We start from the raw sequence: 227,359 nt of genomic DNA, 5'->3' as shown, positions 1-227,359 counted from the left end.
AGGGCGCGACATCGGGATCTGGTCGGCGGGGTGGTAGGTGCCGTTGCCGACGAACAGCATCCACAGCGCGGCGCGGGCGCCGTCGATGGTGACGTGCAGCGGCTGGGCCCTGAACAGCACGCGCACCATGGCCATTCCCGCGGCGGGCCATTTACCGATCCGGCGCTCCCAGCGCTCGCGGACGCGCACGAAGTCGGGATAACCGCCGAGACTCGCGGTGTTGACGAAGACGCGCCGCTCGGCGTCGTCGAAGCACACCTCGGCCACGTCGACGCGGACCGCTTCGCCCGTTTCCAGCCCGGCGAGGGTCACCTCGGCGTCCTCCACTCCGGCATCCCTGGCGAAGTGGTTGAGCGTGCCGCCCGCGAAGACCGCCAACGGCAACCGGTGGCGCACCGCGTACTCCGCGACCGCGGACACCGTCCCGTCTCCGCCGACGACGCCGAGCGCGACGATGTCGTCGCGCCGCAGCAGTTCGCCGGCCCGCGCCTCGACATCCTCGTCGCCGCCGAGCTCGAGCACCTCGGCGGCGGGCAGCCGGTCACGCAGGGCGGCGAGCGCGTCGTCGCCGCCGCCCGATCCCGCGTGCGGATTGCCGATCAGCAGGAGCCCGGTACCGCGCGGCAGCGGATCCACGTGCTCGACCGGCCCCAGGGTGGCGGGCCCGTCGTCGCGCACCGCCCACCACCGCCGGGTGACCAGCGCGACCGCACCGCCGAACAGCGCGCCCGCGACCACGTCGGACGGCCAGTGCACGCCGATGTGCACGCGCGAATAGCCGACCGCGGCGGCGACCGGGGCCACCGCGGCGGCCGCCACGGGAGATTCCAGCGCCAAGCCCGTCGCGAAGGCGGCCGCGGAAGCCGAATGCCCGGACGGGAACGACGACGAGACCGGCGGTGTGACCAGCCTGCGCACGAACGGGACGGACTCGTCCGGCGGACGGCGGCGCGGAAACAGCGGCTTGGCCACGCCGTTGGCAATGCCGCTGGCAATGCTCAGCGCGAGCAGCCCGCGCGCCGCGCCGCGCCGGGTCGAGCGATCCCCGGCCACGAACAGGACCGCCCCGAGCGCGATCCACAAGCGATTCTTGTCAGCGGAGGTGCTCAACGCCTTCAGCACCCGGTCCGCCGGGGTCGGCCGCACGCGCGCACTGCGGCGGACCAGCCAGCGATCCAGGCTGCTCGTCAGTCCGACCACCCCACCGTCGCGCCCCCGAGTCGAGAGAAACCGCATCGCCGCAGCCTACCGACCGCGCGGGCGCCGCGTCCGGGCGACCGCTGCGCCCGAGGCCGCGCGCTCAGGTGTGCGCGGACGCTGTCGGCGCTGTCGCAAACCGACTAGTACGCCATTTCAGTGCACGGATGTACTCTGATCTCGAACGCACAGTGGCGTTGCGCGACAACAGGGAAGGGATGATCGAATGACGCAGACACCCCAATCAGCACACAGTCATGCACCGAATCTCGGGTAACGGCCGGGATTCGATGGAAAACACGAACGAGCTGGCGCAGGAACTCGCGGCCGCGGCACGGCGGCACGGTTCGGCGATCGCGGGGATCGTCGGATCGGCCGCCCGCAAGGCGTCCTGGGAGGTGCTCGATCTCATGGCCGAGAGCCGAGAACTGATGGGCGCGGCGTTTCGCGCCCGGGCCGAGGAACTCCGCCGCCGGGACCGGCAGAACTGAAACGGGTCCGATCAGATCGGTGGCCGCGGCGACGCGGGCACCGATTTGTCGGCCACCTCGATGAGGGCCTGGGCCCACCCGTCCAGCCGGTCGGAGGCGTGGCGCAGATCCGACACGATGGTGTCGAAGTGGTGGCGCACCACGGTATTCTCCGGTACCGCGAGAATCCGGCCCGCAGCGGCAACGACCTGCTCGTACTCCGCGACGCCCGTGTCGAGCCTGGCCGAGGTCAGCCGGAGGTTCTCGGCGAGTGCCATAGCCGCGGGCGAATTCGCGCTTCCCATGGCGCCGAGGCCCTGTTCCATCGCCGTGATGTCGGCGGCCAGCGCGTGCAGCGCCGCCGCGCCCGAGGCAGCCGTCTCGAGCATGTCGGCCAGTTCGTCGGGGGGCAGCCGATGCGAGCGAGCGATCTGAACGCCCATCCCGTGCAAGGCCTTCTCCGCGCGCACCAGACGCGCGATCGACGGGCGCGCGATCGACCACAACGGCGGCTGCTTGCGCGGAATGAACGCCGCCTGCGGCAGCGGTGCGCCCCGCAGCCGCAGATAGCGGCGAGTGCTCAGCGCCGCACCGGTGACCAGCGCGACCGCGCCGCCGCCGACCATGACCACGGCCCACACCGGCGCGGAAACGACAACGAGGCCAACGGTTCCCGCCGTCGTGAGGCCGGACACGGTGCCCAGCTGGAAGCTGCGCCTGCGAGCCCTGCGGCGGCGGCGCAGCTCACGCTCCCGCGGATCGGCCCAGCGCCGCACGGCGACGAGCGCGTTCTCGCCGACTTCGCGAAGGCTGTCCGGCAGGCTGCCCGGCTGTGGCGCGAGCGCGGCTTGTGCCCGGATCATCGCCGACCCGCGCAGGCGCCGCGCGTCGAGCTGCCGCTCGCGAAATACACTGCCGCTCATACCTTCTCTCCCACCGGTCGCACACATCGGACAGACCGAGACCCGACTCGGCCGACGGCCGGCCGGTCGGGTCCCCACGCCTTGTCTTCCAGTGAACCAGCCCCCACCGACACGCGTTGGCCGAACGCCCGGTGGCGGCGGTTACTGCTGCGCGGCCTGCCCCTTGTTCATCTGCGGTGGTGCCGAATTCGCCTGCGCCGGATTGATGGCGGGCTGGGCACCACCGGCCGGCAGCTGGTCGCCGCGCATGGACGCGCGGATCTGCTCCAGCTTGCTGTGCCCGGCCATCTGGATGCTGGCCTGCTGCACCTCGAGCATCCGGCCCTGCACCGAGTTCTGCGCGAGTTCGGCGGCACCCAGCGCGTTGGCGTAGCGGCGCTCGATCTTCTCGCGGACCGCGTCCAGGCTCGGCGTGCTGCCCGGCGCCGACAGCGTCGAATCCATCTGCTGCAGCGAGGCGGAGACCTGCTCCTGCATCTTCGCCTGTTCCAGCTGGCTGAGCAGCTTGGTGCGCTCGGCGACCTTCTGCTGCAGCAGCATCGCGTTCTGCTCCACGGCCTTCTTGGCCTGGGCCGCCGCCTGCAGCGACTGGTCGTGCAGGACCTTCAGGTCCTCGACGGACTGCTCTGCGGTGACCAGTTGCGCGGCGAACGCCTCGGCGGCGTTGGTGTACTGGATCGCCTTCTCGGTGTCGCCCGCCGCGGTGGCCTGGTCGGCCAGCAGGACGGCCTGGCGCGCGTTGGCGTTGAGCTTCTCGACTTCGTCCAGTTGCCGGTTCAGCTTCATCTCCAGCTGACGCTGGTTGCCGATGACCGACGCGGCCTGCTGGGAAAGGGCCTGGTGCTGCCGCTGGGCTTCCTCGATAGCCTGCTGAATCTGGACCTTCGGGTCCGCGTGCTCCTCGATCTTCGAATCGAAGAGGGCCATCAGGTATTTCCAGGCCTTGACGAACGGACTAGCCATCGATTGATCCCGCCTCCATCTGACATGCCGCGCTCCGGCGCGACTCCAGTGCGCGACCGTCACGCACCCGATATGTGCCTATCCTCCATCATGCGGCACCCAGGCCGGGCGAACCCGGCCCAATCGACGCCTGGGGAGAATCTATCCGCTTTCCGCGGCGGCCCGCAGCGTTGCCGCCGTGGCCACGTCTCGTAGCGCGTCACACGCCCTTCACCAGGACCAGCATGTCCGATCGCGGAGCGGGGATGACGATCCGCGTGTCCTCCGCCAGCGGCAGCGGCCGCGCGGCCGCGTCGGCCGCCGACATGCTCGCCGTTGCCGGAGCGGGCGCGGATTCGTCCTGCGCCGCGGGCTCGGCCGCCGTCCGCTCCGACTCGACGGCGGCCGCGGCCGCCGCGTCGTCCGTGGGCGCACCGGCCATCGGTCCGTCGGCCCCCGCCATGAGCGTGCTCACATCCCACAGCACCCGGGACAGCGGGACGTCCAGCGCTTCGCAGATGGCGGCCAGCAGTTCGCTGGAGGCCTCCTTGCGACCGCGCTCGACTTCGGAGAGATAGCCCAAGCTGACCCGCGCCGAGGTCGACACCTCGCGCAACGTCCGGTTCTGGGCGAGACGCGCACGCCGCAGACTGTCCCCGATGGCCTCTCGCAGCAGCGTCATCTCGTTCTCCTTCGCTCCCGGTCGCCGGGCCGACACGATTCTCGACCCCACGCATGCCGTTCTTTCTGGCACAACGTCGGAGCCGGGGCGGTTGGTTCCCGTCCGGGACACCTCAGCCGCTCCGCCCGACGCGGTCGGCCTGGCCCGAGCCCGCCTCCCGCACACACCGCAGCAATTCCGACACCGCCGCGCGCGTCGCACCGATTCTGATCGTCCACCGGTCGCCGGTGAGTTTCAACCGCATCACTTCGGTATGCCCGGGACCGGCCAGTCCGAGGAAGACCGTGCCGACCGGATGCCCGTCCTGCGAATCGGGGCCCGCGACGCCGGTCAGGCCGACCCCCCAGTCCGCGCCGCAGCGGGTGCGGGCGCCGACGGCCAGCTGTTCGGCGGTGCTCGCCGCCACTGGTCCCTCGGTCGCGAGGACCTCCGCGTCGACACCGGCGAGGCTGTGCTTGAGGTCCGTGGCGTATACCACCAGACCACCGCGCAGCACCGCGCTGGCACCGGGTACCCCGGCGATGGTCGCCGCGAGCAGGCCCGCGGTCAGGGATTCGGCGGTGGCCACGGTTTGCCGCATGGTCACCAGTGCACGCACGAGATCGATGGCGGGCACGTCGGCGATCAACGGATCGCTCATACGCCGCGCGTCCGCCCCGGGCCGCCCGCGAACCACACCCGGGCCGCCTGACCGACGTAGTCCAGTCCGGTGCCCACGGTCAGCGCGACCGCCAGGTACATCAGCGGCAGGCCGATCCCGGCCGACCAGCCCGACAGCGGCAACAGCACCATGGCGATCGCCAGGGACTGGACCAGCGTCTTGAGCTTGCCGCCGCGTCCGGCCGGGATCACGCCGCGCCGGACCACGATCAAACGCAGCAGTGTGACGCCGATCTCACGTCCGCAGATCACCAGGGTGATCCACCAGGCCAGATCACCGAGCAGGGACAGTCCGATCACCGCGGACCCGATCAGCGCCTTGTCCGCGATGGGGTCGGCCAGTTTGCCGAAATCGGTCACCAAGCCGTATTTGCGGGCCAATTGCCCGTCGAACCGGTCGGTGATCGCGGCGAGGCCGAACAGCGCCGCGGCGGCGATTCGCCATCCGGTGTCGTGGCCATCCCCGACGAACAGCGCCGCGACGAACAGCGGCACGATCGCGATGCGCAGCATGGTGAGCACGTTCGCGATGTTCAGCAGCGGCGGCCCGGTCTCGGCCTGCGCGGGTGCGAAGCCGGGACGGAGCGGGGCGGGCGCGCTCCAGGGGCGGTCCGTCTCGTCGGGTTGTACGCTCATGCCTTCGCCTCACCGGCGACAGGCTCGGTCACGGCCGCCTCGTCATCGCGGCGCGCCACTCGGCACGACGCGATGAGCTGAACGAGTTGATCCGCGGCACACGTTCAGAGTATCGGTAGCCGGGCCGACTACTGTGCACCCCATGACCTCTCGGGGACCATTAGGTGGTTCGACCAGCGACGCGTATCCGGGCGCGGCTTCGGCCGCGCAGAGCTCCCTCCCGGTCGTCCGACGCGCGCGAACCTCCGATGTGCCCGAGATCAAGCGCCTCATCGACGTCTACGCGGGCCGGATCCTGCTGGAGAAGAACCTGGTCACCCTCTACGAGGCGGTGCAGGAGTTCTGGGTCGCCGAGTTGGACGGCCGCGTCGTCGGGTGCGGCGCGCTGCATGTGCTGTGGGCCGACCTCGGGGAGGTGCGCACGGTCGCCGTTCACCCCGACGTCAAGGGCTCCGGTGTGGGCAAGCTCATCGTGCAGCGACTGGTCGCGGTGGCCCGCGAACTCGAGTTGCAGCGGCTGTTCGTGCTGACCTTCGAGGTGGAGTTCTTCGGCAGGCACGGCTTCGTCGAGATCGACGGCACCCCGGTCACCGCCGAGGTGTACGCCGAGATGTGCCGTTCCTACGACACCGGCGTGGCCGAGTTCCTCGACCTGAGCTATGTGAAGCCGAACACTCTCGGCAATACTCGGATGCTGCTGACGCTCTGAGTCCGTCCCCACAGGAAAGCGATACCCGTGCCGATCTTCGCCGTCCACTACGCCTACTCCGAGTCCACCATCGCGGGCCGGGACGCGCACCGTCCCGAGCACCGGGCCTGGCTGGCCGGCCTGCTCGAGTCGGGCGCCCTGCTCAGCAGCGGTCCGTACCCGGATGGGTCCGGAGCGCTGCTGATCTTCCGCTCGGAGGACGCGGGGCAGTTGAAGGACCTGCTCGCCCAGGATCCGTTCGCCAGGGAGAACCTGATCGACGACGTCCGCGCCGTGGAGTGGGCCCCGGTCTTCGGCGCCTTCGCGTCTTGACCGGCTAACGGTCGGCGCGCACGCGCGTCCGGAGCAGGCTGGCGACCGTCGCGACCACCAGGATGCCCAAGATGACGCCCAGCGAGACGGGCGTGGAGATCTCCGGGACCGCGACGTGCTCGCCGCCGTTGACGAACGGCAGCGTGTTCTCGTGCAGGGCGTGCAGCACCAGCTTCACGCCGATGAACGCGAGGATCGCGGCCAGTCCATAGGACAGGTAGACCAGCCGGTCGAGCAGCCCGCCGATCAGGAAGTACAGCTGTCGCAAGCCCATGAGGGCGAACGCGTTCGCGGTGAAGACGAGGTAGGGCTGCTCGGTCAGACCGTAGATGGCCGGGATCGAGTCCAGCGCGAAGAGCAGATCGGCGAACCCGATCGCCAGCAACGCCAGCAGCAGCGGTGTGACCGCCCGGCGTCCGTCGATCCTGGTCACCAGCTTGTCGCCGTCGTATTCGTCGGTGGTCGGCAGCACGCGCTTGGCCAGCGCGACGATCCGGCTGTCGCGTTTCTCCTCGACTTCGACCTCGTGGCCGCTTTCGCGCAGCAGCTTGACCGCTGTGTAGACGAGGAAGAGCCCGAACAGGTAGAAGACCCAGCTGAACGCGCTGATCGCGGCCGCGCCGACGGCGATGAACGCACCGCGCATGGCCAGCGCGAGCACGATGCCGATCAGCAGAACCTTCTGCTGGTAGATCCGCGGCACGGCGAAGGTGGACATGATGATCAGGAACACGAACAGGTTGTCCACCGAGAGCGCCTTCTCGGTGACGAAACCCGCGTAGTACTCCCCCGCATAGGTGGAGCCCCACTGCCAGGCGACCACGCCGCCGAACAGCAGCGCCAGCCCGATGTAGACCGCGGACCAGAATCCGGATTCGCGAAACGACGGCTCGTGCGGGGTACGGACGTGGGCGAAGAAGTCGAAGACGAACAATCCGAGGATCACCACGACGGTGATGGCCCATTCGAGTGCGGTTACGTGCATGTGGCATGCCGATCGGTAGCGAAGATCATGATGTCCATAATGCCCGCTTTGTCCGTTAAGGCTGAGTAGCGGGGTGATTGCCGCCCATACTTCCACATGCGTTCAGCCGACGTTTCGTTCCCACCGTCCTCCAGCGGGACCGACGAGTACCGCACCCTGAACCGCGCGGACCCCGACGAACGCGCGCCCGCACGCGCAGGATTTGCCGACCGGGCGATGCATCGCATCTCGACGGACCCGCCCGTCTTCGGCGTCGTGGTGCACTTCGATCTGCGCCCCGCGTCGGCGACGTCGCCGGACTGCGCGGTGGGCGCCTGCGATGCCACATGGGCGGCGCCACGCTCTCGCTTGCGCGGCTTCGTCGCCCCGACGACCGGTGTTGCCCGGCCTGATGCCGGCGGGCCCGGACGGCCGGGGCGGCTGACCCGGCACCCGGAAAGACCGGCCGTCGAGCTATACCCTTCAGCCCCGGGGGAACTGAACCAGGTAGGGTCGTCGGCGAAGCAAAATCGGTTCCCGACACCGGCATCCGATGTTAGTTTCTGAGCGGCGAAGATCAGACCACAGGAAGGCGAGACGATGACCGGGACGGTGCGGCGGCGGGGGTTGCCGAGCGGTGCCCGCGAGTCGTATGCCCGCGCCGTGCTATCGGCCCCATCCGCGTGGCGGATGAGCGCGCGGAGCCGCCCCTGAACGTGTCTTTCGCAGACCCGTACGAAGGGGTCACTCCGCGGCCGACCGCCGAGGAGTGGCCCCTTTTGTACGAACGGACGTAGCTCAGCCAGTCGAGCAGTGGTCTCCGAAACCGCGGGCCGGGGGTTCGAGTCCCTCCGTCCGTGCCGATCCCCCAGGTCGGAATTCCGACCCATCCCTCGTAGCCCAATCGGTAGAGGCGCCGGACCTAGATTCCGGGAGATGCGAGTTCGAATCTCGCCGAGGGAACCAGCCGGATCATTCCGGCGGCTCCGCATCGCCGTCGTCCCCGCCGCCGCGGATCGACCACAGCAACCCTTCCAGCTCATCGGGTTTCACGAGCACATCACGCGCCTTGGAACCCTCGCTCGGACCGACCACGCCGCGGGTCTCCATGAGGTCCATCAGCCGCCCCGCCTTGGCGAAACCGACGCGCAGCTTGCGCTGCAGCATGGAGGTGGACCCGAACTGCGAAGTTACCACGAGTTCCACCGCCTGCAGGAAGACGTCGAGATCGTCGCCGATGTCGGGGTCGACGTCTTTCTTCTCCCCGGCCTTCGCGGCGGTCACGCCCTCTTGGTATTCCGGCTCGGCCTGGTTCTTGGTGAACTCGACGACGCCGTGGATCTCCTCGTCGCTGATGAACGCACCCTGCAACCGGGTGGGCTTGCCCGCGCCCATCGGCAGGAACAGGCCGTCACCCATGCCGATCAGCTTCTCCGCACCCGGCTGGTCGAGGATGACGCGGGAGTCGGTCAGCGATGAGGTGGCGAAGGCAAGCCGGGAGGGCACGTTGGTCTTGATCAGACCCGTCACCACGTCCACCGACGGCCGCTGCGTGGCCAGCACGAGGTGAATGCCCGCCGCACGGGCCTTCTGGGTGATGCGGACGATGGCGTCCTCCACGTCGCGCGGAGCGGTCATCATCAGATCGGCCAGCTCGTCGACGATGGCCAGGATGTACGGGTAGGGCCGGTACACCCGCTCGCTACCCAGCGGCGCGGTGATCGCTCCCGACTTCACCTTCTTGTTGAAGTCGTCGATGTGGCGCACTTTGTTGGCCTGCATGTCCTGGTAGCGCTGCTCCATCTCCTCCACCAGCCAGGCCAGCGCGGCCGCGGCCTTCTTCGGCTGGGTGATGATCGGCGTGATCAGGTGCGGGATGCCCTCGTAGGGCGTCAGTTCCACCATCTTCGGGTCGATCAGGATCATGCGGACCTCGTCGGGCGTCGCCCGCTGCAGCAGCGACACCAGCATGGAGTTCACGAAGCTCGACTTACCCGAACCGGTGGAGCCCGCGACCAGCAGGTGCGGCATCTTGGCCAGGTTCGCCGAGACGAACTCGCCCTCGATGTTCTTGCCCAGACCGATCACCAGCGGGTGGTGGTCGGTGCGGGTGCTGGGCGCCTTCAGCACGTCGGCCAGCCGGACCAGCTCGCGATCTGCGTTCGGCACCTCGATGCCGACGGCGGACTTGCCGGGGATCGGCGCGAGCAGCCGGACGTTCTCCGTCGCGACGGCGTAGGCGATGTTGCGCGCCAGCGCGGTGATCTTCTCGACCTTCACGCCGGGCCCGAGTTCTACCTCGTAGCGCGTGACCGTGGGGCCGCGGACGAACCCGGTGACGGCGGCGTCGATCTTGAACTGCACCAGCACCTCGGTGATCGCCTCGATCATCGATTCGTTGGCGGCGCTGCGCTTCTTGGGCGGATCGCCGTCGGTCAGCAGCGACAACGGCGGCAGGGTGTAATCGCCTTCGACCTCGCGATCGGGGACGAACTCCAGTTGCTGCGGTTGCGGCGGCGGTGGCGTCTGATCCTCCACCACGGCGGCGGGACGCTGCTTCCTCGGCTTCGGTTTCGGCGCGGGTTCCTCGACCGGAATCTGCTTGGCGTCGCGCAGCGGTGGTTCGCCGAGCGCCTCGGTGACCGCGTCGGGGTCGCCGAACTCGTCGGGCGGGTAGTTCTCCGCGGGCGTGCGACCGCGCCGCTTGGCGGTGGTGCGATGCACCGGGAAGCCGTCGGCGTCGTAGTCGGCCGGGTCGTAATCCCGGTATTCGCCGTCGAATTCGCCGTAGTCGTCGCCACCGGTCTCGGTGCCGAAGTATCGCCGCAGCTTCTCCGGCACCTCGCGCACCGTCGTCCCGGTCACCAGCAGCGCGCCGAAGACGATGGCCAGCAACAGGATCGGGACCGAGAGCCAGGCGGTGAGGCCGTTGGTCAGGGGCCCGCCGGTGACGAAACCGACGAAGCCGGCGGCACGGGAACGCCCGTGCGCGTCGGTGGGCGCGCCCGCGGCGATGTGCCACAGCCCGAGGAGCGGCAAGCCGATCAGCGAGCCGCCGAGCACCAGCCGCGGTCGGATCTCGGGGCGCGGTTCGGTACGCATCAGGACGACCGCGATCCCGGAGGCGACGAACGGCAATGTGGCGGAGGCCGATCCGGCGATCGCGCGGATCACGTCCTCCACCCAGTGGCCGATCGGCCCGCCTGCCGACAACCAGACCGCCGCCGCGATCACGGCGCTCAGTGCGATCAGTGCCAGCGCCGCGCCGTCGCGCCGATGTCCGTGTTCGATCTCGCCCGCGCGGCTCAGCGTGCGCGTGGTCGCGCCGAGCCCGCGGGCCAGCATGGTCCAGCCGCTGCCGATACCACGCGTGATCACTGCGAGCGGAGCGGTGTTCGACGGGCGGCGCGCCGGACGCCGGGCCGCGGAGCTACGCCTGCGGGGCGCTGCGGTCGTTCTGGGCGTGGCCGCGCGGGGCGTGGCCGCGCGAGACCGTGCCGTGGTGGCCCTCCCCCGCGCCGATCCCGCCCGCGCCCGAGTCGTCGGGGTGCTGCGGGACTTACCTGCCATGGCCCCAGGCTAGCCGCAATCGCCCCATCCGGACCATCCGCAACACTGGTACCGAAGCGCCGCGCGCTGTTTTCCGCCGGTCACCGGGACCTCCGCGACCAAGCGATGACGCTCGAATCAGACCGACCGGTCTGCCTCGAGCACCGCCCGGACGGCCTCCGGGGATCCGGCGGTCTCCAACCGGACTTCGTCCCGCCCGAAGGCGTGCAGCACCAGTTCCGAGGGCCTACCGGTCAGCGTGACGACGTCCTCGGACGCCGACCGCACCACCGTGCGCCTGCCGTCCGGCGTCGCCAGCTCGACCGTGACCGGCGCCTTGCGGTAGGCCATCCTGGCCGTCTTGCGCAGCATGGACCACAGCCGGTCCTCGTCGGCGGCGGGCAGTTCGCGTGGCTGCCAACCGGGATCGGCGCGGCGCACGTCCTCGTGATGCACGAACATCTCCGACAGATTGACCACCGCGTCGAGCGGACGCAGCGGCGACCACCACGGCGGACCGGTCCGCACCTGCTCCAGCAGTTCGGAAAACGGCTTGTTCGCCGCCTTCGCCTGCACGCGGTCGAGATACCCCGCCAGCGGCTGCACCATGATGCCCGGAGCGGCGTCGGGCCGCCGTTCGCGAACCACCAAGTGCGCGGCCAGGTCCCGCACCGTCCACGTGCCGCAGAGCGTGCGCGCGTCCGGCCCCGCCGCCTCCATCGCTTCGACGAGTCCCCGGCGTTCCCGCTGTGCCATAGTCACACCCCCGAACATACCGACGACCCGGCCGCACCGCCGCACGACGCGACGCCCGCGGATCACCGGGAGCGCGGTGCCACCCCGCGGGTTTTCGGCGTTCGCGCTCCCTATGCCGGGAATTCTCCGGCTAGCGCAATGAGAGTCGGCTCTGTACCTTGTCACTCGGCCCATCGGGTCGTGGGCCTTATGACAAGAAGGGGCAAATCCTCGTGAAGAAGTTTGCTACCGGTGTGGCCGCGCTCGCGGCGGTAGGTGCCGCGCTGGCTGTCAGCGCGCCCGCCGCGAACGCCTACACCAACAACTACGGCGCGATCGCGCTGTCCACCTCCACCGGTTTGATCGGGTACTCCTACGACTACCCGAACTCGGCTGCCGCACAGCAGCGCGCCGTGAGCTCCTGCGGCGCAGCGGACTGCCAGTCGGTGGTCTGGTTCCGCAACGGCTGCGGTGCTGTGGCGTACTCCAGTGACACCGGCACCTGGAGTTGGGGGTACGCGTCGTCGCGCCGCAGCGCGCAGGGCCAAGCCTTGGCGCGCAACGATTCCGACGCCTACATCGTGCACTGGAACTGCACGTCCAACCACGGCTGACGCCCGGACTTCGAGTCGAAGGAAACATCGTGAAGCACCGCATTTTCCGGACCACCGTGGCCGTCGTCCTCACCGCAGTCGCCTGCTCGCTGACCGCCTGCGCCTCCAATGACGACTCCTCGTCCCCGAGCACCAGCGCCAACCCCAGCCACGCGGCGGGTGAATTGGAGGGTGGCTCGGACAAGGGCGACAAGGAGGCCGGCTCCGCGCCGACCACGCCGTCCTCACCCGCACTGCCCAAGCCCTCCGTGCAGCAATTGAACGAGCGGCTGCAGAAGGCGTTCGACCCGAATGTGCCCAACGAGGAGAAGATCAGCTGGATCCAGGCCGCCGAGCAGGATCCCTATCTGGTCGCCAACCTCGTCGAGGCCGCGAAGAAGCAGAAGGTCGCCGTCGAGGTCACCAACGTGGGCGACCCGAAGGACAACAAGCTCAAGGCCGACGCCAAGGTCACCATCGACGGCACCCCGGTGGACGACGCGTTCATCCAGTTCGTCTCCGAGGGCGGCCAATGGAAGGTCGATCACACCTTCGCCTGCAACATCGTCAAGAGCGCGAAGATCGAATCCGCCGCCTGCCAGGAGTAACCGGTCCCCAACCAGCGAAAAGCGCCGGACAGCCGAGCTGTCCGGCGCTTTTCGATCTCCGGAAGATCAGACGCCGATGACGGTCGGCACGATCATCGGCCGACGACGATAGGTGTCGGCCACCCAGCGGCCCACCACGCGGCGCACACCCTGGGCGATCCGGTGGATGTCGGTCACACCCTCGCCCGCCAGCCGCAGCAGTTCGGCTTCCACCAGTTCCGCCGCGCCGAGCAGGGCGGTGGGATCGTCGGAGAAGCCGCGTCCGCTGATCTCCGGTGTGCTCACCGCCTTGCCGGTGGTCTCGTCGATGGCCACGGTGATCGCGATGAAACCGCCCTCACCGAGGACCAGCCGGTCGGACAACGTCGACTCCCCGACATCGCCCACCGACAGTCCGTCGACGTATACGTGGCCCACCGGAACCCGGCCGACGACCGAGGCGATGCCGTCGACCAGGTCGACCACCACGCCGTCCTCGGCGAGCACCACCCGCTCCTCCGGCACGCCGGTCGCGACCGCCAGCGCCGCGTTCGCGCGCAGGTGGCGCCACTCGCCGTGCACCGGCATCGCATTGGTCGGGCGTACCGCGTTGTACAGGTACAGCAGCTCTCCCGCCGAGGCGTGCCCGGAGACGTGCACCTTGGCGTTCTGCTGGGTGACCACCGTGGCTCCGAGCCGGGCCAGGCCGTTGACCACCGCGAACACCGAGTTCTCGTTGCCGGGGATCAGCGAGGAGGCCAGCACCACCAGGTCGTCGGGCCGGATGTTGATCTGCCGGTGGTCGCCGCGCGCCATCCGCGACAGCGCCGACAGCGGCTCGCCCTGCGAACCCGTTGAGATCAGCACCAGGCGGTGGCTGGGCAGCGTCGCGGCGGCGTCGAGGTCGACGACCACGCCGTCGGGCACGGTGAGATAGCCCAGGTCCTGGGCGATCTGCATATTGCGGACCATCGAGCGTCCGACGAAGCACACCCGCCGCCCGTACTGCTGGGCCACGTCGACGACCTGCTGGATGCGGTGCACGTGACTGGCGAAGGACGCGACGATGACCCGGCCGCGGGCCTTGCCGATGACCGAGTCCAGCACGCCGCCGATCTCGCGTTCCGGCGTGACGAAGCCGGGGACCTCGGCGTTGGTGGAGTCCACCAGGAACAGGTCGACGCCCTCGTCGCCGAGCCGGGAGAAGCCGGCCAGATCGGTGAGACGTCCGTCCAGCGGGAGCTGGTCGAGCTTGATGTCACCGGTGTGCAGCGCGACGCCGGCCGGCGTGCGGATGGCGACGGCGAGCGCGTCGGGAATGGAGTGGTTGACCGCGAAGTACTCGCAGCCGAACGGGCCGTGCGTGGTGTGCTGCCCCTCGGTCACTTCGACCAGCTTCGGATGCAGGCGATGTTCCCGGCATTTCGCGGCGACCAGCGCGAGGGTGAACTTCGAGCCGACGACCGGGATGTCGGGCCGCAGCCGCAGCAGGAACGGCACCGCGCCGATGTGGTCCTCGTGACCGTGGGTGAGCACGACGGCGACCACGTCGTCGATCCGGCCCTCGATGGGGCGGAAGTCCGGCAGGATCAGGTCGACACCCGGCTGCTGGTCCTCCGGGAACAGCACACCGCAGTCGACGATCAGCAGTTTGCCGCCGTACTCGAAGACCGTCATGTTGCGGCCGATTTCGCCGATGCCGCCGAGGGCGAACACGCGCAGGCCGTTCTCGGGCAGGGCGGGCGGGGCGCCGAGACGGTCGTGCGCGGCGACCGGAGCCGCCTGCGGCTGCGGAGCTTCGGCCCGCCGAGCGCCGGACTGGCCGCGGCCGCGGGCCGGTCGGCGGGGCGCCGCGTTCTGCGCTTTGGGCTCCCGCCGCGACTGCGCGGGCGCGGTCTCCTTGGCGGAGACGACCGGAGCGGCGTTCTCCTTGGCGGAGGCGGCCGGAGCCACCTCCACCGTGGTCTCCTCGGACGCGGGCCGAGGCGGTGCGGCGGTCTCCGGCGACGCGGCAGGCGTCGGCTGCTCGGCCGGTACCGCGGAGGGGGCGGGCGCTCCCGCGGGGCGGGAGGCGCTGCGGCGGCGACGGGGTAGGGACTCGCTCACGAGAGCACCCCCGCCGAGCGCAGGTCGGTGGCGAGCGCTTCCAATTGCTCACCGGTCGGCATCAGCTGGGGCAACCGCGGCTCCCCGACCTCCACGCCGAGCAGCCGCAGGCCGCCCTTGCTCATCGCGACACCGCCCAGCCTGGCCATCGCGGCGTGCAACGGCAGCAGCGTGGTGTTGATCTCGCGGGCGCGCACGACCTCGCCCGCCTCATACGCTTCCAGCAGGGCGCGCAACCTTTCGGGTGCGAGATGTCCGATGACGCTGATGAATCCGGCCGCACCGACCGACAGCCACGGCAGGTTGAGCGCGTCGTCGCCGGAGTAGAAGGTCAGGCCGGTGCTCGCGATGAGTTCGGCGCCCATGTTCAGGTCGCCCTTGGCGTCCTTGACCGCGACGATGCGCGGATGCTCGGCCAGCTTGCGGATGGTGTCACTGGCGATCGGCACCACCGACCGCCCGGGGATGTCGTACAAGGTCACCGGCAGGTCGGTGGCATCCGCGACGGCGGTGAAATGTGCGATCAGCCCCTCCTGGGAGGGCCGGGAGTAGTACGGCGTCACCACGAGCAAACCGTGTGCACCCGCGCGCTGCGCGTTGCGCGCGAGCTCGATCGAGTGCGCGGTGTCGTAGGTGCCCGCACCCGCGATCACGGTCGCGCGCTCGCCCACGGCATCGACGACGGCGCGCAGCAGATCCGCTTTCTCCGATTCGGTGGTGGTCGGCGATTCACCGGTGGTTCCCGAGATCGCGAGCAGGTCGACACCACGGTCGATCAGGCGGGCCGCGAGCGCGACCCCGGCATCGACGTCGAGCTTGCCGTCGGCGCTGAAGGGGGTCACCATCGCGACACCTACCGTGCCGGACGCACGCAGCTCCGTTGGCGTCGATTCACCGTTCGTCATGGTCAGAAAGGCTACCCGGTCTGGGACACGCCCTCGACACCGTCGTCGGCGATCAGGCCGCAACACAGACGCGAATCCATATCGACGGCGGCGCGCTGATGTCATACCAGCCCTTGCTCGACATCACATATGACGTCACACTGATGTCATGGATCTGAACAAGTACACCAGTCGGCTGCGCGAGGACCTGATCGCGGCCGCGGCGCTCGGCGACGAGAAGACGCAGGCCACGGCGGCGGCCCTGGCCGCGGCTACGGAAGGCTCGGCCCGCTTGGTCCTGCTCGCCGCGCTGTCGGACCTCGCCGCCGAGGTCAGCGCCGCGCTGGGTGACCGTACGGTGCACGTGTCGATCAACGGCACGGACGCTTCCATCGATGTGCGCAAGAGCACGGTAGGCGATGAGCACCCCACCTTCGAGGAGATGACCGGAGACATCAGCCGGGTCACGCTGCGGCTGGTGGAGCAGATGAAAGCGCGCGCGGAAGAGGCTGCCGCACAGAGCGGTCAGTCCCTGAACTCGTGGCTGTCCAGCGCTGTGCACGGGGCCTTGCGCGACCAGATGCGCGGCTACGGGCCCAAACGCGACATCTGACCCAGTCGCGCTACAGCAACGCGGCCAGGTTGCCGCGGTCGCCGATGGCGACCTCGTCCAGTTCGAGCCAATCGGCAAGTTCGCGCAGCGCGCCACCGAGGGCGTACGCGGTGGCCGCAGTGTCGTATCCGGGTTCGGCGAACGCGGCGGGCACCCACAACCGTCCGTTCGCGCGTTCCGCGCGCAGGTCGACCCGACCGACGAGTTCACCGTCGAGCAGGAACGGGAAGACGTAGTAGCCGTGCACCCGTTTGTGTTCCGGGGTGTAGATCTCGATGCGGTAGTGGAAGTCGAAAATCCGTTCGGTGCGGGCGCGGAAGAAGATCAGCGGGTCGAACGGGCACAGCAGTGCGGCGCCTTCGACACGCCGCGGTGTCGCGGCGCCCGCCCGCAGATAGGCCGGTTTCCCCCAGCCCGGTACCTCCACCGGGATCAGCTCGCCCGCGTCGACCAGGTCGGCGATGGCGGGTTCGGTCTGGGTGCGATGAAGACGGTAATAGTCGCGCAGGTCCGCTTCCGTGCCGATGCCGTGCGCGGTGGCCGCGCGAAGCACCAGCTCACGGACGGCGTCCGGTTCGGCGACGTCGCGCGCCAGCACGTCCGCGGGCAGCACCCGCTCGGTCAGGTCGTAGTGCCTGGCGAAGCCCACCCGGGTCGCTACCGAAAGCGCGCCCGCCGCGAACAGTTGCTCGCAGATCATCTTCGTATCGCTGAGGTTCCACCACGTGCCCTTCGGCCGCGGCTTGTCCAACTCCAGGTGGCGCTCCACCTCACCCGCGGTGGCCGGGCCCACCGCGGTGATCACGTCCAGGATGTCTTTGCCCAGGGTCGGATTGCGCTCGAACACCTTGCGCATGCCGGACCAACGCCCGTGTTCGTAGCGCCGCATCCGCCAGCGCAACAGCGGCCAGTCCTCGACCGGGATGAGCGCGGCCTCGTGCGCCCAGTACTCGACGAGCGCCCGCGGCCGCCGCGCGCCGTTGCTCCACGCGGCCTGATCCAGCAGGGTGCGATCGTAGGGACCGATCCGGCTGAACACGGGCGCGTAATGCGCCCGCACCACCGCCGACACCGAATCCAGTTGCAGCAACTGGGTCCTGTCCAAGACCCCGAGCACCGTCCGCCGCGTCGCCCGCCCGGGCCGGCGCACCCCGAAACCCTGCGCCGCCAACGCCGTTCGCCGCGCCGCCGCCGCACCCATCTTCCGCATGACTGGCAACCATGCCACGAGGCACCGACAGGATCGCGCCGTCAGGTCGAGACGGTCACCGCGCCGGTGGTGTCGATCTCGGTGCGGCGGTCCCGGTCCGATGCGGTGGCAAGGACGGTGGCCAGGATGCGTCGGCCGGTCGGGAGGATGCGGACGGTGACCGAACCGTCGTTCGCGGCGTCCAGTTCCCGGGTGGCGGCGTCGATCACTTGCCTGCGCACCCGATGCGGGACACCGGTGAAACCGCCGTCGTCGAGCAGGATCACCTCGACGCCGCGGGAGCGGGCTCCGCGGGCGGCGCTGCTGAGTTGCTCGGTGGCCAGCTGCGGGGCTCGCAGGCCGTCGCGCAGTTCGGCTTCCAGGAGCCTGCACTGTTCCCGCTCCGCGGCGGTGAGTTCCTCCCCGTCGGCGATGCGTTCCAGGATCGGGCGCGCCACCGCGTCCAGCCGAGCCAGCTGACGGGTGCGTTCGGAGTTCTCCGCGGCCATCGAGGCCTCGGCGGCGGCACGCATGGCCGCCTCCTCGCGCAGCAGCCGCAGCGAACGCTGGGTGGGCCGCATGATCGCCGCGAACAGGGAGACCCCGGCGACCGTGGCGACCGGCACGATCGAGCCGACGACGACGCCCACCCGCAGGCCTGCCACCACACCGACCACGGCGATCACCACGCCGATGCCCGCGACGCCGAGCCAGGCCGCGGCCGAGCGTCCGCGCAGCACCAGCACAGCGAGCACATAGGAGGCGGCGAACGCCGTCCAGACCTGCTTCGACCAGCCGTGTTCGACATCGAACGAGGTCAGGGTCGTGGCCAGTGGCCCGGAGGCGGCGACGAACACGGTCGCGGGCCAGGGCAGCGGATCGGTCGGCGCCACCAGCACCACGACACCGGCCAGCGCGAGCACGACCAGTGCCGCGACGGCGGCGGCCACCGGCGATTCGGAGAAGTTCCGGATCATGTACAGCACGATGGTCGCCTCGAGAACGACCAGGAACAGCCAGGCCGCGCGGTCCCGCAGTCCGAGCAGATCCCGCAGCCCGAATTCGGTTTCCCGCTCAGCCATTTCCGCCCCACACCAGCGTCACGGTCGTTCCCTCACCGGGCTCCGATTCCACGAAGCCCGCGCCGCCTGCCAGCTGACGCATGCGGCCCAGGATGCTCACCGAGATGCCGAGCCGATCGACCGGCACCTCACTCAGGTCGAAACCCGCTCCGTCGTCCCGGAACACCACGCGAATCCCACCCGCGCTGATCGTCACTGTGACGGTCCGGCGCACTTCGCGCCCGGCGACGGTGGCGTGCCGCAGACTGTTGCGCACAGCCTCGGCGAGTGCGGCCGCGATCGTGCTCGCGGCGTCCACCGGCAGATGCAGATCGTCGAACCCGGGCCAGCGTCGCGTGGTGAACCGGATGCCGGGGTTCACCTCGTGCACGGCGGAGCGGAGGAACCCGATCGCGGATTGCGCGTCCAGGCGGTCGGGTTCGTACCCGGCCACCCGGCACTCGTCGAGCTGTTCCAGGGTCCGTTCGGCCTGGCGGCGCAGTACCGGTGATTCGGTCCCCGCTCGTGAGGCGTCCAGCAAGGTGGACAGCACCGCGTCGTGGATCAGCGCGGCGAAGCGCGCACGTTCCCGCTCCCGGGCCGCCGCGCCCGCGACCGCCGCCGCCCGGCTGCTCTCGATCGCCGACTCGCGATCCACTCGCACGGCCGCCGCTCTGGCATAGATCACGCACCACAGGAACAGCGCGCTCAATCCCGCGGCCCTGGCGAAGTCGCCGAGCAGCGCGAGCGCGGTGGTCTCCCGCAGCACGACCAGATTCGCCAGCGCGCTGAATGCCGCGCCCACCACCAGATACGCCACGGCGAGCGGCGGACGCCAAGCGAGCACCGCCGCGAGGACGCCCAGCGCCAGCACCCGGTACAACCACACCGACGCCGCCCCTTCGGCATCCGGCACGGCATACGCCAGCGGAACCACCGCCATGGCCGCGAGGAAACTCACCGCCGCCGCACCGGCGACCCGCTGGATCATCCGCCTGCTCATGCCGACCGAGACGATCGCGAGTACCGGGAACAGCCCGAACGCCAGCACCACCTCGACCACCGTCCACCGGACCGGGACGAAGCGGCTCTGGTCGGCGATCTCGGGCAGCTCGACGACCGCGGCGATCACCCCGGCGATGCCGATGGCCAGGCCGAACCTGCGCAAGATGCGGTCGGCGGCGCCCTCGGAGGCCTTCTCCCTGGACAGCGCGACGACCCGGCGACGCCAGCGGTTCACACGGAACCGGTCGAGCGGGAGGGAGCGAGAGTGCGACTCGGTGTCCAGCACGCTGGACGCGATCATCCGCGCCGATGCCGCTCGGGAACCGGCAGCCAGCCGTCCTCGACCGCCCGCTTGTACAGGTCGGTCTTGGTCGGCGCGGGACGACCGGCGTCGGCGTACTTCTGGCGGATGCGGCCGAGATAGTCGTTGACCGTCTGCTCGGACAGACCGGTCAACCGCGCGACCCGGGAGGCTTTCTCCCCGGACGCGTACAGGGTGAGCACTTCCTCCTGACGCGGGCTCAGGCCCACATGGGACAGTTGCGGATCGCCGTCGATGGCGGCAGCCCAATCGGTGGTCACCACCTGCTCGCCGCCGGCCGCGCGGCGCACGGCGGCGACGACGGTCGGCACGTCCTCGGATTTGCGCACCACGCCAAGCACCCCCGCGCGCGCGGCGGCGCGCACCAGGAAGGCGTTGTCCGCGCCGGTGAAGACCAGCACCTCGATACCGCGGTTACGCAGGGCGCGCACGTTGTCCTCGGGCGAGGACCCGTCGGCCAGCCGAAGGTCCAGCACCACCAGGTCCAGCTTCGGCGCGCCGTCGGCGGCGGCGAGCAGTTCCGGCACCGTGCCGGCGGTCAGCACCAGATCGAGATCGGTTTCCGGCGCGAGCATCGCGGCGAGACCGATGGCGACCGATTCGTGGTCCTCGACCAATCCGATTCGGCGCGGGGCGTTCTCGTTCCCTTCGGCCCAGGTCACCTGGCTCTCCCATCCCGAGCTACTCGTTCACATCCCCACCGCGACAACAACCGCAGACAGTATGCCGGTCGATGGTGCGCCGTGGTCAGACACCAGAATTCGGGGGATGCTCAGGCCATGAGCCCGGCCGCGAGGGTGGCCCCCAGCTCCCAGCACCGCTGTAGGTCTTCCTTGGCGGGCGGACCGGAGAGCACCACAGCGGCGGCGGCCTGTTCCCAGCCCAGTCCGCTCGTGACGCTCACCACCCCGCGCTCGGCGCCTTCGGTGCCCTCGTTGCCGTGCAGGTACAGGCCGTACGGACGACCGCGCGTGGAATCGAGGCACGGATAGTAGAACGTGTCGAACGCGTGTTTGAGCGCGCCGCTCATGTAACCGAGGTTCGCCGGACTGCCCAGCAGGTAGCCGTCGGCGGCGAGCACGTCGGAGGCGGTGACGGCCAGCGCGGCGCGGCGCACGACCTCCACGCCTTCGATCTCGGGGTCGGTGGCCCCGGCGACGACGGCCTCGAACATCGCCTGCATATGCGGGGACGGCGTGTGATGGATGATCAGCAACCGGGCCACCCTGCGATGGTATCGGCCCGCGCGGCGGTCAGGCGGTGTCGCGCTCGTGCCGTTCCAGGGCGACCGCGCGGCGCATGGTCTCCCGGGCCCTGGTGCGGTCGCCCGCGTAGTCGTAGGCGCGCGCGAGGCGGTAGGAGACGCGCCAGTTGTCCGGGTCGGCCTCCCACTCCGCCTTGACCGTGGCGAACAGCTCGTCGGCCGCCGCGCGTTCGATGCGGCCGGAGGGCAGGCGCGGCAGATCGGTGGTGTCGAGCTCGCGGCCCTCGTCGTGGATGCGCCGCGCCAGGTGCTGATGCGCCAGGGCCGCGCGCACGGTGGCCACGACGATCCAGACGCCCAGCAGCGGCAGGATCAGCACGCCGACGCCGATCACGATCGCCGCCACGTCGCCGGAACCGATCAAGCCGAACGCGATCCGGCCGAGCAGCAGGAAGTAGAAACCGAGCACCAGGATGAGGGCCGCGATCAGCGCGACGACCTTGAGGACTTCCCCGCCGCCCTTCCGATCGGCCTGATCCGAGCCGCTCACGATCGCGCTCCGACGGACGCCGTGCGCGCCCGCCGCGCGTGCCGACATGCGATCACAGGTCCAGGAACGGGTCGAGTCCGACGGTGAGGCCGGGGCGGTCGGCGATCTCCCGCACGCCGAGCAGCACGCCGGGGGCGAACGACGAGCGGTCGATGGAGTCGTGCCGGATGGTGAGCGTCTCGCCGTGGGTGCCGAACAGCACCTCCTGGTGGGCGACCAGACCGGCCAGGCGCACCGAGTGCACCCGCACTCCGTCCACGTCGGCGCCGCGCGCGCCCTCCAGTTCGCTCGTCGTCGCGTCGGGACTGCGGTTGAGGCCCGCCTTGTCCCTGGCGGCGGCGATCAGGCCTGCCGTACGGTAGGCGGTGCCGGAGGGCGCGTCCGCCTTGTTGGGGTGGTGCAGTTCGATGACCTCCACCGATTCGAAGAAGCGGGCGGCCTGCTCGGCGAATCGCATGGACAGCACCGCGCCGATGGCGAAGTTCGGCGCGATCAGCACACCGACGTCAGGGCGGGCGGCCAGCCAGCCGCGCACCCGCGTCAACCGGGCCTCGTCGAACCCGGTGGTGCCGACCACCGCGTGGATGCCGTGGGCCACCAGGAACTCCAGATTGCCCATCACCACGTCCGGATGGGTGAAGTCGACGACCACCTGCGTGTCCGCCGCGGTGAACGCCTCGAGCGAATCGTCCTTGTCGACGGCGGCGACCAGTTCCAGATCCTCCGCCGCCGTCACCGCCGCGCAGATCGCCTGTCCGACTTTGCCGCGCGCTCCGAGCACTCCGACCCGAATGATCACCGCACCTCCTCGTTCCGTTTCCGGTCGGGATCAGCCTAATGGGCCCGGTCGAGCGCGATCCCTCCGCCGCCCGGCGTTCATCGCACCGCCTGCGGTTCACCGGCCTCCCGGCTCTGCGGACCCGCGAGATTCACGGCCATCCTCTGCAGCAACCGCAGCACCTCGGCGAATTGCTCGTCGGTGATGCCCTCCGCCATCTGCCGCCTGCGTCGGCCGATCCGGACGAAGGCCGCCTCGTGCGTGACGCGGCCCCGCTCGGTCAGTGACAGCACACCCGCGTCGTCGGAGACCAGCCCGGCGGCCACGAGTTCGGCCAGTTCGGTGGGCCATTCGGAGTCGTCGGCCCAGAAGGTGTCGAGCGCGTCGCGGATGTCGTCGGCGCGCTGCGGTCCGTCGGCCAGCGAGTGCAGGCTCTGCCAGCGTCTGCGACTCAACCCGCCCGATGCGAGGTCTTCGTCGAAGCGCTGGTTGATCAACCGATCGAGTTCCACGAGCCAGTAACCGATACCGCGCTGGATGGCCATCACCACTCCTTTGTATGCATAGAACCAAGTAGATGTAATCTTACATATAAATTCCGCGCATGACAGAGTGGAGTAATGGACGACCACGACGCGATCACCGTCGCCGTGGAAGCGGCGATGGTCCGGATCCGGCGCAGGCAGACGCGCGGTGCGCTGAGCGACGGCGCGATTCCCGTCGCCGTGTTCCGTGTGCTGGACGCCGTCGCGGACGGCTCGGCCGACACGGTGGGCGCACTCGCGCCGGCGCTCGGCGTCGATCAGCCCAGGGCGAGTCGCCTGGTAGCGCAGGCGGTTTCCGCCGGCCTGCTGGAACGCGTCGCCGATCAGCGCGACGGACGGCGTTCGGTCCTGCGCCTCACCGCCGCCGGTACCCGGGCTGTGGCCGAAGCCAGAAAGGGCAGGCGCACGACCATGGCCGCCGCCATGGCGGACTGGACGCCCGCGGAGCGCGCCGACTTCGCCCGTCTGCTCGAACGATTCGTCGACGCGATGGACCGGCCCGCAGGCTGAACGATCGCCGTGCGGCGGCAGGCCGGGTCAGTCGAAGACGATGACCTGGCGCAAGGCATGCCCCGCGGCGAGTTCGTCCATGGCGCGGTTGATTTCGTCGAGCCCGACGTGCGCCGAGACGAGCCGCTCCACCGGCAGGCGTCCCGCCCGCCACATGCGGACGTACTCGGGAACGTCCCGGGACGGCACCGCGGAGCCGAGGTAGCTGCCGACGATGGAACGGCCTTGGGCGACCAAGGCCAGCGGAGAGATGGCGGCACGGGCGTCCGGGGCGGGCAGCCCGACGGTGACGGTCGTGCCGCCGGGCGCGGTCGCGGCGACAGCGGTCTCGAAGGCACGGACGTTGCCCGCCGCCTCCACCACCACCTCGGCCTGCACACCGAGTTCGGCGATCTCGGCCGGGGTATAGGCCGCGTGCGCACCCAACTCCCGGGCGAGAGCGAGCTTGTCCGGCACGGTGTCGACCGCGATCACCTCATGCCCTTCCGCGGCGAGCGACACCGCGACCAGCACCGCCGCCATACCGACGCCACCCAGACCGACGACCATGATCCGGTCCCCGGTACCCGGTCGCGCCGAATTCAGCAGGGCGCCACCGCCGGTCAGCACCGCGCAGCCGAGGACGGCGGCGACCTCGGCAGGCACGTCGTCGTCGACCGGCACCACCGACCTGCGATCCACCACCGCGTGCGTGGCGAAAGCGGAAACACCCAGGTGGTGATGCACCTCGGCGCCGTCGCGGGACAATCGCCGCCCGCCGTTGAGCAGCTCGCCCGCATTGTTGGCGATGCTGCCGGGCACACAGGGCGTGCGGCCGTCGGTCGCGCACCCGGCGCACTCGCCACACCGCGGCAGGAAGGTCATGACCACGCGCTGCCCGACCGCGATATCGCCGTCGCCGGGACCGACCGCTTCCACCTTCCCGGCGGCCTCGTGGCCCAGCAGCATGGGTACCGGGCGGACCCGGTTGCCGTCCACCACCGACAGGTCCGAATGACACAGCCCCGCCGCCTCGATCCGGACCAGCAGTTCTCCCGGTCCCGGCTCGCGCAGCTCCAGATCACACACGGTGATCGGCGCCGACTCGGCGAACGGCGCGGGCGCCGCGATCCGCTCCAGGACCGCTCCACGAATCTTCATTCCGCCGACGCTACCGCTCGCGGCGGTCCGAGCCCACCGATGACGGCCGCGAGACCGGGCTTCGCCCACGGCCTCGTGCCCCGGTCGACCTGCGGTGGCCCGGCGGAGCACGATGCGGCTCGCAGAGGCGGCGATCGCAGGGCGCCTACGATGCACGAATGGGTGTGGATCTGACCGATGTGGTCGAACGCTTGCATGCCGACCTCGCGGCGTGGCTCGGCTCGGCGGCGCCGGACGAGGTGTTCGAGCGGTTCGCGGCGGCGCAGCACGAGCGGTTCAGCATGGTGACCACCGGTGGTGAAGTGCTGGGGCGCGACGCGTTGCTCGCGGGTCTGCGTGGCGCGCGCAACGCCGTGCCAGGCCTCACCATCGAGGTGTCCGAGGTCGAAGAACTCCAGCGGTCGGGCGGCATCGCGGTCGTGCGGTTCCTGGAGACGCACCGGGCGACCGGCGACACCACGCATCGCCGGGTGACCGCCGTGCTGACGACCGAGGATCCGGGTGGCGTTCGCTGGCTGACGGTGCACGAAACCGAGTCCACACCCGCCTGACCATTCCCAGCACGGGGATGCGCGCGCTGCGGTCGCGACCGGAGTGCCGGACAATTCCTTGCCTCGTTCCCGGCCGCGCGTCGTCCCGGTGACGGCTCGGATCGCGGAGCCGCGGTTCGGGAGAGAGGTGAACCCGAGGAGGTCGGTGCCGGTGGATCGCTGGGAACGCGACGGGCTGCGCTCCGCCAACAGCGGAATCCGCAACCAGGTCGACCACATTCTGGACGCGCTCGCCGAGCAGCGCACCCACCTGGCGGAGGTGCGCGAAAAGTTGGCCGCCGTGCGCTGCACGGCCGAGTCGGCGGACAAACTGGTGGAGGTGACCGTGGACGCGGCGGGCGTCCTCGTCGATGTGCGCTTCGCCCCGGCAGCACCGCGAAGCACACCGGAACAGCTAGGCCGTTCGGTCACCGAAGCAGGCAGGCAGGCGGCGCGGCTGGCCCGAGACCGGCACGCGGCGATCATCGCCCCGCTCATCGACGAAGCCGAAGCGGTACCCGACCTGCCCGATCTGGTCCCCGGCGCACCCAGCCTGCGCGCGGTGTGGGAACCCACGGACCACGACTCGGCCGGCTAGCGAGCCCGGTACCCGAAGCCGCGACTCCTCGCCGGACGAGACGGTCCGGCCGACCCGGGCCGACTCGACCGGCGAGGAATCACGGCCATCCCGAGATCCGTTGCGCTGTGGGCTGGTTCGGGTGGCTCGAGTGTGCGGTCCTCGAGTGTCGGCACATGGCATCTACCTCCGTTCGGACGGGCAGCGCGTCGGCTGCCGGGATGGGCAAAGGGATCAGGCGTAGAGCTTCGCGAGGAACGTGTTCAGGTTGTCGCGGACTCGCTCGACCTTTTCCTCGGGAGTGAGGTCCTCGCGGTACCTGCTTCCGAGCGCGGGGCGCTTCTTGTTCCGCGCGTACAGCGAGCAGGCGAGATCGGTGCACATGTAGGTGCCGACCGAGTTACCCCTGCGCCCGGACTCACCGGCTTTGTGCGCGGTCATCAGCGAGACCCCGCCGCCGGTGTGGGTGGTCAGGCAGATCGCGCACATCTGCGCGCGTCCGGTGCCCCCGGTGGCATGCCGCAGGGCGACGCCGACCAGGCGGTCGTCCTGCGGAACGACCAAGTAGCCGCGCCCAGGAAAGGACGGATCGCTCCAGCCGAGGAAGTCCAGATCCGCCCAGGGCCGCTCGTCCAGGTCCCTGGGTACGGGCAACCGCTTGGCGTCTCCCTTCGAACAGTTGACGAACGACGACCTGATGTCGCGTTCGGTGACGGGTTCCACGATGGAATCTCCTTCGATCGATCGGTAGGCAAACGGAAGCGACGTTACGGTCCCGCCGTGCCGGGAACAACGGATTTTCCGGCGTCGCGGGCACTGCGCGCCGCCCCGAAGCGAGCCGGGCGCCGCGAACACCGCGGGCGTAGAGGCGGTTTCGCAGCCCGTACGGCGGGTATCCGCGCGCCAGCGGGAGGTGGTGGGCGTCGGGAGGTGATCGGTGAGGTGCAAGACTTGAAGAAGGGGTTCGCCGCGCGACGCAGGCTGCGCGGGCCGGCGGATCTGCCGGGACGGTCGTGGTGGGGCGTGATCAAGCGGTCGGTCGGCGAGTTCCAGCGGGACAATCTGACCGACTGGGCCGCGGCGCTGACGTATTACAGTGTGCTGTCGCTGTTTCCGGGACTGATCGTCATGACCGCCGGGCTCGGCATCCTCGGACGCAACGACACGCGAGCACTGGTCGACACCATCCGCGAGATCGGGCCGGGTAGCGGAACGGATCTGCTCGTCGACGCGGTGAACGAGATCCAGGAAGCGCAAGCCCCGGCAGGCCCGTTGGCGTTGCTCGGGTTGGCGTCGGCGCTGTGGACCGCGTCGGCCTACATCGGCGCGTTCATGCGCGCAACCAACGCCATCTACGACATCCAGGAAGGACGTCCGATCTGGAAGACCGTGCCGGTGCGGGTAGCCCTGACCGCCGCGGTGGTGATCCTGCTCGGCGTCTGCACGGTGGGCGTCGTCGTCAGCGGCTCGCTCGCCGACCGCATCGGCGGGTGGCTCGGACTCGCGCAGGCCACGATCGCCGTCTGGGGCATCGTCAAGTGGCCGGTGATGATGGCACTGATCAGCCTGGTCTTCGCCCTGCTGTACTGGGCGGCGCCGAATGTGCGGCAGCCGGGATTCCGGTGGCTGACCCCCGGCAGCGCGCTGGCCGTCCTGCTGTGGGCCGGGGCGTCCTGGGGATTCGCGTTCTACGTCGGCCACTTCGGTTCCTACAACCGGGTCTACGGCTCCCTGGGTGGCGTCGTGGTCTTCCTCGTGTGGCTGTGGATCTCGAATATCGCGGTCCTGCTGGGCGCGGAGCTGGATGCCGAACTGGCACGGGCGCGCAACATCGCCCACGGCCATCCGGCGGACGCCGAACCCTATCTGCCGCCGCGCGACGATCCCGACGAATGACGAACGGCGGCAACAGATTCGAGAGTACTTCGGGTGGCTCGACGTGCTGAACACTCCGGCGCAGGACAAACACCGACCACGCCCTCGGAGGTCACCGGCAAGTTGTCGGTCTTCGACCGTTTCGCGACCACGGCCGGCGCGGTGGCCTCCTAGGCGTAATTCTTCGCCCCGAGCTGCTGCGTCACCGCAGGGAACTCGCCGAGGCCGTCGGGCTGGAGAACCGGGAGAGCGCCGGGTGACCGGCGCGCGGGCCGGCGGCACGGTGCGCTGCCTGCCCGCGCGGGCGCGGATTCGTCACCGCTGATCGGTCTCGGTGTCCTTGCCTGCTTCCCGGATCGCTTCGGCGAGTTCGCCACGCAGACGTTCGGCGTTGGCTTCGTCGCCGGTGTCCTCGGCGGTGGTGATGTCTTGACGCAATTGCGCGATCGTGTCCCGCGAAACCATAGGACCTCCCTCGTCTCTTCGGACGTTTTCCAGTGCAGGGGGGCGAACCGCGCCCCTCGTGTTCAGGGTGGCCGCTCGGGCACGGACGAAACACTTCCGAGACTCGTGCGGGGCGGTGGCGGACGCCGGATGCGCCGCTGGACCCGGCTCTACGCGATCACGCGCCGTAGAGTGGAAAAAGGCCGACGATTGAACCTCGACGAAGCGGGTATACGCCGGTACCGACCGCAGCCGATGACCTGCCACCGAATGAAACGGTTGTGACCAGTCCGTACGCCGAGCAAAGTGGCTCGACAGACCCTTACGACGTGCCGGACGGGATGGCCGTATTCGAGAGAGCAGGAGCGTCGCATCGATGGAATCACTCACCTTCCACAGCGACAGTCTGGGTGCGACCGAGGACTTCCTCAATCTGAACTACACCAAGATGCGGATAGGCAACAGCACGGGGGTACCGGTCCGGACGAACATCACCCGGAACCTGCTCGGTCCGGTCAGCCTGGACGAACTCGAGTTGAGCTTCGACATGAAGTACGACGCCCAGCCGCTGGGCAAGATATGCCTGTGCCAGGTGACCACGGGGATGATCGAAGAGAACTATGTCGACGGCACCACCGCCTACTTCCAGGCGGGCGACATCGGGCTGCTCACGCCACCGGACCTGCCGTATTCCGGAGTGGTCCACCACGCCCGTTACAGCATCACGATGTTCGATCCCGCTCTGCTGAACCAAGTCGCGGCCTCGACCCCGGACCGCGACCTGGAACCGATCCGGCTGACAGGTCATCGGCCGGTCTCCCCGGCCGCCGCGCGGCACCTGTCGAATGTGCTCGAGCATATGCGCGGTCTCGCCGTCGACCGCACGGTGAGTGAACAACCGCTGGTCGCCTCCACTGCCGCGCAGTACCTCGCCGCCAGCGTGCTGCACGCCCTCCCCAGCACGGCACACGCCGATCCGACCGCGCGCGACCGCAACGACGCCCATCCCGAGACGGTGCGGCGCGCGCTGGCGTACCTCGAATCGCACGTCCGCGACGACATCACCGTCGCCGACATCGCCGCGGCCGCCTACGTCACCGTCCGCGCGCTGCAACTGGCGTTCCGTCGCCATCTCGACAGCACGCCCATGGCGTACCTGCGGCGCCTTCGGCTACGCGGGGCGCACGAACAACTGCGCGACTGCTCACCCGAGGACGGCCACACCGTGACCTCGATCGCCGCGGAGTGGGGCTTCGCCCATCCGGGACGATTCGCGACCGCCTACCGCGACGCGTACGGCCGATTCCCCCATACGACGCTTCAAGCGTGATCCCGCACGTCCTGGCCTGCGGCGATCCCGGCCGAGCGCGGCGCGGGGGCAGTCGCGATCAGTCGCGCAGAGCGCGCTCTCGGAGTTCGGCGAGCGTCCGCGACAAGACGCGCGAGATGTGCATCTGCGAGACGCCGAGCGCGGCGGCGATCTGGGCTTGCGTACATCCTTCGAAGAAACGCATGCGCAGTACGCGCCGCTCGCGTTCGGGCAGTTCGGCCAGCAACGGGGCGACCGCGAGCGCTTCGTCGGTCAGGTCGTAGGAGGGGTCCTCGTCGCCGAACGTCTCCGCGACCCGAACGGCGGCGCTGCCGGTGTCGTCGTCATCGATGACGGCGTCGATGGAGTTCGTGGAGTAGGCGTTACCGGCCAGCAGCGCTTGCGTGACCTCGGTCAGGTCGATGTTCAGCTCCACGGCGATCTCGAGCGCGGTGGGCATTCGTCCCAGACGTTGGGACAGCCGCTCCACGGCCGGGCCGATGGTCAGCTGGATCTCCTTGATCCGGCGCGGGACCCGCACCGCCCAGCTGTGGTCCCGGAAGTGGCGGCGCACCTCCCCCATGATCGTGGGGACCGCGAACGACAGGAACGACGGTCCCCGTCCCGGGTCGAAGCGGTCGACCGCGAGCACCAATCCCACGGCGGCGATCTGGTACAGATCGTCGTAATTCTCTCCGCGACCGACGAAGCGACGGGCGATATGCTCGGCCAGCGGCAGGCACCGGCGCATGATTTCTTCCCGCAGTCGCGGACGTCCGGGGTCGTTCTCGGCCATCGCGTGCAATTCCTCGAGCCACGGCTCGATTCCGTCGTAGCTGTCGGTTCCTCGCCGGGCCCGGCGGGGCGTGGCGGTCCTGTGGTTCGCGGTCGCCAGTGACATGAGCTTCCTCGATTCCCCTTTTCCAGCGGTCCACGCGCTCGTGCGATGGCCGACGAGGCGACGGTCGCCGAGTACCGCCCTACCGTTGCGTCAAGCGCTCGGGCGCGGTCTTGTTCGTATTTCGGATGGTCGAACGGTGTGAATGTGCGTTCCCGGTATGTGGCCGCTGCTCACCGTCCGTCCGCCCCGCCGCCTCGTCCGCCCGGGCGGCCGCGGATGACCCGCACACGCGCGGCTGGTCGATACCGTGCATCGCCGGCGCCGGGCACGCCAGGAGCGGCACGCTCTCCTGCACCGCCAGCAGGTCCAGGATACGCCGCACGGGCACCTCGTCCGGCACGGTCACGGCGACCGGTACGCCCGCTCGCGCACCCCATCCCGCCAGCCGCAGCACTACGCGCACACCCGCACAGGACAGAAAACGCACCTCGCACAGGTCGATGACCACCGGAAGAGGGTTCGGTATTGTGGCGCCGTATTTTTCGACGACCTCGGTCATCGACGTGAAGCATTCCTCGGCCGTCGCCGCATCGAGTTCACCGTGTACGACGAGGATCAGGCCGTCTCCGGTTCGGACGCCTTCCACGCCGTTCTGACAGGTCACGCGCACCTCCGGCGGCCGGATCGGCACAAGACCGCAACTTCGAGCCTGGCAGTGAGCGCCGGTGGTGTCAGTGCGATAGACGAAGTCTGTCGGGGCATCGGTCCGAAAAACGAAATGCCCCCCGGCGTTCCGGCTGCCGGTCGCTCGATGATCAATCGCGGGGTATGCGGTGGTGGACGGTGAGCAGGATGTGGTCGAACGCGGCGACCAGGTCCGGCGGTGGCGGCGGCACGAGGAGCAGCTCGGTGATCAACTGCTGGGCGAGCGCCCGCAGCTTGGTGTTGGTTTCCTGCGAACGCCAGCGCAGGACTTGGAACGCTTGCTCGGCGCTGATCTGATAGATGCGCATGAGCACACCCTTGGCCTGCTCGATCACGGCGCGGTTCTCGTAGATTCCGGGCAGCGTCGCGGCCAGCATGGCTTCGTGCGCCTCGGCGAGGGTGTCGGAGAGGTCGACGTAGAAGCCGGAAGTACCCACCGCGGTGCCCGTGTCGTCCAGGATCCGGTCGGCGACGACGAGCACGGTGTGTTCCTGGCCGGACAGGTCGATGAACCGATGCCTGCTCGAGAAGGGTTCGCCGTGATCGATGGCGCGTGTGATGGTCTCGGCCACGTGCGTGCGGTCGTCGGGGTGTTTGTGCGCGAGCAACAGCTCCGTGGTGGGCTCGATCTCGCCGGGCCGGTAGCCGTGCATGCGATAGACCTCCGCGGACCATTCCCACCGGCGGGTGGCGAACCAGAACCGGAAGCTTCCGACCGCGGGCTGTTCGGCCGGTGCCGAACCGGTGGGGGTCAAGACGGACATGCCGGGTTCCATATGCCGAGTCATGGATGCAGTGCCTCTCCGAGGTACAAGGGCTTGCGGCCGCAACGGGTCCGCGAACCGCTGCCATCCCTCGACGGGATCACGCGGACGCGGGCGCGTCGGGCCGAGATTCCGCTGTTGACTCAACGGCCGGCGCACGCGCACATCGTGGCGGCAACCGGGGACCCACGAGCCAGTATGTCATCCATGTCCCACCCGGGCGCGATAAGCCCGCAACAGCGCCCGGCAAACGAGCCCACCCAGGAATTCGTAATCCGCGGTAACCGCTTGGCATCCAGGACTTTCGAGCCCGGAAGACAGTGCCGACGCACGGCGTGACTCCCGATTGACCATCGGCGCGATCCGAGCCGTCGCGCCGGATCCGCGGTGTTCAGCAGGTCCCGAGCCCGAGTAGCGGGGCGAGTGTCACGTCCCCGGATCGCCCCAGGCGGCAGGCACTCCGGAAACCGTGGCCGGCTCCGATTCCGAGAACGCCGCGGCGGCACCGGAGCCGACAAACTCGGCCGCCGCGAGTACCGCGCGGCGCACCGCGCTTTCGGGTCCGCTGCCCGCGCCCAAGTGGGCTGCCGCGGCGACGGCGAAACTGTCGCCCGCACCGCAGGCGTCACTGCCGTCGGGCGCCTTGGCCGCGGCCGGAAGCGGGATGCGCAGACGTTTACCCGATGCGCGCAGGCACATCAGGGCGCCCTCCGATCCGAGGGTCACCGCGATCGCCTGCACGGCCCACCCTTTGGCGAGTTTCCACAGATCCGGTCCGTCATCGAGCCGACCGGACAGCAGGGCGAGCGCTTCCGCGCGACCCGGGGTGACCAGAGCCGCACCCGGGATCGGGACCGATCCGCGCGGATGGGGATCCCAGACGACCGGGACGTGAGCGGCGTGGGCGCGCAGCAGCGCGCGGATCTGCGGGTGGGTCGCGGTGCCGCGACCGTAGTCCGAGACCACCACGGCATGCGCCGCCGCGAGCGCGGCGTGCGCCGCCTCGGGCAGCAGGTCGGTGCCGAGTCGTCCCGTACCGGAATCGATCCTGGTGATCAGGACCGGCCGCCTGGGCTCCTTGGTCCTCGCGTGCCCGTTCGGGGCGGCCCACGGGCCGATCGCTCGCACGCGCTGCTTGCAGACCGTCGAACCGCGCAAGGGCAGCGCGATGACCCGGACGTGGCCGTCCAGCAGTCCGCGCAGCCGGACAGCCGCCTCGTCGGAGGCGAAGCCCGCGATGAGAACGACTTCTCGCTCTCCCGTCGCGGCGAGCCGGGCCGCCAGTCCCGCCCCACCGGGACGGAACGTCCGGTGTGCGACGTCGACGACAGGAGCCGCGGAATTCGGGCTGCACCGGTCGGCGCGACCGTCGACGTCGATGTCGAGCAGCGCGTCGCCGATCACGACGAGCGGATCGGCGGTCGCCATCAATCCCGCTCCAACGCGTCTTCCGACGCCGTGCACAGTCCGTGCCCGGGGGCGGTGCCTGTTGCGGGCGTGGGGGGCTGTGGCGGACCGGTATCCGCCCCTGTCCATCCGGCCCCGCTCAGCGGGCCGGCGTGCTCGGACACCATGGCGATCTTCACTGCGGGCTCCGTTCGCCGCGGACGACTGGGTCGAATAGCGCAGTAACCGATCGGGGCCTCACGGCGAAGCCCGCAGGTGCTGACATGCCCGGACCGATCTCGACGAAACATGCGAACCAGGAATCCCACCCAGGTCGCACCCTGGGCCCCGGATAGCACGAGGACATCCGTTCCGGCCCGTCGCAGCCCCGAGGAGGGCGCATCGACGCAACCGCTCGGCGGCGTTCGATGTGCTCGGGTTCGTGCGCCGATCCGTCCGCGTTGCGGCACGGCTACCGAACGATTGCCGGCCCGTACGCTGATCTGCGCGCGGCCATCGGCTGTACTCGAACGGACCTCCCGGGACGACGGATGGCGGGCGACTACCGTCCGGACGTACAGGGCCGTGGCGGGTAGGGACGTACCGTCGCCGCTTCGGGTCCGCGGTCGGTGATCGTGGTGGTGAAGACGACGGTTTGCCCCGGACCGAGGGTTTTGTATCCGCGGGTGTCGATGGCGCGGAAGTCGACGAACACCGGGCTCGTGCGGTCATCGGGCTCGAGATAGCCGAAGCCCTTCTCGGTGTTGAACCAGGCGACGGTGCCGTGACGCCATTCGGTGACCGTGGCGGGAACGACGGTCTCGCGATGCCGGCGTGGCGGCCGGGATCGAACCGGGGCATGCGTGGTGATTGTCATGGGAAAGCGTGTCGCGGGGATGGGGAGCTGCGGGCCCGGGACACCGGTGCCGGGCCCGCGTCGGAAGAGAGTGACGTGACGGTTCGATCGGTCCGGAGCATCACCTGCCTTTCGCTGTGCTCGTCTTTTCCGTTGACACCGACTGGATGCCTCTTCCCCCGCGGGGGTCCGCGCTCGCGCGGGTGCGGACGGTGCGCGGGGATTCGGCCGCGCGGGGCGGCCACTTCCGGGGAGCGCCGCAGCCCGGTCACCCCCTCGTGGGCAGAAGCCAGGCGCGGCGGCGTCGGCGGGCATCGCGCGGGAGCCAGAGCTTCACAAAGGATCTCGTCCACCTCGGCGAACAACACCTCGAGTTCGGCATCCAGCAGCGGTGGCCCGCAGACGTCATCCCGCATGTCGAGCATGGTCACGACCCTTCACCTCCTACCGGAACGTGCTGGGCCCCGCGGCGATCAGGCGTCGATCACCTGGTGGCCGTTACCGCGGGCGACCTCGATCTTGCGGGGTTTCGCCCGCTCGGCGACCGGGATTCGCAGCCGGAGTACGCCATCGGTGTACTCGGCGCCGATGCGCTCGGTGTCGAGTCCCTCTCCGAGGAATATCTGACGGCTGAACACTCCGCGGGTGCGCTCCGCGGCGATCATCTCCCGGCCGGAGTCCAATTCGGGGCGCTGTGCGCGCACGGTGAGGACATTGCGTTCCATGTCCAGGTCCAGGGAGGCGGGATCGATACCGGGTAGATCGAGTTCGACCACGAATTCCTCACCCTCGCGCCAAGCGTCGATCGGCATGACGGCCGGGTGTGCTGCCGTGCCGAGCACCTGTTGCGTGAACCGCTCCAGATCGCGGAACGGGTCGGTACGCATCAACATGGTCGCCACCTCCAACTCACTCCATCTACCTCGGTGTACCGAGATAACCTGTGTCGATTCAGATAGATTTCTTATAGCACCATCTAGAAATGGACGCAAGAGGTCGTGGTAGGCAACTTCGGAGTTCGCGGTACGACCGGTGAAGAAGCGGCGCCGTTTCACCCGCCGTCCATCGATGCCGGTAGTTTCCGGCTTCGGCATGACGCGCGGTTCCGGAGCAAGCCACGGGTGCTTTCGGGGCGCGATACCGGACCGCGCTCGTCGCTCACCGCACTACCGCGGTCGGTTCTGGGCGGGGAACGACGAGCGAGCCGGATGCGCTCGAATGACACCGGAACCTGGAATGACCTGCTCGTTCCGGATGGGTCCGGAAGCCGGTCGGGAGACTTCGTGGAGCGGATGACGGGATTCGAACCCGCGACCCTCACCTTGGCAAGGTGATGCGCTACCAGCTGCGCTACATCCGCATTCGCACCGCGGTGCCCGTGATGCGACACAGAACATTAGCGGACACTCATGGCAAAAAGCCAATCGCCGCTCATGCCCGCTGGACCCCCGCCCGGTCGCGGCGCAGTCCGAGACCGGCCGCGAGCAGGCAGGCGAGGGCGACCACTCCGACGAACCAGGGGAACACCATGCTCAGGCCCCAGGTGGTAGCCGCCCAACCGGCCAGGATGGTGGGCAGCGCCATCGCCGAGTAGGCGAGCAAGTAGTACGCCGACATCGTCTCGCCGCGCTTGTGGTGCGGCACGACCTCCGACAGGTGACGCAGCGATCCGCCGAAGCCGAGGCCGAAGGTCGCCCCCAGTGCGACGCCCGCGGCGAGCACGGCGATCCAGTTGTGCGTGGCCAGCGCGGGCACCGTCAGCAGGAGGGCCAGCGCCATGCCGGTGTCGCCGAGGATCGCGGCCCAACGGGCGGGCACGCCGGTAGCGAACAGTTGCACCGTGGCGCCGGAGAGCGCGGTCGAGGCGACGACGGCGCCGCCGAAGACCAGGTTGTGGATGCCGGTCTGCTGCGTGGCCAGCGAGGGGTACAGCGACAGCAGCACGCCCAGTACCGACCAGGCCGCCATCACGCCGATGGCGGAGAACCAGAAGTCGCCGCGAATCTCCTGCGGTACGGCGGGTTTCGCGATCCGGATACGTCCGGCCACCCGGGCCGAGTGCGGTTCGCGCAGCGCGAGCACTCCGGCGCCGATCGCCAGGCAGACGACGGTGATCACGACGTAAGGCGTGCGCAGCGGATGCGGTGCGTACTGCGCCAGCAGCGCCGAGCCCAGGATCGCCACCGCCATTCCCACGTTGAAGGCGACACCGCTGAGTTGCCCGGACCGCGCGCCGCGGTGCGGACGTAGATCCAGCAGCGCGGCGGCGCCCGCGACCACGGTCGAGCCGACCGCGATGCCGTGCAGCGCACGCGCCAGCAGCAGCATCGGGACGCTGTCGGCGAGCACGAAGACGAGCAGCCCGGCGACCATCGTGGCGAAAGCGCCGAGCAGCACCGGTTTCCGGCCGACGACGTCGGAAATCCGCCCGGACACCAGCACCGCGCCCAGGGCGGCCACCGCGTACACCGCGAACACGATGGTCGTGGTGAGCGGGGAGAGATGCCACTGCTTCTGATAGATGCCGTAGAGCGGCGCCGGAACGCCCGAAACCCCCAGCGCTACGCCACTGGCCGCCAGGACCAGGGCATAAGCCCAGGGCTGTGCGGTCTGCTCATCGACGGCCACCGCCATTGTCGCTGCCATCGGAACTCCGATCAGGTAAGTTTGATGATGATCGAACCGCAGTCGACGATACATCCAGTACGACGATCATCAAACCTGAGAGTGAGCCGGATCATGCCCGATGCGCGAGACGCGGACCAGCAGGCGCCCCCGGTGGCCGCGTTGCCCGCGGTGCTCAGCGCGCTGCAGGACCCGGTGCGCCTGGAGATGGTGCGCCGGCTCGGCAACGCGGGAACGGCGGTCCGCTGCGGCGCGCTCTACGAGGTGATCAACAAATCGACCGCCACCCACCATTTCAAGATCCTGCGTGACGCGGGTGTGATCGAGCGCTTGATCATCGACGGCCACACCTGCCAGCGCCTGCGCATCGACGACCTCGAGGCCGCCCTGCCGGGGCTGGTGCCGACGATCGTCGCGGCCGCCAATCGCGCCCGCGGGGACTGACCCTGCCGAGGCAGTGCGCGTTCAGCAGTTGTCGAAGCGCCACTGCCCGTCGATGAATGTCCAGGTCTTCGGCTTCGTGTCGTCCTGCCCCGCGCGGGCGTCGGAGTGCTCGACCGTGACCGTGCCGGTCGAGCCGGAGGTGGTGACGGTGATCCGCGCGGGCTCGGACTTCAGGTCCCGGCCGTCGTAGAGCTGCGCCATGGACGCCACGTAGTCGTCCTCGTTGAGCGTGAGCTTGCACCGCGCGGAACGGAACCGGTACGCGGCGGCGTAGTCGTGACTCGCCAGCGCGTCGGTCATCTTCGTGGCTTCCGCCCGGAGCGCGGACTCGGTCGGCTCGCCCGCCTTGCCCGCCTCCGCGTCCGTTCCGCCGCACCCGGACAGCACGAGGACGGGCAGCGATACCGTTACCAGCGCGCGAAGGGCACGGTTCGTTCGGTTCATCTCGACTCCTTGCCAGAGATCGCCGGATCCCATACCCGGACAATCGAGTTCAGCGCCCTCCAGCGGGGACCGAAGGCCGGGCGGCGGAAACAGTATCGCGGTAACGGATTCCCCGCCAAGCCGCGGACCCCTCGCTCGCGACGATCAGCTCGGCACCAGCCGCCGGACGGCGGCCGGTAGATCACGGGTGCGCTTGTACGGCCCGGCGACCGACGCGGCGAAGGGCCGCGCCAGCAACGTACGCGCGACGGCGGACACCTCCTCGGTGGTGACGGCGTCGATGCGGGCCAGGGTCTCCGACACGCTGCGGTGGTTGCCGTAGCTGAGTTCGCTGCGCCCCAGACGATTCATGCGCGAGGCGGAGTCCTCCAGGCCGAGCACGAGCCCACCGCGCAACGAGCCCTTGGCGCGTGCGCACTCGGCGTCGCTGATGCCGTCAGCGGCGACTTCCTCCAAGACGCCTCTGGCCAATGCCGCCACCTCGCCCAGGTTCTCCGGCTGGCAGCCGATGTAGACCGAGAACGCGCCGGTGTCGGCGAAGGTGTCGACGCTGGAATACACCGAGTAGGCCAGCCCGCGTTCTTCCCGGATACGTTGGAACAGACGCGAACTCAGCCCGCCACCGACCACGGTGTTCAGCACCGACAGCGGCCAGCGCCGCTCCCCTTCGTGCCGCCCGAAGGCACGCACGCCGAACGCCAGATGCGCCTGCTCGCTGTCGCGATGACTCCAGTGCAGCTGCGGAGCGCCGTGCGGCCGGAACCTGCCCTCGCGCCGCGGTGCGGGCGTCGCCGCAGGCTCGAGCCGGTTCTCGAAAGCACGGTGCACCAATTCCACGGTGTGGTCGTGTTCCACGTTGCCCGCGACCGCGATCACCATCCGGTCCGGCCGGTAACGCCGCAGGTGGAACGACCGCAGTTGCGCGGCCCGCATCCCCTCGATGGATTCGACGGAACCGATCACCGGGCGCCCGATCGGATGATCACCGAACAGCGCGGCCAGGAAGGAGTCACCGACCAGGTCCTCGGGGTCGTCGTCGCGCATGGCGATCTCCTCGAGCACCACCTGCCGCTCCACGTCCACGTCCGACGCCCGGCACAGACCGTTGAGCACCACGTCCGAGACCAGATCGACGGCCAGGGGCAGGTCCTCGTCCAAGACGTGCGCGTAGTAGCAGGTCTGCTCCTTCGCGGTGAATGCGTTGAGTTCGCCGCCGACCGCGTCCATCGCCTCGGCGATGTCCAGGGCCGAGCGCGTCGGCGTCGCCTTGAACAGCAGGTGCTCCAGGAAATGCGCGGCGCCCGCGACGGTGGGGCCTTCGTCGCGCGATCCGACGCCGACCCAGACGCCGACGGACGCCGAGCGGACCCCGGGCAGATGCTCGGTGACCACGCGCAATCCGCCGGGCAGCACGGTGCGCCGTACTCCGCTGTCCGAGTCCGCCCGCAGCTCGAGTGACGAACCCCCCTGCCCGGTGCTGAGCAGAGGGGTTGTCGTCTTCTTCTTCGTCACAGGGACAAGTACTACTCGGTCCCGGCCGAACCCGCATCGGCCGCGTCGTCGCCGGGCTCCTCGGTGTTCTCCTCGACCGGCACGAGCGAGATCTTGCCGCGGTTGTCGATGTCGGCGATCTCCACCCGCAGCTTGTCGCCGACGTTCACCACGTCCTCGACCTTGGCCACACGCTTGCCGTTGCCCAGCTTGGAGATGTGCACCAGACCGTCGCGGCCCGGCAGCAGCGAGACGAACGCGCCGAAGGCGGTGGTCTTGACGACCGTGCCGAGGAAGCGCTCGCCGACCTTCGGCAGCTGCGGGTTGGCGATGGCGTTGATCGCGTCGATCGCGGCCTGCGCCGATGGGCCGTCGGTCGCGCCGACGAACACGGTGCCGTCGTCCTCGATGGAGATGTTGGCGCCGGTCTCCTCGGTGATCTGGTTGATCACCTTGCCCTTGGGGCCGATCACCTCGCCGATCTTGTCGACCGGGATCTTGATCGCGGTGACGCGCGGCGCGTACGGGCTCATCTCGTCCGGGGTGGCGATGGCCTCGGCCATCACGTCCAGGATCGTGGCGCGCGCGTCGTGGGCCTGGCTCAGCGCGCCGGCCAGCACCTGCGAGGGGATGCCGTCCAGCTTGGTGTCCAGCTGCAGCGCGGTGACGAACTCGGGGGTGCCCGCGACCTTGAAGTCCATGTCGCCGAAGGCGTCCTCGGCGCCGAGGATGTCGGTCAGCGCGACGTAGCGGACCTCTTCCTCACCCTGATCGTTGGTGATGGTGTCCGAGACCAGGCCCATCGCGATACCGGCCACCGGCGCCTTCAGCGGCACGCCCGCGTTCAGCAGCGACAGGGTGGAGGCGCACACCGAGCCCATCGAGGTGGAGCCATTGGAACTCAGCGCCTCCGAGACCTGGCGGATGGCGTACGGGAACTCCTCCTGGCTGGGCAGCACCGGGATCAGCGCCCGCTCGGCCAGCGCGCCGTGGCCGATCTCGCGGCGCTTGGGCGAACCGACCCGGCCGGTCTCACCGGTGGAGAACGGCGGGAAGTTGTAGTGGTGCATGTAGCGCTTGCTGGTCTCCGGGCCGAGCGAGTCGACCTGCTGGGCCATCTTCACCATGTCCAGGGTGGTGACGCCCAGGATCTGGGTCTCACCGCGCTCGAACAGGGCCGAACCGTGCGCCCGGGGCACCACCGCGACCTCGGCGGACAGCGCGCGGATGTCGGCCAGGCCGCGACCGTCGATGCGGAAGCCGTCGGACAGGATCCGCTGACGCACCAGCTTCTTGGTGACCGAGCGGAACGCCGCGCCCAATTCCTTCTCGCGTCCGGCGAAGTCGTCGACGAGCCGCTCGAGCACGGCGAGCTTGATCTGGTCGATCTTCTCCTCGCGCTCCTGCTTGCCGGAGATGCTCAGCGCCTCGCTCAGCTCACGCTTGGCGGTACCCTCGACGGCCTCGTACACGTCCTGCCCGTACGGCGGGAAGAGCGGGAACTCCTCGGTGGGCTTGGCGGCCAGCTCGGCCAGGTCCTGCTGGGCGCGGCACAGGCGGGCGATGAACGGCTTGGCGGCCTCGAGGCCCTCCGCGACCACGGCCTCGGTCGGCGCCTGCGCACCGCCCTCGACCAGCGCGATGACGTTCTCCGTCGCCTCCGCCTCGACCATCATGATCGCGACGTCGCCGGAGTCGACCACCCGGCCCGCGACGACCATGTCGAACACGGCGCCCTCGAGCTGCTCGGTGGTCGGGAAGGCGACCCACTGGCCCTCGATCAGCGCCACGCGTACGCCGCCGACCGGGCCGGAGAACGGCAGGCCCGCGATCTGGGTGGACGCGGACGCGGCGTTGATCGCCACCACGTCGTAGAGGTCCTTCGGGTCCAGGCTCAGCACCGTGACCACGACCTGGATCTCGTTACGCAGGCCGTCGACGAACGACGGGCGCAGCGGCCGGTCGATCAGGCGGCAGGTCAGGATCGCGTCGGTGGAGGGACGGCCCTCACGGCGGAAGAACGATCCCGGGATGCGACCCGCGGCGTACATCCGCTCCTCGACGTCGACCGTCAGCGGGAAGAAGTCGAACTGGTCCTTGGGCTGCTTGCCCGCGGTGGTGGCCGACAGCAGCATGGTCTCGTCGTCCAGGTAGGCGGCGACCGAGCCTGCGGCCTGCCGGGCGAGGCGTCCGGTCTCGAACCGGATGGTGCGGGTGCCGTAGCTGCCGTTGTCGATCAGCGCGACGGATTCGTAAACGCCCGGTTCGACCTCGACGGCGGTGCTCTTGCGTTCAGTTGTTTCGGTCATTCTTCTCTCTCAACCTCTCGTCTTCGCCGGCTCGAGCGCACGGTGGCGCGATCCGGCTGTCGTCAGCCGTACCGGGTACGGACGCGCGGCAACCCTCCTGGCTGCGACGCGCGCACCCGGCCGAATCCCCTTGGAGACGGCGACGCGGAGGCGGTCATCGATCGAAGCCCGACGGCGTCAACTCGCTGCCGATAGGCCACTACCGAAGACCGACGCCACGCGGGCGGGTGCATACGGCTGTGCAATGTTGTCGTGCGCAGGGGGGCGATCCACCCCTATACACAAATAGCCAACGGAGCGATTGTACGTCTCCCCGTCGGCTGAACCAGCGACCGCCTCGGGCACTCCGTGTCGGACCGCCTGTTACCACCACCGCGGTTCACGAGCGCCCGGACCCGATCCCTGAGAGTCGACAGAAGCCCGCGTTCCTCGCGGTCGCCGATCGCGGCTCCGCGGAAAATCGCATCTGATCCGCGAACGGCTCCTGCCGTCGGCACACTGGGCACGCCCTGGCCCGGCAGGCGGGTCCGGACTCACCCACCAACTGAAACGCGCAAGTCGAATCACGGCAGCCATAACGGGCGAACCGCCGCAGGAGCGCGCGCCGTTCACGGCCCGGCTCGAGTCGAGGGATCGCTGCGTTCGCGACGAAGTCGCCGGCAGCGGTTGCTCGGACGCGAGCCGTGCGGGGCCGCGAACCTCGGCGCCGAAGGCGCCGGAAAGAACTACCGACGCAGCCCGAGGCGCTCGATCAGCGAACGGTAGCGGTTGATGTCGTTGTCCTGCAGGTACTTCGACAGCCGCTTGCGACGACCGATCAGCGCCATCAGACCGTGCCGGGTGTGGTGGTCGTGCTTGTGCTTCTTCAGGTGCTCGGTGATGTCAGCGATCCGCTTGGACAGCAGCGCGATCTGCGCCTCCGGCGAACCGGTGTCCTTCTCGTGCAGGCCGTACTCGGCGAGGATCGCCGACTTCTGCTCGGTGGTCAGCGCCATGGGGCATCCACTCCTGTTTCTCAGTTCCGCGCTCGAAGGTCCGGTTACCCGGGTATGGGCGCCACCGCGGACCGCAGCAAACCCGAGGGACCACCCTACCGGACCGTGCGCCGCACGCCGAAATCGCCGTCCGCGGATCTCGCCCCCGGTTCCGGCCGCGCTCCGCAGGGAAGCATCGGCGTTACCTTCCGGGTAATCGACTCCGCGCGGTCCGGCTGCGAATCTTCCTGTCGTACCGCCGAATACGAGGAGAAGACGATGCCCTACCTGGAGACGACCGACGGCACCCGCCTGGCCTACGAGGACTACGGAACCGGAGCACCGATCGTGTTCATCGCCGGGTGGGCGCTGAACACGGAGATGTGGGAGTACCAGGTCCCGTTCTTCGTCGAGCGGGGCTACCGCTGCGTGCTGCTCGACCGGCGCGGGCACGGCCGCTCCGACCGGCCGTCGACCGGATACGACCTGGACACCCGCGCCGACGACGTGGCCGAGCTGATCGAACACCTGGACCTGCGCGAGCTCACCTTGGTCGCCCACTCCGCGGGCGGCGCGGAAGTCGCGCGCTACCTGGCCGGACACGGCGCCGCGCGGGTCGCGCGCATCGCGCTGCTGGCCACCACGCTGCCGTTCCTGCGGCAGACCGAGGACAACCCCCATGGCCTGCCGGACGAGCTGGGCCTGGCCTCCGTCGCGCAGTGGCGCACCGACCGGCCCAAATGGTTCGCCGACCGCGCGCAAGGATACTTCGCCACCCACCTCGGCAACGACGTCTCCCCCGCGCTGATCGAGCACGAGACGCGCCGCTGCCTGTCCGCCGCGCCGTGGGCCACCATCGCGGTCTGGGAGTCGACCTTCCCGTCCGACCACCGCGAGACCCTGCGGGAACTGCCGATACCCGCTCTGGTCGTGCACGGGGTGCCGGATCAGTCCATCCCGATCGACGCCAGCAGCAGGCGCACCGCGGAACTCATTCCGGACTGCGTCTACAAGGAGTACCCGACCGCAGGGCACGGCCTGTACATCACGCATGCCGCGCAGCTCAACGACGACCTGCTCGACTTCATGAAGTCCTGACGCTCACCCGGCGTCGACGGCGATGAGGATCTTACGGGCGGTCTCCACGTCGCGGCCCATGCACTCGACGAGCTCCTCCACCGACTCGAACTTGCGCTGGCCGCGGATGTGCTCGACGAAGTCCACCGCGACGTGCTGACCGTAGAGATCGGCCTCGCCGTCGAGCACGTACGCCTCGACGGTGCGGGCGCGGCCGGAGAAGGTCGGGTTGGTGCCCACCGAGATGGCGGCCATCGCCCGCTCGCCCGGGGTGACGGTCCCGATGGTGGGGCCCGGGCCGAGCACGGTGAACCATCCGGCGTATACGCCGTCGGCCGGAATCGCGGCATGCATCGGCGGCGCGACGTTCGCGGTGGGGAAACCGAGTTGCTTGCCCCGGCCGTCACCGTGCACGACGACGCCCTCCACCCGATGGGGACGTCCCAGCGCCTCGGCCGCGGCCGCCATGTCCCCGGCGTCGACGCACGCGCGGATGTAGGTCGAGGAGAAGGTCACGGCGTGTTCGGCGAGCAGCGTCACGCCGTCGACCTCGAAGCCGAAGCGCTTGCCGAGTTCCCGCATGGTCTCGACGGTGCCCGTGGCCTTCTTGCCGAAAGTGAAGTTGTCACCCACCACCACCTCGACCACGTGCAATCGCTCGACCAGCAGGTCGTGCACATAGCGCGCGGGAGTCAGCTTCATGAACTCATGGGTGAAGGGCATGACGCAGAACACGTCCACGCCCAGTTCCTCGGCCAATTCGGCGCGGCGGGTGAGGGTGGTCAGCTGCGCGGGGTGCGAGCCGGGGCGGACCACTTCCATCGGGTGCGGATCGAACGTCATCAGCACGGCGGGCACGCCGCGCGCGGCGGCGGACTTCACGGCCCGGCTGATCAGCTGCGCGTGGCCGCGGTGCACACCGTCGAACACACCGATCGTGAGGACACAGCGCCCCCAGTCCGCGGGCACCTCGTCGAGACTTCGCCATCTCTGCACAGTGCGCAGCCTACGCAAATCAGGTAGCGAACAGTATTCGGGCGTGCTGATCTCACACAACGGTTGCGCTGCGGTGAGCCGACGCGGAGGCGCGAGCCACGCCGGGCGACGCGGGCGCGGACAGGTCGTGCGCCACCCGGCGGGAACGGCGCCGATCGGTCGGGCCACCCCCGCCGCGGCAGGAGACGCGCGGTAGCCGCCCGAGGGATAACCGGGGAGTGGCCGTGGCCGCCGCCCGACGGCGCATCGCGGTGCCGCACCGTCGGTGTCGACGACATCGCCGAGGAAATCTCAGGTCACCGGAAAGGAACCGTACGGAATCGCGAAAGCGCCGATACACGCCGGTTTCCCACGGGCAGACAAGGTCGTCTCGCCAGCAGCGGGAATGGTCTAGCGTCCAATTCGTTGGTGACGGAGTGCCCCGGAGTAGCCATGAAAAGTGCAGTCAAGCACGTGCGTGTGATCAAACCGTCCGATTCGGCCGAAACAATCGGCCGGCAACGACAACGCCTCATTCCTTGCGTCACCACCGAAACCTGTGGCGCCACAGGAATCTCGGCGGGCATGGTCAACATGGCCCCGGGCGCGATGTCGAAAGCGCATTATCACGCGCACAGCGAGATCGTCGTCGTCTGCCTGCGCGGCCGAGCGGTCACCCTGATCGGCCCGGAGCTGACGCCGCATTTCCACGGTCCGGGCGAGTTCATCTACATCCCCGAAGGCGTCGTGCACGTGGCGGTGAATCTCGACGAGGCCGAGGATCTGGTCGCGGTGGAAATGCGGACCGATCCGCTGTTCAACGACGACGTGGTGCTGACGCCGGAATACGACGCCGACGTACCCGAAGTGGTTGCCCGCCTGCGGCGCCTCGACCCGGTCGGCTGACGTGGCCGTCCGCAAACGCAGCCGCGGCGCGGCCGAGGTGACCAGCGGGCCGATCGACGACATCTTCGCGGCGCTGGCCGGCCGCCCCGACGTGGTGTCCTTCGCCGTCGGCGCGCCCGACCCCGCGCTGCTGCCGAGCGAACTCGTCGCCACGCTGGCGCAGACGGTCGTGGGCAGATACGGCAGCGCCGTCCTCCAATACGGGATGACCCAGGGATTCGCCCCGCTGTTGGACGAAGCCCGAAACCTTCTGCGCAATAGAGATATTCGGTGCACGCCCGATCGCCTGCATATCTCGACCGGCGGCTCCGGCGCATTGCACAATGTGTGTTTGGCGCTGCTCGACCCGCGGGACGTGGTTCTGGTCGAGACTCCCACTTACGGCCCGGCGGTGAAGGAATTCCGCAGCCACGGAGCCGCCGTCGTGCCGGTGCCCTCCGACGAATTCGGCCTCGTGCCGGAAGCGCTCGCGGAAGCCCTGGCCCGATACGACGCGGCATTCGTCTATCTACTGCCCACTTTCCAGAATCCAACCGGGCGGACGATGCCCGCCGGTCGGCGTGCGGAAATCGCCGAGATCGTCGTCCGCCACGGCACGCTGGTGGTCGAAGACGACGTCTACACCGACCTGCGCTATCGCGGCGTGGCACAGCCCGCGCTGTCGTCGTTCGCGCCGGACAACTCGGTCTACATCACATCCCTGTCGAAAACGCTCGCTCCCGCGATCCGCGTCGGAATCACCGTCATGCCCCCGGATCTCCTGCGGACCGTGCTGGCGTTGAAGCAAGGCATTGATATGCAGACTTCGACGTACTGCCAGGCGATTGCCGCCGAATTCCTCGGCAGTTCGGACGGGATCGCACACCTCGCCCACCTCGTCGACGCCTATGCGGCCAAGTTGGACGCGTTGTCGGTCGCGCTCGAGCGGCATTTCCCGCCGGAGTTCCGCTGGGTCGAGCCGGAGGGCGGGATGTTCCTGTGGATCGAGGGGCCGCCCGATTTCGATGCCGATGCGCTGCTGGCGCGGGCCCTGCGACAGGGGGTGGCGTTCCTGCCCGGTAGCGCCTTCTACGCCGACGACGTCGCGGAGCACCGCAACACCATGCGGCTGAGTTTCGCGAACGTGCCGCGCGACGATATCGATCGGGGCATCGCCGCGCTCGCGATCGTCTGCGGGGAGACGGCGTGAGCGATCGGCATCCGGTGCACGGCACCTGGGAAGTTCGCGCCGACGGCGCTCCGTTCGGCTACCACGTGATGCAGTTCCACCCCGGCGGCACGATGCTGCAATCGAATCCCGATCACGGCAATCGCGCCACGAGCGACAGCAACGGCATGGGCACCTGGCGCAGCGCGGGCGAGCGGGTCACCGGCGCCTTCCTGGAGTTCACCGTCGATCGCACCGACCCCGCCGTGGTGCGCAAAGGAATCGTCGCCTTCGAACTCGACGTGACCGGCGACGAGTTCACCGGGTTCGCCACGGCGACGTTCTACGAGTTGTCCGGCGAGCCGGTGGGCGCACCGGCCACCGCCCGGTTGACCGGTCGCCGATTCGACGGCGTGGCCGCGCACCGCGACGCGGCGGATCTGTCGACAACGGTTCGACCCACGCACATGCGGCCACCGATACGCCCACTTCGCGGCGGGTGAACGGCGAACAGCGCTTCGTTGTCGCTGCGCCGGCCGCGAGTCGGGGATGTGTGTATCGGCACGCCAGTGCCTAAGCTCGGGTGTGTGCCAGGTAAACGAGATATCGCCACTCGACGCGAGTTGGCCGACGCCCCGGCGCCGGGCGATGCGCACGGCGGTACCGCGACGATCGCGCCTGTGCTCTCGTCGGTCGCCCAGGACTACCTGAAGGTCATCTGGACCGCGCAGGAGTGGTCGCAGGAGAAGGTGACCACCAAATTGCTCGCCGAGCGGATCGGCGTGTCGGCCTCCACGGTGTCCGAAGCCGTCCGCAAACTCGCCGACCAGGGGCTGGTCGAGCATGCCCGCTATGGGGCGATCGCCCTCACCACCGAGGGCCGCCGCGCCGCGGTCGCGATGGTGCGCAGGCACCGGCTCATCGAGACGTTCCTGGTGAACGAGCTCGGTTACGGCTGGGACGAGGTGCACGACGAGGCCGAGGTGCTCGAGCACGCGGTCTCCGAACTGCTGATGGCCCGGATCGACGCCAAGCTCGGATACCCCGATCGCGACCCGCACGGCGATCCGATCCCGTCGGTGGACGGCGCGGTGCCGACCCCGCCCGCGCGCCAGCTCAGCGACTTCAACGCGGGCGAGACCGGCCGGGTCGCGCGCATCTCCGACGCCGACCCCGACATGCTGCGCTACTTCGACTCCGTCGGCATCGCGCTGGACACCGCCATCACGGTCGTCGAACGCCGCGACTTCGCCGGCACCATCGCCATCCGAATCGGCGCCACCGACGCGCAGACGGACCTCGGGCGCCCCGCCGCCGAGGCCATCTGGCTCACCGCCTGAGTCGGTCCGCTCTGTCGGTGGGTCCCACCCGGCGTCGGCACGGTTCCGGCGGCCGCGAGTCGTCGGCCATCCTCCGGCGATCGGACTGCTCGCGTCGGTCGTCACGCCGGCGCGTGCTCGGACGGAACGCTCCCCGATCGCCTGCGCTCGGACCCCGCGAGCGAACGCGCTCGGGGCTCGCCTAGCGCAGACGGCCGCAAAATGGATCCGCGCCCCGGAAACGGCGTATCCGTCCTGGCGAACCGGTAATGCCGCACGCCCGCGATGACAGCGGCAGGGCCTGCTCGCGCGCAGGCCACCGCCGCCGTCGACCGCTCCGGCCACCGGCGGCGGATTTCGAGAACCGTCCGAGCGATCAGGTCAGCCGAGCCCGGCCGCGGCGGCGCGGGCCAGTTCGGCCGCGCGAGCGGCGATGGCGTCGCCTAGTTCGGTGGTGGTCGCGGTGCCGCCGAGGTCCGGCGTGCACATCTTCCCGGCTGCGAGCACGTCGCAGACCGCTCGGTCGACCGCGGCGGCCGCGGCGGACTCGCCCAGATGGTCGAGCAGCATCGCGCCCGCGAGGATCTGCGCGACCGGGTTCGCGATCCCCTGACCGGCGATGTCGGGGGCACTGCCGTGCACCGCCTCGAACATCGATGGGCCGGTGCGTTCGGGATTGATATTGCCCGACGGCGCCAGACCGAGCCCGCCGGTCACGGCGGCGGCGAGGTCGGAGAGGATGTCGCCGAACAGATTCGAGCCCACGATCACGTCCAGCCGGTCCGGGTGCAGCACGAGTTCGGCGGCCAGCGCGTCGACGTGCATCTGCCGCGTCTGCACCCGGGGATACTCGGTCGAGACACGCTCGAAGACGCTGTCCCAGTAGGGCATCGAGTGGATGATCCCGTTGGACTTGGTCGCCGAGCACAACCGCCCCGACCGTTCGGCGGCCCGCTCGAACGCGTAGCGGATGATCCGCTCGCATCCGGTGCGGGTGAACACCGACTCCTGGAGCACGAATTCGTCGGGGCGGCCCTCGTTGTGGATGCCGCCGATCCGGGAGTATTCGCCCTCGGAGTTCTCCCGCACGATGAGGATGTCCAAATCGTCGGCGGTCCGGCCGCGCAGCGCCGACTCGGTGCCGGGCAGCAGGCGCACCGGGCGCAGGTTGACGTACTGACCGAAGGCGCGGCGCAACGGGATCAGCAGACCCCACAGCGAAACATGGTCGGGCACACCGGGAAAGCCGACGGCGCCGAGCAGGATCGCATCGAAGCCCGCGAGCCGCTCCGCGCCGTCTGGCGGCATCATCGCCCCCGTGCGCAGGTAGTTCTCGCAGGACCAATCGAATTCGGTCCACTCCAGGCCGGGCAGCACGGCGTCGAGCACGCGCGCCGCCACCGCGGTGACGTCGACTCCGATTCCGTCACCCGGGATGCTGGCGATGCGGTACCGGCTCACGAGAACTCCTTCACAGCCGCACTCCGATGTACTTGGTCTCCAAAAATTCGTCGATCCCGGTCAGCCCGCCCTCACGGCCGAGCCCGGACTCCTTGACACCGCCGAACGGTGCGGCCGGATTCGACACCACGCCCTGGTTGAGGCCCACCATGCCGGTTTCCAGCGCCTCGCACACCCGCAATCCGCGCCGGAGGTTCTCGGTGAAGACGTAGCTCACCAGTCCGTAGGGGGTGTCGTTGGCTCGGCTCACCGCCTCGTCCTCGGTGTCGAAGACACCGATCGCGGCGACCGGTCCGAAGATCTCGGTATGGCACAGCTCGGCGGCGTCGGGCACGTCGACCAGGACGGTCGCGGGATAGAAGGTGCCCGGCCCGCCCGGCGCGGAGCCGCCGGTGAGCACCGTGGCCCCACGGGCGCGGGCGTCATCGACCAGGCGCTGCACCTTGGCGACGGCCTCGGCGTCGATCAGCGGACCGACCACCACGTCCGGCTCGGTGCCCCGGCCCATCGGCAGTTCCGCCAGCCGAGCGGCGAGCCTGCGGGCGAAGACGTCGGCGACGCCGCGCTGGACGAGGATGCGATTGGCGGCGGTGCACGCCTGGCCGATGTTGCGCATCTTCGCCGCCACCGCGCCCTCGACCGCCTCGTCCAGATCGGCGTCGTCGAACACCAGCAGCGGCGCGTTGCCGCCGAGCTCCATCGAGGTGCGCATCACTGTCTGCGAGCACTGCGCGAGCAGCTGCTTGCCGACCGCCGTCGAGCCCGTGAAAGACAGCTTGCGCGAGCGGCCGTCGAGGATCAGCGGCGTCATCACCGCGGCGGGATCGGCCGTCGTGATGACGTTGACCACCCCGGCGGGCAGTCCCGCGCCCGCCATCACCTCGGCCAGCGCCAGCATCGACAGCGGCGTCTGCTCGGCGGGTTTCACCACGCAGGTGCAGCCCGCGGCGAGCGCGGGCGCGATCTTGCGCGCGCCCATGGCCACGGGGAAGTTCCACGGCGTGATGAGCAAGCTGGGGCCGACCGGCTGCCGCGCCACGAGAAAACGCGCACCGCCGGTCGGAGCGGGCATGTACCCGCCGTCCAGACGCACGGCTTCCTCGGCGAACCAGCGGAAGAACTCGGCGGCGTAGGCGATCTCGCCGCGCGCCTCGGCCAGCGGCTTGCCCATCTCCAGCGTCGCGATCAGCCCGAGCCGGTCGGTCTCGGCCAGCAGCGCACGGTGCACGCGCATCAGCAGATCGCTGCGCGCTCGCGGCGGCGTGGCCGCCCATTCCCGCTGCGCCGCGCACGCGGCGTCCAGCGCGGCGAGACCGTCGGCCGGATCGGCGTCCGCCACCGCGCACAGCAGTTCACCGGTCGCCGGGTCGAACACCGGCAGCGTCCGGGCCGCCGTCCGCCACCGGCCGTCGATGAACAAGCCGCGCGGCACGGTGTCGATCGCGGCGCGTTCCGCAGCACTCGACGCGCTTTCGGTGAGCATGGTTCGGTGGCTCCTTTCGGCACCGCGCAGCGCTCGGCCATTGCTGCGACCCGTGCCGCCATGTTATGCATATTGTCGACAATCAGACAATAGACAATCTCTCCCCCATCCGCTCCGGGAGGCGAATCACCATGACCGAACTCTCGCCCATCCTGAAACAGGCCACTCCGGTGACCGTCGACCACGGCGCGGGGTGCTATGTCTACGGCACCGACGGGCGCCGATACCTGGACTTCACCGCCGGTATCGGCGTGACCAGCACCGGCCACTGCCACCCGAAGGTGGTCGCGGCCGCGCAGGCGCAGGTGGCCTCGCTGATTCACGGCCAGTACACGACCGTGCTGCATCGACCGCTGCTGGAACTCACCGAACGGCTCGGCGCGGTGCTGCCCGAGGGGTTGGACGCGCTGTTCTTCGCCAACTCCGGCAGCGAGGCGATCGAGGCCGCGCTGCGGCTGGCGCGCCAGGCCACCGGACGCCCGAACGTCGTCGTATTCCACGGCGGCTTCCACGGCCGCACCGTGGCCGCCGCGACCATGACGACCTCCGGCACCCGCTTCTCGGCCGGATTCAGCCCCCTCATGCCGGGCGTGCACGTCGCGCCGTTCCCCACCGCCTACCGCTACGGCTGGAGCGAGCGGGAAGCGACCGCCTTCGCACTGCGGGAACTCGACTATCTGTTCGCGACTCTCACCTCGCCCGCGGAGACCGCCGCGTTCATCGTTGAGCCGGTGCTCGGTGAAGGCGGTTACGTGCCGGGCAACACCGAGTTCTTCCGCGGCCTGCGCGAACGCGCGGACCGGCACGGCATCCTGCTGATCTTCGACGAGATCCAGACCGGCTTCGGACGCACCGGGAAGTTCTTCGGCCACCAGCACTTCGACGTTCGGCCCGACGTGATCACCATCGCGAAGGGCCTGGCCAGCGGGTTCCCGCTGTCCGGCATCGCGGCCTCACGCGAATTGATGTCGCGGGCGTGGCCGGGCTCGCAGGGCGGCACCTACGGTGGCAACGCGGTGGCGTGCGCGGCGGCGATCGCCACGCTCGACGTCATCGAATCCGAAGGGCTGGTGGACAACGCGGCCGCCCGCGGCGAACAGCTGATGCGCGGTCTGCGCGACAGCGCCGTCAAGGCGATCGGTGACGTCCGTGGTCTCGGACTGCTCGCGGGCGCCGAGTTCACCACAGCCACCGGCGAACCCGATCCGGCGACCGCCGCGACCGCCCAGCGCGCCGCCGTGGACAAGGGGCTGTTGCTGCTGACCTGCGGCGCGCACATGAACGTGGTGCGGATGATCCCGCCGCTGATCGTGACCGATACCCAGATCGAGGACGCTCTGGCGATCTGGTCCGAGGTGCTCGCCGAGTTGTAGCTCGCGAACAATCCGTCCGTTGCGCCCGCCCGCCGGGCACCGATCAGGAAGCAACCGCATGGCCCGCTACATCACGATCACGCTCACCAAGGCGGCGGTCACCTGCCGCGCCCGTTTGCTGGACGAGGAGGCGCCGCGCACCTGCGCGGCGGTGTGGAACGCGCTGCCGCAGGAAGGCGATGCTTTCCACGCAAAGTACGCCCGCAACGAGGTGTACACCCTGCTCCCCCGGATCGACGCGGCCCCGCACCGGGAGAATCCGACGGTCACGCCGATCCCCGGCGACGTCTGCCTGTTCGATTTCGAGCCGTGGGAGATCGGCAATCCCGCCTACGGCTACGAGCCCGGTTCCGCGGCCGAGCACGAGCGCGGCGCCACCGATCTGGCACTGTTCTACGGCCGCAACAATCTGCTGATCAACGGCGACCTCGGATGGGTGCCCGGGAATGTCTTCGCCACGATCGAGGAGGGGCTCGCCGAGATCGCCGCGGCGTGCAACACGTTGTGGTTGCACGGCGTGCAGGGCGAAACGCTCGCCTTCGCCCGCGCCTGAGACTCGCGCATACAGAGTGGCCCCGCGGCATGCCGCGGGGCCACTCGCATTCAGGAAGCCAGCACGAATTCGACGTACCGGGCCACCGCCAGGACCAGATCGTCCGAGTGCCGCGGACCGACGATCTGGAGCCCGACCGGCAGGCCCGCGTTGGTGGTGCCCGCCGGGATGCTGATCGCGGGCTGCTGGGTGAGATTGAACGGGTAGGTGAACGGGGTCCACTCGGGCCAGCTGCGCAGGCCGCTGCCGGGCGGCACGTCGTGTCCCGCTTCGAACGCGGGAATCGGCACCGTCGGGGTGATCAGGACGTCGTAGTCGGTGTGGAAGGCGCCCATCGTGATGCCGATTCCGGCCGCCACGTTGCGCGCGGCGAGATAATCGACGGCGGTGACGGTCTCACCGCGCTCCCAGACCGCACGCAACCCGGGGTCCACCCGGTCGCGCGTGCCTTCCGGGAAGCCGGACAGCATGGTGGCCGCGCCGGCCGCCCACAGCAGTTCGAACGCTTCGCGCGGATCCTCGAAGCCCGGATCGGCGGCATCGACCGTGAGCTCGGCCTCGGCCAGGCGAGCCGCCGCCGCGTCCACGATCGCGGCGACCTCGGCGTCCACCTCGGCGTAGCCGAGCGACGGCGAGTACGCGACGCGCAATCCCCGCACGTCGCGCTGCATCTCCGCGCGAAACGCGGTGAGCGTGGGAGCCAGTGCGGTGGGGTCGCGCGGATCCGGCAGCGACAGGATGTCCAATAGCAGAGCCGCGTCCTCGACGGTGCGCGTCATCGGACCCGCGTGCGCCAGCGGACCGAACGGGCTGGCCGGAAACAGCGGAATCCGGCCGTAGGTGGGCTTGAACCCGACGATGCCGCAGAAGGCGGCCGGGATGCGCACGCTGCCACCGCCGTCCGTGCCCACCGAGACCGGGCCCATGCCCGCGGCGACGGCCGCGGCGCTACCGCCGGAGGACCCGCCCGCCGTGGTCGACGGATCGGCCGGATTGCGGGTGACACCCGCCAGCGGGCTGTCGGTGACCGCCTTCCAGGCGATCTCCGGGGTGGTGGTCTTGCCGAGGAAGACCATGCCGTCTTCGCGCAGCCGCGCGGCCACCGGGCTGTCCACCGGCCACGGTCCGGCCGGATCGATCGACGTGGACCCGCGCCGGGTGGGCCAGCCCTCGGTCAGGAACACGTCTTTGATCGAGATCGGCACACCGTCGAGCAGGCCGCGGGCGTGACCGGACTGCCAGCGGGCCTCGGAATCCTTCGCCTGCACCAGGGCGCGATCGGGGTCGACGAGACAGAAGGCGTTGAGCGCGCCGTCGCGGTCGGCGATCGCGCGCAGGATCGCCTCGGTCGCCTCCACGGGCGACAACGCGCCCGCCGCGTAGGCGGAGACCAGCTCGACCGCGGTCATGGCGGTCGGGTCGGTGGGTTGGTTCTTGTCGGGGTAGCTCATGGATGGGCTCCTTCAGCCGGGCACGTACCCCAGCCTTTTGTCGACCACGTTGTCCAGCGGACGTCCGGCGATCCAGTTGTCGAAGTTCTCGGTGAACGCGTCGACGATCTCGGTGCGCCATCCGATGAAATCACCGGAGTTGTGCGGGGTGATCCGGACGTTCGACAGTTCCCACAGGGGGTGATCGGCGGGGAGCGGCTCGGGGTCCACCACATCGAGCGCCGCCGCGGCGATCGATCCGGTGCGCAGCGCGGCAACGAGATCGTCGGTCACAACGAGTTCCCCACGACCGACGTTGACAAACCTGGCGTGCGGTTTCATCGCGGCGAAGGCGGCGGCATCGAACATATTCCTGGTCTGCTCGGTGAGCGGGGCGATCGCGACGACGTAATCGGCACCGGCCAGTTCGGCGTGCAGATCGGTGGCGATCTCGCCGAAATCCGGATCCGACGCGCGCTCGCGCCTGCCCACCGCGCGCACGGTCATCCCGACCGCGCGCAGCAACCGGGCGATATGGCGTCCGATCGAGCCGGTGCCGACGATCAGCGCCGTCGCCCCCGCGACTCGTTCGGATTCCCGATGCCGCCACTCGTGCCGCTGTTGCAGCAGCAGCGAGCCGGACAGGTCCTTGGCGAAACCGAGGATCTGGCCGAGCACGTATTCGGCGATCGCGGCGTCGAAGACGCCTCGGGTGTTGGTCACCACCACGTCACTCGCCCGCAGCTCGGGAAACATCGCCGGGTCGACGCCGGTCGAGCCCATATGCACCCATCGCAAGCGGTCGGCGGCATGCCAGGCGCCGGGCAGCGCCCGGGTACGGAAGTCGTAGACGAACAAGACCTCCGCACCGCGCAGGGCGTCCGCCAATCCGGGCGCCTCGGTGTACCTGATGGTGGCGCGGCCCGCCACTCGGTCCATTCGCTCGGCGTCGGGCACACTGTCACTGTGCAGGACGACGACAATCGGGCCCTGTTCCACATTGACACACTAAGATCACATCGTATGATTGTCAACAATCCGATCGTGTTCGGAGGTCGTCCCGGCTGAGCGCGAGAGGGGCCGTAGTGGATCTGAGCTTTCCCGACCTCGAGGGGCCCGTTGCCCAACGAGGCATCGGGATCATCGCACCGTTCGATCTCGCACTCGAACGAGAGCTCTGGCGCTGGGCGCCACTGGATGTGAGTCTGCACCTGGCGCGCACCCCCTACGAGCCGGTCCCGGTTTCGCTGGAGATGGCCGAATTGGTGTCCGACGCGGCGCATCTCACCGCGGCCACGCACAACGTGCTGCACGTGGAACCCGAAGTCGTGGCGTACCTGTGCACGTCGGGCAGTTTCATCAAAGGCCTCGCCTACGAGAAATCGCTGCGCGACACCATCTGCCGGGCCGGGGCGCAGGACGCGGTCACCACCTCGGGCGCGTTACTGGAAGCGATCCGCCATCTGGACCTCACCCGGATCTCGGTGCTCACCCCCTACGACGAGATCCTGACCCACCGGCTGCACGAATTCCTCGCCGAGGCCGGGTGCTCGGTGGTGCGCTCCGACCACCTCGGGCTCGGCGGCGGCATCTGGAAGGTCAGCTACCGCACGATCGCCGAACGCATCGTCGGCGCCGACGATCCCGAGGCCCAGGCCGTCTTCGTCAGCTGTACCAACCTGCCGACCTACGACGTGATAGAGCCGCTGGAGAAAGCACTCGGCAAACCGGTGCTCACCGCCAACCAGCTCACCATGTGGGCCTGTCTCGGCCGGATGAAGCTGCCGATGATGGGCCCCGGCAAGTGGCTGCTCAACGTTTTCTGAAGGAAGAACATCGCATGGACGCACCCACCGTCGGTTTCATCTACCCCGACCACGCCGCCGAGGACGACTACCCGCTCGCGGCGGCGGCGATCGGCGCGCACCTTCCGGTGGCCCACATCTACGGCACCGATCTGCACGCCGTCCCCGAACTGCTCGAGCTGGGCAGCCCCGAGAAACTGCGCCTCGGCGCCTCCCTGCTCGCCCGGCACCGCCCCGACGCGATCGTGTGGGCCTGCACGTCAGGCAGTTTCGTCTACGGGCCCGAGGGCGCCCGCGACCAGGTGCGCGCGCTGGCCGAAGTCGCGGGCGTGCCCGCGACCAGCACCAGCATCGCGTTCGCCGACGCCGTGCACGCGCTCGGACTGCGCACCGTCGCCATCGCCGCCAGCTATCCCGACGAAGTCGCCCGGCTGTTCGTGGAATTCCTCGCCGACGCGGGGATCGACGTCGTCTCGATGTCCAGCGCGGGCATCGACACCGCCGCCGAGGTCGGCACCCTCACCCCGGCCCGGGTGCTGCGGCTGGCGGCGGACAACGACCACCCCGATGCGCAGGCGCTGCTCATCCCCGACACCGCGATGCACACCATGGCGGTGCTGCCGGACCTGGAGGCTACGCTGGGCAAACCGGTGCTCACAGCCAACCAGGTCACCATCTGGGCGGGTCTGCGGCTGGCCGGCGCCGAGCCGGTCGTTCCCGGCCTCGGCACGTTGTTCGCGGAAAGGCAGATCGATGTCCGTCGTTGATTTCGAGCCGGTGAATCGGCAGTCGACCGCGGAGATGATCGCCGATCGGCTCCGCGAGGCGATCATGCGCGGCAGTCTCGCGCCCGGCTCACAGCTCGGCGAAGCCGACCTGGCCGCGCAATTCGCGGTCTCACGCGGGCCGGTGCGCGAGGCGATGCAGCGCTTGGTGTCCGAGGGCCTGCTGCACAGCATCCGCCACCGCGGCATCTTCGTCATCGAACTGAGCCTCGACGACGTCGTCGACATCTACCGCGCCAGGACGGCGCTGGAGGGCGGCGCGCTGGATCTGATCCTCGACAGCCGCCGCCCGATCGCCTACGAGGCGCTCGGGCCCAGCGTCGAGGAGATGGTCACCTGCGCCGAACGCGGTGACGCCGTGGGGGTATCCGAGGCCGACCAGGCCTTCCACGAGGCGCTGGTGGAGAGCGCCGCCAGTCCGCGGCTGGTGCGCGCGGCCCGCACCTTGCTGATCGAGACGCGAATGTGCCTGGGCGCCTTGCAGACCACCTACCCGGACCTGCGGGAACAGGCCCGTGAACACGTCGACCTGCGCGAGGCGATCGGCACCGCCGACCCCGCGCGCGCCCGCGCCCTGCTCGTGGAGCACATGGACGACGCGGTGCAGCGCCTGCGCCACCAGATCGGCGGCTAGGCCCGGGCGCCGCGCCTTCGCTCGGACGGCGCGGACCGGTTCGACGGACCTACGTCCGGCTGCGCGGCCACGCGGCTCCGGCTCCCGCGTCGCTATCGGGAGAGAAATTCCAGCAGCGCGCGGAATTCCGGCAGCGAGAGATAGCCGTCGCCATCGGTGTCGGCAGCGGCCAGCAAGGCGTCCGCCGGTTCGTCGATCCGGCCCGCGCCGCAGTGACGGATGAGCGATTCGAGTTCCTCGACGGAGATGCGGCCGTCGCCGTTGACGTCGAAGACCTTGAACGCGGCGTCGGCGTCGGTCACCTCGATGCGCCCGCCCGCCAGCGCGGCGTCGAATTCGGCGCGCGAGACCAGGAAGTCGCCGTCGGTGTCGGCGGCCGCGACCAGCCGTTCCACCGCCGCGTCGTCTACCTCCAGACCGAGCGCCCGGATACCCGCCGTGATGTCCCGCACCGAGACCAGCCCGTCCCCGTCGCTGTCCCACAGTTCGAACGTATCCGCCTGCCCGTCACTCACGCCCGCCACCTTCCCCGCCGTTGCCCGACCACGGCCGCCGCAGGCGACCACCCCACACTGTACGGATTCTCCTGAGCGACAGGGCTTACCGGAACTGCGCCAGGGCCGGGAGCCGAGCGGGTACGAGATCAGCAGCCCCCCACTGTCGATACGACACCAGCATGGATCAAAGGTTGGCCGGACGGACGACCATCACCGAGGACGCGCGATTACCGGACTCCCGCAGCAGGGCGATGGCGCGGCCTGCCGGGTCGATGGCGGCATAGACGCCGGAAAGCCCGGCCGGGGCGAGCCAGCGGCCGTTGCGCAGGTCGTCGGCTTGCGTGTCGTCGATGTCCCGCTGCGGGAAGGCGGTCCGGACCGCGGCGTCCATGTCGAGGCTCAGCGGCGGCGCGCCCGATTCCGCGGCGGCGGCCAGCTCGTCCAGGGTGCGGGCGTGCTCGAGGGTGAATGGCCCGACCCTGGTTCGGCGCAACGCGGTCAGATGGCCGCCGACGCCCAGGGTTGCGCCGAGATCACGGGCCAGCGCCCGCACATAGGTGCCCGAAGAGCATTCGACCACCACGTCCAGGTCGGCGAAATCGCCGATATCGCGCCGGGCGAGCACGTCGAACCGCGACACCGTGACCGGACGGGCCGCCAGCTGCACCTCTTCGCCCGCGCGGTGACGGGCATAGGCGCGCTCACCGTTCACCTTGATCGCGCTCACGGTGGCAGGCACCTGGTCGATGTGCCCGGTGAGTTCGGCCGTGCGCGCGGCGATGTCGTCGTCGGTGAGGTGAACGGCCGAGGTGGTCGTGAGCACCTCGCCCTCGGCGTCGTCGGTGCTGGTCGCCTGCCCGAGCCGGATGGTCGCGGTGTAGGCCTTGGTCGTCAGGGTGAGCAGGCCGAGCAGCTTGGTCGCGCGCTCCACACCGAGCACGAGCACACCGGTCGCCATCGGGTCGAGGGTGCCCGCGTGGCCGATCTTCTTGGTGCGCAGCAGCTTCCGGCATCTCGCGACGACGTCGTGGCTGGTCCAGCCACCGGCCTTGTCGATGACGAGCAGCCCGCCGAGTCCGTCCATCAGACGTGCGCGATCGCGGTCAGGATGTACCCGTCGGTGATCAGCCAGCGGCCGTCGAACGAGACCAGTGGCGTGCCACCGTCGGTGGTCTGCCCCGGCACCAGCAGTTCGGTATGGAAGCTGCCGCGCCCGGAGTCGGCGGAGCCCTCCTCGATCTCGAACGTGATGTGCGCGTCCTCGAAGCCCAGCCAGCGCACCGTCAGCGGGAACCACGCCTTGTAGGTGGCCTCTTTGGCGCAGAACAGCAACCGGTCCAAGTGCAGCTCGGAGTCGGTGGTCTTCAGCCATTCCCGCTCCGGGGGCAGACTGACCGAATCCAGCACGCCGTCCGGCAACGTGGCGTGCGGCTCGGCGTCGATGCCGATGGAACGGAACCGCAGCTTGTGGCCCAGCGCGGCGGCCTGGTAGCCGTCACAGTGGGTCAGGCTGCCGACGATCCCGCGCGGAAAGACCGGAGCGCCGCGCTCGCCTTTGCCGATGGCGACCGGCGGCTCGCCGAGCTGCGTGAGCGCCAGCCGGGCGCAGTGCCGCGCGCCGATGAAGTCACGGCGCCGCTTCTCCACCGACTTGGCGATGAGATGCTCCTCCGCCGGATGCGGCCGCAGATCCTCCGGGTACGCCAGCAGTTCGGCCGAGGCCACACCCGTGGGCAGAATGTTCTCGATCATCACCGACGAGCGTAGTCGAGCCCGACCGGACGGGATCGCAGCGCCATGTGCCGCGCGACTATGCCAGTCCGCGCCGCTGCTGCGCCTTGCTGCGCATCTCGGCGGCGGCGGCTTCCATCTCGGGAGTCACCTGGAAGTGCCCGCCCCACTTGTTCAGCGTGCCCGGCGGGTACTGCGGGGTCGGCAGGATCTGGCGCAGCAACCGCTCGGGCAGGCCGCGGCGCTGCCATTCGCGCGGGTAGCCCAGCGAGACCTCCTCGAACCGGACGCCGTCGTAGTGCGAGGTGCGCGGGATGTGCAGATGGCCGTAGACCGAGCAGACCACGTTGTAGCGGGTGTGCCAGTCCGCGGTCAGCTCGGTGCCACACCACAGCGCGAACTCGGGGTAGAACAGCACGTCCGTCGGCTGCCGGACCAGGGGGAAGTGGTTGATCAGGACGACCGGGGTATCGGGGGCGAGCGCGTCGAGCTTGCGCTTGGTCACTTGCACCCGGGCGTGGCACCACGCGTCCCTGGTCAGATACGGCTCCGGCGAAAGCAGGAATTCGTCGGTCGCCACCACGTTGCGCTCGCGGGCGATCGCCAGACCCTCCGCCTTGGTGGTGGCTCCCTCCGGCAGGAACGAGTAGTCGTACAGCAGGAACATCGGCGCCAGCGTGACCGCACCGCCGTGCTCCTCGGCGCCCGCGCCCCGCCATACCGGAAAGGGGTCCTCCGGCGTGAGGACGTCCAGGTCACGGCACATCGACACCAAGTAGTCGTAGCGTGCCACCCCGGACATCTGCACCGGGTCCTTGGCCGTCGTCCACAGCTCGTGATTGCCCGGCACCCAGATCACCTTGGCGAACCGGCGGCGCAGCAGCTCCAGCGCCCACCGGATGTCCTCGGTCTTCTCCCCCACGTCGCCGGCCACGATGAGCCAGTCCTCCGGCGAGTCCGCCTTGATCTGCTCGACGACCGGCCGATTCCCCTGGTGCCCGACATGAATGTCGCTCACCGCCATCAACTTGGGTATCACCACACCTACCTTGGCACATCCATCCGGATTCGCGCGCACCGGCCGAGCCGGGTGTCGGTCACCTCGGCATCTCGGCGCCGACCGAGGCCCACCGGCCCGACAGCGCCCGCCACGCGACGGCGATCAGCCGCAACAGCATGAACGCCCCGAGACCGGACCAGATTCCGGCGACGCCCCAGTCGAAGGCCAGCGACATCCAGATGGCGGGCAGGAAACCGAGCATTGCCGCACCGAGCGTGGTGGTACGCAGATACGCCGCGTCGCCCGCCCCGAGCAGCACGCCGTCGAGGGCGAAGACGATGCCCGCCACCGGAATGAGCGCGACGAAGAACCACCACACCACGTGGGCGCGCTCGAGCACTTCGGCGTCTTCGGTGAACAGCGCCGGAATCGCCATCGCTCCCGCCGCGAAGCAGGCGGCGAGCCCGAGGCTGAAGATCTCCGACCAGCGGGTCACGCGCCGCGCGATCCCGCGGGCGCCGGTGGCGTCACCCGCGCCGAGAGCGGCGCCGGTGAGCGTCTGCGCGGCGATGGCCAGCGCGTCCAGGGCCAGCGCCAGGAAGTTCCACAGTTGCAGCACCAACTGGTGGGCCGCTACCGACGCGGCGCCGAAACGCGCGGCGACCGCCGCCGCCGAGACGAAGCACGCCTGGAAGGCGAAGCTGCGGGCGATGAGGTCGCGCCCGAGCACGAGTTGAGCCCGCATGACCGACCAGTGCGGCGCGAGCGGAACCCGTTCGCGGATCAGCGCGTCGAGGAACAGGACGGCGGTGACGATCTGCCCCGCCACGTTCGCCACGGCCGAGCCGGGCAGGCCCAGGTGCGGCGCGCCGAGCAGTCCGTGCACCAGCGCGGGGCAGAGTACGCCCGACACCGCGAGTCCGGCGACCACGAAGACCAACGGCCTGCGCGTCTCCTGGACGCCACGCATCCACCCGTTCCCGGCCATGGACAGCAGGATCAGCGGCACGCCGAACAGAGCGATCCGCACCCAGTCCAGCGCTTCTTCCGCGATCTCCCCACCACCCGCGATGGCGCTGGTCACCGGTACGGCGAACGCCTGGACCAGCACGAGGATCGCCGCGCCGACGGCGCCCGCGATCCAGCTGGCCTGCACACCTTCGGCGACGGCTCCCCGGTGATCGCCCGCGCCGTGGCGACGCGCCGAGCGCGCGGTGGTGCCGTAGGACAGGAAGGTCAGCTGCGAACTCGTCTGCGCCAGAATCAGCCCGCCGACGGCCAGACCGGCCAGCGCGAGCGCCCCGAGCCTGCCGACCACGGCCAGATCGAACAGCAGGTAGATCGGTTCGGCCACCAGCACGCCGAGGGTCGGCAATGCGATGCCGAGAATGCGCTTGGGTCCGGCAGCGGCGGCACGGTCCGCGCCCGCAGGCTCCGTCCCACCCACGAGCGAAGTCTGGTCACCGATCTCCGCGTCGCGGCAACCCTGCTCGTTCACGAACACCTCCCCGGGACCACCGTCGTTCCGCTCGCGCTCCGCCTTCGCACGCCCCGCCGACAACCACGGCAGCGTGCGGCAGGCCTCGCCCGACCCGCGCTTCCGGACGGGCGAGGCGACGCCCCGACGACGTCACAGCCACCGCGCGGGCGCCCCGGCGCGGCGCCGCTACCGACGGCCACGCCTCATCCGAGGGCGGCCAGCAGCGCACCGACCAGATCGCCGGGCGTGCCGTACGCGGTGTATCCGGCGGCGAAACGGTGGCCGCCGCCGCCCAGCGCTGTCGCCACCTCCGCGACGTCCACCCCGTCGCCCGCGAACGATCCGCTGTCACGCGAGCGCAGCGACACTGTCCATCGGTCCGGCACGACGCGGGATTGCTTGAATACCGCGGCGATTCCGGCTTCGGCGGTCGTGCGCACGATGTCGATCACGCTCTCGACTTCCTCCGACCGCACGTCGTCGATGTCGTCGCGACGCACGAACGCGTACACCAGCCCCACACCGCCGCGGACTTCCGGAACGAGCTGCGCCGTGCCGAGCACCCGCGACAACATGGGCAGCCACCCGAACGGGTGGGTGTCCATCAAGGTGCGAGCGATGTCCGCGCCGTCGATTCCGGTGGCCAACAGCCGTTCCGCGAGTTCGTGGGTACCCGGCCGCACCCACCGGAACGAGCCGGTGTCGGTGACCAGACCGGCATAGAGGCAATGCGCGACATCCGCGTCGATCGGCACGCCCCACGCGTCGAGCACCCGCGCGACGAGGCTCGTGGTGGACTCGGCGCCGGGATCGACCACGTTGATCGCGCCGAAGGAGGTGTTCGACCGATGGTGATCGATCACCATTGTCGTTGCGGCGCCGGACAATCGGTCGGCGAGCGCGCCCAACCGGGTCGCGCTGCCGCAGTCGACCGCGATCAGCAGGTCCACCTCGGTACGCACCTCGGCGGGCGCCACCAGGTGCCGCACGCCGGGCAGCGACCGCATCGACGCGGGTAACTCCGCCGGTTCGGCGAAGGACACCTGCACCGGGATCCCGCGCCGGTGCAGCACCAGCGCCAGCGCGAGACCACTTCCTACGGTGTCCGCATCGGGCTGCACATGGCAGACGATGGTCACCGAGCGCGCGGCGTCCAACGCCGCCACGGCCACATCCAGATCGGCCGTTTCCCGCATCGTCGTCATCGACTACCGCATGTCACTCGTCGGCGTCGCGTTCGACCTTGTAGGGGTCGGCATCACCCGCGGGCCTGGCCGTGGCGGCCACCTTGGCGACCTCGTCGTCCGCGGCCCGCGCCCTGGCGAGCAGTTCCTCCATCTGCCGTGCCGCGTCGGGCACGGTGTCCAGTACGAATGCCAGCGTCGGCGTGAACTTGACCCCCGTTCCCGCGCCCACCTTGGAGCGCAGGACGCCCTTGGCCTTCTCCAGGCCGATCGCCGCACCTTCGTAATCGGGCTCGGCGTCGAGGGTTTCGCCCATCACGGTGTAGTACACCGTCGCCTCCCGGAGATCGCCGGTGACCTTGGCGTCGGTGATGGTCACGAAACGCAGCCGCGGGTCCTTCACCTCGTATTCGATCGCGGTCGCGACGATCGAGGAGATCCGCTTGGCGAGTCGGCGTGCCCTGGCTTGGTCCACCATGGCCGTTTCCTCCTCACTATCAACTCTGTTCGATGGCGGTCGGAGCGCGGACCGGTGTCGCCACCGGAGCTCCGTCCTCCGCGCCGTCGCTGCGCCGGTCAGTCTTCGGGCCCGAAGATCCGGCGGCGCACCGCCAGCAACTGTAACTCCGGACGGGACGCGACGTGCCGTTCACATTTGTCCAGCACCTCGGTCAGGTGATCCATGCCTGCGCTGACCATGGCCACGCCCAGTAGCGAGCGACGGTATAGATCGTGTTCCCCACCTTCGGCGGCACTCACACCGAAGCGCTGCAATTCGGCCAGAATCGGCCGGATCACCGAGCGCTTCTGTTTCAGTGAATGCACATCGCCGAGCAGCAGGTCGAACTCCAGTGCACCCAGGTACACCCACACCCTCCACTGTCAGGAAGACCGGCCGGACGCCGCGCACGTCGCGCGGCGTCCGGATTCGTCTCGGTCTATCAGTCGCGCGGCTTCTCGCGCAGCTCGTAGGCCTCGATGATGTCGCCTTCCTTGATATCGGAGTAGGTGACCGTCATACCGCATTCGAAGCCCTCGCGGACCTCGGTGACGTCGTCCTTCTCCCGGCGCAGCGACGAGATCGTCGTCGTCTCGGCGATCACCACGTTGTCACGGAGCAGGCGCGCCTTGGCGTTGCGCTTGACCGAACCCGACGTGACCATGCAACCGGCGATGTTGCCGATCTTCGACGAACGGAAGATCGCCCTGATCTCGGCCCGGCCCAGCTCGACCTCTTCGTAGATCGGCTTGAGCATGCCCTTGAGGGCCTTCTCGATCTCGTCGATGGCCTGGTAGATCACCGAGTAGTACCGGATGTCGACACCCTCGCGGTTGGCCAGTTCGGTGGCCTTGCCCTCGGCGCGGACGTTGAATCCGATGATGATCGCGTTCGACGCCGAAGCCAGGTTGACGTTGGTCTCGGTGACGCCACCGACGCCGCGGTCGATCACCCGCAGACGCACCTCGTCGCCCACCTGGATCTGGAGCAGCGCCTCCTCGAGGGCCTCGACCGTACCCGAGTTGTCGCCCTTGAGGATCAGGTTCAGCTCGCTGGTCTCCTTCAGCGCGGCATCCAGATCTTCCAGGCTGATCCGCTTGCGGCTGCGTGCGGCCAGCGCGTTGCGCTTGCGCGCATTGCGCCGGTCGGCGATCTGCCGGGCGATCCGGTCCTCGTCGACCACGAGCAGGTTGTCACCGGCGCCGGGCACCGACGTGAAGCCGACCACCTGGACGGGCCGCGACGGCAGTGCCGCCTCGACGTCGTCGCCGTGCTCGTCGACCATCCGGCGCACGCGGCCGTAGGCGTCTCCCGCCACGATCGAGTCGCCGACCCGCAGGGTGCCGCGCTGGATCAGCACGGTCGCCACCGGGCCCCGACCGCGGTCGAGGTGCGCCTCGATGGCCACACCCTGCGCGTCCATGTCCGGGTTGGCCCGCAGGTCCAGCGCCGCGTCCGCGGTCAGCAGGACCGCCTCGAGCAGCGCATCGATGTTGATGTTCTGCCTGGCGGAGATGTCGACGAACATGGTCTCGCCGCCGTATTCCTCGGCGACCAGGCCGTACTCGGTGAGCTGCTGACGAACCTTCTGCGGGTTCGCGCCTTCCTTGTCGATCTTGTTGACCGCCACCACGATCGGCACGTCGGCCGCCTGCGCGTGGTTGATCGCCTCCACCGTCTGCGGCATGACGCCGTCGTCGGCGGCGACCACCAGGATCGCGATGTCGGTGGCCTTCGCACCGCGGGCACGCATGGCGGTGAACGCCTCGTGACCGGGGGTGTCGATGAAGGTGATGAGCCGGTCCTCGTCGCCCAGATGGGTGAGCACCTGGTAGGCGCCGATGTGCTGGGTGATGCCACCGGCCTCGCCCTCGCGGACGTTCGCCTTGCGGATGGTGTCCAGCAGTCGGGTCTTACCGTGGTCGACGTGACCCATGACGGTCACCACCGGCGGACGCTGTTCGAGGTCTTCCTCGCCGCCCTCGTCCTCGCCGTAGGTGAGGTCGAACGACTCCAGCAGCTCACGGTCCTCGTCCTCGGGGCTGACCACGTGGACGACGTAGTTCATCTCGCTGCCGAGCAGCTCGAGGGTCTCGTCGTTCACCGACTGGGTCGCGGTGACCATCTCACCGAGGTTGAACAGGGCCTGGACCAGCGCGGCCGGGTTCGCGTCGATCTTCTCCGCGAAGTCCGACAGCGACGCGCCGCGGGCGAGCCGGATGATCTCGCCGTTGCCGCGCGGCAGCCGCACGCCGCCGACGGCGGGCGCCTGCATCGAGTCGTACTCTTGCCGCTTCTGCCGCTTCGACTTGCGGCCACGACGGGGAGCGCCACCGGGACGGCCGAACGCGCCTGCCGCACCACCGCGGCCACCGGGACCACCCGGACGACCGCCGCCACCGCCGCCGCCGGGACGACCGCGGAAACCACCGGCCGCGCCGCCACCGGCACCGGGCGCACCGGCACCCGCGCCAGGGGCGCCGCCGCCACCACCGCGGTAGCCACCACCGCCGCCACCGCCGGGACGACCCGCACCGGCGCCACCGGGGCGCCCGGGACGACCGGCGCCGGGGCCTCCGGCACCACCCGGACGCGCCGCACGCGACGGCATCGCACCGGGATTCGGGCGGGGCGGCATCGAGCCGGGGCTCGGACGCGGGCCACCGGGACGCGGACCACCCTGACCGGGGGCCGGACGGGGACCGCCCTGAGCCGGACCCGGACGCGGACCGCCCTGGGCCGGACCCGGACGCGGGCCACCCTGGGCCGGACCCGGACGCGGACCGCCCTGGGCCGGACCCGGACGCGGGCCACCCTGACCGGGGGCCGGACGCGGCGCGGGACGCTCGGGAGCCGACGAATAGGGGTTGTTACCGACGCGCGGGGTCTTCGGCCCCGGACGCGGACCGGACGCGGCGCCACCCTGGCGCTGGCCGCCCTGGGAGGGGGCGCCGGGACGCTGCTGCTGCTGCCCGGGACGCGGGCCACCCGGTGTCGGCCTCGGACCGGCCGGGGCGGGCGCGGAACTCGCGGTCGCGCCGGAGGCCGCGGCGGCCTGCGGGGCGACCGTTTCCTGGACGGGGGGCTTGGGCGACGGCGCAGGCCCCGGACGCGCGGCGGGGCCCGGCTTCACGGCCGGGGATTCGCCGGTGCGCGCGGCGGGAACGACGGTCTCCTGCGCGGTCGGCGCCGGCGTGGGCGTCGACGGACGGGGACCGGGACGCGGGCCACCGCCCGCGGGCTTGGGGGCCGGACGGCCGGACGGGCCGGGACGCGCTCCCGACTTGTTGCCGTTCGACGGGGCGGATTTGGTCGCGAACGACTCACGCAGCCGACGCGCGACGGGAGCTTCCACCGTCGAGGACGCCGACTTCACGAACTCGCCTTGCTCCTTGAGCGTTGCGAGTAGTTCTTTGCTCGTGACACCGAGTTCTTTTGCCAACTCGTGCACGCGGGCCTTGCCTGCCACTGCTCTCCTCACTGAGAGGTCGAGCAGCTCCACCGTTCTGGGGACGGCGGCCCGCACGACCTCGGGTTATCTCCGATGGACGTTCATCGTTGGTACTTCACGGTGTGCTCATGAGTGCTCGTGCCTGTTCTCGAGGTAATGCTCCAGGGCTGAGATATCCAGATGTCCGGACACTCGTAGTGCTCTGCCGATCGCTCGGCGCCGCTCTGCCGCGCGCAGACAAGCCGAAAGGGGGTGCAGCCAGGCACCCCGTCCGGGAAGTCTGCGCCGCGGATCGGGAACGATCTCGATGACCTGAGAGCCGTCGCCGGCCTCGAGGTCCCGAGCCACGATCCGCAACAGATCGCCGGCCAGTTCGCGCTTCCGGCACCCGATACACGTCCGCACCGGAGCGGCTCGGCGCTGGGGCGCCGGGTGCTGCTCGGTGGTGCGGTCGGGCATTGGAGCCGAGGGCTCGGACTGAACCTTGGACCACTCTACCGCTGCCACGCTCGGAACGCCGAACCCCTCCCCCGCGGAAGTTACGAACATGTCATCCCGAGCACTCCGCGACGGGGCTCCGGTCAACTCCGATGTGCCTCCGTTCGCACGGATCCGCCCATGTCGGGGGCGGCGTCGCTGCGGATATCGATGCGCCAGCCGGTCAGCCGCGCGGCCAGGCGGGCGTTCTGCCCCTCCTTGCCGATCGCCAGGGAAAGCTGGAAATCGGGCACCACGACGCGGGCCGCCCTGGCCTCGGCGTCGACAATTGTGACCGAAACCACTTTCGACGGGGAGAGCGCGTTGCCCACGAAGGTCGCCGGATCCTCGGCGTAGTCGATGATGTCGATCTTCTCGCCGGCCAGTTCACTCATCACGTTGCGCACGCGTTGCCCCATCGGCCCGATACACGCGCCCTTGGCGTTGACACCGGGCACCGTGGTGCGCACGGCGATCTTGGAGCGGTGGCCCGCCTCGCGCGCGACGGCCACGATCTCCACCGAGCCGTCGGCGATCTCCGGCACCTCCAACGCGAACAGGCGCCGCACCAGATTCGGGTGGGTGCGCGACAGCGTGATCTGCGGCCCGCGCGGACCACGGGAGACCCCGACTACGTAGCACTTGATCCGGTCGCCGTGCTCGTAGGTCTCGCCGGGCACCTGCTCGGCGGGCGGGATCAGTCCCTCCGTGCCGTGCAACTCGCTGCCGATGCGCACCACGACGGTGCCGCGGGCGTTGGCGCGCGCGTCGCGCTGCACCACACCGCCGACGATGTCGCCCTCGTGGGTGGAGAACTCGCCGAAGGACTTCTCGTTCTCGGCGTCGCGCAGCCGCTGGAGCACCACCTGCCTGGCGGTGGTCGCCGCGATCCGGCCGAACCCCTCCGGGGTGTCGTCCCATTCGGAGATCACGTTGCCGTCGGCGTCCAGTTCTCGCGCCATCACCCGGACCACGCCGGTCCGCTGGTTGATGTCGATGCGCGCGTTGGGCTGGTGGCCCTCGGTGTGGCGGTACGCGGTGAGCAGCGCCGACTCGATCGCGGAGATCACGGTCTCGATCGAGATCCCCTTGTCGGCGACGATCGCGCGCAGGGCTTCGATTTCGATGTTCATTCCACGATCCCTTCGGTCGGCGAATCGGACGCTGTTACGGATTCGGACAATGCATTCGGTGTTCCTGGGTGCTGCGCGGCGTCATCGACCGCCACCGCGTCTTCCTGGCCCGGAGCGGGCCGTCCCGGAACGACTCCGCCGGCGAGTTCCAGTTCCCGCGCGCCGGGCGGGGAGAACTCGACTTGGACGACAGCGGTGGCGATGTCGGCGAGCGGGACCGTCACGCGGTGCGGGTCGCGTTTGCCGCCGAGCACCAGCGCCACCGAGTCACCGGTGAGCGCGCCGACCCTGGCCTCGAAGGTCGCCGACCGCTCCGGCGGCTGCGCGCCTTCGCGCAGCGTGACGCGCACCTTCCGCCCGCGCGCCCGCCGCCAGTGCCGGTCGGCGGTCAGCGGGCGATCGATGCCGGGGGTGGTGACTTCCAGCAGGTAGGGCGTCTCGCCGAACTCCCCGGCGTCGTCCAGCAGCTCCGACAGCTCCGTGCTGAGACGCGCGAGCGCGTCCAGATCGGAGGTGTCGCGATCCACGGTCACCTGCACCCGAGCCTGCGCGTCCACGCGCGTGCCCGCCGTCGAGATCTCGACGCCCTCGAGGTCGAATCCTCGGCGTTCGACGAGACCAGCTAAGAGCTGGCTCACCCTTTCCTCGGTCGGCATCGGCATGTGGGGCGGCTCCTGGTTCAGTTGTGACGCGGTGGGAAAATTCTCTACCAAAGGTCTAGCGTAACGCGCCACGAGAGTGTAAAGGACCAGTGGTCGAGGTGTACGCACGCCACGACCACCGCTCGTCCGGCGGCGCCCCGTGAGTCTGGCACGATGGTGCCGTGCCCATCCGCCTTCCCGCCCCGCCGCGTGCCGGGCGCACTACCGGCATGCCCTCCGACCGGCACGAGCCCCGCGCCTACGCCCTGGATCGTCGCAGCGCGATCCGTCTCGCGGGCGGTGCGACGGTGGGCGTGCTCGCCCTCGGCGCCGCGGCGGGCTGCACCGGCGACGACGTGGTCCACGAACCGGATCCCCTTGCCGCACAGGAGGTCGCGGCCCGCGCCGACGCCGCGGCGGCGACCGCGGCCATCGCCGTCGCACCCGACCGGCACGCCGCGTTGACGGCGATCGCGGCCGAGCGCACCGCGCACGCCGACGCCTTGCGCTCCGAAATCGACCGCGTCATCGGTGTTTACGCCGACGGCACCAAACCGGTGCACCGCACCCGCGCGAGCGAATCCGGCCCGTCGGCCGTGGCATCGGGCAGCGCGGTGCCGCCCGATGCCCCGCCGAGCGTCGAGACGCTGCGGGCGCGGCTGGCCGAGTCGCGGAAATCGGCTGCCGATCTGGCCCGCGCCCTCGACGGCTATCGGGCAGGCTTGCTCGCCTCGATCAGCGCGGCCTGCGCGGTGCAGGCGGGGGTGCTGCTGAGATGACCGAAGACGAACGCCGGGCCCTCACCGACGCGTTGAACGCCGAATACGGCGCGGTGTACGCCTACGGCGTGATCGCCGCCTACGCCTCACCCGAGCGCGCCAGGCTGGTCGCCGAGCACACCGCCGCGCACCGCGCCCGGCGCGACGCCACCGTGGACGCCCTCGCGTTGGGCGGCGCGACGGTGCCGCCGCCCGACGCGGCCTACACCGTGCCGTTCCCGGTCACCGATCCGATCTCGGCCGCGCGGCTGGCCGTCACGGTCGAGTCCGATACCGCCGTCGCCTGGCGGTCGGTGGTCGAACGCGGTGCGTCCATGGCGATCCGGCGCGCCGGTGTCGACGCGCTCACCGAAGCCGCCGTCCGGCTGGCCACGTGGCAGTCGATCCTCGGCGCCGACCCGCCCACCAACGCGTTCCCCGGCAAGGCCTGATCCGGCGCCGACCCGAAGCTCCGCAGGCGTTCTCGCGGCGAACGGCGGCCCGGTGCGGTACCCGGCCGCCGTCGACTCGACGCGCGACCTACGGCCGCATCTCGTAGGCGCCGTTGTAGGAGGCCACCTCGGCCCACACCCGGTCGAAGCGCGGGCGGTCGGCGACCGGCGGCCGCAGCGCCGACGCCGCCCAGCCCTGCTGGGCGGGGCTGGCCGACGGCTTGCCGTACAGAGCTGTGGCGTAGGCGTTGAAATCGCGGACCTGGAAGTCGAAGATCTGGTCGATCAAGTCGCGATCCAGGCCGGTGATCGCGGCCTGCTCCAGGATCAGCTGGCCATAGACGACCAGCGAGAACAGGTGGCCGACGGTCAGCATGAAGTCCAGGTCCTTCTGCTGCCCGGCGTCCGGCGCCGCGGTGGTCAGCAGCGTGCGCAGCGCCTGAGCCTGCTCGTAGAACCGGCCCACGTTCGGGATGTCGGCATGCTTGTCGTAGATCGGCGTCCAGTCGGCGAAGCGCACCTTGCCCGCGCCCCGCGCCGGGCCCTGCCGCCAGAAGAACGCGTCGTCGGCCGCGTCCTGCCGGGTTCCGATCTCCGGGTAGTCCTGCGGGTCGAACAGGTAGTTGGGCATGAACTTCAGGATCTGCCCGACGTTCACGTGCACCGTGCCCTCCAGCCGGGGCAGCGTGCTGATCAGCCGCTGCACCTCGGCGAAGTAGGTGTTCTTCTCGAACCCCTTGGCGGCCAGCACATCCAGCAGCAACGTCATGACGGTCTCGCCCTCGGAGGTCACCTTGGACTTCGTCATCGGGTTGAACAGCAGGTACCGGCGGTCCTCCAGGCTCGCGCTGCGGAAGTAGTCGACGGCGCGGTCGCTGAACAGCTTCATCGCGAGGATGCGCGCGTAGGCGTCGACGAAGTTCGCCCGCACGTGCGGGAAGTCGGTGACCGGGTTGCCGTAGAGGATGCGATTGCCCGCGTGCGTGACCGCCTCGTAGAACGAGTGCTCGACCATGCCGATCCCGCCGTGGCAGAGGTTGAACTTGCCCACGTTCACGGTGTTGAGCGCCGCGGAGAATGCCTCGGGCCCGGTGTGCAGGATGTCCTCGGCGCGCACGGGGTAGTTCTCCAAGCGGAACGTGCTGACATACATCTGCTGGTGCACGACGTTGCCGAGCAGGCGGTAGTTCTCGTGCCGGGAGTCGGCGGCGAACCAGACGTACGCGTCGGCGCCCTCGAGATCGGCGCGGCGGGAGAACACCGACACCATGCTGGCCACATTGCCGTTGCCGATGTAGTACTTCTCGCCGTTGGCGCGGAAGAGGATGCCCGCCTCGGCGTCCGCGCTGCCCGGTTCGGTCGGGGTCAGCACCAGGTCGGTGTTGTAGATGTCGGCGCCGTGGGTCTGCTCGGACAGACCGAACGCCATCACCTCACCGGCGAGCAGGTCGGCGGCGGCGCGCTTCTTGGCCGCCTCGTTGTCGCTCTGCCAGATCGGGCCGAGGCCGAGGATGGTCACCTGCTCGGCGTACCAGTACGCCAGACCGTAGAAGCCGAAGATCTCCGACAGCGCCGCGTTGCGGGCGGCGTCCCAGCGGCGATTCGGGTCGCCGTCGGCGTAGGCCGCCGGGGTCAGGAAGGTGGCGAACAGCTTCTCCTTCTTCACGAAGTCGAGGAAGTCGGCCGTCCACACCGCGTTCGCGTCGTCGTCGAGCAGACGCTGTTTACCCCGGCCCTCGAACCACTCGATGGTGGCGCGCAGCAGGCGCCGCGTCTCGGCGTCGAACTGCTGCGGGTCATAAGTGGCAGGGTTGAACAACCGCGCGTCGGTGTTTGTCATGCCGGTTAACTTACCAGCGGGTAACAGCAGCCCGGAGTGGGTCTATGGATCTGTGACCAGCGAATTCAGGTTACGGTCGCGTAGGTGGCAGTCATCCGGTTCCGGCAGGCCCGAGCAACCCTCCGGCAGCGTCCGTCGTACGAACGGCGAACGGCCCCCGGCGGATTCCGCCGGGGGCCGTTCGGAGATCGGGTCAGCCGCGGACTTTGGCCACCACCGCGTCCACCGCGGACGCCGCGGGAAGTTCCTCGGTCTCGCCGGTGAAGCGGTCGCGCAGCTCGACCTTGCCCTCGGCCCAGCCGCGGCCGATCACCAGCACCAGCGGCATGCCGAGCAGTTCGGCGTCCTTGAACTTCACCCCCGGCGAGGCGGTGCGGTCGTCGAAGAGCACGTCCAAGCCCTGAGCGTGCAGGCCGGAGACCACCTCTTCGGCGCCGGCGCGAGCGGCGTCGTCCTTGTTGGCGATGACGACGTGCACGTCGTAGGGCGCGACCGCGGCGGGCCAGCGCAGCCCCTTGTCGTCATGCTGCTGCTCGGCGATCACCGCCACCATGCGGGAGACGCCGACACCGTAGGAGCCCATGGTCAGCCGCACCGGCTTGCCGTTCTCGCCGAGCACGTCCACCTCGAACGCGTCGGTGTACTTGTTGCCGAGCTGGAAGATGTGGCCGATCTCGATGCCGCGGGCCGCCACCAGCGTGCCCCGGCCGTCGGGCGAGGGGTCGCCGTCGCGGACCTCGGCGGCCTCGATGGTGCCGTCGGGCGTGAAGTCGCGGCCCGCGACCAAGCCGACGACGTGCTTTCCCGGTTCGTCGGCGCCGGTGATCCAGCTGGTGCCGGTGCCGACCCGCGGATCGACCAGATAGCGAACGCCGTTGGCTTGCAGCGCCTTCGGGCCGATGTAGCCCTTGACCAGGAACGGATTCTCGGCGAAGTCGGCTTCGGTGAGCAGCTCGACCTCGGCCGGTTCGACCGAGGCGCCGAGGCGCTTGTCGTCGACCTCGCGGTCACCGGGAATGCCGATGCCGAGGATTTCGGTCTTCCCGTCCGGGTGACGCAGCTTGACCATGACGTTCTTCAAGGTGTCGGCCGCGGTGACCGGACGACCGTAGCGCTCGGCGATACCGGCGCCGTTGGCCCAGTCCACCAGCGTCGCGATGGTCGGAGTGTCCGGGGTGTCGTGCACCACGGCCTCCGGCTGTCCTTCGATCGGCAGCGGCTCGGGAGCGGGCGTGACCACCGCCTCCACATTGGCCGCATAGCCGGATTCCGGGCAGCGCACGTAGGTGTCCTCGCCGACCGGGCTGTCGGCCAGGAATTCCTCCGACGCGCTGCCGCCCATCGCGCCCGAGGTGGCGGCCACGATGACGTACTTGACCCGCAGCCGGTCGAAGATGCGCTGGTAGGCCTGGCGGTGGGCGTCGTAGCTGGCCTTGAGGCCGTCCTCGTCCAGGTCGAACGAGTAGGAGTCCTTCATCACGAACTCGCGCCCGCGCAGGATGCCCGCGCGGGGACGCTCCTCGTCGCGGTACTTGGTCTGGATCTGATACAGCGTGACCGGCAGGTCCTTGTAGGAGCTGTACTCGCCCTTCACGGTGAGCGCGAAGAGCTCCTCGTGAGTGGGGCCGAGCAGGTAGTCCGCGCCCTTGCGGTCGCGCAGCCGGAACAGGCCGTCGCCGTACTCGGTCCACCGGTTGGTGGTCTCGTACGGTTCGCGCGGCAGCAGCGCGGGTAGCGAGATCTCCTGACCGCCGATCGCGTCCATCTCCGCGCGCACCACGTCCTCGACCTTGCGCAGCACGCGCAGGCCCAGCGGCAGCCACGAGTAGACACCCGGGGCGACGCGGCGCACGTAGCCGGCGCGGACCAAGAGTTTGTGGCTCGGCACCTCGGCGTCGGCGGGATCGTCGCGGAGGGTTCGCAGGAACAGGCGGGAGAGGCGGGTGATCACGGAAGCACAGGGTAGTCGCTGGCCGGACGCCGTTCCCAGCGCATTACCGTATTCGTTCGTGCTGGTGCTGCTGCCTCCTTCCGAAACCAAGTCCGATGGCGGCGCCGGGGCGCCGCTCACCCTGGACTCGCTGGCGATGCCGCAGCTCACGGCGGTCCGCGCACGGCTGATCGAGGAAGTGGTGCGGTTGGCGGCCGACCCAGAACGCTCCCGGACCGTCCTGGGGCTCGGCAAGGGGGCCGACGGCGAGATCGCCCGCAACGCCGCGCTGCGTACCTCCCCGACCCGTCCCGCGCTGGAGCGCTACACCGGCGTCCTCTACGACGCCCTCGACGCCCGCTCGTTCACCAAGGCACAGCGGGCCAAGGCGGATGCCCGGCTCGGCATCGGCTCCGCCCTGTTCGGCGCGGTCCGCGCCTGCGACCCGATCCCCGCCTACCGGCTCTCCGGCGGCGCCAAACTGCCCGGACTGCCGACCCTCTCGGCCGTCTGGCGCGACGAACTGGCCACCGCGCTGCTCACCGAGGCCGCAGGCGAGCTGGTCGTCGACCTGCGCTCGGGCACCTACCAGCAGCTGGGCCGGGTGCCCGGCGCGATCACCGCGAACGTGCTCACCGAGCACCCGGACGGGTCGCGCACAGTGGTGAGTCATTTCAACAAGCACCACAAGGGCCTGCTCGCCCGCGCCCTGGTGCTCACCAGAGCCGAACCGGCCGACGTCCGCGGCGTCGCGCGAGTGGCGGCCAAGGCCGGACTGCGCGCCGAGATAGCCTCGCCGACCGAGCTTCTGATCATCACCTGACTTCGTCCGGGCCGTTCGGTGGTGAGCGCGGCGAGGTCGGCCCGTGCCGCCAGTCTGTAGCGGCGGCGAGCGGTTGGCTGTCCGGAACAAGTACGACTTGACCCGCCCCCGTCGGATCACGGATCGGCGACTCGGTGTGCCCGATTCCGCACCGATCGCCGGAAGACCGGGAAGGGTGTATGCCGGACAGTGGTGGTCAGGCGGCGTTCTTGCGATGTCACGACCGTAAGCGGTGGAACCCGCGGCACCGCCGATGCTCACCGAGCGAATCGAGGAGACATGCAGACCATCGCGCACTGGCTCGACGGCAAAGCTTTCGCGGGCACCAGCGAGGCGACGGCGCCGGTGACCAACCCGGCGACCGGCGCGGTCACCGGGCAGGTCGCGCTCGCCGGTATCGCCGACACCCGCGCGGCGATCGACTCCGCCGCGAAGGCGTTCCCTGCGTGGCGGGACACCTCGCTGACCCGGCGCACCCAGATCCTGTTCCGCTTCCGTGAGCTGCTGAACGAGCGCAGAGAGGAGCTGGCCCGGCTGATCACCGCCGAACACGGCAAGGTGCTCGCCGACGCGATCGGCGAGGTGAGCCGCGGCCTGGAAGTCGTCGAGTTCGCCTGCGGCATACCGCATCTGCTCCAGGGCGGCTACACCGAGAATGCCTCGACCAAGATCGACATCTTCTCGGTCCGCCAACCGCTCGGCCCGGTCGCGATCATCTCGCCGTTCAACTTCCCCGCGATGGTGCCGATGTGGTTCTTCCCGCTCGCCATCGCCGCGGGCAACACGGTGGTACTCAAACCGAGCGAGAAGGATCCGTCCGCGTCGCTGTGGCTGGCGCGGCTGTGGGCCGAAGCCGAACTGCCCGCGGGGGTCTTCACGGTGCTGCAGGGCGACAAGGTCGCGGTCGACGAATTGCTCGACAACCCGGGCGTCAAGGCGGTCTCTTTCGTCGGCTCGACGCCGATCGCCCGGTACGTCTACCAGCGCGGCACCGCCGCGGGCAAGCGGGTGCAGGCGCTCGGCGGCGCGAAGAACCACATGGTGGTACTGCCGGACGCGGACCTGGACCTGGCCGCCGACGCCGCGGTGAACGCCGGGTTCGGCTCGGCGGGCGAGCGGTGCATGGCGATCAGCGTGGTGGTCGCGGTGGGCGGGTCGGCCGACGAGCTGGTCGGCAAGATCGCCGAGCGGGCCGGGACCATCCGGACCGGCGACGGCACTCGGGGCGCCGACATGGGTCCGCTGGTCACCCGGGCGCACCGCGACCGAGTCGCCGGGTACATCGCCGCGGGCGAATCCTCCGGGGCCACCGTGGTTCTCGACGGCCGGGGCGTCGAGGCCGACGGCGCGGCCGAGGGCTTCTGGCTCGGGCCGACGATTCTCGACCATGTCGCCACCGACATGAGCGTCTACACCGACGAGATCTTCGGACCCGTGCTGTCGGTGGTGCGCGTCGGCAGCTACGACGACGCGCTGGCACTGGTCAACGCCAATCCCTACGGCAACGGCACCGCCCTGTTCACCAACGACGGCGGCGCCGCCCGCCGCTTCCACAACGAGGTCGAGGTCGGGATGGTCGGCATCAACGTACCGATCCCGGTCCCCATGTCGTACTACAGCTTCGGCGGCTGGAAGAACTCGCTGTTCGGCGACGCGCACGCGCACGGCGCCGACGGCGTGCGGTTCTTCACCCGCACCAAGGCGGTCACCACCCGCTGGCTCGATCCCAGCCACGGCGGGCTGAATCTCGGTTTCCCACAGAACAAATAGGCGGCGCTCACCGAGTACGCGGCGAAGTGAACCGGCGGGAATGTCGCGCCGGGCCGCGTTGTTCGGTCAGAACGTGACCTCCACCGCAGAGCTTTCCGATGCCCTCAAGAAGTACCTGGACGAAGAGAAGGTGTTCGCCACCGCGGCCACGATCGCGGCCGACGGGCAACCGCACCTGACCGTGATCTGGCTGAAGCGCGACGGCGACGATCTGCTGTTCTCCACCACGACCGACCGTCAGCAGGGCAAGAACCTCGCCCGCGACCCACGCATCACCGTGCTGATCAACCCGCCGGACAACCCGTACGTCTACGCGGAGATCCGCGGCACCGCGACGATCACCCCGGACCCGGACAAGACACTGCCCGACGAACTCTCGGCGAAGTACACCGGACAGAAGTACGCGGATTTCAACCCGGCCTCGGTCGACGACGGACCGCGCGTCATCGTGCGCGTGACACCTCGGCGGGTGGCCGGCCGCTTCTAGGCACGGCTCACACCTGCTGTGCTTCTTCCTGGGCGTGCTGGGCCATGGCCAGTTGCTGCGGAGTGAAGCGCAATGCCAGGGCGACCAGTCCGGCCGCGAACGCGATCAGGGCGCAGACGAACAGCACCAGGGTGTAGCCGTCGCCCAGCGCGGCGATCTCCGCTGGCGTCATCCCGGCCACCTTCTCGGTGCGGCCGCCGAGCGACAGCGTGCGGGAGGCGGCGATCGGGGTGAGCAGGCCGATGGCCACGGGCGTGGCGAGGTTCATGAACATCTGCCCGACCGCGGCCAGCGGGCCGATATTCTCCGGCGGCACACCGACCAGCACACACAGCGGCGAGAGCACCATGGCGATGCCGACGCCGAAGCCGATCACCACCAGCAGGGGCAGCAGCGTCGCGAAGTACATCACCTCGCCGTCGAGGGTCGAACCGAACAGCAGGCCGACGCCGAGCACCACCGCTGAGCCCGCCAGCAGCCAGCGCGGCGCGATGTACAGCGCCGCCTTGGAAGCCACCGCGCCGCCGACGCCGATGCCGACGGTGAACGGAATGGCCGCCACACCCGCCTTGAGCGGACCGTATCCGATGACGTTCTGCATGAACTGGGCGACGAAGAAGGTCATCGCGCCCAGCACCCCGCCCGCGAGGAAGATCAGCAGGAAGGTGGCCACGCGGTCGCGGCTGTCGAACAGTGACCAGGGCAGCAGCGGGTCGTCCACCCGTCGTTCCAGCGCGATGAAGACGATCAGCAGCACCACGCCCGCGATCAGCGAACCGATGATCGCCGGGTGTCCCCAGCCGATCTCCGGCCCCTCGGTCGCGCCGAACACGATCGCCGCGCAGGCGATGGTGCCGAGCACCGCGCCCGGGAGGTCGAGGGCCGAGCGGTGGTGTTCGGTGTCGGCCAGCTTGTAGGCCGCGCCGAGAATGATCAGCGCGCCGATCGGGACGTTGATCAGGAAGATCCAGCGCCAGGACAGCTGGGTCAGCGCGCCGCCGACCACGAGCCCGCCCACGGAGCCGATGCCCACCATCGAGCCGAGGATCGCGATCGCCTGGTTGCGCGCCTTGCCCGGCGCGAAGGTCGTCGCCACGAGCGCGAAAGCGGTCGGCGCCGCGATCGCGGCGCCCGCACCCTGGATGGCCCGCGCCGCGAGCAGCATCGCCTGATTCTGCGCGAGCCCGCACAACAGCGAGGCCAGGGTGAACACCGCGACACCGACGACCAGCATGCGCTTGCGGCCGAAGGCGTCGCCGAGCCGGCCGCCCAGCAGCATCAGGCCCGCGAAGGTGAGTCCGTAGGAGGTCACCGTCCACGCACTACCCGCGCTGGACAACCCCATCTCCTCTTGCAGCCGCGGCAGCGCGAAGATCACCACCGTGCCGTCGAGCACGACCATGAGCTGCAATCCGCTCAGGACAAGGATCGCGAGCCCGAAGGCCCGCTGCGTCACTGGATACTGCATCGTCGCAGCGGGGTTCCGAAGCACAGTGAGTCACTGTAATTGATGCCGGGCCCCGCTTCGCCCGCCCACCGATCCGGCCGGACCCGCGACGAGCACCGGCCCCGCCGATCCTGCGGGTGGGCGTCGTCGCGCACCACCAGCGGTATCGGGTCGAGGTGATAGGCCATCGCCGGTGCTCCTTCCCCACTCAGGACGAGCAGCCGTCCTGGTCGACCTGGCCGCCGCCGTCACCGCGCGAATCGGTTCGAATCGCCGCGGTGGCCACGAGCGTCATCCGGCCGCGGAGTCGGCGTGCGGGACGATCGAGTCGGCGGAGAATCCGGCGGTCGGGCCGATCACCACGATCGCGGGTGGGCGGATGCCTTCGGCGCGCACCCGGGCGGCCACCGTGCCGAGATCGGCGCGCAGCACGCGCTGGGTGCGCAGCGTGCCCTCCTGGATGACGGTGGCGGGTGTGCCTGCCGGTCGCCCGCCCTCCAGCAGCGCGGTCGCGAACTGCTCGATCCGCTCCACCGCCATCATCAGCACCAAGGTCCCGCGCAGCCGCGCCAGCGCGGGCCAGTCCACCAGCGAATCCGGGTGATCCGGCGCGACGTGCCCGCTCACCACGACGAACTCGTGGGTGACACCGCGATGGGTGACCGGGATGCCCGCGGCGGCGGGCACCGAAATGGGACTGGTGACACCCGGCACCACCGTGACCGGAACCGCGGCGGCCACACAGGCCTCCACCTCTTCGTAGCCGCGCCCGAACACGTACGGATCGCCGCCCTTGAGCCGCACCACGAACTTGCCCGCTTTCGCGCCTTCGATCAGCGCGTTGTTGATCGCTTCCTGCGCCATCGCCCGTCCGTACGGGATCTTGGCGGCGTCGACCACCTCGACCTCGGGCCCGAGTTCGGCGAGCAGTTCCGGCGGCGCGAGCCGGTCGGCGACGACCAGATCCGCCCTGGCCAGCAACCGCCGCCCGCGCACGGTGATCAGGTCGGGATCGCCGGGCCCCCCGCCCACCAAAGCGACACCGGGCGCGATCGGGGTCGAGTCGTCACTCACCACACCGGATTGCAGGGCCTCCAGCAACGCGTTGCGCACGGCCGCCGACCGACGGTGCTGCCCGCTCGCCAGCACGCCGAGGGTCAGGCCGTCATAGCGTGCGGTGGCGGGGGTGACGGCGGTGCCCAGCCGTGCGGTGTCGGCGCGGACGCAGAAGATCCGCCGCCGGGTCGCCTCGTCGACCACCGCCGCGTTGGTCTCGGGCTCGTCGGTGCAGGCGATCGCGTACCAGGCGCCGTCGAGGTCGCCGTCGGCGTATTCACGCAGCGTGACGGTGATCTGCCCGGAGGTGGCCATTCCCTCGACCGCGGGCGTCACCGCGCGACTCACCACATGGACGTCCGCGCCGGAGGCGATCAGCAGTCCGAGTCTGCGCTGCGCCACCGACCCGCCGCCGACCACGACGACACGCCGTCCGCGCAGATCGAGCCCGACCAGGTAGTTCGGGTCGCCGGTGGGCTGGTCTTGCGTTGCGTCTGACGTGTTCGGCACAAGTTTCGAGCCTACGGCGTGGCCGTCCGGCACCGGCAATCGCCCGGCACGCCCGCCCGCCCACGTTGCGGCGAGCAGGCGCGACGATCACCACGGGCCGTTACCCGCGCTCAGGGCGACGGCGGCCGAGCCCCCGGCACCGGACCGGGTCGGTTGTCCCGGCGCCGTGCGGCCGGACGGTTCCCGAGTGACGGCCACACCTACTGTGACCAGTGGTAACAAGCGTTTCGACAGTCGGCGACGGTAGGTTGCCGTGCAGGCGTCTCGTTCGGAAAGGCGGACCGATGAAACGGCTGACACCGGCACGACTGCTCGACGTGGCCTACGACGAGGCGCTGCGCGGGCTCGCCGAAGGGGGGATCCCCATCGGCGCCGCCCTCTTCGACGCGGACGGCACGCTGCTCGGGCGCGGGCACAACCGCCGGGTGCAGTCCGGCGACCCCAGCATGCACGCCGAGACCGACGCCTTCCGCGCGGCGGGGCGGCGGCGCGACTATCGCGACACCGTCATGGTCACCACGCTCTCGCCGTGCTGGTATTGCAGCGGCCTGATCCGGCAGTTCGGCATCGGTTCGGTGGTGGTCGGGGAATCGCGGACCTTCTCCGGCGGGCACGGGTGGCTGGCCGGGCACGGCGTCGCCGTCACCGTCCTGGAAGACCGGCGCTGCATCGATCTGATGACCCGGTTCATCGCCGAGCATCCCGCGCTGTGGCACGAGGACATCGGAGTCGCCGACGATCTCGAGGCATGAACTGTGCCGTCCCGACCGGGTGGCTCAGCGGAAGTACGGATACTCCTGCACCCAATGGAATCCACGGCTGCGCAACGGGAAGTCTTCGATCGGGACCGAGGTCAGCGCGACCGAGACCGGCTGCCCGGCGAGCGTGCCCGTCAGGGTCAGCCGCTCCGGCGCGGGCCGGTCGAAACCGAAGCTGCCCAAGGGTTCCGTTCGCGGCGGCGCGACCACGACCAGGGTGCGGTCCGCCGGATCGACCACCGCGAGCACCGGAACCAACTGGCCGTCCATCCGCTGCACGGTGGCGCCGTCCCGGTCGAAGACCAGGCGCTGCCAGCGCCGTTCGTCGGTGGTCAGAGGCGGAAGCGGTGTGCCGTCGACGCTGAATTCGGTGACCGCCCAGATGCCGTACAGCGGCGGTTCCGGTCGCCCCGCGCCCTGCTCGGTCCACCTTTCCCAGCCCGTGTAGGCGTTCGAGAACAGCAACCAGACCCCGAGCGCGATCTGCGCCGCCGCCGCGATTCGCTCGGCTCGCGGCGTGCGCAGCAACGGCGGCGTGCTCGACGGTCCGGCCGGGCGGTTCAGCACGAGCACGCTCGCCAGACGCCCGGCCTCCGGGGCGAGCAGCACCAGGCACAGCAGCATCAGGTGGAACGACAGGATCTTCGCGGGTACGTCGTAGCTCATGTCCAGCACGAACACCTGTGTCGTGCACACCAGGCTCAGCATCGCGCCCACCAGGGCGGTGCGCGGCACGAACAGCAGTACACCGCCGAGCAGTTCCGCGCAGCCGAGCAGGATCTCGTACTGCGGCGAGACCCCGATGTGGTTCCAGAGCACCGCCATCGGACTGAAATTCCCGTAGGGCTCGAGCAACCGGCTCAGCGGTGTCGGCGGCATCTGAGTCGGGATGGCCTTCGCCATGCCGTAGGCGATCATCTGCCCGGCCAGGCACAGGCGCACGAACAACAGGAACCAGGGCAGCACGGCCCGGTAGTGCGGCCGGTTGCGATCCAGCACGCTCCAGACCAGTGTGCCGACTACCGCGACGACGAGGACGACGAACACCAGCACCCAGAAGTAGGCCTGGTCGCCACTGATCGAAGCCGTGTTCGCCGCCACCGACGTACCGAACACCCGTGTTCCGGTCCCCTCGATCACCGGGCGCAGGGCACGGGCGACGCCGGAGCTCACCGAGTCCGGCAGCCACTCGCGCGCCAGTCCGAGGAACTCGGGGACGACCGACGGATACACCAGGCAGAACAGCCCGAAGTACAGAAAGCCGAAACGGAACGCCACCCGGGTCGCCCCGCGCCAAGACCTGGTATCGGAACCCACCGCCTCCGCGGTGTCTGTTCGATCGAGGATCGCTTCGGTCACGGCGGTCCCTCCAGTTCGGTCGATGCAGACCGAAGGTATCGAAAAGCGCCGCGGCCGTAGCGTGTTTCGGCTGGATCACCCGCTGCCGCCGGATCAGGGGTCAGCGGAAGTACGGGTATTCCTGGACGAAGTGGAAGCCCCGGCTGCGCAACGGGAAGGAGTTGGGGTCCATCCGGTCGAGCGACAGCGTCACCGGCGTTCCGTTCAACTCACCGGTGAGCCGCAACGTGTCCGGGGTGGGCTGAGTGAAGGTGAAGGCACCCAGGCGGTTCGGCGGTGTGTCCGGCGCGGCCGCGGACAGCGCGATGGTGTGCGCGGCCTCGTCGACCACGGCCACGACGGGCAGGAACGAGTCGTCCATCTTCTGCACCGTCGTACCCCGGCGGTCGACGATCAGCCGGCGCCAGCGGCCCTCGTCGGTGATCAGCGGCGGCGCCGGATGCCCGTCCCTGCTGAACTCGGCGACGGTCCAGATGCCGTAGAGCGGAGGTTTCGGCGCGCCGTCGCCCGCCTCGCGCCAGGTTTGCCAGCCGATGTGCACCCCACCGAGCAGCACCCACACTCCCAGAGCCACTTGCAGCGCCGCCGCGACCCGGTTCGCGCGGCGGGAAGCGAACAGCGCGGGCTGCGTGGCCGGTTCGGACGGGCGTTCGAGCACGAGCACATTCGCCAACCTCCCCGCCTGCGGCGCCAGCACGACCAGCGACAGCAGCAGCAAGTGGAACGAGAGGATCTTCACCGGCACGTCGTAGGTCATGTTCAGCACGAACACCTGCGCCATGCTCACCAGGCCGACCAGCGCGCCCGCCGTCGCGGTGCGCGGCGCGAACAGCAGCAGCCCGCCGAGTACTTCCGCAGTGCCGAGCAGGACCTCGTATACGGGCGCGGCGCCGACCTGGTTCCAGAGCACCGACGCCGGGCTCATCGTCCCGTACGGTTGCAGCAGCGCGGTGAGCGACGGCGCAGGCATCTGTGACGGAATCGCCTTGGCCAGACCGTAGAAGAGCATCTGGCCGCCCAGGCACAGCCGGACGAACAGCACGAACCAGGCGCGCAGGGCGATGTAGTCCCGGCGGCGTCTGTCCAGGATCGACCAGACGAGCGTGATCAGCGCCGCCGCGACGAGTTCGCAGAAGATCAGCAGCCAGATGGCGGCCTGGTCGCCGCTGCCGGAATCCTCGTGCAAGACGGCGTCCACACCGAAGACGTGGTCACCGACCCAGCCGACGAGCGGGCTCGTCGCGCGCATCTGCCAGATGACGGCGCTCTCCGGCAGCCACTTGCTCAGGATGCCGGTGAACACGAAGAGGATCTGCGCGAACAGCACACAGAACAGCCCGAGGTAGGCGAAGGCGAAGCGGAACGCGATCCGGGCCTGCGGGCTCCATGGACGACGCTCCTCACCGGCCCGCGTTCGGCCACCGCGGGGCTCCACCACATCCGTTTCGACGGTACGCACACCGCTCCCCTCACCGGTCGACACTCTGGCTTGCCGAACGTATCCGACCAGGTCATGGGATGACCTCCGGGAAAACCCCCGATTTCCGGGTACCTCTTTCGACCTACGTGCCTGCCCCACCGTGCTCAGCGGGATTCGTCTCCGGTTCTAGCCCGCCGACAACTAGAACGCGTTACAGTCGCGTATCCCGGCGCACCGCGGGCGGTGCATCCGGGCCGCACGTGTCAGGAGGACTTTGATGACCGACGATCCGGACCCGGCACAGCGACATCAGCTGACCGTCAGCGAACGCGACCTGGACGCACTCGCCGGCAACTTGGCGCGCTGGCTGCACACGAAGGTCACCGCGGACGATCTGCCGCGGATCTCCGAATTGTCGCGTCCACAGTCCGGCGGCATGTCCAGCACGTCGATCCTGTTCGACGCCGAGTGGAGCGCCGCAGGGCGGCCGGAGCGCGGATCGTTCGTCGCGCGGATGGCGCCGGAGGCCGGGTCGTTCCCGGTCTTCGAGACCTACGACCTGGCCACCCAGTACCAGGTGATGGCGGGCGTGGCCGCGGCCACCGACGTGCCGGTGCCGGGCCTGTGCTGGCTGGAGAACGACGAGAAGCCGCTCGGCGCGCCGTTCTTCGTGATGCGCCGCGTCGACGGACGGGTGCCGACGGACAACCCGCCGTACGTGTTCGTCGGCTGGCTGTTCGACGCCGACCCGGCCGAGCGCCTGCGGCTCACGCACAACACCGTCGAGGTGATCGCCAAGATCCACGGCATCCCCGATCCCGCGGCGCTGTTCCCGATGCTGAGCGGACCGGGCGAGGCGCTACGCAGGCACGTCGCCGCCCAGCGCTCGTGGTACCGGTGGGCGCTCGCGGACGACGGCTTCGAGATCCCGCTGATCGAGCGGAGTTTCGCGTGGCTGGACGAGCACTGGCCCGCCGAAACCGGCCCGGACGTGCTCAGCTGGGGCGACGCCCGCCCGGGCAACATCATCTACCGCGAATTCGACCCGGTGGCGGTGCTGGACTGGGAGATGGCCGCGCTGGCGCCGCGCGAGCTGGATCTGGGCTGGCTGATCTTCATCCATCGGTTCTTCCAGGATCTGGCCACTCGCTTCGGGCAACCCGGGCTGCCCGATTTCCTGCGCCGCGACGACGTGGTGTCGAAATACGAGGAGCTGACCGGTCACTCGGTGCGCGATCTCGACTTCTACATCGTCTACGCCGCGTTGCGGCACGCGATCGTCATGGCGCGGGTGAAGCGCAGGATGATCCACTTCGGCGAGGACACCGACACGCCGGATCGCGACGACTACGTCATGCACCGGGCAAGCCTGGAAGCGCTGCTCGACGGAACCTACGAATGGGACTGACCATGCCTGTGCCTTTGGACGAGTACCCCATCCATCAGACCCCACTGTCGCTGGCCCGGGTGGCCTCCAGCGATCGGAACTTCTACGACCGCAGCTACTTCAACGCCCACGACCGCGACGGCGGCACGTTTCTGATCACCGGTTTCGGCGTGTATCCCAACCTCGGGGTGACCGACGCCTACGCCGCCGTCCGCCGTGGCGACGCGGTGCGCGCGGTGCGCTTCTCCGACGCGCTCGGCGACCGGGGCCTCGACCAGCGCGTCGGCGGCTACCGCATCGAGGTGCTGGAGCCGCTGCGGCGCCTGCGGGTGGTCTGCGAACACGACGATCTGAGCTTCGACCTCACCTGGACCGGCGCCTTTCCCGCCGTCCAGGAACAACCGCACCTGATTCTCGCGGGCAACCGGCCGATCATCGACGCGTCCCGGTTCGCTCAGGTCGGCTCGTGGGCGGGGACGCTGCACGTGGACGGCGACGACATCACCGTCGACCCGGCGGTGTGGACCGGGACCAGGGACCGCTCGTGGGGCATCCGCCCGGTCGGGGAGACCGAGCCGCCCGGACGCGCGGCCACCGAGCCGTCGGGCGGGTTCTGGTGGCTGTACGTGCCGCTGCGGTTCGAGGACTTCGCCGTCGTGATCATCGTGCAGGAGGAGCCGGACGGCAGGCGCACGCTCAACGACGCGACCCGGATCTGGCCGGACGGGCGCACCGAGCAACTCGGATGGCCCCGCATATCGATCGACTATCGCTCCGGCACAAGGCATCCCGTCGGTGCGCGACTGGAGCTGACCACGCCGGACGGCAAGCCCCTGGAGATCGAGATCACGCCGGGCATCGGCGTCCCGCTGCACGTCGGCTGCGGCTACGGCGGCGATCCCGACTGGCAGCACGGCCAGTGGAAGGGTCGCGACTGGTCCTCCTCCAGCCGCTACGACCTCACCGATCCGGCGATCGTCGCCCGCACCCCCTACGGGGTGACCGACCACGTCGCGCGTGCCCGCTGCGGCGACGCCGAGGGATGGGGCCTGTTCGAACACGCCAGCATCGGCCGCCATGACCCCACCGGCTTCGCCGACTGGGGCGCGGTCGCACCCTGAGCCCAGCGCCGCACCGCCGTCGCCACCGGTGTCCGCGACCAATTCCCGACAAAGATGCGGCCCCGGACTCGGGGCGCAGCCGAGCATCAGCGCCACCGGCGCACCGCCGCCGTACCCGCGGCCGAACGGCTCCGCCCCGAGCTGCGATCGGATCGTGACGCGCTCGGAGACCGCCACGAGCCACGCCACAGAGCGCCCGCATCCCGTTCGGACTCCGACGGCGAAGCGCGAGCACGTTGCGGCGGCCGCGCACGGGGCAGCGGCCGCGCGCCAGGGGCAGCCAGCGCACCGCGGGCGCGCCCGTGGTTCACCCGCTACGCACCGTAGCGTCGCAATGCGCTCGGGTACCGCCACAGGCCAGGCCGAACCAGCACTACCGGAGGCTGCGGTCCGGGTCGGTTGGGCGGCGGCTACTGCGCGGCTACGGTCGCAGATCGTCGCGGCACCGCGATTGTGTCGGACAGCGGCAGCGCTCGTGGCCGAGCCCGCCTTCGGTCGATGGTTCTACCGCTCGAGCTGCGCTGCCGCGAGCACCACACCCTGCACGACGCGCTTCGGTATCACCAGCGGCCCGCCACCGGCGGCGAGCAGCGCCGCGGCCTCCGCGACGCTCGCCGCGCCGACGGCCGCCCGCGTCCGGCTTCCCGGGTTGGGGACGGCGACGGCCGCCAGTTCCGCGGCGGAGTAGGACCGCAGCGGCACCTGGAACTCCGCGGCGACGGCGCGCAGTCCGGGCTCGGCGAAGCGCTGTGCGATGGTGGCCAGACAAACTATCCGGTAGCCGCTCACGCCCTCGCGCAGTGCGGCGCGGATCACGACCGGCGAGGTGCCCGGCCGTAGCCCTATGCCGACGACGACGTCAGCCGACGGCACCGGAACTCGCGAATCGCATTGCCGCGGTGACGAATCGCCGCACCGCCGCAGGGTTCCCCGCCGGGTGGGTGTGGAGGTACGACGCGTGCACATTGCCGCTCAGCGTCCCCTCCCGGACGGACTCTCCCGCGCTGCCGCGCCAGCCCCACGCCGGATCCGGCGGCGACGACACCAGACGGGTGCGGTGGAACTCGTGCCCCCTGACCCGTTCGCCGACCCGCCACAGCGGCGAGTCGGCCAGTGCGACGGCGTCCCGGTAGCCGAGTGTCAGACGCGGTCCGAACGCGGCGTCGGCATCCACCACCCCTGCCATCGGGTGGCCGTCCAGCGATCGGGACAGATACAGCAGCCCGGCGCATTCGGCGTGCACCGGCATCCCGTGCCGAGCGGCGTCGGCCACCGCCCGCAGCAGGACGGAATTGGCCGCCAGGTCCGCGGCGTGTTCCTCGGGGAACCCACCTGGCAGCACCAATGCCGCTGTCCCGGTGGGCAATTCGTCGTGCAGCGGGTCGAAAACGACCACTTGCGCCCCCGCGGCCACCAGCAATTCACGATGCTCGGCGTAGCCGAACGTGAACGCCGGACCACCGGCGACGGCGATCAGCGGACCCTCCCGATCTGCCCCGGTGCACGCCCCTTCTCCTTCCAGACCGCGCACGGCGGCGGCGGGATCCCATGCGGGTCCGGTGACCGACGAGCGAGCGAGCGCCGCGATGGCGTGCAGGTCCACGTGCGCGGCGACGAGATCCGTCATCGCCGCCACCGCCGCCGTCGCGGCCGACCCGTGTTCCACGGCGGGGATCAGGCCGAGATGCCGGGACGGGACCTCGAGTTCGGCCAGGCGCGGCAACGACCCGAGCACCGGCAGCCCGACTCGATCGCAGGCGGCGCGCAGCACCTGATCGTGCCGTTCGCTGCCGACCCGGTTCAGGATCACCCCGCCGAGCCGGACGCCGCTGTCGAAGGTCGCGAATCCGTGCAGCAGCGCCGCGAGGCTCTGGCTGTGCCCTCGCGCGTCCACCACCAGCACCACCGGCGCCCCCAGCAAGGCCGCGACCTGCGCCGTCGACCCCTCCGCCACCGGACCGGCGTGCTCGTCATCGATCCGCCCGTCGAACAACCCCATCACGCCCTCGACCACCGCGAGATCGCACCCCCGCGCCCCGTGCCGGAACAGCGGCACAACCCGCTCCACCCCCACCAGCACAGGATCCAGATTTCTCCCCGGCCGCCCCGCCGCCAACCCGTGATACCCCGGATCGATGTAGTCGGGCCCCACCTTGAACGGCGCCACCCGATGCCCCACCTTCCGCAACGCCCCCACCAGCCCGGTCGCCACCGTCGTCTTCCCGCTCCCCGACGCCGGCGCCGCCACCACCACCGCCGTCATCGCCGCTCCCGCACCACGGGTGGCACACCATCGTGCGGCCCTCTCGCGATTCGCCGCAGCGATGTGCCACTCGCGGGGATCACCATTCGATGCCTCGTTGGCCTTTGCGGCCTGCGTCCATGGGGTGTTTGAGTTTGGTCATTTCGGTGACCAGGTCGGCGGCTTCCAGGAGGGGTCGGGGGGCGTCGCGACCGGTGATGACGACGTGCTGGTTGCCAGGGCGGGTGGCGAGGGTGTCGACCACCTCGTCCACGTCGACCCAGCCCCATTTCAGGGGGTAGGTGAACTCGTCCAGGACGTAGAAGCGGTGCTGTTCGGCCCGCAGGCGGCGGGCGATCTCCTGCCAGCCGGCCAGCGCGGCGGCGGCGTGGTCCTGCTCGGTGCCCTGTTTGCGGGTCCAGGACCAGCCCTCGCCCATCTTGTGCCACTCGACCGGCGCGCCCACGCCGGTCTGCTCGTGCAGTGCGCCGAGAGCGCGGAAGGCGGCTTCCTCCCCGACCTTCCACTTGGCGCTCTTCACGAATTGGAACACCGCGACGTCGAAGCCTTGGTTCCACGCTCGCAGCGCCATCCCGAACGCGGCCGTCGACTTCCCCTTGCCCGGCCCGGTGTGCACCGCGAGCACCGGCTGATTGCGCCGCTGCCGCGTGGTCAGCCCGTCGTCGGGAACTGTCTCCGGAACACCCTTGGGCATCGAATCTCCTTGCTCGTCCTCGGATCACTCCGAACCTGTGCACCGCGTCCGGACCGGAAGCCGCGCGACCCACCCACCACCGCTGGACGCCGACTCACCAGGTCTACCCACCGTTCTCGGAGGGGCGGCCGCGCGGCCTCCACCGGACACACGGTTCGAAAGTCGTGCTCACGCCGCTCGCGCCGAACTACCGTTCCCGGAACTCGCGCGGACGACGTCCGCGACCGCCGCACCGGTCAGCTCGGCCAGTCTCAGGTAGCCGCCGCGCAGGTCGCGGGCCAGATCCACGGCGAGGCCGAGGCGGATCATGCCACGTTCGCAGTCGACGACGATCGAGGTGAGCGTGTCCCTGGCGAGCAAGCGGGCCGCGGCGCGGGCGCGGGGAACCGGGTCGGTCCCGCCCGTCGCGCGACCGTCGGTCAGCAGCACCAGCATCGGCCTGCGGCGCGGATCGCGCACACGCTCGCGCAGCACGATTTCCCTGGCCTTCAGCAGGCCCGCCGCCAGCGGCGTCTTCCCGCCCGTGCGCATTCCGGACAACCGGCGCACCGCGATGTCGACCGACGAAGTGGGCGGCAGGACGAGTTCGGCCTCCGCGCCGCGCACGCTGACGACGGCGACTTTGTCGCGGCGCTGATACGCGTCCCGCAGCAGTGTCACCACCGCACCGGTGACGGCGGACAGCCGGTCGCGGGCGGCCATGGATCCGGAGGCGTCGACCACGAAGACGACCAGATTCCCTTCGCGCCCTTCCCGATACGCGCCACGGAGGTCTTCGGCGGCCAGCCGCAACGGCCCGTTCCCGCGGCCGCGGGAACGCTGATGCGGCGCGGCCGCGAAGACAGTACCGAGCAGATGCAGGCCCGAGGACGTGTCGGCACTCGGACGCACCACCCGCCCGTGCCGTGATTCCGCGCGCGAGCGCCGCCCCGGAGCGCCTTCGCCGACGCCGGGCACCTCCCAGCGCGGTGTTCGCGAACCGGCGGAAGCCGGTGCGCCACTGCGCCCTTCACCCGATTGCCCACCGCCCGGACCTTCGGGCGGCGACGGGTTGTCCGGGCCACCGTCCGGATCGTCGCCCGGCTCCTCGGCATCCCGGGGCGTGCCGTCCGGACCGCTCGGCGTGGAGGTCTCCTCCTCGGGCCGCGCCTGCTCGGCCGCCTCGCGCATGGCGTCGTCGAGCTGCTGCTCGCTGATGCCGGGCTCGTCGAACGGATCGCGCCTGCGCCGGTGCGGCAGCGCCAGTTCGGCGGCGACCCGCACGTCGTCCTCGGTCACCGCGCCGGCACCGCGCCAGGCGGCATGCGCGGTCGCGGTGCGCGCGACGACCAGATCGGCCCGCATCCCGTCCACGTCGAACGCGGCGCACAGCGCGGCGATGCGGCGCAGTTCCACGTCGTCGAGCAGCACCTGCCCCAGCCGGTCGCGGGCGGCGAGGATCTGCTCGGCCACCTCGTGGTCCGCCGCGGCGTACCGGGCGGCGAATCCGGCCGGGTCGGCCTCGTAGTCCAGCCTGCGGCGCACCACCGCCATGCGCACGTCCACGTCCCGGGAAGCGGCCACGTCCACGGTCAGGCCGAACCGGTCCAGCAGCTGCGGACGCAGTTCGCCCTCCTCCGGATTCATGGTGCCCACCAGCACGAAACGCGCCGGATGCGAGTGCGAGACGCCGTCGCGTTCGATGTGCACCCGCCCCATCGCCGCGGCGTCCAGCAGCACATCAACCAGATGGTCGTGCAGCAGGTTGACCTCGTCGACGTACAGCACACCGTGATGGGCGGCGGCCAGCAGGCCGGGGCGGAACGCCTGCTCCCCGTCGCGCAGCACGCGCTCCAAGTCCAGCGAGCCGACCACGCGGTCCTCGGTCGCGCCCACCGGCAGCTCCACCAGGCGGGCGGGCCGCGCGCCGGTCTCGTCCACCACGGGCGGCAGCAGCTGCGCCAGCGCGCGCACCACGGTCGACTTCGCGGTGCCCTTCTCACCACGCACCAGGACGCCGCCGATGCCGGGATGCACCGCGCAGAGGATCAGCGCCAGCTGCAGCCGTTCCTGACCGACCACCGCCGAGAAGGGAAAGCCCGCTTCACCGTCCGAACCCGGCATCGTTCGGCTGCGCTGGTCGGACGTCGGCACTGTTTCGGCATGGGACACGGACACGCCCCAACTCTAAGCGCGGGGCCACACCGGCCCCACAGTGCCCTTCGATTCAGAACCGATGCGCGCGCCTCCTGAACCGCACCCACCGCGATCCACTCATGGATCCGCAGGGGTGCCGCGCAGGAGGCGCGGATCCGAGCGAATCCAGCGCGCCCGCTCGCCTCCACCACGTTTTCCGAGCGAAGCGAGACCGAGCACGCGCCGTTCGCTGGAAACATCAACCTCTGCGCATGGGCACGTGCGGGATGCCGTCTTCTTCGAATTCCGGCCCGTCGACCTTGAAGCCGTGTTTGGTGTACAGGTCGATCAGGTAGCTCTGGGCGCTCAGGCGAACCGTCGCCGAACCGACCTCGGCCAGCGCCGCCTGCAGCAGTCGCGTGGTGTAGCCGTGCCCGCGGGCGGGCGCCGCCGTGCAGAGCCTGCCGATCCGGAAGCTCTTCACGCCGTCGTGGTGCTCCTCGCACAGCCGCAGCGTGGCGATGACCTCGCCCTCGTCATCGAGCCAGAAGTGCCGGGTCTCCGGGAGGAGGTCGTTGCCGTCCAGTTCGGGGTACGCGCACTTCTGCTCGACGACGAACACTTCGACGCGAAGTTTCAACAGCTTGTAGAGCGTCGCGGTATCGAGATCCTGCGCCCAGGAGCGTTTGAGAGCAACCGTTGACATCATCGCGCCTTGCTATCACAACCTAGGCGTTCGCCGCGACCCCTGCATGTCGCGGCGTGTTGTCGCCGCCGTCGACGAGGTTCAACGTCTTGGAGGTCCAATCCCACACTTCGTGGAACAGCGCCGGGTCCTCGGACAGCTTGATGCCCAGCGAGGGCACCATCTCCTTCAGCTTCGGCGTCCACGTGGCGTACTCCTGCGGGAAGCACCGCTGCATGACGTCCAGCATGGCGGTGACGCAGGTGGAGGCGCCCGGGGACGCGCCGAGCAGACCGGCGATGGTGCCGTCCTGCGCGGAGATCACGGCGGTGCCGAACTCGAGCACGCCGCCCGCGCCCTTACGGCGGATGACCTGCACGCGCTGGCCCGCGGTGATCAGCTCCCAGTCCTTGGACTCGGCGCGCGGGATGAACTCCGACAGCGTGATGACCTTGCCCGCCTCCGACTTCAGCAGCTCGCTGACCAGGTACTTGGTCAGACCCAGCTCGGTGACGCCGACGCCGAGCAGCGAGAAGATGTTGTTCGGCCGCACCGACTTGAACAGGTCGGTATTCTTGCCGTCCTTGAGGAACTTCGGCGTCCAGCCCGCGTACGGGCCGAACAACAGGCCCGGCTTGCCCTTGATCACGCGGGTGTCCAGATGCGGCACCGACATCGGCGGAGCGCCGACCGCCGCCTTGCCGTACACCTTGGCCTCGTGCTGGTTGATCAGCGCCGGGTTGACACAGCGGAAGAACTGGCCGCTGACCGGGAACCCGCCGAATCCCCTCGCCTCCTTGATGCCTGCCTTCTGCAGCAGCGGCAGCGCGCCGCCGCCCGCGCCGACGAAGACGAATTTGCTGTTCAGCGTGCGCGTCTCGCGGGTGCGCACGTTGCGGACGGTGACCAGCCAGGATCCGTCGGACTGCTTGGACAGGTCGCGCACCTCGTGCCCGAAGGCCAGGTCCGCGCCGGAGGAGCCGAGGTAGGCGAGCAGTTCCTGGGTGAGGGAGCCGAAGTCGATATCGGTGCCGCCGTCGGTCCAGTTCAGCGCGATCGGGTCGGAGAAGTCCCGACCGCGTGCCATCAACGGCAACCGCCGGGTGAACTCGTCGGGACCGTCGATGAACTCCATGCCCTCGAACAGCGGGTGCGGCGCCAGCGCTTCGTACCGCTTGCGCAGGTATTCCACGTTTTCGGCGCCGTGCACGAAGCTGACGTGCGGGATCGGGTTGATGAAGGCGGACGGATCGCGCAGGATGCCGTTCTCCACGCCGTAGGACCAGAACTGGCGGGAGACCTGGAACCGCTCGTTGATGTCGACGGCCTTGGTGATGTCCACCGAGCCGTCGGGTAGCTGCGGGCTGTAGTTCAGCTCGCAGAGCGCGGAGTGTCCGGTACCCGCGTTGTTCCACGGATCGCTGCTCTCGGCCGCGGCGGCGTCGAGCCGCTCGAACAGGGAGATCGACCACTCCGGCTGCAGCTGCCGCAGCAGCGCGCCGAGAGTGGCACTCATGATGCCGGCACCGATGAGTACTACATCGGTCTTTTCAGTCATGGCAGCGTTCGGCACGGGTAGATCGACTTCCTTGTCCTTCTGCGCGGGCCCACCGGGCGGGTGGACCTGCCTGGGCACGGTGTAGTTGTGGCTCGGTTCCGGCGTCCGCCGGTCCCGAACGGCATGGCGGGAGTCAGGTTACCCGCCGTTCACCTAAGCCCAATTGTGCACCTCACCACGCCGCCGCCCGGCAACGAGCCTGCGGAATGTGCGGAATGCGACAGAGATCGTCGTCACTTCGGCGGCCGATGGACCGCCGTGGTCTGTCGGCGCGTGACACCGTCCAATACATTGGTCGCGTGACGAACGAACAGTCGCTTGCCGAGCCGGTCAGCACTTCTCCGGAGGGCGAAGGCTGGCGCCCCGACGTCCTGGGCCCGCAGTACCAGCAGCGCACGCTGCCCCTCGGCCCCGATCCCGACGGCGAAGGCGAGGTGGTGGCCACGCTGGTGCGCTACGTGCCCTCCGGCGCCGTCGAGCAGACCGCGGGCGCGGTGCTCTACGTCCACGGATTCACCGACTACTTCTTCCAGGAACACCTCGCCGAGCACTTCGCCGCGCGCGGATTCCAGTTCTACGCGCTCGACCTGCGCAAATGCGGCCGCTCGCTGCGCGAAGGACACACCCCGCATTATGTGACGGATCTCGCTTTCTACGACCGCGAGCTCGCGGAGTCGCTGCGGATCGTCCGGGCCGAGACCGGCGCTCCCGTGGTGGTCAACGCCCACTCCACCGGCGGCCTGGTCGTGTCGCTGTGGCTGGACCGGCTCAACCGCGCGCAGGGTACGGCCGCCGCGGGCATCACCGGCGTGGTGCTCAACAGCCCGTGGTTCGACCTGCAGGGTCCCGCGTACTACCGGACCGTCGGAACGCCGATCATCAAGGCGGTCGGACGCTTCCGAAGGATGGTCCAGCTGCCCGGCGCCAAGATCAGCACCTATGGCGACAGCCTGCACCGCTCCGCGTCCGGCGAGTGGGATTACAACCTCGACTGGAAACCGCTGCACGGCTTCCCGGTGCGGCTCGGCTGGCTGCGCGCGATCCGCAACGGCCACGCGCGGCTGCACCAGGGCCTCGACATCGGCGTGCCCTCACTGATCCTGCGCTCCCGGATGACGAAGTTCGCCAGGGAGTACGGCCCCGCCGTGGACGTGGCCGACGCCGTGCTCGACGTCAAGCAGATCCAGCGCTGGTCGGGCTGCCTGGGCGACCGCACCAACATGGTGCCGATCGACGGCGCCAAGCACGACGTGTTCCTCTCCGGCCCCGAACCGCTGGCCCAGGCCTTCCGCGAACTCGACAACTGGCTGGAATGGCTCGCGGACTACCAGGGCGCGAAGTCACCAGAGGCTGGTGCGTAGCACGATCTCGGTGGCCAGCTCGTGGCCTGCTTCGGTGGCCACGTCGGTGACGTCGACCTCGACCACCCGGAACTCGCCGTAGACGAACCGTCCCGACGCGTCGGCCACCGACCGCGGCAGATTCTTGGTGACCAGCAGTGTGGTCGGCACCTCGACCGGGCCGGTCGACGCGTCCGCCACCGCTCCATCGGGCCCTGGCGTGGCCGGGTGGCCGCGATCGGCCACGACCAGGCTCTGGAAGCGGCCGAATCCGCGGGCGCACGCCTGCCATGCCAGCACCGCGCCCGCGCCGCAACCGGCCACGTTCACCCACGGCAGTCCGAGTTCGTCCAGGATCGCGGTCACGGCGGCCGCGTCGAGACCCTCGATCGACTCCACCGCGAAGGTGCGCAGATCCGAGGTGTGCAGACGGGCGCACACCTGATCGAAGACGTCCGCCGAATCACCCGCGTCGGGCAGCAGTAGCACGCTGTGCCGGGATTCCGGCCCGTCGATCCGCACGGTCCACGCCCGGTCACCCACCGTGATCTGCCGAGATTCCATGCCGAATCACGCTACACGGATAAGGGCATTACGGCGGCGGGTCGGGGGTGGCGGAATCAGGCGAGCAGGCGCATCCCGGCCCGCTCACCTGCGTTGTGATCGAAGGTGACGGTCAGTTCACAACCGGCCTCCTGGCCGAGCTGCTGGATCAGCGCGTCGGCGAAGTCCGCGCCGTCGGCGGCCCGCCGCAGCGCTTGGCGCACGGTGTCGGCGCGCTCCACCACGATTTCGCTCGAGTCGAGCAGCCCGAGCAGCACATCGGTGACGGCCTCGGGATCCTGTTTGTAGCCACGCCGCAGCACCCAATGGATCTCGGCGAGCACGATCATCGTGACGTAGCCGGGTTCGGTCTCGCTGAGCCCGTCGATCACCTGGTTGGCCCGGGCGGACTGCTCCGGGTCGTCCTGGGTGAGGTAGCGGATCAGCACATTCGCGTCCAGCCCGATCATCCGCGCTTACCTTCCACGACGTTGCCCGCGATGGCCTCGTTCATCTCCGCGAGGCCGATGGGCGAGCCGGACCAGCCGAGGATGCCCTTGAGCGCCTTGATCGTGCGCGTTTCGGGCACCAGCTCGTAGGTGCCGTTGGGCGTGGGCACGAACGCGACTCGCACGCCCGCGCGCAATCCCATCGCCACACGCACATCGATCGGGATCGTGATCTGTCCCTTACTGGTCACCGTCGCCGACACCACATTCGTCCCTCGGCCGCTGGGCCTCTTCTCCGCCGCCATCATCCTCACACCCGACCGTGCCGACCGACCCCAGCCTTACCTGGAGCCGAATTCCTTACTGCAAGGTAAGGCGCTGGGTGGCCCGCGTCAACCGATACGGTCGCTCGCGAGCACCGCCTCGGTGGCCAGGATGGGCACCCCGGCGGGCGCGCCCTCGGAGAGCAACCGCTCCAGCGCGGTGATGTCGAGGTGGTCTTCGATCAGATCGGCCAGCAGATCGAGCTGTGCGGCACGCACCGCCGAAACCGAGACATCTTCGGCCACAACGAAACCCGTGCGACCCGCCGCCGTGGCGACCGAGCGGAGCCAGGCGCGGCGCAACTCGTCGGACTCCAGCAGCCCGTGCAGATGGGTGCCCCACACCGCGCCGCGAACGCTGCCCTCCGGCTCGCCCTCGACCCTGAGCCATGCCGGGTCGCCACGGTGCGTGACGCGGCCGTGGTGGATCTCGTAGCCGCGCACGGCGATTCCCGCGGCGCGCCCTTCGCTACGGCGCAACACCTTGGATTCGGCGAACTCGACGGTCAGATCGAGCAACCCCAGCCCGTCGACCTCGCCGGCGCCGGATTCGACGCGGTCCAGGATGCGAGTGCCGAGCATCTGGTACCCGCCACAGACACCCAGGATCGGCCCGCCGGCGGCGGCGCGTGCCCGCAGTGCGTCGGCGAGGCCGGTACGCCGCAGCCACCGCAGATCCGACACCGTCGCCTTACTGCCGGGCAGGACCACCAGATCGGCGCCCGCCAGCCGGGACGGCTCGGTCACCCAGCGCACCGCCACGCCGGGCTCGCAGGCCAGCGCCTCGACGTCGGTGGAGTTGGAGATGCGCGGCAGCCGGATCGCGGCGACGGTCAGCCAGTCGGCGCCCAGCGGCGGCCGAGGGCGGCCGACCGGCGCGTCGGCGAGGGTGCCCAGCGAGTCCTCCGCATCGATCCAGAGGTCCTCGGCATACGGCAGCACTCCGAGGGTGGGGCGGCCGGTGAGTTCGGTGAGACGCTCCAGCCCCGGCCGCAGCAGCTCGACCGCGCCGCGGAACTTGTTGACGATGAAACCCGAGATCAGTCGCTGATCCTCGGGTTCCAGGATGGCGACGGTGCCGAACAGGTGCGCGAGCACGCCACCGCGATCGATATCTCCGACGAGCAGCACGGGCAGTTCCGCGGCGCGCGCGAGCCCCATGTTCGCCAGATCCGTCGCGCGCAGGTTGATCTCGGCGGGCGAACCGGCGCCCTCGCAGACGACCACGTCGAATTCGGCGCGCAGCGCGGCGAGGTCGGCGGCCACCACGTCGCGCAACTCCCGGCGATGCCGGAAGTAGTCTTCCGCGCCGACGGTGCCGATCGCCCTTCCTCGCACGACCAGCTGGGAACGACGGTCACTTCCCGGCTTGAGCAGGACCGGATTGAACCGCACGCTGGGCTCCAGCCCGCACGCCTTTGCCTGCAACGCCTGCGCCCGTCCGATCTCCCCGCCGTCGAGCGTGACCACGGAATTATTGGACATGTTCTGCGCCTTGAACGGGGCGACGCGCACGCCGCGCCGCGCCAGCATCCGGCAGATCCCGGCCACGACTACGCTCTTCCCCGCATCCGAGGTCGTGCCCGCGACGAGCAGCGCGCCCTTCATCGCCGTCCGGTCATCCGGTGAGCGGCCACCCGGGCGGCCGGATCACGGCCGATCACGGGAGGGTCAGGATCTCGGTCCCCGACTCGGTGACCACCAAGGTGTGCTCGAACTGCGCGGTCCACTTGCGGTCCTTGGTGACCACGGTCCAGCCGTCGTCCCAGATCTCGTAGTCGATGCCGCCGAGGTTGATCATCGGCTCGATGGTGAACGTCATGCCCGGTTCGATGACGGTCTCCACCGCGGGCTGGTCGTAGTGCAGCACGACCAGCCCGCTGTGGAACGTCGGGCCGACACCGTGGCCGGTGAAGTCGCGCACCACGCCGTAGCCGAACCGGTTGGCGTAGGACTCGATGACGCGGCCGATCACGTTCAGCGCCCGGCCGGGCCGCACGGCTTTGATCGCCCGCATGGTGGCCTCCTCGGTCCGCTCGACCAGCAGGCGCACCTCCTCGTCGACGTCACCAGCGAGGAAGGTCTTGTTGGTGTCGCCGTGCACGCCGTTGATGTAGGCGGTGACGTCGATGTTGACGATGTCGCCGTCCTCGATCACGGTGGAGTCCGGGATGCCGTGGCAGATCACCTCGTTCAGCGAGGTGCAGCACGACTTCGGGAAACCCTTGTACCCCAGGGTCGACGGGTAGGCGCCGTGGTCGCACATGTACTCGTGCGCGATGCGGTCCAACTCGTCGGTGGTGACACCGGGCGCGACCGCCTTGCCCGCCTCTTCCAGCGCCTGCGCGGCGATCTTGCCCGCGATGCGCATCTTCTCGATCGTCTCCGCGGTCTGCACCCAGGGTTCGCGTCCCTCGTCGGCGGTCTTCTTCCACGCGTATTCCGGGCGCTCGATGGCGCGCGGGACTTCACGGGTGGGCGACAACGTTCCGGGGACGAGAGGCTTGCGAGTGCGGACAGACATAGCGAACAGCGTAATCAACCGACCGCGCCGATGCCGAGAGCCAGCGGGAACAGGCCGGGACCACGGTCCGCTTCCCGCCCGGTGCGCACCGCCTCGAAGCACGCTGTGCCGGGTAGCGGTCACCGCCCGGCCCTCGACGTCCGTGACACCGATCAACGTTTTCGCCGAACGCGCTCTTCCAGGATCGCCCGCGCGATCGGTGACCACATATACGCCCGATAAAGTCGAACAATAGTCCAGTCTACGTAGAGTCGCCGCCCTCCGAAAAACCCGCTTTCACTCGCACCCGAACGTGCGCGTGAGATGATCAGTCGACCTGTAGCCACTCGTCGAGCGGGAGTAGGAATGGCCACCGAACCAGCCGCTCGAGCGCATTCGGACGAAACGGCGACGGCTCCGACGCCCGATGTCGCTCCGGACCAGCCGGAGAAAAACTCCGCGACAGGTTCGGCGGCAGTACCGGACGAATACGACCGGGCCGATGCGACCACCCGGAGTGGACGCTACGCACTCATAGCGGCTCTCTGCGCTGCGCTCATCTCCAGCTTCGTGTCCGCGACGGCGGCCGTGTATGTCACGGTCAACAAGGCGGATCGTGAAGAGCGACTGGCATTGGTGCAGGTAACACTGAAAAATCGCAAAGAGGCCTACTATGAATTCCTCCGCAGCGCATTCGCTCTCACGGCGCAGGCGGGCCTACTGGCCGGATTCCTTCGCGTCGACAACTTCGAGGGATTTCGCTCCAGCGTGGGAGATTTCAGCCAGCGGATGACCGAGTTCATGGCCGCCATTTCTGTCGCGACCATGTCGTCCAGCGACAACATGGTCGAGCTGATGGATAGATTTCCGCACTTGGCGAAAGAAATGATCGATCGGCACTATCTTCCCTTCATCGAAAAGTACACAACGTCGGCCGCACCCCCTTCCGACAGTGGTGAACGCGAACGCGACAGCGCAGCCCTCGATACCGCGCTCATGGACTTCACCAACAGGCTCGGCGCATTGGTGAACGATTTCATGACGCAGAGCCGCAAAGACGTCAACTAGCCGCCGGTCGACAGCGCCGGTCACGGCCCTCGAACGCGCCGACGCGGGGTCGAGCAGGCCGGGTCCCCTGCACCCGTGACGACGCATCACGCCTCCGGCACCGAACGCCCGCTCGCCATACCATGGGCGAGGTGTCCGTACTACCTCTGATCTTCACCGCAGGCTGGGCCAGTGGCGTGAACGCCTACGCGGTGGTCCTGTTGCTCGGTCTCTTCGGCCGGTTCGGATTCACCGATTCCGTGCCGGAAGCGTTGCAGCGCACCGATGTCCTGATCGCGGCGGCGGTCTTGTTCCTGATCGAGGCCGTGGCGGACAAGATCCCCTACCTCGACTCGTTCTGGGACGCGGTGCACACCGTGGTGCGGCCGATCGCGGGAGCCGTGGTCGCCGCGCTGCTGGCCGGACAGGATGGATCGCTGCCGGAGCTCGCGGCGGGCGCGGTGGGCGGCACCGCCGCGCTGATGAGCCACCTGGTGAAAGCCGGAACGCGGATGGCCGTCAACACCTCTCCGGAGCCCGCCAGCAATATCGTGGTCAGCACCGCCGAGGACGTGACCGTCGCCGGGGTTGTCTCCCTCGCCGTTTTCCACCCTGTGGCCGCGGCGGTGATCGCGGCGATTCTGCTCGTCCTCGGTCTGGCGCTGGTGTATTTCTGCGCGAGCCGAATCCGCCGCTATCTCCGGCGGCGGCGCGCCCGCCGGGCAGCGCGCGCGGTCGAACGCGTACAAGTCGCGGAATAATTGCCACCCAGCGGAATAGGTGGCGGGCGTGCCGCGCCAGTCGACCACGCGGCACGCCGGGCGGGGCGCCCCATTGCGCCCGCCGTCACTGTGCCGGCGACAAAATCGCCCGGCCGAAGCCACTGGTCGGATGACTCGGCACCGGGACGTCGCCATTCGGACGAGTGACGCTGCGGGGCAGTGTCACTACCGCGGACGAGACCACCGTCGCGACGAAATCATTGTTCGGGCAAACGGCGGCGGCCACCGGCCACGTCGGTTACCAGATCAGTGTACCCGTCGACCAGTTCGGCTAGTTGATACCAATGTTTATGGGTATTGTCGCTGCGCGCGCCCTCGGTGTGAATGACCTGATTCGCGTTCACCCAGCTACGCGCCATCCGGTCCACCACGGCACCCAGGCTTTCGGTGTGCAGCGAGGCTCCGTTCCGATGCTGCGGGATCTCCTGCGCGACCCAGTCGTTGATCTCGTCGACGAGTTCACGGCGCCGACAGTCGATTTCGGCGAGGAGTGCGGCATCCATCACCTGTACGCGGTGCTGATGCAGCTCGGCGAGTGCGTGTGCGGACCGCAGTAGTTCCCTGTCTTGGAAACGCCGTCCCTGGAAAGCACACAGCAATTGCGGTGCGGTCGGTAAGACGCCCACCGTCGGCGCGCTCATCGGCGCCCCCCGAGTTCACCCGACACCAACGCTCTTTGTACCAACATAATTGGCTCTCGATTCCGTTATCCCGGCCATCGGATCGGTTGTCACAACTAGGCTAGCTGGATCATGCACGTACAGATGCAAGAACGCAAGATTGCGTCCGCATTCTGCGGTCAAGGGCTCCTGACGACGCGTGAAGGCCCAGAGCAGACCGGCCGCAACCCTTTTCGGCTCCCCGGTCGAGTCCACTCCACACCCGTCGGCGATGGTGCGCACCGCCGCTCGTTCCCGACTCGCGGTCACCTTCGCGGGCCGCTCACCCGCCCGCGAGTACGAAATTCGGCCACCACCGCGAACCTTCGGTCGGCACCGGTGGGCCGATGGTGCCCGACGGACGCGGCGGGGCGAAGAGAATGCTTCGAGCGATCACCCGATATCGAAGCGGCGCACCGATCCTCAGCGCAGCCCGTTCAGAACTGGGTCGCCGCGGCCAGCAACGTCAGCACCGGTAGCGTTCCCTGCACCACCGCGCCTCTGGCGAACCGTCGGTCGTGTGCCACCAGCACCACCGCGGCGGCCAGCATCGATCCGCAGCCGCTGAGTACCAGCGCCCATCCCGCTTCCGGTACCGACCGCAGGATCGCCACGCCCACCAGTGTCGTCACCGCGAGAAACAGGTTGTAGAAGCCCTGATTGAACGCCCATGGCCGCGCCGAGGGCAGTTCGGCCTCGGAAATCCGGAAGACCCCCTGGTGAACCTTCGGGTCGCCGAACCGTACCGACTCCATGACGAAGATGCCGACATGGAGCACAGCGGCCGCGACGGCGAACACCTGTACCACCCAGAGCATTCGACCTCCTCACGATGCGCGCCGACCGGTGACGCCGACGATGGATCCCGCGGAGATCCGCGCGACAGCCCGGTCGACTCCGGCGTGCCGAGGCATCTTATGGCCCGAGCAGCGCGCAGCACCTACCCGACACGCCGCCATACGATTCGGTCAACCGGCCAGTCCGAAAACACGCCGCGCATTGCCGTCGAGGTACAGCGAGCGGGTCTCGTCATCCAGGCCGAGGGCGGCGAGGCCGTCGAGCGCGTGCTGCGGGAAGATCATCGGATAGTTCGTACCGAACAGCACCTTGCGGCGACCGCTGCGGGACTTCAAATAGGAGACCAGTTCGGCCGGAAGGCGTTTCGTGGTGTACGCCGAGGTGTCGATGACGACGTTCTCGTGCTTGCGCGCGACGGCGATCATCTCCTCGGTCCACGGGTAACCGATGTGCCCGCAGACGATGGTCAGCTCTGGGAAGTCGAGCGCCACCTGATCGATGTACGGGATGGGGCGCCCGGTCTCCGACGGCCGCAGCGGACCGGTGTGCCCCACCTGGGTGCAGAACGGGACACCCAACTCCACACAGGCGGCGAACAACGGGTAGAAGCGCCGATCGGTCGGCGGTAGTTCCCACAGCCACGGAAGCACCCGCAGGCCCTTGAACCCCTGCTCCACCCGGCGGCGCAGTTCCCGGACCGCCTCCATCGGCCTGCGCAGGTCTACCGACGCGATCGCGAGCAGACGCTCCGGCGCCTCGGCCACCCAGGCGGCGACCTCGTCGTTGGAGATGAGGACGCCTTCCGGCGCGTGCCACGCCGAGATGAGGGCTCGGTCGACGCCCGCGGCGTCCATCGCGTCGAGGGTGACCTCGAGCGGGATCTCGTCGGTCGGTATCACGGCTCCGGTCCACCGCCGCAGTGAGGCGAACATGTCGTGGGCGAGGAATCGCCGGGTCGGATGTTGCGCCCAGACGTCGATGGTCATGCGCGGATTCTGACACACGTCACAGCTGCTCGACAGTCCTGCGCCGACGTCCGCTATGGGAGGTTTTCCGGGCTCTCCACCTGATCTTCTATATCGAACGTAATAACCGGGGAAGGGGTTTGCTGGGCATAAACTGGGTATCTACCGCAGGACTACAGACATCCGACGCAGGGCAGGACGATGGCCGGTTCGGACCCGTTCGCCACACCGCACGATCGGCCTCCAGGTATCGAGCGGGAACTGGAGGGCGCGGGTCTCGACGACCCCGAAGTGATCGGCAAGGGCGGGTTCGGTGTCGTCTACCGCTGTCGGCAGCGGGCGTTGAATCGCAGCGTCGCGGTCAAGGTCCTCACCGCACGGCCGGAGCTGGAACCGGAGAACGTCGAACGATTCCTACGCGAGCAACAGGCGATGGGCGCGCTGTCCGGTCACCCGAATATCGTGCCGATCCTGCAAGTGGGGACCACGCGCAGCGGGCGGCCCTACCTCGTGATGCCGTATCACTCGCGCGGTTCGCTGGAGGACCGTATCCGCCGTGAAGGTTTTCTGCCCGTGCCCGAGGCGATCGGGATCACCGTGAAATTGGCCGGCGCTTTGGAGACCGCGCACCGTGCCGGAATCCTGCACCGCGACATCAAGCCGGGGAATGTCCTGCTGACCGATTACGGCGAGCCGCAACTCACCGATTTCGGGATCGCCCGGGTGGAAGGCGGATTCGAGACCACCACGGGAGTGGTGACCGGCTCCCCCGCGTTCACCGCGCCGGAGGTGCTGCGTTCCGGCGTTCCCTCGGTCGCCTCGGACATCTACGGGCTCGGTGCGACGCTGTTCGCCATGATCACCGGCCACGCGGCGTACGAGCGCCGCTCCGGCGAGCAGATCGTCGCCCAGTTCCTGCGCATCGCCGCCGAACCGCTCCCGAATCTGCGGCTCGACGGCATCCCCGACGAGGTGGCCACCGCCATCGAGGTCAGCATGGCGCACAACCCCGCCGACCGTCCGGCCTCGGCCGCCGCGTTCGGCGAGATCTTGCGCGACATCCAGCGCGGCAACGACATGCCGGTCGAGCATATGACCCTGCCCGCGGGCGATCAGCCCGCGCCCGAAGACCTCAGCACGCGGCCGTTGCCCGCTACCGCGCGGTTCTCCACTCCGCCCCCCAAGACGCCGCCGACGCCCGAGACCAAGTTCCGCCCTGCGATGCCCACCCGGCCGCTGGTCCAGCGCGAGCGCCTGATCGACGTGTTGCAGACCGAGCCGCGGCCGCGCCTTGCCGTCATCCATGCCCCGGCCGGGTTCGGTAAGAGCACGCTGGCCGCCCAGTGGGCCAGGCGTCTCGCCGAGACCGAGAAAGTGGTGGTGGCCTGGTTGAACGTCGACCGTGACGACAACAACGTCGTCTGGTTGCTGACGCATCTGATCGAGGCGTTCAATCGCGTGAGCCCGGCGCTGGCGCCCGACCTCGCGCCGGTCTTGGAGGAGGGCGACGCGGCCGCCGCGCGCTACGTGCTCGCCACGCTGGTCGACGCCATCGACGAACGCGACGAGCGGTTCGCCTTGGTGATCGACGACTGGGATCGGATCACCGATCCGGCCGCCGTCGACGCCCTCCACTACCTGATCGAGGAGGGCCCGCAGCACCTGCAGATCATCCTGACCAGCCGATCGCTCCAGGGCTTGCCGCTCGGCACCATGCGCGTGCGCCACCAGCTGGTCGAAATCGACGCCGCCGCGTTGCGTTTCGACGCCGAGGAGGCACGCACGTTTCTCGCCGAGCAGACCGGGCTCACCCTGGCGGACACCGAGAGCGCCGAGCTGCGCGACTACACCGAGGGCTGGGCGGCGGCATTGCAGCTGGCGTCGCTGTCGCTGCGCGAGCACCCCGACCCGGCTTCGCTGATCGCCCACCTGTCCGGGCGTGACCATGCCATCGCCGAATACCTGGCCGAGAACGTGCTGGACACCGTCGAGCCCGAGCTACTCGACGTGCTGCTCAAAACCTCTCTGCCGGAACGGGTCTCGGGCAGCCTGGCCACGGCCCTGACCGGGCGGCCGCACGGGCAGGACCTGCTGGAGAACCTCGAACGCCGCAATTTGTTCCTGCGCCGCGTCGACGAGAGCGGCGACTGGTTCCGCTACCACCATCTGTTCGCGGAGTTCCTGCGCAGGCGACTCGAACGAGACCATCCCGAGCAGGTTCCCGAACTCCACCGCGCGGCGGCCGCCTGGTTCGGCGACCACGGGCTGCTCAGCGAGGCCATCGACCACGCGCTGGCCGGCGACGACGGGGAAATGGCCGTCGACATCCTCGAGGCGAAATCCCGTGCACTGGTGGAAGACGCGCATCTCGCGACGTTTCTCGGACTGGTCGCCAAGCTTCCGCCCGCAGCCGCCGCCGCGCGTCCTCGGCTGCAGATCGCGATCGCCTGGGCCCACGCGGTGCTGCGCAGGCCCACCGAATCGCACGCCGCGTTACGGCTGGTGCGGGCCGGGCTGGACAAGGCTCCGGCCGCCGACCCGGATCTGGCACTCGAAGCCGACCTCATCGAGTGTGTGGAGCGCGCGTTCGCCGACCATCCGGAGGGCGTGGACGCGGTGGTGAGCAAATGCCTGGGCCGGGCCGACACGCTGGGGCCGTGGGTGCTGTGCGAAGCCGCGAACCTGGCCGCGTTCACGGCGTTCAGCCGGTTCGACTTCGATCGGGCCCGGGAATGGCACGACTGGGCCACACCGTTCTACCGGCAGACCCGCAGCACGTTCATCTTGGTGTACAGCCACAGCCTGGTCGGCGTCGCGGCACGTGAACAGCTCGATATGGGGGAGGCGGAGCGCAGCTTCCAGACCGCGCTCGACATCGCCAAGTCATCGGGCCCGCGGTCCTACGCCGCTCGCCTGGCAGGCGCCATGCTCGGCGAGCTGCTCTACGAACGCGACCAACTCGCCGCCGCCGAGCGCCTGCTGGACGAAGCGGGCCGGCTCGGCACCGAGGGCGGGCCGGTCGACTTCTTGATGGCCAACTACGCCACCGGCGCCCGGATCAAAGCCTTACGCGGTGACCTGGCGGCCGCCGCGCGCCGGCTGGACGAAGGCGCCGAGGTGGCGCGCGCGCTGAAGCTGCCACGGCTTGCCACCCGCATTGCCAACGAGCAGGTTCGGCTCGGCCTGACGGCCACCTACGTCACCGAGCCACCGCCCGGGGAAAGCGGTATCGCGACGATGACCGCGGAAATGCGCGAGGATTCCGCGATCCGGATGCTGCTCCGTTCCGGAGCCGTCAAAAGGGTCGCCGCCGCGTCCGCGCGCGCCCGGCAGTTGCGGGATTCCATCGACGGCGATCGGCGTCCCCGGGCCGCCGCCCAGGCGTCACTACTGCTCGCCTCCTGCCTCGCGGCGGCGGGAAAGACCGAATCGGCGAAGGACGAGTTGGTCCCGGTAGTGATCCGGTACGCCGACGCCGGGCTCATCCGTCCGTTACTCGACGAGGGGCCCTGGATCATGTCGCTGTTGCACAGCTTGGACTACGACCTGCGCGAAGGGCATTGGGACGACGAACGGCCGATGGTCCCGCCGAGGTTCCTGCACAGGCTGCTGGCGCGCTGAACGCCCGCGCGAACGGTTGCCGGAGCTGCACGTCCGTCACTCCGGCTACGGGGCGTCGGCCACGCGACATCACAGACCGGAATCGCCCAGTGCGAGGACACGCCAACGGGTCGTTCCCGCGGCTCACAACACCGGTTGCGGACCGCGGGAGGTGTCGGTGTCCAGGATGTGCAACACCCACCGCCCTTTACCGTCGGCCTTCGCCCGGTAGAGGCCGGTGTCGGCGGCGTCGAGCAGCGATTCGGCGTCCGCGCCCGCGACCGCGGTGACGACCGCGCCGATGCTGATCGACATGCGTAGTCGCCGGTCGCCCGCCGTGATGGGATCGACAAGCGCTTCGAGCAGGCTGTTCGCCACGGTGGCTACTCGGTGATCGCTGGCCGGCGGCGGGATCAGCGCGACGAACTCGTCACCGCCGATGCGGGCGACCAGGCACCCCGATTCGCGCACACTGTCCTGCAGGCGCCCGGCGACCGCGGTCAAGATCTGGTCCCCCGTGCCATGGCCGTAGCGATCGTTGATGTGTTTGAAGCGGTCGATGTCGACGAAGCACAATCCCGCGCGATCCCCGTTGCGGGCGTCGGCGATCATCGCGTCGATCCGTTCGATGAGATGACGCCGGTTCGGCAGCCCGGTCAGCGGGTCGTGCCGGGCCTGCCGGTGCAACTCCTCGCGCATCCGGTGCTGCTCGGTGACGTCCTCGCCGACCGCGAGCAGGTAATCGCTCTGCCCCTCGACGCCCTTGACGAAGGTGATGGCGAACGACGCCCACCCGTAGCTGTCGTCGGCGCGGCGGATCCGCTGTTCCAGTCGCACCGTGCCTTGCCCGGCCGGGACCAGCTTCTCGTACACCAGCGTGCGGATGCCCTCGCGGTCGCTGGGGTGCGCGAAGTCGTAGACGGACACCCCGCGCAGGGCTTCCGCCGGCACCCCGATCATCTCCGCCAAGCCGCGGTTGACGTCCAGCAAGGTGCCGTCGGTGTCGCCGATCGCGATCGCGATCGCGGCGTTGTCGAAGACCACGCGGAACCGCGCGTCGTCGGATCGGCGTGCCTCGCGCACCGCTTCCTCGTGCGCGCGCGCCTGAGCTTCGTATCCCTGCCCGACCGCTGCGAGCAACGCCGCGAGCCGCCGTCCGGTCTCCGGAGCCCCCCGGTGTTCGGCCAGCTCGTACAGGACCTGGGCGGACGCACTGGGCACCGCCGGGCCGACCAGCCCCGCGGAGACCAGCGCCGAGCCCACGCGGTGACCGACGCCCGCGTCGAAGGGTTCGGCCTCCAGGCTCGAAGCCAACTCCTCGACCATCCCGAGCAGCACGACCTCGGGGTCCGGTACAGACGCGGACCCACCGGCGACGGCCTGCAGGGCGCGCCACCACAAGTTCGCCATCCTGGCGAGTTCGATCTGTTCCACCGCAACCCCCTCACCATTCAGGCCGGAGATAGCCCCCGACGCATCGTATCCACAGATGTTCGAGACCGTCGAGTACTGCCGCCTGGAAGCATTCCCAGCAATGGCGAGATAGCGAGATTATTGCAACCCGTTCTCCCTGAAGATCGACGCGCCTTTGTACCGCAGGGTCGTGATCTGCCAGACCCAGGTGGCCTGCACGCACGCGACCAGATCGGCGAGATGCGTCGAGACCGTCGCCGCCAAGGCGGCGTCCTGCGCGGCCAGGCGGTCGCACCGTTCGGCGGCCACCGCGCCCATCTCACGGAACTCGGCGAGCCGTGCGCGCACGATCTCGGTGGCGCCCTGCACGGCGTCCTCCAGTGACCATCCGGGATGGTTCAGCAGAACCGCGGGGATCAAATTGAAATCCGCCAGATCGACGATGCACTCCTTCTCGAACGAGAACACGTCATTCATCAGCGCGCCGATCTCGACGGTCAGTATCCGCAACCGGTGCAGATCCTCGGCCAGCCCGGCGTGCCGGATGCGTTCCCACGGCAGGTAGTCGTCCCGGCCGAACTCGCACAGCGCGATCGCCGGATACATGCCGGATACCTGTGCCCGCAGATCGATGTACTCCGCGACGCCGAGCAACCCGCCGCGAGCCCGGGCGTTCTGGTCCTGGATCGCGGGCCGCAGGTGCTCGATGGTGGATTCGACGAAACGGTCGAGCCAGGCCGGGTCCGCCAGGGCGGACAGCATCGCGAGGAACGCCGACGTCGAGGTCTCCAGAGCGGTGGCGTCCTCGGGGACCGAACGGGTGCGCAGGAGCACGCACAGCCGGTCGATCGCCACCCGCGCCTCGCGCTGTTCGTCGTCGCGGAGGTGCCCGAACTTCTCCCGGCCGACGGTGTCGTTGAGCCAGAACAGAATCGCGTTGTAGAGACCGATGATCGTCATCCGCTCGGCGCTGACGGCGCCGGGGTGCAGGTAGGGCGTCATGCTGTTGTAGTGCGGTCCCGCGCGCTCGAGCCAGATGCCGTGCTCGCGGCAGAAACGTTCCACCTCCGCGCACGCTTGCTCGCCGAACCGGTTGGGCCGGAAGTCGCGGCAGTAATCGACGATGTCCCAGTCGGGTGTGCCGAACATCGCGCGCAACGACCACTGCCGCCCGGTCCGCAGCAACACCTGGTGTTGCCCGCGCATGTCGAGGATTTCCCGCTCGAGTGCCGATGTGTACTCACTGACCACAACGGACTCCCTCCCACTATGGTTACTTCTAATGAATTGTCTCCGACTTATCGGGAGTGGATCGGTCGAAGGGCGAAGATCACGCAACACCCCCGCCCCGTATGGTGTTAGGACGCCGGGCATTCGACGGCGACGCCATGGCAAACGGTGGCGGGAGGGGCGCGATGGCGCATGGAGACAAGCGGCCGGTTGCGGACGCGCGGCGGGGATCGGTGCCCTCGGGCGCGCGGCCTACGCTCGATCTATCGGCTGACGGTCCCCGAGCCCGGCGCTCACTTCGACGCGAGCACGTCGTGCATGGTCAGCAACAGATGGTCGAAGCAGGCTCGTTGCGAGGCCGGGCCGCCGCCCAGCGCGGGGACCTCGCCGACCAGTTGGCGCGCCAGCGTCCGCAGCTTGATGTTGGTTTCCTGGGAGCGCCACTGCAAGACCCGGAACGCCTGTTCGGCGTTGATGCCGTACACCACCATGAGCACGCCCTTGGCCTGCTCGATCACCGCCCGTGATTCGACCAGCTCGGGCAGAGTGTCGTCGAGGATCTCCTGCCGGTTCTCCTCGAGGGTGCCGGACACGTCGATGAAGTAGCCCGCGGTGCCGACCACCAGCCCCCGGTCGTCGAGCAGGCGATCGGCGACGACGATGACGTGGTGGATTCGCCCGGCGGTGTCGATGACGCGGTGGCGACCACAGAACGGCTCACCGGTTCGCACCGCGGTGGCGATGGACTGGGCGACCAGCGCGCGGTCGTCGGGGTGCTTATGCGCCAGCAGCAACTCCGTACTGGGTTGCGCCTCCCCCTCGGCGTAGCCGTATATCGCGGCCGCTTCGTCCGACCATTCCCATCGCTGATCCTCGAACCAGAAGCGGAAGCTGCCCACGCTCTGCGGCGTGCCCGCGATGACGCTCGCTATCGCGGAGGCGCTTCTCAGCGCGAGGTCATCCATCCTCGTCACGCGGCCATTATCCATCGGCGCCCGCGGCCCACGGTGCGGAACACGAGATGAAATCAAATTGTGGCAAACTCTCGGCATCCTCCATAAAGATCCATTTACCTGCATGGAAGAACCCTTTTGATTAGCCATGAAATCTCTAGCAATTAAGCTGCAATAGCGGGTCCGCGACGCCCGAGAGCCGGAATCCACGCGGAAGCGCCCGCCCTGCCTGCACGACAGCGCTCCAGCCGACTCCACCCTCCGGCGGACGAAGCGGACGCATGGGGCGGCATCCGGCGGTCGCTTTCCGGCCGCACGGCCTTCTCCGCGCCCGCATGCCGACGCGGAGCAGGTCCGCGAGTATCCGCTCGCGGGCTCAACCGAGTAGTCGGTTCGGTTCACCCCTCGATCTCGGCCGCCGAACGCAGAGCCCGCGAAAACACTGACCATAACGTGGATCACTGGAGGTAGTCTCTGTTGCTGTGCCCACACTCGGCACAGATCCGCTGCACATAGGCCGCATTCGAGGGCGAACGTCATAACACGTTCCAGCAAGTGCGAGAAGGGTTGTACTGATGGCAGGCAAGCGCACCGTACTGACCGTCCGGTTGCGGCGGCTCGCCGCGATGCTGCACGAGATGCGCGAGAATGCCCAGCTCAGCAAGGAAGAGGTCAGCGCGAAGACCGGCATCAACGTCACCACGCTGTACCGGATCGAGACCGCACAGGCCCGTCCGCAGCGACGCACCCTCATGGCGATGCTCGACCTCTACCGCATCGCAGACGAGCAGCGCGAGGATGCGCTGGAGCTCCTGTCCGACGCGCTGAAGCCCGGCATGTCGCGCGCCTACGAGGGCAGCGTGTCGGAGGTCTACGCCGCCTACATCAACTTCGAGTCCGAGGCGTTGTCGGCCCGGCACTACCAAACCTCCATCATCCCAGGGCTTCTGCAGACCTATGAGTACGCAACGGCGGTGATCGACACCTCGATGCCGAAGCTGGAGGCGGCGGTCATGGAGAGCAGGGCGAAGGCCAGGATGGACCGCGCCGTCAACCTGACCAAGGAGAATCCGCTCGAGCTGTGGGTGGTCATGGACGAGGCCGCGATCCGTCGTAGTATCGGCGGACCCGCCGTGATGCGCGGTCAGCTCGACCGGCTCATGCAAGAGATCAAGCGCAAGAACGTGATTCTGCAGATCCTGCCGTTCGACGCGGGCGCGCACCCAGGCATGGCCGGTTCCTTCACCCTGCTGGATTTCCCCGATCCCGCCGATCCCGAACTGGTCTACGTGGAGGGCATCGCGGGAGACGAGCTGATCGAGGGTCATACCGAAATCCGCCGTTTCGGTGTCATTTTCGATCAGCTGCGCGCCATGGCGCTGAGCCCGCGCGACTCCGCGGCCATGATCGTGGAGGCCGCGCGCCGGATGGACCGGATGGAGTAGGGCGTCCGCTCCCCGCGAAACGCGGCGCGCACGGCCCGGTTGATCGACTATTCCGCGGCCGAATGGGTACCCTCGCCCTTACTGCCGAGGGGAGGACGCATGTCCGAAGTCACCGCGAGTCCGACATCGGAATCGGGGCCCGAACTCAAACGGGTGATGGGGCCGGGGCTGCTCTTGCTGTTCGTGGTCGGCGACATCCTCGGCACCGGCATCTACGCGCTCACCGGCAAGGTGGCCAACGAGGTCGGCGGAGCCGTGTGGGTGCCGTTCCTCGTGGCGTTCCTGGTCGCGCTCATCACCGGTTTCAGCTATCTCGAGCTGGTCACCAAATATCCGCACGCCGCGGGCGCCGCCCTGTACACGCACAAGGCGTTCGGCATCCACTTCCTCACCTTCATGGTCGCGTTCGCGGTGATGAGTTCGGGTATCACCTCCGCTTCCACCGCCTCGCGGGCCTTCGCGGCCAACTTCGCCGAAGCCTTCGACCTGGAACTCGGCAGCGGGGCCGCCGTGACGGTGATCGCGCTGCTGTTCATGGCCGTGGTGGCGGCGATCAACCTGCGCGGCGTGAGCGAGGGCGTGAAGCTCAACGTGGTGCTCACCTGTGTGGAGCTGACCGGTCTGCTGATCGTCATCGCGATCGGCTGCTGGGCCTTGGGCGTCGGCGACGGCGACTTCTCGCGCATCGTCGAGTTCGACACCGGGGAGCGCAACGCGGTGGGCGGCGTCATCGTGGCCACCACGCTCGCGTTCTACGCGATGGTCGGGTTCGAGGACTCGGTGAACATGGCCGAGGAGTGCAAGGAGCCCACCCGCATCTTCCCGAAGGTCCTGCTCGCCGGACTGCTCATCACCGGGCTGATCTATGTTCTGGTGTCGATCAGCGCGGTCGCGCTCGTCCCCGCCGACCAGCTCGGTGAAGGCGACACGCCCCTGCTGAAGGTGGTCGAGGTGGGCGCGCCGAGCTTCCCGACCCACGTCTTCGCCTACATCACCATGTTCGCCGTCGCCAATTCGGCGCTGATCAACATGCTGATGGCCAGCCGCCTGATCTACGGCATGGCCCGGCAAGGGGTATTGCCCCGGCCGTTCGGCCGAGTACACGAGCGGCGCCGGACGCCCTTCAACGCCATCATCTTCACCACGCTGCTCGCGCTCGGGCTGATCCTGTTCGTCGGCGAAGTGCCCGAACTCGGCGGTACCACGGCGCTGCTGCTGCTCGCGGTGTTCACCGTGGTCAACGTCGCCGTGCTGGTGCTGCGCCGAGACCCGGTGCCGCACAAACACTTCAAGACGCCGACGCCGCTGCCCGTGCTGGGCGTGCTCACCTGTGGCTTTCTGGTCACACCGTTCACCGGCCGCAACCCGGCGCAATACGCCATCGCCGGCGTGCTGCTGGCCATCGGAATCGCGCTGTGGGGCCTGAACTACCTGGCCATCCGCGCCATGCGGGCACAACCCTTGGACAGCGGGCCGCCCGCGGAGTGACCGATCGGCTTGCGCCCCTGCGGATCACCTCCCTCGGTGTGCCGGAATTCCGTAGATGACTAGTCGCCGCCCGATAGGTAAGGTGGGCGCCGATGACCAGCATGGAAGCCCGTTTCGGGGATGCCGCCCGGACCGTGCCCCTCCCCAACCCGTGGAATCTGACCGCTTATCTGGCTGCGGTGGCGGCCCATCGCGGACGTTCGATCAGCCTGCACCCGGTGCCCAAGGCGATGTTGGCCGACACGGGCTGCGGCGGAGGCGGCCTGTGGGTGGCACGTAAGCACGACGACATCATCGTGTACGACGCCGCGGCGACCGGCCGCAACGCCGATCACGTCATCCTGCACGAGATCGGTCACATGCTGCTGGGTCACCACAAAGACCAGGAACGCGGCGATCCGTTGCCGCCCTCCTTGGCCGTCATCCTGCCCTCGATCTCGCCGCACTCGATCGAACACGTACTAGGCCGTGCGGATTTCGGCGCCGATCGCGAGCGGGAAGCCGAGGTCTTCGCCGACATGACCATGGTGTACTCGACCCTGCCGCGTCGGCGCAAACGGTCGCTCCGGCTGTTCGGGCGTAACCGATAGCTACCAGCGGTCGTAGCGCCCCTCGGGTAGTCGCCTCGCCCCGGCACGCAGATCGTCGACGAGATCCTGATAGCCGTCTGCCAATTCGTCGATCCGGACCCACGCGTCGTAGAAGACCGATTCCGGCGCGTGCGTGAGCGCGACGAATGCCTGGGCGGCCAGCATGGCCAGCCGGTCCACCATGCGGCCCACGGTCTCGGCGTGCTCGGGAGCGGCGGGCGGCGGGATCGGCGTCGCCAGGGTGACCCAGCGGTCGATGCCGCGCACGAGTTGCGCCCGGCGCCGGTCGAGTTTGTCGCATCGGTTCGCGGGCGTGCGTTCGCGCGTCTGGTGCAGCTGAGCCAGTTCGCCGGCCGCATCCAGCATCGGATGATCCATGTGCGGCAACCCACGGAAGGCGGCCAGCAGCAGCTCTTTGCTGGGAATCACCCGGGCCTCGGATACCTGGTCCATTTCCGGAACTCCCCTTCCGACCAGGATGGACGCGTCTCGGCCACGTCCTCGATGCCTTGCTTCGCCGGTGTCCCGGCACTGCCCGAACATCCACATGCGCCTAGCGTGACCGAGAGTCGTGTCTGCCGCCTCGGATTCGGCGAGTTCCGCTCACGCGACACGCCCATCACCCCGATTTTCCGGTCTCCGCCCACCCCCTCAGTCGTGGCAAACATCCAGTGACCTTGTGTTTTTCGAGGATAGAGCTATCTTTCCTGGGACTATTGCCATCCGATCCGACACGCCAGCCACTCGCGAGCGAGCCGGGCAAACGCCGATTGATGCTGTCGCAAACAGGGCGAACGCGGCGGCCCCGGCTTCCGGCAGGCCGCGGCCCAGTAGCCGGCGAGCGCGCAGGCGAAGGCATCGACAGCCGCGGGGGCGACGTCGCGGGTCACCGGATGGATGGCGATGATCGGATCCGGGTCGACACCCGCCGCCGCGATCGACGGTGCGAGGGCGACCAGGTCGATCCACGCGGCGCCCCGGCACGCCCACGCCCAATCCACCGCCAGCACCGTGCCGTCCGCGCGCCGCAGCATGTTGTCCGGCCGGAGATCGGTGTGCAGCAATGTGTCTCCCGCCGCAGCCGCCACCCATGTCGCCTCCAGATCGGCCAATTCCGTCAGGTGACGAACCGACCAGCTGTCCAGGTCCGCGGGCGGCCCCGCGGTGGCGAACGTCCGCCAGCCGACAAGTTCGGGCCCATAGGCGTCCGCCACCGTCGGCACATCCGACAGCGGGCTCGGTGTCAGCTGCGTCGCCAACCGCGTCACCAAGTCGAGGGTGTCCTGCAACTCTCCCGGATCGTCGAGCCGCGGAAACGCCCCCTCGACATCGTCGAACCCGGCGACGAACCACCCCGCTATCTCGCTGACGAACCGGCATTGCGGCGCGGGCGCCGTCGCGGGCAGACGCGACGCGACGTGCGCCTCCTGCCGATACACCTGCGCGAGTTCGTCTCCCGCCTCGATCGCCTTGACGAAGGCCGACTCGCCTCCGACGGTGCGCACGCGCGCCGCTACGCCGTGGCTGAACCCGCCCCGCTGATCCACGGCCGCGCACACGACATCCCCGAGCAGGCGCTCTACTTCCAGTCGCACCGGCCGCGGCACCTCGCCCCACCCGGTCCGTGACGCAGTGCCCAGGTAATTCACCATCGCCCTATGGTCCGAGCCCCACCCGCGAATCGCTACCGAATTACCCGGCCCGGCATGAAGGCTCAGGAAGTGGTCTCATAGGCGTCGAGGTAGTCCTGACCGCCGATATATGTGGTGTGGCCCGGATCCGCGGAAGCGGTGGCGGCCAGGGCGACGGCGGTGGCGAACTCCGTGACGGTGGGCAAAGTGCCCTGGTCGCGGCGCGCGGCGACCGCGTCGGGGTTTCGGCGCTCCAGCAGCTGGACGATGATCGTGCCGTCGATCATGTCGCCGGAGACGACGTGCAAGGCGATGCCCTCGGCGGAGAGTTCCGGGATCATGGCGCGTAGCGCGTCCTCGCCGGCGCGCTTGCTGGCGGCGATGGGTTCGTAGTCGGCGGGCACCGGTTTGCGGCCGTGGAAGTGGGCCTGATGGCTGGTCACGAACACGATCCGCGAACCGGAAGGCATATGCGGCACGGCGAGTCGAACGAGCCGTTCCTGCGCGTCACGGTTGAGGGCCATCGCGTAACCGGGCGAGGCGTTGCGCTCCAGCCCACCGGAGGCGTTGAGGATCAGCACATCCAACCGGCCGAACTCCTCGACCACCCCGGCGACCAGGGCGCCTGCCGAATCCGCGTCGGCGATGTCCGCGCCCGCCGTGGACGCACTGCCGCCTGCCTGCCGGATCGCCTCCGCCAACGCGTCGGCCCGCTTGGCCTTCTCCCGGTAGTTGATCACCACGTGGTCACCCTGTGCCGCGAGCACCCGAGCGGTCTCCGCGCCGATTCCGCGGGAGGCGCCCGTGATCAGAACGATTCGCCGTCCGGTCGTGTCGTCCACTGTCACCCTCTCGGTCCGCCCGGCGGCCCGGGCCAGTGCTTCTATTTCAGAATCACTATGCTGGTTCTAAATGAGAAGCGCAAACGAACCCAAGCCGCCGCGCGGCCGGGACGACCCGGCGAACGCGCCGCTGCTGGCCACCATGGATATGCTCGGCCAGCGCTGGATCCTGCGCATCCTGTGGGAACTGGAACCCGACCGCCTCGGCTTCCTCGAACTGCGCCGACGCATGGGCAATTGCTCCTCCAGCATGCTGTCGGTGCGCTTGCAGCACCTGCAGTCCGCGGGCCTGATCGCGAAGAATCCCGACAAGTCCTATGAATTGACCACCGCGGGCATCGAACTCGGCACGGCGTTGGGGCCGGTTTGGGACTGGTCGCGCCGCTGGCGGGTCACTCCCACCGACGCCGGTACCGACTGACCGGCTCACGCCCCGTGCCTGCGCAACGTCCACGGATCAGGGCGATTGTGCTGGTCGAATCAGCGGAGCTCGCCTCGCTCCGCATCCGAGCCCGAGACTTTTCGGCGAAGTGTGTGAGCTGGTGAGTCGCACCGGGAGGGCGGGGTTGACCTTCGAGTTGGTTGAGGCTCCATGATGGCCGGGTGACGAGTTCGGAGCCCGCAGGGTTGATCACGATCGGTGTGCTCGCGCGGGCCAGCGGGCTCACGGCGAGCGCGCTGCGGTTCTACGACGACTGTGGCCTGCTCGTTCCGGCCCGGGTCGACCCGCTGACCGGATACCGCTATTACGCCGAGGCGCAGCGGGAACGGGCGACGCTCATCCGGCAGCTGCGGGCGATCGAGCTGCCGCTGGAGGCGATCGCGGAGATTCTCGCCGGTGACGCCGAGCGGGCGCGCCGCCTGCTCGATCGTCACGTGGCGGAACTGACGCGCAGAGCGCGCGAAGCCGCGCACGTCGCCGCGGTAGTCAAACAGTCGCTCGGCGCTCACGTGGCGGTCGACGCGGTTGCGCTGACGGAGGCGCTCGAGCAGGTGCGCACCGCCGCTGCCCGGACCCGGGAGATTCCCGTGCTGGCGGGCGTTCTGCTGGAAGCGGGCGCGAACGCCGTCACCCTCACGGCGACCGACCGCTACCGTCTATCCACCCGCACGGTGGTGGCGAAGCGGCAGCACGGCGGCGAATGGTGCGTGGTGCTCGACCCGGACGGACTCGAGTCGATCACCGAACGGCTGCGCGACATGGACGAGGTCGTCGCCGCACCGGCCGACGACGGACTGATTCTGACCGGAGACGGCATCACACACCGCTCGGCGGTCATCGATGGGTCCTTTCCGGATCACCGTGCCGTGCTGTCGGGACTGGGACCGGTTCGCGCCAGGGCGATCGTCGCCCGGGACGGAATGCTGGAGATCCTTGAAAGGGCTGATACCACAGTACGATTCGCGATCGGACCGACCGGGATCATGGCGTCCACACCCGACGGAGCACAGCGCCTGCCCGCGACGGTCACCGGCTCCGCCATGACACTGTCGTTCGCTCCCACGACACTGCTGCCCGCCGTCCACACCGCGCTCGGTCCCGAGCTGATGCTCGACATCATCGCGGCCGATCAGCCGGTGATCCTGCGCTCCGCGACCGACGGAGACCTGACCACTCTGGCGATGCCGGTCCGACCTCCCGACCACAGCACCTCGAGATAGTCGCGGACGACCATCACGCACACATCCCTCAGTCGGCGCACGCCCAGCCGCGCCACCTCTGGTCGGCTGGCGCCGCAATCCGTTCATCCACCTCCCGGTTCCCAGTACGGCTATCTCTGATCGTCAACCCCTCGGTCCGCCACTGCAATCGCCCGATTCGCTGCCGCGCCCACCGGCTTCGATCGCCGTCCCACCCCGCACTCGGGCCGACCGTACGGATGCGCCCACGAGCACCACCTCATCCATGCACACACTGCCCCGAAGGAGACCCGCATGAACTCGGCAACCGACCCCACCATGGACGCCATCACCAGCGCTGTCGCGCTCGGCCGCGAGGGACGCCCGGACGACGCGCGGAATGCTCTGCTCACCGCGTGGGCCGCGCTCGGTCCACAAGGCGACCCGCTGCACCGGTGCACCCTCGCCCACTATCTCGCCGACCTGTACGACGACGCCGCCGAAGCGCTCACCTGGGACATCCGCGCGCTGGACGCCGCCGACAGCCTTACCGACGATCGCGCGCGGAACTACGACGGATCGCTGCGGGTGGCCGCGTTCTACCCGTCACTACACCTCAACCTCGCCGACGACTACCGCAGGCTCGGCTCGTTCGACGCCGCGCAGCGCGAAATCGACGCCGCCCGCGCGTGTCTGCACACACTCGCCGACGACGGCTACGGGGAGACGATCCGAACGGCGGTCGACGAAGTCGAGTCGGCGATCCGCGAACGGCGCACCGAACGCCGGGACTCGGCGCCGACCGGTGGCCGATAACGCGCGAGCAGCCCGCACCGATCCGGTGCGGGCTGCTCGGGAACGGGCCTACTTCAAGCGCAGCTTGCCGAACAGACCGTCCTTCTCGTCATCGGGCCCGGCTGTGAAGTACAGCGAGTCCGCGTCACCGAGGCTCTCGCCGTTGCCGAACATCAACGCCCACAGTCCCTCGATCGCGACCGGCTTGCCGTCGGCATCGCGCAGGTAATCGGCGAACTTGCCGGTGGTGTCGTCGTAGGCCAGCACGTGCCCGGCGCCGCCGAAGTTGCCGACCAGCAGTTTGCCGCTGAGCGGCCCGAACCCGTCCGGCGCGATCGTCACCGCCCATGGCGCGTTGAGGCGCTTGCCGTCGTCGATGATGCGCACCAGCTTGCCGTTGGCGTCGAACTCGGCGAGCTTGCCTTTGTCCGGCTTGCCGCCCGCGTCCTGCTCTTCGTCTCTGTCCAGCGAATCCTCCTCGCCGGCATCGAACCCGGTCGCGTCCTTCTCGTCCGGCTGCGTGGTGGCGTAGGCGACGAACACGCGATCACCGATGGTCGAGACGTTGAACGGCGCCGGATCGCCGGGCTTGGCCTTCTTGCCCTTCTCCGGCACGGCCGGGTCGATCGCGTCGCCGGTCGCGAACGGGTTGGCGAAGCCTGCGGTCGGGATCAGCTGCCAGTTGCGGTCGAACGTCCGGACCTGCGGGTCGGCGCCGAAGTCGGCGGCCAGCAGCTTGTCACCGGACGGGGCGAGCGCGATGCCGAAGAACTGCATCCCCTGCGGCTGGCCGTCGAAGACCAGGTTCGCGGGCCCGTCGTGGCGCACGATCCGGCCCTCTAAACCCAACTCGGTCCAGGCGGAGATCTTGCCGGAGTCGGTGGCGAAGATGAACCGCGCCGAACCGTTCAGCGGCCCGCCTTCCGCCTCCACCGGCTGATCGTGCACGACGAACAGATCGGAGGTGATCGGCGCCGGATTGAACACCACGCCGGTGGTCTTGCCCACGCTCTTGTCCGAAGTGTCGGCATCGGCGCCGGGAATGGTGACGATCTTCAAATCGTCCTGGAAGAGCTTCTGCACCTTCCCGTCCGAGGACTTGGTCACATCGCCGACGAACTGGAACGATCTACCGCCCGCACCGACCCAGAAGTGCCCACCGGCGCCCTTGGGCCGGTCGGCCAGCCCCCAGGCGTTCACCAGGTCGGGAAAAGTGAACTGCGCCTTGTACTCCGCGTTGTTGGCCGCGAGATTGGTCTGGACGTATTTGTTGCCGTCGAGCGCGGGCACGTCGTCCGACTTCGACTCCGAGCAGCCCGCCGCCACGATCAACGCGACACCGAGCGCCGACGCGCGCAGCAGACCACTCCGGGTCCGCGACCGAGGCAGACCGCCACGGTGCGACTCATTCCAACGTCCGTTCAACTTCTTGTTTCCTTTCCGACCACACCACATTGGTGATAAGGCGAAGCTAACCTTAGCGTGGAGCAAATTCGGGAGTACCCGAACGGTTCAACGAGGACGGGTTTAGGCTGTTCGCCGTGGTCGAACCCCAGCCTGCTATTGCTCTGCATCCCGATATCGCTCCGCTCGCTCCACTGCTCGGTACGTGGCGCGGCAACGGGCAGGGGGAATACCCGACCATTCAGCCGTTCGGTTATGTCGAGGAAATCCGGTTCGGCCATCTCGGCCGTCCCTTCCTCACCTACCGGCAGAAGACCCGCGCCGCCGACGGCGGCCGGCCGCTGCACGCCGAGACCGGCTATCTGCGTTGCCCGCGCCCGGACCGCGTCGAATTGATCCTCGCCCATCCCACCGGTATCACCGAAATCTGCGAGGGCTCGCTCGTCGTCGAGGACGGCACGCTGCGCATGGAATTGGACTCCACCGACATCGGCCGCAGCAGCACCGCGAAACTCGTCACGGCCCTCGGCCGGTCGCTGCGCCTGTCCGGCGACACCATCGACTACACACTGCGGATGGCGGCGGTCGGCGAACCACTGCAACATCACCTCGCCGCCACCCTGCTGCGCAACTGAACCGGTCACCGGCGCTTGCTAGAAAGCGCTCGGCAACCGGCGCCGTCCCCTGCTCAACTCTGTGACCAAATCCTCGTAGGCGATCGCCAGCTCGGCCAGCCGCTCCCAGGCGAACCACAGGTCCCACCCCTGATCGTCGGCCATGGCCGCGTATGCGCACGCGCTCAGCCGAGCGAGGCGGTCGACCACCGAGCCGACCGATTCGGTGTGCAGATAGGCCCCGCCACGCGCCGCGGGCAACCGAACCTCGACCCAGCGGTCGACGTCCCGGATCAGCCGGGTCCGGCGCTCATCGATGTCGCCTACCTCTCCCTCGCGCAGCCTGCGCATGTGCAGCTCCGCGAGAGTGCGTGCCCGCAGCAGCACCGGATGTTCCGGCGGCGGCGCGCCCGCCCGGCAGGCTCGCAGTAGCTCACTCCGCGTCGGCAAGCCCTCGCTCACGGCGCGCCTTTCCCGCCCGCGCGGGCCAGCACGCAATTCACGATCACCATGCCGGACGGACGGAACGTGTCACGCGGCGCCACCACCCATCGGCGGAATACGTCGCTCGCGTCGGCGGGCGACGGCAGCGCGATTTCGCTGCCGAACGGCACGACCGAGACATCGAGTCGGAACAGAGCCGCGAACAGCCGCATGTCGTCGGGTATATCGGGCCGGCACAGAAAGGTCCATCGGCGAGAACGAATATGCGCGACGACCGGGCCGAGCGGCCTGCCACGGAAAAGCATGTCGTCACGCACGCACTGCCCCAGCCGGTCGGGCATCGTGATCCCGCCCACCACACCCGCCTTCACCACGATCCGACCCATCTCCAGATGTAACCCGGCGGGCAGCCCACAGGTGCGGCGGTAAAACGCGCAGCGGGACGCGGGAGTGTCCGCGAATGCCGCATGATTCATTCGCCAACCTCGATTCACATAGTTCGGTACGCGATAAATCCCGGTCTGGACCTGTAACCGTTGGGGCGGTTAAGGTTTCAGCACTTCTTCGATTCGGACCGGTCGCGATCAGTAGAGCACCGGAAATTGCTGGGCGGGAACGTTCTCAGTGGTGGAATCGGGCGAAAACCGCCCAGGTTCCAAGGCCCCCCGCCACAAGGTTCCAGTTAGGTACCCGGCCACTAGTTCGGCTACGAAAGGGATTCGTCGTGACTTCAACAGGTTCCACCCTGCCCCGTCGGATGCTGGGGCGGCAGCTGCGGGCGATGCGGATCAGCGCGGGCATCAGCGCGGAGTACGCCCGTGACGCGATCGACGTCAGCAAACAAACGCTGTGGCGGATGGAGACCGGGCAGCCGGTCCGGCTCCATCCCCTGTTCGTGGAGGGGCTGTGCAAGCTATACGGGGCGTCCGAAGAACGCACCGCCATCCTGCTCAACCTGGTTGAGGAGACCAAGCGCACCGGATGGTGGCATGCGTTCAACGACACCATCCTCGAGGACTTCAACCTCTTCGTGGAGTTGGAGGCGACAGCCAAACGCATCGGCTCCTATCAAACAACCCTCCTCCCCGGACTGCTGCAAACCGACGAGTATCGGCGTGCCCTGATCTGGGTCCGCTTCGCGGCGATGTCCGGATCGGAGGTCGAGCGGAAAATGGAAGCTTTCAGGCAGCGGAAAGCGCGCTTGGACAATGACTCTGACCCGGTACGCTTCGAAGCCGTCATCGATGAATCCGCACTGCGCCGGGCGATCGGCGGGCCCTCGGTCATGGAAGACCAGCTCGAGCATTTGATACGAGTCGGTGAACAACCGAATGTTTCGATACATGTGGTGCCACTTGTGGCAGAGGCATACGCCGGGCTGAACGTCGGCTCGTTCGTGATTCTCGACTTCCCGCAGCACCCGATCGCCCATCTCACCGAGCCACCGGTCGTCTACATGCAGGGATTCACCGGTGACCTGTATCTTGAGAAGCCCGACGAGGTCCGGGCTCACCGCCAGGCGTTCGCCGACCTCTTGCGATCGGCCCTCGACCAGGAGAGAAGCCGAGCCCTCATCCGCAAGATCGCCAAGGAGTATGCCGAATGAGCGCCAGCCTATCCGATGCCACCTGGTTCAAGAGCAGCTACAGCAGCGCGGACAGGGACTGCGTGGAGGTCGCTTTCCTGCGCGAAGGTTCGGTGGGGGTGCGCGATTCGAAGAATCCCGCTGGCCCGGCACTTGTGTTCACGCCGAGCGTGTGGGACGGGTTCACGACACACGTAGCCACCGACGAACTCAGCTGACCGAACCGTAGCCAAGCCCGTCGACCACAGCCCCGGCCTTCCCTCGCCGGATGTGCCGGGGCGTGGTGCCGGTGAGTCAAATGTCCATGTCCTGCCGCTTGCACCTGCCGGAAGCCCCCGGTAGCGTCGACACTCGCTGCTGGGGCGGAGGAGCCGGTTCCGTTCCCGGGAAGGGCGTACCAGTACCGGCGGCGGGGGTTCGATGACAAGCAGGTCCAGCAAACGCCTGATTATTCCCGTTCTCGGCGTGATCGTGGCACTGGCGGGATGCTCGACTTCGGACGGCGACGATCAACCGACTGGACAAAGCACCCCATCCTCGGCACCGAGCCTCGCCTCTGACGTGCCCTCCGGTTACCGGCCGTGCGAAGACGTCCCCGAGGCTGTCTTGGACTCGGAAAAGCTGCTCGACAAGACACCCGACAACTCCGAAGCCACCGGCGGTGTGAAATGGCGCGGATGCATGTGGGTTCAGACAGACGGGTACGCGGCCACCATTCAGACGACCAACATCAACGTGGACATGGTTCGGAATAAGAACTTTGCCGACGCCCGTGAGTTTCTCATCGCCGGCCGTCCGTCGATCTCGACACGGCAGGTTGCGGAACGTCTCAAAGAAGCTTGCACCATCAACGTCGAGATGAAGGGCGGCAGCTTGGAGATCAATCTCAGCAACCCCGCATCGAATCGCAATACTGGCTCGCTCGATACATGCGAGCTTGCACGCACGTTGGCCGAAAAGGTTGTTCCCTCAATGCCTACGAACGCATAACCAACTGGTCTTGATCAGACTCACCGGGAGGGGTGAACATGGGTGACGACCAGCCGACCAGGCCAATGGCGAATCTGGTCACGGCGGCGCGTGAGGGTAACGTCGCAGTCCAGATGACAGCGGAAGACTTCGTCTACATCGATCGCGACTGTGATTACTTCAAACGTACGATCCGCCGTATTCAGATGATGATGGATGAGGTCTCGCGACAACCATCGTGGGGGCTTGGCGAGACAGATCAAAAATTAGTGTCAGGGTCCACATTGGTCGACCGCTTCAAGGACAAGGCAAGGGGCGCGGCCGATAACAACAGCGTCTACGCGATCTTGGACGACCATTATCGCATCGTCGAGGACATCCAAGAGGTACACCGGATAGCCCGCGATCGAATGATGCAGGCGGACAGCAACTTTGCTGCGGAGTTCGAGCGACTGAACACAACACTTCCGGAGCGACCACCCGTCCAGCGTCCGGCAGGACCCGTCTCACTTCCGGATGGAACAGGCAGATGAGCGCCTACGAGAGCCCGCGCATTCCGAATGGCGGCGAGCATCCCGACAATTGGGGTCACTCCGAGATCAACGATGCGTTCAAGCCGCTCGATAACGGTGGCGCTTTCATGCAAGCTGACAAGTACTGGCAGGCTCGCAGCGAATGGGAGCAGGGTGTGGAAACCTTCGCCCGCTCCATCCAAACCTCCATCGCTCAAGCCTGGTCCGGCCCCGCAGCGGAGCAATCCAAGAGCGCGATCGCCAAGTACACCAGTGAAGCGCAGAATTTGACGACTTCCCTCGATGAGCTGTACTGCCGGGTCCGCGACGCCGCCACCGCAATCGCCGATACGAAGAAGGCGCTCCCGGACCTCGTCGAGTTCTCCGTCGGGGAGAGGATCTTTCATCCGACGCGCTGGATTCTGTCGGACGACCGGTCCGAGGCCGAGCAATCCGCGCGGGTCGCGATGAAGGAGTTCTACGTACAGCCGTTCAGCGAGATGGACGGCAAGATCCCGGTGCTGCCCACTCCGGTCGGCCCGACCGCATCGGTGGACATTCCAGCGCCCCCGCCGGGCGGATACCACAGCGACGACAGTGGCGGACCCACGACAAACGACCCCGGCACCAGCCCTACTGCCACCGATTCCGGTACCCCGGGCGATGAGGACGGCGACGGCAAGCCCGACGAGACGAGCACCGAGGAGCCGCAGTCCACCGTCGAGTCGACGCAGGACGAACAATCCTCCGACACGACAGCGACGGACACCTCGACCACACCCGCAGGCGTCGACCCCGCGTCGACGACTCCCGCCAGTACCACTGACCCGACCAAAACCGTGCCGGCCGGCACGCCGACTCCGCACAGCCCGGGCTCCCCGGGCAGTCCCGGAACTCCCAGCACCACGAACCAGCCGCAACCGGGGCGCAGCATCGCGGGCGCACCGGGCACCCCGAGCACATCGGTGAATCCGGCTGCGACAACGAACACCTCGGTCCGCGGCACGAGCGGTACGCCGGGCATGATGGCCCCCGGTGCTCGCGGCGGCGGCAAGGACGACGAATCCGAGCACAAGACACCGGACTACCTGATCACCCAGGAGAACACCGACGAGCTGCTCGGCGAAGTCCCGAGGACCCTGCCCGGCGGCGTCATCGGCGGCACGCCCGACTGACCGGGCCGCACCCTTCTCGACTTCGCGCGCGCCCGAATCGCGTATCGGCGGCGGGCGTGCGCGCGTGGACATTGGCCGCCTTCACGCGGCCGGATTGGACCTCACATGGCTGAATGGACCTGGGATCCCGACGACTTCGCCGCGCTCTGGTTCGGCGACGCCCACGATCGCATCCCCGGCCCCTTGCGCTACACCAGTCGTTTCGCCTTCCGCGACGACTTCGCCGCCCACCGCACCGCCGTGTGGGAGCGCTATTCCGCCGACGAACGCGACGAGATCGCCGCGGCCTTCCGCACCTTGGGCGACTCCCACCTCCGCATCGAAATCCTCGGCGGCACGTGCAAGCACAAGAACAGCACCGGTCCCGACGACATCCGCGAGTACCGGATCCTCGGCGCACGCGACAGCTACCGCGCCGTCGTCCTCAGCCAAGCGGGCAATCGAACCGAGCACGGCCCGATCCGCGCACGCATGTTCCCCGCCGATCAACTCCCGGCACGCCTCGTGAACGCCATCCCTCCCTGCGCCCCCGGAGCCGAGCGACCGGCCACCTTCCACCCCCATGACCTGACCCCCCGCCGCGACACCTACCTCCACGACAATGCCCGCAACACTCCCCGCGAGCAATACCAGCGCCTCCTCGGCCGCCCCGTCGACGGCGGCGGCACCGCCGTTCTCCTCACCGCTCCCTTACATACCCGCACAAAACCCACCAAAGTCCTCCAATGGCACGACATCTCCGACGACGGCCGCTACACCGAACACCGCACCGACCACATCACCGTCCGCCCCACCACCCCCACCGACCTGACCACCCACTTCACCACCTGGATCACCCAGGCCCTCGAACACCTCGAATCCACCCGCCCCGAAACCTGGTAGGCGTGGGTCCGCTGCTCGCCGGTCGCGCGGGGACTGGATCCAGCGGCGGTGCGTCCGTACGCGACCGAGCCTCGTCTCCACGTGACTCTGCCGGGGCGCATGGTATTGCCCGAGTGTGGTTCTCGCGGCGAAGCACGCTGCGGCAGGACCGAGCGTCCAAGACGTGACCTCGCCCTTGCCGGGGCAGCAAACAGAACGGTAGTGTCTGTTCGGCAACAGCCTGAGGGGAACGAACCACTGGATTGCTGGAGCAGCACGGCTGGCCGCGAGGGGGCTGGTGACCTGCGGCGCCGCGATGAATTGCAGCCCGTTTGTCACTTGATTCGGTAGCGACCATTCGGCAGAACAATCCCACTGCAGTGAAGACAAAGGGGGAAGTGTGGCCACTGGCTTGATCGGAGTCGGCGTGTTCACAATGAATCTGGACGAAGACCGCCTTCCGGTAAACGTCGATGTGAGCCGGAATATCCATGACCGCCTTGATCCACCGGACCTCTCCGCGGCGGCGATGACCGGCTATTATTTGGCGCTGTGGCGGCATGACGCGCCGGTCATCGCATCTGGCAGATGGACCGAACTGACCGTATCCCCTTCTCGCCGTACACAACTGATCACGCTCCTCGACACCCGATCGCTCGCCGAATACGAGATGGTCGAACGATCACTGCGAATGAGTGATGAATTCGTAGGGCGAGGGCCGGTGACCGACTCCGGAGTGCCCTCGATCACGGTGGCCGCGAGCATCTCGCGCATCGGCAGTATCGAGATCGATCCGCGGTGGGCGGCCACGGCCAGCCCGTCCTACATCGCGCACGACATCCTCGACTGCGCGAATCAGATCCGGCAACAGCGCCCACGGTTCCACGAGGACGGGACATGGGCCGACCGCACCGATGATGCGCTCGAACACGAACTCGCGGAATACAAGCGCTACCTGATGAGGAACTCGTAATGGTCAATTTCTCAGCGGATCTGAACCAACTCGTCAAGGCCGCCAGAGCCTGGGATCACGCGTCGGATGCCCTCACCGTCGCCGCTACCGAGGCGCAGAGCATCCATTTCAGTCACCAGGACGTCGCCTGGGGACTGTTCCAAGAAGCTTGGGAGGCTCAGATGGCGGCCGCACGGTATATGTACGACAGACTGGTCGAGGGAAGAGATGAAACCGATTCCATCGCCAGAGTTCTGGACCATGTCGCCAAGGTATATCAGGAGCAGGACCAGAACTTCGCGAACGTCCTGATCGAGCTGGAAGCGGATTACTGATGGGTGCGACGAAGTCTCTGGACGAGATCAACACGGTACTCGATAGGTTCTCGGACCAGATCGCGGAGATCAGGAGCCAACCCGCCAAGGTGGATGAGGCATTCCGGAAGGCGGCCATCGCCGCCGCCGAGGTCGAGGCAGCGACATTCTTCGGAATGACGGGTGCGGTAGCAGGTGCCGTCTACGGCGCGATGACCGAGGACGACTTCACCGGTTACATGCAGGACCACAAGGAAGAGATCAAGAAGAAGATCCAGGAGCTCTTGGACAAGCTGCAGGGCGCGGTCGACAGTTTGAAGGCACCCATCGCCTTCCTGCGGACGAGCGAGGCATGGACGACGCTGAAGGGGAAGATCGGCGGCGCGCAGAACAACGAGGTGAACAACGGGAACGTCATCGGCTACTGGACAGGAGCGGCGGCACTCAAGTACACAGCGGCGCGCACACTCCAGGACACCGCAATGGATTCCGCAAAATCAACCTGCGACAAGATGACCGAAGCACTTGCCAAGGTATCGGACATCGCTTGGGACTTCTATTCCAAGATCGTCACGGACATCGCGGACCTGCTCATAAAACTCGGGACAGCTCTTGCCAAGATCGTCACCTTCGTCGCCGCTCCGATGGTGATTTCCGATACGATTGATATCCTCGGAAAAGCAATCAGCAGCGCCGTCGAGTACACAAAAAATCTTACAGATGCCCTCCTCTTGCAAAGGCAGAGTATCGGCAAGATCAAGGAATCGACAGAAAGTCAGAAAGGATTTCATAACAATCGGTGGCCGCGTAGCGCTTCCGACGACTTCAACACCAAATCTCCCAGCTCTGAATGGCAGGCGACATGAACCTGCGAAAACTGCTGACCATTTCGGCGGTGGCGGTGCTACTTTCGGCCTGCGATCTGTTTTCCCACACTCATCCCGAAGAGTATGAGATACCGACGAGCAGCCACACCATCCAGGAGCTGTGCGACTCTACGAAACCGTTTTTCATCACCCGAGCTGGTGCCGAGAATCTAAGGGTCAGCGTCGGTGCTGGCGGAAAGGCACTGACCGATGAGATCGGCACCGGTAACGGGTGCTTCTATGAGAAGGCGGACGGTTCCGCATGGCTGTCTTCCCTCGGATATGTATCGCTGTTTCGCGTCACCAGTGGTCACACCCTGTCCACACCTCCCGCGACGACAGAGAACTACCCGACCAAGGTTCTGACTGTGGACGGCGCGACCATCAAGGTGGCTACCGAGCCACTGCCCAAGGGAGGCGATCACGCCACCACACTGCTCGATGTCGACCTCATCGCCACACTCGACGGCTGGAAGGGCGAACTCCACTTCAGAGCCACCGAAGACCAAATCACGCGAGATGACAAACCGACACAAGAGGGCGCGCAAGCACTGGTGCACATGATCCGCACGTTGAAGGGCTGATCGCTCTCGCTTGGGGCGTGGAACGACAACGCGCTTGGTTGGCTTTCAGCCGGTCGAGGAATCCCCCTCAGACGCAATGCGCTACTACCGGCTCCACGATATCCGCTCCCGATCAGGCGTTGGAGTCCGGCGGCGGTTTCGGCCCCCGCTACGGGCGACACCAGCGTCACGATCGCCGGTTCGGGATTCACCGGCCCGCCGACGGTGCGCTTCGGCTCCACCGCAACAACTTTCATCATCGACTCCATCACGGCGATCGTCCCGGCTTCGGGCCCCGGGCGGGAACAGCGTCACGATTTCCGGCACCTGGTTCACCGGTCCGCCGACCGTACGGTTCGGAAGCACCGCGACGACCCTCACGATCGACTCGTCGACGCAGACCACCGCCATCGCTCCGGCCCACGCGGCGGGAGACGTACAGGTGACCGTCACCGGCTCCGGTGGCACCAGCAACGGCCGCACATACACCTGCGTCGGATCGAGACAGCTCACGGGCCGTCGCCGGGGTTCCGGCGACGGCCCAATCGCGTTGGGTCCGATCGGCTCCGACGCTCTCCCGAGTCGGCATTGAACAGACCGACCAGCATCATCTGAAGCTCCCGCACACACCGGCGCCTGCGAGCAGACATGATCCGCTGCCGAGGAGACGGACATAGATACAGCGATAGGTGTTGTGCGCGAGCATATTTCGCTCGGAGCACCGGTTAGCCGAAGTCATGGTCGACCACCCCGACCGGCCACGCCGATGAGATCGTCGCTGCGGCAAGGCCGCACGATGTGTTCACGCCGGAGCCGCGGCACTGGTCAATACCTGGCAACAATCTGGAAAACGGACAAGAACGGATCATTCGACGCATTGCCGACCCGCAGATCCTGGGGCATAACGGAGTTAACCGGTTCACGACTACCGTCGGACACCCCCGGCACGGAGGAACCAGCAAACAGGGAGGCAGCGTTATGCCTACATTCCTCTCCCCGCCCTCGGGACACAAACCACGGGGTCCTCGCGTCACGGCGACAACCGGCAATCCAGTGGACGGCACCGCTCCGATGCGGGCCGCAGCGCCGCACCACGAACCCTCCTTCACCGCACACGGGTTCACCTAGATGGCGTGGGGGGCCTGCGACAACGCGATCCGGACGCCGCACCGGGCCGAAATCCGGCCAACCTCACGAACGCACAGCTTTCGGACGGCGGAATCCGCGATCGGTCGACGGCACCGTCGGTGCCACAACAAGAAAGAAAGGGAAGAACCGATGAACAAAGTAATCACCATCCTGCACAGCGAGCCCGTCCGCGCCTTGCTGTACCCGCTGCTGGCGGCGCTGATCGGCTACGGGGTCACCAAGGGCGTCCTCTCGTCCGACCTCTCGGGTTTCGTCCTCGCCATCGCCGCGGCGGCTCTGGGCCTGCCCGCGGTCGAGTCGGCGCGCCACCGGGTCAGCCCGGCGCCACCGGACAGCGGTGAACCAGCATGAGGACCCCGAAGGAAAGGACCCGCCACGACCCCTTCGAGGTGGTGCTGTGCGCTGTGTTCGGTGTCTCGATGCTGTTGCAGTGCATCTACGGCCCGCCGCCCGCATCGGCGACCACGGCCATGCCGACCGGATTCCGCACGCTGTGGCTCGTCCTCATGTTGATCGGCTGCGTCGCGACGCTGGTCGGTCTGTTCGCCCGGCGCGTCTGGGGCTATCTGGTCGAGCAGGTCGGCCTAGGGGCGCTCGGCTGGTCACTGGTGGCCTTCGGCGCGCAACTGCTTTTGTTGCAGATCCAGCACCGAACCATCGGTCCGGCCACGGTTCTCGGGGGGCCGCTGCCCATCGCGCTGGGCATCGCGTTCCTGTGGAAGCGCCGACAGGTACTGCAGGACGTCCGGGCGCTGCGCTCGGTGAAGATCCGGGAGGCGCCATGAACATCATCCAGCAGTCGCCGATCTTCGCGGCGCTCGTCCTCATCGCCAGCTCGTCGGTACTGTCGGCGGCCGTCACCGCGTGGTTCAAGCGCGGCGACGTCGACGCTCACATGACGAAGACCAAGGCCGACGCCGCGAAAGTCCTGAGCGACCTCGCCATTTCCCAAACTCAGCAGATGTCCGAGCAGATGGGCGAGTTCCGCATGGCGCTGCGGGTGCACCGCGAGTGGGATCGCAAGATGGTGACCCAGGCACGGCAGGCGGGCATCGAATTCGACGATCCACCGGAGCTGTTCCTGTAACGCGAGAAGCCGCTTTCCGGACGGAACGTTGACGGACGTTCCGGTTGGTCGCCAATCGTTCGCCAGCAACGCGACCCTCGGCGGGCTCACCGCTGGCGCGCCCTCCGGCAGCGGTGGCAAAGCCCCGTCGAAAAGAACGCTGTCACAACGCCTGCCAGGACGTTCACGTCACATCGCGACGCGCCGTTGCCAATCCGAAAACGGACCAAAACGGATCATCAGACACGTTGCCAGGCACCGATTCAAAGGAGTTAATGGAGATAGCCGGGCTGCTGAACAGCGGCGGGCGCCCCCCGGTGCAGAGGATTATCACCACGGCGACAAGGAGGCAGCCCCATGCCTACCATCACTTCCCTCTCCCCGACTTCAGGACCGACCACGGGGGGAACCAACGTCACGATCACGGGTACCGGATTCACCGGCCCCATGACCGTCCGGTTCGGTAACACCGCGACCACTTTCACCATCAACTCTCCGACGCAGATCACGGCGATAGCTCCCGCCGGATCGGTAGGTACGGTGCAGGTCACCGTGACCAACTCGGACGGAACGAGCAACGGGGTCGCATACACCTATGTACCGGTCCCCGCGCTGAACAGCATAAATCCCAATCAGGGCTCCACCGGGGGCGGTACGACGGTCACCCTCACCGGGTCGGGCTTCACGGGCGCCACCGCCGTCAACTTCGGTAGCACACCGGCGACTTCGTTCACCGTCAACTCCGACACGCAGATCACGGCTGTCGCACCCGCCGGAACGGGGATCGTGCCGGTCACGGTGACCGGACCGGGTGGCACCAGCGGTGCGGTGCCGTTCATCTACGTCGTCGTACCCACCATCACCGCGATTTCGCCGACCGCAGGGCCCGCCTCGGGCGGTAACACGGTCACGATCACCGGCACGGGATTCACCGGCCCATTGACTGTCCGGTTCGGCAATACCGCAACCATATTCACGGTCAATTCCCCCACTCAGATCACCGCCGTCGCGCCACCCGGAACGGGGAGCGTACAGGTGACGGTCACCGGCTCGGGCGGAACCAGCAACGGCGTCACCTACACCTACGCCGGTGTCCCCGCGCTGACCAGCCTCGCACCCAACACCGGACCGACAACCGGCGGAACCACGGTCGTCATCACCGGAACAGGCCTGTCGACTGCCACATCGGTCAGTTTCGGTGGCACACCGGCGACCTCGTTCACCGTCAACTCCGATACCCAGATCACCGCCGTCGCACCGGCCGGCACGGGAACCGTGCAGGTCACCGTCACGACACCCGGCGGAACCAGCAACGGCCTCCCCTTCACCTACGTTGCGGTGCCCGCCATCACCACGTTGGTGCCGAACACCGGTCCGGTCACCGGGGGAACGACGGTCGTCATCACGGGAACGAATCTGACCGGAGCGACGGCGGTCAGTTTCGGTGGCACACCGGCGACCTCGTTCACTGTCAACTCGGCTACCCAGATCACGGCGGTCGCGCCGGCGGGGACCGGGACCGTGCAGGTCACCGTCACGACACCCGGCGGAACCAGCAACGGGCTCGCCTACACCTACATCGCGGTCCCCGCGCTGACCACGGTGGTCCCGAACATAGGACCGGTCACCGGCGGGACGACGGTCGTCATCACCGGCACCGGGCTCACCGGAGCGACCGCGGTGAACTTCGGCGCCACACCGGCAGCCTCGTTCACCGTCAACTCCGCAACCCAGATCACCGCCGTCGCACCGGCGGGAACCGGGACCGTGCAACTCACCGTCACTACCGCGGGCGGAACCAGTAACGGCGTCGCCTACACCTACGTCGCGGTGCCCGCCATCACCACGGTGGTTCCGAGCGTGGGACCGGTCACCGGCGGAACGACGGTCGTCATCACCGGCACCGGGCTCACCGGAACAACCGCGGTGAACTTCGGCGCCACACCGGCGACCTCGTTCGTCGTCGTCTCCGACACCCAAGTCGTCGCCGTCGCACCGGCGGGAACGGGGACCGTGGGAGTTACCGTCACCACCGGAGGCGGAACCAGTAACAGCGTCGCCTACACCTACGTCGCACTGCCCACCGTCACCGCGGTGGTGCCGAACGCGGGCGTGGAAGCAGGCGGCACGACGGTCGTCATCACCGGCACCGGGTTGACCGGAGCGACCGCGGTGAACTTCGGCGCCACACCGGCGACCTCGTTCACCGTCAACTCCGCGACCCAGATCACCGCCGTCGCGCCAGCGGGAACCGGGACCGTGCAACTCACCGTCACCACCCCGGGCGGAACCAGCAGCGGCGTCGCCTACACCTACATTCCGGTACCCGCCGTCACCGCGGTGGTGCCGAATGTGGGCCCGGCGACCGGTGGCACGACGGTGATCATCACCGGCACCGGGTTGACCGGAGCGACCGCGGTGAATTTCGGCGCCACACCGGCGACCTCGTTCACCGTCAACTCCGCGACCCAGATCACGGCCATCGTTCCGGCGGGAACCGGCACCGTGCAGCTCACCGTCACCACCCCCGGCGGAACCAGCAATGGCGTGGCCTACACCTACATCGCGGTGCCCACTCTCGTCGCCGCGGTGCCGAATGTGGGTACGGAATCGGGCGGCACAACCGTCGTCCTCACCGGGACGGGACTGACCGGAACAACCGCGGTGAACTTCGGCGCCACACCGGCGACCTCGTTCACGGTCAACTCCGCCACCCAGATCACCGCCGTCGCACCGGCGGGAACCGGGACCGTGCAAGTCACCGCGACCACGGCCGGTGGAACCAGCAACGGCCTGGCCTACACCTACATCCCGGTACCCACGCTTACCACGGACGTGCCGAATGTGGGCCCGGTGTCGGGAGGGACGATCGTCGTACTCACCGGGACGGGTCTGTCCACCACATCCGCGGTGAACTTCGGCGGCACACCGGCGACCTCGTTCATCGTCGGTTCCGACACGCAGATCACGGCCGTCGCACCGGCGGGAACCGGGACCGTGCAAGTCACCGCGACCACGGCGGGTGGAACCAGTAACGGCGTGGCCTACACCTACGTCGCGCTTCCCACCCTCGTCACGGCGGTACCGAATCTGGGTTCGGTCTCCGGCGGCACGACCGTCGTCCTCACCGGAACAAATCTGAGCGGCACCACGGCGGTCGACTTCGGCGCCACACCGGCGACCTCGTTCACCGTCGACTCCCCCACCCAGATCACCGCCGTCGCACCGGCGGGGACCGGCATCGTGCAGATCACCGCCACCACTCCGGGCGGGACCACCAACGGCGTGCTCTACACCTACGTCGCGGTTCCCACCTTGACCACGGCGGTGCCGAATCTGGGCTCGGCATCGGGCGGCACAACCGTCGTCCTCACCGGCACGGGACTGACCGGAGTCACGGCCGTCGATTTCGGTGGTACACCGGCGACTTCGTTCACCGTCGACTCCGCCACCCAGATCACCGCCGTCGCACCGGCGGGAACCGGGACCGTGCAAGTCACCGCGACCACCGCGGGTGGAACCAGTAACGGCGTGGCCTACACCTACGTCGCGCTTCCCACCCTGACCACGGCGCTGCCGAGCGTCGGACCGGCCTCGGGCGGCACGACGGTCGTTCTCACCGGAACCGACCTGACCGGAACGACAGCGGTGAACTTCGGCGCCACACCGGCGACCTCGTTCACCGTCGACTCCGCCACCCAGGTCACCGCGGTCGCGCCCGCGGGTACCGGAATCGTGCAGGTCACCGCCACCACCCCCGGTGGGACCAGCAACGGCGTCGCCTACACCTATCTCGCGGCGCCCAGCCTGACCACCTTGCTTCCGAACGTCGGTCTGGAAGCGGGCGGAACCGTTGTCGTCATCACCGGGACTGATCTGACCGGCACCACGGCGGTCGACTTCGGCGGCACGCCGGCGACCTCGTTCACGATCAACTCACCGACGCAGATCACCGCCGTAGCGCCCGCCGGGACCGGTACGGTGCAAGTCACCGCCACCACCTCCGGCGGAACCAGCAACGGCCTCGCTTACACCTACATCGCGGTTCCGGCACTCGCGGTCGTGCTTCCGAATGTAGGACCGGCGGCCGGTGGAACGACAGTCGTCCTCACCGGGACGAACCTGACAGGCACCACCTCCGTCGAATTCGGAGGCACACCGGCAACTTCGTTCACCGTCGATTCCGCAACGCAGATCACCGCCGTCACTCCCGCCGGAACGGGAACAGTGCAAATCACCGCGACCAGCTCCGGAGGAACCAGTAATGGTCTCCCATTCATCTACATCTGACGGCTGATGCGGCTGGGCCGTCGGCGCGCTTTTGCCGGCGGCCCAGTTTCGTTGCGGTTGAGCCAATACACAGAGTCTCCGTCACCGTCGACGGAGGCTGCAGGGGTAAGGGGGTTTCCGTTGGCGACCGTACTGAAGATGCTGCTAGCGGAGCGGCATCTGAAAAGTCATCCAGATTTTCTCGTCGCGTACGACCGCTGCGCGGCGCAGCTGGACCCGCCCATTCCCCCAGGGCATGGGCCGGCGAAAGCGCAGTACTACCAGTGGTTGTCCGGTCGCATGATCGGCCTTCCGCGCGACTATCACTGCCGGGTGCTCGAGCGGATGTTTCCCGGCTGGACGGTTGAAGGATTGTTCCAGATGGCCAACTCGACACCGGACGGCATGGGATCGCTCGGGCCGGGTTATTCCGGCACCGATGTCCGGCTCGAGGCTTTTCTCGGGATGGAGACGAGCACCAGGGGAACCACTCTGGTGTACCCGTCGTTCGAGCTGACCAGGTCGTCCGTGGACGCACTGCGGGCGGCGGGGATCTCCCGGCGGCGAGTATTCGGGAAGCAGGAGGGCGGTTTCCCGGATCGTCCCGTGGATATCCCCTCCGTGGTGGCGGAAAGCGATTTCCGGGGGCTGCTGTACATGTTCTCGTTGCTTCAGCGCCACACCAGTATTCGGGCCGAGGTCCGCAGCGACCGCTACCTGGTCACCCATTACGACCGTCCGTACATCAGCTTCGGGCTGGGCGGCAACAACTGCACCCGGTTGTATCCGCATCTCGTCGACAACCCGCTGTTCACCATCCATGACAGCGGCGCAGAGGACGGCTCCGCGGCGGTGCGTCTGGAGTTGACCGACGGCAGCCGGTACGACTCGAACGACGACCGGAATATCGGCATCGTCGCGCGAGTACGACCGAGCGCGGATCAGCATCCCGATCGTTATTGGATCTATTGCGGCGGTTTGCGGCCACGCGGCACCGCCGGAGCGGGCTGGTATCTCGCCAACTCGTGGCTTTCCCTCCAGCACCGTGTCGGGGATCGCGAATTCGTCGCGGTCGTCGGCGTGGACGAATATTCGGACCGGATGACCAGTTTGGAACATTTGCTGATCGCTGCGCCCGAGAGGAAATGAAAGGCACGCACACCCGTCGGCCCGGACAGTCCCGACAACGGCTGTCCGGGCCGCGCGGTCCGAGCACGAGGCAGGAGGACACCGTTGCACCATCGGCCGATATCGATTCGGGCGGTACGCTCTCCCGTGCCGCGGCACCGCGAAGTCCCGATCTGGGTCCTTCCCGTCTGGGCGCGAGAACCTATCAGTAACCGGCGGGCAACGCCGCCAGCATGTCCCGTGTCACGGCGACGGCATTATCGGAACTGCCGCCTTTGACCAGCAGGGTGGCGAAGGCGATATCGCCACGGTAACCGACGAACCAGGAGTGCGACCCGCCGTCCACTTCGGCCTCGCCGGTCTTGCCGTAGACCGCGCCTTGATCGGCGATCCGCTCGGCCGTGCCGCCCACGACCACCTTGCGCATCATCGCGCGCAATCCTTCGACGACGTCGGGAGCCAGCGCCGGGCGGTCACCGTCGATCTGTGTGGGGCGCCCCGCGATCAGGTAGGGCACGGGCGCCGAGCCGTGCGCGATGGTCGCCGCCATGAGCGCCATGCCGAACGGGCTGACCACCACTCTGCCCTGACCGATGCCGTCCTCGGTGCGCTGGATCAGGTCGTCGGAGGGCGGCACCGAGCCGGAGGCCGTCGGCAGCCCCACCACCGAATAGACGGGTCCGACACCGAGCTTCGCCGCGGCCTCGTGCAACGCCGGGCCGGGCAGCTCACTGGCGAGTTCGGCGAACGAGGTGTTGCAGGACCTCTCGTAGGCGGTCGACATCGGCACATCGCCGACGGTGAACAGGTTGTAGTTGGGGATGGTCCGCTCGCCGATGACGATTCGGCTCGGACACGGCAGCACCGTGTCCGGCGTCGCGAGGCCGTTCGACATGGCCGCGGCCGCGGTCACCGTCTTGAACACCGAACCGGGCGGGTACTGGCCGATCGTCGCGAGGGGACCGTCCCGGTCGGCGGCCCTGTTCTGCGCGACCGCCAGAATCGCGCCGGTGGACGGGCGCAGCACCACCATCATGGTCTGCTCGGTACGCGGCCGCACGGCGAGCTGGGCGGCGTTCTGCACGTTGCGGTCGATGCTGAGCGAGAACGACGGCGCGGGCTGGGAGGGCACTTCCATCAGCACATCGGTGTCGGCGCCGTTGGAGTTCATGGTGACCACGCTCCACCCCGCCTTGCCGTCCACCTCCGCGATCACCGTCTTGCGCACCTGGGTCAGCAGATCGGGCGCGAATTCCCGATCGGTGGCGACCAGATCCCACTGCTGGGTCAGCGTGACACCGGGCAGCCCGATGAGATCGGTGGTCACCTGGCCGGATTCGGTCTCGTTGAGCAGCGCGACCGTGTACGCGCCCTTGGCCGCCTTCGCCTCGTCGAGGATGGACTGCGGCGTCAGCGACCTGTCGAAGCGGTGCAGCTCGGCGGCCAGCGTGGTGGCCACGGACGCGGGGTCGGCGGCGTCGGCCGCGACGAACGTGACCCGGGAAACCTTGCCGGGCACCATGACGTCGCTGCCGGACTGCTCGTTGACCCGCGCCCGCGGCGGCGGGTTGGTCCGTAACGCCATGGTCTGGGTGTCGCCGAGTTTGGGGTGGATGTCGGAGGACGTCCAGCGAACCATCCAACGCCCGTTGCTGCGGCCCATCTGCAGCTGGCCCGTGTACTTCCAGATCCGGTTCTTGGGCAGCCGCCACTCGTAGGTGTAGTCGACGGTCGCGGTGTCCCCGGTCACGCGCGCCGCCCCGGTGCGCGCGGTGAGCTGTTCGGCCTGAAGCTGATCCCACGCGGAACGCAACGCGTCGCTCGCCTTCTCCGGCAGGTTGGTGAGTTGCGCGGCAGCGCTCACCCGATGCTCGGCGAACGCTTTGACGAAGGCGTCGGCGGCGGGAACAGGCCCCTGCGGTTCGCTCGCACAACCGGCGGCGGCCACTGTGAAGGCCGCGACGGCGAGCGAGAGGAGCGTCCGAGTCGACATCGGCACCGATCGTAATAGTCACTGACGGGCAAATGCCTGCGGCACTCCGGAATTCGCCGCGCCCACGGGCGCGTTCAGTCGACCAGGACGGTGGCGAAGGTCGCGATCTGGCGAAACCCGACCCTGCTGTAGGCGCGGCGGGCGATCGCGTTGTAATCGTTCACGTACAGGCTCGCGGTGCGGCCGGAAGCGACCACCGCGTTGGCGACCGCCGAGGTGCCCGCGGTGCCACGGCCCTTCCCCCGATGATCCGGATGCACCCAGACTCCCTGGATCTGGCCCGTGCGCCGGGACAGTGATCCGACCTCGGCTTTGAAGACCACTTCCCCGTCCTCGAAACGGGCCCAGGCACGGCCGGATTCGATCAGGCTCTGGATGCGGCGGCGATAGCCGCGGCCGCCGTCCCCCGCGCGCGGATCGACGCCGACCTCCTCGATGAACATCGCGATCGCGGCCGAGAGGTAGCGATCGAGTTCGTCGCGGCGCACCCGGCGGACCTCCTGGTCGGGGGTGGACAGCGGCGGCTGGGCCAGCGCTAGCAGTGGCTGTTCCCCGCGTAGCTCCCGCTCCGGGCCCCAGTGTCCGGACAGCATCTCCCACAGCGGCAATGCCAGTTCTCTGCGCCCCACCACCGAGGAACAGATCCGAGGCCAGCGGATCGCCCGATCGGCGAACGCGCGCAACGCGTCACGATCACCCAGCAACGGCACCAGATTCGCGCCCGAGAAACACAGCGACTCGGCGGGACCACCTCTGCTCCAGAGCTCACCCTGCCCACACCGGCTGTCCAGGCCGAATTCCTGCAACCGGGCGGCGACCATGCACGAGGCCACCGGATCGGCATCCAGCACACGCAGCACCTGAGCAAGATCTCGATTAGCGAGCTGCCGCGCAGGGGCGTATTTGGCCCGTCGCGCCGGCTCCAGCAGACTCCGCACGATGACAGCCTGCCACGAACCGGCGCGATGCGGTATGGCTATGCCGAAAGCCCTGGTGAGCGGCGCTCAGCTGACGGTGACGACCGGTTCGCCCGCGACCGCGTCCTCGCCCATCTCCTCGGCGATGCGCAGCGCCTCTTCGATGAGCGTCTCGACGATCTTCGCCTCCGGGACGGTCTTGATAACCTCGCCCTTGACGAAGATCTGGCCCTTGCCATTGCCGGAGGCCACACCCAGATCGGCCTCGCGCGCCTCGCCGGGTCCGTTCACCACGCAGCCCATGACGGCCACCCGCAGCGGCACCGTCATGCCCTCCAGGCCAGCGGTCACCTCGTTGGCCAGCGTGTACACGTCGACCTGGGCGCGCCCGCACGACGGGCAGGACACGATCTCCAGCTTGCGCGGGCGCAGGTTCAGCGATTGCAGGATCTGCCCGCCGACCTTGACCTCCTCGGCGGGCGGCGCGGACAGCGACACACGGATCGTGTCGCCGATGCCCTCGGACAACAGCGCGCCGAACGCGACCGCCGACTTGATCGTGCCCTGGAACGCCGGGCCCGCCTCGGTGACGCCGAGGTGCAGCGGGTAATCACACTGCGCGGCCAGCTGACGGTAGGCCTCCACCATGATCACCGGGTCGTTGTGCTTGACCGAGATCTTGATGTCGCCGAACCCGTGCTCCTCGAACAGGCTCGCCTCCCACAGCGCCGACTCCACCAGAGCCTCCGGGGTGGCCTTGCCGTACTTCTCCATCATCCGCTTGTCCAGCGAACCGGCGTTGACGCCGATGCGGATCGGGATGCCCGCGGCGCCCGCGGCCTTGGCGACCTCCGCGACCCGGCCGTCGAACTCCTTGATGTTGCCGGGGTTGACGCGCACCGCCGCGCATCCGGCGTCGATCGCCGCGAAGATGTAGCGCGGCTGGAAGTGGATGTCGGCGATCACCGGAATCTGGGATTTCGCCGCGATCGTGGCCAGCGCGTCCGCGTCCTCCTGACGCGGGCAGGCCACCCGCACGATGTCGCACCCCGACGCGGTGAGCTCCGCGATCTGCTGCAGGGTGGCGTTCACATCGTGCGTCTTGGTCGTGGTCATGGACTGCACCGAGATCGGGTGATCACTGCCCACCCCGACGTTGCCCACCATCAACTGGCGGGTTCTACGCCGGGGAGCGAGCACCGCAGCGGGCGCGGTCGGCATCCCCAATCCGATTGTGCTGGTCACCTTCGGCTGCCTACTTTCGTCGTGTCCGGCCGGTTGGTGCCGAGTCTAGCCTTGGCGCACGACGCCCACCTTGTGACAGCAACGACAAGGCTTCCCCGGTTGACCGCGCCAGACTACGTCGCGAGCCGCACCGCCCGGCCGTCGGCCCCGGTCAGAACAGCTTGATCGGGTTGACGATGTCGGCGGCCAGGGTGAGCAGCATGTAGGCGCCGCCGATCACCACGACCACGTACGTGGCGGGCATCAACTTCAGGTAGTTCACCGGCGCACCGGGCGCGAGCCCCTTCCAGCCGCGGATGGTGTTGCGGATCTTCTCGTAGATCACCACCGCGATGTGGCCGCCGTCCAGCGGCAGCAACGGCAGCAGGTTGAAGATGCCGAGGAAGAAGTTCAGGCTGGCCAGCACCAGGATGAACATGTCCCACAGGCCGCGCTCCGCGGTCTCGCCACCGATCTTGCTGGCGCCGTACACGCTGACCGGGGTTTCCGGATCCCGTTCACCGCCGGTGACCGCGTCCCACAGCGAGGACACCTTCGCAGGCATCTCGGTCAGCGAGTCCACCGTGCGCACGAACATGTCCCCGGTGAACGTAGCCGCGGCGGGAACGGCGCCCAGCACGTCGTATTGCACACGTCCGTAGCGTTCCGGCGCCACGCCGATGGCTCCGACTTCGCGGCCCGCGCCACCGCCCTCGGGGTAGCGGATGACCCGCTCCGGGGTCACGGGAATGCTGAGAGTGCGGCCGTCCCGCTCGACGACGTAGGTGAACGGGCCCGTCTGCTTCTGCGTCTCGGCCTGGAACTGACGCCAGGTGTCCACCTTGACGCCGTTCACCTCTTTGACGATGTCGCCGCGCTGCAATCCGGCGCGCTGCGCGGGGCCGGTGCCGGTGCACGGTTCGCTCGAGCCGTCCGGCTTGCCCTGCGGCACGCAGCTCATCTCGCCCAGCGCGGTGGCCGGGGGTTCCTTCAGGTTCGGCAGTCCCCAGCCGATGGCGAGCACCACGATCAGGAGGAAGCCGAGGACGAAGTTCATCGCGATGCCGCCGGACATCACGACCAGCCGCTTCCAGGTGGCCTGGCGGTACATGGCGCGGTCGAGTTCTTCCGGGCGCAGTTCGTCTAGCGCCGTCATACCCGCGATGTCGCAGAAACCGCCGAGCGGAAGCGCCTTGAGGCCGTATTCGGTCTCACCGCGGCGGAACGAGAAGATCTTCGGTCCGAATCCGATGAAATACCGCCGCACCTTCATGCCGGTCGCCTGGGCGGTCCACATGTGCCCACATTCGTGCAGCGCGATCGACACGGTGATGCCCAGCGCGAACAGCACGAATCCCAACGCGAACACCATTTGCTCTACAGCCCTCCTGCGTTTGCGCAGCTCGAATATCCCGCACGCACGCGTCCGCTCCTGGCCGCGAGCACTCTGATCACCCTAACCGGACAAAGTCGTGTCCTGTGTGTTCAGTGTGCCAGGACGCCGTCGCTTCGCGCGTCCGATCCGGCGCGCGACGGTGTCAGCCGCGCACCCGGGCGGCGGCGAACTCCCGCGCCCAGGTGTCCGCGGCGAGCACGTCGTCGAGCGAATCCGGCTCGGCGCGCCACTGCTCGGCGGCCTCCACCGCGGCGGCCACCGTGCCGACGATCTGCGGGAAGCGGATGGCGCCGTCCAGGAAAGCTTGCACCGCGACCTCGTTGGCGGCGTTGTAGACGGCGGTGACGCTGCCTCCCGCCTGCCCGGCCGCACGGGCCAGCTCGACCGCGGGGAAGACACCGTTGTCGACCGGTTCGAACGTCCAGGTGGAGGCGGTGCCGAAATCGCAGGCGGCGGCCGCGCCCGGCACCCGGTCCGGCCAGCCGAGCGCCAGCGCGATGGGCAGCTTCATGTCCGGCGGGCTGGCCTGGGCGAGCGTGGAGCCGTCGGTGAAGGTGACCATCGAGTGCACGATCGACTGGGGGTGCACGGTGACGTCGATGCGGTCGTAGGGAATCCCGAACAGCAGGTGGGTCTCGATCAGCTCGAGCCCCTTGTTCACCAGCGAGGCCGAGTTCAGGGTGTTCATCAAGCCCATCGACCAGGTGGGATGAGCCTTGGCCTCGGCGGGCCCGACCGACTCGAGCATGTCGGCGGTCCAGCCGCGGAACGGGCCGCCGGACGCGGTCAGCACCAGCCGGTCGACCTCGTCGGCGCGGCCGCCGCGCAGGCACTGCGCCAGCGCGGAATGTTCCGAGTCCACCGGGACGATCTGCCCGGGGGCGGCGGCGCGTGTGACCAGGGAACCGCCGGCCACCAGGGATTCCTTGTTCGCCAGGGCGAGGCGGGTACCCGACTGGAGGGTGGCCAGCGTCGGTGCCAGCCCGAGCGAACCGACCAGGGCGTTGAGCACGACGTCCGCCTCGGTGCGGCGCACCAGCTCGGTCACCGCTCCCGGGCCGCCCAGCGGCAGGTCCAGCCGCTGGGCAGCGGCCGGATCGGCGACGGCGACATTGCGCGTGCCCGTGGCGGCCATCTGGGCGGCGAGCAGCTCGGTGTTGCCGCCGCGCGCGGCGAGTCCGACCACCTCGAAGCGGTCGGGATTGGCGGCGATCACCTCGAGCGCTTGGGTGCCAATGGATCCGGTGCTGCCCAGGAGCAGGACTCTCACGATGTCGGACACGACTTCATTGTGTCCTACCGCCGGAACGCGTCCGACGGGGCGCGGGCCGACTTACAACGACGCGCCGTCGTATGTCACGATATGCGGCAGCAGCTCATCGAGTGCGTACCGGAATCGCGGTACAAGGAACAGCTAAGGAGCGATCGTGGCCGCCACGGAACTCGAACACGCCGACACCGAGCGCGTCGTCACTCGCGTGGATCCCGCCGAAGTTCCCTCCGCCGCCTGGGGTTGGAGCGGCGAGTCGCGTCGCACCTTCCGGATCGCGGGCTGGATCGTCGCGCTGATCCTGCTGGCCATGCTGGTCGGCAACCACAGCGGCAAGATCGAGGACATCTTCCTGGTCGGCTTCGCCGCCCTGATCGCGGGCATCCTGATCCGCGATTCGCTGCTGCAGCGCAAGCCGCGCTAGTTCTCCATCCGGAAAGTCTTCTCGCACAACTTCATTCGTCCTGTACCGCGCGCCGGCAGCCGGTACCGTGTGCGTCCGAGGTCCGCGTCCCAGCCGGGTCGCGGACCTCTGTTCTCTCTGTCCGCACAACCCTTAGGACGCAATGATCAAGACCTGTTCGGCCGCCCTGCTCGCCGCGAGCGCGTTCGGTTCGCTGCTGTTGCTGCCCGCCGCGCCCGCGCACGCCCAGTCACCGGCGTGCGGCGCGGCCATCGACGCGATCAACGCCGCCATCGACGAATCGGGCGGGAATCTGGACCCGACCGTGCAGCAGTCGCTGGCCACCAAGCTCTCGGCCATCGAGGCCGAAGGCGCGGAGAAGGAGGCCATCGCCGCCTACGCCCACGCCCTCACCGATGACAAGGTCGCGAACATGGACGCCGCGACCGACGAACTGAACCGGGTGTGCAAGAGCTGATCGCCGGGCGGCGCGGACCGGCCGGGGTTCGCGCCGCCACCCCCTGAGCACGAATCGGCTAGCGCCCGCGGCGCCGCGCGGGTTTCTTCGCGGCAGGAGCCGCACGACCGACCGTCTTCTTGGCCGGTGACTTCTTCCGTGGCTCGTTCTGGTCGGCGCGGGCGGCGGCTCGTGAGCTTCGCTCGGAGCGGCCGCGCACGACACCGATGAAATCCTCGACCGGATCGGTGGTGCGATCGGCGGGCCAGGCCAGCGCGATTTCGGTATCCGGGACGTCGAGCATCGTGCGATAGACGAGGTCGCGGCGATGGTGCAGGCGAGCCAGCGAGTGCGGCACGATGGCCGCGCCCCCGGCCGCGGCGACGAGTTCCAGCGCGCCGCCGACCGCGTCGAGGTCCGAGGTGTCCTGCACATGCTCGTCGGCCAGGTCGTTCATGCGTACCTCGTCGAACACCGAGAGCGGGTGTTCCTTCTGCACCACGACGACGGGAACCTCCCGATAGAGCGGGATCGCGCTCATGCCTTCGCGATCAACCGGCAGCCGGACGAAGCACATGTCGACGCGCCCCTCCCGCAGGGCCGACTCCTGTTCCGCCTGCGCCAGCGCGATCACCTCGAGCGGGGTGCCGGGGAAGCGCTCGGCCCAGATCCGGGTCCATTTGGACACCGTGACGCCCGGCACGAATCCCACCCGCAGGGCGGCCGGAGCCTCCGGCTGTCGCGCCGCGGACTCGGTCCGGCCGATGATCTCACGCGCCTGCTCCAGCAACTCCCGTCCGTCGTCGGTGAGCCGGGTCGGTTGCGCACCGGGGACGAAAAGCTTTGTGCCGAGTTCGTTTTCCAAGTCGGTGACGGTATGGCTCAGCTTCTGACGCGAGATGTGCAGCGATTTCGCCGCGCGCGCGAAGTGCAACTCCTGCGCGACCGCGACGAACCAGCGCAGGCGCACGACATCGATCGACTCCAACCGGCTCATTCGTGGAAGCGTATGTCACCAGGCGTGTGGGCCCGCTCGCGCCGCCGGATAGACGGCTGCCCCGCATACGCGGCCGCGCCCGTCCAGCGGCCGTCCCGCCTCCGTGTGGGTGAGGCGGGGCTGCGGACGAATCCATCCGGCGGCGCCCGTTAGGCTGTTGCGGTGAGCCCGGACAAGAAACCGCAGACGATGAAGCCGTTGACGGCGGCGAACAAACTCGGCATCTACCTTCCGGCCGCGCCCGAGGAGTTCCGCAACGCGCCGATCTCTCGCGCTCAGCTGGACGCGCTGCGCAACGATCCCCCCGAGTGGCTCACCGAACTGCGCCGCACCGGCCCGTTTCCCCGCGATGTGGTGGCCCGCAAGCTCGGCGTCTCCAACACCGGCTTGACCCGCGCCGAGGTCTCCGACCACCTCACCGCCGACGAGATCGACGTCCTGCTCGCCGACCCGCCGGAATGGCTCGTGCGCGAGCGTGAGAACTATGCGGCGGTCCGCGCGGAGGATGCCCGTATCAAGGCGAAAGAGGCCGAACGCCGCGCCGCCACCAACCGCCCGGCGAAGAACCGCGGCTAGCGGGTCCACCCCACACCGGCCGTCGAGAAGGACACTCCAGACCCCGCTACCGGCTGGCGCGAGCCTGTGCGCGGCCGACGCGGCCGCTCACGCGGTCCCATCGGCCTGCGAGCCTCTGGTGTCTCAGTGCTCAGCGGCCAGCTGCCCGCAGGCGGCGGCGATTTCCTGGCCGCGGGTGTCGCGGACCGTGCAGGGCACGCCCTGGGCGTTGACGCGGCGGACGAACTCCTGCTCGACCGGTTTGGGGCTGGCGTCCCACTTGGACCCGGGGGTGGGGTTGAGCGGGATGACGTTGACGTGCACGCGGGAGCCGAGCGCCTTGTGCAGCTTCTCGCCCAGCATGTCCGCGCGCCACGGGTGGTCGTTGATATCGCGGATGAGCGCGTACTCGACCGAGACGCGGCGGCCGGTCTTGTCCGCGTAGTAGCGGGCCGCGTCGAGTACCTCGGCGACCGGCCAGCGATTGTTGACCGGGACGAGGGTGTCGCGCAGTTCGTCGTCGGGCGTGTGCAGGGAGACCGCGAGCGTGACCGACAATCCCTCGTCGGCCAGCTTGCGGATGGCCGGAGCGAGCCCGACGGTCGAGACCACGACGTTGCGCTGGGAGATGCCCAGGCCGTCCGGCGTGGGCGAGGTGATCCGGCGGACCGCCGCGACCACCCGCTTGTAATTGGCCAGCGGCTCGCCCATGCCCATGAAGACGATGTTGGACAGCCTGCCGGGCCCACCCGCCACTTCGCCGTCCCGCAGCGCCGCGGCCGCGGCCCGCACCTGGTCGACGATCTCGGCGGTGGACAGGTTGCGGTCGAGCCCGCCCTGACCGGTGGCGCAGAACGGGCACGCCATGCCGCAACCGGCCTGGCTGGAAATGCACAAGGTCGCGCGGTCCGGGTAGCGCATCAGGACGCTTTCCAGCAGCGTCCCGTCGCCCGCGCGCCACAATGTCTTGCGGGTCTCCCCCTCGTCGCACGCCACGTGCTTGACCACGCTCAACAACGGCGGGAACAGCGCCTCGCCGATCTTCTCCCGCACCGCGGCCGGCAGATCGGTCATCCGCGCCGGATCGGCCTGCAATCGCGCGTAGTACTGGCGCGCGATCTGATCGGCGCGGAATTTCGGCAGGCCCAGTTCCTCGACGGCCACGCGCCTACCCTCGGCATCGAGGTCGGCGAGATGCCGAGGCGGCATGCCACGGCGCGGAGCGTCGAAAACCAGGGGCAAGGAGACGGTCATAGTTGCTCCATTCTCCCATCCGCCGGAACTCCCCGGGCACTCGCCCACAGTCGGACAGCCCGACATGCCCGGTTGGTCGCCGGGAAATGCCTGCGGCCGCGATATCTGTCGGCCATGATCGAGATATGTCCACGCACCCCGAATACCCGACGGAGCCGGACCCGGACCTGTCGCAGCGCCGATACACAACGCCGCCGGGCGCCCCGCCTGCCGCCCCTGTCAAGAAATCGCTGTCCTCACGCACGGGTTACGCCTGGAGCGGGCTCGTCACCGGCGTCTTGATCCTGGTCCTGTTGCTGATCTTCATCCTGCAGAACTTGGAGCAGATCCAGGTGCACTTCTTCTTCTGGGACTTCTCGCTGCCGCTCGGGGTCACCGTGCTGCTGTCGGTGATCGGCGGCGCACTCCTCATGGCCTCGGTGGGCGGCGTTCGCATCCTGCAACTGCGCAAGGCGGCCAAGCAGGGCTGACGCACCCGATCACAGCAGCGTCGACAGCACCAACCAGGAGACGAACGCCGAAGGAAGCATGGAGTCGAGGCGGTCCATGATGCCCCCGTGACCCGGCAGCAGGGTGCCCATGTCCTTGATGCCGAGTTCGCGCTTGATCTGCGATTCGATCAGATCACCGCAGGTGGCCACCAGCACCAGGCCGACGCCGAGCACGACGCCGATCATCGAGTTCGCCTCCAGCAGCAGCGTCACCGTGAGCAGACCGCCGATCACGCTGAACACCAGCGAACCGGCGAAACCCTCCCACGACTTCTTCGGGCTGATCGAGGGCACCATCGGATGCTTGCCGAACAGCACACCCGCCACGTAGCCGCCGACATCGGAGCAGACCACCAGGATCATGAAGGTCAGCACCCGCAGGTTGCCGTCCGGCTCGAGCAACAGCAGCGTGGCGAACGAGGCCAGCAAGGGGATCCAGGCCAGCGTGAACACCGTGATGGCCGTGTCGCGCAGGAAGTTTCGCGGCGCGGTCCGCAAGCCGTGATCGAACAGCCGCCACACCATGCAGATCAGCGTGGTGGCGGCGAACGCGCCCGCGACGCCGCTGGCCCCGTACGGCCAGCCCAGCCAGAACACCGCCTGGCCACCCGCGATCAGCGGAACCCGCGGGACGAGCACGTCGGCCTCGCGCAGCCGCTTGGCGACCTCCCAGGTGGCCACGCCGACCCCGGCCGCCGCGACGCCGATGAACACTTTCGGCACGAACAGCAGGATCGCGATCAGCGAAAGTCCCAGACCGAAGCCGACGGTCAGCGCGGCGGGCAGATTCCGGCCCGCGCGCGAACCTTTCGACGCGGGAGCGGGTTCGGATGCCGCGGGACTGCGTAACGGTTCATGACCGGACGCACCAGCGTCGTGCGGGTGCTGTCGCATCGCATCGGCTGTCCCGTTCACCGGCGGCTCCTCTGCCGCACCGGTCGCGGCGGCGTTCTCGGCCACGATTGTCCCGTCGCTCAACTCGTCGTTCCGTTCGTCCCCCGCCCGGGCGGGCCTTGGCGCTGTTCCGCCGGCGCTCGCGGTGATCTGGCCTCCTCCGGACCCGTCCCGCCTGCCGACCGATCCGCGTCAGACCTCGAGCAGTTCGGCTTCCTTGTGCTTGACCAATTCGTCGACCTGGCCGACATACTTGGCGGTGGTCTTGTCGAGTTCCTTCTCGGCGCGCCCGACCTCGTCCTCGCCCGCCTCGCCATCCTTCTGGATACGAGACAGTTCGTCCATCGCCTTGCGACGGACATTGCGGATGGCGACCTTGGCGTCCTCGCCCTTACCCCTCGCCTGCTTGGCGAGTTCACGGCGGCGCTCTTCGGTCAGCTGCGGCACCGAGATCCGGATGATGTCGCCGTTGTTGGTGGGGTTGACCCCCAGATCCGAGTTGCGGATCGCCGTCTCGATCGGCCCGAGCTGGCCCGCCTCGTAAGGTTTGATCACGACCATGCGCGGCTCCGGCACCGTGATGCTGGACATCTGGGTGATCGGGGTCGGCGATCCGTAGTAGTCGACCACGACCCGGGAGAACATGCCCGGATTCGCCCGTCCGGTACGAATGGTTCCGAGATCGTCCTTCGCTACCGAGACGGCCTTTTCCATCTTCTCCTCGGCGTCGAAGAGCGCTTCTTCAATCACGACCGTTTCCTCCACAGCGTCGTCATGTCATGATCCGCGGTCCGCGGGTATCAGGACCGAACCAGTGTGCCGATCTTCTCACCGGCGACCGCGCGGGCGATATTGCCCTTGGTCAACAAATTGAACACCAGAATCGGCATCTGGTTGTCCATGCACAAGCTGAAGGCGGTCGCGTCCGCGACCTTGAGGTCGCGCTCGATGACCTCTTTGTGAGTGATCTCGGAGTACATGGTCGCGGTCTCGTCGACGCGCGGGTCGGCGGTGAAGACCCCGTCGACCGCCTTGGCCATCAACACCACGTCCGCGCCGATCTCCAGCGCGCGCTGCGCGGCGGTGGTGTCGGTGGAGAAGTACGGCATGCCCATCCCCGCGCCGAAGATGACCACGCGCCCCTTCTCCAGGTGACGCTTGGCGCGCAGCGGGAGGTAGGGCTCGGCGACCTGGCCCATGGTGATCGCGGTCTGCACCCGGGTGTCCACGCCTTGCTGCTGCAGGAAGTCTTGCAGGGCAAGGCTGTTCATCACCGTGCCGAGCATGCCCATATAGTCGGAACGCGCGCGTTCCATACCGCGTTCCTCGAGTTCGGCGCCGCGGAAGAAGTTCCCGCCACCGATCACGACGGCCACCTGCATGCCGGTGGCGACCACCTCGGCGATCTGCTCGGCCACCGTCTGCACGACGTCCGGGTCCAGCCCGACCTTCCCGCCGCCGAACATCTCCCCGCCGAGTTTCAGCAGTACCCGGCGATATCCTGGGCGATCGGTCCCCGGGTCCGTCATGGGTCTCCAGTCTCCTTCGGCGAGGGATTGTCGTTCTTGCGGCGATTCGTTGCGCACGGCAGGCGCCTGTGACGTAGAGCAAGGCAGAGCGGCATCCATCCTGCCTTATTCGGTTGGAGCGGCAGCAGAAGGCCCCCCGTCAACCGGTGTTCGTTCGGTCGGCGGGGGGCCTGCACGCTGGGGGTGCGGCGAGACTCAGTTCGCGCCGACCTCGAAGCGGGCGAAGCGGGTGACGGTGACACCGGCCTCGTCCAGCAACGCCTTGACGGTCTTCTTCGAATCGGTGACCGACGGCTGCTCCAGCAGCACGACGTCCTTGAAGAAGCCGTTGACCCGGCCCTCGGTGATCTTCGGCAGCGCGGCCTCGGGCTTGCCCTCCTCGCGAGCGGTCTGCTCGGCGATGCGGCGCTCGTTCTCCACGATGTCGGCAGGAACCTCGTCGCGGGTCACGTACTTGGCCTTGAGCGCGGCGACCTGCATGGCGGCGGAGCGGGCGGCCTCGGCCGCGGCGTCACCTTCGCCGGTGTACTCGACCAGCACGCCGACGGCGGGCGGCAGGTCGGAGGCACGCTTGTGCAGGTAGGTGGCGACCGGGCCGTCCAGCGAGATGACACGGCGCAGCTCGAGCTTCTCGCCGATCTTCGCGGCCAGCGCCTGCACCGCCTCGTCGACGGTCTTGCCGCCCAGGTCCAGCGCCTTCAGCGTCTCCAGGTCGCCTGGCTTGGCGGCCGCCGCCGCGGCGACGACCTGCTCGGCCAGCTGCTGGAACTCCGCGTTCTTCGCGACGAAGTCGGTCTCGGAGTTGATCTCGACCATGACGCCGTCCTTGGCGGCGACCAGGCCTTCGGCGGTGGTCCGCTCGGCACGCTTGCCGACGTCCTTCGCGCCCTTGATGCGCAGCAGCTCGACGGCCTTGTCGAAATCACCGTCGGTCTCGGCCAGCGCGTTCTTGCAGTCCATCATGCCGGAGCCGGTCAGCTCCCGGAGCCGCTTCACATCGGCAGCGGTGTAGTTCGCCATTCTCGGCGAGCCTCCTTCGGAGAGTTGTGAGTGTCGGCAGCGGCGATCACGATGGCACTCGCTCGTGATCGCCGCTGAAACAGCTGGTTACGCGAGTCCTCAGGCCTCGGCCGTGGTCTCCGCGGCAGCGGCCTCGGCCTCGGCGGCGGGGGCGGCCTGCGCGAGCAGCTCCTGCTCCCACTCCGCCAGCGGCTCGCCCGCGCCCGCCTCCGGCTTCTCGTCGCCCGAGGACGCGCCCGCGCGCGCCTGCACACCCTCGGCCACCGCGGAGGCGACGACCTTGGTCAGCAGGGCGGCGGAGCGGATCGCGTCGTCGTTACCCGGGATCGGGTAGTCGACCAGGTCGGGGTCGCAGTTGGTGTCCAGGATCGCGATGACCGGGATGTTCAGCTTGCGCGCCTCGCCGACGGCGATGTGCTCCTTGTTGGTGTCGACGACCCAGATGGCCGAGGGCACCTTCTGCATGTCGCGGATACCGCCGAGGGTGCGCTCCAGCTTGTTCATCTCACGCGTCAGCATGAGGATTTCCTTCTTGGTGCGACCCTCGAAGCCACCGGTCTGCTCCATGGCCTCGAGCTCCTTGAGGCGCTGCAGGCGCTTGTGCACGGTGGAGAAGTTGGTGAGCATGCCGCCCAGCCAGCGCTGGTTGACGTAGGGCATCCCGACGCGAGTCGCCTCGGCCGCGATCGACTCCTGGGCCTGCTTCTTGGTGCCGACGAAGAGGACGGTGCCACCGTGGGCGACGGTCTCCTTGACGAACTCGTAGGCCTTGTCGATGTAGGTCAGCGTCTGCTGCAGGTCGATGATGTAGATGCCGTTGCGGTCGGTGAAGATGAACCGCTTCATCTTCGGGTTCCAGCGCCGGGTCTGGTGTCCGAAGTGTGCGCCGCTGTCGAGCAGCTGCTTCATGGTTACGACAGCCATAGCTCCCGTATCTCTCTTTCATTTGCCGGTTGACGCAGTGAATCGGCGATCCACTGCCCTGGCGCCGCCGAATCGTCGGACCCGACCGCGAGGGTGGGACCAGCCGGCGATTCCCTGTTCCGAACACGCTGCCGCGAACTCACATATATCGAGTTCGATCCGAACAGCGCCGCTATGAACAAGCACGGGTGGCGCGCGAAGTCGGTCCATGCAGGCACAGACCGCCCGATCAGTTTACGGCCTCGTGGCACCCAGACCTAAATCGGTTCGATCCGAAGCCTTGACCAGCCGGAACGTCGGCTTTCCACAAGCGAGCGCGTTATCCACATTCCACGGATCGAGCCCTGGGAGCCGCCGCAACCGCGGAAGGCTGGAGCCATGAAACCGTTCTCCACCGCGACCACCTTCCTCGTCCCCCTGTTCTTCGTGCTCGGCATCGTCGCCGCTCCGCCGGTCGGCGCCGAGACTCCTGCCGCGGACCCCGTGCGCGGGGCGTGCACGGGGTCCGTTTGCCTGCCGTCTCTCTCCGATCTGCTGCGGCGCGCGCCGCTGCCGTTCCGGCAATCCGGGCTCGGTGCGGGTGGGCACGAGCATCTCGAGACGGCTTCCGCCTCCGGCGGCGACCTGTGCGCGCCGCCCGCACCCCTCTGCGGAGCGTGATCGGACCTCCGGACCCGGCCCGATGACCAATTCGAATGCCATGCGGCCTCGTCGGCGTATTTCTGCGGCCTTGGCTCTCGGTATGACTGCCATCGTCGCGACGGCGCCGACCGCGACAGCCGGCCCCGAAGGACGGTTCGGCTGGCCCCTGCAACCGCGCCCCGCGGTCGAACGGCACTTCGACAAACCCGCGCAGAACTGGCTACCGGGGCATCGTGGGGTCGATCTGGCAGGCATCGAGGGTCAGCCCGTGCTCGCCGCGGGAGAAGGGATCGTCGTGTTCGCCGGAACCGTGGCAGACAAGCCGGTCGTGTCCATTGATCACCCCGGCGGCCTGCGCACGACTTACGAGCCCGTCCGCGCCGAGGTCCCTGTGGGCAGACGGGTCGGCCGCGGCACCCGGATCGGGACACTCGAGTCCGGGCACCCTGGGTGTGTGACGGCATGTCTGCACTGGGGAGCCCGCGCCGAGGGCGGTCGACGCCGCACGCGCGAGTATCTGGACCCCCTCGGGCTGCTCCACCTCACTCCCCTGCGGCTCAAACCGGTGCGCCCGGAGCTCAGCACGCGATGATCTGCCGCATCCTCACGCGTCGGGTCGCGTCTTCGGAGAAGCCCGGTCGGATCGGGACCGGCGTGTCGGCTGTTCGAGGTGGCGAGACCGGGCGCGGTGGGGTGAAGATCAGGGCATGGCGGATGAGCTGTCGTCGTTCACGTATCCCCAAGTCGGGGCGACCCGAGGTGTGCTGCCGGAGGGATACCACGGATTACGGCTGCGGCGGCGCATCGGCCGGGGGCGCGCGCTGTTCGAGCAGGCGGGTGCGGAGATCTCGGCCTACCGGGTGCAGAAGGGCACCGGCATCTTTCGATCCGCCGACACCCCGACAGCCGAACCCGGTACCGACATCACGGTGCGGCTCGGGTTCGGTCCAGTGGGAATCACCGCGCCGTGCCGCGTGGTGTACGTACTCGAGGAACCGGATCGGCGGGGTTTCGCGTACGGAACCTTGCCCGGACACCCGGCGTCCGGCGAAGAACTGTTCGCCGTCGAGTACGACCCTGCCGACGAAACGGTGTACGGCCTGATCGTCGCGTTCTCACGCCCCGCGACTTGGTACACCCGGCTCGGCGGCCCCGTGGTGCGGTTGATCCAGCGTTTCGTCGCGGGCAGATACCTCGCCGCGTTGCCGTCCTCCGCCTGACGCGAGCGGTACCCGGCGCTGCAGCCGCACGGAGCGCCTGCGACACGACGCTTCGCTCCGACATCGCCGGAATTTGCCCCGCGCAGAACTTCTGACTGCCCCGCAGCCGCCCGATGAGCGAGCGATACTGTTCCGGTGACCGGCGAACCCCAGATGGCCGAGGAACCTCCGAATCTCCCAGTGGAGAGCAGTCCGTCGTCACCCGTCTACGACGAGATGCTCGACGCCAGGGCCGAGATCGCCGATATCCTCGAATCCGCGCGACTGATGGGCGTCGAATCCATGTCGTTCGAGCAGATGATGACCTACCTCACGGCGAAGCGCGAATACCAGGCATCGGCGTACTCGGATACCGAGGCCGTCGACCGGGCCCGGCGCGACCACGAACTCCAAGCGGAGTCGAGGCGCACCGAGCTGATCAAGGAAGAGGCGGAGGCGAAGAACAAGATCCTGGAGGCTCGCTACCGTGCGGGACTTGCCGCCGCGCTCGTGGCAGGCACGGTAGCCGGAGTCATGTTCGGCATCGTCAAAGGTCTTCCGGCGCAGGAACTGACGCAATATCTGGCGCCGGTGTCAGGTCTGGCGGGGATCGTGGTCGGCTACTTCTTCGGCCGAGATGCGCGATAGGGGCCGCTACCGGCCACGAGCTACGGGGTGACGATCGCGAAATCGGGATCGGGCGCGTCGAAGATGCCGACCAGTTCGGCGAGCTTGGTGACGTCTCCCTCGATGACGATGTCGCCCGCGGCCGCCGCGACGCCGAAGTCGTCGCCGGCCAGCAACACTCGGATCAGGGTGGACTTGGCCAGCGTGAACGAGGCATCGGGTTCCGGGAGGGTCATGCCGGGCGCGACGTCGAAGTGGGTGAGGCGGCCGTTGCGCAATTCGAGCCGGTGGGTGCGGTCCTGGTCGGTGAGTATCCAGTCCGTCACGAGCCGATGGTCCCACGCCTTGGGGCCGTCGACGCGCAACGCCAAGGCGTCGAAGATCTGGTCGATACTCAGTGCCGCCACCATGGTCGGCGATTCGCTCTTGGTGGGCGTGCCGAACGAACCGTAGCGCAGCTCGTAGGCTCCGCTGAGATAGAAGTTGCGCCAGGTCGCGTTCTCCGCCCCGTAGCCCAGTTGCTCGAACGTCGTGGCCTGTAATTGCTTCGCGTCGTCGTTGTCCGGCTCGGCGAAGATGACGTAGTTGAGCACCTGGGCCACCCAGCGGTAGTCCCCGGCGTCGTAGGAGGCCCGCGCCTTGCGCAGCACTTCGTCCGCGCCGCCCATGAATTCCACGTGGCGCCGGGCGGATTCGACCGGCGGGTGCTCCCACAGGTGGGCGGGGTTGCCGTCGAACCAGCCCATGTAGCGCTGGTAGACGGCCTTCACGTTGTGGCTGACCGAACCGTAGTATCCGCGCGTGTGCCAGGCCTGCTCGATGGCGGGCGGAAGAGTGACCAGCTCGGCGATCTCCGCGCCCACGTAGCCCTGATTCAGCAGGCGGACGGTCTGGTCGTGCAGGTACCCGTACAGGTCGCGTTGCAGGGAGAGGAATTCCACCAGGCGTTCGGTGCCCCAGGTCGGCCAATGGTGCGAGGCGAAGACGACGTCGGAATCGCGGGCGAACAGGTTGATCGCCTCGGTCAGATATCTCGCCCAGATATGAGCGTCGCGTACCAGCGCGCCGCGCAACGTGAGCACGTTGTGCAGCGTGTGGGTCGCGTTCTCCGCCATGCAGAGGGCGCGGCGGTCGGGGAAGTGGAAGTTCATCTCCGCGGGGGCTTCGGTGCCGGGGGTGAGCTGGAAGACCATCCGTATGCCGTCGATCGTCTCCTCTTGGCCGGTGGCGGTGATGTCGACGGTCGGCGGGATCAGCGTGACCGTGCCGACCGACGTGGTCTGACCGAGCCCGGAGCCCACCGCGCCCAGCGGTCCGCGCGGCAGCACCGCGCCGTACATGTACCCGGCGCGACGCGCCATCGCGGTTCCCGCGTAGATGTTCTCCGCCACCGCGTGTTCCAGGAAGCCGGCCGGCGCCAGCACCGGACAGCGCCCTTCCTCGACCGCCGCCGCGGTGGTGACCCCGCACGCCCCGCCGAAGTGGTCGATGTGCGAATGCGTATAGATCAGACCGGTCACCGGCCGGTCGCCCCGATGGGCGCGGTAGAGCGCGAGACCGGCCGCCGCGGTCTCGGCCGAGATCAGCGGATCGATCACGAGGACGCCGGTTTCGCCTTCGACCAGCGTCATATTGGAGATGTCGAAACCGCGGATCTGATAGATGCCCTCGGTCACCTCGAACAACCCTTGTCGCATCGCGAGGCCCGACTGCCGCCACAGGCTGGGATGCACAGAGGCCGGGCAGTGATCCCGCAGGAACGAATAGGAGTCGTTGTCCCACACGACGGTTCCGTCTTCGGAGGTGACCACGCCGGGTTCCAGCGCGGCGATGAAACCGCGCTCGGAGTCGGCCGAATCGGCCGTGTCGGCGAAGGGCAGGGCGGCGGTCGCGCGCTCGTGCTCCGCGACGATGAAGTGGCTCGGTTCGCTCGCTGTGCTCATTGTCGTCCTCCTGTCGTCTCGGCCAACCTTGCTGGGCCGCCGGCCCTTCAGGGCAGCGGTTCGAGAGAACCGGCCGCCGCGGCGGCCAGCGCGACCACGACCACCGCCATCGCCGTTCCGGCGATGACGCGGCCGCCATGGGCGTAGTGGCCTCGGCGAAGCCCGCGGTTGCGCAGGTAGCAGCCCCCGGCCAGCGCCGCCATCGCGATCGCGGCGCCGATGGGCGCGACGGCGGCCGCGCGCCACCCGCTGCCGAGCGCCTGATGCATGAACAGCGTGCCGACGACCATCGCCGACACGGCGGTGCGCCGCCACGCCAGTGCGGTGCGTTCGACGGACAGATGCGGCGCGCTCATCGCAGCAGCACCGCCACACCCGCCAGCACCGAGACGATCGCGATGCCCGCCGACAGGATCGGCACCAGCACCGTCTCCGGCAGCGGATCGCCGCGCCGCATGGCCACGCCGATGCGCCGCCAGTGCGCGTACGCGCCGACCGCGACGACCGCCGCCAAGACCAGGCAGCTCAACGCGATGGCGCGCCGCAGCCCTGCGATCCGGAACGACTGGACCAGTGTGTGCACCGCGACGCCGCCGGCCAGCAGCCCCAGCGCGGTCCGCATCCAGGCCAGGAAGGTGCGCTCGTTCGCGAGCGTGAAGCGGTAGTCGAGTTCCTCGTCGCCCTCTTCCGATTCGGCTTCCGGATTCGGCAGCGTCACGCCGCCTCGGTTCGGATCGAGCGCCCTGGGGCATCCGCCCACGTGGGGGTCGCGTGGCCGGCACATGCGTGCCGCGAGAAGGGGCGGCTCCTGGCGCAAGGTGTTCTTCCGGCGCGCTGCTTCACGCCGGACCGCACGGTGGTCACACCGCACCACGCTAGTGGGAGGAGTGGAAGCTCGCGGCTGGTCCGCACCGGCCGTGGGAACGCGATCGGTGACGGTACGCCCGCCGGAGCGTTCGCCCTGGCATGCGCGCCAACCCTCGCATCGCTCAGAGGACCGGCTGCCGCCTCGAGGGCTGCCATGCCAATCAGCAACCATGTCTGCCGAAAGCATCCGACAGGACGGCCGGCTCCCGGAAGTCGCCGGTCGTCGGACGGTCGTCGCAGTTCGAAGGCCACTTCAGGCGCGCAGATCCGGTCGGTGACGATCACGGGCACACTCCATAACCGAGAGCATTGGCAAATGATCAGCAACGTCAGCGTAACCGGCGCCATGGCGACCGTCCACGCTCCCCGCCCGCCCGTGACCGGGTGGTTACCAGCGGCGTCAGACCGCGATCGCGTCCTCGAACGTCATGGCCAGTCTCGAGACGGACGAGGACATCACCGCGCGCTTCGGCAGGCCGAGCGACCGGAGTTCCGCGCCGATCTCGTGGTCCCCGAGAGTCAGCTCGGCCCCGCCGAAACGCGCTCGCATGCCCGAAGGCCGCATCTCCCAGCGCGTGCAGCGGGTGACGCCATCGATGTGCGAGTAGGCGTCGAACGAGGACCCGGTGGCGCGGTTCGGAGTCGCGAAGCCGGGCCGAATCGCGAGATCGGCGATGAGCTGCCCATTCTGGTGCAGCGCGCCGGTGCGCGTCCGGCCACGGTGGTCGACGGCGAATTCGGCGAGTTCTTTCGGAAATCCCCAGATACCGCGTCCCGCGGCGAGGGTGAAATCACCGTCGACGGGCAGCCGGTGGATCAATACGCCGGCCTGCCCGGTCACCAGCGCCCGCAGATCCCCGAATCCCGAGGCCGCGCCCGCGGTGTGGTGGCGCACCATGAACGAGACGCCGAACTCGTTGTAGGGGCCGAGATCGCCGTCGACGTAGTCGACGAAGACCAGCGTGCACATCGCCCGCCCGCCCGGCAGCCGCAGCAGCCGCAGGCCGGAGTAGTCGACGAGGCGCTGCGCCGGCTCGGCGGGCACCAGATAGGTAGCCATGAACGCGTGCGCGAGCCGGATGCGGACCGGCATGCGCACCTCTCGGCCGAGGACGGTGTGCGTACTCACGGAGACGCCTTTCTGCACAACTGCGGCGGACTGCGCAGCGTGGCCACGTACCTGCCGCGAGACGGTCTATAGAACGGGTATCAGTTTGTTCGCACAATACCGTCGATCCGCACGTTTTATACCAAAAGTAACTCGTTCCAGTATTGCCCAGATCACTCACCCGATACCCCCGTTCGGGGCGACCCCGGAGATTCCGACATCGCGCGCAGGCGCGCCTGCAAACCATCCAGGACGCAGAGCAAGCCGAAGTCGAAGGCCATGGCCCGCCCCGCCTCCTGATCGGCCGGCACGGTCGCCCGGTAGTCCGCGAGCATCTCGGGATAGCCGCCTGCCACCTCGTCCATCACGCGCAGTATGCCGTCGGTGTCGACCTCGGCCCCCTTCGACGCCTTCTCCCAGGCGATTTCGGGAGTCACCTGGCCGAGGACGAAACACATCACCGTTCCGCTGGCCAGGTAGATGTCCACCCCCTCGAACCCCGCCCGCAGGAAGGCGCGGCGCAGCCGATCACTCAGCCGCAGCGAGTTGGGACCGATACTGGGCAGCTGCCCGACCAACGAGACGCTCCACGGATGCTCGCGAATGGACGCGCGGAAGCTGTAGGCGAAAGTGGTGAGCAATTCGCGCCAGGACGCCTCTTCGGGCTCCGGAATCCGCACCACCCCCCAGAACTGGTCGAGCACCAATTCCAGCAGCTCTTCCTTGTTGGAGACGTGCCAGTAGAGACTGGTCGCGCCCGCGCCCAGCTTCGCGCCGAGCTTGCGCATGCTCAGCGACTCCAGACCTTCGGCGTCGAGGATCTCGACCGCCGCGGCGATGATCTGCTCCCGGTGCAACCCGGATGTCTTGGGCTGGCGGGGTTGCTTGGTCCATACCGAGGCGAACTGCTTGGTCACGACACGATCTTATAATCTCTCGCACAGCGTTCGAGTTTCTCGTACACTGTGCGAGTGGAATCGAACGTTGTACGAGACCCCCGCCGCTGGTGGGTCCTGGGGGTCCTCTGTCTGTCCTTGCTCGTGCTGATGCTCGACAGCACCGTGCTCAATCTCGCGATCCCGTCGCTGATCCGGGAGCTAGGCGCCACACCGGCGGACGTGCAGTGGATTCTGGACGCCTACGTGCTGGTCTTCGCCGGGCTCCTGCTCACCGCCGGAAGCCTGTCCGACCGGTTCGGCAGGCGACGAGCGCTGATCACCGGCCTGGCCGTGTTCGGGGTGGCGTCGCTGGCGGCCGTGCTGGCGACCGAACCGTGGCAAGTCGTGGCCGCCCGCGTCGCGATGGGCGTCGGCGGGTCGCTGTTGATGCCGTCGACCCTGTCGATCCTGATGACCACCTTCGCCGAGGACGAACGGCGCACGGCGATGGCGGCCTGGTCGACGGTGTCCATGGTCGGCATCGTCGCCGGGCCCACGCTGGGCGGCTTCCTACTCCAGCACTACTGGTGGGGGTCGGTATTCCTGCTGAATATCCCGGTGGCGGCGCTGGCGATCATCGCGGCCGTCGTGCTGATGCCCGAGACCACCGGCGAACAACGGCCGGTCGACCTCGTCGGCGTCGTCCTGTCCGTCGTAGCGCTGAGCGCGACGGTCTACGTGATCATCGAGCGGGAGTGGAACATCGGCGCGATCGTGCTGGCCGTCCTCGCGGCGACCGGCTTCGTCGTCTGGGAGAGCCGCTCGGCACACCCCATGCTGCCCTTGGCGGTGTTCCGCAGCCGGGATTTCACGGGCACCTCCCTCACTCTGCTGCTGATGGTCTTCGGCATGGGCGCGGTCATGCTCATGCTCACCCAGTACCTGCAGTTCGTGCTCGGCTACGGTCCGATGAAAGCCGGGCTGGCGCTGCTGCCGTACGCCGTGGCGGCGGCGGTCTGCAACGGCCTCGGCGCGACGCTGGGCAAGACTCTGAGCAACAAGACGCTCATCGTGTCGGGACTGCTCGTCATGGGCGTGGCCTTCGGCATTCTCGCGGCCGGGAGCGGATACCTGTGGGTTCTGGTCAGCATGCTGGTGATGGGCATCGGCGGGGGCCTGGCGGGTCCGGCCGCCTACGCGGCGATCATGAGCGCGATCCCGCTCCAGCACGCCGGGGTGGGCTCCGCGATGAACGACACGATCCAGCAGGTCGGCATGGCGATCAGCATCGCCGTCCTCGGTAGCGTGCTGGCCGGCGTGTTCACCTCGAACATGCCCGCCGACGTCCCCGACGCGGCGCGTGAATCCATCGGCGCCGCCTTCCAACTGGGGTACATCGAGCCCGCCAAGGACGCCTTCACCGCCGCCATGTCCGCCGGGGCATGGATCAGCGCCGGATTCAGTGTCGCGGCCGCCCTTCTCGGCGCGGTCCTGCTGCGGGCGCGGCGGCCACAACCGGCCCAGCAACCGGAAAACGCTCCGGTCGCGCACGGCTGATCAAGTCGGCGCCCCGCGCCGACGGCTCGGAGGCCACGCAGAATAACGGTCTCGGCGTCTCGTCGGCTCCCCCGGTATGAATGATTCCGACCCCGGGGCTGATGGTCTCGCGCGCGCCCGCCGACGAGAGTTGATGTGTGTTCACAATGACGGCCTTCAACCAACGAGGGCTGGTGAAGCAATCAAACGATGGAGACATCATGATCACGAACAAAATGCGCGTAACGGCAGCGGCGGTAGCGCTCGCACCGATCATCGCCCTGGGTTCAGGGTTCGCTTCCGCCGCACCGGAAGTGACGCCGGGACCTGCGCAAGTGGCGGATCAACCGGTACCGGTTCAGGTCGAGCCCGCGACATTGGGCCTGATTTGGCCGCTGGGTATTTTCTGCGCTCCTTTGTTGCTGCTTCCACCGGTGGTCAACGCGGTTGCCGTGTTCGTGTGCGCCGCTTGATCGCATTCGTAGGCAGCGCCTCGAAGACGAGTGCGCCTCGGGCTGTGCCGCACGCCCGAGGCGTCTCGTTTGTGTCGGCCGCTCCCGGTCCGGCCGCGCGTCGAGACGCAAGCAGCGAATTTCGTTCCGTATCTCGCCGAGGCGCTCCTGCCCGGGAAACATCCGCGAATCAATCGTGACGCGCGGATAAGTGCGGTTGAATTACCGGATGACCAAGTTCAGGAAACTCGTGGGCGCCGCAGCGGCTTCGACCGCGGCCACAGCGCTGTTCGGGGCACCCGGGACCGCGCAAGCCGAGACTCCATCCGTTCTGGGTGGCGGCTCCGGCATCGTCGTCGGCGGTCAGAACATCTGCACGCTCACCACGATCGGGCGCGACTCCGGTGGTCGGCTGGTCGGTTTCACCGCGGGACATTGCGGTGACGCGAATGCCGCTATCGTCGCCGAGGGCAATCGCGACGCCGGTACCGTCGGCACTATCGCCTACTCCGACAGCACCATGGACTATGCCGTGATCGAGTTCGATCCGGCGAAGGTCGCGCCGGTCAACCAGGTGGGCGGAACCACTATCACCGCCCTCGGCGGCCCCGCCCGACCGCCGGACACCGTCTGCAAGGAAGGCCGGACAACCGGCCGGACCTGCGGCGCGGCCTATGGCGACGTGTTCACCGGCGGCAATATGACTTGGACCCAGACCTGCGTCGTCGAGGGCGATTCGGGCGCTCCGCTGGTCGTCGGAACCACGCTCGTCGGCATGGTCAGCGGCTACTTGGCCGTCCCGTGCCTGGGACCGCAACTCGGCACCGACATCACCGCGGTCGTCGCGGACGTGAACGCGCGCGGCGGCGCGGGCGCGGGGTTCCAACCAATCTGATCCGTCCCGGGCCACCGCTGGCAAACCCAGCCGGAGCCTTACCTCTCCTGGTCGCTGACGATGCCCAATTCGACAGCGCGTTCGACCAGGAACAGCCGTTTTTGATTCGGCGGTAGGGCTTCGACCTGGAATATCCGGAACAGCGCCCGCATGTGCGTCTTGACCGTCGAGAGACTCAGGCACAAATCGTCCGCGATCTGACGGTTGGCGGCGGGGTACGAATATCCGTCGTGTGCGTCGTAAGGGCGGCACAGCGCCTCGAGAACGAGATGCTGGGCCGGGGTCAGCGAATTGCGGGTCGGCAGCGGGGAATGGGCGAGCGTCATTTCCTCGTCGGAGTCGTCGGCCCGGAAGACGAATACCGACCGACCGACGCGAATCGTGTCGCCGGAGCCGAGTTTCCGGCGCCCGCCGACGCGTTCGCCATTGACGAACGTCCCATTCTTGGACAGACCGTCGTCGACGATGACCCAGCATCCCCCCACGCGCTCGATAATGGCGTGCAATCGGGATACGGTCGGGTCGGAAGGCACGGCGATATCGGCCGCGCCGGACCGCCCGATCGTCATTCTGGACGCGCCGCCGTCGAGAGAAATCTCGCGTACTCTCTCCTGCACAACGGGTCGGGGCGAAGTGGAAGGAACGGCAGAACGTGGCCACGCGGACTGCCCCGTCAGTGGGTATAGTCCGCGACGCAGGGCCTGTGGTCCGCTGAACGTAGACATCGTTCGGTCTTTCCACTCGTACGTCGTGAACTGCGAGCACTGATTCGCTACTTTAAGGGTGCGCTTTCCCGGGGCTGATCACATAGGGATTCGCCTACTTCCCCGCGTGAGCGGGGCTTGAAGCGAACCTTCGAGCACGACAAAAGCCCCAAAACCGACCAATCGGTCTGACAACAGGCGACTCGGCGGGGTGAGCGGCTCAGAATGGTCGGATAAACGTGATCATTCGCCCGCGAAGCGACGCGGACCTAGATGCCTGCGGCGCGGCGCTGCGGCACGTCCACGAACGCGACCGGTATCCGGAGGTCTGGCCTGGTGATCCGGCGGGTTGGCTGTCACCCCCGAGTTCCTCGCGGCGGTCGTCGCGGAGCGCGACCAGGCCGCGGTCGGACACGTCGGACTCGGCGCAGGCGGCGTGCTGCCGGAGATCGTGCGCCGATCGGCGGGCACGGAGTTCGTCGTCTCGGTGATCCGGTTGTGTGTTCCTCCGGCCGCGCGTCCAGCGGCGTGGGTTCACAACTGCTGACCGCGGCCGCGCACATGGCCGTGGATCGGGGGCAGCGCGCCGTGCTCACGGTCTCGTCCGACGGCGCGGCGGCGATAGCTATGTGGGAACGACGCGGTTGGCGGCAGGTGCACACCGGGCCCGACGGCTGGCGTACCGCGGATGGACGGGAGGCTCGGGTGCACTATTACGTGAGCCCGTGAGCCGACCGGTTGTCGTTCGTCCGGTGTTGCGCTTACCCGTGCCGGGGACGGAGTACCCCGGCCGGGTGCGCGGCATCCCGGCCATCGCGACCGCGCCGTCAAGCCCGGGGGTGGGCTTGGTCGTGCACTTTCTTGAGCCGCTCGATGGAGACGTGGGTGTAGAGCTGAGTGGTGGCCATGCTGGCGTGGCCGAGGAGTTCCTGGACCACACGCAGGTCCGCCCCGCCTTCGAGGAGGTGGGTCGCGGCGGTGTGCCGCAGACCGTGCGGCCCGAGGTCCGGTGCGCCGGGGATGGCCGAGACCACTTCGTGCACAACGGTTCTGGCCTGGCGCTGATCCAGACGCCTGCCGCGGCGGCCGAGCAGCAGCGCCCGGCCGGACGCGGCGGTGGCGAAATCGGGGCGGCCATAGCGCAGCCAATTGCCGACCGCCTCGTCGGCGGGCGTCCCGAACGGCGCGGATCGCTCTTTGTTGCCTTTGCCGAGCACCCGCACCACCCGCCGCTCGCGGTCCACGTCCTCGATGTCCAGTCCGCACAGTTCGCTGACCCGGATGCCGGTGGCATACAGCAATTCCACGATCGCCCGATCTCGCAAGGCCATCGGATCGCGCTGCGCGGCACCGGATTCCGCGGCGTCCATGGCACCCAGCGCCTGTTGCCTGCCGAGTACGGCGGGAAGCACGCGATGCGCCTTCGGCGAACCCAACCGCAGCCCCGGATCGGCGGGCAACCGTCCGGTCCGGGTGAGCCAGGCGGTGAACGTGCGCGCCGACGACGCCCTTCGGGCCACGGTCGTTCGCGCCGCGCCCGCCGCCGCTTGCTGCGCCAGCCATGAACGCAGCAACAGCAGGTCCAGCTCGCGGATCGCCGAATCGGCCGACCGTGTGTACAGATGCTCCAGCAGGGACCGGGCGTCCCCCAGGTAGGCGCGTACGGTGTGCTCCGACCGGTTGCGCCCGAGCCGCAGATGCCTGCCGTACTCGAGCAGCAGCGCTTCCAGATCTTCGGGCAGTTCCTCCATGCTTCCACCGTCCCGACCCGCGGTCCGGATGGCAAGCGACCGCGCCGATCGCGTTCATCGGCGACGCGCCGTTCGGTGCCAACCGCTTTCGTCACTGGTCGCCAGTCCCGCCAATTCGAGAGCGGACAACGTCGCACGCACCACCGGAAGTGGCAATCCGCACTGCCGGGATACCTCCAGTGGCAATCGCGCACCGATTCTCGGCAGCGTGGCGAAGACCGAGGCCTCGTCTTCGGTCAACTGGTCCTCCGGATTGCCGCCTGCCCCCGCCCCGGGAATCGACAGCCGCAACGGCCCCGCCTCGTCGGCGACTTCCTCGGCCCTGGTCACCAGGAGGGCTTCACCGTCGCGGATCATGCGGTGGCAGCCCACCGAAGCGGCCGAGGTCACCGGGCCTGGCACGGCCATGGCGGGACGGCCGAGACGGCGTGCCCATTTGACGGTGTTGCGCGCGCCGCTGCGCAGCCCGGCCTCGACGACGAGCACGCCATCGGCCAAGGCGGCGATCAAGCGGTTCCGGGCGAGGAATTGGTGTTTCTGCGCGGTGACACCGGGCGGGTATTCGCTGATCACCAAGCCGGATTCGGCGATGTCGGCCAGCAGGCGCGCGTGCTGCGCCGGATAAGGCCGGTCGATGCCGCAGGCCAGCACCGCGATCGTGTGACCTTCCACCGCCAGCGCCGCCCGGTGCGCCATGGCGTCTATCCCGAACGCCGCCCCGGAGACAATGGTCCATCCTTGCGAGGCGAGGTCGCCCGCGATCTCCCCCGTCACCCGGTTGCCGTACCCGGTGCTGCACCGCGCACCCACCACCGCCACAGCGCGCTCGCTGGACTCCAGCAGAGAGCGCGGGCCGCGCACCCACAGCACCAGTGGCACGGCGCCGTCCCGATCCCGTCCCGGCTCGAGCTGCGCGAGACCGAGCATGCGCCAAGCGGGCCATTCCGGATCGTCCGGCGTCACCACACGCCCGCCGATCCGGTCGATGGCCTCCAGATCCCGCGCCGCCACGTCGACATCGCGCCGCTGCGCCGTCGGCCCGCGCAGCGGTTCGGGTAGCACGCACTCCCGAACGGCCCGCGCCGCCTCGACCACCCCCACCGACTCGATGAGCGCCGACAGCGGCGCGCACGGCCCCTGCACCACCCGCGACAGGTACACCCACGCGAGCCTCCGAGTATCGGATTCACCGGCCACGGATTTCGACCCGCACGCGGGCGCGACGACTTCAGGCACATTCGCCACCGCAAGCGCATCCTCTGTCCCGGGCACACTTACGAGCCCCGTCACGTCCACTACCGCAGGCACCGCCGCAACCGTGGGCCCACTCTCGGCCACAGCCGCACTCGCCGCCACAGGCACACCCGCCGCCACAGGCACACCCGCCGCCACAGGCACGCCCGCGGCCGTGGGCGCACTCAAGGCCGTGGGCACTTCGTCAAACCCAGCCCGGTTTGCCGCCGCGCGCCCATTCGCCCCGGGCGCACCGGATGCACCGGGCACATCGAGCACCGTGGGCTCGTTCACCGCCGCACGCGCACTCACAGCCGCGCGAACGTCGATCGCCCCGGCCGCAGGCGCCGCCACCGGGACATCCGTTGCCCCCTCCACGATTGCAACCCCCGGCACACCCACCCCGATTAACTTCGCCACCACGGGGACATCCGCTGCCCTAGGCACACTCGCATCCGTGCGCGCGTCGACCGCCACAGCCACGTGCTCCGTCTGGGGCGCGCCCACCACTGGAGGCGAGTCCCGCGCTGCTGGCACATCCGCCACCACAGGCGCGCCCACTGCGGCAGATATATCCGCCGCCGCAAACACCTCCGCCGCCGTGCCCGCGGTCGGCTCCCGCGCGCTCATTGCGACCCCCGCTGACGAAAGTTCAATGCGGCTAGAACGTCCTGCGCCGAGGGCAGATCGCCGCCGCGCAGATCGCAGATGGTCCAGGCGACACGGATGGCCCGGTCGGCACCGCGCGCGGACATGCGGCCGAGACGCAGCGCGGCCTCGACGGGAGCGAGCGATTCGCGCGGTAGACGGAACCGCTGACGCAGGATGTGACCGGGGACCTCGGCGTTGGTGAGCCATCCGTACTCACGCCAGCGCTCGGCGGCGCCGTGGCGCGCCGAGGTGACTCGGGCGCGAACGACCTCGCTGCTCTCGGCCGCGTCGGTACCGAACGCCGCGCCGGACTGCCCGTGCATCCGCACCCAGATGTCGATCCGATCCATCAGCGGCCCGGACAGTTTGCCGAGGTAGCGGCGGCGAGCCAGGGGCGCGCAGATGCAGTCGACGTCGCGGGCGGGGGCGCATGGACAGGGGTTGGCCGCCAGCACGAGCTGGAAGCGGGCGGGGTAGCGGGCCACACCGTCGCGCCGGGCGATGCGGACTTCCCCTTCCTCCAGTGGCGTCCGCATCGCCTCCAGCACCTTCGTGCCGAGTTCGGCGCATTCGTCGAGGAACAGCACGCCGCGGTGGGCCCGGCTGACCGCGCCGGGGCGGGCGGTCCCCGAACCACCGCCGATCATCGCGGTCACCGAGGTCGAGTGGTGCGGGGCGACGAACGGTGGCGCGGTGATCAACGGGTGATCACCGGCGAGCGTGCCCGCCATGGAGTGGATCGCGGTCACCTCCAGCGCCTCGGTCTCCGTGAGTGGCGGTAGCAGGCTCGGAAGACGTTGCGCCAGCATGGTTTTGCCGATACCCGGCGGTCCGGTGAGCAGCAAGTGGTGCCCGCCCGCCGCGGCGACCTCCAAGGCCCAGCGGGCTTCGTCCTGCCCCACCACCTCGCTGAGATCGCCGCCCTGCCGCACCGTATCCGGCAGGTCACCGTCCGGCTCGTCGAGCGCGCCCTCCCCGCGCAGCCACGCCACCACGCCGCGCAAACTGCGCGCTCCGAGGACCTCGATGCCCTCGACCAGTCCGGCCTCGGCCATGGTCACCGCGGGCACCACGACGGTCGACCAGCCTGCCTTACGCGCCGCGAGCACGGCGGGCAGGATGCCGCGCACTCGCCGCACCCGCCCGTCCAGCGCGAGTTCGCCGAGCAGCACCGTCTTCGCGAGCCGTTCGGAGGGGACCGAACCGGACGCGTCCAGCACGGCGACCGCGAGTGCCAGGTCGTAGACGCTGCCCAGTTTCGGCAAGGTCGCGGGCGACAACGCGAGCACCACCCGGCCGTCGGGCCACTTCTCCCCGGAGTTCGCCACCGCGGAGCGGACCCGGTCGCGCGATTCCTGCAACGCGGTGTCGGGGAGCCCTACCAGATGGACCGAGGGAAGGCCCTGGCCGATATCGGCTTCGATTTCGACGAGCAGGCCGTCCACGCCGGTGACCGCGACCGAATGCGCCCGGCCGAGGGCCATTCAGAACACCGCCTCGAGATGATCGATGACCGGTGTCCGACCACGCTGCGCCAGCACCGACACCACGTCGAACCGGATGCGCCGCCACGGTCCGTCCTGCTCGGCCAGCCACAGCAGGGCCAGCCGTCGGATCCGTTGCCGCTTGGCGAAGGTGACCGACTCCGCAGGAGTGCCGTAACCCAGACCCGAACGCGTTTTGACCTCGATGAACGCGGTCACATCCCCGTCTTTGGCGATGAGATCGAGTTCGCCGTATCGGCAACGCCAGTTCCTGGCGACGATCTCCATCCCCGCGGCGCGCAGAAACTCTGCCGCCAGTTCCTCCCCGTGCGCGCCGAGCGCCTGTTTGTCCGTCACCCGGCCAGCGTGCGCGGGGACCGAATCAGCTCAGCGCCGCCGACCTGGGGAATCGGAAAACCTGTTGATAACCGAGTCGCTGTGCAGAACTGCCGGTTTGCTCACTCGGGCAGCCGCAGGTCCGGCTTCTCCAGCTCCTCGATGTTGACGTCCTTGAAGGTGATGACCCGGACGTGCTTGACGAAGCGGGCCGGGCGGTACATGTCCCACACCCACGCGTCGCTCATCCGCACCTCGAAGTACACCTCGCCATCCGCGTTCTGCGGCCGCAGCTCCACGGAGTTGGCGAGGTAGAAGCGGCGCTCGGTCTCCACCACGTACGAAAACTGACCGACGATGTCCTTGTACTCGCGATACAGCGAGAGCTCCATCTCGGTTTCGTACTTCTCGAGGTCCTCGGCACTCATCGGGTGGGACGTCCTCCTTCTCGCCGCATCGCGTCGTATGGTCACATCATCGCGCATGCGCTGCGTCGGTAGCCACTCGGCCAGCCGTACGCTCGTTCGGAAACTGCTCTGACAGGGCTTCGTCCAGTCCTTCGGCCAGTACGGCGTCCGCGACGTCGGCCGCCGTCGCGACCGGCCGCAGCCCGGCGGCTTCGCGCACATTGCGCCAGGAGCGGCGGTGCTCGCTGCTGGGTCCGAGGCGGTGCAATGCGGCGGTGTGCTCGGGCGTGTTGTAGCCCTTGTGGGCGGCAAAGCCGTAGCCGGGGAATCGCTGGTCCAGCTCGACCATGAGGCGGTCCCTGGTGACCTTGGCCAGAATGCTGGCCGCCGCGATGCAGGCCGCCGCACCGTCGCCCCCGATCACCGGCAGCGAGGGCACGGGGATGCCGGGTACCCGGAATCCATCGGTGAGCACGTAGCCAGGCGTGCGCCCGAGCCCGGCCACGGCGCGGCGCATGCCCTCGATATTGGCGACGTGGATGCCGATCGAGTCGATCTCCCAGGCCGGGATGACGACCACCCGGTAGGCCAGCGCCAGCCGGACGATCACCGGATACAGCTCTTCCCGGGTGGCCTCGGTGAGCTTCTTGGAGTCGTCGAGGCCGGCCAGCTTGTCATATGCCTTCGGAGCGAGCAGGCATGCCGCCACCACCAGCGGTCCCGCGCACGGACCGCGCCCCGCTTCGTCGACGCCGGCGACAGGGCCGAGGCCACTGCGAATCAAAGCCGCCTCGAGCGTGCGCAAACCTCCGGCCCTGCGCATCACCACACGCGGCGGCCAACCGTTACCCACCGGCACTCGACCTTGCCCCACCATCCAATTATCCTGCGTCCGAGCGGTCAGTTCTCCTGCGGATTCTCCGCACGCACCGGTCCGATCCGGCCGGGCGGCCAGATCTTGAACACCGCCTTGCCGCGCACGTTCTCCACGGGGATGGTGCCCTGCAGTTCGTCGGTGATATGGGCGCGGGAGTCGGCGGACTGGTTACGGTTGTCGCCCATCACCCACAGATGCCCCTCGGGCACTTTCACGGGCTTGAATTCGCGTCCTCCCCCGGGGCCGTAGGGCTGGCCCGGCACGTACGGGGCGAGGTAGCGGGCATACGGCTCGTCCAGGGGCTTGCCGTCCACGATGACCCGGCCCTGCGCGTCACAGCACTGCACGGTCTGGCCGCCGACCGCGATCACGCGCTTCACCAGATCGTTCTCGTCCGGCGGCACCAGGCCGAAGAACGAGAAGAAGTTCTGCACGCCACGGACGGCGGCGTTGTCCGAGCGGATCGACTTGTAGGTGGTGTTCCACGAGGGCGGGCCGACGAACACGACCACGTCGCCCGGCTGCGGATCACCCCAGTAGTAGCTCAGCTTCTGCACATAGATGCGGTCACCGGTGCAACCGGCGCAGCCGTGCAACGTGGTTTCCATCGACTCCGAGGGAATCACGTACGGCCGACCGACGAACGTGACCATCAACGCGGCGATCACCGCGGCGATCACGATGAGGATCGGCAATTCCTGCCAGAACGGCCGCTGCTTGTTCTTCGGTCGCCGCTTGGCGCGACCTACCCGCGAATTCTCGTCGCCCGACTCGGACACCGACACCGACCCACTTTCGTCTGCCACGCCGAACAGATTAGCCCGGCAGCGAAACCGAGGTCCGATGCCGGGCTGAGGAAGATCTGCTGTGCCGAGAAGCTAGCTCAGCGCTTTTCCTTGATCTTGGCGGCCTTGCCGCGCAGCTCGCGCAGGTAGTACAGCTTGGCGCGGCGAACATCACCGCGAGTCACGACATCGATGTGGTCGATGTTCGGGCTGTGCACCGGGAAGGTGCGCTCCACGCCGACACCGAACGACACCTTGCGCACCGTGAAGGTCTCGCGGATGCCACCACCCTGGCGGCGGATCACGACGCCCTTGAAGACCTGGATGCGCTCCTTCGAGCCTTCGATGACCTTCACGTGCACGTTCAGCGTGTCGCCCGGGCGGAACTCGGGGACGTCGCTACGCAGCGACTTTTCGTCGACGAAGTCAAGGGTGTTCATTTCCATCCTTATGGTTTCGCGCGAACAGAGGACCCTGGCGGCACTCGAAGTGCTCGGCCGGTTCATGCTCCGAATTAGGGGGTGCGCCGGGTCGACAACCACCCAGGGCAACCTGAGCATTGTGCCAGATCGGCGTGCCACGGAAGAAATCGGCCTGGGCGACGGCGCGGTGGCGCCCTCTCACGCTACGGCCCAGGCGGGGTGCGAGACAGCGCGGCGGTGGTGAACTCAGCGCGGCGACCGGCCGTGCGGCGTCTCCGGCCCGTTCAGGACTCGGGCGGGAGGATCGGTGACGCGAACACTTCCTCGAGCGGGGTGGGGCCGGTGTAGCGGCGGCACTGGCAACCGACCCATTCCCGCAGGCCGTGCGTGCCCTTACGGGAGATCTCGGCGTGACAAGTGCCGGTGGAGCGGTCGTGCAGCGCCAGGTCGTGACCGCAACCGCAGCGCGCGGGAAGGCTTCCTCCCTGCCGGGCTCGCCGCCGCTGCCCGAACCTGCCACATGCCCAGCCGACACCGACCAAGCCGGCGCCGACCGCGAGACTGAAGGGATCCAACACGGTCACAGTATACGTATACGCATAGCCTCGGACCACACGAATGGCGGCATCCGATACCCGCCCGCCTCCCCGGAGACGGGGGGAAGCCGAGGAGATCCGGGAAGCCGAGGAGATCGCAGACCCTCGTGCATCGACGCGACGCGGCAGGTCGTCTCGGCAGATGCTCCGCTCACTGGTTCTGTTCGCCGGAGATCGCGTCCTGGGACGGCGAGCTGGGCGTATGCAGCGAATTATGGTCGGAATGCCATAGCGAATGGTGCCGGTGCGGGGCGGGCGGAGCGGGCACGACCGTCCGTGTGAGTTCCGCTTCCGCCGCCGTGCGGACGTGCTCGACGTCCGGTTTCCCCGCGACCAGATCCTGCACGAAGATCTTGGCGCGGATGACCGGTCGACGATAGCGCCGTTCCCGGACGATGGCCCGGTACATCATGCGTCTGCGGTCGGCGTAACGCCAGCGCGCCCAGGGCGCGCCGGGGCGGCTCAGGCGCAGCGCACCGACGAACAGCAGCGGCAGGAAGAACATGCCGAACAGGCCGGTCCAAATCTTCCCTTTGGCGATCACGATCGCGGCGAGGCCGAGGTTGACCACCGCGAACACGACGACGAAAGCGCGGACCTCGACGCTCGGGTCGCGCCGGAAGTCGTTGATGTCCAGCATCCACAGCGGGTGGAAGCCCAGCAGCAGCAATCCGGTCACGGCAAGCGCGACGAACACCGCGTCCACCGACGTGCGTCCCTGTTTCTCCCAGTACACGTCGCGCAGATAGAAGATCAGCGCGAATTCGTCGAGAACCAGCGCGGCGCCCACACCGAAGAGCGCGGCGAGGATGCCCGCGGTGGCCATGCCGGCGCTCTGGTACTGGGCGACCATGCCGACACCGGAGGACAGCACCAGGATCACGCCGAACACCATGTGGTGGATGTGCGTGTCGCCGGCCCGCAGATTGCCCGGCCACCAGCGCACCCGCGCGCGGATCAGCCGGACGCTGACGCGGATGACCAGGAATCCGACGATGAATCCGAGCAGGAAGCACAGCAACGGCAGCCGCCCTTGGGCGATCACGTCCTCGTGGAGCCACCGTCGCATGGCCGCTACTTCCTCCCGCGCGTCGGTCTACTGGCCGAAACCCGCCCTGCGCAGCGCGTCAGCCATCGAGCCGCTCGGCGCGGGGGCGTTGCGGCGCTGGTTGCCTCCGCGCCCCTGTGCTTGATTGCGGTTCTGGCCCTGCTGCTTGTTCTGGCCATTCTGCCGCTGACGCTGCTCCCCGCCCGCGGGTCGGTTGCCCTGGCCGCGCTGCCGGTTGTCGCCGCCTTTGGCGGGTGTGCCGGGCTCGTCGTCCAGGCGCAGGGACAGCCCGATGCGCTGACGCGCCACGTCCACCTCGAGCACCTTCACCTTGACCACGTCGCCGGACTTGACCACTTCGCGCGGGTCCTTGACGAAGTTGTGCGACATGGCCGAGACGTGCACCAGGCCGTCCTGGTGCACCCCCACGTCGACGAACGCGCCGAACGCGGCCACATTCGTCACCACGCCCTCGAGCACCATGCCCGGTTTCAGGTCGGCGACCTTCTCCACGCCCGCGGCGAACTCGGCGGTCTTGAATTCCGGACGCGGGTCGCGGCCCGGCTTCTCCAGCTCGGCGATGATGTCGGTGACCGTGGGGACGCCGAAGCGCTCGTCGGTGAACTCACCGGCGCGCAGCGAGCGCAGCACCGTGGTGTTGCCGATGACCTCCGCGATGGGGCGACCGGTCGATGCCAGGATGCGCCGCACCACCGGATACGCCTCGGGGTGCACCGCGGAGGTGTCCAGCGGGTCGTCGCCGCCGCGGATGCGCAGGAAGCCCGCACACTGTTCGAACGCCTTCGGCCCCAGGCGCGGGACGTCGAGCAGCGCGGTCCTGCTGCGGAACGGGCCGTTCTGGTCCCGATGCGCCACAATGCTTTCCGCCACCGAACCGGCGATGCCGGATACCCGCGACAGCAGCGGCACCGAGGCCGTGTTCACGTCGACGCCGACCGCGTTCACCGCGTCCTCGACCACAGCGCCCAGCGAGCGGGCCAACAGCGATTCGGACACGTCGTGCTGGTACTGACCGACGCCGATGGACTTCGGATCGATCTTCACCAGTTCGGCCAGCGGGTCCTGCAAACGCCGCGCGATCGACACCGCCCCGCGCAGCGAGACGTCCAGGTCGGGAAGTTCCTGCGAGGCGTACGCGGAAGCGGAGTACACCGAGGCGCCCGCCTCGGAGACCACGATCTTGGTGGGCTTGTTCTCCGGGATGCGCGAGATCAGCTCGGCGGCGAGGGCGTCGGTCTCGCGCGAGGCGGTGCCGTTGCCGATGGCGATGAGCTCCACGCCGAAGCGGGCGACCAGCGCGCCGAGCACCGCCAGCGACTTCTCGGTCTGGCCCTGCGGTTTGTGCGGGTAGATCACCTCGGTGGCGACCACCTTGCCGGTGGCGTCGACGACCGCGACCTTCACCCCGGTGCGGTAGCCGGGATCCAGCCCCATGGTCGTGCGGGTGCCCGCGGGGGCGGCGAGCAGCAGATCGCGCAGATTCGCGGCGAACACGTCGACCGCGTCCTTCTCCGCCGCCTGCCGCAGCCGCATCCTGGTGTCGATACCCAGGCTGACCTGCAACTTGGTACGCCACGCCCAGCGCACGGTGTCCAGCAGCCAGGAGTCGGCGCGGCGGCCGCGGTCGGCGATGCCGAAGCGGGCGGCGATGCGACCCTCGTAGATGGTGCGCTCGCCCGGCTGCGGCTCCTCGGTGTCCGGCTCGAGGTGCAGTGTGAGCACCTCCTCCTTCTCCCCGCGCAGCAGCGCGAGGATGCGGTGGGAGGGCAGCTTGTCGAACGGCTCGCTGAACTCGAAGTAGTCGGCGAACTTCGCGCCCGCCTCCTCCTTGCCCGCGCGCACGGTCGAGGTGACCTGCCCACGGTTCCACATCAGTTCGCGCAGCTCGCCGACCAGGTCGGCGTCCTCGGCGAAGCGTTCCACCAGGATGGCGCGCGCGCCGTCGAGCTGCTCGGCGGTGTACTGCGCCGGATCGGTGTTCGGATCCTCGATCAGGGCGTCGGCCACCGGTTCGTGCCCGGCCTCGCGCGCGATCTGCGCCTTGGTGCGCCGCTTCGGCTTGTACGGCAGGTAGATGTCCTCGAGCCGGGCCTTGGTCTCGGCGAGCAGGATCTGCCGGTGCAGGGCGTCGTCGAGTTTGCCCTGGCCGCGGATCGATTCGAGGATCGCGGCCCGGCGCTCGTCGAGTTCGCGCAGGTAATGCAGACGTTCGTCGAGCATGCGCAGCTGCGCGTCGTCCAACCCGCCGGTGACCTCCTTGCGGTACCGGGCGATGAACGGCACCGTCGAGCCCGCGTCGAGCAACTCGACGGCGGCGCGCACCTGGGTCTCGCGCACCGCGAGTTCCTCGGCGATGCGACGGTTCACGCTGGCTGGGCCCGCGGTGTCGGAGCGTGGCACGGCGGGTGTGGACTCTGCACTGGCAGTCTCGGGCGCTGTCGTCACGTCGGAGACACTACCGCTACCCCGCCTCTCCGCGTCTTCTGCCGGTCGCGGGTACCCGGCCGTTCCGCTGCGCGCCTGCGGTAGCGCGGCGGGCCGATTTCTACGGGGTCTCCTTCCACGACGCGAGGATCGCCCGGGCTATTTCCCGCATTTCGGCCTTGCGGACCTTGCCGGTGACCGTCATCGGGAATTCCTCGACCACGTGCACGTAGCGGGGAATCTTGAAGTGCGCCAGCTTGCCGGTGGCGAACTCGCGCACGGCCGCGGCGTCCAATGGCGGTGCGCCCGCGCGCATCCGGACCCACGCCATCAGCTCCTCGCCGTACTTCGGATCGGGCACGCCGATCACCTGCGCGTCCAGGATGTCGGGATGGGTGTAGAGGAATTCCTCGATCTCACGCGGATAGACGTTCTCGCCGCCGCGGATGACCATGTCCTTGATCCGGCCGGTGACGGCCAGATAGCCCTCGTCGTCCATCACGCCGATATCGCCGGTGTGCATCCACCGGGCGGCATCGATGGCCTCGGCGGTCTTGTCCGGATCGTTCCAGTACCCGAGCATCACCGAGTAGCCGCGGGTGCACAGTTCGCCGGGTTCGCCGCGCGGCACCGTGAGACCCGTTGCGGGATCGACGATCTTGACCTCCAGATGCGGCCCGACCCGGCCGACCGTGGCGGTGCGCCGGTCGATGCCGTCGTCGCGACGGGTCTGGGTGGAGACCGGGGATGTTTCCGTCATGCCGTAGCAGATGCACACCTCGCGCATGCCCATCCGGTCGATCACCCGCTTCATCACCTCGACCGGGCACGGTGAGCCCGCCATGATCCCGGTGCGCAGCGTGGACAGCTCCACGGTGGCCGAATCCAGTTCGGCCAGCATGTCGATGAACATCGTCGGCACGCCGTAGAGCGAGGTGCAGCGCTCGGCCTCGACCGCGGCCAGCGTCGCCTTCGGATCGAACGACGGCGCCGGGATCACAACCGCCGCACCGTGGCTCGTGCTCGCGAGGTTACCCATGACCATCCCGAAACAGTGGTAGAAGGGAGTCGGGACGCAGATGCGGTCGTGTTCGGTGTATCCGCACAGCTCGCCGACGAAATAGCCGTTGTTCAGGATGTTGTGGTGGCTGAGCGTGGCGCCCTTCGGGAAACCCGTGGTGCCCGAGGTGTACTGGATGTTGATCGGGTCATCGGCCGACAGCAGCGCGCCGAGCGTGGCGAGCCGATCGGCGTCGACCTCGGTGCGGGCCAGCGCGTCCCACTCGGGTGTGCCGAACAGGAGCACCTGCGCCAGCTCCGGGCAGTTCGGCCGGACCTGCTCGATCATCGCGACGTAATCCGAGGACTTGAACCGCTCGGCCGCGAGGAGCATCCGGACGCCGGCCTGGCGCAGCACGTACTCCAGTTCGCTGGTTCGATACGCCGGATTGATGTTGACCAGGATCGCGCCGATCTTCGCCGTGGCGTACTGCACGATGAACCATTCCGCGCAGTTCGGCGCCCAGATGCCGACCCGGTCGCCCTTGCCGATGCCGCGGCCCGCCAGACTGCACGCGAGGGCGTCGACCGCGGCGCCGAGCGCACGATAGGTCCAGCGCCGCCCGGTCGGCCGGTCCACCAGCGCTTCCCGGTCCGGGAACGCCGCCACCGTGCGATCGAGATTGCCGCCGATGGTGTCACCGAGCAGCGGGACGTCCGAGACCCCGGAGGCGTAACTGGGCAGGGGCGCCTGCGTCATCGGGCACCCCCCTGCCGCAGCACGAATCGCTGCACCTTGCCACTGGGCGTCTTCGGCAGGCTCGGCACGAAGTGGACCCTGCGCGGATACGCGTGCGCGGCGAACTTCTTCTTCACCAGGCTCTGCAATTCGGCTTCCAACTCCGGGCCGCCCGCGGCGCCCTCGCGCAGCACGACGAACGCCTCGAGCACTTCGCCGCGCAGTTCGTCCGGCATGCCGACCACGGCCGCTTCCGCGACCTGCTCGTGCAGCACCAGCACGCTCTCCACCTCGAACGGGCCGATGCGGTAGCCCGCCATGATGATCACGTCGTCGTCGCGGGCCGAGAAACGGAAGAAGCCGTCGGCGTCCTGCGAGCCCGCGTCGCCGGTCAGATACCAGCGGCCGTCGGCGGTGTAGCGCTGGGCGGTGCGTTCCGGGGCGTCGAGGTAGCCGAGGAACCACAGCAGCGGGCTGTGTTCGGTGTCGATCGCGACGCGGCCCAGTTCACCTGCGGGCGCGAGGGTGTCGGCGGCGTCGGCGAGCACGGCGCAGGTCCATCCGGGCAACGAGCGGCCCATCGATCCCGCGGGAGTCTCGGCGTCGAGGTCTTCGTGCCAGGCGTTGCAGATGACCATCCCGTGCTCGGTCTGGCCGTAGTGATCGCGCACCGCGACGCCCAGATGCTCCACGGACCAGGCGACGACCTCGGGTGTGAGCGGCTCCCCCGCCGACGATGCCCGGCGCAGCCGGGAGTGCACCGGAGGCGTGGCGCTGTCGGCGCGCAGCGCGCGGTAGACGGTCGGGGCGGCCGCGAAGTTCGTGACGTCGAAGGTTTCCAGCACCTGCCAGGTGAGCGGGGCGGAGAAACCCGCGTGCAGCAGGATGCTGCGGATGCCGGTGGCCAGCGGGCCGAGGATGGCGTAGTAGAGGCCGTAGGCCCAGCCCGGATCGGCGGCGTTCCAGAAAACGTCGTCGGGCCGGACGTCCAGCGCGAATTCCTGGTACGCGTGGAAGGAGGCGAGCGCGCGCAGCGGGATCGGGACGCCTTTGGGCGTGCCCGTTGTGCCGCTGGTGAACAGCTGGACCAGCAGGCCGTCGCCGCCGACCGCGACCGGACGGGCGTTCGGGTGGGTCGCCGGATGAGTCTCGAGCAGTGCGTCCATCCGCAGGGCTCCCTCAGGAACCTCCCCTCCGGCGACGACGAGTCGCCAGGGCGGGTCCGCGGGCAGATCCGGCCCGGCCGCCAGCTTCGGTGCCTGGTCGGCATCGGCGATGACGACCGTGGCACGGGCGGCGTTCAACCGCAGGGCGATGGCGGGCGGAGCGAAGGCGGTGAACAGCGGAACGTGCACCGCGCCGCGGCGCCAGATGCCGAGCAGCGCGACCACCAGGTCCGCCGACTTCGCCATCAGCGTGGCCACGCGGTGGCCGGGTTCGACACCCAGTTCGGCCAGGGCGGCGGCGAAGCGGGCGGAGCGTTCGCGCAGTTCGCCGTAGGTGAGATCGATCGAGGACAAGTCGGCTTCGACGATCGTGAAGGCGACCCGGTCGGCCGGATGCCGATCGCACAGCAGGTCCGCCGCCGACGCGTCGGCGCGGTCGTAACAGTCCAGCAGTTCGCGCACCCGCTGATTCAGGTCGGTGCCCATCTTCGGTTCTCCTCGTTCTGTGATCCAGCGCAACCCGGGTGTGCAATAGGATGTGGGTCACATCCCGCTGCCCACTACCCCCGAAAAGGGGTGAGTCTCGTGACCCACACCGCTCTGCTGCGTCCGCGCGACAGCGACGCTCTGCGTGCCGAGATCCGCTGGGTGGCGAGCGCTGCGGGCGTGCCGGTCGCGTTCGGCGGCGAGGTGCACGGTGACGCGCTGCTGCTGTCGGAATTCGTGGGCACGCTGACCAACGGCCTGCGCGGCCTGGCCGTCGTGCGGACTTCGGGGCTGGGCGGCCGGGTAATGGATTCCGGACGGCCCGCCGCGGTCACCGACTATCGCCGCGCGTCCTCGATCACCCACGACTACGACGGGCCGGTTTCCGGCGAGGGCATCCGCTCCGTGCTCGCCGTGCCCGTGGTGGTGGACCGATGTCCCCGAGCGGTGCTCTATGCCGCGACCCGTGGCGCGAGCCCGCTGGGCGACCGCACCGCGGATCTCGTCGTCCAGGCCGGTCGCCGCCTGGCCACCGAGATCGCGGTGCGCGACGAGGTCGACCGTCGGCTGCGCATGCTGGAGGTGGCCGCGCCGTCGGCCGCGACGGCACCGGCCATCACCGAGGAACTGCGCGACATCCACGCCGAACTGCGCGGCATGGCGCGCTCCACCGAGGACGACCGGTTGCGCGGACGCCTGCACGCGGTGTGCGAACGACTCACCCGGGTCCTGACCGGCGAGCCGCACCCCGACAGCCCGAAACTGTCCCGCCGCGAACTCGACGTGCTCTCCCAGATCGCCTTGGGTTGCACCAATCAGGAGACGGCGCAACGTCTTTCGCTCGGTCCGGAAACCGTGAAGAGCTATCTGCGCAACGCGATGGTCAAACTCGACGCCCACTCCCGGCACGAGGCGGTGACAGCGGCCCGCCGCCACGGCTTATTGCCGTGAGCGACCCGCGCCCGCGATATGCCTCGACGATGACCGATACCGCGATGTGGTGAACGGGGCAGCCCCGCGCCACGGAGGCCGCGTTCGGCATGTGGCGCTGATCCGCTCAGCGGGGCGGTTCCGGTCTATCGTCCGGGTTCGCGCACCGTGTCCTGGCCCGGAAGCAGATCCGGGCGGCGTTCGCGGGTCCTGGCGAGAGCTTGTTCGCGCCGCCAGGCGGCCACTTTCGCGTGGTCGCCGGACAGCAGGATCGGCGGGACGTCGAGGCCGCGCCAGGTGACCGGGCGGGTGTAACTGGGGCCTTCGAGCAAGCCGTCGGAGAACGAATCCTCCTGATGGGACTGCTGATTGCCGAGCACGCCGGGCAGCAGCCGGACCACGGCCTCGGTCATCACCAGCACAGCCGCCTCGCCGCCGATCAGCACGTAGTCGCCGATGCTGACCTCCTCCACCCGCACACGGCTGGCGGCGTCGTCGAAGACGCGCTGGTCGATGCCCTCGTAGCGGCCGCAGGCGAAGACGAGATGCCGCTCGCCGGCCCAGCGGTGCGCGGTCGCCTGCGTGAACGGCACGCCCGCCGGAGTGGGGACCACGAGCAGCGCGTCATCGGGACAGACCTCGTCGAGCGCGTCACCCCACACGGTCGGCTTCATGACCATGCCGGGCCCGCCCCCGTAGGGGGCGTCGTCGACCGATTTGTGCACGTCGTGGGTCCAGCGGCGCAGGTCGTGCACCGTGAGGGAGATCAGGCCCTTGTCGATCGCCTTACCGAGCAGTGCCGTGCGCAGCGGCTCCAGGTACTCCGGGAAGATCGTGACGACGTCGATTCTCATCCCTGTCTCCTCTCGCCGCCGGGCCGCCTCGCACCGGCCGGGTGAGCGACGCGCGATCGGGGCTTGCGCCGCATCATTCGGGGTCGAGCAGACCCTCGGGCGGATCGATCACGATCACACCGTCGGCGAGAGACACCGTGGGCACGATGGCGGTGACGAACGGGATCAAGATCTCCCGTCCGTCCTCGGCGGCGCGCACGTCGAGTAGCTCCCCGGCGGCGGAATGCAGCACTTCACGCACGGAGCCGACCACGGTGCCGTCGAGGAGCCGGACCTCCAGCCCCTCCAGCTCGTGGTCGTAGAACTCGTCCGGATCCTCGGAAGGCGGGAGGTCGGCGCTGTCGACCACGAACAGCATGCCGCGCAGCGCGTCGGACCCGGTGCGGTCGGTCACGCCGACCAGGCACACCAGAAGCCGGCCCGAGTGCTCTCGGGCCGACTCCACGGTGAACTCGCGGACCTCTGCCGCTCGGGGCAGCCGGCCGCGCAATGTCGTGCCCGGCGCGAAACGCGCCTCGGGCTCGTCGGTGCGTACCTCGACGACGAGTTCGCCGCGCACGCCGTGCGACTTGGCGACCCGTCCGACGACGAGTTCCATCTACTGGTCGGTGTCGACCACGTCGACCCGGATGCCCCGGCCGCCGATACCGGCCACGAGGGTACGCAGCGCGGTCGCGGTACGTCCGCCGCGGCCGATCACCTTACCCAGGTCATCGGGATGGACGTGCACCTCGACGGTGCGCCCGCGGCGGCCGGTGATCAGCTCGACGCGGACGTCGTCGGGGTTGGCGACGATGCCGCGCACCAAGTGCTCGACGGCATCGGCGACGACGGCGCTCACTGTTCCATCACCTCGAGACGCGACTCACCCGTCGGGGCCGGTCTGTGCACGGCTCGGGACGGGTATCGGGTGGACGGGTGAGGCCGGCTCATTACTCGGCGGCCTCGGCGGACTCGGCGCCCTCTTCGGCGTCCTTCTTGCCCTTCTTCTTGGGGGTGACCGCCTCGGCGACCGGCTCGTTGTCGGCGGCGGCCAGCGCGGCGTTGAACAGGTCCAGCTTGGACGGCTTGGCCGGCTTGGACTTCAGGGTGCCCTCGGCGCCGTCGATGCCCTTGAACTTCTGCCAGTCGCCGGTGATCTTCAGCAGCTGGAGGACCGGCTCGGTCGGCTGCGCGCCGACGCCCAGCCAGTACTGCACGCGCTCGGAGTTGATCTCGATCAGCGAGGGCTCTTCCTTCGGGTGGTACTTGCCGATGGACTCGATGGCCCGGCCGTCGCGGCGGGTGCGGGCGTCGGCGACGACGACGCGGTACTGCGGGTTGCGGATCTTGCCCAGGCGGGTGAGCTTGATGCGAACAGCCACTGCTGATCTGCCTTTCGTTGGTTGGTCACGACGCAATTCGGCGACCCGCATGGTCTGCGAGCCCGGTTTTGCGCTTTCGAGTGTGTGACCGCCGCGCGGTACGGAACCGGAGACGGGCTGCCACTTGTCCGGAAGGACGGTGGTCCATTGTGCCAGACCGCATGATCGCGCCGGAAATCGCGCCTCCTCGGTGCGGCTAGGCCGGAGCGGTGGCGGTGAGCGCGCGGGTGGGCACCCAGGGACCGCCCCACCACATCTGCCATCCCACGGGGCGCAGAGTGAGGGCTGTCGCGCCGTGCGCGGCCACGACAGCGCGGTAATCGCGGGTCTTGCCGATATCCACGATGACCAGCTTGCCGCCGGGGCGCAGTACGCGGCACGCCTCCCGGACCGCGCTCGCGCGGCCCTCGGCGGTCTTGATGGTGTGAATCGCCAAGCTGGAGACGACGACGTCGAACGCGCCGTCCGGAAAGGGCATGCGGGTCATGTCGCCGGTGCGCAACTCGATCCGGTCGGCGACGTTCTCGGCGAGCGCGTTCTGCTCGGCGGTGGCCGGGATGTTCCCGCAGTGGTCGGCCGAGCACCACAGGTCCAGGCCCACCGCGCGCCCGGCGGGCAGGCGCCGCGCGGCGGCAAGCAGCACCGCCCCGCGGCCGCATCCCATGTCCAGTAGTCGTTCGTCGCCGCGCAGGTCGAGGTCGTCGAGCAGACCCGCCCAGACCCGGAACTTGCCCCGGCGGGTCGCGTGCAGGAAGAGCCCGAACTGCGCAGCCAGCACGACGCCGATGAGCAGGAGCAGCAGACTCGGGCGCAGCTGCCCGAACAGCGCCACCACCAGGGCGGCGGCGAGATACCCGACCGCGAGAACTCCCAGCAACAGCAGCACCGACGGCGCGTCGATGCCGTACGACGCGCGCCACGGAGGGGCTATCATCGGCCGATTGTATCCAGCGCCAATGGCATTCGGACCCGGTTCTCGCTCGTCAGCGCACCAGCGGAGCAAAAGTGCGCCCGGCGAGTTCGACCGCGCCCGCCTCGTGCCCGTTGAACACCATGTTGATGATCAGTCCGTCGACGCCCTGGTCCAGAACGCGGGTCCGCAGCTGTTCGGCAACATCGTCCGGCGTACCGACGAACTGACGGTCGGCCGGACTCTGCGCGCGCTCGGAGTCCGACATCGCCGACAGGTCGATACCCATGCGGCTCAGGTAATCCCGCTGCTGCTTGCGTACCAGATCGCCGTCCTCGTCCATCATCACGAAGCACAGGTAGCTGGTCTCCAGGGTCCGCGGGTCCCGGCCGGCTTCGGCGCAGCGTGCCCGCAGCGCCTCGATCTTGCGCGGCAGTTCGGAGGCGTTGCAGATGATGTTGAGGTGGTCGGCGAAGCGGGCGGCCAGGCCGAAGGTCTTCTTCTCGCCGCTGCCGCCGAGCAGGATCGGCAGGTCGTCGCGGACGCGCGGCTCGTTCATGGCCTGCTCGACCTGGTACCACTTGCCCTGGAACGTGGGGCGTTCCCCGCGCAGCATCGGCTGGATGATCCGCAGGGCCTCCTCCAGCCGCTCGAAGCGGTCGGTGAACGTCCCGAATTCGTAGCCGAAGGAGCGGTGCTCGAGTTCGAACCAGCCCGCGCCGATGCCGAGCACCGCGCGGCCACCGCTGACCACGTCCAGCGTCGTGACGGTCTTGGCGAGCATGGCCGGGTTGCGGTAGGTGTTGCCGGTGACCAACGCCGACAACTGGATTCGCTCCGTCGCCGTGGCCAGACCGCCGAGCGCGGTGTACGCCTCGAGCATCGGCTCGTCGGGCGTGCCGATGCCGGGCAGCTGATAGAAGTGGTCCATTACGAAGGCCGTGTCGAAACCGGCGGCTTCGGCCTCTCGGGCCTGCGCGACAACCGTGGGGAAGAGTTCGCGCACCGACTTGCCGTAGCTGAAGTTGGGCATCTGATAACCGAGGCGAATCGTCACGGAATCCGACCTTACGCCGCGTCGGCGAACGCGCGGGTGAGCCGCGATGACGAGTTATCGATGGCCGGTGACCGGGCCGTGCGCGCCGTACACGCGCCCGCGCAGGACGACGGCGTATGGCGTGCCGAGCGTTTCCGGATGGGTGCGCGGATCCTCTTGATAGACGACGAAATCCGCGGGCGCGCCGTCTTCGATGCCGGGCCGCCCGAGCCAGTCGCGGGCATTCCAGGAGGCCGCGCCGAGCGCGTCGTGCGGGGACAGGCCCGCGGCGCCGAGCGCGGCGATCTCGTCGGCGATGCGCCCGTGGCGAATGGAGCCGCCCGCGTCGGTGCCCGCGAAGATCGGCACGCCCGCCTCGTGCGCGGCGGCGACCGTGCCGCGCACCCGACGGTGCAGATCGCGCATGTGCGAGGCGTAGACGGGGAATTTGCCCGCGCCGTCGGCGATGTCGGGGAAGGTGTCGATATTGACCAGGGTGGGAACCAGAGCGGTGCCGTGCTCGACCATCATCTCGATGGTTTCGTCGGTGAGGCCGGTGCCGTGCTCCAGGCAGTCGATACCGGCGTTGATCAAGCCGGGCAGCGCGTCCTCTCCGAAGACGTGCGCGGTGACCCGGGCGCCGTTGGCGTGCGCCGCGTCGATGGCCTCCTTCAGGATCGCGTCGCTCCACAGTGGGCGCAGGTCGCCCACGGAGCGATCGATCCAGTCGCCGACGATCTTGACCCAGCCGTCGCCGAGGCGGGCCTGCTCGGCGACGATCTCCGGCAGATCGCGTTCGTCGTCGAGTTCGATGCCCAGTTCGCGGATGTAGCGCTTCGGGCGGGCGATGTGGCGGCCGGCGCGGATGATCCGCGGCAGGTCCTCGTGGTCGTCGATGAAACGGGTGTCGATCGGCGAGCCCGCGTCGCGCAGCAGCAGCGCCCCGGCGTCACGCTCGGTCTCGGCTTGCGCGACGGCGCCCGCGCGGTCCTCGTGGCCGCCGCCGTACCGGATCCCGACATGGCAGTGCGCGTCGACCAGTCCCGGCACGATCCATCCCGCGTCGCACAGCGTTTCGGCGCCCGGTACGGGTTCGAAGGACACCAGTCCGTCCCGCACCCAGAGATCGCGCACCTCGTCTTCGGGGAGAACCACACCTCGCAGATGCACGAACAACCTCCTGGATGTCACCGGCCGCCTCCAACCTACTGGGCGACTCCCGCGACAGTCATCCACGCACCGAGGGACCGCGGGACGGCGACGCCCCTCCGACCGGAGGGTCCTGCCGCGGCGAAGTGCCCTACTTCTTCGGGAACTTCAGCTTGCTGAGGTCGAACCCCTCCAAACCGGGCGGCAACTCGTCCAAACCGGCGGGCATGTTCGACAGGTCGGGCATTCCGGCAGGCAGGCCGGGCATGCCGCCCATCCCCGGGAAGCCGCCGCGCACCTTCGGCGGCGTGGGGCCGCGCCCACCCTTCTTGCCCTTCTTGCCCTTCTTCGCGTTGCCGCGGCGGCTGCCGGGCAGCCCCATCTGGCGGCCCATCATCGCCATCATCTTCTTGGCCTCGAAGAAGCGGTCGACGAGCTGATTGACGTCGGAGACCTGAACGCCGGAACCGTTGGCGATGCGCAGGCGGCGGGAGGCGTTGATGATCTTCGGATTCGCCCGTTCGGCCGGGGTCATGCCGCGGATGATCGCCTGCACGCGATCGAGCTGCTTGTCGTCGACCTGCGCGAGCACGTCCTTCATCTGGCCCGCGCCCGGCAGCATGCCGAGCAGGTTGCCGATCGGGCCCATCTTGCGGATGGCCAGCATCTGGTCGAGGAAGTCCTCGAGGGTGAGCTCGCCGCTGCCGATCTTGCGCGCGGCCTCCTCGGCCTGCTTGGCGTCGTAGACCTGCTCGGCCTGCTCGATCAGGGTGAGCACGTCACCCATGCCGAGGATGCGGCTGGCCATACGGTCCGGGTGGAAGACGTCGAAGTCCTCGAGCTTCTCACCGGTGGAGGCGTACAGGATCGGCACGCCGGTGACCTCGCGGACGCTCAGCGCCGCGCCACCGCGGGCGTCGCCGTCGAGCTTGGTGAGCACCACGCCGGTGAAGCCGACGCCGTCGCGGAACGCCTCGGCGGTGTTGACCGCGTCCTGGCCGATCATCGCGTCGAGCACGAACAGGGTCTCGTCCGGTTGCACGGCGTCGCGGATGCCCGCTGCCTGGCGCATGAGTTCCTCGTCGATGCCGAGGCGGCCCGCGGTGTCGACGATGACGACGTCGTACTGCTTCTGGCGCGCCTCCTCGACACCACCGCGCGCCACGTTCACCGGATCGGCGGCCGAGATGCCCAGCGGGTTCTCCCCGCCGCCGACGGACGTGCCGGGGTGCGGCGCGTAGACGGGCACGCCCGCGCGCTCGCCGACCACTTGCAGCTGCGTGACGGCGCCGGGACGCTGCAAGTCGCACGCCACCAGCAGTGGCTGATGCCCCTGCCCCTTCAGCAACTTCGCCAGCTTGCCCGCGAGCGTGGTCTTACCGGAACCCTGCAGACCGGCCAGCATGACCACCGTCGGCGGGTTCTTGGCCAGGTTCAGCCGCCTGGTCTCGCCGCCGAGGATGCCGACGAGTTCCTCGTTGACGATCTTGACGACCTGCTGGGCCGGGTTCAGCGCGGCGCTGACCTCCGCGCCCTTGGCGCGCTCCTTGATCCGTCCGATGAAGCCGCGGACGACGGGCAGCGCGACGTCGGCCTCCAGCAGGGCGAGGCGGATCTCGCGGCAGGTGGCGTCGATGTCGGCCGGTGACAGACGCCCCTTACCGCGCAGATCCTTGAGGGCACCGGTAAGCCGGTCGGACAGGGATTCGAACACCGATCGCGCTCCTGATCTCGGGGGACGTCACATTCTCTCCCAGGGTAATGGGATCACCCGCGTGTTCGCGCAGGCGGTGCGTCCTTCCGGGCCGAGCGCGGGCCTGCTAGTCGAGCACGCGGCGGCGCGGCTTGGCCGTTTTGCGGTAGTCGTGGTTCTCCTCGGCCACCATGAAGACCGCCTCGTTGGCGGTCAGGCCCAGTTCCAGGGCCAGGTCGTCGAGGACCGCCCACTCCGCCGTGCTCGGGATGGGCGAGGTGGCGACCCTGGACGCGATCGTCATCGCGGTGACCGCCTGTCGCCCGGTCAACGTGCGACCCGGAAGCCAGGAGACCACCCAGCGGTCGCCGCCGACGCAGCGTGCCATGTGCGTGGTCTCGTCACTCGTCATCGTGGACGCCGAAACGACTTCAATTGCCATCGACCTGCTCCCCTCGTGCTCGCGATAGCCGGACGCCCTAGATCGTATGGTCCGTCCGCCGAGCGGGAGTTCGGATGTAGCAAATATCCTGCAACAGATTGATCACCGGATTATTCGCAGCTAGTGGCCACTTTCCGGGTCGGAAGAAGCCACTTCGGGCGGTTTGGGCGCAGTTTTGGGAACCACCGCGAGGAGCGCTTTCTCGATCGCTTCCCGGCGGGCGGGGCCGTCCTCGGATCCCAGATCCAGGCAGAAGCTGTCGACCACGGCCGACCCCATCGTGACGACCTTGGCCCAGCGGACGTCGGCTCCGCAGGCGGCCAGTTCGGCGGCAAGGCGACTGAGCAGGCCGACCCGGTCCTCGGCGCGCAACTCCAGGATCACCTGGCCGGGTGCGGAGGTGTCCGACCAGATCACTCGGGGCCGAGCCTGCGCGTACCTGCTCCGGCCGATCGTGCTCGCCTCCCGCTCGCGTTTGGCCAGCGCCCCGGGCACATCCAGATCGCCGGCCGTGGCGCGGATCAGTTCCTGGCGCAGCAGGCCCGGGTCCGGCGGATCGCCGAACTTGGGAGCGACGACGAAAGTGTCCACCGCGGACGCGCCTTCCACCCCCAGCGCGGCCGACAGCACCCGCAGCGAGTGCAGCGCGAGCACGCCGGCGGCGTCGGAGAGCAGCCCGGGGCTGTCCGGCGCGATGACGGTCACCGTGTAGGTGTGTTTGCTCTCACCAGGCTTCAGGTCCACGTGCACCCCGCCCGCTCGGGCCTTCTCGATCAGCTCCGGTGCGATCGACTCCGGCGTCGGCAGCTGGTCGCCGGCCATGACCATCCGGCACCGGCGGACCAGCTCACCGATCAACGAGGCCTTCCAGTCGCCCCATACGCCGGGACCGGTGGCCAGCGAATCCGCCTCGGCCAGGGTGTGCAGCAGTTCCAGCAACTGCGGATCGCCGTCGAGGGAGTCGACGACGGAGCGCACCGTCTCCGGATCGGACAGGTCGCGCCGGGTGGCGGTTTCCGGCAGCAGCAGGTGGTGGCGGACGATCGCGCTGAGCGTCCGCACGTCCGAGGGCCACAAACCGAGGCGGCGGCCGATGTGCGTGGCGAGTTCCGCGCCGACGAGGCTGTGATCGCCCGCGCGGCCCTTGCCGATGTCGTGCAGCAGCGCGCCGAGGGCGAGCAGGTCCGGGCGGGCCACCCGGGTGCTCAGGCCGCCCGCGTAGGCGACCGTCTCCATGAGGTGGCGGTCGACGGTCCAGATGTGCTGGACATCGCGCGGCGGCAGGTCGCGCACGGCGCCCCATTCCGGCAGCAGCCTGCCCCACAGTCCGGTCCGGTCGAGCGCCTCGACCGCGTCGATGGTGCCGCGGCCCGCGCCCAACAGGACCAGCAAGTCGTTGAGGGCGTCCTTGGGCCACGGCTCGCGTAGCTCGGGGGCGTCCTCGGAGAGCCGGTTGAGGGTGGTGGCCGACATCGGCAGGCCGGTCTGCGCGGACGCCGCCGCCACGCGCAGGATGAGGCCGGGATCGCGCTGCGGGCGGGCATCCCGGGCCAGCACGACCTCGCCCGCGTGCTCGACCACTCCCTCGTCCAGCGGCCTGCGCACCGGCATCCGGCGCAGGCGCGCCAAGCCCCGACGCGGCAGCGCGTTGGCCGCGGTGCGCAACCCGACGTCCACGGAGTAACTGACCGTCCGGGCCGAATCGCTCAGGGTGCGAGCCAGATCGAACCGATCGCCGACGCGCAGGGCCGCGCCGATCTCGTCGGCGTCCTGCGCCCGCAGCTGGTCGCGGGCCCGGCCCGCCACCCGGTGCAGCTCGGTGCGCACGTCGAGCAGGCGCCGATGCGCCTGTTTCAATCCGCCGCCGGGCACGTCCGGACCGAGACCGGGCATGGCGTCGGTCAGCTGGGCGATGGCCAGCGCGTCGAGCAGCTGGATGTCGCGTAGGCCGCCGCGCCCGTTCTTCAGATCGGGCTCGGCGCGGTGGGCGATCTCGCCGTTGCGCTCCCATCGGGTGTGCGCCTGGGCGATGAGCTCGTCGAAGCGGGAGCGGATTCCGGTGCGCCATTCCCGGCGCACCCCGCCGATCAGCAGATTGCTCAAGTCCTGGTCGCCGACGATGTGCCTGGCCTCGAGCATGCCCAGCGCGGCGATGAGATCGTCTGCGGCCACCCGCAACGCCTGCGGAACGGTCCGCACACTGTGGTCGAGTTTGATGTGCGCGTCCCACAGCGGATACCAGAGCTGATCGGCGACCTCGGCCACCCGGGCCGGGTCGACGTCGTCGTGCAGCAGCACCAGATCCAGATCGGAGTACGGCAGCATCTCGCCGCGGCCCAGACCGCCGACGGCCACCACGGCCAAGCCGCTGTCGGGGGCGATGCCCAGTTCGGCGCCCTTGCTCGTGAGCCACAGTTCGTAGAGGTCGACCAATGCCTGGCGCAGCGACTCGGCGTCCAGCCGGGGATTGCGCGGCTGGCCGCCGTCGAGCAGTTGGGTTCGCGCGCGGACCAGGTCGGCCGCCCCGTTGGACACCTTGCCGCTGCCTCCGGCGACCTTCGGCTCACCGTCGTGCTCGTACTGACTACCCACAACCCACCGCCCAGTTCATGCGCGCGGCCCCGCCCCGGCCGGAGCTCCGGCGGGAGCGGGGCCGCCGCTCGATCGATATCCCGCTACAGCGCGTCGGTGCCGCGTTCGCCGGTCCGGACCCGGATGATGGACTCCACCGGGGTGACCCAGACCTTGCCGTCGCCGATCTTGCCGGTGCGGGAGGCCTCCACGATCACTTCCACGACCTTGTCGACGGACGCGTCGTCCACGACGACCTCAACGCGGACCTTCGGCACGAAGTCGACGGAGTACTCCGCGCCGCGGTACACCTCGGTGTGCCCCTTCTGCCGGCCGTACCCTTGGACCTCGCTGACGGTCATGCCCAGCACACCCGCCTGCTCGAGCCCGGACTTGACGTCCTCGAGCGTGAACGGTTTGACGATTGCGGTGATCAGTTTCATGTCGTCATGCCTCCTTGACGGCCGAACGTGCCGTGCTACCCAGAGCGGCGAAGTCGTAGGCGGTTTCCGCGTGCTCGGACTCGTCCAAGCCCACCGACTCTGCTTCCTCGCTCACGCGCAGCCCAATGGTGAACTTCACGATATAGGCAATGATCAGCGTCGCGACGAAGGAGAACGCAAGTACCACACCGGCGCCCACCGCTTGCCGCCACAACTGATCGACGCCACCGCCGTAGAGCAGACCGGTCTTGCCCGCACCCGCCTCGGGCGCCGCGACGAAACCGACCATCAGGGTGCCGACGATGCCGCCGACCAGGTGCACGCCGACCACGTCGAGCGAGTCGTCGAAACCGAACTTGAACTTCAGGCCGACCGCGAGGGCGCACAACGCGCCCGCGACCGCGCCGATGGCCAGCGCGCCGAGCACGTTCACCGAGGAACACGACGGGGTGATGGCGACCAGGCCCGCCACGACGCCCGAGGCCGCGCCGAGCGAGGTGGGCTTGCCGTCGCGGATCTTCTCCACCAGCAGCCAGGCCAGCATGGCGGCGCAGGTCGCGATGGTGGTGGTGACGAAGGTCGAACCGGCGAGGCCGCCGGAGGTCACCGCGGAACCGGCGTTGAAGCCGAACCAGCCGAACCACAGCAGACCGGCGCCCAGCATGACGAACGGCAGGTTGTGCGGACGGAACGGGGTCGTCGGCCAGCCCTTGCGCTTGCCGAGCACCAGCACCAGGGCCAGACCGGCGGCGCCGGCGTTGATGTGCACCGCCGTGCCACCCGCGAAGTCGACCGCGAGCAGTTTGTTCGCGATCCAGCCGCCCTCGTGCACCACGTTGCCGTCGGCGTCCTTGACGTCGAAGTCGAACACCCAGTGCGCGACCGGGAAGTAGACCACCGTGGACCAGATGCCCGCGAACAGCAGCCACGCGCCGAACTTCAAGCGGTCGGCGACCGCGCCCGAGATGAGGGCAACCGTGATGATGGCGAACATCAATTGGAAGGCGACGAAGACGGTGGCCGGAATCGTGCCCGCGAGCGGGATGTTCACCGCTTCGGTGGTGACCGCGCCCGCCGCGTCCTTGACCTCGGCGACCGAGTTGCCCCCGATCAAGCCCTTCAGGCCGAAGAACTGCGTCGGGTCACCGATCACGCCGAATTTGTTGTCGCCGAAAGCCGTCGAGTATCCGTACAGCGACCACAGCACGCCGACCAGGCCCATGGCGCTGATGCTCATCATGATCATGTTGAGCACGTACTTCGACCGGACCATGCCACCGTAGAAGAAAGCAAGGCCCGGCGTCATCAGCAACACCAGCGCCGAGCTCGCCAGCATCCAGGCGGTGTCACCGGTATCCGGTGCACCGGTAAGTGGAAAAGCCACCTTAATGTCCTCCTCATCTCGGGCCCCGCCGATTCCGGCAAATGGACCTGAACAGAAGGGTCCTTACTCGGTGTTTCATCCGTAGAGCTGACGTGTTTCACCTACGTGAACGGATGGCGCAGCCGTGTTGCCACTACGTTTCGTCACGTACACCGGGCGTTTCGCGGCGTTGTGAGGCCCGCGCTCGGGAATCGGACATTCGTTACAGCGGAGGAGGACTCGGCAAACATCCGGGGTGTGATCGGCCTCGCATCCCGGCGGGGAGCGGCTCGCGGCGCACCGCCGACCGGGACGCCGCGAGCCGCAGCCACTTTCGAAGCGGAAGGATCAGCCCAGCAGCGCGTCCACGAACGCGGCCGGCTCGAACGGAGCCAGATCGTCGGCGCCCTCACCGAGGCCGACCAGCTTCACCGGCACGCCTAATTCGTGCTGGACCTGGAAGACGATGCCGCCCTTGGCGGTGCCGTCCAGCTTGGTGAGCACGACGCCGGTGATATCCACCACTTCGGCGAACACCCGGGCCTGCGTCAGTCCGTTCTGCCCGACCGTCGCGTCCAGCACGAGGAGGACCTCGTCCACGGCCGCCTTCTTCTCCACGACCCGCTTGACCTTGCCCAGCTCGTCCATCAGCCCCGTCTTGGTGTGCAGCCGCCCCGCGGTGTCGATCAGCACCACATCGACGCCGCGCTCGACACCCGCGGCCACCGCGTCGAACGCGACCGCGGCCGGATCGGCGCCCTCGCGGCCGCGGACCGTGTCGGCGCCGACCCGCTCACCCCAGGTCTGCAACTGGTCCGCGGCCGCGGCGCGGAAAGTGTCGGCCGCGCCGAGCAGCACCCGGCGGCCGTCGGCGACGAGCACACGCGCGAGCTTGCCGGTGGTGGTGGTCTTGCCGGTGCCGTTCACGCCGACCACGAGCAGAATCGACGGGTGGTCCGGGTGCGGCAGCGCGCGCACCGCGCGGTCCAGCTCCGGTCGCAACTGTTCGACGAGCACGTCGCGCAGCACCGCACGCGCCTCGTCGGTGGTGCGCACGCTGCGCGCCGCCATCTCCGCGCGCAGCCGGGAGACGACGGCCGTCGTGCTGGCGGTGCCGAGGTCGGCGAGCACGAGGGTATCCTCGACCTCTTCCCACGAGTCGTCGTCCAGGTCACCGCCGCCGAGCAGGCCGAGCAGGCTCTTGCCGACGGCGTTCTGCGAGCGCGACAGCCGTCCGCGCAGCCGGACCAGGCGTCCGGCGGTGGGCTCGATCTCCTCCAGCGCGACAGGCGCCTCGACACCGGCCGGCGTGTCGGGAGCGACGACTCCGGTGGCGGCATCCGGGGCCGCGGTGTCGGCGGCCGGCTCGGCGGTCGCGTCCGCGACCTCGGTGTCGTCCGCCGTGACCGGCGCGGCGCCGGTCACGGGGCTCTCCGGTGCTGCCGCCTCGCCGGTGATGGGCTCCGCCGTCTCCGGTTCGGCAGGAGCGGCGGCGCCGGCCGCGGGCGGGGCCTCGGCGACGTCCGCCTCCGGCAACGGAACATTGGTGATGCCGCGTTTGGGCGCGTCGCGCGGGATCGCGGCGTCGTCGCCGACGTGCGGCTGTCCTTCGGTGTCGGTGCGCTCGACCGGTTGCGGCTCGGTCGCCGTGCCGCCCCTGCTGAAGGTGAATCCGCCGGACGCGGTGTAGCCACCGGACCGGTCGGTCACCTCCTTGTCCTGCGTGGGCGGTGTCAGCGACACGCGGCCGCGCCGGTACCGGACGAAACCGGCGACGAGCACGACGAGCAGCAGTGCGGCGACCGCGGCGATCAGGATCCAGACTTCGGGACTCACGCGGACCATCCTTGCAGACCGACCATCACGTGCCGGGCCCCGAGCCGCACCCGCCGCGCGAGTCGCACCACCGGGCCGACGGCGTGACCTCGGGGAACACCGCAGATACCGGGCCGTGCACGAGCCCTGCCCGGCACCGACACAGCCCCCGAGATTTCTTGTCCTGCGGAACTTCTCGCGAAGGGACAATAGGATCGGCGACGTGACCGATCGAAACGTGCTTGGGGGGCCGCTGGAAGAGTGCGGCACCGATCCTCTCACCGGCTTCTACCGGGACGGCTGCTGCAGTACCGGGCCGGAGGATCTGGGCAGCCACACCGTGTGCACCGTCGTCACGGCAGAATTCCTGGAGCATCAAGCGTCCATCGGAAATGATTTGAGCACTCCGCGTCCGGAGAACAATTTTCCTGGCCTCCAGCCCGGCGATCGGTGGTGCGTGGTGGCCGTGCGGTGGCTGCACGCACACGAGGACGGCGTAGCCGCGCCCGTGGTGCTGGCGGCCACCCACGAGAACGCCCTGGAAGTGATCTCGATGGACATTCTGCGTAAGTACGCCGTCGATGTGCCCGACGACGTCAGCGACCTGCTCTGAGGGGAGGGGAATTTTCTTCCCCGGCCCGCGACGGGCCGCCGCGAGGAACCACCGCCCCCACGGCGAACCGGCGTCCGCTCGGACGGGTTGGCGCAGCAGAGCACCGAATGGCACAGATGCGCCATTCTCCCTATCGGGCCGCCGCGACACGCCGGCGATGCGCCTTCTGGCGGCATGCCGCCGAGCAATACCTGGCCCGGCGGCCCGTCCCGGCCCGCGGCACCGCCGCGTGGCACACCGGGCAGCGACCATCCCCGGTTTCGTTACGTTCGACTGATTCGTTACGGTTTTCGGTCCCGGCATCCTGTTTCGTCACTGCCGGACCGCCCGGCCGGGCGCGCAGCGCGTCGAGCACGAGCGCCGCGGTGCGGTCCACTTCGCCCCGCGCCTTGCGGAGTTGTTGAATCGCAACGCATCCGGTGAAGATCGCCAGCACGTCGTCGAGTTCGATGTCGGCCCGGACCGCCCCCTCGCGCTGGGCCGCGGCCAGCAGCGCGCCCAGCGCGCGATGGAAACGCACGCCCGCGCCCTGCAACAGCGCACGCGGCCAGCCGTCGTCGGACTGGACCAGATCGCACAGCGCCTGGTTACCCGGGGTCGTGGCGATCACCGCGGTGCACAGGTCGAAGAAGGCGGCGCCGGGGTCGGCCGCGCCGAGACGGTCGGCGGCCAATTTCGCCAACCGGTCGATGCGCTGCTGCATAACGGCTTCCAGCAGAGCGGCTTTCGTCGGAAAGTGACGGTAGACGGTGCCCGCGCCGACGCCCGCCCGGCGGGCGACCTCGGCGAGCGACACCGAGGCACCCTGCTCCGCGAACGCCCGCTGCGCGGCCGCCAGCACGAGGGCGCGATTGCGCCGGGCATCGGCTCTGGACAGCCCGTCCGGGGCGAGCGAGATGGTCATTTCGTTACGGCCTTCCTGGAAGCGACCTGGTGAATCGGGTCGAGCCACCCGTATCGTCCGAATCCGGGTTGACCGACCCGATTCTAACGAGCAGAGAAGGCGGAGCATGTCCCCTCAGCACAACCTCATCCTGGTCACCGGCGCCACCGGCAAGCAGGGCGGCGTGACCGCCCGCAGGCTGCTGGCGGACGGCAGGGCGGTGCGCGCGCTGGTCCGCGACGCGCAGGCACCGGCCGCACAGGACCTGGCCGCGGCGGGCGCCGAACTCGTCGTCGGCGACTTCGACGCCCCGGAGACCCTGCCCGCGGCGCTGGCCGGTGTCACCGGGCTGTTCCTGGTCCCGCCGGCCGCATACAGTCCGCAGGGCTGGGATGTCGACCTGGAAGCCGCGCGCGGACGAGCGGTCGTGGACGCGGCGCGCGACGCCGGCGTTCGGCAGATCGTGTTCACCGGCATCGCCTCGATGGGCGACAACGCGTCGTGGGGCGTGACGGGCAAGAAGCGCATCGAAGACGCCGTCATCGCCAGCGGCGCCCGCTACACCCTGCTGCGGCCGGTGCGGTTCATGGAGAACTACCTGCTGCGCACCTCACCGGTCGACGGCATCTTCGACGGCGTACACCGGCATCTCTTCCCGGCCGAAGGGCCGATGAAGGTGATCGCCCTGGCGGATATCGGCGATATCGCCGGTCTCGTCTTCGCCGACCCGGATCGATTCCACGGCCGCGTCCTCGAACTCGCGGGCGACGTGCTCGCCCCGCCCGCGGCCGCCGCGGCGATCAGCGCGGCCACCGGGCACTCCGTCCGGTATCAGGAGGTCGGCGAGGCCGAGGCGGACGCGATCGGCGCGGAGATCGGCAATACCTGGCGTTCGATGCGCCACACCGGCGGCTGGCGCGCCGACGTCGACGAGATCCGCGAAATCCATCCCGGCCTGCGAACATTCGACACCTGGCTCGCCGAAACCGGTGCGGCGCAGATCAAAGCGCTGCTGGACGGCGAAAAGGCCACCGCCGCCCGGTGAGCTGACAAGAGCCCGGCCGATCCGCATGTGACGGCGTGACCGGTCGGCGGACCGGCGTGCTGTGCGCCTGAGGGGCGGGTCCGCCCGCTCACGGGCGACGGGTCGGCGGACTGTGCCCCTCGAAGGAATGGGTGGCGGTTGCGAAGCTCGACGACCGCGTCTCCGGTGACGATCCGCTGGTCGACCTGGACGCCGGCACGGTCACCCTCCCCGCGACCGGCGGGTGACCGTGCGGCGGCTCAGCCCGCCGCGCCGACCGGCGCCAGATTCTCCCCGCGCAGCCGCTGGGAGATCACCTGGGTGATGCCGTCGCCGCGCATGCTGACGCCGTAGAGCGCGTCGGCGATCTCCATCGTCGGCTTCTGGTGGGTGATGACGATCAGCTGGCTCTTCTCCCGCAGCTGCTCGAACAAGCCGATCAGGCGGCGCAGGTTGGTGTCGTCGAGCGCGGCTTCGACCTCGTCCATCACATAGAACGGCGAGGGCCGGGCGCGGAAGATGGCCACCAGCAACGCGACCGCGGTGAGCGACTTCTCTCCGCCGGACAGCAGCGAGAGCCGCTTGACCTTCTTACCCGGCGGACGGGCCTCCACCTCGATGCCGGTGGTGAGCATGTCCGAGGGGTCGGTGAGCAGGAGCCTGCCCTCGCCGCCGGGGAACAGTTTCGCGAACACCCCGACGAACTCGCGCTCCACGTCGGCGTATGCCTCGGTGAAGACCTGGAGGATGCGGGCGTCGACCTCGGCGACCACGTCGAGCAGATCCTTGCGCGCGCTCTTGACGTCCTCGAGCTGGGTGGCCAGGAAGTTGTAGCGCTCCTCCAGCGCCGCGAATTCCTCCAGCGCCAGCGGATTCACCTTGCCGAGGGTGGCCAGATCCTTCTCCGCGCGCTTGGCGCGCCGCTCCTGGGTCTGCCGGTCGTAGGGCATCGGTGCGGGCTCGCTGACCTGCTCACCCCGCTCCTTGGCCTGCTCGTACTCCTGTAATTCCAGCGCCGAGGGCGGCAGTGGCACGTCCGGACCGTACTCGGCGATCAGATCGTTCAGCGCGATGCCGAACTGCTCGGCGATCGTCGCCTCCAGTTGCTCGATGCGCAGCGCCGCTTGCGCCTTCGCCACCTCGTCCCGGTGCACGGCGTCGGTGAGCTGGGACAGTTGCGCGGTGAGGGCACGCACCCGCTCCTTGATCTGCTCGACCTGCGCGGCGCACTCCGAGCGCTTGCGCACCAGCTCGTCCCTGCGGGCGCCCGCCGCGGCGACCACCCGCTCGAGCTCGGCGGCGATCTTCGCACCGGATTCGGCGACAGCGGCGGCCACCTCGGCCGCCTTCTTGCGCGCGGCCGCCGCGCGTTCGGCGCGGGCGCGGTTCTCCCGCTCGGCACGGGCGGCGCGGCGTAGCGACTCCGCCTTGCCGCGTACCGATTCCGCGCGTTCCTCGGCGGTGCGCACGGCGAGCCGGGCCTCGACCTCCATCGCGCGCGCCTCGGCCAGCGCGGACGCCGCCTCCTCGCGCGCGCGGCCCGCGGCTTCGGTGCCCGCGGCGCCCGCGCCGTCGGCATCCACCTCGGATTGTTCGAATTCCGCGTGCCGCAGGCGATCCTCGAGGTCGGCCAGCGCGGCCAGCGCCTCTTCCCGGTTGGCCTCGGCGTCGTCGCGCTGGCCGAGCAGCCGTTCGCTCTCCGCGTGCGCGGTGCGGGCGGTCTGGCCGAGCCTGCCCAGCCGCTCGTAGATCGCCACCAGCGCCTGATCGGATTCGTGCAGGGCCAGCAGTGCCTGATCGACGGCGTCCTTGCGGTCGGCCTGTTCCTCGAGCGCGCCGGACAGCGCGGCCTCGAGTTCCTCGGCGCGCCGCTGCGCGGACACCAGCTCGGCCTGGGCGGCATCGATGTCGGCCTGGATCTCCAGCTGACTGGGCGCCCGATCGGAACCGCCGAGCAGCCAGCCGTTTCCGGCGAGGTCGCCGTCGCGGGTGACCACGCGCAGGCCGGGCCGGGAGGCGACCAGCGCGCGGGCGGCGGGCAGATCCTCGGCCACGGCGATTCCCGCGGTCAGCGCCGCGATCGCGCCGCGCACGGTGTCGGGGCACTCCACCACGTCGACCAGCCAGCGGGCGCCGCCGGGCAATGCGCCCGGGTGCGGCTCCTCGGCGCTCTCGGCGCCGAAGACGACCGCGGCGCGACCACCGTCGGCGTCCTTGAGCGCCTGGATGGCGGCGTGCGCGGACTCGCCGGTGTCGGCGGCGACGGCGTCGGCCAGCGGGCCGAGCGCGGCGGCGACGGCGGCCTCATACCCACCGTGCACGCGCAGCAACGCCGAGAGTGGACCGAGCAAGCCCTGTTCGCGGTGCTCCACCAGCCAGGCCACCCCGTCGCGGCGCGCCAGGTTCATCCCGAGCGCCTCGATGCGCGCGCCGAGCGAGGCGACCCGCTTGCTCGCGTCGCGGTCCTGTTCCCGCAGTTCGGTGACGCGCTGATCGGCCAGTTCCAGGGCTTGTACCGCGTGCTCGTGCTGGGCGTCCAGACCGGCCTCGCCCGCGTCGAGTTCGTCGAGGTCGGTCTGCACCGTGTCGAATTCGGCTTGGGCGGCCTCGCCGCGATGGCGGGCGTCGGCGATGGCGACCGACAGGCGCGCGATCTCCGCGTCCACCGACTGCGCCCTGGCCCGCAAGGTGTCCACCTTGCCCGCCAACCGGGCCACGCCCTCGCGCCGGTCGGCGATCGCCCGCACCGCGGCCAGGTGCGCCTGCTCGGCGGCCTTGGCGGCGTGTTCGCGTTCGGCCAGCTGGTCTCTGGCCGCCTCCAGCGTTTCGGTGGCCATCTCGACCGCCTCGCGCAGTTCGGCCTCCTCGGCCTCGACACGATCGGCCTCCGCCTCGAGCTGCTCGGGGTCACGGCCCGCGCCGACCGCAGCGGTGGTGTCCAGGTGCCGCGCCCGGTCGCCCGCGATGCGAATGGTCGCGTTGACCCGCTCGGCCAGCGCGGAGAGCTGGAACCAGATCTGCGCGGCGGCCTCGGCGCTCGGCGTCAACCGGGACAGCTGGAATTCCTGCTGCGCCAGCGCCGCGTTGGCGGCGTCCAGCTCGGACTGCACGGTGATCTGCTGCTCGCGCGCGTACGCCTCCTTGCTCTGCTGGCCTGCCAGCTCCGCGCGGCGGGTGACCAGGTCGTCGGCGGCCAGGCGCAGCCGCGCGTCACGCAGATCGGCCTGCACGGTCTGCGCCCTTCGGGCCACCTCGGCCTGCCTGCCCAGCGGTTTGAGTTGCCTGCGCAGTTCGGTGGTGAGGTCGGTGAGCCGGGCCAGATTGGCCTGCATGGCCTCCAGCTTGCGGACCGCCTTCTCCTTGCGCTTGCGGTGCTTGAGCACACCGGCGGCCTCTTCGACGAACGCGCGGCGGTCCTCCGGGCGCGACTCCAGGATCGCCGACAGTTGCCCCTGACCCACGATGACGTGCATCTCGCGGCCGATACCGGAGTCGCTGAGCAGTTCCTGCACGTCCATCAGGCGGCAGGAGTTGCCGTTGATCTCGTATTCGCCCGCCCCGTCGCGGAACATGCGCCGGGTGATGGAGACCTCGGCGTAGTCGATCGGCAGTGCGCCGTCGGAATTGTCGATGGTCAGCGTGACCTCGGCGCGGCCGAGCGGCGCGCGCCCCGCCGTGCCCGCGAAGATGACGTCCTGCATCTTGCCGCCCCGCAGCGCCTTCGCACCCTGCTCGCCCATCACCCAGGTGAGCGCGTCGACGACGTTCGACTTGCCCGATCCATTCGGACCGACCACACACGTGATACCCGGCTCCAACCGCAGCGTCGTCGCGGACGCGAAGGATTTGAAGCCCTTCAACGTCAGACTCTTCAGGTGCAAGTTCGACGACCTTTCCGTGTTCTGCCCGGTCGGCGTTCCGCGGGGTCGGGGCAGCGCATCCGGCGACCAGTCATGGTATCCGTCGCGCGCCGGGCGCTCCCCGGCCCCGACGGCGCAAGCGGCCGAGTGGCGGTTCGGCGATCTCCGTAGGTTATCGACTCGCCGCCGGTTCGCGCGCATTTCGATGTGCCCGGGGTTTGCCCGGACGGCGCGCCGCACTGTTCGTGGCACCCGGTCGAGACCGGTGGCGCGCACACCGCGAACCACTGGACCCTCCCCCGCGACGGCGCGACGCCCCTGCGTGTTCGCTCGATCGCCGGTCCGCTTCCGGGCTCATCGGTCCGCCGAATCCGGGCGGTCTCGAACTGGCACTGACGCCGCGCGCTCCGGCCACATACGATCCCTCTGATTTCGCCAGCGGAACGTTCGGGAGCGCACCACGATGTCTGCCCCCTCACCAGGGACGAGCACGCGGCTGCGCCTTGCCCGGATCACGGGGCTGGTACTCGGCAGCCTGGTGTTCCTGCACGCCTGCGAGCGCAGCAAGAGCGTGCTGCTCGGCGATGTGCGGGTGGAGGTGGCGGTCGCGGCCGCTCTCGGTGCGGCCGCCCTGGCCGCGGCGTGGTTCGAGATCAAGCTGCGGGGGCTGGAGCAGGACGCCGATCCGCCGTGGGACGACGCCGAGCAGTACGAAACTCCCAGTCCTGGGAATTTTCCCGGTCGAACCGGACGTCGGGCGGACACGGCGTACGGCAGGGGCGAGCGAGCGCGTCGCACGGATGTGGCCGCGAGGCCTGGTCCCGTGGCCGACCTCGAAGACGACGACCAGCTCGAACCCGAGGATTCCGCAGGGCGCGCCGATCTCGTCGCCGGGATTGCGCGGACATTGCGGATCACCCGCCGCGGCGCCTCGGGCGAACGGCTGCCCCTGCCGACCCTGAACGCGATGACGAAATGGATTCGCCGCGTCGACCCCGACGATGAAGCCGACCCCGGCGAACTCGACGACCATGACGAGACAGAGCAGATCACCCGCACCGAGACGGGTGAACTCGTCATCGAATCGAGCAGGCGAACGGTGCGAGCCAGGATCGGCCGCTCCGGTGACCTCGTCGTGCACGGCCGGTGGCACGGCAGTGCGCATCCGCCCTCCGAATGGAAGTGGACGTTCCACCCCGACGCCTTCCACGCGATTCGCAGCGCCCTCGGCGACGGGCCCGGCGACCTCCTCGATCTGCTCGAGGACACCATTCCGTGGCTGGACGCCGGCGCCCGCCAAGACCCCGGCGCATGGCTGCGCGCCCACGACATTCCCGCGACCTACCGGGAGAAGGGCGTCAACGCCGCGCGGACCACCCGCGAACTACCCGTCCTCCAGCCGGGCCGTCCACCGCAGCCGCGCGCGGACAAGACCCTCCGCAAATCGCCTGATGACGCGTCCGGCACCGGAACCGCACGCCGGTCGGCCAAAGCTGTGGACGACGACCATGCCCGGCTCTCGTCCGGTCGCGAACGACCTCCCGCCGCTCCGAGAGCTTCCGAGCGCCGCTCCACACCAAGAGCCGCCACCCCCCGGCCCTCATCCGACCGCGCCGGTGCCGATCGACGATCACGCGACGACATGGGGCAACAGAACCTCCGGTCGAACGACTACGGCTCGCCGGCGCGAACGTCCCCGGCGCGCCGTCGACGCGGCGAACCCGAATCGGAGCAGCGCAGCGATCGGTGGCCCGGTGCGGAAGAGCCGCAAGTGCCCACAAGGCCCACCCCCGGCCGTCCCGACCTCCCGAGACGTCGACACCGCGAACTCGCCGACGACGACCAGCACGTCGCCCGGCAGCCGGATCGCTACCCCGACGAGACCGATTCCCCTCGTTCGCGACCCGGTCGGCAGTCAGGGCGCGACCTTCAACCGCCACCCGACCGCCGCCATCGCGGCGATCAGCGCTCACGGCGCGAAAACCCGGCGCCCTCGCACGAGTCCAGCTCGCGGCGCGGGTGGTAGGACACAAAATCGGCGCTGTCACCCGGCGCTCCGGGTGACAGCGCCGAGAAGCGGGGCTCAGCTCGCGCGGTGGGTGAACCGACCGTTCTCGAAGCCGGCCACCATACGGAAGGCGAGGACGGCGCCCCACGGGCCGATCACCCAGATCGGCCAGAAGTAGGTCAAGGCACCGACGCTCAGCGAGACCGCACCCCAGATGACGAGCACCAGCAGGCTCACGGCGAGCCAGGTGCTGCCCTCGATGCGCTGCCAGATCGGGATGCGCGGGCGCGCGGAAGCCGGTGCGACGGCATCCTTGCCGAGTTCGGGCAGATCCGACAGCACCGAGCGCAGGTCCTCACGATCGGTGGTGGCGTACACCTGAGCGACGCGCTGGTCGTATTCGGGCAGATCGAGCCGCCCGTCTGCCATATGCCTGCCGAGCAGGCGCACCACGGCGTCGCGTTCGGCATTCGAGGCGCGGGTGCCGGTGGAGATGTCCATGCCTGGTCCTATCGACGGTTCCACCCTCCATAGTGGAATATAAATCCAGCATAACCCTCCAAAGTGGAATGTCAACCCTCGGACGTTCCGCCTCCGAAAGCGGGGACTTCCCACCCGGCGGCGGTAATGTTCGGTTGGACGAGAACAACTGTATGGACAGGTGTTCGGCTTGCGGGCCGGGCCGGGCTGAACGGCCGCTCCGCGTCCCGATCAACTCGCTGGAGGAGGAACAGGTGTCGGAAACCGTCCGCGGGGTCGTGGCCCGCAGCAAAGGCGCACCGGTCGAGATCGTCGAGGTGGTGATCCCGGATCCCGGACCACACGACGTGGTGGTGCGGGTGCAGGCTTGCGGTGTCTGCCACACCGACCTGCACTATCGCGAAGGCGGTATCACCGACGACTTCCCGTTCCTGCTCGGTCACGAGGCGGCGGGCGTGGTGGAAACCGTGGGCGCCGCGGTCACCCACGTGGCGGAGGGCGACTACGTGATCCTCAACTGGCGCGCGGTCTGCGGCGAGTGCCGGGCGTGCAAACGGGGCCGTCCCTGGTACTGCTTCGACAGCCGCAACGCGAGCAAGAAGATGACGCTCGCCGACGGGACCGAGCTGACCCCCGCGCTGGGCATCGGAGCGTTCGCCGACAAGACCTTGGTGCACGAGGGCCAGTGCACCAAGGTCGATCCGGCGGCCGACCCCGCAGTGGCAGGCCTGCTCGGCTGCGGCGTGATGGCGGGCATCGGCGCGGCGATGAACACCGGCAACGTGTCGACCGGCGACACCGTCGCGGTGATCGGCTGCGGCGGCGTCGGGGACGCGGCTATCGCCGGGGCCCGGCTGGCGGGGGCCAGGACCATCATCGCGGTGGACCGCGACGCCCGGAAACTGCGCTGGGCCACGGACTTCGGCGCCACCCACACGATCGACGCCACCACCGAGGACGTGATCGAGAAGATCCAGGAGTACACCGACGGGTGGGGCGCCGACGTCGTCATCGAGGCCGTCGGGCGGCCGGAGACCTGGAAACAGGCGTTCTACGGCCGCGACCTGGCCGGCACGGTGGTGCTCGTCGGTGTGCCGACCCCGGAGATGACCATCGAGATGCCGCTGCTGGACCTGTTCTCCCGCGGCGGCGCGCTGAAATCCTCCTGGTACGGCGACTGCCTGCCGGAACGCGACTTCCCCACCTTGATCGGCCTGCACCGCCAGGGACGGCTGCCGCTGGACCGCTTCGTCACCGAACGCATCGGGCTCGACCAGGTGGAGCGAGCCTTCGCCGAGATGCACACCGGTGATGTGCTGCGCTCGGTGGTGGTCTGGTGACCGCCCGCATCGACCGCGTCGTCACCTCCGGCGACTTCTGCCTGGACGGCGGCACCTGGGCGGTGGACAACAACATCTGGCTGGTCGGTGCCGACGACGAAGTGGTCGTCATCGATGCCGCCCACGACGCGGGCCCGATCGTCGCGGCGGTCGCGGGCCGCGCCGTCCGCGCGATCGTGTGCACCCACGGGCACAACGATCACGTGACGGTGGCGCCCGAACTCGCCGAACGCTTGAACGCACCGGTCCTGCTGCATCCCGGCGACGAGCCGCTGTGGCGCATGACCCACCCGGACGCCGACTACCGGCCGCTCACGGACTGCGATCGGATACCCGTGGCGGACACCGAGATCCACGTCCTGCACACGCCCGGACACTCCCCCGGATCGGTCGCCCTGCACCTGCCGGACGCGAAAGCCGTGTTCACGGGCGACACGCTGTTCGCGGGAGGGCCCGGCGCGACCGGTCGCTCGTTCTCCGATTTCGGCACGATCATCGAGTCGATCCGCGACCGCCTGCTGACGCTGCCGGAGGAAACCGCGGTGCACACCGGGCACGGCGATTCCACCACCATCGGCGCGGAGAAACCGTTCCTGGCCGAGTGGATCGCCCGCGGTCACTGAGACCTCGAGGATCGCGGGTGGATCGAGTGCGGCCACCCGCGATCCCGCTCAGCCGAACCGTAATCTCGGCCACGAGCCGTCGACCGCGCGGAATGGCGCGGCGGGGCGCGACGTTGCCAGGCGCGCGAGTTGATTGCGACGACAATGGCAGGATCGAACCCATGGCTGAACACACCGCTACACCCGCCACCGCCACCGCGGCGCCGAGCGCGCCGGAACCCACCACCCTGTGGGTCGAGCGCACCGGAACGAGGGCCTACACCGGACGCAGCTCCCGTGGCGCCGAGGTCCTGATCGGTTCGCAGGGCGTTCCCGGCGTGTTCACCCCCGGCGAGCTGCTGAAGATCGCGCTGGCCGCCTGCTCCGGCTTGAGCGCGGACTTCCCGCTGTCGCGCAAACTCGGCGACAACTTCGACGCGACCATCCGCGTCTCCGGCGACGCCGACCGGGAGAACGAGGTCTACCCGCAGCTGGACGAAGTGTTCGAACTCGATCTCAGTGAACTCGACGACGAGGCCCGCGAGCGGTTGCTGGTCACCGTGCAGCGTGCGATCGACAAGGTCTGCACGGTGGGACGGACGCTGAAGGCGGGATCGAAGGTGACACTGTCGTTCGACATCGAGGCCTGATGGACGAGGCCGTTCGGTTGAGCGCCTGGGTGCACGGCCTGGTCCAGGGCGTGGGTTTCCGCTGGTGGACTCGCTCGCGGGCGCTGGAGCTGGGGCTGGTCGGGCAGGCGAGGAATGCCAGGGACGGCCGGGTGCACGTGGTCGCCGAGGGGCCGCGACCGGCCTGCGAGCGGTTGCTCGCACAGCTGCGTTCCGGCGATACTCCTGGTCAGGTCAGGTTGGTTGTGGAAAGCTGGGAGCCCGCGCGGGGTGATTTGACCGGTTTCGAGGAGCGGTAGTGGTGGTTCGGGCGACGAGGGGGGCACAGCGGTGAGCACGCGGAATCCGGGTGACGACGAGCGCCGGGACGATCCCCAGCGGCCGTCCGGGACGCCACGCCCCGAGGAGAACGATCCGGCCGCGGCCACACCCGGGTCCGGCGACGAACAGGACTGGTCGACGCCCGTCTCCGGTGGCACGGAACCCGCTTCCACACCGGGTGACCCCGAGCAGTCCGAGATCGACTGGTCGACGCCCACGTCGGTGCCGCCCGGCAGCCCGAGCGGTCCGGCCGAGCGGCAACCACCCGCCGAGCACCCGCCGCGTCCCGGCAGTATCCAGCGGCAAGAAGCCGGCGTGACCCAGCCCCGCCCGCCCACGGTGGCCGAGCTACGGGCGAGGGACAAGGCCCGCAAGCGCGCCGAAGAAGCGCAGCGCGCGGCCGCGGCGGCCGAGGAGGCCAAGAAGCGCACCCGCAAGCGTGTCATGATCGGCGGTGCCGCCATCGTCGGCGTAGCCGCGCTGGTCGGCGGCGGTTACCTGACCTATCGCGCCTTGACCGCGCCGGACCGGGTCACCGCTCAGTGCGTGAAAGTCGAGAACGGCCAAGAGATCGTGGTGGACGACTCCCACTGCGGCGACGGTCGTCCCGGTTTCGTCGGCGACACCGGTGTCGGTCCCGGTCTGATCATCCTCGGCGGCGGACCGCAGTACCGCTACTACTACGGCGGCACCGGCACCGTCGGCAGACCGCCGACCGGCGGCACCACCATCAAACCGAAAGGCGCCGAGATCAAGACCAAGAGCGGCACCACGATCCAGCGCGGCGGCCTGGGCAGCAAGAGCACCGGCGGAGGGTCGTAGATGCGGCGCGTGCGGGATACGCCCCGGGCGGGCTGGCAGCAGATCATCGAGGGCCAGGGCCTGGTCTACGGTTCGCCGGGACGGGACGCGAGTGGTCAGCCGCGGCCGTACTGGGACGAGTCGGTGCACTACGAGTTCGAGATGCCGGAGATCCTCGCCTTGGAGGCCGACGTCGAACTGCTGCACTCGATGTGCCTGAACGCGGTGGAGCACATCGTGTTGACCGAGCGGTACGCCGATTTCGGCCTGCCCGAATGGAGCTGGGGCCCGATCGCCGAATCCTGGCGGCGCTCCGACCCGCACGTGTACGGGCGCTTCGACCTGCGTTACGACGCGCGGCGCCCGGCGAAACTGCTGGAGTACAACGCGGACACGCCGACCTCGCTGCTGGAGGCGGCGATCGTGCAGTGGCATTGGCTGACCGACCGCTACCCCGGCGGCGACCAGTGGAACTCGTTGCACGAGAAGCTGGTCGAGCGGTGGGGCGAGCTGCGCGACGTACTTCCCAGCGCGCAGTTGCATTTCACCTGGTCCGGCGCGGACGCCACCGGTGAGGACAACGTCACCACCGCCTACATGCAGGAGACCGCGGCGGAGGCCGGGTTCGACACCATCGCGCTGCCGATCGAGGAGATCGGCTTCGATTCGGCGCTGGAACGGTTCGTCGATCTGGCGGAGGCTCCGATCGAGGCGATCTTCAAGCTCTACCCGTGGGAGTGGGCGCTCGACGACGATTTCGGCAAGCGTGTCGTGGACAGCCTGCCGGAGACCATGTGGATCGAGCCGCTGTGGAAGACGCTGCTGAGCAACAAGGCGATCCTGGCGGTGCTGTGGGAGATGTACCCGGGCCACCCGAATCTGCTGCCCGCCTATCTCGACCAGCCCAACGAGCTCACCGAGTACATCCGTAAACCGAAGCTGGGACGCGAGGGCGCCAATATGACCATCGTCGGCGCGGGTCTGGAGACCGCTACCGGTGGCGTCTACGGCGAGGAAGGTTACGTGTACCAGTTGCTGGACCCGCTGCCGGAATTCGACGACATGCGTCCGGTGCTCGGCGCGTGGATCGTCGGCGACGCCGCGGCGGGCCTCGGCATCCGCGAGACCGCGGGACTGATCACCGACGACGGCTCCGCCTTCGTCCCGCACCGCATCACCGATTGAGCCTCGTCACCGGCAAGCACGAAATAATCTCGGCCGCCCGCCAATCCCTCTCGGAAGGATCAAGATGACCGCAGCCCTGGAATCGGGGTACTGGAGTTCGCTGGGCGAGGGTGTGGGAGCGATCATCCTCTACGCCCTCGTCGGCTTGGTGCTCATGCTCGTCGGCTTCTACGCCATCGACCTGACCACACCGGGCAAGCTGCGCAAACTGGTGGTGGCGGGCAAGCCGAACGCCGTCATCGTCACCGCCGCGGGCATGATCAGCATGGCGTTCATCGTCGTGCTCGCCATCTTCGCCGTGGGCAGTGGCGGCAAGCTGTCCGAGGGCCTGATCGCCGCGCTGGTGTTCGGCCTGGTCGGCATTGTCGCCCAGGTCATCTCGGTGCGCGTGATCGAGCGGGCGCTCGGCATCGACATCGGCGCCGCGCTGCACGCCGACACCTACACCACCGAGGTACTCGTGGTGGCGGCCGCGCATTTCGCGCTCGGCTTGGTCGTCGCCTTCGCGATCCTGTAGGGGTACGCGGAAGCTCATCGGGCAGAACGTTGGGTGCCTGCCGGCATCCCTCGCGGCGGCGCGGCCGCTGGTCAGTGCTCGTCCGCGTGGTCGAGACAGTACGCCGCCGCGGCGAGGTACTGGCGGCACTCCGGACCGTGACCGGCGTGCACGCCACGGACGAACAGCGCGCGATCGAGGTCGAGATCTGTCGGGTCCGCGGAACAGTCCCGGTATCGGCTCCGCCAGAGGTCCTGCGTATCCAGCGATGTCTGCATCGTGCACCTCCCGTGCTGGTATCGGTGCGAGAAGGCTTGCAATGTCCTTACGCCGGAGGCATACCCGCTCGGGCCTCTCGGCAACCGGTGTGGCTCACCGGGTCACCAGCCGCCAGTCGTCGGGCAGGCGTGCCGCGGTGATCTGCGCGCCCTCGGCCTCCAGGTCGACGGTGGTCGCACCGAGCCGCAGCGCGCGCAGCGAGACCTTGCCCCACCGCGCCGGTAGCTGCGGCCGGACGGTGAGCGTCCTGCTCGGCGTGTCCGGGTCGAGTCCGAGGAACGAGCGCACCAGCAACAGCGGCGCCGCGCTCGCCCACGCCTGCGGCGAGCAGGACGTCGGATACGGCACGGGCGTGGCGAATCGCGCCCGGGGGAAACCACAGAACAGCTCCGGCAGGCGCCCGTCGAACGCCGCCGCCGCGTCCAGCAGGCCCGTGGCCAGCCGGGTTGCCAGCTTCACCGCACCGGGCACGTGCCGGTAGCGCAGCAGCCCCGCCACCGCGATCGCCGTGTCGTGCGGCCAGATCGAACCGCAGTGATAGCTCATCGGGTTGTAGGCGCCCATATTCGAGGCCAAGGTGCGCAGCCCGAAGCCGGAGTCCATCTCGGGAGCCGCCATGCGCGCCACCAGCTCGGCCGCGTGCTCGTCGGTGGCGATACCCGACCAGAGACAGTGCGCCACATTGCTGGTCAGCGCGTCGACCTGCCGCTTGCCACCGTCCAGCGCCACGGCGTACCAGCCACGGTCGGGCAGCCAGAACTGCTCGGCGAACTTGACCCGCAACTCCGCGGCGCGCTCGCGCAGCAGGCCGGCCAGGCGCGGGTCGTCGAACGCCTCGGCCAGCTCGGCCCGGGCCAGCATCGCGGCGTGCACATAGCCCTGCACCTCGCACAGCGCGATGGGCGCCTCGGCGATATGGCCGGTGACGTCGTTGATTCCGTCGAAACTGTCCTTCCACCCCTGGTTGATCAGGCCGCGGTCGGTGGCGCGGCGGTACTCGACGAAACCATCGCCGTCCCGGTCGCCGTAGTCGGTGATCCAGCGCAACGCGGCGTCGGCGGCGGGCAGCAGTTGCCGGATCACCTCGGAGTCGGCGCCCCAACGATGGCATTCGGCCAGCAGCATCACGAACAGCGGCGTGGCGTCGGCGGATCCGTAATAGATGTTGCCACCGAACACCTGTCCGCCCGCCGGGCCGCGGCGCATCTCGTGCATGATGCGTCCGGGTTCCTCCTCGGTGAGCGGGTTGACGTCCTGCCCTTGCAGTTCCGCCAGCTGCTCGAGGGTGCCCAGCGCCAGATCGACCTCCAGCGGTAGCGCCATCCACGCGGTGAGCAGGCTGTCGCGGCCGAACAGGGTCATGAACCACGGCGCACCCGCGGCGACGAAGGGGCGGGCGTTGCCGGATTCGTCGTGCATCTGCAACGCGCCCAAGTCGCTCTCGGTGCGGCGCAACACCCGGGTGAGCGCGGGGTCGGACGCGGCGATGTCGGTGGCGGTGTCGCGCCACGCCTCGATCTTGCGGCCCGGCGCGCTGACGTTGTAGTGCTCCCCCGGCGACACGGCTTGGAATCGCTGGTTTCCCACCGTCGGCTGGGCGATGATCTCGGTCTGCCAGCATTCGCCGACCGGCACGATCACCCGCCACAGCAGCGAACCCGGAAGAACCTCGGGTTCCACCGTGGCGGAGATCGATATTCCCCGGCTGCGGTCGGCGTGGTCGTGCAGCACCAGTTCGCCGTCGGCGACCGTCACGTCGGCCCGCGCGTGCCCCGCCCGGCCTTCCTTCACCGCGAAGAGGTCGACGAAGTCGGCGTCCACGTGCAGTTCCAGCAGCACCGCGGTGGGCTCGCGGCCCATGTTCTCCAGTGTGATCAGCTCGTGCATGCCGTCGGCCACGATCCGTTCGCGCACCACCAGCAGCGTGCTGTCGGCCAGGCCCGCCTGCGGGGGCCTGCGCAACACGAACCTGGCGGCGAACGCCTCCGGACTGAGCACCGAAAGCGACTCGGCGGGTTTGCCGTTCACCAGCAATTCCCAGCGCGACAGCACGCGCGCGTCCCGGAAGAACAAGCCGTGCGGCTTGCCCGGTTCGACATCACCGAGCCGATTGGACAGGCAGAACGTGCCGCCTTCCACCAGGGTCACCGAACCGCACCCCCCGAACCCGGTGGGCTCACCGGAGTTCAGGGGGGCCGGGGTCAACGGGGTGGCACCGCTCACGCCAATCCGCTCGCCGCGATCCGGACGGGGGCGGCGCCGGTCGCCGTGGTGTCGAGCGGCGCGGCCGCGGGCGCCGCGATGTCGAGCGGCGCTGCGCCGAACCGCTGCTTGGAACGCAGCAGCCGGCGATACACCTGCTCGTACCCGAAGCCGAGCGTGTCGGACCCGAAATTGGCCTGCACGTGGGCTCGGCAGGCATACGGGTCGATGCCGCGGACCTCTTCGATGGCCGCGGGCAATTCGGCGGGATCCTCGCAGATGCGGCCGGTCACGCCGTCGACGATCACCTCGGACACCGCCCCGCCGCGCAACGCGACCACCGGCGTGCCACAAACCATGGATTCGATCATCACCATGCCGAACGGTTCCTCCCAGCGGATTGGGAACAACAGGCAACGCGCATTGGCAAGCAGCTTACGCTTGGCCGCCGCGTCGGCGAGTCCGAACACGTGATCGTTGTCCGTCAACATCGGCCGCACCTTCTCCTCGAAGTACGCCTGTTCCGGACGTTCGCTGCACTTACCGGCCAGCACCAGCGGGATGCCCGCCGCGTGCGCGGCCTCCAGCGCCAGGTGCGGGGCCTTGCACTCGTTGAACCGGCCGAGGAACAGCGCGTAGTCGTCCTTCTCGACACGGAACGGCCAGTCGTCGACGTGCAGCGCATTGTGCACGCGCCCGGACCAATTCAGGCCGGGCGCCAGCTCGCGCTGCCGGTCGCTGATCGCGACCAGCGCCACCTCGTCGCCCAGATCCTGGTAGTAGCGGTAGATGTCGTCCTCCACCGGCCCGTGCACGGTCAGTACCGTCGGCAGACCCATGCGCTGGAAGACGGACGCGTTGAGCGGGCCTGCGAAGGTGTGGTCGTGCACCAGGTCGACACCCGATGTGGCCACGAGCTTCTCGATGGCGCGGCGCACCCGCAACGCGTGCACGACCTCGGGAAACGGCTCCCCGAGACGCTCGGGCAGCGCCCGGTCCCACACCGGCACGAACTTGGCCTTCGTCCCTGGTTCCCCCGCGCCAAGCAGAGTCACGTCGTGGCCACGGGCCACCAGTGCGTCGACCAGATCGGCCACCACGGCCTCGACACCGCCGTATGCCTTGGGCGGGACGTCGAAGTACGGCGGCACGACCATCGCGATCCGGAACGGACCGCTGGAGCGATCTGTCGACACGTAGTCGCACGACGGCATCTCCAGATCGGACGACGCCTGCGCGGAAATCGGCACGGAAAGCGCGCTCATGACCCTCCTTCCAGGGACAACCAAGTAACACTCGCATTCACCCAGCACTCGGAGTACCGGGCGCCGAACTGAACTAAGTGGCCCCCGCGGCGGAGGTGAAGACCTAGCTGCACCGCCGTCCATGGGGCTTGGTTGGCCTGGTCACGCCTTCGGCATGATCAGGGGGGCCGAGTGGGAGGTACCTCAGGCGGTGTGGTTCAAACCACAGTTGGGGAAAAATCCCGTCGTCCAGCGATTGTTCAGCTACCGATGGGTAGTCCGGTGGCCCCGCCTTCTCCGACAGCCGGTTGCCGCGTGTTGTCTCACCCTTCGAGGACGACCTGCGGATCACGGCCGGCCGGGGTGGCGTCGCCACCCGCAACGATGAACGACAGCAAATCTTCCGCTTCCGCGCGCACCGCCGCCTCCTCGGTCGCGGACAGCGGATGCCAGGGCATGATGCGCAGCGTGGCGCCGTCCAGCGACCAGCGGCCGTGCACGAAGCCGTCGACCAGATACATGGGCACGCCCGCGGAAGCCTCCCTGGCGGTGCGCTTCCGGTCTTCCTCGCTGATGATCCTGCGGCGGTCCTTGTGGCCCAGCAGCGCGTTGTCGAAGGCGGGCAGAAAGCGTACGGGCACGGGCAGATCCGGCTCGGCCAACGGCGCGTCCGGCAGATCGAACAACACGCGGTGCTGGTCGTCGGTGAACACGCGCAGCCGGGCGCGCAGGTCGTCGACGACCTCGGCCAGCCGGGTGATACCCGCCCACGCCTGCATGTCGGCCACTGTGGCCGGACCGAACGCGGCGAGGTAGCGCAGGACCAGCGTCTCGGGCTGCGCCACCTCGGCCATGGGCAGGCCCGTCCATTCCTCGGCCAGACCGACCGTGACCTGCCGATTGCGCCACCGCCCCCACGCGCCGGTCTCGGGGCCGTGCGTCAACGGGACCAGCAACTCGACGGTTTCGGCGAGCCTGCGCGTGTGCCGGTCCGGGAAACGCCGGGCGAGCAGGTCGCCGAGTTCGCGGCGGCGCAGCCGCTGTCCGGCCAGCAGTTCACGTCCGGCGGCCGCGAGTGCTCCCAGGTCGACGCCGTCGATCTCGTCGCGAAAATACGGCGCTTTCAGCGCGGCGTCGACCACCGGTTGCACCGTCGGCCGCAGCCAGCGGTAGTCCGCGGCGTCGGCCAGATGGACGGTCCGGCGGATCATGGTGGAGCGCACCAGCCTGCGGTCACACAGCAGCGCGGCCAAATCGTCGTGCCGGAACTCCGCGAGGCGCGACCACAGCCCCACATAGGGCCAGTTCGGCTCCTGGCCCTGTACCGCGACCAGATGCCGGACCAGTTCGAGCGGGGGCAGGGCGACCCGCTCCACCAGCTTCTGGCGCACCAGCAGCGTCCGATTCAGCTCGCGCAGTGATAGTTCCGTCATGCGCCCCATCCTCGCCGAGCCCACCGACATCTCGACGCTCCCCGCGCAGCATGCGCACCGTGTCACGGGTGTCCGCGACGGCGTCCGGTGTTCATTGATCCGGTAGGCAGCGGCCGGGATCGGGCAAGTCGGCGCACGGCGCGTTGCCGTGCGCGCGCAGCACCTCCTTGCCGGTCTGATCGGTCAGGAAGTGCAGAAAGCTCGCGGCGAGCGAGTCGCCGGGCAACTCGCCGTTGCTGTAGGCGTACTCGACTCCCCAGAAGGGGTAGGCGCGGCGCACCGCGGCGTCGCGGCTCGCGCCGACGCCGTCGATCACCAGGGTCGGCAGGCCCGCGTCGAAGGCCTCGGAGAACTCCGTATAGCCGATGGCTCCGGGGATCTCGGCCACCGCCTTGCGCATATCGGCCGTGACCTGGACCTCGCAGTGCGCGGCCGCGGTGGTGACGGTGCCCTTCAGCGCCGTGCAGCTCACGTGTGGGCGATCCGGCTGAGTGCCGTCGAGCAGCCTGCGTTCGAAGGTGTTGCGCGAACCGGAACCCGGGGTGCGGTTGACCAGCACCACCGACAGGTCGGGTCCGCCCACCTCGCGCCAGTTGCCGATACCGCCCCGGTACAGATCCCGGATCTGGGCGACGGTGAGATCCCGGACGCCGACGCCGGGATGCACGATCATGGTGAACAACGACAAGGCGAGCGGACGGTGCACCAACGACGGATAACCGCTGCCCTTCGCACCGTCGGTGATGGCGAGCAACTCGGAGTTGCCCGCGCCCTCCTCGGCGAGCCGGTCCAGTCCGCGCTCGGTGCCCTCGAAGCCGAACGCGAATTCCGCACCGGTGCAACGCTTCCGATACTGCTCGGCGGCTTCCCTGACCACCGGGCCGAACGCCGACGACCCGGTCACGGTCAGTTTGCCCGAGGCGCATTCCAGTGGCGTCGGCGACGGCTCCAGCGCGGCCACCACCAATTGGACGACGATCACCAGCACCAGGAATATCGTGAGCGCGACCATCATCAGCGGGATTCCGGTGCGGCTGCGGGTCTCGGTGATCCGACCCGCTTTGATGCCGCCGCGCAGCGCCGGTTGCGGGTATTCGCCCACACCTTCGGAACGCTGCAGGATCGCCAGGATCTTGTAGTGATCGCCGGGGCCGAGCGGCACCTTCGGCAGGTCGATCACACCGATGTGCCCGCCGGTGTCCTCGCGTACCGCGATGCCGGAGTCGGCGTCGAGGTTGTCGGCCAACGCGGGATCGCTGAGTTCGTTGACCGCCATGCCGATCACCCGGCGCTGCGGAAAGCGCAGGTGCAGACCGATCCGCGCGGCTTCCGGCGCCTTGTAGTCATGGCTGTCGATGGTCGTGATGCCGCTGTTCTCGATGCGCACCAGAACGACCGAGATGTCCTTCAGGTCCGGGCTGGCGCCGTCGGCCGAGGGGCGCAGCTGCGGAAGCACACCGGGGAACACCGACTCGATCTCGCCGGTGACCGGCGTGTCCATCTGTACTCGATAGCCGAGCCGTCTGCGGCCGGCGAAGACGAACTCCCACAGGAACGCGCCGATCGGCACCGCGATACCGATGAGCGCCAGTACGATTTCGAGCGGAAAGTCGCCCACCAGTCGATCCCCCCAGCAATCCGTGTGGCCCCCATTCTCGGCGGCGATCGCCTACCGACACAGGCGAAGTCGAAGTCTTCGGCAACAGTTAACCCTGCGGTCACGCTCGCGCGCGAGTCCAGGCCGAGAGGTCCGCCAGCGGCCACGTGTTGATCACCCGTTCCGGCGCGACACCGTTCGCGACCGCGCGCTCGCAACCGTAGCCCTGCCAGTCGAGCTGTCCCGGTGCGTGCGCGTCGGTGTCGATCGAGAAGTAGCACCCCATCTCGGCGGCCAGTCGCAGCAATCGCGAAGGCGGATCGAGTCGTTCGGGCCTGCTGTTGATCTCCACGGCGGTGCCGTAGGCGCGGCACGCCTCGAACACCACCTCGGCGTCGAACGTCGACTCCGGTCTGGTGCCGCGTCCACCCGCGACCAGGCGGCCGGTGCAGTGGCCGAGCACGTCGACGTTGGGGTCGGCGACCGCGTACGCCATGCGCTTGGTCATCGTCGCGCTGTCGTCGCGCAGGTGCGAATGCACGCTGGCCACGACGATGTCCAGGCGAGCGAGCAGATCCGCCTGCTGGTCGAGCGTACCGTCGTCGAGGATGTCCACTTCGATGCCGGTGAGGATGCGGAACGGCGCCATCCGGTCGTTGAGTTCGGCGACCACGTCGAGTTGCTTGCGCAGTCGGTCGGCGGACAGGCCGTTGGCCACGGTCAGGCGCGGCGAATGGTCGGTCAGGGCGCAGTATTCGTGCCCGAGCGCCGCCGCGACGCGCATCATCTCCTCGATCGGGCTGCCACCGTCGGACCAGTTCGAGTGCGTGTGCAGATCGCCGCGCAACTGTTCCCGCAACGGTTTGCCCGGCGCCCCGATCGGCTGGGCGGCCGCGCGCAACTCGGCCAGGTATCGCGGCACCACACCGGCGTACGCCTGCTCGATGACGGCGGCGGTCTTGGGCCCGATGCCTGCCAGTTCGGTCCAGCTGCCTGCGGCTCGGCGCGCCGCGCGCTCGTCGGCGGGCAATCCCGCGACGACGTCGGCGGCGCGCCGGTAGGCCTTCACGCGGTGGGTCTCCGCACGGGAGCGCTCCAGCCAGAAGCCGATCTCCCGCAGCGCCGCCTCCGGACCGGGCGTCGCGGCCCGGTCCGGCATTCCGCTCGGATCCTGGTCGGGCACCGTGCTAGCGCACCCGGCTGTATTTGACGAAGGCCACGCCGTCCTCGAACACGGTGCTGGTGATCACCCGGAACTTGGCGGGTTCGGGCAGTCGCGAGCCGGCGCCGAACAGCGGGCGGCCGCGGCCGAGCACGATCGGGTAGAGCTTGAGGAAGATCTGGTCGATCTCCGGCAGCAGCACCTGCGCCAGTTCGCCGCCGCCGCACAGCCAGATGCCCAGCCCGCTCTCCCGTTTGAGTTCACGAACCTTCTCGACCGGGTTCTCCGAGATCAGCTCGACGGCCGGATCGGGGCTCTCGGGCAGCGTGGTCGAGACCACGAACTGCCGCAGGTGCGCGTACGGCGTGGAGGTGCCGGTACGGACGCCGAAGTCGTGCGTCTTGCGCCCCATCAGCACGGTGTCGAAATAGCGATTGTGCTCCTCCACCCCGAGCGCCTCGCGGACCTTGGTGGGCAGCGTCTCGGGGTACTGCGCGTTGATCGACGGACCGTGGTCGCCGCCGACCGGGAAGAAGTCGACCGAACCATCCTCGGTGGCGATGAATCCATCGATCGTCGACGCGACGTAATAGGTGAGCTTGCGCATGCTTCCCTTCCTCACGGCCGGCTGACATTCCGAACCGCCCTGAGGAAACGCTAGCCCGCCCGCGCTAGCGACGGCGAGGCTTCGGCTGACAGCGCGGGCAGGAGTAGGACGAGCGGTTCATGAACCGCTCCCGGATGATCGGCGCACCACACCGGCGACACGGCTCGTTCTCTCGACCGTATACGGCCAGGGCACGTTCGAAGTAGCCCGACTGGCCGTTGACGTTCACATAGAGCGCGTCGAACGAGGTACCGCCCGCGGCGAGCGCTTCGCCCATCACCGTGGCCACATCGGCGAGCAATCCGCGCACCGCAGGCCTGGACAGTCCCGAGGCGAGCCGGCCGCCGTGGATCTTCGCGCGCCACAGCGCCTCGTCGGCGTAGATGTTGCCGATCCCGGAGATGACGCCCTGATCGAGCAGGACGCGCTTGATCTCACTCTGCCTGCCCCGGATGACGGCGACCACGGAATCGGGTTCGAAACGCGGATCCAGCGGGTCGCGGGCGATGTGCGCGACCGGCTGCGGTACCAGGGTGCCGTCCACCTCGACCAGCGGCGCGAGTGCCCAGCCACCGAAGGTGCGCTGGTCGATGAAACGCAGCTGGGTACCGTCGCCGAAGGTGGCGCGGATATGGGCGTGCTTCTCCAGCGGCGCGTCGGCGGGCTGGACCAGCATCTGACCGCTCATCCCCAGATGCACGACCAAGGCGGCTTCCGGGTCGTCGAAGGTGAGCCAGAGGAATTTGCCGCGCCGCTCGGCCGACTCGACCCGCAGGCCGGTCAACCGCGCGGCGAGATCGGCGGCGCCTTCGAGATGGCGGCGCACCGAGCGAGGATGGGTGATCGCCACCGATTCCACGACCCGGCCGACCACATGCTCGGCGAGGCCGCGTCGCACGACCTCGACCTCGGGTAGTTCGGGCACGTCAGGTTTCGGCGGTCAGCGCCTCGTAGGCGGCCCCCGCGGCCTTCTGCTCGGCTTCCTTCTTGGACCGGCCGACACCCTGCCCGTAGGCCCGGCCACCGATCACCGTGGTGGCGGTGAATTCCTTGTCGTGGTCGGGCCCGGTCGAGGTGATCTCGTAGCTGGGCACTCCGAGACCACGCTCGGCGGTGAGTTCCTGCAGGCTCGTCTTCCAGTCCAGTCCGGCGCCCATTCGCGGTCCGCGCTCTAGCAGCTCGGCGAACAGCCGCAACACCACGGCACGAGCCACCTCGATGCCGTGCTCCAGGTGCACGGCGCCGAGCAGTGACTCCATGCCGTCGGCGAGGATGCTCTCCTTGTCCCGGCCGCCGGTGAGTTCTTCGCCTTTGCCCAGTAACAGGTGCACACCGAGGCCGCCATCGCCGAGCCCACGGGCTACCTCCGCGAGCGCGCGCATGTTCACCACGCTCGCGCGCAGCTTGGCCAGTTCGCCCTCGGACTTCGAGGGATGCTCGTGATACAGCCGTTCGGTGATGCTCAGCCCGAGCACGGAGTCGCCGAGGAACTCGAGACGCTCGTTCGTCGGCAGACCGCCGTTCTCATACGCGTACGACCGATGGGTCAGCGCGAGACGCAGAAGATCCGGCTGCAGATCGACGCCTAGGGCGGCGAGCAGGCTCGCGTGTTCACCGGACGAGTCGGGTTCGTCGGTCACGTCGCTACGACAGGTCTAACGATCAGACCGCGGCGGTGACCTGGCGGCCCTTGTAGGTGCCGCAGGAAGGGCACGCGATGTGCGGCAGGGTCTTCTCGCCGCAGGCGCGGTTCGGGCAGGTGATCAGGGTCGGCGCGGTGGCCTTCCACTGGCTGCGCCGCGACCTGGTGTTGGAACGGGACATCCGGCGCTTGGGAACGGCCACGACTACTTCTCCTCTGTCTAATTGCTCTGCCGGTTCGGCTGATCGGTCTTGCTCAGTGGTCTCGGTCGGCCGCACCCTCGTCGGGGCTGCCTGTGCCGGGCGATCCGGAGGCGAAATTAGCCAGTCCGGCCCAGCGAGGGTCAAGTATCTCATGCCCGTGGTCGGATCCCGCAATCGCCATCCGTACGCCGCATTCGGGGCACAGTCCCGCGCAATCCGGCGAGCACAGCGGCTGCAGCGGCAGCTCGAGACCGACGGCGTCGATCACCACGGGCTCCAGATCGATGGTGTCGTCGACCAGGCGGTGGACCTCGTCGTCCTCGGTAGTCTGCTCGGTGGCGCTGTCCGGGTAGGCGAACAGCTCGGTCACCCGCAGGGTGACCTCGTCGCCGAACGGCTCCAGGCAGCGCGAGCACTCCCCTTCGATCGGCCCGGTGACGGTGCCGGTGACCAGCACACCTTCGGATACCGCCTGCAACTGCAGGTCGAGCTCCACCTGCGCGCCCACGGGAACGGCGATCAGATCCAGACCGATCCGATTCTCCGTGGTGACGGTGCGGCGCAGCTCGCGCATGGTCCCCGGCCTGCGGCCGAGGCTGCGGGCGTCCAGCACGAAACCGGCGTCCGGCAACCGGCGCTTGGCCGACTTGGGACGCGACGCGGAACCGGAACCGGCGGACATCACGAACTCACTCACGCTCGAGGGGGTTTGGGCAACCAGTCCACAATACGCGATCAGGCGGTGCGCTCCCAAACGCAGCCCCTCGCGCTCGGCGCCGCTACCTGCGGAATTCGCTGGCGTAGTCGGGTACGCCCGTACCACTGCGCAGCTGATGACGTCCCCGCCCGACCGTGCGCAGCGTGCTGGTCAGCGTCTCCTCGAAGTCGGCCAGCCGGGAGTCGACGTAGTGATCGCATTCCTCGCGCAGGCGATCGGCTTCGGCGTGCGCGGCGTCGATCACCCTGGCCGACTCGGCGTGCGCGGCCCGGACCACCTCGGTCTGCGTGACCAGCCGCTCCTGCTCGGCGAGGCCTTCGGCGACGGAGCGGTCGTAGGCGGCCTTGCCCGCCTCGATCATCCGGTCCGACTCGACGCGCGCCCGGCCGGTCACCGCCTCGTATTCGGCGTTGCCGTCGGCCACCACCCGAGCGGCCTCCTCCTGAGCGGAGGCGACCAGGTGGTCGGCGTGCGCACTCGCCTCGGCGACCATCCGGTCGGCGTGCGCCTTGGCGTCGGCCAGGATGCGATCGGCTTCCTCGCGCGCCGAAGTGATGGTGTGCTCGGCCTGCTCGTTCGCTCCGGTCACGGCGGTCTCGGCCGCGGTCCTGGCATCGGACACGATCTTGTCCCGATGGTCGAGCACGTCCTGGGCGTCGTCGAGTTCGCCGGGCAGCGCGTCCCGGACGTCGTCGAGTAGTTCGAGCACATCGCCACGCGGCACGATGCAGCTTCGGGTCGGCGGGATGCCACGCGCCTCTTCGACGATGGCGACAAGTTCGTCGAGCGCTTCGAATACGCGATACATGCTCACTACCCTCCTGCGGACTCACGGCGAAACTCTCCGCCCAGCCCAGTGTGCCCCTCGTCACGGCTCGTGCCGAGTCACTTTCCGGTGTGTCGTGCCAGTGTCTCGCACGCCACAGAAATCAAGTGGAGACCTCCTCTCCGCTTCGTGTTACATTTTTCTGGAAGGTCGACCAAGACCTTCGACACCTACCGCGTTCCCCCTGGATCGCGGACGAAAAAGCCGGAGGTAGGGGCAACCCGCCGTCGAATGTCGACAGGCTCCGATGTGTCAGCGATTCCTGACCATGAGCTACGAACGGAACCTGTCCAGAGTCGACGGAACAGGTGAGCGATCACCATCGCCGTTGCCCCAGCCGATGGCTTGTGTTCGATCGGAAAGACGATGACTGTTCTGGAACTACCGCGACCGGCGGGAGTGAGCGCCACCAGCTTCTTCGTGCCGTGGGGCGGCCCCTACCCTGCGTTGCCGGCCACCGCGGTCGCGACCAAGTTCGGACAGCTCGCCCAGTATCTGCGCGGCGATCGCGCCTTCGCTCAGCTGATCCGGTTCGCGCTGGTCGGCGGGTCCAGCAATATCGCCTATGTCCTGCTGTTCTTCGCCATGCACGGCGCCGGGCCGCTGCTCGCCAATGTCGTCGGCTCCGTCGTCAGCACCATGATCGCCAACGAGCTGCACCGTCAGCTCACCTTCCACGCGGCGGGACGGGTCGGCTGGTTCACGGCGCAGTGGGAAGGCGGCGGGCTGGCGATGGTCGGCCTCGGCGTCACGACCGCCGCGCTTGCCGCACTCGGCGTGTGGGCCCCCGGCCTCGGGGGCACCGCCCAGGCCGCGGCGATCCTCGCCATCACCGCCGCCGTCGGCGGCATGCGCTTCCTGGCGCTGCGCGGCCTGGTGTTCTGAGCGGATTCCGCCTCTTCGGGAGCACTCAGGGCGTACCGGTGCGGCGGGGCCCGGCCACGTTCAGGGCTTGTTCCTCCGTCAGTTCTCGCGCTCGGCCAAGCGGTCGAGGAGGCGCTTGTGCACCGAAGGCGGCAGCATGTCGGCGACGTCGCCGCCGTAGGCCGCGACCTCCTTGACCAGTGAGCTGGACAGGAAACTGAGCGACGGGTTGGTGGCGATGAAGAAGGTGTCCACCCCGGAGAGCTTCTTGTTCATCTGCGCCATCTGCAGTTCGTAGCCGAAGTCGCCCGCGTCGCGCAGGCCCTTCACGATCGCGGTGACGCCCTGTTCGCGGGCGAAGTCGACCAGCAGGCCCTGCCACGACTCCACCCGCACGTTGCTCAGGTGCGCGGTCGACTCACGCAGCAGCTCGATGCGCTCCTCGACGGTGAACATGCCCTGCTTCTTCGGATTGATCAAGACGGTGACGACGACCTCGTCGAACTGGGCCGCGGCCCGGGCGAAGACGTCGAGGTGTCCGTAGGTCACGGGGTCGAACGACCCGGGGCACAGTGCTCCTGCCATGAGGCGACGCTAGCAGGGCGACCGCCGGCGGGCACGCGCGGCCGGACCCGCGCCTACCCGTCCGGCTCGAACTCCGCGAGATCGATGCGTGTTTCGCCGTACCGTCGCGATTTGGCCGGGACGAAGCCTGCGGGCCAGGCTGTTTCGGGCGAACGCGCCGAACGCTCCAGCACCACCGACGCCCCGGGACGCAGCCAACCATGCTCGGTCAGCGCCCGCAGATCGGCCAGCACCGCGGCGTTGTCCACCGCGTAGGGCGGGTCGGAGAAGACCACATCGAAGCGGCCCGCCCCGCCCTGTCGCAGTACGCCGGCCACGGTCGCGACCCGCAGTTCGGCGCCCGGCAGCCCGAGGTCGGCGATGTTGCCGCGGACCACGGCCGCGGCCTTGCGGTCGGACTCGACGAGCAGCGCGTGCTCGGCGCCGCGCGACAGCGCCTCCAGGCCGAGCGCGCCGGAACCCGCGTACAGGTCCAGCACGCGCGCGCCCGCGAAATCCAGCCGGGCGTCCAACGCGCTGAACAGCGCCTCCCGCACGCGGTCGGAGGTCGGGCGGGTGCCCGACGGCGGCACCCGCAGGCGCCGCCCGCCCGCCGTTCCCGCGACGATGCGCGTCATCCGGCGGACGACTCCCGGACCGCCAGTTCGATGAGCAGGTCACCGCCTTCGACCTGCTGCACGGCGCCGATGGCGACGCGGCCGACGGTGCCCGCGCGAGGCGCGGTGATCGCGGCTTCCATCTTCATGGCCTCGATGGTGCCGATGGTGTCGCCCGCCGCCACCGAATCGCCCTCGGACACCGCGAGAGTGACGACACCGGCGAACGGCGCCGCGACGTGACCGGGATTGGTCTTGTCGGCCTTCTCCGCCGCAGGGACCTCGCTGGCGATCGACCGGTCGCGCACCGAGATGGGCCTCAACTGCCCGTTGAGGATGCACATCACCGTGCGCATGCCGCGCTCGTCGGGTTCGGAGATGGCTTCCAGGCCGATGAGCAGGGTGACGCCCTTCTCCAATTGCACCCGGTGTTCGTCGCCGCGACGCAGGCCGTAGAAGAACTGGTTGGCCGACAACCCGGAGGTGTCGCCGTACTTCTCGCGGTGGGCGAGGAATTCGGCGGTGGGGCCGGGGAACAGCAGCCGGTTCAACGTCGCCCGACGCTCCTCGGAGCTACCGGCCAGGGCCTTCTCCTCCGCGGGCGTCAACGGTGTCTCGGGTTTGGCCGCGCCGCGCCCGGCGAGTGCCTTGGTGCGGAACGGTTCGGGCCAGCCACCGGCGGGGGTGCCCAGTTCGCCGCGCAGGAACCCGATCACCGAGTCCGGGATGTCGTAGCGGCCGGGGTCGGCGGCGAAGTCCTCGACCTCGACGCCGGTGCCCACCAGCGCCAGCGCCAGGTCGCCGACGACCTTCGAGGACGGGGTGACCTTCACCAGACGCCCGAGCAGCCGGTCGGCGGCGGCGTATTTCGCCTCGACCTCCTCGAACCGGTCACCCAACCCGAGCGCGATGGCCTGCTGACGCAGGTTCGACAACTGCCCGCCGGGGATCTCGTGGGTATAGACGCGACCCGTCGGCGCGGGCAGCCCGGACTCGAACGGCGCGTACACCTTCCGCAGCGCCTCCCAGTACGGTTCCATGTCGCAGACGTTCTGCAGGTTCAGCCCGGTGTCGTACTCACTGTGCGCCGCCGCGGCGACGATGGCCGAGAGCGCGGGCTGGCTCGTGGTACCGGCCATCGCGGCACTCGCGCCGTCGACGGCGTCCGCGCCGGCCTGCCAGGCGGCCAGGTAGGTGGCCAACTGCCCGCCGGGGGTGTCGTGGGTGTGCACGTGCACCGGCAGATCGAAATTGCTGCGCAACGCGGTGACCAGCTTGGTCGCGGCCGGAGCGCGCAACAGTCCGGCCATGTCCTTGATCGCGAGCACGTGCGCGCCCGCGTCCACGATCTGCTCGGCCAGCTTCAGGTAGTAGTCCAGGGTGTAGAGCGTCTCGTCCGGATTCGCCAGATCGCCGGTGTAGCTGATCGCGACTTCGGCGACCGCGGTGCCGGTCTCGCGGACCGCGTCGATGGCCGGGCGCATCTGGTCGACGTTGTTGAGGGCGTCGAAGATACGGAAGATGTCGATACCGGTGGCTGTCGCCTCGGAGACGAACGCGCGGGTCACCGCTTCCGGATACGGGGTGTAGCCGACGGTGTTGCGGCCACGCAGCAGCATCTGCAAGCAGATATTCGGGATCGCTTCCCGCAATGCCGCCAGCCGCTCCCACGGATCCTCGTACAGGAATCGCAATCCCACGTCGTAGGTCGCGCCACCCCAGCACTCCACCGACAGCAGCTCCGGCGTCAACCGCGCCACATGCCCCGCCACTCCCAGCAGGCCGTTGGTGCGCACGCGGGTGGCCAGCAGTGACTGGTGCGCGTCGCGGAAGGTGGTGTCGGTGACGCCGACCGCCTTCTGCGCCCGCAGCGCCTGCGCGAAGCCGTCCGGCCCCAGCCGCAGCAGCCGCTGGCGCGAGCCGTCCGGCGGCGGCACGCTCAGATCGATCGCGGGCAGCTTGTCGTGCGGGTACACCGTGGTCGGCCGCTCGCCGTGCGGCTTGTTCACCGTGACGTCGGCCAGGTAGTCGAGGATCTTGGTGCCCCGGTCGGCGGACTGACGCAGGGTCAGCAGCTGCGGGCGCTCCTCGATGAACGAGGTGGTGACCAGCCCCGCCTTGAAGTCGGGATCGTCCAGCACCGCGAGCAGGAACGGGATGTTGGTGGCCACACCGCGGATGCGGAATTCCGCCAGCGCCCGGCTCGCCCGCGCCACCGCCGCGCCGAAGTCGCGACCGCGGCAGGTGAGCTTGACCAGCATCGAGTCGAAGTAGGCGCCGATCTCGGCGCCCAGGTTCGCACCGCCGTCCAGGCGGATGCCCGCGCCGCCGGGGGTGCGGTAGGCGGTGATGCGGCCGGTGTCGGGACGGAACCCGTTGGCCGGGTCCTCGGTGGTGATCCGGCACTGCAAGGCCGCGCCCCTGATCGTGACCGCGTCCTGGCTCAAGCCCAACTGCTCGAGCGTCTCCCCGCCTGCGATGCGCAGCTGCGACTGCACCAGGTCCACGTCGGTGATCTCCTCGGTCACCGTGTGCTCCACCTGGATGCGCGGGTTCATCTCGATGAAGACGTGATTGCCGCGCTCGTCCAGCAGGAACTCCACGGTGCCCGCACACGAGTAGCCGATCTGCCTGGCGAAGGCGACCGCGTCGGCGCAGATCCGTTCACGCAGCGCCGGGTCCAGATTCGGCGCGGGCGCCAGCTCGATCACCTTCTGATGCCGACGCTGCACCGAGCAGTCCCGCTCGAACAGGTGCATCACATTGCCGTCCTGATCGGCCAGGATCTGCACCTCGATATGGCGAGGGTTCACCACCGCCTGCTCGAGGAACACCGTCGGGTCACCGAACGCCGACTCCGCCTCCCTGGAGGCCGCCTCGATCGACTCGCGCAATTGCTCCGGCGCGGCGACCCGGCGCATTCCGCGACCGCCACCACCGGCGACCGCCTTGACGAAGATCGGGTACTCCAGCTCGCGCGACGCGGCCAGCAACTCGTCCACGTCCGACGACGGTGCGCTCGAACGCAGCACCGGCAGACCGGCCGCCTTGGCCGCCTCGATGGCGCGCGCCTTGTTACCGGCGAGTTCGAGCACTTCGGCCGACGGGCCGATGAACGTGATGCCCTCGCGGGCGCACGCCGCCGCCAGATCGGGGTTCTCCGACAAGAACCCGTATCCCGGGTAGATCGCGTCCGCGCCCGCCGACTTGGCCGCCTCGATGATCGCCTCGATCGACAGGTAGGCCCGCACCGGATGACCGGGCTCGCCGATCTGGTACGACTCCGCCGCCTTCAACCGATGGACCGAATTGCGGTCCTCGTAGGGAAACACGGCGACCGTCCCGATGCCGAGTTCGTAAGCCGCGCGGAAGGCTCGGATGGCGATCTCGCCACGGTTGGCAACCAAGACTTTCGAGAACATTGACCTAAGGTACCCGGCCGCGTGAACCGCACCGACATGGAATCCCCCTTCGCAAACCTCTTCACAAGACCGCCTAGCACCGTTGCGAAGTTGCGTTCACAGCGCCGACACATGGGCGGCGCCGCAGCAACCGGTGTGCTGCCCGGCGGCCGGGACCGGTCCGAGGTGGGGTACCGGTGGCCGCCGCGCGGTCGACCGACGGCCGGGCTCGGCCTCGATATCTCGACACGCGGCCGCGGCCGCACACGAGGCGAACCACGCGCACGACGAGTTCGGGAGTGTGCGGATCTCCGGTAGCCGCCGCCGGGTATCGGCGAAGAGCCGATCCGATTCCGCGCACGACCCGGGGATTCCGGGAACGGTCGATGCGAATCGGCGTGCCCGGTCCTGCCGATAGCCGGAACGCAAGCCGGCGCCGAATCGGTACGCGGCGATCGTCTCGGGCAAATATTCGATGTGCGGTCGCTCGCGGCGCGCCACCGGACGACTTCGCGTCCGCGGGGCCGATCCCAGTGCGGCTCCTGTTCGACCGCAGGTGGCCGCGGCAGCGGCTCCCGATCTCGGGTCGGTCGTTCCTGGCGGCCGCACCGCGTCCTATGCTGAGAGTGCAGCTGGTTCACCGCAGCACGACGAGATGGAGCCCCGACGTCGCGCGACGGAGTCGAGCCCGCCCGTGCGGCGACGTTACGGCGGGCGAGAGGGAACCCGGTGGGAATCCGGGACTGTCCCGCAGCGGTATGCAGGAACGACCGCCGTCACCAGGCACTGGGTTTCACCGAGCCGGAAGGCTCCGCGACCCGGGAAGCGACGGCCAGTAGGTCGGCCATCGGGAGCACTCCGGCGTACGCCGGCCCGCACGGCCGGTGCCCGCGAGTCCGAAGACCTGCCAGTCGTGCCGGGTACGCCGTACCCGGCGGCCACCGCCTCGTGGATTGGGCGCGCGGATCACCAGCTGACGTGTCGGGCTCCTCGGCCGGGATTTCACCGGCATGTCACAAGGTTCTCCGCCTGCCCGTACGGCGATGGCTTTCGTCCACAGCAATGGAGATACATCGTGACTGTTGCACAGCAGAAGCCGTTCACCGCGACGGTTCTCGGGCTTCCGCGAGTAGGGCCCCGGCGTGAACTGAAGCGGGCCACCGAAGCCTATTGGGCAGGCGAGATCGACGCAGGCCGGTTGCACGCCGTGGCGCGCGACCTGCGGCGGGCCCAGCTCACCGATTTGCGAGCCGCGGGCCTGGACTCGATTCCGGTCGGCACCTTTTCCTATTACGACCAGATGCTCGACACCGCCGAACTGCTGGGCGCGCTGCCGCCCCGGGTCGCCGGGATAGCCGACCCGCTGGATCGGTATTTCGCCGCCGCGCGCGGCACCGAAACGGTGGAGCCCTTGGAGATGACCAAGTGGTTCGACACCAACTATCACTACCTGGTGCCGGAAATCGGCCCCGAGACCGCGTTCTCGCTGCACCCGGAGAAGCTGCTGGCGCAACTGCGGGAGGCGCTCGAGCTGGGCGTGCCGGCGCGACCGGTGGTGATCGGCCCGATCACCTTCCTGAAGCTGGCCAAGGCGAGCGGCGGCTCGGCCCTGGCCCGGCTGATCGAACTGTTGCCGCTGTATCGGGAACTGCTGCGCAGGCTCGCCGTCGCCGGTGCCCAGTGGGTGCAGATCGACGAGCCGGTGCTGGTCACCGACCTCACGGCGGAGGAGATCGGCCTGGTGCAGGTCACCTACGCGGAACTCGCCGACGCCGCCGAGCGTCCGGCGATCCTCGTCGCGACCTACTTCGGGCAGCCGGACGCCGCGCTGCCCGCTCTGGCGAGCACCGGTATAGAAGGAGTGGCCCTCGACTTCACCACCGGCGCCGACGTCGCCGCGGTGGCCGACGTGCCCGCGCTGACCGGGAAGCTGATCGTCGCGGGGGTCGTGGACGGACGCAACGTCTGGCGCACCGATCTCGACCGCGCTGTGGCCACCCTCGATACGTTGCGGGGATCCGCTGCGCAGGTGGCCGTTTCGAGTTCGTGCTCGCTGCTGCACGTGCCCTACACGCTGGCCGCGGAGACGGGATTGGACGAGCGGTTGCGCTCCTGGCTGGCGTTCGGCGCGGAGAAGGTGACCGAGGTCCGCCTGCTCGCGACCGCGCTGAGCGACGGTGCGCAAGCGATCGACGCCGAGTTGGCCGAGGTGCGTGCGGCGCTGGCGTCGCGGAGGTCTGATCCGCGGCTGAACGATCCGCGGGTGCGGGCCGGACTGGCCGCGCTCGGGCCCGACGCCGTCCGCCGCGCACCCGCCGAACAACGCCGAGAACTGCAACGGGACCGTTTGCGGCTACCCGCGCTGCCGACCACGACGATCGGTTCCTACCCGCAGACCTCGGCCATCCGGCTTGCGCGCGCCGCGCTGCGCAAGGGCGAGATCGACCAGGCGGAGTACGTCCGCCGGATGCGCGCCGAGATCGCGGAGGTCATCGCGCTACAGGAGCGATTGGGGCTGGACGTGCTGGTACACGGCGAGCCGGAGCGCAACGACATGGTGCAGTACTTCGCCGAGCAACTCGACGGGTTCGCGGCGACCGAGCAGGGATGGGTGCAGTCCTACGGGACCCGCTGCGTGCGGCCGCCGATCCTGTTCGGTGACGTCGCGCGGCGGGAGCCGATGACCGTCGAGTGGATCGCGTACGCGCAATCGCTCACCGACAAGCCCGTGAAAGGCATGCTGACCGGACCGGTCACCATTCTGGCGTGGTCGTTCGTACGCGACGA

At 69.0% G+C, this 227,359-nt stretch carries 226 protein-coding genes, 3 tRNA genes, 1 pseudogene and 1 riboswitch (2 of these 231 only partly in view); of the genes and pseudogenes, 87 read left to right on the top strand and 143 right to left on the bottom strand.

What is annotated here, in order from left to right; genetic code table 11:
- Window positions 1–1,236 carry the 5' portion of a bifunctional phosphatase PAP2/diacylglycerol kinase family protein gene (locus tag ACGF7Y_RS03220; protein ID WP_393228682.1) on the bottom strand. It extends 294 nt beyond the left edge of the window, so 1,236 of the gene's 1,530 nt are visible here — the first part of the coding sequence; its start codon is at window positions 1,234–1,236; its stop codon lies beyond the left edge, outside the window.
- Between the two features lie 251 nt (window positions 1,237–1,487).
- On the opposite strand from ACGF7Y_RS03220, the gene ACGF7Y_RS03215 reads away from it, so the two are divergent.
- The gene (locus ACGF7Y_RS03215) at window positions 1,488–1,688 is read left to right on the top strand and encodes a hypothetical protein (protein ID WP_062974059.1); all 201 of its coding nucleotides are present in this window, start codon (window positions 1,488–1,490) and stop codon (window positions 1,686–1,688) included.
- A gap of 11 nt (window positions 1,689–1,699) precedes the next feature.
- On the opposite strand, the gene ACGF7Y_RS03210 is transcribed toward ACGF7Y_RS03215, so the two are convergent.
- The 5 genes from ACGF7Y_RS03210 to pgsA form a co-directional block, all read right to left on the bottom strand.
- Window positions 1,700–2,590, bottom strand: coding sequence for a hypothetical protein (locus tag ACGF7Y_RS03210; protein WP_393228680.1), 891 nt, complete (start codon window positions 2,588–2,590; stop codon window positions 1,700–1,702).
- A gap of 141 nt (window positions 2,591–2,731) precedes the next feature.
- On the bottom strand, window positions 2,732–3,553 hold the full coding sequence (gene pspA, locus ACGF7Y_RS03205; protein WP_393228678.1) for a phage shock protein PspA: 822 nt from the start codon (window positions 3,551–3,553) through the stop codon (window positions 2,732–2,734).
- A 199-nt stretch (window positions 3,554–3,752) separates the two neighbouring features.
- Window positions 3,753–4,214, bottom strand: coding sequence for a helix-turn-helix domain-containing protein (locus tag ACGF7Y_RS03200; protein ID WP_393228676.1), 462 nt, complete (start codon window positions 4,212–4,214; stop codon window positions 3,753–3,755).
- Between the two features lie 112 nt (window positions 4,215–4,326).
- Window positions 4,327–4,854: a CinA family protein gene (locus ACGF7Y_RS03195; protein WP_393228674.1), complete on the bottom strand. Its 528-nt coding sequence runs from the start codon at window positions 4,852–4,854 to the stop codon at window positions 4,327–4,329.
- On the bottom strand, window positions 4,851–5,510 hold the full coding sequence (pgsA, locus tag ACGF7Y_RS03190; protein ID WP_393228672.1) for a CDP-diacylglycerol--glycerol-3-phosphate 3-phosphatidyltransferase: 660 nt from the start codon (window positions 5,508–5,510) through the stop codon (window positions 4,851–4,853). Before pgsA ends, ACGF7Y_RS03195 begins: the two co-directional genes overlap by 4 nt.
- Window positions 5,511–5,652: 142 nt before the next feature.
- On the opposite strand from pgsA, the gene ACGF7Y_RS03185 reads away from it, so the two are divergent.
- Window positions 5,653–6,219, top strand: coding sequence for an amino-acid N-acetyltransferase (locus ACGF7Y_RS03185; protein WP_040867957.1), 567 nt, complete (start codon window positions 5,653–5,655; stop codon window positions 6,217–6,219).
- Between the two features lie 27 nt (window positions 6,220–6,246).
- Entirely contained in the window at window positions 6,247–6,531 is a 285-nt protein-coding gene (locus tag ACGF7Y_RS03180) for a YciI family protein (RefSeq protein WP_393228670.1), read from the top strand.
- Between the two features lie 4 nt (window positions 6,532–6,535).
- Here the strand turns inward: ACGF7Y_RS03180 and ACGF7Y_RS03175 are convergent, their stop codons facing one another.
- A complete protein-coding gene (locus tag ACGF7Y_RS03175; RefSeq protein ID WP_393228668.1) occupies window positions 6,536–7,516 on the bottom strand; it encodes a TerC family protein in 981 nt (326 codons plus the stop codon).
- A 766-nt stretch (window positions 7,517–8,282) separates the two neighbouring features.
- Here ACGF7Y_RS03175 and ACGF7Y_RS03170 point away from each other — a divergent pair.
- Together ACGF7Y_RS03170 and ACGF7Y_RS03165 are read left to right on the top strand one after the other, a co-directional pair.
- A tRNA-Arg gene (locus ACGF7Y_RS03170) sits at window positions 8,283–8,355 on the top strand.
- A 29-nt stretch (window positions 8,356–8,384) separates the two neighbouring features.
- Window positions 8,385–8,461: transfer RNA gene (locus ACGF7Y_RS03165), tRNA-Leu, on the top strand.
- A gap of 6 nt (window positions 8,462–8,467) precedes the next feature.
- Here the strand turns inward: ACGF7Y_RS03165 and ACGF7Y_RS03160 are convergent.
- Complete coding sequence (locus ACGF7Y_RS03160) at window positions 8,468–10,873, bottom strand: DNA translocase FtsK (protein WP_393228666.1); 2,406 nt, start codon at window positions 10,871–10,873, stop codon at window positions 8,468–8,470.
- Here ACGF7Y_RS03160 and ACGF7Y_RS03155 point away from each other — a divergent pair.
- Window positions 10,866–11,078, top strand: a complete 213-nt coding sequence (locus ACGF7Y_RS03155) for a hypothetical protein (RefSeq protein ID WP_393228664.1) — start codon at window positions 10,866–10,868, stop codon at window positions 11,076–11,078. The genes ACGF7Y_RS03160 and ACGF7Y_RS03155 overlap by 8 nt on opposite strands.
- A gap of 104 nt (window positions 11,079–11,182) precedes the next feature.
- Here ACGF7Y_RS03155 and ACGF7Y_RS03150 read toward each other — a convergent pair whose 3' ends face one another.
- A complete protein-coding gene (locus ACGF7Y_RS03150) occupies window positions 11,183–11,806 on the bottom strand; it encodes a TIGR03085 family metal-binding protein (protein ID WP_393228662.1) in 624 nt (207 codons plus the stop codon).
- Window positions 11,807–12,012: 206 nt separating this feature from the next.
- Between ACGF7Y_RS03150 and ACGF7Y_RS03145 the strand changes: the two genes are divergently transcribed.
- Entirely contained in the window at window positions 12,013–12,393 is a 381-nt protein-coding gene (locus tag ACGF7Y_RS03145; protein WP_393228660.1) for a DUF4189 domain-containing protein, read from the top strand.
- A gap of 29 nt (window positions 12,394–12,422) precedes the next feature.
- The gene (locus tag ACGF7Y_RS03140) at window positions 12,423–12,980 is read left to right on the top strand and encodes a hypothetical protein (RefSeq protein ID WP_040867964.1); all 558 of its coding nucleotides are present in this window, start codon (window positions 12,423–12,425) and stop codon (window positions 12,978–12,980) included.
- 66 nt (window positions 12,981–13,046) lie between these two features.
- Here the strand turns inward: ACGF7Y_RS03140 and ACGF7Y_RS03135 are convergent, their stop codons facing one another.
- Together ACGF7Y_RS03135 and dapA are read right to left on the bottom strand one after the other, a co-directional pair.
- Window positions 13,047–15,065: an RNase J family beta-CASP ribonuclease gene (locus ACGF7Y_RS03135; RefSeq protein WP_393228658.1), complete on the bottom strand. Its 2,019-nt coding sequence runs from the start codon at window positions 15,063–15,065 to the stop codon at window positions 13,047–13,049.
- The gene (gene dapA, locus ACGF7Y_RS03130; RefSeq protein ID WP_393228656.1) at window positions 15,062–15,970 is read right to left on the bottom strand and encodes a 4-hydroxy-tetrahydrodipicolinate synthase; all 909 of its coding nucleotides are present in this window, start codon (window positions 15,968–15,970) and stop codon (window positions 15,062–15,064) included. The genes ACGF7Y_RS03135 and dapA overlap by 4 nt, the downstream gene beginning before the upstream one ends.
- Window positions 15,971–16,118: 148 nt before the next feature.
- On the opposite strand from dapA, the gene ACGF7Y_RS03125 reads away from it, so the two are divergent.
- The gene (locus ACGF7Y_RS03125) at window positions 16,119–16,562 is read left to right on the top strand and encodes a hypothetical protein (protein ID WP_393228654.1); all 444 of its coding nucleotides are present in this window, start codon (window positions 16,119–16,121) and stop codon (window positions 16,560–16,562) included.
- Window positions 16,563–16,572: 10 nt separating this feature from the next.
- Here the strand turns inward: ACGF7Y_RS03125 and ACGF7Y_RS03120 are convergent, their stop codons facing one another.
- The 8 genes from ACGF7Y_RS03120 to ACGF7Y_RS03085 form a co-directional block, all read right to left on the bottom strand.
- On the bottom strand, window positions 16,573–17,772 hold the full coding sequence (locus tag ACGF7Y_RS03120) for a winged helix-turn-helix domain-containing protein (protein ID WP_393228652.1): 1,200 nt from the start codon (window positions 17,770–17,772) through the stop codon (window positions 16,573–16,575).
- Between the two features lie 41 nt (window positions 17,773–17,813).
- Window positions 17,814–18,833: a hypothetical protein gene (locus ACGF7Y_RS03115; RefSeq protein ID WP_393228651.1), complete on the bottom strand. Its 1,020-nt coding sequence runs from the start codon at window positions 18,831–18,833 to the stop codon at window positions 17,814–17,816.
- A complete protein-coding gene (locus tag ACGF7Y_RS03110) occupies window positions 18,826–20,118 on the bottom strand; it encodes an ATP-binding protein (RefSeq protein ID WP_393228649.1) in 1,293 nt (430 codons plus the stop codon). Before ACGF7Y_RS03110 ends, ACGF7Y_RS03115 begins: the two co-directional genes overlap by 8 nt.
- Complete coding sequence (locus ACGF7Y_RS03105) at window positions 20,115–20,801, bottom strand: DNA-binding response regulator (RefSeq protein ID WP_393228648.1); 687 nt, start codon at window positions 20,799–20,801, stop codon at window positions 20,115–20,117. Before ACGF7Y_RS03105 ends, ACGF7Y_RS03110 begins: the two co-directional genes overlap by 4 nt.
- Window positions 20,802–20,911: 110 nt before the next feature.
- Window positions 20,912–21,364, bottom strand: a complete 453-nt coding sequence (locus ACGF7Y_RS03100) for a flavodoxin family protein (RefSeq protein WP_393228646.1) — start codon at window positions 21,362–21,364, stop codon at window positions 20,912–20,914.
- 28 nt (window positions 21,365–21,392) lie between these two features.
- Window positions 21,393–21,893: a hypothetical protein gene (locus tag ACGF7Y_RS03095; RefSeq protein WP_393228644.1), complete on the bottom strand. Its 501-nt coding sequence runs from the start codon at window positions 21,891–21,893 to the stop codon at window positions 21,393–21,395.
- Between the two features lie 52 nt (window positions 21,894–21,945).
- A complete protein-coding gene (dapB, locus tag ACGF7Y_RS03090; RefSeq protein ID WP_393228642.1) occupies window positions 21,946–22,692 on the bottom strand; it encodes a 4-hydroxy-tetrahydrodipicolinate reductase in 747 nt (248 codons plus the stop codon).
- A gap of 77 nt (window positions 22,693–22,769) precedes the next feature.
- On the bottom strand, window positions 22,770–23,216 hold the full coding sequence (locus tag ACGF7Y_RS03085) for a hypothetical protein (protein WP_393228640.1): 447 nt from the start codon (window positions 23,214–23,216) through the stop codon (window positions 22,770–22,772).
- 75 nt (window positions 23,217–23,291) lie between these two features.
- Between ACGF7Y_RS03085 and ACGF7Y_RS03080 the strand changes: the two genes are divergently transcribed.
- The gene (locus ACGF7Y_RS03080; RefSeq protein WP_393228638.1) at window positions 23,292–23,726 is read left to right on the top strand and encodes a MarR family winged helix-turn-helix transcriptional regulator; all 435 of its coding nucleotides are present in this window, start codon (window positions 23,292–23,294) and stop codon (window positions 23,724–23,726) included.
- Between the two features lie 27 nt (window positions 23,727–23,753).
- On the opposite strand, the gene ACGF7Y_RS03075 is transcribed toward ACGF7Y_RS03080, so the two are convergent.
- On the bottom strand, window positions 23,754–24,866 hold the full coding sequence (locus tag ACGF7Y_RS03075) for an alcohol dehydrogenase catalytic domain-containing protein (RefSeq protein ID WP_393228636.1): 1,113 nt from the start codon (window positions 24,864–24,866) through the stop codon (window positions 23,754–23,756).
- 158 nt (window positions 24,867–25,024) lie between these two features.
- Here ACGF7Y_RS03075 and ACGF7Y_RS03070 point away from each other — a divergent pair, with 158 nt between their 5' ends.
- Window positions 25,025–25,417, top strand: coding sequence for a DUF4440 domain-containing protein (locus ACGF7Y_RS03070; RefSeq protein WP_393228634.1), 393 nt, complete (start codon window positions 25,025–25,027; stop codon window positions 25,415–25,417).
- A 145-nt stretch (window positions 25,418–25,562) separates the two neighbouring features.
- Entirely contained in the window at window positions 25,563–25,994 is a 432-nt protein-coding gene (locus ACGF7Y_RS03065) for a YbaB/EbfC family nucleoid-associated protein (RefSeq protein ID WP_393228632.1), read from the top strand.
- A gap of 213 nt (window positions 25,995–26,207) precedes the next feature.
- Here the strand turns inward: ACGF7Y_RS03065 and ACGF7Y_RS03060 are convergent, their stop codons facing one another.
- Window positions 26,208–26,696: an FBP domain-containing protein gene (locus ACGF7Y_RS03060; protein ID WP_393228630.1), complete on the bottom strand. Its 489-nt coding sequence runs from the start codon at window positions 26,694–26,696 to the stop codon at window positions 26,208–26,210.
- Between the two features lie 228 nt (window positions 26,697–26,924).
- On the opposite strand from ACGF7Y_RS03060, the gene ACGF7Y_RS03055 reads away from it, so the two are divergent.
- Window positions 26,925–27,869: a YihY/virulence factor BrkB family protein gene (locus ACGF7Y_RS03055; protein WP_393228628.1), complete on the top strand. Its 945-nt coding sequence runs from the start codon at window positions 26,925–26,927 to the stop codon at window positions 27,867–27,869.
- A 294-nt stretch (window positions 27,870–28,163) separates the two neighbouring features.
- Here the strand turns inward: ACGF7Y_RS03055 and ACGF7Y_RS03050 are convergent, their stop codons facing one another.
- Window positions 28,164–28,313 carry a hypothetical protein gene (locus ACGF7Y_RS03050; RefSeq protein ID WP_157106969.1) on the bottom strand — a complete coding sequence of 50 codons (150 nt, stop codon included), beginning with the start codon at window positions 28,311–28,313 and terminating at the stop codon, window positions 28,164–28,166.
- A gap of 355 nt (window positions 28,314–28,668) precedes the next feature.
- On the opposite strand from ACGF7Y_RS03050, the gene ACGF7Y_RS03045 reads away from it, so the two are divergent.
- Window positions 28,669–29,622: a helix-turn-helix transcriptional regulator gene (locus ACGF7Y_RS03045; protein WP_393228626.1), complete on the top strand. Its 954-nt coding sequence runs from the start codon at window positions 28,669–28,671 to the stop codon at window positions 29,620–29,622.
- Window positions 29,623–29,680: 58 nt separating this feature from the next.
- On the opposite strand, the gene ACGF7Y_RS03040 is transcribed toward ACGF7Y_RS03045, so the two are convergent.
- The 8 genes from ACGF7Y_RS03040 to ACGF7Y_RS03005 form a co-directional block, all read right to left on the bottom strand.
- Entirely contained in the window at window positions 29,681–30,502 is an 822-nt protein-coding gene (locus ACGF7Y_RS03040; protein ID WP_393228624.1) for an RNA polymerase sigma factor SigF, read from the bottom strand.
- 79 nt (window positions 30,503–30,581) lie between these two features.
- Window positions 30,582–31,106, bottom strand: coding sequence for an STAS domain-containing protein (locus tag ACGF7Y_RS03035; protein WP_393228622.1), 525 nt, complete (start codon window positions 31,104–31,106; stop codon window positions 30,582–30,584).
- Window positions 31,107–31,257: 151 nt separating this feature from the next.
- Window positions 31,258–31,911: a PAS and ANTAR domain-containing protein gene (locus tag ACGF7Y_RS03030; protein WP_393228620.1), complete on the bottom strand. Its 654-nt coding sequence runs from the start codon at window positions 31,909–31,911 to the stop codon at window positions 31,258–31,260.
- A gap of 426 nt (window positions 31,912–32,337) precedes the next feature.
- Entirely contained in the window at window positions 32,338–33,339 is a 1,002-nt protein-coding gene (locus tag ACGF7Y_RS03025; RefSeq protein ID WP_393228618.1) for a PfkB family carbohydrate kinase, read from the bottom strand.
- Window positions 33,340–33,859: 520 nt separating this feature from the next.
- Entirely contained in the window at window positions 33,860–34,174 is a 315-nt protein-coding gene (locus ACGF7Y_RS03020) for a cold shock domain-containing protein (protein WP_393228616.1), read from the bottom strand.
- A gap of 452 nt (window positions 34,175–34,626) precedes the next feature.
- The gene (locus ACGF7Y_RS03015; protein ID WP_393228614.1) at window positions 34,627–35,061 is read right to left on the bottom strand and encodes an Hsp20/alpha crystallin family protein; all 435 of its coding nucleotides are present in this window, start codon (window positions 35,059–35,061) and stop codon (window positions 34,627–34,629) included.
- Between the two features lie 376 nt (window positions 35,062–35,437).
- A tRNA-Gly gene (locus ACGF7Y_RS03010) sits at window positions 35,438–35,513 on the bottom strand.
- Window positions 35,514–35,584: 71 nt separating this feature from the next.
- Window positions 35,585–36,799 (bottom strand): MFS transporter, encoded by a 1,215-nt coding sequence (locus tag ACGF7Y_RS03005; RefSeq protein ID WP_393228612.1) that lies wholly within the window; start codon window positions 36,797–36,799, stop codon window positions 35,585–35,587.
- A gap of 93 nt (window positions 36,800–36,892) precedes the next feature.
- Here ACGF7Y_RS03005 and ACGF7Y_RS03000 point away from each other — a divergent pair, with 93 nt between their 5' ends.
- Window positions 36,893–37,222 carry a helix-turn-helix transcriptional regulator gene (locus tag ACGF7Y_RS03000; protein WP_040868114.1) on the top strand — a complete coding sequence of 110 codons (330 nt, stop codon included), beginning with the start codon at window positions 36,893–36,895 and terminating at the stop codon, window positions 37,220–37,222.
- 21 nt (window positions 37,223–37,243) lie between these two features.
- Here the strand turns inward: ACGF7Y_RS03000 and ACGF7Y_RS02995 are convergent, their stop codons facing one another.
- From ACGF7Y_RS02995 to rpsO, 4 genes are all read right to left on the bottom strand, one after another.
- On the bottom strand, window positions 37,244–37,666 hold the full coding sequence (locus ACGF7Y_RS02995; protein ID WP_357463573.1) for a hypothetical protein: 423 nt from the start codon (window positions 37,664–37,666) through the stop codon (window positions 37,244–37,246).
- A 144-nt stretch (window positions 37,667–37,810) separates the two neighbouring features.
- Window positions 37,811–39,151 (bottom strand): M16 family metallopeptidase, encoded by a 1,341-nt coding sequence (locus ACGF7Y_RS02990; RefSeq protein WP_393230903.1) that lies wholly within the window; start codon window positions 39,149–39,151, stop codon window positions 37,811–37,813.
- Window positions 39,152–39,189: 38 nt separating this feature from the next.
- On the bottom strand, window positions 39,190–41,466 hold the full coding sequence (locus tag ACGF7Y_RS02985) for a polyribonucleotide nucleotidyltransferase (RefSeq protein ID WP_393228609.1): 2,277 nt from the start codon (window positions 41,464–41,466) through the stop codon (window positions 39,190–39,192).
- A 725-nt stretch (window positions 41,467–42,191) separates the two neighbouring features.
- Window positions 42,192–42,461 carry a 30S ribosomal protein S15 gene (rpsO, locus tag ACGF7Y_RS02980; RefSeq protein ID WP_039799352.1) on the bottom strand — a complete coding sequence of 90 codons (270 nt, stop codon included), beginning with the start codon at window positions 42,459–42,461 and terminating at the stop codon, window positions 42,192–42,194.
- Between the two features lie 258 nt (window positions 42,462–42,719).
- Between rpsO and ACGF7Y_RS02975 the strand changes: the two genes are divergently transcribed.
- Window positions 42,720–43,538 carry an alpha/beta fold hydrolase gene (locus ACGF7Y_RS02975; protein ID WP_393228607.1) on the top strand — a complete coding sequence of 273 codons (819 nt, stop codon included), beginning with the start codon at window positions 42,720–42,722 and terminating at the stop codon, window positions 43,536–43,538.
- A 3-nt stretch (window positions 43,539–43,541) separates the two neighbouring features.
- Here the strand turns inward: ACGF7Y_RS02975 and ACGF7Y_RS02970 are convergent, their stop codons facing one another.
- A complete protein-coding gene (locus tag ACGF7Y_RS02970) occupies window positions 43,542–44,513 on the bottom strand; it encodes a bifunctional riboflavin kinase/FAD synthetase (protein ID WP_051175376.1) in 972 nt (323 codons plus the stop codon).
- Between the two features lie 432 nt (window positions 44,514–44,945).
- Here ACGF7Y_RS02970 and ACGF7Y_RS02965 point away from each other — a divergent pair, with 432 nt between their 5' ends.
- The 4 genes from ACGF7Y_RS02965 to ACGF7Y_RS02950 all read left to right on the top strand — a co-directional run bounded on the left by ACGF7Y_RS02965 (window position 44,946) and on the right by ACGF7Y_RS02950 (window position 47,885).
- Window positions 44,946–45,398, top strand: coding sequence for a cupin domain-containing protein (locus ACGF7Y_RS02965; RefSeq protein WP_063910474.1), 453 nt, complete (start codon window positions 44,946–44,948; stop codon window positions 45,396–45,398).
- Between the two features lies 1 nt (window position 45,399).
- The gene (locus ACGF7Y_RS02960; protein ID WP_393228605.1) at window positions 45,400–46,587 is read left to right on the top strand and encodes a PLP-dependent aminotransferase family protein; all 1,188 of its coding nucleotides are present in this window, start codon (window positions 45,400–45,402) and stop codon (window positions 46,585–46,587) included.
- Window positions 46,584–47,048, top strand: a complete 465-nt coding sequence (locus tag ACGF7Y_RS02955; RefSeq protein WP_393228604.1) for a hypothetical protein — start codon at window positions 46,584–46,586, stop codon at window positions 47,046–47,048. The genes ACGF7Y_RS02960 and ACGF7Y_RS02955 overlap by 4 nt, the downstream gene beginning before the upstream one ends.
- A gap of 168 nt (window positions 47,049–47,216) precedes the next feature.
- On the top strand, window positions 47,217–47,885 hold the full coding sequence (locus ACGF7Y_RS02950) for a metal-dependent transcriptional regulator (RefSeq protein ID WP_393230901.1): 669 nt from the start codon (window positions 47,217–47,219) through the stop codon (window positions 47,883–47,885).
- A 360-nt stretch (window positions 47,886–48,245) separates the two neighbouring features.
- Here ACGF7Y_RS02950 and ACGF7Y_RS02945 read toward each other — a convergent pair whose 3' ends face one another.
- Window positions 48,246–49,325 carry a tartrate dehydrogenase gene (locus ACGF7Y_RS02945; RefSeq protein WP_393228602.1) on the bottom strand — a complete coding sequence of 360 codons (1,080 nt, stop codon included), beginning with the start codon at window positions 49,323–49,325 and terminating at the stop codon, window positions 48,246–48,248.
- 10 nt (window positions 49,326–49,335) lie between these two features.
- Window positions 49,336–50,808: an NAD-dependent succinate-semialdehyde dehydrogenase gene (locus ACGF7Y_RS02940; protein ID WP_393228600.1), complete on the bottom strand. Its 1,473-nt coding sequence runs from the start codon at window positions 50,806–50,808 to the stop codon at window positions 49,336–49,338.
- Between the two features lie 131 nt (window positions 50,809–50,939).
- On the opposite strand from ACGF7Y_RS02940, the gene ACGF7Y_RS02935 reads away from it, so the two are divergent.
- The gene (locus ACGF7Y_RS02935; protein ID WP_393228598.1) at window positions 50,940–52,181 is read left to right on the top strand and encodes an aspartate aminotransferase family protein; all 1,242 of its coding nucleotides are present in this window, start codon (window positions 50,940–50,942) and stop codon (window positions 52,179–52,181) included.
- A gap of 58 nt (window positions 52,182–52,239) precedes the next feature.
- On the top strand, window positions 52,240–52,734 hold the full coding sequence (locus ACGF7Y_RS02930) for a DUF3830 family protein (protein WP_357116100.1): 495 nt from the start codon (window positions 52,240–52,242) through the stop codon (window positions 52,732–52,734).
- Between the two features lie 50 nt (window positions 52,735–52,784).
- On the opposite strand, the gene ACGF7Y_RS02925 is transcribed toward ACGF7Y_RS02930, so the two are convergent.
- Window positions 52,785–54,185 (bottom strand): amidase, encoded by a 1,401-nt coding sequence (locus tag ACGF7Y_RS02925; RefSeq protein ID WP_393228596.1) that lies wholly within the window; start codon window positions 54,183–54,185, stop codon window positions 52,785–52,787.
- A gap of 12 nt (window positions 54,186–54,197) precedes the next feature.
- Window positions 54,198–55,163 (bottom strand): D-2-hydroxyacid dehydrogenase, encoded by a 966-nt coding sequence (locus ACGF7Y_RS02920; protein ID WP_393228594.1) that lies wholly within the window; start codon window positions 55,161–55,163, stop codon window positions 54,198–54,200.
- Window positions 55,164–55,249: 86 nt separating this feature from the next.
- On the opposite strand from ACGF7Y_RS02920, the gene ACGF7Y_RS02915 reads away from it, so the two are divergent.
- The 3 genes from ACGF7Y_RS02915 to ACGF7Y_RS02905 are packed head-to-tail and all read left to right on the top strand — an operon-like array spanning window position 55,250 to window position 57,388.
- On the top strand, window positions 55,250–55,990 hold the full coding sequence (locus ACGF7Y_RS02915; RefSeq protein ID WP_040868092.1) for an Asp/Glu/hydantoin racemase: 741 nt from the start codon (window positions 55,250–55,252) through the stop codon (window positions 55,988–55,990).
- Between the two features lie 14 nt (window positions 55,991–56,004).
- On the top strand, window positions 56,005–56,736 hold the full coding sequence (locus ACGF7Y_RS02910) for a maleate cis-trans isomerase (RefSeq protein WP_393228592.1): 732 nt from the start codon (window positions 56,005–56,007) through the stop codon (window positions 56,734–56,736).
- Window positions 56,723–57,388 (top strand): GntR family transcriptional regulator, encoded by a 666-nt coding sequence (locus ACGF7Y_RS02905; protein ID WP_393228590.1) that lies wholly within the window; start codon window positions 56,723–56,725, stop codon window positions 57,386–57,388. The genes ACGF7Y_RS02910 and ACGF7Y_RS02905 overlap by 14 nt, the downstream gene beginning before the upstream one ends.
- Window positions 57,389–57,480: 92 nt before the next feature.
- On the opposite strand, the gene ACGF7Y_RS02900 is transcribed toward ACGF7Y_RS02905, so the two are convergent.
- The 12 genes from ACGF7Y_RS02900 to rimP form a co-directional block, all read right to left on the bottom strand.
- Window positions 57,481–57,903 carry an EF-hand domain-containing protein gene (locus ACGF7Y_RS02900; protein ID WP_393228588.1) on the bottom strand — a complete coding sequence of 141 codons (423 nt, stop codon included), beginning with the start codon at window positions 57,901–57,903 and terminating at the stop codon, window positions 57,481–57,483.
- Between the two features lie 166 nt (window positions 57,904–58,069).
- Window positions 58,070–58,969: a tRNA pseudouridine(55) synthase TruB gene (gene truB, locus ACGF7Y_RS02895; protein ID WP_393228586.1), complete on the bottom strand. Its 900-nt coding sequence runs from the start codon at window positions 58,967–58,969 to the stop codon at window positions 58,070–58,072.
- Complete coding sequence (gene npt, locus ACGF7Y_RS02890) at window positions 58,969–59,637, bottom strand: 4'-phosphopantetheinyl transferase Npt (protein ID WP_393228584.1); 669 nt, start codon at window positions 59,635–59,637, stop codon at window positions 58,969–58,971. The genes truB and npt overlap by 1 nt, the downstream gene beginning before the upstream one ends.
- 58 nt (window positions 59,638–59,695) lie before the next feature.
- On the bottom strand, window positions 59,696–60,655 hold the full coding sequence (locus ACGF7Y_RS02885) for a metallophosphoesterase (protein ID WP_157114307.1): 960 nt from the start codon (window positions 60,653–60,655) through the stop codon (window positions 59,696–59,698).
- A gap of 58 nt (window positions 60,656–60,713) precedes the next feature.
- Window positions 60,714–62,006 (bottom strand): MATE family efflux transporter, encoded by a 1,293-nt coding sequence (locus ACGF7Y_RS02880; protein ID WP_393230898.1) that lies wholly within the window; start codon window positions 62,004–62,006, stop codon window positions 60,714–60,716.
- A gap of 293 nt (window positions 62,007–62,299) precedes the next feature.
- Window positions 62,300–63,301 (bottom strand): bifunctional oligoribonuclease/PAP phosphatase NrnA, encoded by a 1,002-nt coding sequence (locus ACGF7Y_RS02875; RefSeq protein ID WP_393228582.1) that lies wholly within the window; start codon window positions 63,299–63,301, stop codon window positions 62,300–62,302.
- A gap of 13 nt (window positions 63,302–63,314) precedes the next feature.
- Window positions 63,315–63,758 carry a 30S ribosome-binding factor RbfA gene (rbfA, locus tag ACGF7Y_RS02870; protein WP_393228580.1) on the bottom strand — a complete coding sequence of 148 codons (444 nt, stop codon included), beginning with the start codon at window positions 63,756–63,758 and terminating at the stop codon, window positions 63,315–63,317.
- Window positions 63,759–63,856: 98 nt separating this feature from the next.
- Window positions 63,857–64,147, bottom strand: a complete 291-nt coding sequence (locus tag ACGF7Y_RS02865) for a DUF503 domain-containing protein (protein WP_040868135.1) — start codon at window positions 64,145–64,147, stop codon at window positions 63,857–63,859.
- A 74-nt stretch (window positions 64,148–64,221) separates the two neighbouring features.
- Window positions 64,222–67,248, bottom strand: a complete 3,027-nt coding sequence (infB, locus tag ACGF7Y_RS02860; RefSeq protein WP_393228578.1) for a translation initiation factor IF-2 — start codon at window positions 67,246–67,248, stop codon at window positions 64,222–64,224.
- 108 nt (window positions 67,249–67,356) lie between these two features.
- Complete coding sequence (locus tag ACGF7Y_RS02855; RefSeq protein ID WP_357116122.1) at window positions 67,357–67,689, bottom strand: YlxR family protein; 333 nt, start codon at window positions 67,687–67,689, stop codon at window positions 67,357–67,359.
- A gap of 122 nt (window positions 67,690–67,811) precedes the next feature.
- Complete coding sequence (gene nusA, locus ACGF7Y_RS02850; protein WP_040868142.1) at window positions 67,812–68,840, bottom strand: transcription termination factor NusA; 1,029 nt, start codon at window positions 68,838–68,840, stop codon at window positions 67,812–67,814.
- Window positions 68,837–69,502: a ribosome maturation factor RimP gene (rimP, locus tag ACGF7Y_RS02845; protein ID WP_393228576.1), complete on the bottom strand. Its 666-nt coding sequence runs from the start codon at window positions 69,500–69,502 to the stop codon at window positions 68,837–68,839. Before rimP ends, nusA begins: the two co-directional genes overlap by 4 nt.
- A gap of 161 nt (window positions 69,503–69,663) precedes the next feature.
- On the opposite strand from rimP, the gene ACGF7Y_RS02840 reads away from it, so the two are divergent.
- Together ACGF7Y_RS02840 and ACGF7Y_RS02835 are read left to right on the top strand one after the other, a co-directional pair.
- On the top strand, window positions 69,664–70,260 hold the full coding sequence (locus ACGF7Y_RS02840; protein WP_393228574.1) for a hypothetical protein: 597 nt from the start codon (window positions 69,664–69,666) through the stop codon (window positions 70,258–70,260).
- Window positions 70,257–70,691, top strand: coding sequence for a ferritin-like domain-containing protein (locus ACGF7Y_RS02835; protein WP_393228572.1), 435 nt, complete (start codon window positions 70,257–70,259; stop codon window positions 70,689–70,691). The genes ACGF7Y_RS02840 and ACGF7Y_RS02835 overlap by 4 nt, the downstream gene beginning before the upstream one ends.
- Before the next feature lie 88 nt (window positions 70,692–70,779).
- On the opposite strand, the gene ACGF7Y_RS02830 is transcribed toward ACGF7Y_RS02835, so the two are convergent.
- Together ACGF7Y_RS02830 and ACGF7Y_RS02825 are read right to left on the bottom strand one after the other, a co-directional pair.
- Window positions 70,780–72,531, bottom strand: coding sequence for an acyl-CoA dehydrogenase family protein (locus tag ACGF7Y_RS02830; RefSeq protein WP_393228570.1), 1,752 nt, complete (start codon window positions 72,529–72,531; stop codon window positions 70,780–70,782).
- A gap of 193 nt (window positions 72,532–72,724) precedes the next feature.
- Window positions 72,725–74,482, bottom strand: coding sequence for a proline--tRNA ligase (locus ACGF7Y_RS02825; protein ID WP_357033935.1), 1,758 nt, complete (start codon window positions 74,480–74,482; stop codon window positions 72,725–72,727).
- 58 nt (window positions 74,483–74,540) lie between these two features.
- Here ACGF7Y_RS02825 and yaaA point away from each other — a divergent pair, with 58 nt between their 5' ends.
- From yaaA to ACGF7Y_RS02810, 3 genes are all read left to right on the top strand, one after another.
- Window positions 74,541–75,284 (top strand): peroxide stress protein YaaA, encoded by a 744-nt coding sequence (yaaA, locus tag ACGF7Y_RS02820; protein ID WP_393230895.1) that lies wholly within the window; start codon window positions 74,541–74,543, stop codon window positions 75,282–75,284.
- Between the two features lie 279 nt (window positions 75,285–75,563).
- Window positions 75,564–77,054, top strand: a complete 1,491-nt coding sequence (locus ACGF7Y_RS02815; RefSeq protein WP_393228568.1) for a CoA-acylating methylmalonate-semialdehyde dehydrogenase — start codon at window positions 75,564–75,566, stop codon at window positions 77,052–77,054.
- A gap of 73 nt (window positions 77,055–77,127) precedes the next feature.
- On the top strand, window positions 77,128–77,541 hold the full coding sequence (locus tag ACGF7Y_RS02810; RefSeq protein ID WP_393228566.1) for a PPOX class F420-dependent oxidoreductase: 414 nt from the start codon (window positions 77,128–77,130) through the stop codon (window positions 77,539–77,541).
- Window positions 77,542–77,548: 7 nt separating this feature from the next.
- Here the strand turns inward: ACGF7Y_RS02810 and ACGF7Y_RS02805 are convergent, their stop codons facing one another.
- The 3 genes from ACGF7Y_RS02805 to cobA form a co-directional block, all read right to left on the bottom strand.
- Complete coding sequence (locus ACGF7Y_RS02805) at window positions 77,549–79,009, bottom strand: MFS transporter (RefSeq protein WP_393228564.1); 1,461 nt, start codon at window positions 79,007–79,009, stop codon at window positions 77,549–77,551.
- Window positions 78,994–79,176 (bottom strand): hypothetical protein, encoded by a 183-nt coding sequence (locus tag ACGF7Y_RS02800; protein WP_393228562.1) that lies wholly within the window; start codon window positions 79,174–79,176, stop codon window positions 78,994–78,996. Before ACGF7Y_RS02800 ends, ACGF7Y_RS02805 begins: the two co-directional genes overlap by 16 nt.
- A 103-nt stretch (window positions 79,177–79,279) precedes the next feature.
- A complete protein-coding gene (gene cobA, locus ACGF7Y_RS02795; protein ID WP_393228560.1) occupies window positions 79,280–80,554 on the bottom strand; it encodes a uroporphyrinogen-III C-methyltransferase in 1,275 nt (424 codons plus the stop codon).
- A gap of 308 nt (window positions 80,555–80,862) precedes the next feature.
- Between cobA and ACGF7Y_RS02790 the strand changes: the two genes are divergently transcribed.
- Complete coding sequence (locus tag ACGF7Y_RS02790) at window positions 80,863–81,306, top strand: nucleoside deaminase (RefSeq protein WP_393230892.1); 444 nt, start codon at window positions 80,863–80,865, stop codon at window positions 81,304–81,306.
- 24 nt (window positions 81,307–81,330) lie between these two features.
- Here the strand turns inward: ACGF7Y_RS02790 and ACGF7Y_RS02785 are convergent, their stop codons facing one another.
- The gene (locus tag ACGF7Y_RS02785) at window positions 81,331–82,671 is read right to left on the bottom strand and encodes a DoxX family protein (protein WP_393228559.1); all 1,341 of its coding nucleotides are present in this window, start codon (window positions 82,669–82,671) and stop codon (window positions 81,331–81,333) included.
- Between the two features lie 100 nt (window positions 82,672–82,771).
- Window positions 82,772–84,130, bottom strand: coding sequence for a DoxX family protein (locus ACGF7Y_RS02780; RefSeq protein ID WP_393228557.1), 1,359 nt, complete (start codon window positions 84,128–84,130; stop codon window positions 82,772–82,774).
- 238 nt (window positions 84,131–84,368) lie between these two features.
- Between ACGF7Y_RS02780 and ACGF7Y_RS02775 the strand changes: the two genes are divergently transcribed.
- Window positions 84,369–85,499, top strand: a complete 1,131-nt coding sequence (locus tag ACGF7Y_RS02775; protein WP_393228555.1) for a phosphotransferase family protein — start codon at window positions 84,369–84,371, stop codon at window positions 85,497–85,499.
- A gap of 2 nt (window positions 85,500–85,501) precedes the next feature.
- Window positions 85,502–86,599, top strand: coding sequence for a hypothetical protein (locus ACGF7Y_RS02770; RefSeq protein ID WP_393228554.1), 1,098 nt, complete (start codon window positions 85,502–85,504; stop codon window positions 86,597–86,599).
- A 504-nt stretch (window positions 86,600–87,103) separates the two neighbouring features.
- Here the strand turns inward: ACGF7Y_RS02770 and ACGF7Y_RS02765 are convergent.
- The 6 genes from ACGF7Y_RS02765 to mqo all read right to left on the bottom strand — a co-directional run bounded on the left by ACGF7Y_RS02765 (window position 87,104) and on the right by mqo (window position 93,914).
- Complete coding sequence (locus ACGF7Y_RS02765; protein WP_393228552.1) at window positions 87,104–87,472, bottom strand: cobalamin biosynthesis protein; 369 nt, start codon at window positions 87,470–87,472, stop codon at window positions 87,104–87,106.
- Window positions 87,459–88,862 carry a cobyrinate a,c-diamide synthase gene (locus ACGF7Y_RS02760; protein ID WP_393228550.1) on the bottom strand — a complete coding sequence of 468 codons (1,404 nt, stop codon included), beginning with the start codon at window positions 88,860–88,862 and terminating at the stop codon, window positions 87,459–87,461. Before ACGF7Y_RS02760 ends, ACGF7Y_RS02765 begins: the two co-directional genes overlap by 14 nt.
- A gap of 79 nt (window positions 88,863–88,941) precedes the next feature.
- Window positions 88,942–89,556, bottom strand: a complete 615-nt coding sequence (cobO, locus tag ACGF7Y_RS02755) for a cob(I)yrinic acid a,c-diamide adenosyltransferase (protein ID WP_393228548.1) — start codon at window positions 89,554–89,556, stop codon at window positions 88,942–88,944.
- A 168-nt stretch (window positions 89,557–89,724) separates the two neighbouring features.
- A complete protein-coding gene (locus ACGF7Y_RS02750) occupies window positions 89,725–91,659 on the bottom strand; it encodes a magnesium chelatase subunit D family protein (protein WP_393230889.1) in 1,935 nt (644 codons plus the stop codon).
- 271 nt (window positions 91,660–91,930) lie between these two features.
- A complete protein-coding gene (locus ACGF7Y_RS02745; protein ID WP_393228546.1) occupies window positions 91,931–92,380 on the bottom strand; it encodes a GNAT family N-acetyltransferase in 450 nt (149 codons plus the stop codon).
- 19 nt (window positions 92,381–92,399) lie between these two features.
- Window positions 92,400–93,914: a malate dehydrogenase (quinone) gene (gene mqo / locus ACGF7Y_RS02740; protein ID WP_393228544.1), complete on the bottom strand. Its 1,515-nt coding sequence runs from the start codon at window positions 93,912–93,914 to the stop codon at window positions 92,400–92,402.
- 299 nt (window positions 93,915–94,213) lie between these two features.
- On the opposite strand from mqo, the gene ACGF7Y_RS02735 reads away from it, so the two are divergent.
- Window positions 94,214–95,275, top strand: a complete 1,062-nt coding sequence (locus ACGF7Y_RS02735; protein ID WP_393228542.1) for an alpha/beta hydrolase — start codon at window positions 94,214–94,216, stop codon at window positions 95,273–95,275.
- Here ACGF7Y_RS02735 and ACGF7Y_RS02730 read toward each other — a convergent pair.
- The 5 genes from ACGF7Y_RS02730 to map form a co-directional block, all read right to left on the bottom strand.
- Window positions 95,255–95,818 carry an alpha/beta fold hydrolase gene (locus tag ACGF7Y_RS02730; RefSeq protein WP_393228540.1) on the bottom strand — a complete coding sequence of 188 codons (564 nt, stop codon included), beginning with the start codon at window positions 95,816–95,818 and terminating at the stop codon, window positions 95,255–95,257. The genes ACGF7Y_RS02735 and ACGF7Y_RS02730 overlap by 21 nt on opposite strands.
- Before the next feature lie 56 nt (window positions 95,819–95,874).
- Entirely contained in the window at window positions 95,875–96,267 is a 393-nt protein-coding gene (locus ACGF7Y_RS02725; protein ID WP_062975416.1) for a PIN domain-containing protein, read from the bottom strand.
- The gene (locus ACGF7Y_RS02720; protein ID WP_245660075.1) at window positions 96,264–96,497 is read right to left on the bottom strand and encodes an AbrB/MazE/SpoVT family DNA-binding domain-containing protein; all 234 of its coding nucleotides are present in this window, start codon (window positions 96,495–96,497) and stop codon (window positions 96,264–96,266) included. The genes ACGF7Y_RS02725 and ACGF7Y_RS02720 overlap by 4 nt, the downstream gene beginning before the upstream one ends.
- 141 nt (window positions 96,498–96,638) lie before the next feature.
- Window positions 96,639–98,177, bottom strand: a complete 1,539-nt coding sequence (locus tag ACGF7Y_RS02715; RefSeq protein ID WP_393228537.1) for a cobyric acid synthase — start codon at window positions 98,175–98,177, stop codon at window positions 96,639–96,641.
- A 52-nt stretch (window positions 98,178–98,229) separates the two neighbouring features.
- The gene (gene map / locus ACGF7Y_RS02710; RefSeq protein WP_062975412.1) at window positions 98,230–99,093 is read right to left on the bottom strand and encodes a type I methionyl aminopeptidase; all 864 of its coding nucleotides are present in this window, start codon (window positions 99,091–99,093) and stop codon (window positions 98,230–98,232) included.
- Window positions 99,094–99,438: 345 nt separating this feature from the next.
- Between map and ACGF7Y_RS02705 the strand changes: the two genes are divergently transcribed.
- Both ACGF7Y_RS02705 and ACGF7Y_RS02700 read left to right on the top strand, forming a co-directional pair.
- The gene (locus ACGF7Y_RS02705; RefSeq protein WP_393228535.1) at window positions 99,439–100,140 is read left to right on the top strand and encodes a hypothetical protein; all 702 of its coding nucleotides are present in this window, start codon (window positions 99,439–99,441) and stop codon (window positions 100,138–100,140) included.
- A gap of 131 nt (window positions 100,141–100,271) precedes the next feature.
- Complete coding sequence (locus ACGF7Y_RS02700; RefSeq protein WP_393228533.1) at window positions 100,272–100,880, top strand: DUF4126 domain-containing protein; 609 nt, start codon at window positions 100,272–100,274, stop codon at window positions 100,878–100,880.
- 218 nt (window positions 100,881–101,098) lie between these two features.
- Here the strand turns inward: ACGF7Y_RS02700 and ACGF7Y_RS02695 are convergent, their stop codons facing one another.
- The 3 genes from ACGF7Y_RS02695 to ACGF7Y_RS02685 all read right to left on the bottom strand — a co-directional run bounded on the left by ACGF7Y_RS02695 (window position 101,099) and on the right by ACGF7Y_RS02685 (window position 103,344).
- Window positions 101,099–101,542: a DUF4254 domain-containing protein gene (locus tag ACGF7Y_RS02695; RefSeq protein ID WP_393228531.1), complete on the bottom strand. Its 444-nt coding sequence runs from the start codon at window positions 101,540–101,542 to the stop codon at window positions 101,099–101,101.
- Between the two features lie 455 nt (window positions 101,543–101,997).
- Window positions 101,998–102,378, bottom strand: a complete 381-nt coding sequence (locus ACGF7Y_RS02690; protein WP_393228529.1) for a DUF1304 domain-containing protein — start codon at window positions 102,376–102,378, stop codon at window positions 101,998–102,000.
- A 150-nt stretch (window positions 102,379–102,528) separates the two neighbouring features.
- A complete protein-coding gene (locus ACGF7Y_RS02685) occupies window positions 102,529–103,344 on the bottom strand; it encodes an amidohydrolase family protein (protein WP_393228527.1) in 816 nt (271 codons plus the stop codon).
- A gap of 180 nt (window positions 103,345–103,524) precedes the next feature.
- On the opposite strand from ACGF7Y_RS02685, the gene ACGF7Y_RS02680 reads away from it, so the two are divergent.
- Window positions 103,525–106,944, top strand: a complete 3,420-nt coding sequence (locus tag ACGF7Y_RS02680; RefSeq protein WP_393228525.1) for a protein kinase — start codon at window positions 103,525–103,527, stop codon at window positions 106,942–106,944.
- Window positions 106,945–107,067: 123 nt separating this feature from the next.
- On the opposite strand, the gene ACGF7Y_RS02675 is transcribed toward ACGF7Y_RS02680, so the two are convergent.
- The 3 genes from ACGF7Y_RS02675 to ACGF7Y_RS02665 form a co-directional block, all read right to left on the bottom strand.
- Entirely contained in the window at window positions 107,068–108,357 is a 1,290-nt protein-coding gene (locus ACGF7Y_RS02675) for a diguanylate cyclase domain-containing protein (protein WP_393228523.1), read from the bottom strand.
- A 117-nt stretch (window positions 108,358–108,474) separates the two neighbouring features.
- Window positions 108,475–109,587 carry a terpene synthase family protein gene (locus ACGF7Y_RS02670; RefSeq protein WP_393228521.1) on the bottom strand — a complete coding sequence of 371 codons (1,113 nt, stop codon included), beginning with the start codon at window positions 109,585–109,587 and terminating at the stop codon, window positions 108,475–108,477.
- A 272-nt stretch (window positions 109,588–109,859) separates the two neighbouring features.
- The gene (locus tag ACGF7Y_RS02665; RefSeq protein ID WP_393230887.1) at window positions 109,860–110,531 is read right to left on the bottom strand and encodes a PAS and ANTAR domain-containing protein; all 672 of its coding nucleotides are present in this window, start codon (window positions 110,529–110,531) and stop codon (window positions 109,860–109,862) included.
- A 563-nt stretch (window positions 110,532–111,094) separates the two neighbouring features.
- On the opposite strand from ACGF7Y_RS02665, the gene ACGF7Y_RS02660 reads away from it, so the two are divergent.
- From ACGF7Y_RS02660 to ACGF7Y_RS02650, 3 genes are all read left to right on the top strand, one after another.
- Window positions 111,095–111,964 (top strand): helix-turn-helix domain-containing protein, encoded by an 870-nt coding sequence (locus tag ACGF7Y_RS02660; RefSeq protein ID WP_393228519.1) that lies wholly within the window; start codon window positions 111,095–111,097, stop codon window positions 111,962–111,964.
- A 99-nt stretch (window positions 111,965–112,063) separates the two neighbouring features.
- Window positions 112,064–113,452 (top strand): APC family permease, encoded by a 1,389-nt coding sequence (locus ACGF7Y_RS02655; protein ID WP_393228517.1) that lies wholly within the window; start codon window positions 112,064–112,066, stop codon window positions 113,450–113,452.
- A 92-nt stretch (window positions 113,453–113,544) separates the two neighbouring features.
- Window positions 113,545–114,042 (top strand): hypothetical protein, encoded by a 498-nt coding sequence (locus ACGF7Y_RS02650; protein ID WP_393228515.1) that lies wholly within the window; start codon window positions 113,545–113,547, stop codon window positions 114,040–114,042.
- Here the strand turns inward: ACGF7Y_RS02650 and ACGF7Y_RS02645 are convergent, their stop codons facing one another.
- The 3 genes from ACGF7Y_RS02645 to ACGF7Y_RS02635 form a co-directional block, all read right to left on the bottom strand.
- Window positions 114,043–114,495, bottom strand: a complete 453-nt coding sequence (locus ACGF7Y_RS02645; protein ID WP_393228513.1) for a DUF4254 domain-containing protein — start codon at window positions 114,493–114,495, stop codon at window positions 114,043–114,045.
- Between the two features lie 260 nt (window positions 114,496–114,755).
- The gene (locus ACGF7Y_RS02640; RefSeq protein WP_393228511.1) at window positions 114,756–115,694 is read right to left on the bottom strand and encodes a phosphotransferase family protein; all 939 of its coding nucleotides are present in this window, start codon (window positions 115,692–115,694) and stop codon (window positions 114,756–114,758) included.
- Between the two features lie 62 nt (window positions 115,695–115,756).
- Window positions 115,757–116,521 (bottom strand): SDR family oxidoreductase, encoded by a 765-nt coding sequence (locus ACGF7Y_RS02635; protein ID WP_393228509.1) that lies wholly within the window; start codon window positions 116,519–116,521, stop codon window positions 115,757–115,759.
- Window positions 116,522–116,585: 64 nt separating this feature from the next.
- Between ACGF7Y_RS02635 and ACGF7Y_RS02630 the strand changes: the two genes are divergently transcribed.
- The 3 genes from ACGF7Y_RS02630 (at window position 116,586) to ACGF7Y_RS02620 (ending at window position 118,951) form a co-directional block, all read left to right on the top strand.
- Window positions 116,586–116,936 carry a helix-turn-helix domain-containing protein gene (locus tag ACGF7Y_RS02630; protein ID WP_357033881.1) on the top strand — a complete coding sequence of 117 codons (351 nt, stop codon included), beginning with the start codon at window positions 116,586–116,588 and terminating at the stop codon, window positions 116,934–116,936.
- 182 nt (window positions 116,937–117,118) lie between these two features.
- Window positions 117,119–118,177, top strand: coding sequence for a MerR family transcriptional regulator (locus tag ACGF7Y_RS02625; protein WP_393228507.1), 1,059 nt, complete (start codon window positions 117,119–117,121; stop codon window positions 118,175–118,177).
- A gap of 273 nt (window positions 118,178–118,450) precedes the next feature.
- Window positions 118,451–118,951: a hypothetical protein gene (locus tag ACGF7Y_RS02620; protein ID WP_393228505.1), complete on the top strand. Its 501-nt coding sequence runs from the start codon at window positions 118,451–118,453 to the stop codon at window positions 118,949–118,951.
- Between the two features lie 48 nt (window positions 118,952–118,999).
- Here ACGF7Y_RS02620 and ACGF7Y_RS02615 read toward each other — a convergent pair whose 3' ends face one another.
- Window positions 119,000–120,355, bottom strand: a complete 1,356-nt coding sequence (locus ACGF7Y_RS02615) for a TIGR03118 family protein (protein ID WP_393228503.1) — start codon at window positions 120,353–120,355, stop codon at window positions 119,000–119,002.
- 116 nt (window positions 120,356–120,471) lie between these two features.
- On the opposite strand from ACGF7Y_RS02615, the gene ACGF7Y_RS02610 reads away from it, so the two are divergent.
- Entirely contained in the window at window positions 120,472–120,969 is a 498-nt protein-coding gene (locus tag ACGF7Y_RS02610) for a peroxynitrite isomerase (RefSeq protein ID WP_157106686.1), read from the top strand.
- Window positions 120,970–120,987: 18 nt separating this feature from the next.
- On the opposite strand, the gene ACGF7Y_RS02605 is transcribed toward ACGF7Y_RS02610, so the two are convergent.
- Together ACGF7Y_RS02605 and ACGF7Y_RS02600 are read right to left on the bottom strand one after the other, a co-directional pair.
- Window positions 120,988–121,410: a DUF4254 domain-containing protein gene (locus ACGF7Y_RS02605; protein WP_393228501.1), complete on the bottom strand. Its 423-nt coding sequence runs from the start codon at window positions 121,408–121,410 to the stop codon at window positions 120,988–120,990.
- Entirely contained in the window at window positions 121,407–121,868 is a 462-nt protein-coding gene (locus tag ACGF7Y_RS02600; RefSeq protein WP_393228499.1) for a DNA-directed RNA polymerase subunit beta, read from the bottom strand. Before ACGF7Y_RS02600 ends, ACGF7Y_RS02605 begins: the two co-directional genes overlap by 4 nt.
- 281 nt (window positions 121,869–122,149) lie before the next feature.
- On the opposite strand from ACGF7Y_RS02600, the gene ACGF7Y_RS02595 reads away from it, so the two are divergent.
- From ACGF7Y_RS02595 to ACGF7Y_RS02515, 17 genes and pseudogenes are all read left to right on the top strand, one after another.
- Window positions 122,150–122,998, top strand: coding sequence for a helix-turn-helix domain-containing protein (locus tag ACGF7Y_RS02595; RefSeq protein ID WP_393228497.1), 849 nt, complete (start codon window positions 122,150–122,152; stop codon window positions 122,996–122,998).
- Window positions 122,995–123,195, top strand: a complete 201-nt coding sequence (locus tag ACGF7Y_RS02590) for a DUF397 domain-containing protein (RefSeq protein WP_393228495.1) — start codon at window positions 122,995–122,997, stop codon at window positions 123,193–123,195. The genes ACGF7Y_RS02595 and ACGF7Y_RS02590 overlap by 4 nt, the downstream gene beginning before the upstream one ends.
- A 202-nt stretch (window positions 123,196–123,397) precedes the next feature.
- Window positions 123,398–123,967, top strand: a complete 570-nt coding sequence (locus tag ACGF7Y_RS02585; RefSeq protein WP_393228493.1) for a DUF3558 domain-containing protein — start codon at window positions 123,398–123,400, stop codon at window positions 123,965–123,967.
- Window positions 123,968–124,005: 38 nt separating this feature from the next.
- A complete protein-coding gene (locus ACGF7Y_RS02580) occupies window positions 124,006–124,479 on the top strand; it encodes a hypothetical protein (protein WP_393228491.1) in 474 nt (157 codons plus the stop codon).
- Window positions 124,476–125,633 (top strand): hypothetical protein, encoded by a 1,158-nt coding sequence (locus tag ACGF7Y_RS02575; RefSeq protein ID WP_393228489.1) that lies wholly within the window; start codon window positions 124,476–124,478, stop codon window positions 125,631–125,633. Before ACGF7Y_RS02580 ends, ACGF7Y_RS02575 begins: the two co-directional genes overlap by 4 nt.
- 105 nt (window positions 125,634–125,738) lie before the next feature.
- Entirely contained in the window at window positions 125,739–126,515 is a 777-nt protein-coding gene (locus ACGF7Y_RS02570; protein WP_393228487.1) for an ESX secretion-associated protein EspG, read from the top strand.
- Window positions 126,516–126,906: 391 nt separating this feature from the next.
- Window positions 126,907–127,467 (top strand): hypothetical protein, encoded by a 561-nt coding sequence (locus ACGF7Y_RS02565; protein WP_393228485.1) that lies wholly within the window; start codon window positions 126,907–126,909, stop codon window positions 127,465–127,467.
- On the top strand, window positions 127,467–127,781 hold the full coding sequence (locus ACGF7Y_RS02560; protein ID WP_393228483.1) for a hypothetical protein: 315 nt from the start codon (window positions 127,467–127,469) through the stop codon (window positions 127,779–127,781). Before ACGF7Y_RS02565 ends, ACGF7Y_RS02560 begins: the two co-directional genes overlap by 1 nt.
- Window positions 127,781–128,626, top strand: a complete 846-nt coding sequence (locus ACGF7Y_RS02555; RefSeq protein ID WP_393228481.1) for a hypothetical protein — start codon at window positions 127,781–127,783, stop codon at window positions 128,624–128,626. The genes ACGF7Y_RS02560 and ACGF7Y_RS02555 overlap by 1 nt, the downstream gene beginning before the upstream one ends.
- Window positions 128,611–129,210, top strand: coding sequence for a hypothetical protein (locus tag ACGF7Y_RS02550; protein WP_393228479.1), 600 nt, complete (start codon window positions 128,611–128,613; stop codon window positions 129,208–129,210). The genes ACGF7Y_RS02555 and ACGF7Y_RS02550 overlap by 16 nt, the downstream gene beginning before the upstream one ends.
- Before the next feature lie 60 nt (window positions 129,211–129,270).
- Window positions 129,271–129,477 (top strand): annotated as a pseudogene (locus ACGF7Y_RS02545) (IPT/TIG domain-containing protein); the annotation flags it as partial.
- Window positions 129,478–129,505: 28 nt separating this feature from the next.
- Window positions 129,506–129,781 carry an IPT/TIG domain-containing protein gene (locus ACGF7Y_RS02540; protein ID WP_393230884.1) on the top strand — a complete coding sequence of 92 codons (276 nt, stop codon included), beginning with the start codon at window positions 129,506–129,508 and terminating at the stop codon, window positions 129,779–129,781.
- 686 nt (window positions 129,782–130,467) lie between these two features.
- Window positions 130,468–130,689 (top strand): hypothetical protein, encoded by a 222-nt coding sequence (locus ACGF7Y_RS02535; protein WP_393228478.1) that lies wholly within the window; start codon window positions 130,468–130,470, stop codon window positions 130,687–130,689.
- On the top strand, window positions 130,686–131,123 hold the full coding sequence (locus tag ACGF7Y_RS02530) for a hypothetical protein (protein WP_393228477.1): 438 nt from the start codon (window positions 130,686–130,688) through the stop codon (window positions 131,121–131,123). Before ACGF7Y_RS02535 ends, ACGF7Y_RS02530 begins: the two co-directional genes overlap by 4 nt.
- Window positions 131,120–131,425 carry a hypothetical protein gene (locus ACGF7Y_RS02525; protein ID WP_393228475.1) on the top strand — a complete coding sequence of 102 codons (306 nt, stop codon included), beginning with the start codon at window positions 131,120–131,122 and terminating at the stop codon, window positions 131,423–131,425. The genes ACGF7Y_RS02530 and ACGF7Y_RS02525 overlap by 4 nt, the downstream gene beginning before the upstream one ends.
- Window positions 131,426–131,761: 336 nt before the next feature.
- Window positions 131,762–135,694 carry a beta strand repeat-containing protein gene (locus tag ACGF7Y_RS02520; RefSeq protein WP_393228473.1) on the top strand — a complete coding sequence of 1,311 codons (3,933 nt, stop codon included), beginning with the start codon at window positions 131,762–131,764 and terminating at the stop codon, window positions 135,692–135,694.
- Window positions 135,695–135,700: 6 nt separating this feature from the next.
- A complete protein-coding gene (locus ACGF7Y_RS02515; protein WP_393228471.1) occupies window positions 135,701–136,822 on the top strand; it encodes a hypothetical protein in 1,122 nt (373 codons plus the stop codon).
- Window positions 136,823–137,006: 184 nt separating this feature from the next.
- Here ACGF7Y_RS02515 and ACGF7Y_RS02510 read toward each other — a convergent pair whose 3' ends face one another.
- The 5 genes from ACGF7Y_RS02510 to dxr form a co-directional block, all read right to left on the bottom strand.
- Window positions 137,007–138,794, bottom strand: a complete 1,788-nt coding sequence (locus ACGF7Y_RS02510; RefSeq protein WP_393228469.1) for a penicillin-binding transpeptidase domain-containing protein — start codon at window positions 138,792–138,794, stop codon at window positions 137,007–137,009.
- A gap of 74 nt (window positions 138,795–138,868) precedes the next feature.
- Complete coding sequence (locus tag ACGF7Y_RS02505; protein ID WP_084466757.1) at window positions 138,869–139,732, bottom strand: GNAT family N-acetyltransferase; 864 nt, start codon at window positions 139,730–139,732, stop codon at window positions 138,869–138,871.
- A gap of 66 nt (window positions 139,733–139,798) precedes the next feature.
- The gene (ispG, locus tag ACGF7Y_RS02500) at window positions 139,799–140,956 is read right to left on the bottom strand and encodes a flavodoxin-dependent (E)-4-hydroxy-3-methylbut-2-enyl-diphosphate synthase (RefSeq protein WP_393228466.1); all 1,158 of its coding nucleotides are present in this window, start codon (window positions 140,954–140,956) and stop codon (window positions 139,799–139,801) included.
- 151 nt (window positions 140,957–141,107) lie between these two features.
- Entirely contained in the window at window positions 141,108–142,307 is a 1,200-nt protein-coding gene (locus ACGF7Y_RS02495) for a M50 family metallopeptidase (RefSeq protein WP_393228464.1), read from the bottom strand.
- Window positions 142,308–142,473: 166 nt separating this feature from the next.
- Window positions 142,474–143,613, bottom strand: coding sequence for a 1-deoxy-D-xylulose-5-phosphate reductoisomerase (dxr, locus tag ACGF7Y_RS02490; RefSeq protein ID WP_393228462.1), 1,140 nt, complete (start codon window positions 143,611–143,613; stop codon window positions 142,474–142,476).
- Between the two features lie 145 nt (window positions 143,614–143,758).
- Here dxr and ACGF7Y_RS02485 point away from each other — a divergent pair, with 145 nt between their 5' ends.
- Window positions 143,759–144,025 carry a DUF2631 domain-containing protein gene (locus ACGF7Y_RS02485; protein ID WP_040868261.1) on the top strand — a complete coding sequence of 89 codons (267 nt, stop codon included), beginning with the start codon at window positions 143,759–143,761 and terminating at the stop codon, window positions 144,023–144,025.
- Between the two features lie 142 nt (window positions 144,026–144,167).
- Complete coding sequence (locus ACGF7Y_RS02480; RefSeq protein ID WP_393228460.1) at window positions 144,168–144,482, top strand: hypothetical protein; 315 nt, start codon at window positions 144,168–144,170, stop codon at window positions 144,480–144,482.
- A 58-nt stretch (window positions 144,483–144,540) separates the two neighbouring features.
- Here ACGF7Y_RS02480 and ACGF7Y_RS02475 read toward each other — a convergent pair whose 3' ends face one another.
- Window positions 144,541–145,458, bottom strand: coding sequence for a LysR family transcriptional regulator (locus ACGF7Y_RS02475; RefSeq protein WP_393228458.1), 918 nt, complete (start codon window positions 145,456–145,458; stop codon window positions 144,541–144,543).
- Between the two features lie 162 nt (window positions 145,459–145,620).
- On the opposite strand from ACGF7Y_RS02475, the gene ACGF7Y_RS02470 reads away from it, so the two are divergent.
- A complete protein-coding gene (locus tag ACGF7Y_RS02470) occupies window positions 145,621–146,034 on the top strand; it encodes a DUF5997 family protein (protein WP_393228456.1) in 414 nt (137 codons plus the stop codon).
- 123 nt (window positions 146,035–146,157) lie between these two features.
- Here the strand turns inward: ACGF7Y_RS02470 and rlmN are convergent, their stop codons facing one another.
- Window positions 146,158–147,267 carry a 23S rRNA (adenine(2503)-C(2))-methyltransferase RlmN gene (rlmN, locus tag ACGF7Y_RS02465; RefSeq protein ID WP_393228454.1) on the bottom strand — a complete coding sequence of 370 codons (1,110 nt, stop codon included), beginning with the start codon at window positions 147,265–147,267 and terminating at the stop codon, window positions 146,158–146,160.
- Between the two features lie 125 nt (window positions 147,268–147,392).
- Between rlmN and ACGF7Y_RS02460 the strand changes: the two genes are divergently transcribed.
- Window positions 147,393–147,737 carry a lipopolysaccharide assembly LapA domain-containing protein gene (locus tag ACGF7Y_RS02460; protein WP_393228452.1) on the top strand — a complete coding sequence of 115 codons (345 nt, stop codon included), beginning with the start codon at window positions 147,393–147,395 and terminating at the stop codon, window positions 147,735–147,737.
- A 9-nt stretch (window positions 147,738–147,746) separates the two neighbouring features.
- Here the strand turns inward: ACGF7Y_RS02460 and ACGF7Y_RS02455 are convergent, their stop codons facing one another.
- The 5 genes from ACGF7Y_RS02455 to rpsB all read right to left on the bottom strand — a co-directional run bounded on the left by ACGF7Y_RS02455 (window position 147,747) and on the right by rpsB (window position 152,125).
- On the bottom strand, window positions 147,747–148,652 hold the full coding sequence (locus ACGF7Y_RS02455; RefSeq protein WP_393230881.1) for a phosphatidate cytidylyltransferase: 906 nt from the start codon (window positions 148,650–148,652) through the stop codon (window positions 147,747–147,749).
- 192 nt (window positions 148,653–148,844) lie between these two features.
- Entirely contained in the window at window positions 148,845–149,402 is a 558-nt protein-coding gene (gene frr / locus ACGF7Y_RS02450) for a ribosome recycling factor (RefSeq protein WP_357033822.1), read from the bottom strand.
- A 50-nt stretch (window positions 149,403–149,452) separates the two neighbouring features.
- On the bottom strand, window positions 149,453–150,181 hold the full coding sequence (gene pyrH, locus ACGF7Y_RS02445) for a UMP kinase (protein ID WP_040868271.1): 729 nt from the start codon (window positions 150,179–150,181) through the stop codon (window positions 149,453–149,455).
- A gap of 195 nt (window positions 150,182–150,376) precedes the next feature.
- Window positions 150,377–151,201 (bottom strand): translation elongation factor Ts, encoded by an 825-nt coding sequence (tsf, locus tag ACGF7Y_RS02440; protein ID WP_040868273.1) that lies wholly within the window; start codon window positions 151,199–151,201, stop codon window positions 150,377–150,379.
- 99 nt (window positions 151,202–151,300) lie between these two features.
- Complete coding sequence (gene rpsB / locus ACGF7Y_RS02435) at window positions 151,301–152,125, bottom strand: 30S ribosomal protein S2 (RefSeq protein WP_357116251.1); 825 nt, start codon at window positions 152,123–152,125, stop codon at window positions 151,301–151,303.
- 378 nt (window positions 152,126–152,503) lie between these two features.
- Here rpsB and ACGF7Y_RS02430 point away from each other — a divergent pair, with 378 nt between their 5' ends.
- The 4 genes from ACGF7Y_RS02430 (at window position 152,504) to ACGF7Y_RS02415 (ending at window position 154,614) form a co-directional block, all read left to right on the top strand.
- On the top strand, window positions 152,504–152,785 hold the full coding sequence (locus ACGF7Y_RS02430) for a hypothetical protein (protein ID WP_393228449.1): 282 nt from the start codon (window positions 152,504–152,506) through the stop codon (window positions 152,783–152,785).
- A gap of 82 nt (window positions 152,786–152,867) precedes the next feature.
- Complete coding sequence (locus ACGF7Y_RS02425; protein ID WP_393228448.1) at window positions 152,868–153,359, top strand: M23 family metallopeptidase; 492 nt, start codon at window positions 152,868–152,870, stop codon at window positions 153,357–153,359.
- A 115-nt stretch (window positions 153,360–153,474) separates the two neighbouring features.
- Window positions 153,475–153,987 (top strand): DUF1990 family protein, encoded by a 513-nt coding sequence (locus ACGF7Y_RS02420; RefSeq protein WP_393228447.1) that lies wholly within the window; start codon window positions 153,475–153,477, stop codon window positions 153,985–153,987.
- Between the two features lie 135 nt (window positions 153,988–154,122).
- Complete coding sequence (locus ACGF7Y_RS02415) at window positions 154,123–154,614, top strand: hypothetical protein (protein WP_393228445.1); 492 nt, start codon at window positions 154,123–154,125, stop codon at window positions 154,612–154,614.
- A gap of 20 nt (window positions 154,615–154,634) precedes the next feature.
- On the opposite strand, the gene ACGF7Y_RS02410 is transcribed toward ACGF7Y_RS02415, so the two are convergent.
- The 5 genes from ACGF7Y_RS02410 to ACGF7Y_RS02390 form a co-directional block, all read right to left on the bottom strand.
- Window positions 154,635–156,536: an alkyl/aryl-sulfatase gene (locus tag ACGF7Y_RS02410; protein ID WP_393228443.1), complete on the bottom strand. Its 1,902-nt coding sequence runs from the start codon at window positions 156,534–156,536 to the stop codon at window positions 154,635–154,637.
- Window positions 156,537–156,583: 47 nt separating this feature from the next.
- On the bottom strand, window positions 156,584–156,892 hold the full coding sequence (locus ACGF7Y_RS02405; RefSeq protein WP_393228441.1) for a DUF202 domain-containing protein: 309 nt from the start codon (window positions 156,890–156,892) through the stop codon (window positions 156,584–156,586).
- The gene (locus tag ACGF7Y_RS02400; RefSeq protein WP_040868283.1) at window positions 156,889–157,254 is read right to left on the bottom strand and encodes a YidH family protein; all 366 of its coding nucleotides are present in this window, start codon (window positions 157,252–157,254) and stop codon (window positions 156,889–156,891) included. The genes ACGF7Y_RS02405 and ACGF7Y_RS02400 overlap by 4 nt, the downstream gene beginning before the upstream one ends.
- Before the next feature lie 549 nt (window positions 157,255–157,803).
- On the bottom strand, window positions 157,804–158,532 hold the full coding sequence (locus ACGF7Y_RS02395) for an acetoacetate decarboxylase family protein (RefSeq protein WP_393228439.1): 729 nt from the start codon (window positions 158,530–158,532) through the stop codon (window positions 157,804–157,806).
- Between the two features lie 152 nt (window positions 158,533–158,684).
- Entirely contained in the window at window positions 158,685–159,428 is a 744-nt protein-coding gene (locus ACGF7Y_RS02390) for a TetR/AcrR family transcriptional regulator C-terminal domain-containing protein (RefSeq protein WP_393228437.1), read from the bottom strand.
- Window positions 159,429–159,482: 54 nt separating this feature from the next.
- Between ACGF7Y_RS02390 and ACGF7Y_RS02385 the strand changes: the two genes are divergently transcribed.
- The 3 genes from ACGF7Y_RS02385 to ACGF7Y_RS02375 all read left to right on the top strand — a co-directional run bounded on the left by ACGF7Y_RS02385 (window position 159,483) and on the right by ACGF7Y_RS02375 (window position 162,272).
- Window positions 159,483–160,946 (top strand): MFS transporter, encoded by a 1,464-nt coding sequence (locus ACGF7Y_RS02385; protein WP_393228435.1) that lies wholly within the window; start codon window positions 159,483–159,485, stop codon window positions 160,944–160,946.
- A gap of 137 nt (window positions 160,947–161,083) precedes the next feature.
- Entirely contained in the window at window positions 161,084–161,398 is a 315-nt protein-coding gene (locus tag ACGF7Y_RS02380; protein WP_393228433.1) for a hypothetical protein, read from the top strand.
- A 208-nt stretch (window positions 161,399–161,606) separates the two neighbouring features.
- On the top strand, window positions 161,607–162,272 hold the full coding sequence (locus ACGF7Y_RS02375) for a serine protease (protein ID WP_393228431.1): 666 nt from the start codon (window positions 161,607–161,609) through the stop codon (window positions 162,270–162,272).
- A 38-nt stretch (window positions 162,273–162,310) separates the two neighbouring features.
- On the opposite strand, the gene ACGF7Y_RS02370 is transcribed toward ACGF7Y_RS02375, so the two are convergent.
- The gene (locus ACGF7Y_RS02370; RefSeq protein WP_393228429.1) at window positions 162,311–162,997 is read right to left on the bottom strand and encodes an FHA domain-containing protein; all 687 of its coding nucleotides are present in this window, start codon (window positions 162,995–162,997) and stop codon (window positions 162,311–162,313) included.
- A gap of 328 nt (window positions 162,998–163,325) precedes the next feature.
- Between ACGF7Y_RS02370 and ACGF7Y_RS02365 the strand changes: the two genes are divergently transcribed.
- Entirely contained in the window at window positions 163,326–163,523 is a 198-nt protein-coding gene (locus ACGF7Y_RS02365; protein ID WP_393228428.1) for a hypothetical protein, read from the top strand.
- Window positions 163,505–163,705 (top strand): hypothetical protein, encoded by a 201-nt coding sequence (locus tag ACGF7Y_RS02360; RefSeq protein WP_393228426.1) that lies wholly within the window; start codon window positions 163,505–163,507, stop codon window positions 163,703–163,705. Before ACGF7Y_RS02365 ends, ACGF7Y_RS02360 begins: the two co-directional genes overlap by 19 nt.
- A gap of 98 nt (window positions 163,706–163,803) precedes the next feature.
- Here the strand turns inward: ACGF7Y_RS02360 and ACGF7Y_RS02355 are convergent, their stop codons facing one another.
- The 13 genes from ACGF7Y_RS02355 to ACGF7Y_RS02295 all read right to left on the bottom strand — a co-directional run bounded on the left by ACGF7Y_RS02355 (window position 163,804) and on the right by ACGF7Y_RS02295 (window position 178,401).
- Entirely contained in the window at window positions 163,804–164,727 is a 924-nt protein-coding gene (locus ACGF7Y_RS02355; RefSeq protein WP_393228424.1) for a tyrosine-type recombinase/integrase, read from the bottom strand.
- Window positions 164,728–164,781: 54 nt separating this feature from the next.
- Window positions 164,782–165,963 carry a DNA-processing protein DprA gene (gene dprA, locus ACGF7Y_RS02350; protein WP_393230878.1) on the bottom strand — a complete coding sequence of 394 codons (1,182 nt, stop codon included), beginning with the start codon at window positions 165,961–165,963 and terminating at the stop codon, window positions 164,782–164,784.
- A gap of 623 nt (window positions 165,964–166,586) precedes the next feature.
- The gene (locus ACGF7Y_RS02345) at window positions 166,587–168,095 is read right to left on the bottom strand and encodes a YifB family Mg chelatase-like AAA ATPase (RefSeq protein ID WP_393228422.1); all 1,509 of its coding nucleotides are present in this window, start codon (window positions 168,093–168,095) and stop codon (window positions 166,587–166,589) included.
- Window positions 168,096–168,452: a YraN family protein gene (locus ACGF7Y_RS02340; RefSeq protein WP_393228420.1), complete on the bottom strand. Its 357-nt coding sequence runs from the start codon at window positions 168,450–168,452 to the stop codon at window positions 168,096–168,098.
- 101 nt (window positions 168,453–168,553) lie between these two features.
- Window positions 168,554–168,859, bottom strand: a complete 306-nt coding sequence (locus ACGF7Y_RS02335; RefSeq protein ID WP_011210678.1) for a DUF2469 domain-containing protein — start codon at window positions 168,857–168,859, stop codon at window positions 168,554–168,556.
- Window positions 168,860–168,905: 46 nt separating this feature from the next.
- Entirely contained in the window at window positions 168,906–169,715 is an 810-nt protein-coding gene (locus ACGF7Y_RS02330; RefSeq protein WP_393228417.1) for a ribonuclease HII, read from the bottom strand.
- Window positions 169,716–169,738: 23 nt separating this feature from the next.
- On the bottom strand, window positions 169,739–170,521 hold the full coding sequence (gene lepB / locus ACGF7Y_RS02325; RefSeq protein WP_393228415.1) for a signal peptidase I: 783 nt from the start codon (window positions 170,519–170,521) through the stop codon (window positions 169,739–169,741).
- A 77-nt stretch (window positions 170,522–170,598) separates the two neighbouring features.
- A complete protein-coding gene (gene rplS, locus ACGF7Y_RS02320; RefSeq protein ID WP_040780792.1) occupies window positions 170,599–170,940 on the bottom strand; it encodes a 50S ribosomal protein L19 in 342 nt (113 codons plus the stop codon).
- Between the two features lie 266 nt (window positions 170,941–171,206).
- Window positions 171,207–171,500, bottom strand: a complete 294-nt coding sequence (locus ACGF7Y_RS02315; protein ID WP_393228413.1) for a hypothetical protein — start codon at window positions 171,498–171,500, stop codon at window positions 171,207–171,209.
- Window positions 171,501–171,669: 169 nt separating this feature from the next.
- Window positions 171,670–172,587 carry a hypothetical protein gene (locus ACGF7Y_RS02310; protein ID WP_393228411.1) on the bottom strand — a complete coding sequence of 306 codons (918 nt, stop codon included), beginning with the start codon at window positions 172,585–172,587 and terminating at the stop codon, window positions 171,670–171,672.
- Between the two features lie 27 nt (window positions 172,588–172,614).
- Window positions 172,615–174,987, bottom strand: a complete 2,373-nt coding sequence (locus ACGF7Y_RS02305; RefSeq protein WP_393230874.1) for a Tex family protein — start codon at window positions 174,985–174,987, stop codon at window positions 172,615–172,617.
- 145 nt (window positions 174,988–175,132) lie between these two features.
- On the bottom strand, window positions 175,133–176,770 hold the full coding sequence (locus tag ACGF7Y_RS02300; protein ID WP_393228409.1) for an AMP-binding protein: 1,638 nt from the start codon (window positions 176,768–176,770) through the stop codon (window positions 175,133–175,135).
- On the bottom strand, window positions 176,767–178,401 hold the full coding sequence (locus ACGF7Y_RS02295; protein ID WP_393228407.1) for an AMP-binding protein: 1,635 nt from the start codon (window positions 178,399–178,401) through the stop codon (window positions 176,767–176,769). Before ACGF7Y_RS02295 ends, ACGF7Y_RS02300 begins: the two co-directional genes overlap by 4 nt.
- A gap of 99 nt (window positions 178,402–178,500) precedes the next feature.
- On the opposite strand from ACGF7Y_RS02295, the gene ACGF7Y_RS02290 reads away from it, so the two are divergent.
- Entirely contained in the window at window positions 178,501–179,352 is an 852-nt protein-coding gene (locus ACGF7Y_RS02290; RefSeq protein WP_393228405.1) for a LuxR C-terminal-related transcriptional regulator, read from the top strand.
- 125 nt (window positions 179,353–179,477) lie between these two features.
- Here the strand turns inward: ACGF7Y_RS02290 and trmD are convergent, their stop codons facing one another.
- The 13 genes from trmD to ftsY form a co-directional block, all read right to left on the bottom strand.
- Window positions 179,478–180,185 (bottom strand): tRNA (guanosine(37)-N1)-methyltransferase TrmD, encoded by a 708-nt coding sequence (trmD, locus tag ACGF7Y_RS02285; RefSeq protein ID WP_393228403.1) that lies wholly within the window; start codon window positions 180,183–180,185, stop codon window positions 179,478–179,480.
- A gap of 73 nt (window positions 180,186–180,258) precedes the next feature.
- Window positions 180,259–180,783, bottom strand: a complete 525-nt coding sequence (gene rimM, locus ACGF7Y_RS02280) for a ribosome maturation factor RimM (protein WP_062969833.1) — start codon at window positions 180,781–180,783, stop codon at window positions 180,259–180,261.
- Window positions 180,784–181,026, bottom strand: a complete 243-nt coding sequence (locus ACGF7Y_RS02275; protein ID WP_011210690.1) for an RNA-binding protein — start codon at window positions 181,024–181,026, stop codon at window positions 180,784–180,786.
- Window positions 181,027–181,117: 91 nt separating this feature from the next.
- Window positions 181,118–181,549, bottom strand: a complete 432-nt coding sequence (gene rpsP, locus ACGF7Y_RS02270; RefSeq protein ID WP_393228400.1) for a 30S ribosomal protein S16 — start codon at window positions 181,547–181,549, stop codon at window positions 181,118–181,120.
- A 196-nt stretch (window positions 181,550–181,745) separates the two neighbouring features.
- Window positions 181,746–182,483, bottom strand: a complete 738-nt coding sequence (locus ACGF7Y_RS02265; protein WP_393228398.1) for a class I SAM-dependent methyltransferase — start codon at window positions 182,481–182,483, stop codon at window positions 181,746–181,748.
- Between the two features lie 49 nt (window positions 182,484–182,532).
- A complete protein-coding gene (locus ACGF7Y_RS02260) occupies window positions 182,533–183,516 on the bottom strand; it encodes an LLM class F420-dependent oxidoreductase (protein WP_393228396.1) in 984 nt (327 codons plus the stop codon).
- Between the two features lie 54 nt (window positions 183,517–183,570).
- Entirely contained in the window at window positions 183,571–184,665 is a 1,095-nt protein-coding gene (locus ACGF7Y_RS02255) for an amidohydrolase family protein (protein ID WP_393228394.1), read from the bottom strand.
- Between the two features lie 130 nt (window positions 184,666–184,795).
- Window positions 184,796–186,358: a signal recognition particle protein gene (gene ffh / locus ACGF7Y_RS02250; RefSeq protein ID WP_357033772.1), complete on the bottom strand. Its 1,563-nt coding sequence runs from the start codon at window positions 186,356–186,358 to the stop codon at window positions 184,796–184,798.
- A 106-nt stretch (window positions 186,359–186,464) separates the two neighbouring features.
- Window positions 186,465–186,779: a hypothetical protein gene (locus tag ACGF7Y_RS02245; RefSeq protein WP_040868323.1), complete on the bottom strand. Its 315-nt coding sequence runs from the start codon at window positions 186,777–186,779 to the stop codon at window positions 186,465–186,467.
- 120 nt (window positions 186,780–186,899) lie between these two features.
- A complete protein-coding gene (locus ACGF7Y_RS02240; protein ID WP_393228391.1) occupies window positions 186,900–189,371 on the bottom strand; it encodes a [protein-PII] uridylyltransferase in 2,472 nt (823 codons plus the stop codon).
- 83 nt (window positions 189,372–189,454) lie between these two features.
- Window positions 189,455–189,793: a P-II family nitrogen regulator gene (locus tag ACGF7Y_RS02235; RefSeq protein ID WP_040868325.1), complete on the bottom strand. Its 339-nt coding sequence runs from the start codon at window positions 189,791–189,793 to the stop codon at window positions 189,455–189,457.
- Between the two features lie 4 nt (window positions 189,794–189,797).
- Window positions 189,798–191,177 (bottom strand): ammonium transporter, encoded by a 1,380-nt coding sequence (locus tag ACGF7Y_RS02230; RefSeq protein ID WP_393228389.1) that lies wholly within the window; start codon window positions 191,175–191,177, stop codon window positions 189,798–189,800.
- 327 nt (window positions 191,178–191,504) lie between these two features.
- Window positions 191,505–193,001 (bottom strand): signal recognition particle-docking protein FtsY, encoded by a 1,497-nt coding sequence (gene ftsY / locus ACGF7Y_RS02225; protein WP_393228388.1) that lies wholly within the window; start codon window positions 192,999–193,001, stop codon window positions 191,505–191,507.
- A 193-nt stretch (window positions 193,002–193,194) separates the two neighbouring features.
- On the opposite strand from ftsY, the gene ACGF7Y_RS02220 reads away from it, so the two are divergent.
- On the top strand, window positions 193,195–193,584 hold the full coding sequence (locus ACGF7Y_RS02220) for a DUF2237 family protein (RefSeq protein WP_019048221.1): 390 nt from the start codon (window positions 193,195–193,197) through the stop codon (window positions 193,582–193,584).
- Window positions 193,585–193,714: 130 nt separating this feature from the next.
- Here the strand turns inward: ACGF7Y_RS02220 and ACGF7Y_RS02215 are convergent, their stop codons facing one another.
- Window positions 193,715–194,425, bottom strand: a complete 711-nt coding sequence (locus tag ACGF7Y_RS02215) for a TetR family transcriptional regulator (protein ID WP_393228386.1) — start codon at window positions 194,423–194,425, stop codon at window positions 193,715–193,717.
- 169 nt (window positions 194,426–194,594) lie between these two features.
- On the opposite strand from ACGF7Y_RS02215, the gene ACGF7Y_RS02210 reads away from it, so the two are divergent.
- Entirely contained in the window at window positions 194,595–195,512 is a 918-nt protein-coding gene (locus tag ACGF7Y_RS02210) for an NmrA family NAD(P)-binding protein (RefSeq protein ID WP_393228384.1), read from the top strand.
- 239 nt (window positions 195,513–195,751) lie between these two features.
- Here ACGF7Y_RS02210 and smc read toward each other — a convergent pair whose 3' ends face one another.
- Window positions 195,752–199,372, bottom strand: coding sequence for a chromosome segregation protein SMC (gene smc / locus ACGF7Y_RS02205; RefSeq protein WP_393228382.1), 3,621 nt, complete (start codon window positions 199,370–199,372; stop codon window positions 195,752–195,754).
- A 442-nt stretch (window positions 199,373–199,814) separates the two neighbouring features.
- Between smc and ACGF7Y_RS02200 the strand changes: the two genes are divergently transcribed.
- Window positions 199,815–201,377 (top strand): hypothetical protein, encoded by a 1,563-nt coding sequence (locus ACGF7Y_RS02200; RefSeq protein ID WP_393228381.1) that lies wholly within the window; start codon window positions 199,815–199,817, stop codon window positions 201,375–201,377.
- A 57-nt stretch (window positions 201,378–201,434) separates the two neighbouring features.
- On the opposite strand, the gene ACGF7Y_RS02195 is transcribed toward ACGF7Y_RS02200, so the two are convergent.
- Window positions 201,435–201,860, bottom strand: coding sequence for a DUF1707 domain-containing protein (locus ACGF7Y_RS02195; RefSeq protein ID WP_062969845.1), 426 nt, complete (start codon window positions 201,858–201,860; stop codon window positions 201,435–201,437).
- A 233-nt stretch (window positions 201,861–202,093) separates the two neighbouring features.
- On the opposite strand from ACGF7Y_RS02195, the gene ACGF7Y_RS02190 reads away from it, so the two are divergent.
- The 7 genes from ACGF7Y_RS02190 (at window position 202,094) to ACGF7Y_RS02160 (ending at window position 207,234) form a co-directional block, all read left to right on the top strand.
- Window positions 202,094–203,179: an S-(hydroxymethyl)mycothiol dehydrogenase gene (locus tag ACGF7Y_RS02190; protein ID WP_393228379.1), complete on the top strand. Its 1,086-nt coding sequence runs from the start codon at window positions 202,094–202,096 to the stop codon at window positions 203,177–203,179.
- Window positions 203,173–203,802, top strand: coding sequence for an MBL fold metallo-hydrolase (locus tag ACGF7Y_RS02185; RefSeq protein WP_393230871.1), 630 nt, complete (start codon window positions 203,173–203,175; stop codon window positions 203,800–203,802). Before ACGF7Y_RS02190 ends, ACGF7Y_RS02185 begins: the two co-directional genes overlap by 7 nt.
- 161 nt (window positions 203,803–203,963) lie before the next feature.
- Window positions 203,964–204,431, top strand: coding sequence for an OsmC family protein (locus ACGF7Y_RS02180; protein ID WP_357033743.1), 468 nt, complete (start codon window positions 203,964–203,966; stop codon window positions 204,429–204,431).
- Window positions 204,431–204,709 (top strand): acylphosphatase, encoded by a 279-nt coding sequence (locus tag ACGF7Y_RS02175; protein ID WP_357033741.1) that lies wholly within the window; start codon window positions 204,431–204,433, stop codon window positions 204,707–204,709. Before ACGF7Y_RS02180 ends, ACGF7Y_RS02175 begins: the two co-directional genes overlap by 1 nt.
- Window positions 204,710–204,740: 31 nt before the next feature.
- Window positions 204,741–205,553, top strand: coding sequence for a hypothetical protein (locus tag ACGF7Y_RS02170; RefSeq protein ID WP_393228376.1), 813 nt, complete (start codon window positions 204,741–204,743; stop codon window positions 205,551–205,553).
- Complete coding sequence (locus tag ACGF7Y_RS02165; RefSeq protein ID WP_357033737.1) at window positions 205,554–206,717, top strand: glutathionylspermidine synthase family protein; 1,164 nt, start codon at window positions 205,554–205,556, stop codon at window positions 206,715–206,717.
- 64 nt (window positions 206,718–206,781) lie between these two features.
- Window positions 206,782–207,234 carry a DUF350 domain-containing protein gene (locus tag ACGF7Y_RS02160; RefSeq protein WP_393228374.1) on the top strand — a complete coding sequence of 151 codons (453 nt, stop codon included), beginning with the start codon at window positions 206,782–206,784 and terminating at the stop codon, window positions 207,232–207,234.
- A gap of 71 nt (window positions 207,235–207,305) precedes the next feature.
- Here ACGF7Y_RS02160 and ACGF7Y_RS02155 read toward each other — a convergent pair whose 3' ends face one another.
- The 12 genes from ACGF7Y_RS02155 to ACGF7Y_RS02100 form a co-directional block, all read right to left on the bottom strand.
- Window positions 207,306–207,491, bottom strand: a complete 186-nt coding sequence (locus ACGF7Y_RS02155) for a hypothetical protein (RefSeq protein ID WP_357116330.1) — start codon at window positions 207,489–207,491, stop codon at window positions 207,306–207,308.
- A gap of 94 nt (window positions 207,492–207,585) precedes the next feature.
- Window positions 207,586–209,715 carry a glycogen debranching N-terminal domain-containing protein gene (locus ACGF7Y_RS02150; RefSeq protein WP_393228372.1) on the bottom strand — a complete coding sequence of 710 codons (2,130 nt, stop codon included), beginning with the start codon at window positions 209,713–209,715 and terminating at the stop codon, window positions 207,586–207,588.
- Window positions 209,712–210,908, bottom strand: a complete 1,197-nt coding sequence (locus ACGF7Y_RS02145) for a glycosyltransferase family 4 protein (protein ID WP_393230868.1) — start codon at window positions 210,906–210,908, stop codon at window positions 209,712–209,714. The genes ACGF7Y_RS02150 and ACGF7Y_RS02145 overlap by 4 nt, the downstream gene beginning before the upstream one ends.
- 353 nt (window positions 210,909–211,261) lie before the next feature.
- Window positions 211,262–212,371: a winged helix DNA-binding domain-containing protein gene (locus ACGF7Y_RS02140; RefSeq protein ID WP_393228370.1), complete on the bottom strand. Its 1,110-nt coding sequence runs from the start codon at window positions 212,369–212,371 to the stop codon at window positions 211,262–211,264.
- A gap of 91 nt (window positions 212,372–212,462) precedes the next feature.
- Window positions 212,463–213,989 carry a PstS family phosphate ABC transporter substrate-binding protein gene (locus tag ACGF7Y_RS02135; RefSeq protein WP_393228369.1) on the bottom strand — a complete coding sequence of 509 codons (1,527 nt, stop codon included), beginning with the start codon at window positions 213,987–213,989 and terminating at the stop codon, window positions 212,463–212,465.
- A gap of 100 nt (window positions 213,990–214,089) precedes the next feature.
- A complete protein-coding gene (locus tag ACGF7Y_RS02130; RefSeq protein WP_393230866.1) occupies window positions 214,090–215,127 on the bottom strand; it encodes a PHP domain-containing protein in 1,038 nt (345 codons plus the stop codon).
- 28 nt (window positions 215,128–215,155) lie between these two features.
- Window positions 215,156–215,737, bottom strand: coding sequence for a dihydrofolate reductase family protein (locus ACGF7Y_RS02125; protein ID WP_040868378.1), 582 nt, complete (start codon window positions 215,735–215,737; stop codon window positions 215,156–215,158).
- Between the two features lie 64 nt (window positions 215,738–215,801).
- Entirely contained in the window at window positions 215,802–216,662 is an 861-nt protein-coding gene (mutM, locus tag ACGF7Y_RS02120) for a bifunctional DNA-formamidopyrimidine glycosylase/DNA-(apurinic or apyrimidinic site) lyase (protein WP_393228367.1), read from the bottom strand.
- Between the two features lies 1 nt (window position 216,663).
- A complete protein-coding gene (rnc, locus tag ACGF7Y_RS02115; RefSeq protein WP_357033723.1) occupies window positions 216,664–217,377 on the bottom strand; it encodes a ribonuclease III in 714 nt (237 codons plus the stop codon).
- A 22-nt stretch (window positions 217,378–217,399) separates the two neighbouring features.
- Window positions 217,400–217,582 (bottom strand): 50S ribosomal protein L32, encoded by a 183-nt coding sequence (rpmF, locus tag ACGF7Y_RS02110; protein ID WP_014987105.1) that lies wholly within the window; start codon window positions 217,580–217,582, stop codon window positions 217,400–217,402.
- A 52-nt stretch (window positions 217,583–217,634) separates the two neighbouring features.
- Window positions 217,635–218,264 (bottom strand): YceD family protein, encoded by a 630-nt coding sequence (locus ACGF7Y_RS02105; RefSeq protein ID WP_393230864.1) that lies wholly within the window; start codon window positions 218,262–218,264, stop codon window positions 217,635–217,637.
- Between the two features lie 97 nt (window positions 218,265–218,361).
- Window positions 218,362–219,108 (bottom strand): DivIVA domain-containing protein, encoded by a 747-nt coding sequence (locus tag ACGF7Y_RS02100; RefSeq protein WP_393230862.1) that lies wholly within the window; start codon window positions 219,106–219,108, stop codon window positions 218,362–218,364.
- A gap of 384 nt (window positions 219,109–219,492) precedes the next feature.
- Here ACGF7Y_RS02100 and ACGF7Y_RS02095 point away from each other — a divergent pair, with 384 nt between their 5' ends.
- Window positions 219,493–220,011 (top strand): GtrA family protein, encoded by a 519-nt coding sequence (locus tag ACGF7Y_RS02095; protein WP_393228364.1) that lies wholly within the window; start codon window positions 219,493–219,495, stop codon window positions 220,009–220,011.
- Between the two features lie 78 nt (window positions 220,012–220,089).
- On the opposite strand, the gene coaD is transcribed toward ACGF7Y_RS02095, so the two are convergent.
- From coaD to ACGF7Y_RS02080, 3 genes are read right to left on the bottom strand one after another with little or no spacing between them, the layout of a single operon-like run.
- Window positions 220,090–220,575, bottom strand: a complete 486-nt coding sequence (coaD, locus tag ACGF7Y_RS02090; protein WP_393228362.1) for a pantetheine-phosphate adenylyltransferase — start codon at window positions 220,573–220,575, stop codon at window positions 220,090–220,092.
- Between the two features lie 53 nt (window positions 220,576–220,628).
- Window positions 220,629–221,192: a 16S rRNA (guanine(966)-N(2))-methyltransferase RsmD gene (rsmD, locus tag ACGF7Y_RS02085; RefSeq protein ID WP_357955405.1), complete on the bottom strand. Its 564-nt coding sequence runs from the start codon at window positions 221,190–221,192 to the stop codon at window positions 220,629–220,631.
- Window positions 221,189–224,593, bottom strand: a complete 3,405-nt coding sequence (locus tag ACGF7Y_RS02080; RefSeq protein ID WP_393228360.1) for a pyruvate carboxylase — start codon at window positions 224,591–224,593, stop codon at window positions 221,189–221,191. Before ACGF7Y_RS02080 ends, rsmD begins: the two co-directional genes overlap by 4 nt.
- A gap of 696 nt (window positions 224,594–225,289) precedes the next feature.
- Window positions 225,290–225,478, top strand: a riboswitch (cobalamin riboswitch).
- Window positions 225,479–225,647: 169 nt separating this feature from the next.
- Here ACGF7Y_RS02080 and metE point away from each other — a divergent pair.
- On the top strand, window positions 225,648–227,359 hold the 5' portion of the coding sequence (gene metE, locus ACGF7Y_RS02075; RefSeq protein ID WP_393228358.1) for a 5-methyltetrahydropteroyltriglutamate--homocysteine S-methyltransferase. Its footprint extends 556 nt past the window's final position; only the first 1,712 of its 2,268 coding nucleotides appear in the window; its start codon is at window positions 225,648–225,650; the stop codon falls past the right edge of the window.

This window comes from Nocardia sp. NPDC047654, assembly GCF_043205035.1.
Taxonomy (GTDB): Bacteria; Actinomycetota; Actinomycetes; order Mycobacteriales; family Mycobacteriaceae; genus Nocardia.
This window is presented reverse-complemented; position numbering and strand designations above follow the sequence as displayed.

Coding starts and splice junctions, on each gene's coding strand:
- ACGF7Y_RS03210 (WP_393228680.1), bottom strand. CDS start 2,590: ATGAGCGGCAGTGTATTTCGCGAGCGGCAGCTCGACGCGCGGCGCCTG.
- ACGF7Y_RS03050 (WP_157106969.1), bottom strand. CDS start 28,313: ATGGTTTCGCGGGACACGATCGCGCAATTGCGTCAAGACATCACCACC.
- ACGF7Y_RS02750 (WP_393230889.1), bottom strand. CDS start 91,659: ATGCCGGGTTCGGACGGTGAAGCGGGCTTTCCCTTCTCGGCGGTGGTC.
- ACGF7Y_RS02805 (WP_393228564.1), bottom strand. CDS start 79,009: ATGCAGTATCCAGTGACGCAGCGGGCCTTCGGGCTCGCGATCCTTGTC.
- ACGF7Y_RS02530 (WP_393228477.1), top strand. CDS start 130,686: ATGAGGACCCCGAAGGAAAGGACCCGCCACGACCCCTTCGAGGTGGTG.
- ACGF7Y_RS03045 (WP_393228626.1), top strand. CDS start 28,669: ATGGAATCACTCACCTTCCACAGCGACAGTCTGGGTGCGACCGAGGAC.
- ACGF7Y_RS02685 (WP_393228527.1), bottom strand. CDS start 103,344: ATGACCATCGACGTCTGGGCGCAACATCCGACCCGGCGATTCCTCGCC.
- ACGF7Y_RS02630 (WP_357033881.1), top strand. CDS start 116,586: ATGAGAAGCGCAAACGAACCCAAGCCGCCGCGCGGCCGGGACGACCCG.
- ACGF7Y_RS02200 (WP_393228381.1), top strand. CDS start 199,815: ATGTCTGCCCCCTCACCAGGGACGAGCACGCGGCTGCGCCTTGCCCGG.
- ACGF7Y_RS02775 (WP_393228555.1), top strand. CDS start 84,369: ATGACCGACGATCCGGACCCGGCACAGCGACATCAGCTGACCGTCAGC.
- ACGF7Y_RS02985 (WP_393228609.1), bottom strand. CDS start 41,466: ATGACCGAAACAACTGAACGCAAGAGCACCGCCGTCGAGGTCGAACCG.
- ACGF7Y_RS02645 (WP_393228513.1), bottom strand. CDS start 114,495: ATGGACCAGGTATCCGAGGCCCGGGTGATTCCCAGCAAAGAGCTGCTG.
- ACGF7Y_RS03075 (WP_393228636.1), bottom strand. CDS start 24,866: ATGAAGATTCGTGGAGCGGTCCTGGAGCGGATCGCGGCGCCCGCGCCG.
- ACGF7Y_RS02175 (WP_357033741.1), top strand. CDS start 204,431: ATGGACGAGGCCGTTCGGTTGAGCGCCTGGGTGCACGGCCTGGTCCAG.
- ACGF7Y_RS02660 (WP_393228519.1), top strand. CDS start 111,095: ATGGCAGGCAAGCGCACCGTACTGACCGTCCGGTTGCGGCGGCTCGCC.
- cobO (WP_393228548.1), bottom strand. CDS start 89,556: ATGCCCAAGGGTGTTCCGGAGACAGTTCCCGACGACGGGCTGACCACG.
- pspA (WP_393228678.1), bottom strand. CDS start 3,553: ATGGCTAGTCCGTTCGTCAAGGCCTGGAAATACCTGATGGCCCTCTTC.
- ACGF7Y_RS02425 (WP_393228448.1), top strand. CDS start 152,868: ATGACTGCCATCGTCGCGACGGCGCCGACCGCGACAGCCGGCCCCGAA.
- ACGF7Y_RS02165 (WP_357033737.1), top strand. CDS start 205,554: ATGCGGCGCGTGCGGGATACGCCCCGGGCGGGCTGGCAGCAGATCATC.
- ACGF7Y_RS02370 (WP_393228429.1), bottom strand. CDS start 162,997: ATGTCTACGTTCAGCGGACCACAGGCCCTGCGTCGCGGACTATACCCA.
- ACGF7Y_RS02130 (WP_393230866.1), bottom strand. CDS start 215,127: ATGCCGGACCGGGCCGCGACGCCCGGTCCGGAGGCGGCGCTGCGGGAG.
- rimP (WP_393228576.1), bottom strand. CDS start 69,502: ATGCCGATGCCGACCGAGGAAAGGGTGAGCCAGCTCTTAGCTGGTCTC.
- ACGF7Y_RS03110 (WP_393228649.1), bottom strand. CDS start 20,118: ATGATCGCGTCCAGCGTGCTGGACACCGAGTCGCACTCTCGCTCCCTC.
- ACGF7Y_RS02905 (WP_393228590.1), top strand. CDS start 56,723: ATGTCCGTCGTTGATTTCGAGCCGGTGAATCGGCAGTCGACCGCGGAG.
- coaD (WP_393228362.1), bottom strand. CDS start 220,575: ATGGCAGGAGCACTGTGCCCCGGGTCGTTCGACCCCGTGACCTACGGA.
- ACGF7Y_RS02140 (WP_393228370.1), bottom strand. CDS start 212,371: ATGACGGAACTATCACTGCGCGAGCTGAATCGGACGCTGCTGGTGCGC.
- ACGF7Y_RS02800 (WP_393228562.1), bottom strand. CDS start 79,176: ATGGCCTATCACCTCGACCCGATACCGCTGGTGGTGCGCGACGACGCC.
- ACGF7Y_RS02835 (WP_393228572.1), top strand. CDS start 70,257: ATGACCGAAGACGAACGCCGGGCCCTCACCGACGCGTTGAACGCCGAA.
- ACGF7Y_RS02330 (WP_393228417.1), bottom strand. CDS start 169,715: ATGGTGGGGCAAGGTCGAGTGCCGGTGGGTAACGGTTGGCCGCCGCGT.
- ACGF7Y_RS02965 (WP_063910474.1), top strand. CDS start 44,946: ATGAAAAGTGCAGTCAAGCACGTGCGTGTGATCAAACCGTCCGATTCG.
- ACGF7Y_RS03125 (WP_393228654.1), top strand. CDS start 16,119: ATGGATCTGAACAAGTACACCAGTCGGCTGCGCGAGGACCTGATCGCG.
- ACGF7Y_RS02940 (WP_393228600.1), bottom strand. CDS start 50,808: ATGCTCACCGAAAGCGCGTCGAGTGCTGCGGAACGCGCCGCGATCGAC.
- ACGF7Y_RS02525 (WP_393228475.1), top strand. CDS start 131,120: ATGAACATCATCCAGCAGTCGCCGATCTTCGCGGCGCTCGTCCTCATC.
- ACGF7Y_RS02160 (WP_393228374.1), top strand. CDS start 206,782: ATGACCGCAGCCCTGGAATCGGGGTACTGGAGTTCGCTGGGCGAGGGT.
- ACGF7Y_RS02995 (WP_357463573.1), bottom strand. CDS start 37,666: ATGAACCGAACGAACCGTGCCCTTCGCGCGCTGGTAACGGTATCGCTG.
- ACGF7Y_RS03000 (WP_040868114.1), top strand. CDS start 36,893: ATGCCCGATGCGCGAGACGCGGACCAGCAGGCGCCCCCGGTGGCCGCG.
- ftsY (WP_393228388.1), bottom strand. CDS start 193,001: ATGGTCCGCGTGAGTCCCGAAGTCTGGATCCTGATCGCCGCGGTCGCC.
- ACGF7Y_RS03030 (WP_393228620.1), bottom strand. CDS start 31,911: ATGTCCGTCTTGACCCCCACCGGTTCGGCACCGGCCGAACAGCCCGCG.
- pgsA (WP_393228672.1), bottom strand. CDS start 5,510: ATGAGCGTACAACCCGACGAGACGGACCGCCCCTGGAGCGCGCCCGCC.
- ACGF7Y_RS03080 (WP_393228638.1), top strand. CDS start 23,292: ATGGACGACCACGACGCGATCACCGTCGCCGTGGAAGCGGCGATGGTC.
- ACGF7Y_RS02555 (WP_393228481.1), top strand. CDS start 127,781: ATGGGTGCGACGAAGTCTCTGGACGAGATCAACACGGTACTCGATAGG.
- dapA (WP_393228656.1), bottom strand. CDS start 15,970: ATGACGAACGGTGAATCGACGCCAACGGAGCTGCGTGCGTCCGGCACG.
- ACGF7Y_RS03120 (WP_393228652.1), bottom strand. CDS start 17,772: ATGCGGAAGATGGGTGCGGCGGCGGCGCGGCGAACGGCGTTGGCGGCG.
- map (WP_062975412.1), bottom strand. CDS start 99,093: ATGTCTGTCCGCACTCGCAAGCCTCTCGTCCCCGGAACGTTGTCGCCC.
- ACGF7Y_RS02155 (WP_357116330.1), bottom strand. CDS start 207,491: ATGCAGACATCGCTGGATACGCAGGACCTCTGGCGGAGCCGATACCGG.
- ACGF7Y_RS02535 (WP_393228478.1), top strand. CDS start 130,468: ATGAACAAAGTAATCACCATCCTGCACAGCGAGCCCGTCCGCGCCTTG.
- ACGF7Y_RS02410 (WP_393228443.1), bottom strand. CDS start 156,536: ATGAGCACAGCGAGCGAACCGAGCCACTTCATCGTCGCGGAGCACGAG.
- ACGF7Y_RS02760 (WP_393228550.1), bottom strand. CDS start 88,862: ATGACGGCGGTGGTGGTGGCGGCGCCGGCGTCGGGGAGCGGGAAGACG.
- ACGF7Y_RS02650 (WP_393228515.1), top strand. CDS start 113,545: ATGACCAGCATGGAAGCCCGTTTCGGGGATGCCGCCCGGACCGTGCCC.
- ACGF7Y_RS02595 (WP_393228497.1), top strand. CDS start 122,150: ATGCTGGGGCGGCAGCTGCGGGCGATGCGGATCAGCGCGGGCATCAGC.
- ACGF7Y_RS02910 (WP_393228592.1), top strand. CDS start 56,005: ATGGACGCACCCACCGTCGGTTTCATCTACCCCGACCACGCCGCCGAG.
- ACGF7Y_RS02875 (WP_393228582.1), bottom strand. CDS start 63,301: ATGACGACGATGCGGGAAACGGCCGATCTGGATGTGGCCGTGGCGGCG.
- rimM (WP_062969833.1), bottom strand. CDS start 180,783: ATGGAACTCGTCGTCGGACGGGTCGCCAAGTCGCACGGCGTGCGCGGC.
- ACGF7Y_RS02655 (WP_393228517.1), top strand. CDS start 112,064: ATGTCCGAAGTCACCGCGAGTCCGACATCGGAATCGGGGCCCGAACTC.
- ACGF7Y_RS03115 (WP_393228651.1), bottom strand. CDS start 18,833: ATGGCTGAGCGGGAAACCGAATTCGGGCTGCGGGATCTGCTCGGACTG.
- ACGF7Y_RS02510 (WP_393228469.1), bottom strand. CDS start 138,794: ATGTCGACTCGGACGCTCCTCTCGCTCGCCGTCGCGGCCTTCACAGTG.
- ACGF7Y_RS02180 (WP_357033743.1), top strand. CDS start 203,964: ATGGCTGAACACACCGCTACACCCGCCACCGCCACCGCGGCGCCGAGC.
- ACGF7Y_RS02570 (WP_393228487.1), top strand. CDS start 125,739: ATGGCTGAATGGACCTGGGATCCCGACGACTTCGCCGCGCTCTGGTTC.
- ACGF7Y_RS03195 (WP_393228674.1), bottom strand. CDS start 4,854: ATGAGCGATCCGTTGATCGCCGACGTGCCCGCCATCGATCTCGTGCGT.
- ACGF7Y_RS02420 (WP_393228447.1), top strand. CDS start 153,475: ATGGCGGATGAGCTGTCGTCGTTCACGTATCCCCAAGTCGGGGCGACC.
- ACGF7Y_RS03085 (WP_393228640.1), bottom strand. CDS start 23,216: ATGGCCATCCAGCGCGGTATCGGTTACTGGCTCGTGGAACTCGATCGG.
- ACGF7Y_RS02730 (WP_393228540.1), bottom strand. CDS start 95,818: ATGGAATCTCGGCAGATCACGGTGGGTGACCGGGCGTGGACCGTGCGG.
- ACGF7Y_RS02550 (WP_393228479.1), top strand. CDS start 128,611: ATGGCAGGCGACATGAACCTGCGAAAACTGCTGACCATTTCGGCGGTG.
- mqo (WP_393228544.1), bottom strand. CDS start 93,914: ATGACTGAAAAGACCGATGTAGTACTCATCGGTGCCGGCATCATGAGT.
- ACGF7Y_RS02580 (WP_393228491.1), top strand. CDS start 124,006: ATGGGTGACGACCAGCCGACCAGGCCAATGGCGAATCTGGTCACGGCG.
- ACGF7Y_RS02600 (WP_393228499.1), bottom strand. CDS start 121,868: ATGAATCATGCGGCATTCGCGGACACTCCCGCGTCCCGCTGCGCGTTT.
- ACGF7Y_RS03005 (WP_393228612.1), bottom strand. CDS start 36,799: ATGGCAGCGACAATGGCGGTGGCCGTCGATGAGCAGACCGCACAGCCC.
- ACGF7Y_RS02125 (WP_040868378.1), bottom strand. CDS start 215,737: ATGCGCAAGCTCACCTATTACGTCGCGTCGACGATCGATGGATTCATC.
- ACGF7Y_RS02815 (WP_393228568.1), top strand. CDS start 75,564: ATGCAGACCATCGCGCACTGGCTCGACGGCAAAGCTTTCGCGGGCACC.
- truB (WP_393228586.1), bottom strand. CDS start 58,969: ATGGACGGACTCGGCGGGCTGCTCGTCATCGACAAGGCCGGTGGCTGG.
- ACGF7Y_RS02515 (WP_393228471.1), top strand. CDS start 135,701: ATGCGGCTGGGCCGTCGGCGCGCTTTTGCCGGCGGCCCAGTTTCGTTG.
- ACGF7Y_RS02690 (WP_393228529.1), bottom strand. CDS start 102,378: ATGCTCTGGGTGGTACAGGTGTTCGCCGTCGCGGCCGCTGTGCTCCAT.
- ACGF7Y_RS02480 (WP_393228460.1), top strand. CDS start 144,168: ATGATCAAGACCTGTTCGGCCGCCCTGCTCGCCGCGAGCGCGTTCGGT.
- ACGF7Y_RS02680 (WP_393228525.1), top strand. CDS start 103,525: ATGGCCGGTTCGGACCCGTTCGCCACACCGCACGATCGGCCTCCAGGT.
- tsf (WP_040868273.1), bottom strand. CDS start 151,201: ATGGCGAACTACACCGCTGCCGATGTGAAGCGGCTCCGGGAGCTGACC.
- rpsB (WP_357116251.1), bottom strand. CDS start 152,125: ATGGCTGTCGTAACCATGAAGCAGCTGCTCGACAGCGGCGCACACTTC.
- ACGF7Y_RS02310 (WP_393228411.1), bottom strand. CDS start 172,587: ATGCGACGGTGGCTCCACGAGGACGTGATCGCCCAAGGGCGGCTGCCG.
- ACGF7Y_RS03070 (WP_393228634.1), top strand. CDS start 25,025: ATGGGTGTGGATCTGACCGATGTGGTCGAACGCTTGCATGCCGACCTC.
- ACGF7Y_RS02520 (WP_393228473.1), top strand. CDS start 131,762: ATGCCTACCATCACTTCCCTCTCCCCGACTTCAGGACCGACCACGGGG.
- rpsO (WP_039799352.1), bottom strand. CDS start 42,461: ATGGCGCTGACCACCGAGCAGAAGTCGGCGATCCTCGCCGAGTACGGC.
- ACGF7Y_RS02930 (WP_357116100.1), top strand. CDS start 52,240: ATGGCCCGCTACATCACGATCACGCTCACCAAGGCGGCGGTCACCTGC.
- pyrH (WP_040868271.1), bottom strand. CDS start 150,181: ATGACGGACCCGGGGACCGATCGCCCAGGATATCGCCGGGTACTGCTG.
- ACGF7Y_RS02105 (WP_393230864.1), bottom strand. CDS start 218,264: ATGTCCGCCGGTTCCGGTTCCGCGTCGCGTCCCAAGTCGGCCAAGCGC.
- ACGF7Y_RS02770 (WP_393228554.1), top strand. CDS start 85,502: ATGCCTGTGCCTTTGGACGAGTACCCCATCCATCAGACCCCACTGTCG.
- ACGF7Y_RS02195 (WP_062969845.1), bottom strand. CDS start 201,860: ATGGACATCTCCACCGGCACCCGCGCCTCGAATGCCGAACGCGACGCC.
- ACGF7Y_RS02210 (WP_393228384.1), top strand. CDS start 194,595: ATGTCCCCTCAGCACAACCTCATCCTGGTCACCGGCGCCACCGGCAAG.
- ACGF7Y_RS02725 (WP_062975416.1), bottom strand. CDS start 96,267: ATGATCGGGCTGGACGCGAATGTGCTGATCCGCTACCTCACCCAGGAC.
- ACGF7Y_RS02745 (WP_393228546.1), bottom strand. CDS start 92,380: ATGATGTCAACGGTTGCTCTCAAACGCTCCTGGGCGCAGGATCTCGAT.
- ACGF7Y_RS02575 (WP_393228489.1), top strand. CDS start 124,476: ATGAGCGCCTACGAGAGCCCGCGCATTCCGAATGGCGGCGAGCATCCC.
- ACGF7Y_RS03185 (WP_040867957.1), top strand. CDS start 5,653: ATGACCTCTCGGGGACCATTAGGTGGTTCGACCAGCGACGCGTATCCG.
- ACGF7Y_RS02455 (WP_393230881.1), bottom strand. CDS start 148,652: ATGCGACAGCACCCGCACGACGCTGGTGCGTCCGGTCATGAACCGTTA.
- ACGF7Y_RS02495 (WP_393228464.1), bottom strand. CDS start 142,307: ATGGTGTTCGCGTTGGGATTCGTGCTGTTCGCGCTGGGCATCACCGTG.
- ACGF7Y_RS02695 (WP_393228531.1), bottom strand. CDS start 101,542: ATGAGCGCGCCGACGGTGGGCGTCTTACCGACCGCACCGCAATTGCTG.
- ACGF7Y_RS02265 (WP_393228398.1), bottom strand. CDS start 182,483: ATGATAGCCCCTCCGTGGCGCGCGTCGTACGGCATCGACGCGCCGTCG.
- ACGF7Y_RS02245 (WP_040868323.1), bottom strand. CDS start 186,779: ATGGCAATTGAAGTCGTTTCGGCGTCCACGATGACGAGTGACGAGACC.
- ACGF7Y_RS03175 (WP_393228668.1), bottom strand. CDS start 7,516: ATGCACGTAACCGCACTCGAATGGGCCATCACCGTCGTGGTGATCCTC.
- ACGF7Y_RS02715 (WP_393228537.1), bottom strand. CDS start 98,177: ATGAAGGGCGCGCTGCTCGTCGCGGGCACGACCTCGGATGCGGGGAAG.
- ACGF7Y_RS03215 (WP_062974059.1), top strand. CDS start 1,488: ATGGAAAACACGAACGAGCTGGCGCAGGAACTCGCGGCCGCGGCACGG.
- ACGF7Y_RS03040 (WP_393228624.1), bottom strand. CDS start 30,502: ATGTCACTGGCGACCGCGAACCACAGGACCGCCACGCCCCGCCGGGCC.
- rlmN (WP_393228454.1), bottom strand. CDS start 147,267: ATGACCGTCTCCTTGCCCCTGGTTTTCGACGCTCCGCGCCGTGGCATG.
- ACGF7Y_RS02560 (WP_393228483.1), top strand. CDS start 127,467: ATGGTCAATTTCTCAGCGGATCTGAACCAACTCGTCAAGGCCGCCAGA.
- ACGF7Y_RS02100 (WP_393230862.1), bottom strand. CDS start 219,108: ATGTATCGCGTATTCGAAGCGCTCGACGAACTTGTCGCCATCGTCGAA.
- ACGF7Y_RS02235 (WP_040868325.1), bottom strand. CDS start 189,793: ATGAAACTGATCACCGCAATCGTCAAACCGTTCACGCTCGAGGACGTC.
- ACGF7Y_RS02935 (WP_393228598.1), top strand. CDS start 50,940: ATGACCGAACTCTCGCCCATCCTGAAACAGGCCACTCCGGTGACCGTC.
- ACGF7Y_RS02585 (WP_393228493.1), top strand. CDS start 123,398: ATGACAAGCAGGTCCAGCAAACGCCTGATTATTCCCGTTCTCGGCGTG.
- ACGF7Y_RS02375 (WP_393228431.1), top strand. CDS start 161,607: ATGACCAAGTTCAGGAAACTCGTGGGCGCCGCAGCGGCTTCGACCGCG.
- rsmD (WP_357955405.1), bottom strand. CDS start 221,192: ATGACGCGCATCGTCGCGGGAACGGCGGGCGGGCGGCGCCTGCGGGTG.
- trmD (WP_393228403.1), bottom strand. CDS start 180,185: ATGAGAATCGACGTCGTCACGATCTTCCCGGAGTACCTGGAGCCGCTG.
- ACGF7Y_RS02300 (WP_393228409.1), bottom strand. CDS start 176,770: ATGACGCAGGCGCCCCTGCCCAGTTACGCCTCCGGGGTCTCGGACGTC.
- ACGF7Y_RS03025 (WP_393228618.1), bottom strand. CDS start 33,339: ATGGCGACCGCCGATCCGCTCGTCGTGATCGGCGACGCGCTGCTCGAC.
- ACGF7Y_RS02640 (WP_393228511.1), bottom strand. CDS start 115,694: ATGGTGAATTACCTGGGCACTGCGTCACGGACCGGGTGGGGCGAGGTG.
- ACGF7Y_RS02925 (WP_393228596.1), bottom strand. CDS start 54,185: ATGAGCTACCCCGACAAGAACCAACCCACCGACCCGACCGCCATGACC.
- nusA (WP_040868142.1), bottom strand. CDS start 68,840: ATGAACATCGAAATCGAAGCCCTGCGCGCGATCGTCGCCGACAAGGGG.
- ACGF7Y_RS03200 (WP_393228676.1), bottom strand. CDS start 4,214: ATGACGCTGCTGCGAGAGGCCATCGGGGACAGTCTGCGGCGTGCGCGT.
- ACGF7Y_RS02430 (WP_393228449.1), top strand. CDS start 152,504: ATGAAACCGTTCTCCACCGCGACCACCTTCCTCGTCCCCCTGTTCTTC.
- ACGF7Y_RS02705 (WP_393228535.1), top strand. CDS start 99,439: ATGGCCACCGAACCAGCCGCTCGAGCGCATTCGGACGAAACGGCGACG.
- npt (WP_393228584.1), bottom strand. CDS start 59,637: ATGATCGAGAACATTCTGCCCACGGGTGTGGCCTCGGCCGAACTGCTG.
- ACGF7Y_RS02335 (WP_011210678.1), bottom strand. CDS start 168,859: ATGAGTGCCGAGGACCTCGAGAAGTACGAAACCGAGATGGAGCTCTCG.
- rbfA (WP_393228580.1), bottom strand. CDS start 63,758: ATGGTGGACCAAGCCAGGGCACGCCGACTCGCCAAGCGGATCTCCTCG.
- rplS (WP_040780792.1), bottom strand. CDS start 170,940: ATGAACACCCTTGACTTCGTCGACGAAAAGTCGCTGCGTAGCGACGTC.
- ACGF7Y_RS02080 (WP_393228360.1), bottom strand. CDS start 224,593: ATGTTCTCGAAAGTCTTGGTTGCCAACCGTGGCGAGATCGCCATCCGA.
- ACGF7Y_RS02460 (WP_393228452.1), top strand. CDS start 147,393: ATGTCCACGCACCCCGAATACCCGACGGAGCCGGACCCGGACCTGTCG.
- ACGF7Y_RS02345 (WP_393228422.1), bottom strand. CDS start 168,095: ATGGCCCTCGGCCGGGCGCATTCGGTCGCGGTCACCGGCGTGGACGGC.
- ACGF7Y_RS02590 (WP_393228495.1), top strand. CDS start 122,995: ATGAGCGCCAGCCTATCCGATGCCACCTGGTTCAAGAGCAGCTACAGC.
- ACGF7Y_RS02095 (WP_393228364.1), top strand. CDS start 219,493: ATGACTGTTCTGGAACTACCGCGACCGGCGGGAGTGAGCGCCACCAGC.
- ACGF7Y_RS02975 (WP_393228607.1), top strand. CDS start 42,720: ATGCCCTACCTGGAGACGACCGACGGCACCCGCCTGGCCTACGAGGAC.
- ACGF7Y_RS02145 (WP_393230868.1), bottom strand. CDS start 210,908: ATGCCGTCGTGCGACTACGTGTCGACAGATCGCTCCAGCGGTCCGTTC.
- ACGF7Y_RS02620 (WP_393228505.1), top strand. CDS start 118,451: ATGAACTCGGCAACCGACCCCACCATGGACGCCATCACCAGCGCTGTC.
- ACGF7Y_RS02665 (WP_393230887.1), bottom strand. CDS start 110,531: ATGGATGACCTCGCGCTGAGAAGCGCCTCCGCGATAGCGAGCGTCATC.
- ACGF7Y_RS02355 (WP_393228424.1), bottom strand. CDS start 164,727: ATGGAGGAACTGCCCGAAGATCTGGAAGCGCTGCTGCTCGAGTACGGC.
- ACGF7Y_RS02830 (WP_393228570.1), bottom strand. CDS start 72,531: ATGACAAACACCGACGCGCGGTTGTTCAACCCTGCCACTTATGACCCG.
- ACGF7Y_RS03020 (WP_393228616.1), bottom strand. CDS start 34,174: ATGACAATCACCACGCATGCCCCGGTTCGATCCCGGCCGCCACGCCGG.
- ACGF7Y_RS02405 (WP_393228441.1), bottom strand. CDS start 156,892: ATGAGCGCGCCGCATCTGTCCGTCGAACGCACCGCACTGGCGTGGCGG.
- ACGF7Y_RS02295 (WP_393228407.1), bottom strand. CDS start 178,401: ATGGGCACCGACCTGAATCAGCGGGTGCGCGAACTGCTGGACTGTTAC.
- ACGF7Y_RS02855 (WP_357116122.1), bottom strand. CDS start 67,689: ATGCCCGACCGCACCACCGAGCAGCACCCGGCGCCCCAGCGCCGAGCC.
- ACGF7Y_RS02475 (WP_393228458.1), bottom strand. CDS start 145,458: ATGAGCCGGTTGGAGTCGATCGATGTCGTGCGCCTGCGCTGGTTCGTC.